This window comes from Pseudarthrobacter cellobiosi (genome assembly GCF_023913815.1).
Classification (GTDB): domain Bacteria; phylum Actinomycetota; class Actinomycetes; order Actinomycetales; family Micrococcaceae; genus Arthrobacter; species Arthrobacter cellobiosi.
In genome coordinates this window covers 1-227,561 of the sequence record NZ_JAMXBK010000028.1, presented here as the reverse complement: position 1 = coordinate 227,561, position 227,561 = coordinate 1, and the positions used below count along the sequence as shown (strand labels likewise).

The following is a 227,561-nucleotide window of genomic DNA, read 5'->3' as shown; positions in this document are numbered from 1 at the left end:
GGCGGTCAGATGCACGACGGAATCGGGACTGTGCTCTGCATTGCTTGCGGCAGACCCTGCCACTTCTTCCTCCACGAGGGTGTTAATCCCGTTCAAAATCCCGCACAAATGGTGCCAATGCCAAAGCCGTTGACACCCTTCCCCGCCCGGCGTGTACTTGAATCGGCGTCTGCATTAACTGAAGCCAAGCCACAGAGCGGCCCGACCTTTCCGTTCGGCCGGCCATAGACGGAGGTCTAAAAATGGGACAAGCACGCGATGCAATGGACCGCTTAACCACTGCCATGACGGCGAGGGACAAAGAGACACAGGCAGCGTGTTACTCAGCTAATGCGGTGGCCTTCACGCCCGAGGAGGGCAAGCTCGTCGGGCCCGAAGCCATCAGCAACTACCTGTCGCAATTCGGGGAATCGTTCCCGGATATCACCTATGAGTACGCGCAAAGGTACGAGGCTGGAAATGTGGCGATCGATGAGGGCTTTGTCGTCGGAACCAACACAGGACCGCTGACCACGCCGTCCGGCGAAAGCCTGCCTCCCACCGGAAAGAGCATCCGAGTGAGGAGCTGCGACGTCGCCCACGTCGAAGATGGCCTGATCACAGCCCACCACTTCTACTTTGACCAGATGGAGTTCCTCGGACAACTCGGACTGCTTCCGGAATCCCTGTCCAAGCCCTGAACCCGCAGGATAGAGGCCCGAGGATGCGTAGGGTACAAGGGATTCGACTACCGTGCAGGTCCATCCCAAGGCTGGAACCTTGCACACTTCATGCTCCTCGTCGCGATCAACGCACTGGTTTTGGGTGATAGTTCTGCATGGTGACTAATTCCCGGGCGGTCCAGCCGGCCGCGCATCTTCCGGCTATTTCGACCACAGGACCATCCCGCCCGGCTGGCGCGACGGGCGCTGCCCGCCCGTCAGTGGAGATACGGTGACGGCCCCCTCTGGAGGCTCCCTGGTCCGGCGGGGGAAGGAGTTTTACGACAACCTCCCGCTGCCGCTTCCTGTTGTGGCCGCGATTGTCCTGGATCTCCTCCTTGCCCGGCTCCGTCCGGTACCGGTTCCCGGTTCCCCCTCCCTCCACCGGATGGCGGGGGCGGGACTGCTGCTCGCCGGCGTCGGCCTTAATCTTTGGGCTCTGGCTGAACGGCGGCACCGCACGGCGGGTCCATTCGCGCTGGAGCGGCCGGAGGAGCTGGTCACCACGGGTCCCTATGCAATCACCCGTCATCCCATGTACGTCGGCTGGTGGCTCATCCAACTGGGAGCAGGAACCTTGGCCGGTTCATCCTGGGTCCTCGCGACGCTGCCGGCCGAATTGATAGTGGAACACCGGGGTGTCCTGGGTGAAGAGGCCATGCTGACCGAGCTCTTCGGCCGATCCTACCTCGATTACGCGGAAAGGGTTCCACGCTACCTAGGATCCCCCTTCCGGGCACAGACTTGGTTCGATTGGGGAATGGAACTCTGCAAAGCACTAGACGCACATCAATTACGTGGATTACAGCACGCGGTACTAGACCAAACAGGAACTCGGAACGTTCGGCGGGTACTGGTTATTGCAAGACAATACCTGCAGCGGGGTGAAATTCTTTCCCTGGCGACAGCGCAGGCCACCCCTCCGCGCGCGGTCTCAGCCACGGGCATACTGGGGTTCGCCGCGGCTGGCGTGTTCGCCGTCGTGCTTCCGCGGCTGCGGCACCGGCGGAATTACTAACTTTGATCGACTATCGGCGACAGTAGATGCGTCGTAGCGGAAGAAACTTCAGGTCAGGCAGAACCAAAGTTGATCACATCGCCGTGGAGACCGGGACTGCTGGCCGTAAGCTGACAGTCCGACTTGATGCCGTTGACGGTCAGGCCGGTGAACGTACCCGAACCGGCCTGGCTGGGAGTCGGGATAGCCACAGTGCACTTGTTCTGGGGACCTGTAGGCGGTTGACCTGTGGACGTGAGCGTAACTGTCGCTGTGCTTTGAGTTTGGTTTTCGAAGGCATCAAGAATTGAGACGGTGACGCTGAACCCGTTCTTCGGGACCGGAGCGCCGATGGGACTGAACTTCAGCCGGCTGGGCGCCCTGCAACCGAGCTGGTGACCGTGAAGTTCTCCGCGACACCAGCGGCGGTCGTCGTCGTGTTGCTGGTTCCCGCAGCCGACCAGTAAGCGAAGGCTGCGCCGCCGCCGATGGCCAGCATTGCGGCGGTGGTGATGATGATGCGCTTCTTGCGTCCGATTACTTTGCTCATGTGAGACCCCTAAGAATTTGTGCGGTATTCCGCCGACCTTGCGAGCCCCCAGGCCCTGATATGAATACCTTCCCGGACCAGACGCAACTTACACCGGGTAATTCCTCAAGATTTTTGTCAGCTGAGATTAGCTGCGGCATCGGCGGATCCACAAACGCCCTGCGCGAGATGGCATTTCGCGCCCGGCTTACCCGTTGCCAAAGGAACGCGAAAGGATCACCCTGAAGTAGGCCACGTTTGACGTGTTGAGTGTGGAGGTCAGGGCGATGAGCACCACTTCAGATGACCTGTTTCCGGCAACACCGGAGGCAGAGACCCACGAACTCAAACGGGTCATGGGCCCCAAGCTCCTCCTGCTGTTCATCGTTGGCGACATCCTCGGCGCCGGCGTGTACGCAGTCACCGGAACCATGGCCGGGACGGTGGGCGGCATCGTCTGGTTGCCCTTCCTGCTAGCGTTCGTCGTCGCGACGCTGACCGCGTTCTCCTACCTCGAGCTCGTCACGCAGTACCCGCAGGCGGCAGGGGCAGCGCTCTATACGCACAAGGCGTTCGGCATCCACTTCGTCACGTTCCTCGTGGCATTCGCCGTGGTTTGCTCCGGCATCACCAGCGCCTCAACCTCCGCGAACGTCCTCGCCCAGAACTTCTTCGGCGGCCTGAGGATCAACGGCTGGATGGAGATGCCCGCCCAGGGCGTGATCACCGCCGTGGCCATGGGTTTCATGGTCTTGCTGGCCGCGATCAACCTGCGCGGGGTGGGGGAGAGCGTGAAGTTTAACGTGGTCCTCACACTGGTGGAGGTAGTCGCGCTGTCCATCGTGATCGGCGTCGGCTTCTACGTAATGACGCAGGGCACCGGGAACGTGGGCGAAGTCTTCGTCTTCAACGATTACCAGGACAAGGGCCTGTTCCTGGCAGTCACAGCAGCGACCTCCATCGCCTTCTTTGCCATGGTTGGCTTTGAGGATTCGGTGAACATGGTGGAGGAGACCAAGCACCCCGAGAAGATTTTCCCGCGGACCATGCTGACCGGCCTTGGCATCGCCGTGATCCTCTACATGCTGGTGGCCGTATCCGTTGTCAGCGTGCTGTCGCCCACCGAGCTGGAGAACATCCGCGAGGCTGAAGGCGCCGCGCTGCTCGAAGTGGTACACAAGGGCTCGCCGGACTTCCCCATCGACAGGGTCTTCCCGTTCCTCGCGGTGTTCGCCGTTGCCAACACCGCGCTGATCAACATGCTGATGGCGAGCCGGCTGATCTACGGCATGGCACGCCAGAACGTCCTGCCGCCTGCCCTGGGGAAGGTCCTGCCGGGCCGCCGCACCCCGTGGGCCGGCATCCTGTTCTCCACCGTCCTCGCGCTCGGGCTGATCTGGTACGTCACCAGCGACCCCAAGAGCAACATCGTGGCCAACCTTTCCGGCACCACGGCGTTCCTGCTGCTGTGCGTCTTCACCGTGGTGAACGTGGCCTGCCTGGTGATTCGCGGCAAGCGCGACCTCAACCGCAAGGTGTTCTTCACCTCGCCCGGGCAGCTGCCGCTGCTCGCCGCCCTGCTGTGCGCCTTCCTCGCCGGGCCGTGGGTGGGCCGCAACGTCATCCAGTACCAGATCGCCGGCGGTCTGATGGCGATCGGGGTGGTGCTCTGGTTTATCACCTGGCTGATCAACAGGCGGACGAGCAGGGCGGAAGGCGAGCCGGTAGGGACCCAGAACATCGGCAAGGATGGCACTTAGGCGCTGCTAACGGTGCCCGACGGCGGCTGGCGCGCTCAGCGCCTTGGCGAGTCCCGCCGTCGTACTTTCCAAAGCGTCCGACGACGGCGCCACTAGCCGATGATGGGGCGTTCCTCCGGCAGGCTGTAAAGGCGGGGCCGGGAGGACAAGGCGAGAGCGGACGCGACCGTCACTGTCCCGATTCTGCCGAGGAACATCAGAGCCATGAGCACCCATTCCGCCGCCGGCGGGAGGTTGTAGGTGATGCCGGTGCTCATCCCGACGGTGGCGAACGCGGAGATGGCTTCGAACAGCACCTTTTCCAGGCTGTAGTCGGTGACCATCAGCAGCGCCAGCGTGCCCGCCACCACCGCTGCCACCCCGAGCAGCGCGACGGACAGGGCCTGGCGCTGGGACGAAGCGCTAATGGAACGGTGGGCAATGGTCACCTCGTCCCGGCCGCGGACCTCGTTCCAGATGGAGAAGCCGAGGACCAGGAACGTGGTGATCTTGATGCCGCCTGCGGTGCCGGCGCTGCCGCCGCCAATGAACATCAGGATGTTGGTGACCATGAGGGCCTCCGGTGATGCCGCGCCGTAGTCGATGCTGTTGAAGCCGGCAGTGCGGGGGAAGACGCCGCCGGCCAGGGAACCCAGCAGCTTCCCGGTCAGGGACAGGCCGCCGAGTGTTTCGTCCCTGTTCCATTCGAACGCGGCGAAAAGCGTGACGCCAAGCACCAGGAGCAGCAGCGTGCCGTAGATGGTGAGGCGGAGGTGGACGCTCCAGTTCCGGGCCGTGACGTTTCCCCGGAGCAGTTGGATGATCACCGGGAATCCGAGGCCGCCTGCGATGATCGACAGGCAGATGGGGACGATGATCCAGGGATCCTCCGCGAAGCCGATGAGGTTGTCGCTGTAGAGCGCGAACCCGGCGTTGTTGAACGACGAGACGGCGTGGAACACACCGTGCCACAGCGCAGTGCCGGGGTTCTGGTCGTAGGCCAGCCAGAAGCGTCCGGTCAGCACCGCCGCGGTGGCTGCTTCGATGCCCACCATGAGCCTGGCCACGCGGAGCAGCACGGCGCTGACGTCGCCTAGGTTGAGCGTGTGCGTTTCGGACTGCGCCACGAGCTGGCCGCGGAGGCCGATGCTTTTGCGGACCAGCAGGGCCAGGAGCGTCGCCAGCGTCATGATGCCGAACCCGCCCACCTGGATCAGTCCCAGAATCACGGTCTGCCCGAAAGGGGTCCAGTACGTGGCCGTGTCCACGGTGATCAGCCCGGTAACGCAGACAGCCGACACGGACGTGAACAGGGCGGCCATCAGGGGGTCGGCCGAAGGCTCGCTGCCGGTCCGGGCCAGCGGCAGCATCAGCAGCGATGCTCCCAGGATGATGACTGCCAGGAACGCCAGGGGGACCGAGCGGACCGGGTGCAGGAGGGCCCGACGGATGGCACTCTCCCTGCGGGCCCTGGCCGATTTGGCTGTTTTGGCTGCCTTGCCTTTCCACCGTCCCGGGACGGGTCCCTTCACCCCGGCGGTGTCGCCACGTGCGGTCATTGGACTGCCCGTCAGCCCACGTGGATGCCGGGGCGGCGGACAGGATCCGGTTCGTTTTCCCTGATGATTTCGCGGACCACGGGGGCGGTGTCGCCCCGTCCCAGCAGCAGGTAGCGCATGAGGTGAGCCAGGGGGTTGCCTTCAGCCCACTCGAAGTACGCGTGCGGCCGGACACCGGTGGCGTCGCGGAGGGCCAGCAGGATGGCGGCGATGGCGTTGGGTGCGGCCGGGCTTTCGGCGCGGAGCACGCGGTGTCCGTCCACTTCGATTCCGCGTACCTCAAGGACGTCGCTGAATCCCGAGGGGTCGGTGACCTCGATTTCAAGGAAGATCACATCGGCGGTGCCGGGCACGGGGTTGTTCTCCCGCTGCTCGGCTTCCTTCTCACGGTATTCTGCGGCGTCGCGGGCCTGCGGGCGGTTCGCGATCAGGTTTATCCGCCCGTCAAAGTCCAGGGTGTCGGTGATGAAGCGGCGGGCTTCGTCGTCGAATTCGATGTTGTGGACCCGGAGTTCGGTGGTGCGGCTGACCCGGGAGACGAGTGAGACCACAATGATGCCCAGGATGAAGAAGCCGGATATTGCAATGCCGTCCGGCTTGGCGATGACGTTGGCCCCCAGCGCATAGAGCAGGATCAGGGTCAGGATGGTGAAGCCGACGGCGGCGCGCCGCCTCTTGTTGCGGGCGGCGGAGATGCTGACCGCAACGGCGCCGGAGACCATCATGGCCAGGATGCCGGTGGCGTACGCGCCGGCCTGGGCGTTGACGTCGGCGTTGAAGCCGATGGTGATCAGGATGCTGATGGCGGTGTACACCAGCACCACCGGGCGCACGGCCCGGGACCAGTCCGGGGCCATGCCGTAGGACGGCAGGTAGCGGGGAACGATGTTGATCAGCCCTGCCATGGCGGAGGCGCCGGCGAACCACAGGATCAGGATGCTGCTGATGTCGTAGACGGAGCCGAAGCCGGTGCCGAGCAGCTCGTGGGCCAGGTAGGCCAGGGCGCGGCCGTTGGCCTCGCCGCCTGCCTGGAAGGCCTCGGCGGGGATCAGTACGGTCGTCACGAAACTGCTGCCCAGGAGGTACACGCTCATGATCAGGGCGGCGGTGGTGAGGAGTTTCCGGGTGTTGCGGACGCGGGTGGCCAGGCGTTCCTCGGCCGTGGCGCCGTCGGCCGCGACCAGTGGCATCATGCTGACGCCGGTCTCGAAACCTGACAGGCCCAGGACCAGCAGCGGGAAGGCGAGCAGGGCGGGTCCGGCGATATCGCCGAAGCCGGTCCCGGAGGAGGTGAGCGCCGCGGTCCAGTCAGCCATGGCACCGGGCTGGGTGACGGCGTCGTACAGTCCCACTCCGATGATGACGGCGTTCAGCACGAGGAAGATGGCGACGAGGGGGATGGCGACGGCCACCGCTTCGGAGAAGCCGAGCAGGAACACCCCGCCCAGAATGAGCAGGAGGACCACGGTGATGACAACCGCCTGGCCTTCGAGGAAGTGCGGCAGGTAGGGGTTCTCCAGCATATGGACGGTGGCGTCGGCGGCGGAGAGGGTGATGGTGATGATCCAGGACGTGGCGACGAAGCCGAGCAGGATGAGCACAAAGATCTTGCCGCGCCAGAACGGCAGGAGCTTTTCCAGCATGGCCACCGATCCCTGTCCGTGCGGGCTTTCTTGCGCCACCCGTCGGTACATCGGCAGCATGCCCAGCAGGGTGAGGCCGACGATCAGCAGGGTGGCCAGCGGGGAGAGCGCCCCGGCGGCGAGGGCGGCGATGCCGGGCAGGTAGGAGAGGGTGGAGAAGTAGTCCACCCCGGTCAGGCACATGACCTTCCACCAGCTCTGGGTGGGGGCCTGGTTCTCCGCAGTTTCCGGGCCCACCGGCTGGTGGACGGTGTGTTCGAGCAGCCACCGGGTGAGCCGGTTTCCGGGTCCGCCGTCGCGTTCGGGATTGGGAACGCTGGCGGGAATGGAGAAACGGGTGGGTGCAGTCAACGGGTTACTTTCTTTACCCCGCGCAGGCGGGATTGGGGTGAATAACCAACGGAGCGTAGCACCGCGCCAGGGGCCCTCAGCGGGCAAACCCGGGATCTTAACGTATCCTTAACGCCTGCCCGACACGTTCGTTATGACTGCACACTAAGGCTGGAATCTGTAGCCGATGCCAGCTTCGGTGAGGAGATGACGGGGGTTTCCGGTGTCGGGTTCGAGTTTGCGGCGGAGCTGGGCCATGCTGTTTGCCCAACGTCCGGTCGGCAGCGACATTTGGATCGCGCTCGCCTGGTGCGTCGGCATCCTCGTCCTCGCCTACGTCTTCGCCATGGTGGTCTACCGGCGCAAGATCACCTGACGCCGTATGTTCCGCGACTGACGATGCTGATGCGAGTCACTTTGAGAGTCAGAACGGGCGACGGCGGGCTTAGCGCCCCGGCGCGTCCCGCCGTCCTGCGGCATATGCGAACAGTGACGTGGTGGCCACGGTGGCCAGGTACCCGGCGATCACGATGAGCGAGATCCCGGCCCAGAAGTAGTTGGTGGTGCTGCCCTCCTGGAGCGGGCCCGGGGCGATCTTGGCCAGCGAATACACCGCCACCCCCGCCGACGCCAGCCCGATCACCACCGGCAGCGTGAGCCAGATTTTCGCCGAGCCCACGTGCTTGCCGAGGCCGTCCCACACGTTCCACGCGGCGCCATTCCGCATGATCAGCCAGCCGGCGGGGATCATAAATGCGCCCACCAGGAGGAAGGCCGCGACGACGTCGGCCGGGCGGTGCCACTGGTTGATCAGCGTGGACACCCCGGAAGCGATCGCGAACGTGCCGCCCACAAAACCGGCAAGCGGACGCCACCGCGGCGACGCCATCAGGAACACCGCCGCCGCAGCTGATGCCGCCAGCGTGGTGTGCCCGGACGGCAGCGAGTTCAGTTCGAGAGTCACCACACCCTTGTCCGGGCGCGTGGGCAGCACTTCCTTCAGGACCTGCGTGGCGATATTCGCGCCGATGCACGCGGCTACGGCAATCCCGGCAGCCGTCCACCGCCGTCGGATCACCGTGACAAACAGGACCACGACGGCGGCCACCACCAGTGAGATGGTGGGCAGCCAGTCCAGGAACTCGGTGGCCGCCTTGCCGGCGGGTCCGTGGATGTCTACGGCCTCAACCAGCGCGGATTCATCGATGAACTGGCCTGTGCTGGTCTGGACGAAGTAGTAGTACGTGGCGATCAGGCCCACAACGCAGGCGAGCCAGGCGAACGCGAACATAAAGCCGGAGCCCGGGGTGGGGCGGGCAGGGGTCCGCGGTGGTGCCTGGCGTGGAATGGTCATCGGTTAAGGGTGTCACAAAAAACTGGGAGGACCCGCACGGTTGTTTTGTGGCCCGGGCTGACCGAATTGCGTAACTTTTGGGCGTGCGCCGAGGCTGGCCAGCGTCAACGCCAGCAACCCGAATGTGACACTTGACACGTGTTAGGTCGGCGCCATAAGCTACCTCACACGTGTTAGGAAGGAAATTGACATGACCGGTGCCACAACTGGCCGCCTGCGTGAATTCTCGCGCCGGACCGCCCTGGGTGCCTTGGGAGCAGGAATTGTGGGAGCAACCGTGGCGTCGTGGCCCCGGCTCTCCGGAACCGATATTCCCGGGCGGGGCGACAACAGCCTCAGCATTGCCATCATGGGTACCGCCGCCGATGCCGCCGCGCGCCAGCGTGCCATCGACGCGTTCACCCGACTCCACCCGGACATTCGGGTCAAGGTCCAGGCCATCCAGGCCGTGGACTGGAAAGACTTCTTCACCAAGATCCTCACCATGGTGGCCGCCGGCACCCCGCCGGACGTCGTCTACGTAGCCACCGAGGGCGCGCAGCTCTTCGCGGACAAGCTGGCCCACCCGCTGGACGAATACCTGCGCCGCGACGCCGCGGACATGGCCGAGTTCTTCGACGACGTCCACCCCAGCCTCGTGGAGGCCTTTATGTACAAGGGCAGCCTCTTCCAGCTCCCCATGGACTGGAACGCCGCCAACATGTACTACAACACCACCGCCTTCGCGCAGGCAGGGCTGGAACGCCCGGCGGACGACTGGACCAACGTGGACTTCCGCAACAGCCTCGCCGCGATGCGCAAGGCCCGGCCGTCCGACTTCACCCCGTACTACTGGACCAACCGGCTCTTCGGCGGCGTGGTGCCCTGGCTCTACGCCAACGACACCAGCTTCCTGAAGGAAACCCGGTCCGCCGGCGGGAACTGGCTCTGGGACTCCTTCTACGCCAACGATCCCTCCCGCGGTCTTCACTCCGGCGGCTACCAATGGCTGGAACCCAACGCCGACGACCCCCGCGTGTTCGAGACCTTCGACTACCTCCGCGGCCTGGTCAAGGACGGCCTCGGCGTCCGGCCCGAAGAAGGCGGCGGCAGCTCCCTGGTGGGACTCTTCGCCTCCAACCGGATCGGCACGACCCCGGCCGGCGGCTACTGGGTCCAGGGCCTGCACGAAGCCGGCATGAAGGAGAACGACTACGACGTTGCGTTCTTCCCCAAGTGGCGGACCCAGCGGCACCAGTTCGGCACGGCCGGCTACGCCATCATGAAGACCGCCAAGGACAAGGACGCCGCCTGGGAATGGATCAAGTTCAGTGCCAGCCGTGAAGCCATGGAACTGATTTTCCCCAACCCCATAACCACCCCGGCCCGCCGCTCGATGGTCAACGAGGCGCTGTATGCCGGTAAAGGCCCGGCGCATTGGAAGGTCTTCTACGACACGCTGGACAAGTACCCCACCACCGGCCCCATCCCGGCGCCGCCCCAGCAGGCCGCCGTCGAAACGGCCCTGATGAAAAACGTCTCGCTGGCCGTCAGCGGCGATGAGCGCCAGGTCAAGCAGGCCCTCGAGTCCATGCAGCGGGATCTTGAAATTGCCCTGAGGAGGCAGTCATGAGCACCACCATCCCTCGCCGGGATAGGCCGAAGCAGGCCGCCAAGGCCGCCAAGGCCGTCAAGCCCGGAACGCCCGCCACCGCGCACACCGCGTCCGGCCGGCACAGCCAGCGCTGGCTTGCCTGGATCTTCCTGGCCCCCACCATCGTGGGGATGGGCCTGTTCACGCTGGTGCCCATCGCGGCGTCGGTGGTCCTGGCGTTCTTCCGCTGGGACATCATCTCCGCCCCGACGTTCGTGGGCTTCGACAACTTCGCCGAAGTGGTCCAGGACCCCACGGTCCGGGTGTCCTTCCTGAACACCATCGTGTTTGTGATTGTGGCGGTGGCATTCCAGCTCGGCCTGGCCCTGGCGCTCGCCGTGATGGTGCAGGAGAAGATGCCTGCCTGGCTGCGGACCTTCTTCCGCTCGGCGTTCTTCTTCCCGCTGATCCTCTCCGCCGCCTCGGTGTCCATCTTTATGCGGTACCTCTTCAACGAGCAGTTCGGCGTGGTCAACTGGTTCCTGTCCCTCGCCGGCATCCCCGCGGTGCCGTGGCTGACCACCCCAGGCGGGTCCGCCGCCGTCGTCATCCTGGTATACGTGTGGCAGAACTTCGGGTTCTCCTTCCTGCTGTTCATCGGCGGGCTGGCGTCGATCCCCGTGGAAACCTATGAGGCCGCCTCGCTGGACGGCGCCACCGGCTGGCGCAAGCATGTCTACGTCACCCTGCCGCTGCTCAGCCCCACCACCCTGCTGGCGTCCGTGATGGCCATCATCAGCGCGCTCCAGGTGTTCGACCAGCCGTACGTCCTGACCCGCGGCGGGCCCGGGGACTCCACCCGCACCGCCGTGATGGTGATCTTCGAATCCGCGTTCCAGCGCCTGGAATTCGGCGAGGCCTCGGCCATCGGCGTGATCCTGACCCTCATCATCATGGCCATCACCGCCGCGCAGTTCCGGCTCAGCAAACGATTCGTCTTCTACCAGTAAGGCCAGCCATGACTACCACTACAGAGCGTGTATCCACCCGCACCCCTGCCGTGCCTGCCCGGTCCCGGCGGAAGCCGAACTGGAACCTGGTCCTCCGCATTGTCCTGCTGATGATCGCGGCCGTCCTGACCCTGGGCCCGGTGATGTGGACCCTGTCCACCTCGCTGCGGTCGCCGTCGGAATCGTTCAAGCTGCCGCCGTCGTTCTTTCCCTGGAATCCGGATTTCACGTCTTACGTGCAGGTCTTCCAGCAGCTGGACATCGTCCTCCTGGTGCTGAACAGCGCCCTGGTCACCGGGCTCATCGCGCTGGGACAGATGGTCACCGCCGCGATGGCCGGCTACGCGTTCGCCAACCTGAAGTTCCGCGGCCGCGGCGCCCTGTTCTCCATCGTGCTGGCCACCATGATGGTGCCGGTGCAGGTGACCATCGTGCCCGTGTTTATGCTGATCCGCGGCATGGGACTTTCGGACACCCTCCTGGCGCTGATCCTGCCGGCCATCCCGACGGCGTTCGGCACCTTCCTGATGCGGCAGTACTTCATGGGGTTGCCCACCGACCTCGCGGAAGCGGCGTCGATCGACGGCGCCACACCCTGGCGGACCTTCCGCTCGGTCTACGCGCCGCTGGCCATTCCGGGGATGGCGATCGTGGGCATCCTCGCCTTCAATTTCCACTGGAACGAGTTTTTCCGGCCGCTCATCATGACCATCTCGGAACAGAACTTCACCCTGCCGCTGGGCCTCGTGTCCCTGCAGGGCAACCTGGGCACGGGCAGCATCTCCGTGGTGCTGGCTGGCGTGGTCCTGTCCATGATCCCCGCCCTGGTGGTCTTCATCTTCGGCCAGCGCGCGCTGCAGGACGGCCTCACCGCCGGCAGCGGCAAATAACCCACACGTCTGAAAGGCTCACCGTCATGTCATCCCCGGACCTCGCCGCCACCGACTTCGCCCGCCTGGCCGCCGCCCACCCCGACCCCGCGTTCCCGCACTTCCACCCCCGCCCCGCCCAGGGCTGGATCAACGACCCCAATGGCATCAGCCACCTCAACGGCCGGTACCACGTCTTCTTCCAGTACAACCCTGCGTCCGCGCGGCACCACAAGATCGCGTGGGGCCACCTCAGCTCCGCGGACCTGGTCCGCTGGGAAGAGTACCCCGTGGCGCTCCGCCCCCAGAACGGCGGGCCGGACGAGTACGGCTGCTGGACCGGTGTGGTGACGGACGACGGCGGCGTCCCCACCGCCGCGTACTCCGGCGTCCGCGGCGACGGCGGACACTCCCAGGTGGTCATCTCCCACGGTTCAGCGGACCTCGTTTCCTGGGAACAGGACGGTCACGTCGCGGCGTCCATGCCGGCCGATCCTATGGTCACGGCGGTCCGCGACCCGTTCATCTTCCGCTTCAACGGCAAGCGCTACGCCATGCAGGGCGCCGGTCTGGCCTCCGGCCACGCGGCACTCCTGCTCTACACGGTGGAGGACCTGTCCGACTGGAAGTACCAGGGCATCTGGCTCACGTCGGAGAACCCGGTCGCTGCTGCCCACACGCCGGCCGAGATCTGGGAATGCCCGCAGCTGGTGCGGGTGCCGTCCGTTTCCTCCGTTGAATCCCCGTCCGGCGGCGACGCGTGGGTCATGATGTTTTCGCTGTGGCTCTCCGGCGACGACCACGAGCACGCCAACGGCGTAGGCCACCTCATCGGCTCCCTGGCCGAGGACCCTGCCACCGGGCTGCCGGTATTCTCCCCGGAGACCGGCGGAAAGTCCGACCTGGGCCGCGACTTCTACGCGCCGCAGATCGTGCAGCTGCAGGACGGCGCCGGTGCCGGTGCTCCCGGTGCTCCTGCTTCTTCCCCTGCTCTTGCTGCTCTCGCGGAGCCCAAAGCGCTGCTGTGGGGCTGGGCCAATGAAGGACCGGGACGGGACGGCCGCCGGGGCCGCAGCCAGGCCGAGATCGACGCCGCGGGCTGGGCCGGTGTGCTCACCCATCCGCGCCTGCTGTCCGTAGTGGACGGTGCCCTGGCCGTGGCACCCGCGCCGGAAGTGGATGCCTACCGTGGCGCGCAGCTGGCTTCGCAGGGTGCCGGGAGCGTTGAGCTGCCGGCGTATGCAGAGGCCGTTGTGAGCGGTGGGCCGGCGGCGCTGGCCGCGGACGCCGTCGTCGAACTTTCCCTGGTGGCCGATGGATCAACGGACTCCGGTCAAGTGGTGTTCAGCGGGGCGCTGGCGGCGGGGGAGGAGCTGCGCGTGTTTGTGGACGCGTCGCTGGTGGAGGTGTACCGGAGCGGGTCGGTGGCCACCACGCTGCGCGCCTATCCGGCGCCCGACGAGCGGTGGGTGCTGGGGCTTCCCGAGGGTACGGCTGCGGACGTCTGGAAGCTGGAACAGCCTCAGTAGCGAAGGGTTTCGCAAGGACTCCGGTCAAGCGCGAACGGACACTTGAGGCTCCACTAGCCGGGCCTCAAGTGTCCGTTCGCGCTATTCGTCTGTTCGCGCTGTTCGTCTGGCCGCGGTCAGGCCTGGCCGGCGGGGACCGGGCCGGTTGACTCGCGTACCACGAGCCGGCACGGGACCAGTGTCTGGCCGGGGCGGCCGTGTTCGGCGGGGGCGCCGTCGTCGTCGTTATCCTCCGGTTCCTCCGACAGTTCCCGGAGGAGCCCGGTCATGGCGGCGGCGCCCATCTCCCGCAGCGGGAGGGCCATGGTGGTGAGCGCCGGGACCATGGTGGACGCGATCCGGAATTCGTCGTCGTATCCCATGATGGAGAGATCCTGCGGGATTGCCAGGCCCAGCCGGTTGGCCGCGAGCACCACGCCGATGGCCAGGCGGTCGTTCGCGCACACGATCGCGGTGGGCCGTTCCGGCGCAGCCACGCCGTCCAGGAGCTTCATGGCGCCGTGGAACCCGGCGTCGATGTCCCAGCCCACCTGGAGGATCCGGCCCGGCCGAACCGGCAACCCGGCGGCCTCAAAGGCGTCCCGGTGACCCTGGATCCGGCGCGGGGCGGCGGGCGTGATGCTGTCGCCGGCGAGGAACGCGATGTCCCGGTGGCCAAGCTCCAGCAGGTGCGTTGCCGCCTCCCGGCCGCCGCGGACCTCATCCGGAATGACAGCGGGAACGCCGGCCTCGGGTCGGTCATCGAAGCAGTTGGCCAGCACCGACGGTACGCGCAGCATGTTGAGCGGGACGTGCAGGGGGCGCAGGCCCACGGTGACATACATCAGCCCATCCACCTGGCGGTCCAGCAGCGTGGCCACCGCACTTTCGTCACGGGTCTCGTCCAGCTCCGTATCCATCACCACGGTGACAAAACCCTGGGACCTGGCCACGGCGTCCGCGCCGGCGATGATATTGCCGTCGAACGGGCTGGTGACCACCTGGTCCGAGACGATCCCGATGATCCGCGACCGGCGGTTGCGCAGGCTCACGGCGATGGCGTTGGGCGTGTAGTTTAGGGTGGCCGCCGCTTCACGGATCCGGACCTGGCTCTCCTTGGCCACATTCCCGTCGCCGCGGCCGTTCAGGACCAGCGACACCGCGCTGCGGGACACCCCGGCGAGCTTGGCGACGTCCAGCGCTGTGGCTTTGCGGTTCATGCTGTGGTTTCCTCCCGCGTGCGGTATTTCCTGCAGTCTACCTAACGCGTGTGAGGTGCGCCCGGACCCTGGCGCGGCGGCGCTTTCCCCCAACTGGGTAGCGCTAAGTGTCGTTATGGAGGCTGAAAACGACAGTTGGCGCTACCTACTTTGGCCGGGGAGCGTTCGGGAGGCGCGGCAGGCTGGCCGCCGCGACCAGCAATGCCAGGGCCCCGAGACCGAACGGCAGGGCGGTGAGGGTGGCGATGCCACCCACGAGCAGCGGCCCGCCGGCGTCGCCGAGTTCCCGGCCAAGTTCCGCCGAACCCATGGTCCGGCCCATCCGCTCCGGCGGCGTGGTGTCGGCCAGATGCGCGAAGCCGAGCGGCGTGGCCAGGCCGACGCCCGCGCCAATGGCTGCCGCGGCAATGAACAGCGTGACCGGGCCCGGGGTGAGGGCGATGAGTGCAACGCCCGCGGCGGTAAGGAGGAGTCCCGCCGTCGTCCCGCGGTTATCGCTGATGCGGTGCGCGTCGCGCAGCCTGCCGATCCAAGGCTGGGTGAGCACCGACGTGATGGCCAGGACACTGACCGCGGCCGTGCCGGCAACCGGGCCAAGGCCGTGCCGGGTGGCCAGGGCGGGAATGAATCCGATCGCTGCGCCGAGCGCTCCGGTCGAGGCCGCCAGCACCAGCGTGGGAACCAGGAAGCGCCGTTCGGTGACCTGGCGGGCAAGGTCCAAAACGGTGTAACGCTGCCGGGGGAGCGGCGGCAAGTGCGGAACGGACACCAGCACCCACACGGCGGTGCCCGCCGCCAGCACCGAGAGGGCCCCGAACAGCAGGGCAAACCCGCCCGCGAGGATCAGTCCCGCGCCCAGCAGCGGGCCGATGACGTAGCCCAGGCTTTTCCACGAACCGTACCGGCCGAAGTAGGTTCCGGCCTTCTTGCCTCCCGCCAGCCGCGCAACCATCGCGGACGACGCCGGCGAGAAGGCCGACGCCGCAGCGCCCTGCCCCAGCCGCGCCAGTCCAAGCATCAGCGGATTCGCCGCCCAGAGGCCGATCAGCGACAGCACAGCGAACGCCAGGAGGCCGCCGACGATGACGGGCTTGGTTCCGATCCGGTCGCTCAGGGCGCCGAAGACCGGCTTGAGGAAGACCTCGGAAACGTCATAGAGGGCCAGCAGGATGCCCAAGTTGAGCAGCGTCAGGCCGATGTTCTCGCTCTGGGCGCCCATGCCGGCGGCGATGCTGTGGGCGCCGAACGCGGTGACGAAGCCGGCCGCGTACAGGGGAACGGTGGACGCCCGGGCGTTGACCACCTGCGCCGGGACGCTCACGCGTGCACTTCGAGACAGGGCGCCTGCTTTAGGGAAATCACACCGCAAAGCGTAACAACAGCCGAACTGAGTAGCGCTAAGTGTCGTAATGGGCGCTGAAAACGACAGTTGGCGCTACTCAGTTGGGGTGGAAGAAGCTCAGGTGAGGGACGCCGCCAGCTCCTCGATGATCTCGAACTGCTCGCGCACGCCGCCTTCCATGCCGGACTGCGCAATCATGTCCCGGACTGCCTTGCTGCCCGCGTCGGTGCGGATCCGCACGGTGGTGGCGCCGCCGTCGGCCTCGTCAAAGGTGACCGTATTGAGCACGGCGCCCTCCTCGCTGTCCGGCGCGGTGCCCGGAGTCTCCATGACTTCCGTGTGGATGATCCGCTCGTTGGGCACAATCTCGCGGTACGTGCCGTGGAAGGCGACTTCGAATTCGCCGTGCGCCACCATGACGTACCGCCACGCGCCGCCGACGCGGAAGTCCATGTCCGCCACCGTCATCTCGCCCCGCCGGCCGGGCCACCATTTCTTGACGAGTTCCGGCGTGGTCCAGGCCCGGTAAACGAGATGCGGGGGCGCGTTGAGGGTCCGCGTGATCAGGATTTCCGTGTCGCTGGGGAACGTCACGTCCATGGTGCTGCTGCTTGCCTGTGCCATTGTCCTGCTCCTTTCAGTGCTCTTCTTTGAGGTCCTCCAGCACGTCGTCCAGGAGATCCAAGCGCTCCTCCCAGAGGTGCTGGTAGCTGGCCACCCAGTCGTGGATGGGCTTGAGGGCTTGCGGATTGAGCCGGTAGAGCCGCTGCCGGCCTTCGTCACGCACGACGACGGCGCCCACCTCGCGCAGCACCCGCAAGTGCCGTGACACGTGCGGCTGCGCTAGGCCCAGGAGGTCCACCAGCTCGTTGACCGGGCGCTCGCCTTGCGTAAGGGCGTCCAGGATTTCCCGACGGCGGGGCTCAGCCACCGCGTTGAACGTATCTGCCGTTGTTGCTGCCCGTGCCATACCGCGATTGTATACCCATATGGATATGCGTTGGAAGGGACGGACAGCTCATCTGCCACGCAGTGCCGATGAGTTGAAAAGTCGAGTACCCACTACTGATGCTTTCGGCATCCCCGGCCGCATAGCGTCGAATGGGGGACCTACGAGACGTCTATCCATACACCGCTTCTCGGGGCAGGAAGGACAGCAATGGCGCCGGACGAGGGCAATGACCTTCCCCTCCTGGATCCGGCTGTCCTGGACAGGCTGCGGACAGAGCTCGAGGACGATGACGGCGTGTGGAATGTGTTCGTGCAGAACTTCATCGAACACCTGCCCCACAGGACTGAAAAGCTGCGTCTGACCCTGACCACCGGCGACCTGGTCGGTGCGATGGACGCGGTCCTCAGCCTCAAGACCTCCAGCCAGATGGTGGGCGCGGAGCGCCTGGCCGGACTTGCCATGGAGCTGGAACGGGCCCTGCGCCACGAGACCCTCGACTCTGAGCCCGCCCGGGTCCTGCCCCGGCTGGCAGCGGACCGCCTGCGCCAGATCATTCGCTGCGCCCGGCAGACCTCATACCTCCTGCAGAAGTACCTGCACTCCGGGTGAGGCCGTAAAAGATGGCCCCGGGGTTTTCAGGAGCAAGAGGTCAGGGTTTCGGCAGGGCCCGTACGGTGTTGTTCCGCTTCTCGTGCGTGAGTTCAGCCAGGCGGCAGAACGACGAAATGCGCAGGCTCACCGAATCCAGCTTCGCCCAGAGTGAGCATGTGAAACGCATTTCGTCGTGGGCGGCCATCCTGTTTGCGCCCACGCTGGTAGGGACCATTTACGGTATGAATTTCACCAGCATGCCCGAGCTGAATTGGGTCTTCGGCTACCCTTTTGCCCTGGGCCTGATGGTTGCCATGGGGCTGGGGCTCTACTGGACCTTCAAGCACAACAAGTGGATCTAGCGCTGCTTGTACAGTGAATCCATGCCCGCCGCCATTCCTTCCCTGGACGAACTGCTCGCCAACGCGCATGTGGTGAGCCTGCCCATGCGGGTGAAGTTCCGCGGCATTATGGAACGCGAAACACTGCTGCTGCGCGGCCCGCACGGGTGGGGCGAGTTCTGCCCGTTCCCCGAATACGCCGACGCCGAGGCCTCCCGCTGGCTCGCCGCCACCATCGAGGCCGGCTGGCACGGCTTCCCGTCGCCCGTCCGTTCGGTGATCCCCGTCAACGCCACAGTGCCTGCCGTTGCGGCGGACCGGGTGCCCGACGTCCTAGCCCGGTTCGGCCGGGTGGACGCCGTCAAGGTCAAGGTTGCCGAGCGCGGGCAGACGCTCGACGACGACGCCGCCCGGGTTGCCGCCGTCCGCGCCGCCCTGCCGGACGCCGCCATCCGGGTCGACGCCAACGGCGGCTGGGACGTCGCGGAGGCCGTCGAGGCACTCACCCGGCTCGCCGCCGTCGGACTTGAATACGCCGAGCAACCGGTGCCTTCGATCGAAGGGCTCGCCGAGGTGCGGCGGCAGCTGCGCGCCGCAGGAATTCCGGTGCTGATCGCGGCCGACGAAAGCGTGCGCAAGGAATCCGATCCCCTTAAGGTGGCGCGAGCCGGCGCGGCGGATCTGCTGGTTGTTAAGGTCGCGCCGCTCGGGGGAGTGCGGCGCGCGCTGGACATCGTGGCGCAGGCCGGGCTCCCCGCCGTCGTCAGTTCCGCGCTGGACACGTCCGTGGGCATCCGTGCGGGGCTGGCCTTGGCAGCTTCCTTGCCGGAGTTGCCCTACGCGTGCGGGCTGGGGACCGTGTCCCTGTTTGAGTCGGACATCACGCGGGATCCGTTAGTGGCCGACGACGGCGCCATCCGCCTCCGCGATGTCGCCGCCGACGCCGGGCTGCTGGAGCAGTTTGCGGCTTCCGCGGAACGCCGCGACTGGTGGCTGGCCCGGCTCGCCAGGGTCCATGCCCTCCTCGCCCCCTGACGCTCTATCACTTCCTGCAGGTTTTCCAGTGACGCTCTCTCACTTAACGCGGGTTTTTGGGCAACCCTCTCTCACATCCCTGCAGGTCACCGCCGGTTAACCGGAACTTCACCTCACTGACGGCTGCGCGTCGGAACCGGCTGGCAGGGTGGGCGGGACCCGATCGTAAATTTGGAGGCACCCCTTGTCTGAAACGACAGCCCGCAAGTTCACCCTGCTGCCCATGCTTGGCCACACTAAGGGCAAGCGCAGTGCCGTCACCTGCGCTTTGAAGTGCGACAACGCCTGCGCCGGCGATGTCTGCAACACCAGCTCCAACAGCTACTTCCGGGACATCGCGTCCGCCACCATGTCCCGCCGCGCCGCCCTGGGCTTCGGCGCCGCCGGTGCGCTCGCCGTCGTACTCGGCAGCGCCATTACCTCCGCGGAACCGGCAGTTGCCGGCGGCCCCGGGCTGGCCCCCGCCGCGAAGGAGGGCTTCGCGACGTCGAAGCTGAAGTTTACGCCGATCGCTCCGGTGGATGCCGCCGTCGACGCCGTCACGGTTCCGGAAGGCTTCACGTGGCAGCCGGTCATCCGCTGGGGCGACCCCATCTTCAATGACGCGCCGGAGTTCGACCTGAACAACCAGACGGCCGCCGCCCAGGAAAAGCAGTTCGGCTACAACAACGACTACACGGACATCCTCGAGGTCCCGGGCAGTAAGGGCCGCCGCGCCGTACTCTTCGCCAACCACGAGTACACCAACGAGAACATCATGTTCCCGGCCACTATGCCTGCCGACCAGAAGCGGGCAGTGGGCCAGGCCGCGCACGGCCTCTCCGTCGTCGAGCTCGAGCGCAAGAACACCGCCAAGCCGTGGACCTACGTCAAGGGCGCCGAACTGAACCGCCGTTTCCTCAACAGCACGGTGTACGAACTGACCGGTCCGGCCGCGGGTTCCCCGCTGGTCCAGACCGCCGCGGACCCCGAAGGCCGCTTCATCAAGGGCACCCTGGGCAACTGCGCCGGCGGCACCACCCCCTGGGGCACCATCCTCTCCGGTGAGGAAAACTTCAACGGCTACTTTGTCTCCCCGAGCACGTCCGCTGAAGACAAGCGCTACGGCCTGACCTCCAAGCCCACCGCACGCGGCTGGGAACTGGACGACCCCCGCTTCGACACCCGTAATGCCGACTTCAAGAACGAGGCCAGCCGCTTCGGCTGGATCGTGGAAGTCGACCCGTTCGACCCCACCTCCACCCCGAAGAAGCACTCCTCCCTGGGCCGCTTCAAGCACGAGGGCGCCAACGTCATCATCGCCGAGTCCGGTCACGTGGTGGCCTACTCCGGCGATGACGAGCGCTTCGACTACCTGTACAAGTTCGTCTCCAAGGACAAGTACATCGAGGGTGACCGCAAGCACAACATGACCCTCCTGTCCGCGGGCAACCTGTACGTCGCCAAGTTCACAGGCAACTCACCGGCCGCTGAGATCACCGGCACCGGAGCTGTCCCCAAGGACGGTGCGTTCGATGGCATCGGCGAGTGGCTGCCCCTGGTGGTGGACGGCAAGTCTGCCGTGAAGGACATGACGGTGGAGCAGGTCCTGGTCTACACCCGCCTGGCTGCCGACAAGGTTGGCCCCACCAAGATGGACCGCTGCGAGGACGTGCAGCCCAGCCTGCACACCGGCAAGGTCTACGTGGCCTGCACCAACAACTCCAACCGCGGTGTGGGCTCGAACGAAGCAGCCACCGAGGTCAACCCCCGCAATGAAAACCGCGACGGCCACATCGTGGAAATCATCGAAACCGGCGACCAGACCTCCACCACTTTCACGTGGAACCTGCTCATGGTCTGCGGCGATCCCAAGCAGGGCGACGTCACCTACTTCTCCGGCTTCCCGGTGGACCAGGTCTCGCCTATCTCCTGCCCGGACAACCTCGCGTTCGACTCCGTGGGCAACCTGTGGATCTCCACCGACGGCGCGCCCTCCGGCATCAAGAAGGCCGACGGCCTGTTCAAGGTCACCGTGGAAGGACCCGAGCGCGGCAAGGTGGAGCAGTTCCTGGCCGTGCCCCGTGATGGCGAGACCTGCGGACCCATCATCCACGACGAGGAGCGCACGGTGTTCGTCTCCGTGCAGCACCCGGGCGAGGACGGCACGTTCGATGCGCAGGTGTCCTTCTTCCCGGACTACGTCAAGGCAGGTACGACGCCGGCCCCCGGCCAGGTGCGCGCGCCACGTCCGTCGGTGATCCAGGTGTTCCGCGCGGACGCCTAGCCTCACCCACGTACCAGGACGCTCTCTCACTTCCTGCGGGTTTTCGGCCAACGCTCTCTCACTTCCCGTTGCTCCTGCGACAGGAAGTGATAGAGCGTTTGGTTTAAAGCGACATTAAGTGAGAGAGCGTCTTAGCCGATCAGGCCCGCGCCGAACTCTTCGTCGGCGATGAGCGGCTTGATGACCGCTTCCACTTCGCCCTGGACGAAGTTGCGGCGGATCACGTTGTTGCCGAACACGTTGCCGATGGCGCCCAGCACCATGGCCTGGTCCAGCGAGAGGTAACGCCGGGCGATGGTGCCGGACTTCACGGCCACGGCATCGAAGAACCCGCCCTGGCCGTAGGCGCCGAGGTTGTTCTCGATCTTCACCAGGTTGTCGTACGCCTCGCGGGGTTCGTATTCCATGGCGAGGAACGCCGCGTGCGGAGTCACCACGCCGTCGCCCCAGGCCGGCGTCGGGTTGGTGGCGGGCCGGCAGCCCTGAAAGCCGACGTCAATGCTGGTGCGTTCGACGTCCGACGGGTAGCCGTCGCTGCTCATGCCCAGGATGTCCATGCCCCATTCGGAATACCCGCCGTTGGGGTGGCTGGCGGGGGAGAAGCCCCAGTAGCCGTACTTGGCGTCGTGCAGGCCGAACTCGCGCTGCGCCCGGACGGTGAGGGGGTGGTTGACGCCCCAGGCCTTCGGCGCCCAGCTGGATTCCGGGACGAACAGATCGGGCATCAGCGACTCAAACATGTCCCCGCCCCAGCTCGGCACGATACGCATTCCGCGGTAGGTGTAGGCGCCTTCGAAGACGTCGATTCCTTGGTACGTCCGGTGCTCGCCCACCGGCTTCTGCTCCTGCCAGGACCAGTCGCACGTATCGGGGAAGACCCGCATGGTGGCGAAGTAGTGCGCCGGCGGAAGCTGGCCCAGGGCGATGCCGATGTAGGTGGCGATGCGCGGCTCGGAATTGGTGACGTCGTAGTGGTTCATCGTATAGAAAACGTCAGGGCCCTTGCCGAGGTAGTTGCCCTGGACGGTTTCCGCCGGCGGTTTGACGTCGTAGAACCCGCCGCGTAGCAGGCCGGCGGCCACACCGGGCCGGGCGTCCTTGTTGTAGAAGATCCCGAAGTCCATCCTGCCGAGGATGGTGTTGGCCAGGCCGGCCACCTTCGGCTCCGCGTTGCGGACCACCATGAGGGCCGCCGCGAACCAGCCGTTGTCCACGCTGGACATAAACGGCGCTACAGGGTTCCCGTTCTCGGGCCAGATGGTAATGACCTCACCCGTGGCTTCGTCGTACCAGTTGTAGAGCATGCCGCTGGGTTCGTGATGCTTGAGTCCGGCCAACGTGGTGAGCGTACGCGTCAGCCGCTCCCGGCACTCGTTGGCGCTGATGATGTTCAGCTCCCGCGCCACCACGGTGCTCCACATGTAGCCGCCGATGTTGGTGGGCGACGTGAAGCCGCTGCGCTTCGGCGCGGTGATGGACTCGCCGATGTAGTCGGCCGGCAGACCGGTTGCGGGATCGGTCATGGCAACCAGGGACTGCCAGGTGTCGTGCGCCCAGCGGTTGATGATCTTCCGGTCGATGCCCTCCTTGTTCCGCGGACGCGACAGCGGCGATGCCCCGCCGGATGCCGTGGATGCCGCAAGCTGGGCGGCGTAGCCCGGTGTCGCGGTGGCTGCGGCGAGGCCCGAGACGGCGAACGCGGCCGCACCGGCCAGGAGTTGACGGCGGGTGGCGCTGGAGATTCTGGGGTTCGGCTCAACGTGCTGGTTCATGGGGTCTGTCCTTACGTCGTTGTATTGGTGGCCTTCGCCGATGCTGCCGTTGCCGTTGCCGGCTCCGGCAGGCTCAGGCCGTGCCCGAACGGGAAAAGGGGATCGGCGGTATCGCCGGGGACATCGGACCGGGAGGCCCGCACGGCATCCATCGACCGCGGGATCTCGAACGGCAGGCGTCCTTCGGGCCCAACCCGTCCAAACAGGGCGTCCAGGAGCGCAGTATCCGAAACGCCGAACGTACCTACCAAGGCCGCGGCGAATCCGGTCAAGGGCGTGAGGATCGCCGGGCGGTCCAGCCGCACGTCAATGACCAGTGGTACCTTCTCCGCCAGGGCGCGCAGCCGTGCCACGAGCCCGGGCGGGAAGTCCAGGCTCCCCGCATGGAAATGTTCCTCGAGGAACAGGTCGTTGCGGTGGTCCCAGGGCGAGTGCAGCCGGATAAGCGCAACGTCCGCCCGCTCCGGGTCCTGCACCACAATGCCGAAACCGTCCAGACTCAGCGGGTCCATACCTTCCAGGTAGACGGCAGGTGAGCCGGAAAGCGGAAGGGCGGGCCCGACGTCGGACGTTCCGTTGGTGAGCACCGTGACGGACCGGGACTGCGCCCGGTGTCCCTCGCGCCGGAATTCGGCGTTCCCCACGATGCTGGCCGCGGCGTCCTCATCCACGAACGGGTTGTCGAACAGGCCCAGCTGGAACTTCACCAGCAGCAGCCGGCGCGCGGACTCATCCAAACGCGACTCGCTGACCAGCCCGTCGCGGACCAGGCCGATGAGCAGTTCGGTGCATTCCTCGCCGCCGAACTGGTCCACGCCGGCGTTGAGGATTTTCAGCATGCGTTCGGGGGCGGTGAGCTGTTCAACGCCCCATGCCCGGGCCGGCAGGACCTGGTCGCCCACGATGTTGTCGTTGACCAGTTCCCAGTCGCTGAGGACCACGCCGTCGTAGCCGAGCTTGTCCCGGAGCAGGTTGGTGATGATCTGCCGGTTGTAGCCGAAGCCGACTTCCTCAACGGGTTCGCCGTCGAGTTCCACGCCCACCGGCATGCCGTAATAGGGCATGATGGCGCTGGTCTTTTCGGCGATCGCGGCCCGGAAAGGGGCCAGGTGTTCGTCGAACCGGCCGCCGGGGTAGATCTGTTCGCGGCCGTAGGGGAAGTGCGCGTCCTCGCCGTCGCGCTGCGGACCGCCGCCGGGGAAGTGCTTGGTGGTGCAGGCAACGCTGTCCGGCCCCAGTTCCTCGCCTTGGAACCCCTGGAGGTACTCCACCACGAAGGCCGCGCTGAGTTCCGAGTCCTGCCCGAAAGTTCCTGCCTGCCGGCACCACCGCGGTTCGGTAGCCAGGTCAACGGTGGGGTGCAGGGCCGCGCGGATCCCGACGGCGGTGTATTCCTGCCGTGCGATCCGGGCAAACCGGCGGATCAGCTCGGCGCTGCCCACCGCGGCCAGGCCGATCGGCTCGGGCCACTGCGAAAAGTGGGCGGCGGTGAACGAGACGCCGGAGTTTTCGATGAACGCATGCCGCGGGTCCGTGGAGATGGTCACGGGAATCCCGTGCGGGGTCTGCGCGGCAAGCTCCTGGAGGGCGTTGCTCCAGCGGGCGGCTTCGCGGGCGGGGCCGAGCGCATGCACGTTGAAGTGGTTCATGAACTTGGTGAGGATCACCGTGCTGGTGGGCGACTTGCTGATGTTGCCCGGTTGCTCGAGCAGGGATCCGTCCGGGCCAGTTTCGATGACCGTGTGGAACATCAGCCCGGCTTTTTCCTCGAGGCTGAGGCGGGCAACCAGGTCGGCAGCGCGTTCCTGCGGACTGAGGTCCGGGTTTTCGAAGGGATCCATGATCCCGTTGCCGTTGAGGTCCCGGAAGACTTTTTCGTCGGCGTTTCCGTCGGCGGCGGCCGTCCCGGGGCGTGCGTGATTCTGGGTTGGTGCAGTCATTGTGGCTCTCTCGGGGAGGTTGGGCGGGGGAGCGGCTACTTGATGCCGGTGGCCGCGACGCCCTGGATGAAGTACTTCTGGAGGGCAACGAAGAGCAGGATGATGGGCGTAATCACCAGCACCGAGCCGGCCAGGAGCAGGCCGTAATCCGTGGCGTTCTGGCCCGTGGAGTACAGGGACAGTGCCACCGGCAGCGTGTACATGTCCTCGCTCTGCGCCACCACCAGCGGCCACAGGAAGTTGTTCCACGAACCGAGGAAGGTCAGGATGCCGAGCGTGGCCAGCGGCGGTCCGCACAGCGGCATCACAATCCGCAGGAAGGTGCGCAGCTCGCCGGCGCCGTCGATCCGGGCGGCCTCAATGAGCGAATCCGGGATCCCCGCGATGAACTGCCGCATCAGGAACACCCCCATGGGCGCGGCGAGGAACGGCAGGATCAGGGCCGGGTAGGTGCTGACCATTCCCAGCTTGCTGACCAGGACGAACAGCGGCACAAACGTCACCACGCCCGGGACCATCAGCATGACCATCACCAGCAGGAACAGGAAGCGCTTGCCGGGGAAATCCATCTTCGCCAGCGCATAGCCCACCATCGAGCAAAACAGCAGGTTGCCGAGCACGGTGAACACGGCCACCACAACGCTGTTCAGGAAAAACGTGCCGATCTGCAGCTCGGTGAACCAGGTTACGAAGTTATCCAGGGTGGGCTGTTCCGGCCACCAGGTGATGGGCCGGCGGAGCAGCTCGCCCTGGGTCTTGAACGCGCCGAGCAGCATCCACACAAACGGCAGGAGTGTTGCGGTCACGGCGACGATGAGGGCGGCGTAAATCAGCGCCCGGCGCGCGGACACGCGGCGGCCAGTACGACGGCGGCGGGCCGGGGCGGGCGGCAACGCTGGCACCTGGGTGCCTCCCGCCGTCGTGCGTTCAGCTTGTGCGCGGGGGATGGTTGGTGCGGTTTCCGGGATGGTCATGTCCTCAGTCCTTGGATCGCAGGGCTCGGAATTGGATGAGGCTCAACAGCGCGATGGCCACGAAGAGCACGTAGCTGGCGGCGGAGGCGAGCCCGTATTTGCCGAACCCGAACTGGTTGAACGTGAAGTAGCTGACCGACAGGGTGGAGTCCAGCGGGCCGCCCTTGGTCATCACGAACGGCTCCTCGAAGAACTGAAGGAAGCCAACGGACAGCAGGACCGTGCCCAGGAGCAGGGTGGGGCGGAGCATCGGCAGCGTGATCTTCATGAACCGCTGCCAGGCGCTGGCACCGTCCACCTCGGCGGCCTCCAGGATGTCCGCGGGGACCGTCTGGAGCCCGGCCAGGAAGATGATCATCAGGGTGCCAAGGTTGCGCCAGACAGCGAGCAGGATCAGTGCCGGCATGGACCAGGTGGTGCTGTTGAGCCAGTCCGGCCCCGCGATGCCCACCCAGCTGAGGATGAGGTTCAGCAGGCCGTCCGGCTGGAGGATGAAGCGCCACACCACGGCCACGGCCACGATGCTGGTGACCACGGGAGTGTAGAAACCTACGCGGAAGGCCGTGCGGAAGCGGGTGATGCCGTTGTTCAGGGCGACCGCGAGGGCCAGGGCCAGGACGGTGGTGAGGGGGATGCCGGCCAGCACGAAGTAGGCCGTGTTCAGGATCGAGTGCAGGAACTGTGGATTCCGGAACAGTGCCGCGTACTGGTCAAGCCCGACGAATCCCACGGCGAAGGGGTTGTCGATGTCGCGGCTGGTGAAATCCGTGAAGGACATCAGGAACGACGACACCAGCGGCCCCAGCATAAAGATGCCGAAGATGAGGACGAATGGTGCTGCGAACAGCCATGCCGTCACGGCGTTGCGGCGCCGGCGCGAGCCGCCTGGCCTGGCCTTTGCGCTGGCCGGAGGCCTGCCGGCACCCCTTGAGGTGCCGGCAGGCATCGTGTTGGTGGCAGCCACTGTTACTTCCCGGTGCCGATCGAATCCGCGGTCTGCTGCAGGGACTTCAGGGCTTCGGCGGGGTCCTTGCCGGCCTTGACGATCTGTTCGATTTCGCTGTCCGCGGCTGCCGCAACCTGTGTCCAGGTGGGAACGGACGGCGGGTTGTTGGCGGACTTGAGCTGGTCTCCGAAGACGGAGAGCTTGCTATCGCCGGCAAGCGACGGGTCCTTCCAAGCGCTCTGCTGCGAGGGCAGGTCACCGGTGGCCTTGTACCACTTGAGCTGAACCTCGGGCTTGGACAGCCACTGGAGGAGCTTCCAGGACGCGTCGCGGTTCTTGGACTTCTTGAAGACCACCATGTTGGAACCGCCCACGAAGGACGTTGAGGTCTTCTCCTTGGGCATCGGGGCAACCTTGTACTTGTCCTCAAAGCCTGGGCCGCCGGCCTTGTTGAGCAGGCCGACGTGCCACGGGCCGCTCATCATCATGGGGGCGGAACCGTCCACGAAGGATGCTTCGGCAGTGGTTCCGGTGGACACGGCCTTGGAGGCGAGCCCGTCAGCGAAGAAGCTGGCGTAGTACTTCAGCGCCTCAGCCGCTTCCGGGGTGTCGAGGGTCCACTTGGTGCCGTCGTCGTTCATCAGCTTGGCGCCGTTGGACCACTGGAAGGGGAGGGTGTCCAGGTAGGAGCCGGCGACGCCGGCGGGCAGCTGGACTCCGTATTTTGCCCCGGCCTTCTCCTTGAGTGCCGTGGCGAGCGTCTTGAAGTCGTCCCAGGTTTCGGGCGCCTTGGTGATGCCGGCCTTTTCCGCGAGGTCGCTGCGGTAGTAGACCACGCGGGTGTCAACGTACCAGGGCACGCCGTAGGTGGTTCCCTCAACCTCGGTGGACTTCACCGAACCCGGGAAGAATTCGGCAGTCTCGATCTCCTTCGGTGTGGCGTCGAAGGAGTCGGCGAAGTCACCCATCCAGGTGGTGCCCATCTGGGCGACGTCCGGGGTGGTGCCGCCGGCGATGGCGGTCTGGTACTTGCTCAGGGCGGCGTCCCAGGGGATGGCCGTGACGTTGACCTTGACGCCGGGGTTTTCGGCCTCAAATTCCTTCAGCAGGGCGGGCAGTGCCTCGCCTTCGCTGCCTTGCGCCCACAAGGTGATGGTGCCCGACGCCGGCCCGGAGGCAATGGCTTCGGCCGGAGACGATGAGGCGGGGCCGGCGGAGTCCCTGCCGCAGGCGGTCAGGAGCAGTGCGGCGGCGATGCCTACGGCTGCGGCCTTCTTGGCATTCGGATGGATCATCATTGTTCCTTTCGTGGTTCCGCGGGCCGGCAGGTGGCACGGCGCGGAGGGAGCAGGAGAGGTGGAGCCATCCCGCGAGGAAATATCTAAGCGCTTTGATTCGGTTCGTAAGGTCAATCTAAGCGCATTGAATGTGATCTTGGCAACAGCTGACGCTAAGTTTTTTGAAGTACTGGGCGCGAAGGGACACTTGGGCCCCACCGCCCGAGCAGACACTTGGGGCCCCGGGTGTGCTTGTGGCGCCACCTGCGCAAACGGACACTTGAGGCCCCGCCGTTGTGCGGTGGCCGTGCTGGCGCTCCTGGCTCGCAGGCCTAGACCGGCTGGCAGCCGCAGCTTTCGCGCAGCACCACGCGCACGGGCAGTTTCAGATCCGCCGGGGGCTTCTCCGGGTGGTCCAGCCTGTCCAGGAGCATCTCCACCATGGTCCGTCCCATCCGTTCCATCGGCTGCCGCACTGTGGTCAGGGAGGGCCGGATGACCCGCCCCGCGGCGATGCCGTCGAAGCCGGTCACGGCCACGTGTTTCGGCACATTAACGCCGCACGCGGCCAGCACATCCATAACAACCAGCGCATCCTGGTCGGTGGCGCAGACAAAGGCCTGCGGCAGGGAGCCCTGCTGGCAGATGGTCCGGACTGTTTCCGCGACGGCGAACTCGCCGCCCGCGGGATACCGGGGATCGTGCCGCATCTTCACGCCCGCAGCGGCGAGGGCGCCCCGGAATGCCTCGAGCCGTTCGTCGTTGTCGGAGGACGGCATGGCGCCGATGAACATCAGCTCGGTCAGTCCATGCACATTGATCAGGTGCTCGGTGATTGCACGCGCTCCGGACGCGTTGTCCACGGTCACATGGTCCATACCCCGGTTACGCAGGCTCTCCGAGACCTCCACCACGGGGATGCGGCGGGCTATGCGGGCCAGGGCTTCGATAGGAACCGAGCGCGGGAACACGGCCAGCCCGTCAACCCTGCCGGCAATGTCCGACAGCACCGCTTCGTTGTTCGCAGGGTTGCCGCCGCCAACCAGCAGCGCCTGCCCCCGGCGCCAGCACTCCAGTTCGACACCGCGCTGGACCTCGTCCACGTACAGGGGGAACAGGCGGAGGTTCCCCTCCTCGCGGTCTCCGTCCAAAGGGGCGCCGCCTTCAGGGTCCGCAGCCGGGGACTCCGCGGCTGGATCCAGCGAGAGCCCTCCCGGCACGCCGCCCGGCAGCCCACCCTGCGCGCCGGCCAGTCCGCCCGGCAGCCCACCCTGCATGCCGGCCAGGCCGCCAGGCCCGCCGGGGCCGCCCGCGGGGTCCAGCAGGTAGTCGTAGGCGAAAAGACCTAAGGCCCCGGTCCTGCCGCGCGCAAGTCCGCGGGCGCTGGCGCTGGGCACGTAACCCAGTTCGTCGGCGGCCGCCAACACCAGTTCGCGTGTGGACGCCTTGACCTTCTCCGGCTGCCGGAAGGTAAACGAGACGGTTGCGATGGAGACGCCCGCGCGTTCGGCGACGTGGTAAACAGTGGGGCCCTTTGCCATGTGATTCTCCTTCTGGTCCGAGTCTATGCGCTTAGTACAAGCGTGCGGCAGTGCCGGGACATTCGGCCGTCCGCAGGATGGCAAACTGGTTCGGTGACTTCCCTGAACTCCCTCGCCGCCGCGCGGATCGCCGTCGATGCCCTGATCGACGGCGGCGTACAGTACGTGGTGGTCTCGCCCGGATCGCGTTCCGCCCCCATGGCCTACGCCCTGGCCGAGGCCGAAGCTGCCGGCCGCGTGGACCTCCTGGTCCGCATCGACGAACGTTCCGCCGGCTTCACGGCCCTTGGCCTGGCCCTGTCCAACGGCTCCCCGGCGGCCGTCCTCACCACCTCAGGCACCGCCGTCGGGAACCTCATGCCCGCCGTTATGGAGGCCAACCACGCGGCCGTCCCGCTGGTGGTGGTGTCCGCTGACCGGCCCGAAGAGCTGCAGGGGACCGGCGCCAACCAGACCACCATCCAGCTGGACCTGTTCGGCGAGCACGTGCGTTTCGCTGCCGACGTCCCGGCCGGCAGCAGCCCCCTGCGCGCAGTGGAAACGGCGCTGGCCGCGGCCACCGGCGCGTTTTCCGACCTCGCGCCCGGGCCCGTCCAGCTGAACCTGGCGTTCCGCGACCCGCTGGTTCCCGCGCCGGAAGAGGGGCTTCCGACGGCGGCCGGGCATCCCCGGTTCCGGATCGGCACCGACCCGCTCACCATGAACCTGCCGCCCGCCCCTGCCTCGCTGGCGGAATGGCGCACCGTGGTGCTGGCAGGGCACGACGCCGGGCCCGTCGCCGAAGCGTTCGCCCGCGCACACGGCCTGCCGCTGCTCGCGGAACCATCCTCAAACGCCCGCTTCGGCCCCAACGCCGTGGGCCCGTACCGGCTGCTGCTGGAGCACTTCGGACCGACTGCGGCGTTGCCCATCGAGCGGGTGGTGATGTTTGGCCGGCCCACGTTGTCCCGCCCGGTTGCCGCACTTTTGGAGCGTGCCGACGTTCCGTCCGCGCTGTACCAGCCGGTTCCGGTGGCCTGGTACCAGCCGGGCCGGCGCACGGAACTTCCGCTGGAGAACCTGGCCGATCTCGCCGATTTCGCCGGCCGTGGCCCGTCCGACTGGCTGGATACCTGGCTGCTGGCAGGGGCCGCCGCACAGCACGCGCTCGACGGCGTCCTGGCCGCCGAGCCCGCCGCTTCCGGACCCTCCGTGGGCGCCCAGGTCTGGCAGCACGCCCGAGGCCAGCTGATGCTGGGATCCTCCAACGGCATCCGCGATGTTGACCTGGCTGGCCTCCCCGCCGCCGAGCCAGCCGCGACCGTCTACGCCAACCGTGGCCTGGCCGGGATCGACGGCACCATCTCCACCGCCACCGGGATTGCCCTCGGCGGCCGCCAGGACACCACGCTTCTGCTGGGCGACGTTACTTTCCTGCACGATGCTGGCGGCCTGCTCCTGGGGTCCGGCGAACCCGAACCCGGGCTCCGGATCGTGGTGCTGAACGACGCCGGGGGGGCCATTTTCGATCTGCTGGAGCACGGGGCTGTGCGTGAATCCGGACGCTACACTGACGCCGTCGAGCGCCTCTTCGCCACCCCCCACACCGTGGACTTCGCGGCACTCGCCGCAGCGTACGGCGTCGGGCACTGCTCGGTAATTACGACGGCGGGACTCGCCGAAGCCCTCGCCGCACCGCTGACGGGGCGCAGCATCATCGAAGTCCGCACCGACCGTGTTGGCCTCCGCGCCCTCCACGCCCGCATCAAGGCCGCCGTGGCCGGCGCCGTCGGAGGAGTCCTAGCTGGTTAGTTCCCGACGCGGTTGTCCAATGGCGACTCGGATAATCGCTGGTGCAGACCATATTCCAGGCGCGCCAGAGAATGTGCGCATCGAATACGAACATGCCGGTGCGCCACTTCGCTGATTCCGGTGCTTTAACCGTCGTACGGCGGGAGGGCATGCTCGTCACGGGCCGCATCCGCACTGTGCTTGATCCTGCCTTTCATGCCGTTCGTGGAGACGGCTGTGCCGCTGGACCAGTGGCTCAAACCTGACCGGACTTTGCGCCTGCCTGCCCTGACCAGGGATGAGCTGGTTGCGGCAATTGGGACGACCTACTCCGCGGCTGCCAGACGAAGGATCCTCGCCGCCATTGCCTTTGCGGACCCGTTGTCCGGTTCTGCGGGAAAGTCCTACAGCCTTTCGCTGATCCATGTTGCCGGGTTCGAGGCTCCGGTCCCAAGGGGAGGACAGCAACGCAGGCGGTATTAAGGGAAAAGAAGCGCGAGAACCGGATCCGGGCCGCTGGGTTCAACGTGATGAGGTGGGACTGGGCTGATCTCATGGAGCCACGAAAGCTGGAACACATGGTGGCAACGGCAGGCGTGCCCCGGCGTCGTGCCCGTTCTGCGGTTCTCGACGCGCAAAAGTCCCTGTGACGCGCAGATGCCCTGTCGCTGCCCGTATTTGGGTAGCGACAGGGCATCTGCGCGTCAGCAGGTAATCAGCGCGTCGGTAGCGGCGCGCGGCGCCGGCCTACTCCTCGATCTCGATGTGCGTCGGGTCCAGGACGCGGCGCAGGAACTCCTTGGTGCGAGCCTGGGTGGGTGCGGAAATGACCTGCTCGGCCACGCCTTCCTCCACCACCACGCCGCCGTCCATGAACACGACGCGGTCGGCAACTTCGCGGGCGAAGCCCATCTCGTGGGTCACCACCAGCATGGTCATGCCCTCCTTGGCGAGGTTCCGCATGACCGAGAGGACATCGCCCACGGTCTCGGGGTCCAGTGCGGAGGTTGGCTCGTCAAAGAGCATCAGCTCGGGGTCCATGCTCAGCGCCCGGGCGATCGCGACGCGCTGCTGCTGGCCGCCGGAAAGCTGGTCCGGGAAACGGTCGGACAGATGCCCCAGGCCCACGCGCTCCAGGTTGTGCTGGGCCACCTGATCGGCCTCTTCCTGGGACCGCTTCAGCACCTTCGTCTGCGCGATGGTGCAGTTCCGCTTGGCGTCCAGATGCGGGAACAGGTTGAACTGCTGGAACACCATGCCCACTTTGCGGCGCATTTTGTCGATGTCCACGTCGGGGTCGGTGGCTTCGAAGCCGCCCACGTGGATGGCACCCTCGTTGGGCTGCTCCAGGAGGTTGACGCAGCGCAGAAGAGTGGATTTGCCGGAGCCGGACGGGCCGATCAGGCACACCACTTCGCCGGGGGCCACGTCCAGGCTGATGCCCTTGAGGACCTCGTTGGACCCGTAGGATTTGCGCAGGTCTTTGATGGACACGCCGGCGGCATGGACGGGACCGGTGTGATTGCGGGAGTGAATTACGACGTCGTTCATGACTGTCCTGCCTATCGCTTGGTCCGCGCGGAGCGGCTTTCGAACTTCCGGGCCAGGAGGCTCAGCGGGATGGTGATGACCAGATAGAAGGCGCCGGCGACCAGGAGCGGCGTGAGGCCTGCGCCCAGGCTGGAGATGCCGTCGCGGCCGAATTTGGTGAGCTCGTACTGCGACGCCGTCAGGCCCAGGACGTAGATGAGTGAGGAGTCCTTGGTCAGCAGGATGACCTCGTTGGTCAGCGGCGGGAGCACAATCTTGAACGCCTGCGGAATGACGATGGACACCATGGCCCGCCACTGCGGCATGCCCAGCGAACGTGCGGCTTCGAGCTGTCCCTTGGGCACAGCCTGCAGGCCGGCGCGGAGGGTCTCAGCGATATATGCCGAAGCCACCATACCCAGTGAGATCATGACGATCAGGGTGACGTTCCACTGGACGCCAAACGCGAGCGGGACACCGTAGCCGAACGCGATGAACACCAGCAGCGCCGGGATGCCGCGGAAGAACTCGATGTAGCCCGTGGCGATCCAGCGGTACAGCGGGAAGCTGGACAGCTTCATCAGGGCCAGGAGCAGGCCGCCGGACAGGCCCACGACGAAGCCGAGGAACGTGTAGATCAGGGTGTTCTTGAGGCCCACCAGGAAGATGTCCGGGAACATCGGGCCGATCTTGCCGAAGTTGAAAACGCTGTTGCCGACGGTCTTCCAGTCGGTGGCCAGGACCAGCGCGGCCACGGCTATAACGAAGATGCCGATCTGGACATACAGGCTCACTTTGGCCCGTTGACGTGCGGTCATTGCCATGGGGTGCTCACATTCATTTGCGTGGCTGAGGCCCCGGGCGGGCTGCAGCGCAGTTCGTCAGGGGCCCCAGCGGCGTAGTTCTCAGGGCTGTGAAGGTCAGTCCGAAGCGCCGGCTACTTGGCGGTCTCGCCGAACCAGGTGGTTTCGAACTTCTTCAGGGTGCCGTCGCCGGCCAGTCGCTTCAGGGTTCCGTTGACCTTCTCGGCCATGGCGGTGTTGCCCTTCTTGATGGAGATGCCCAGCTTCTCGCCCGTGGCGTAGTCATCCACACGCTCGAACTTGGCGTCATCCTTGATGGCGTAGGCCAGGATTGACTGGTTGCCCAGGGCGGCGTCGATGGTGCCGGCCTGGAGAGCCTGGACCAGGAGGCCGCTGTCCTCGAACTGCTGGGCGTCGATGCCGTTCTCCGCGGCGTACTTTGCGCCGGTGGTGGCCTGCTGGACGCCTACCTTCTTGCCCTTGGCGCTGTTGATGTCCGTGATCCCGGACGCCTTGGTGGCCACGAGGGTGAGGTCATCGTCCATGTACGGGTCGGAGAAGTCCATGACCGACTTGCGGACGTCAGTGATGGAAACCGAGGAGATGGAGAGGTCGCAGCCGGTGAGGGCGGTTCCGGTCTCGATGGCCTCGAAGGAGCTGTCCACGATGCTGAGTTCGGCGCCGAGATCCTTGGCTACTTCATTGGCAATGTCGATATCGAAGCCTACGATCTTGCCGTCCTTCTGGAATTCGAAGGGCTCGTAGGGGACGTCGGAGCAGACCGTGAGCTTGCCGGCGTTGATGAGCTGGATTCCGCCCTCGGTCGCAGCCGGGGTGCTGCTGCCGCCGCAGGCGGTGAGGGTGAGTGCGCCGGCGGCCAGGATTGCCGCTGCCTTGGCGGCGATCTTGGCCTGGGCCAGGGACTTGAGCTGCATGTTCTTTACCTTTTGTTGCAGGGGTGTGCGGTACTAAATCGGTTCATAGTGTAGCGCCGAATGAGAGATGTGCATCACATGAAACTTTGTTTCACTATTGGATAACTAAATCACACCCTAAATCAAGACCTGCGAAGCCGCTCTTGTCTGGGATTCCGGACACCCCGCCCATGTAGGTAGCGCTAACTGTCGTTTTGGAGGCTCAAAACGACAGTTAGCGCTACCTAGTTGGAAATCCCCAGCGACTCCAGCATTGGCCTGAACTTCGCCCACGTCTCCGCCAGCTCGGCCTCCGGCTGGGAGCCATCCACTATGCCGCAACCGGCATATAACCGCACGGTATGTGGATCCTCAATCACTGCGCCACGCAGGGCGATGCCCCATTCGCCATTTCCGGCAGCGTCGAGCCAGCCCACCGGCCCCGCATACGGGCCGCGGTCCAGGTGTTCAAGCTTGCGGATCAGGGCGCCCGCCACCAGCGTGGGCGTGCCGCAGACCGCGGCCGTGGGGTGCAGCGCGTTGATCAGAGCGAGGCACGTGGGCACGTGGCCCTCCACCTCGGCGAGCTCGGCCTTGACGTCCGACGCCAGGTGCCACACGTTCGGCAGCTCCAGGATGAAGGGTTCGTCGTGCGCGTTCATGGCCTCGGAAAACGGTGCCAGCTGCGACGTCAGCGACTGGATCGCGATCTCGTGCTCGTGCCGCTGCTTCTCGGATCCGGCCAGCACCCGCTCGGCATAGTCCATGGGAATCCCGGCTTCGCCGTGCGCATCGCGGCGGTCAAGCGTTCCGGCCAGCACGCGCGCCTGGGCAGTGCGGCCCTCCACCTGGATCAGCATCTCCGGGGTGGCGCCCACCAGCCCGTCCACGCCATAGGTCCAGCATTCGCGGTACCGCACGGCCAGCTCGCGCAGCACCTGGGCGGCGTTCACGCCCGACGGAACCGTGGCCACAATGTCCCGTGCCAGCACCAGTTTCTCCAGCGCGCCGGTCCGGATCTCCGCCACGCCCGCGGCGACGGCGGCCATCCAGTCTTCCTCGCTGAGCGAGCCGGTGTGCAGGGTGGCCCCGTCGGCAGAAGGCAAAGGATGCACGACGGCGCCGCCCTCACCACCGGTGGGGACGTCACCGGAGGTGCTGCCACCGCTCAGCCAGCCGTCCAGCGCGGCAAGGGCTCCCGCTTCGGTGAGTTCGCCGTCGTCGAACGTTAACTGGGTGAGCCAGTACCGGCCGTCGCGGACGCCCACTACGATCTCGGGCACAATCAGCCGCGATACGTGGGTGGACTTCTTGGAAAACGCGAAGGAGCCGAAAGCCACGGGACCAGTGCCGGGCAGCTCCACGGAGTCGCTGATGTCCGCTTCGAGGACCAGGTGGCGCCACCAGATGTCGGCCTCAAGGAAGCGCTCAGGACCGGTGGCCGTGAAGCGGGCGATCTCGCCGAAGCCCACCAGACCGGCTTCGCGGCGGGTCCAGCAGAGGACGTCGTCCCGGACCAGAAACTGCGGCAGTCCGCCGGCGGACGCGGTGCCATCCAGGGGGACTGTGAGGGTGCGGAACGTGCTCGTCATGATGAGACAACACTACTCCCGCGTGTGTCAGACCGGGGCCGGACGCCCCGTGCGTCGCTCCGGCACGGCAAGGGCGGAGAACAGGTCCGGCCGTGCGGCGCGCATGCTCGCGACGTCGTCCAGGATGAAGCGCAGGTGGCTGCGCAGCCCGTCTTCCGCAGCCGACAGGTCGCCGGCGAGGATCGCGTCCAGCACGCGTCGGTGGTGGGCCGCGTACTCCGTGATGCCGCGGTAGCCGCTGAGCCCCAGGTAGCACCTTCGCGCTGCTGATCGGCTCGTTCCTCGGCTTCGCCACGGTTCCGCTGGCCGGCTGGCTTTCGGACACGGTGGGCCGCCGCAGCATGTACCGCGCCCTGTCCGGCTTCCAGATGCTCTTCGCCGTCCCGGCCCTGCTGATGATGCAGTCCCGCAACCGCTACACCCAGCTGGCTATGGCCAAGGAAATCGGCGGCGTGCTCTCCGGCGCCTGGCCCCCATCATCGCCGCAGGCCTGCTGGCCCTGTTCACCAACTCCTGGTGGCCGGTGGCCGGAATGATGTTTCTTTACTCCGCCATCGCTTTTGTGGCCACCTTCTTCGCCCCTGAAACCACGGGACGCGACCTGACCCTCGTGGAGGATGCAGTTTGAAAGCCGTAGTTGTCCATTCCGCCGGAGACCTGCGCCTCGAGGACCGTCCGGACCCGGACTGCCCGGCCGGCTCGGTGATCGTCGACGTCGAATACGGCGGGATCTGCGGCTCGGACCTGCACTACGTCAGTCACGGCGCCTCCGGGCTGAGCATCCTGGCCCCCCCATCGTCCTGGGCCATGAGGGGGCCGGCCGGATCTCGGCGCCCGGCGAGGGTGTGACCGGCTTCGCGGTGGGCGAGGCTGTGACCGTCCACCCGGCCATGTACTGCGGCGACTGCGGCGACTGCCTGGCCGGACGCACAAACCTCTGCCCGCAGGTCACCTACTACGGCAGCGCCGCGCATCGGCCCCACACGCACGGCGCCTTCGCCTCCCGCAAGGCCGTTCCGGCGGGCCAGCTCCGGCGCCTGCCCGCCGGCGTCACCACCCGGCAGGCCGCCGTCGCCGAGCCGCTCGCGGTGGCGATCCACGCCGTCGGCCGGGCCGGCAGCCTCGCCGGCAAGGACGTTCTGGTCAACGGCGCCGGGCCCATCGGCGCGCTGCTGGTGCGCGCCGCCCGCCGCCCGCCTTGCCGGCGCCGCCAGCGTCGTCGCCAGTGACCTCTCGGAGACTTTGCTGGCAATCGCCAAGCGGATGGGAGCCGACGACGTCGTGCTGGTGGGTTCCGGCGCGCAGCTTCCCGAGGTGGACGTTGCGTTCGAGGCCTCCGGCGCTGCCCGCGCGCTGGGCGTGGTCCTCGCGGCCGTGCGCCGCGGCGGCATCGTGGTCCAGGTGGGCAACCTGCCGGCCGGGCCAGTCACTGCCGAGCTCGCCGCACTCGTTTTCCGGGAGATTGACTACCGCGGGACCTTCCGCTTCGCGGACGAGCTGGATGACGCCCTCGCGTACCTGGCGGACGGGCTGGACGTTGAACCGCTGCTGACGCACACATTCGACGCCGGTGACGTTGCCGAGGCGTTTGCCGTTGCGTCGGACCGCGGGACGGGCTCGTCGAAAGTCCTTCTCAAGATTGTCTGAGACAATTGCATGGTGAACCGAGCATCCTTGGAAAAGCGTCCGGACGAAGTAGCCACGATGTTTGACGACGTCGCACCTAAGTACGACGTCGTCAACGATGTCCTCTCCATGGGGCAAACCCGCCGCTGGCGCAGGATCGTGGTGGACGCCATGGACATGAAACGGGGCCAGCGGGTGCTGGACCTGGCCGCGGGAACCGGCACCTCCAGCGAGCCATATGCCGATGCAGGCATAGATGTCATCGCCTGCGATTTCTCCCTCGGCATGCTCAAAGTTGGCAAGCGCCGCCGCCCGGACATCAACTTCGTTGCCGGCGACGCCACCAACCTGCCGTTCGCGGACAACAGCTTCGACGCCAGCACCATTTCGTTCGGGCTGCGCAATGTCAACGAGCCCAAGAAGGCGCTGGCCGAAATGCTCCGCGTTACCAAGCCCGGCGGCAAGCTGGTCATCGCCGAGTTCTCCCAGCCCGTGGTTCCGCTGTGGCGCACCATGTACACGGAATACCTCATGCGTGCCCTGCCGGCCATCGCCATGAAGGTGGCCTCCAACCCGGACGCCTACGTCTACCTCGCCGAGTCCATCCGCGCCTGGCCGGACCAGGACCACCTGGCCGCCTGGCTGCAGGAATCCGGCTGGGAAAAGGTCACGTACCGCAACCTGACCGGCGGGATCGTGGCCGTCCACCGTGCCACCAAGCCGTTGGAATCAACGCCGGAGGGCGCAGCGGAGGCCATCGCCGCACACAAGGGCCCCGTGGCAAAGCTCCGCCGAAACATCCAGCGCTGACCTGTGAATGTTCTGATTGTCGGCGCGGGGCCAGCCGGTTCCACCGCCGCGTATTACCTTGCCAAGGCCGGCATCGGCGTGACCGTCCTGGAGAAAACCAGCTTCCCGCGCGAGAAGGTCTGCGGCGACGGCCTCACCCCGCGTGCCGTCCGCGAAATCCAGAAGCTCGGCCTGCCGCACCCTGAAGCGGGCGGCTGGCGCCGGAACAAGGGCCTCCGCCTCGTCGCCGGCGGCCGCACCATCGAACTGCCCTGGCCCGAAGTCTCGGACTTCCCGCTGTACGGGCTGATCCGCACGCGCCTTGGCTTCGATGAGGAACTGGCCCGCCATGCCCAGGCTGCCGGCGCCGAAATCCTCGAGCGGCACAGCGTCACCGAAGCCCTGCGGTCTGAAGACGGCCGCGTGACCGGTGTCCGCGCAGCGCTCCTGGACGAGTCCGGACGCAAGACGGGGGAGTCACGCGACTTCAGCGCCGACGTCGTACTCGCCGCAGACGGCAACTCCACCCGAACCGCAGTGTCGCTGGGCATCCACAAGCGCGACGACCGCCCCCTCGGCGTCGCTGTCCGCACGTACTTCACCTCACCCCGGCACGATGACGACTGGATGGAAGGCTGGCTGGAGCTCCCCGGGCGCGACGGAAAACTGCTCCCCGGCTACGGCTGGGTGTTCGGCGTCGGCGACGGCACGTCCAACGTGGGCCTTGGCATCCTGAACTCGTCCAAGGAATTCGGCAAGCTCGACTACAAGCAGGTCCTGCGCGAATGGACCGCCGCCATGCCCGCCGAATGGGGCTTCACCCCGGACAACCAGGTGGGCGAAATCCGCGGCGCCGCGCTGCCCATGGGCTTCAACCGCACCCCGCACTACTCGCCCGGCCTCCTGCTCCTGGGCGACGCCGGCGGCATGGTCTCGCCGTTCAACGGCGAGGGCATCTCCTACGCGATGGAGTCGGCACGGTTCGCGGCGGAGTTCATCATCGACGCGTCCGCTCGTTCCTTGGCTGCCGGTCCAACGCACGACGCCGACGCGCACCTCGCGGGGTACGCGGACTATGTGCGCGGCCAGTGGGGATCGCACTTCACGCTGGGCCGGGCATTTGCCGCGCTGATCGGAAAACCCGCCGTAATGAAGCTCGCCCTGCGGACCGGGATGCCCATTCCCGTGCTGATGCGCTTTGTTGTGCGGCTGCTCGCAAACCTGACCGACCCGGCCGCGAAGGGCTTCGAGGACCGGGCCATCCGCGTCCTGGAATCGCTGGTTCCGGCCACCTCCAACACCCCACCGGCATCGAACCAGCGGTATCCGCAACAAAAAGTTAGGGTTAACCAGTGACTAACTCCGCAGACCACAGCTGGACGCACGCCGGGCACGGCCTGCCGGACTCCGAACCCAGCCTCAATACCACCGCCATTGCCACGGGACTGCAGCTGCCCGCCGGCTTTGCGGCCATCGCGGAGGACGCCGAACTGGGCCCCGCCATCACCACCAACCTGGCCCGGGTGGAAAAGCAGCTACGCGAAGCAATTGCCAACTCCGATCCGCTGGCTGACGCAACGTCGCGTCACCTCGTGGAAGCCGGCGGCAAGCGCATCCGGCCGCTGCTGACGCTGCTGTGCGCCCACCTCGGCGACGCCTCACTGCCTGCCGTGGTGCAGGCCGCCGTCGTGGTGGAGCTGACCCACCTGGCAACGCTGTACCACGACGACGTGATGGACTCCGCCCCGTTCCGCCGCGGCGCCCCCACGGCCCACGAGGTCTGGGGAAACTCCGTGGCGGTCCTCACCGGCGACCTCATCTTTGCCCGCGCGTCCATCCTGGTGTCCGAGCTTGGTTCCCGGGCGCTGGGCATCCAGGCCCGGACGTTCGAGCGGCTGTGCCTGGGCCAGCTGCACGAAACTGTAGGCCCGCGTCCGGACGAGGATCCGGTGGAGCACTACCTGTCCGTCATCGCGGACAAGACCGGTTCCCTGGTGGCGGCCTCCGGCCAGCTCGGCGCCATCTTCGCCGGTGCCGATCCCACGTACGAGTCTGTCCTGGTGGAGTACGGCGAGAAGGTGGGCGTGGCCTTCCAGCTCGCCGACGACGTCATTGATGTCACCGGCGTCAAGGTGAAGTCCGGTAAGTCACCGGGCACGGATCTCCGCGAGGGGGTGCCCACGCTGCCGGTCCTGTTCCTGCGGCGCGATGCCGCGGCCGGTGACCAGTCCGCCGTCGAACTCTTGAAGCTCATTGACGGGGACCTGACCTCGGACGCTGCCTTGGCTGCCGCCGTGGCCGGGCTCCGCGAGCACCCCGTCACTGCCGAGTCCTGGGTGATTGCCCGCCGCTGGGCCGACGAAGCCATTGCCGCACTGGCGCCGCTTCCCGAGGGTGTTGTGAAGTCGTCGCTGTCCAACTTCGCCCTGGCTGTGGTGGACCGCGCCAGCTGATTCCCTACTCTTGCAGCGGGGCCTCGGCGGGGTGAACCTGGCCGGGGCCCGCTTTTGCTTAAATGCAATAGCCCCGGTTCTCAGCAACGTTACGAGTCACACGTTGCTGAGAACCGGGGCTATATCTCCGTTCGCATCAGACCCGCCGGAGGCGTTTAGCGGATCCGTGAACAGTCTATGACAGATTTGTCACAGGACGCAAACCTCCTGTTACTGCGCGTGTCACAGGTTAATTTGTCCTTCGTGGGGCACATTGCGGCGTCCGATGGGCCTTCCGGGCTGCAGGGACGGTGAGTCCGTGTCGAAGTGCCCCGCGACGGCCGCGTTGTCCACATGCGGCACCTTGGGTCTGCCCTTTGCTGTAGTCCAAGTGCACCGTGGAACGATGGATATTGAGACTTTTCTCGGCACGCGGGCCGGCGTAACCCGGGCCTGGACGCTCCGCGGGGCCGGATTTTCCCGAGCCTCCGTCGACAAAGCACTGGCGGCCGGACGAATTGTGCGGATCCGACGAGGCATCTACAGCATGCCGCGTGAGGCAGGCGCGTTCGGCCTGGCGCTGCAGCACAACGCACTGCTGACGTGTCTTTCGGCCGCCCCCATGTACCAGTTGTGGACGCTTCATGCACCAAGATCCGTGCACCTCAGTCCAGGGCATAAGAGGACGCCGCTGGGGATGTTGACCCACGGCCGATGCCCCCACCCGGCCCACCCATGGCTGCCGGTGGCCGGCCTGGCCGATGTCCTGATTCATTCGTTGCGTTGCTTGCCCGCAGCGGAATCGCTGGTCATGCTTCAGTGCGCAGCCCAGAGGGGCGACATAAGCCTGGACTTCCTGCGGCGGAAGCTCCCCGGAAACCGGAATGCCCGTGCCAGGGCCGTTCTGGACATGGTGATCCCTCGGGCGGATTCCATCCTGGAGGTGCTGGCCAACTACCACTTCCGGCGGGCGGGACTCCATGTCCGAAGGCATGTGGAACTTCCCGGGGTTGGGGAGGTGGACTTTGTTATCGAGGAGTGCGTCGTGGTGGAAACCGACGGCGACACTCATCTGGAGCCCAGGCAAGTTAAAAAGGACCGAAAGCGCAACAACGCCACGCTCATCGGCGGACGTCTTGGCCTTAGATTCGGCTATGACGACGTTGTCTATCACCCTGAGCGCATGGTGGGCCAGGTGTTGGCGGTACTGGAACAGTCGCGGCAGGGGGCTTTCGGTGCGAGGTGAGTCGCGCCGTCGTGGGGCACTTTGGGCGACGTTCCCGAAGAAACTGGCTCAGGAAGCGGCGCGTCCGTGTCGAAGTGCCCCGTTTAGGCCGGACAGGGCACAAGGGCACAAGGGCCCAGCGCACAATCGGGGAGGAGCCTAGTTTTCTTCCTCGTCGTTGAAGGCCCACTCGAACATGTCGAAGACGAACTCGGAGAAGGTGCCTTCTTCGCTCTTCCACTGGCCGCGGGCGTTGTTGCGGCGGTACACGATGGGGTCCGGGATGCCGAGGTCGCCTACGCGGAAGCCCCAGGTGAACTGTTCTTCCTCGTCCTCGAGGAACATCAGGAAGCCTTCGTCATCCACTTCCAGCTCTTCGGGATCCCAGAAATAGTGGTACGCCTCCATGATGTCCTCGCAGCCGCCCACCGCCAGGTAAAACTCGCGGAGGACCAGGGGAACCTGGAACTGGTGTTCGGCGAGGGCCGCGTCCAACTCGTCCGCAGGCAGGCCATCTTCTTCCTGCCATTCGTCCTCGAGATACGTCGGAACAAGCGCGCGGAACTTCTCGAGGAACATGTCAGTCATGCTCATATCCTAGCTAACTGCGGCGCGGTCCCGAGCCGCTACCAGCCCCATCAGCCCCACCGCTCCCAAAGCCGCCCGGGCCACCAAAGCCCCCAGGCCCGTCCCCGCCGCCGTCCCCGCCGCCGGAGCCGCGGCCGGAGCCGCCGCCGTCCCCGCCGCCGGAGCCCCGCCGGTGCAAGCCATGTACGGCGAGCGGGACATACCAGGACCGGCGCCAGGCAACCACCCGGAATACGAACACCACGGCCGCCACCGCACACGCCGTCAGTGCGTTGAAGGCCCCGGTGACCCAGAGCAGCGCGGTCAAGGCTGCCCCGCTGAAGGCCGGCAGCGCGTAAAGGTCGCGGGGGTTGAAGAGCTGGGGCACCTCGTTCGCGGTGATGTCCCGCAGCAGGCCGCCGCCCACCGCCGTGGTCACGCCGAGCAGCACGGCGGCCACCGGGTTCATCCCCATGGCCAGGGCCTTCAGCGTTCCGGTGATGCAGAACAAGGCCAGCCCGCCGGCGTCGAACAAGACCAGCAGCGAGGTGTAACGCTGCACGCTGGAGTACAGGAAATACACCAGGACGGTGGCCAGTACCGGGGGAACCAGGTAGGCGGGGTTGGAGAATGCTGCCGGAGTGGTGTTGAGGATGATGTCGCGGATGACGCCGCCGCCGAGGGAGACCAGGGATGCCAGCAGCAGGGAACCCACCAGGTCGAACTGTTTCCGTGCCGCCAACAATGACCCGGAGACGGCGAAGAAGAAGACCCCGGCCAGGTCCAGCCACACCAGGTCGATGTCGAACGGCAAAGTGTCGAACGGCAATGTCATGTGGCGTCCCGGCGGTTTCATGGTGGGCGGACAGGGCGGCTCCAACGTTACGCTAGCCCCTATGAATAACCCGATCATGATCGCCTGTGCCCACGGGACGTCCAGCCCCCAGGGCGCCGCGGAGGTCAACGCCCTGCGCGCAGCCATCGCCGCCCTGCGTCCGGGCCTGGACGTGCTGGAAGCCTATGTGGACGTCCAGCAGCCGGACCTCGTGGACGTGGTGGCGGGACTGCCCGCAGACTCAAGTGCCGTCGTGGTGCCTCTCCTGCTGAGCGTGGGATATCACGTCAAGGTGGACATCGCCCGGGCCGTAAAGAGCCGGCCGGGCAGCCTGGCTGCCGCGCCGCTCGGCCCGGACCCGCGGCTCGCGGCCCTGCTGGACCAGCGCCTCCGCGAAGCCGGCGTGACGGACCGTGACGCCATCGTCCTCGCCGCGGCCGGGTCCTCCAACCCGAACGCCGCCGTCAGCGTGGAAGAACTCGCCGACCAGCTCAGGGCGCTGCGGCGCAACCGGATTCTGTCGGCCTACGGTGCCTCCGCCCAGCCGTCGGTGCCCGACGCCGTCGCCATCCTCCGACTGGAACTGGCCGGGGGCGCCGGGGCGGGGGAGTCCGCGGGGGCCGTGGACGACGGCGGCCGCGTGGTGATTGCCTCCTACCTGCTCGCGCCGGGATACTTCCACGACCAGCTGGCCAAGGCGGGTGCCGACCTCGTGACGGAACCACTGCTGCCGTCCCCGGTGCTTGCCGAGATCGCGCTGGAACGGTTCGACGCCGCCGTCGCAGCCGGGTGACCCTGGCAGGCCGAAGGCCCCGGAATGCGCCTCCGAGGAAGCGCACTCCCGGGCCTGACCGGATACTGCGATTAACTTGACTGCAGGCACTGTTGTGCTGAGGGCATACGGATCAGCAGCTGAGCGCCACTGCGCCGGTGAGTCCGTTCGGATCACTCGCTGTGCAGGTGAAAATGACAGTATCAGCCTGTTTGATCACTAGGGTGATTGACGTCACCGTCAGCACCGGGTTGACGCCTGTCCAGTTGTTGTTCGGGCAGCCGGCTTCGGCGCCACTCAATGTCTCCTCAGCCGTCAGCACGACTGGAAGTGTGGTGAGTCTGAGGGTCCCGTTCTTGACAGCATCGCTAGGAATTGGAGTGGCTACCGTTGCCGGTCCCACCAGCACCTTGTTTTGTCCTGGTGCGACGTTTCCGCCCTGGTTTTGGCACTGGTAAACGGCAGTACCCTCAACCGAGACAGTGGCCACGAGATCTCCATTTCCAAGGCCCGCGAGTACGGCTTTACAGATCGTTGTAGCAGTTGTCCCGTCGGCCGAGAGGGTCACCGTACAGACGGGGGAGCCGCCACGCTTAAAGTGCGGGCTGGCGGCTTGGGCTGCCGACAGGCCTGTGGCAAACACCAACAGGATGGCTGCAAAAAGCATTAAGAGGGGTCGGAGGTGGGATTTCATGGTTACTTCCTGGGGGCTGCAATGGTTTCAAACAAAAGATTTCGAGTTTCATCGATTCAGTTGTGCCGGCCTCGATGCCGCCACGACCGATAACAGGCCCAGGTTCCCAGTACGTACCAGGGCCAAACTCTGCGCAACTTCCCAGCTAGCCGCGCGTCAGGCACGGCCGATAGCAGATATTGACTTTTTCGGAATTTCTGCTAGGGCATGCCCAAGACTACTCCCGGCCGCGTCCCTCGTCCATGGGTCAACGGTGCCATCGGCCCCCCTGGACGAGGGACGTGGCGAATCACAACACCTGGCCTTCTTCAAGGGCGCTCGGCGGTTCGTGACGAATTGTTTCCCTAGGTGACCTCGCGTTTCCAGACCTTTGTGACGCGCTTCGGGAGCCACCTACAGTCGATGCATGACTGATACAGCTCTAGCCGGAGCGTCCGTGGACCCCGCAGCCAAGCGCCCCGCGCGCGCCTCCCGCCCCGCGGCAAAGCCGCACGGGCAGTGGAAGGTGGACGGCAAGACTCCGCTGAACGCCAACGAAACCTGGAAACAGGAAGACGACGGCCTCAACGTGCGCGAGCGTATCGAGACCATCTACTCCAAGGACGGCTTCGACGCCATCCCCAGCCAGGACCTGCACGGCCGCTTCCGCTGGTGGGGCCTGTACACCCAGCGCAAGCCCGGGATCGACGGCGGCAAGACCGCCACGCTCGAGCCGCACGAGCTCGAAGACAAGTACTTCATGCTGCGGGTCAGGATCGACGGCGGCGCGCTCACCACCGAGCAGCTGCGCGTCATCGGCCAGATTTCCGTGGACTTCGGCCGGGACTCCGCCGACCTCACGGACCGCCAGAACATCCAGCTGCACTGGATCCGGGTGGAGGACATCCCCGAGATCTGGAACCGGCTTGAGGGTGTCGGCCTGTCCACCACCGAGGCCTGCGGCGACGTGCCCCGCGTCATCCTAGGCTCGCCCGTGGCCGGCATCGCCAAGGACGAGATCATCGACCCCACCCCGCTCATCGCGGAGCTGGGTGAGCGGTTCATCGGCAACCCGCTGCTGTCCAACCTGCCGCGCAAGTACAAGACCGCCATCACCGGCCACCCGAGCCAGGACGTGGTCCACGAGATCAACGACTTCGCCCTCGTAGGCGTCCGCCACCCCGAACTCGGCGTCGGCTACGACCTCTGGGCCGGCGGCGCGCTGTCCACCAACCCGATGCTCGGCAAGCGCCTGGGCGCCTTCGTGAAGCCGGAGGAAGCCGCTGAAGTCTGGCTCGGCGTCACCAGCATCTTCCGCGACTACGGCTACCGGCGCATGCGCACCAAGGCCCGCCTGAAGTTCCTGATGGCCGACTGGGGACCGGCGAAATTCCGCCAGATCCTCGAGGACGAATACCTCGGCTACAAGCTGGCCGACGGTCCCGCCGCGCCCAAGCCCACCACTCCGGGCGACCACATCGGTGTGCACGAGCAGAAGGACGGCAAGTTCTTCATCGGCGCCACCCCGCTGGCCGGCCGCCTGTCCGGCGTGCAGCTGGTGAAGCTCGCGGACACCCTCGAGGCCCGCGGCTCCTACCGCCTGCGCACCACGCCGCACCAGAAGCTTGTGGTCCTGGACGTTGCCAAGGACCACGTGGAACCGCTGGTTGCCGAGCTGGACGCCCTGGGCCTGTCCGCCCGCCCGTCCGTGTTCCGCCGCGGCACCATCGCCTGCACCGGCATCGAATACTGCAAGCTGGCCATCGTGGAAACCAAGGTCACCGCCGCCACCGCCGTCGCTGACCTGGAACGCCGCCTGGCGGACCTCGCGGAGTCCGGCGAACTGCCGCACGCGCTGTCCCTGCACATCAACGGCTGCCCCAACTCCTGCGCCCGCATCCAGACCGCGGACATCGGCCTTAAGGGCATGATGCTGCCAACGCCCGACGGCGACCCCACCCCGGGTTTCCAGGTCCACCTGGGTGGCGGGCTGGCTTCCAACAGCCGCGAAGAGGCAGGTTTGGGACGCACCGTCCGCGGCCTGAAGGTATACGTCGAGGACCTGCCGGACTACGTGGAACGCGTCGTGCGCACGTTTGTGGCTCAGCGCGCCGATGGCCAGACCTTCGCCGAGTGGGCCCACGCAGCAGACGAGGAGGCCCTCCAGTGAGCAAACACGCATTGGGAATCGACCCGGTGACCCCGGTTGAGGCAGCCCCGGTGGTTGAGCCTGTCGAAACCCCTGCTGTCCTCCGCACCCACGACGAGCTCAAGGTCATCGCCGAGTCCGGCGCCGCCGAGCTCGGCTGGGACGCCCCCGCCCGCGACGTCATCGCCTGGGTGGAGCGCAACTTCGACCTGTCCGCGGTGGCCGTCGCGTGCTCCATGGCCGACGCCGTCCTGCCGGCGCTGGTCGCGGACCAGCTGCCCGGCGTCGACGTCCTGTTCCTGGAGACCGGTTACCACTTCCCGGAAACCTATGCCACGCGTGACGAGGTGGCCGCGAACCTCCGCGTCAACGTGGTGGACGTGCTTCCCGAGAACACAGTGGAACAGCAGGACCGGCTCCTGGGCAAGGACCTTTTTGCCCGCGACGCCGCCCAGTGCTGCGCCCTCCGCAAGGTGGCCCCGCTACGCCGCACGTTGGCCGGCTACGAACTTTGGTTCACCGGTGTCCGCCGCGACGAGGCTCCCACCCGGACGAACACCCCGCTGGTGACCTGGGACGAAATCAACGGCCTGGTCAAGGTCAACCCGGTGGCCGCTTGGACGTTCGACCAGCTGGTCCAGTACTCCGATGACAACCTCCTGCCCGTCAACCCGCTGCTTTCCCAGGGTTACCCCTCGATTGGCTGCCAGCCCTGCACCCGCAAGGTGGCGCCGGGCGATGACCCCCGCGCCGGCCGCTGGGCAGGCACCGACAAGACAGAATGCGGACTACACGTATGAGCATCGAAACCACCAACGAGGACCTGGAGCTGTCTGTGCTGGAACTTGACGCTGATTCTCCGAAAGCGGCGCATCGCGCGAGCGAGGAACGAGCGAGTGTGTCTAAGCCGCGTGGAGAAGCAGTGACAAGACTCTCCAGCCTGGACGCACTCGAGTCCGAAGCGATCCACATCATCCGCGAAGTCGTGGCCGAGTTCGAGAAGCCTGCGCTGCTGTTCTCCGGCGGCAAGGACTCCGTGGTGATGCTGCACCTGGCCACCAAGGCGTTCTGGCCGGGCAAGGTCCCGTTCCCCGTGCTGCACGTGGATACCGGCCACAACTTCCCCGAGGTCATCGACTTCCGCGACCGGACGGTGGAGCGACTGGGCCTCAAGCTCGTCGTCGGCTCCGTCCAGGAGTTCATCGACCGCGGCGAGCTGGCCGAGCGTGCCGACGGCACCCGCAACCCGCTGCAGACCGTCCCGCTGCTGGACGCCATCCAGCAGAACAAGTTCGACGCCGTCTTCGGCGGCGGCCGCCGTGACGAGGACAAGGCCCGCGCCAAGGAGCGCATCCTGAGCCTCCGCGACGAATTCGGGCAGTGGGATCCGCGCAACCAGCGCCCCGAGCTGTGGAACCTCTACAACGGCCGCCACACCGTGGGCCAGCACGTCCGCGCGTTCCCCATCAGCAACTGGACCGAGTTGGATATCTGGCGCTACATCGAACGCGAGAACATCGAGCTGCCGGGCCTGTACTATGCCCACCTCCGCGAAGTGTTTGCCCGCGACGGCATGTGGCGTGCGGTGGGCGAGGTTTCCCAGCCGTTGCCGCACGAGGAAGTCATCGTCAAAACCGTCCGCTACCGCACCGTGGGCGACATGTCCTGCACCGGGGCGGTTGAGTCGGACGCAGCCACCGTGGGCGACGTTGTGATCGAAGTTGCCGCCTCCACCATCACCGAACGTGGCGCCACCCGTGCAGATGACCGCATCTCCGAGGCAGCCATGGAAGACCGCAAGAAGGATGGTTACTTCTAAATGAGCACCGAAACCTCACTCCTGGCCGCCAAGCTGGAAACAGCCCTGCCCACCACGCTTTTCCGCTTCGCCACCGCGGGATCGGTCGACGACGGGAAGTCCACTCTGGTGGGCCGCCTCCTGCACGACTCCAAGGCGATTCTTGCTGACACGCTTGACGCCGTTGCCCGCACCTCCGCGGACCGCGGTTTCGGCGGCGCGGGTGCCACCGGCACCCAGGCAATCGACCTGGCCCTCCTGACCGACGGACTGCGCGCCGAGCGGGAGCAGGGCATCACCATCGACGTGGCCTACCGCTACTTCGCCACGGACCAGCGCAGCTTCATCCTGGCCGACTGCCCCGGGCACGTCCAGTACACCAAAAACACGGTGACCGGCGCGTCCACGGCGGATGCCGTCGTCGTACTCATTGACGCCCGCAAGGGTGTCCTGGAGCAGACGCGCCGGCACCTGTCCGTGCTGCAGCTGCTGCGGGTGGCGCACGTGATTGTGGCTGTGAACAAGATCGACCTGGTGGACTTCAGCGAGTCCGTGTTCCGTGAAATCCAGGCCGACGTGCAGCAGGTGGCCCGCGAACTGGGCATCGGCTCCGCCGAGCTCGGCAGCGCGGACCACATCGATGACCTGCTGGTGATCCCGGTGTCCGCCCTCGACGGCGACAACGTGGTGGACCGTTCCGAGCGCACCCCCTGGTACGACGGCCCGGCCCTGTTGGAGGTCCTCGAGACGCTGCCGGCCGCGGACGAGATTGACACGCAGCTGGAGAGCTTCCGCTTCCCCGTGCAGCTGGTCATCCGGCCGCAGGGTGCGCTGGCTCCCGACGCCGTTGCCGGTGGCCTGGACGTTGAGTCCTACCGTGACTACCGCGCATACGCCGGCCAGATCACTGAGGGCTCCGTGAAGGTGGGGGACTCCGTGTCAGTGCTGACCCCCGGCCAGGCTGCCCGCACCACCACGGTGACCGGTATTGATTTCGCCGGCGAGTCACTGCAGGAAGCGTTCGCCCCGCAGTCCGTGGCGATCCGCCTGGCGGAGGAATTCGACGTCGCCCGCGGTGACACCATTGCCGCCGCCGGCACCTTCCCGGAGTCCACCGCCGACCTGTACGCCGCGCTGTGCTGGCTGTCGCCGAAGCCGCTGCGTGAAGGTGCCAAGGTGCTGGTCAAGCACGGCACCCGCACCGTCCAGGCGCTGGTCCGCAGCGTCAGCGGCAAGCTGGACCTGGCCACCTTCAAGCTCGAAGGCGCGTCCAGCCTGGAGCTGAACGACATCGGCCACGCGCAGCTCCGGCTCGCGGCGCCGCTGCCGCTGGAGAACTACCTGCACCACCGCCGCACGGGCGCGTTCCTGGTCATCGACCCGCTGGATGGCAACACGCTGGCCGCGGGCCTGGTCAAGGACCACCCGGGCGACCACGAGGACGAGCGCTACTCCATCTAAGTTTCGGCTTGAGCTGCCCTGCCCCGCATTACCGGTGTTGCCCGACACCGGTTATGCGGGGCATAGCCGTCCGTGGGGCTTGTGGGCCTGAGTCTGCCGCACCATGATCGTGAGTGGGAGGCGCGGCGTGGAGACCATCAACAGCAAGCTCATCAGCTGGGCCTCGATCCTGGACGCCAAGACCCGCGAGCAGGCGCTGGCCACGTCCACGCTGCCGTTCATCTACCCGCACCTTGCCCTGATGCCGGACGCGCACCTGGGCAAGGGCGCCACCGTGGGCTCGGTGATTCCCACCCTGCGCGCCATCATCCCGGCCGCCGTGGGCGTGGACATCGGCTGCGGCATGATCGCCGTGCGGACCCGGTACTCGGTCAAGGACCTGCCCAAGGACCGCAAACGGCTGCGCGAGGACATCGAACGGGCCATTCCCTTGTCCGCCGGGCATAACAACCGGAGCGTCCAGCACACTGCCGAACCGCGCCTCGCCGAGCTCCGGAAGCTCGCGGCGCAGGCCGGCTTCAACCCGGCCCAGTATCTGGCCAAGTGGGAGCTTCAGCTGGGCTCGCTGGGATCAGGCAATCACTTCATCGAGGTCTCCGCCGACGAGACCGACGCCGTCTGGCTGTTCCTGCACTCGGGCTCGCGGGGCGTGGGCAACAAGATCGCGCAGCACCACATCGGCGTAGCCCAGCAGGTGACCCGGAAACGCGGGAGCAGGCTGCCCGACCCGGACCTCGCCTACCTGGAGGAGGGTACCAGCGAGTTCGCCCGCTACATCAAGGAACTCCGCTGGGCGCAACATTTCGCCCTCCTGAACCGCGAGGAAATGATGGACCGCGTCATTACGCAGTTCGGGCACTGGGTGGGCGGCCACGTCAAGGAGCGCGAGCGGATCAACTGCCACCACAACTTCACGCAGCAGGAGACCCACTACGGCAAATCCGTGTGGGTATCGCGGAAGGGGGCGATCAGAGCCGAGCACGGCGATCCGGGACTTATTCCCGGGTCCATGGGGACGGCGTCGTACGTGGTGGAGGGGCTAGGCAATACCGTTTCGCTGAACTTCTCCCCGCATGGGGCCGGGCGCGAGTACTCCCGGACGGCTGCCCGCAAAACGTTCTCGCTGGCCGAGCTGAAGACGGCCATGCAGGGCATCGAGTTCCGGGCCACCGAGGCGTTCATCGACGAGATTCCGGCGGCGTACAAGCCCATCGATGTGGTGATGCGGGACGCTGCCGACCTCGTCAGTGTGCGGCACAAACTGCGGCAGCTGATCAACGTCAAGGGGGACTGAGCCGGGCCCCGAATGTGACGTTGCATGAACCCGCGTGACCCCCCGTTTCTGCTTCATTGAATGGGTTTATGCCACTCCCTATGGTGAAACAATGACTAGTTCCAAGCCCGGGATGACCCGCATCGAGGCCGGCGAAAGCGCAGTACCCAAGCGCAAGCGTGCCATCGAGGCAGCCCTGGCCATCGGGCTCGTGTTCCTGATCGCCGCCGGGGCCGTAGTGGCGTCGTCCATTTCCCGTAATACGGCGGCAGAGGCAGCCATCCCGTCGCCCACTCCGGCCGCAGAACTGAAGCTGGGCTACTTCGGAAACCTGACTCATGCTCCCGCGTTGGTGGGCGTGAAGCAGGGGATCCTCGCCCGGAACCTGGGCAGCACCAAGCTCAGCACCGAGACTTTCAACGCGGGTCCTGCCGCGATCGAGGCGCTGAACGCCGGAGCCATCGACGCGGCATACATCGGCCCAAATCCCGCCATCAACTCGTTTGTCAAGAGCGAGGGGGAGTCCGTCAGCGTCATCGCGGGCGCTGCCGCAGGTGGCGCGCAGTTGGTTGTCCGTCCTGAGATTACTTCCGCGGCCGAGCTCAAGGGGAAGACGCTCGCCTCGCCTCAGCTCGGTGGCACGCAGGATGTGGCGCTTCGCGCATGGCTCGGCTCGCAGGGCTACAAGACCAATGTGGACGGCAGCGGCGACGTCGCAATCAACCCCACGGAGAACGCCCAGACGCTGAAACTGTTCCAGGATGGAAAGCTCGACGGCGCGTGGTTGCCTGAGCCGTGGGCGTCCCGTTTGGTGCTCCAGGCCGGAGCCCAGGTCCTGGTGGACGAAAAGGATCTGTGGGACGGCTCGCATTCCGGCAAGGCCGGCGAGTTCCCCACCACCATCCTGATTGTGAATAAGAAGTTCGCCGCCGCGCACCCGGACACCGTGAAAGCCCTGCTGCGCGGCCACGTGGAGTCCGTGGCCTGGCTGAATGACGCGCCTGCCGCAGAGAAAACAAGTGTCATCAACGGCGCCCTGCAGGAATCGGCAGGCGCGGCGCTTCCCGCCGATGTCCTTGACCGAGCCCTGCAGAACGTGGTGTTCACGGTGGATCCGCTCGCGGGAACCTACCCCAAGCTCCTCGAAGACGGCGTGAAAGCCGGCACCACGAAGCAGGCGGACATCACCGGACTGTTCGACCTCCGTGTCCTGAACGAAGTCACCGGGACCGCCGAACGGGCCTCCGCGGCCGGCCTCGGCCAGGACTGACCGTCACCTACCGCACCAACTACTTAAGGACGGGACCATGCCAGTCGTACTGGAAAACCTGGGCAAGCGCTTCGGCGACGGCGCCCCGGTGCTGGACGACGTCAACGCCAATATCGGCGCGGGCGAATTCGTAGCCCTCCTCGGTGCATCCGGCTGCGGCAAATCCACCCTGCTGAACATCATGGCGGGACTGGAGGTCCCGACGTCGGGCGCCCTTGAAGTACCCAGCGACGGAGCAGCCTTTATGTTCCAGGACGCTGCCCTCTTCCCCTGGCTGACGGCGCGGGAGAACATCGAGCTGGCCCTGAAGCTGCGCGGTGTGGGGAAGGCTGAACGCCGGATCAAGGCCAACGAGCTGCTCGAGCTGGTGCATCTCGGCGAGGCGGGGGACAAGCGTCCGCACGAGCTTTCCGGCGGCATGCGCCAGCGCGTGGCACTGGCCCGTGCCCTGTCGCAGGACCGGCAGCTGCTGCTGATGGATGAGCCGTTTGCCGCCCTGGACGCCATCACCCGCGACCTGCTGCACGACGAGCTGGAACGAATCTGGAAGGAAACCGGGCGGACAATCGTTTTTGTGACCCACAACGTCCGCGAGGCCGTGCGGCTGGGCCAGCGTGTGCTGCTGCTGTCGTCCCGGCCCGGCCGCGTGGTCCAGGAATGGGCCGTCACCGAGGAACACCGAACCGACGCCGGCCTGGCCGGACAGCTGACCGGGGTCATCACCGCCCGGCTGCGGGAGGAGATTCGCCGCCATGCCAAATAACCCCACGCCCCTCGCCGAGACCGAACCGGTGGTCGAGAGCAGGCCGGAAACCCGCAAAGTCCACGCCGCCCTGACCCGAACTTCCACCGGGCATGAGGACCTGCGCGAGCTCGAGGCCGGGCTGGATTCGCTCCAGTCCGACGCCGCGCGCAAGCACCGTATCGACTGGAGCCGTGTGCTTCTGCCCGTCGCGGCCCTCGTGGTCCTTGTCCTGATCTGGCAGTTCTACGTATCCCTGGGCCTCAAGCGCCGCGACCTTGTGCCCGGTCCGCTCGACGTCCTGGGCCAGATCGGCATCCTCTGGGGTGAGGCCAAACTGCAGGAAGCGGTGTGGACCTCGCTGCAGCGCGGGCTGGTCGGGTTCCTGATCAGCGTTGCCATTGCCACGCCGGTGGGGTTGCTGCTGGCCCAGGTTGCGCCGCTGCGCCGTGCCTTCGGGCCGCTGATTTCCGGCCTTCAGGTGCTGCCGTCCGTAGCCTGGGTGCCCGCGGCCATCATCTGGTTCGGGCTTACTGACGCCACGGTCTACTTCGTGGTGTTTATGGGTGCGATCCCGTCCATCATCAACGGGCTGATCTCCGGCGTGGACCAGATCCCGCCGCAGTACCGACGGGTGGGCACCGTCCTGGGCGCCAACCGTTTCCAGATGGCCGTGCAGATCATCCTGCCTGCCGCCCTGCCCGGCTACCTCAGCGGGCTCAAACAGGGCTGGGCATTCTCCTGGCGGTCGCTCATGGCCGCGGAAATCATCGCCGTGGGCGGCACCATCGGCTTCGGCCTCGGCTCGCTGCTTGACCAAGGCCGGGTCCTGTCTGACATGACGGTTGTGATGGCTGCAATCCTGCTGATCCTGGCCGTCGGCATCCTCATCGAGCTGCTGGTGTTCGCCCCGATCGAGAAGCGCCTCCTCCGCAGCCGCGGCCTGCTCGCCGGTAGCACCCGCTGACCCAGCGGTATGTCTCTAACCCGGCAGCACACCCTCAAGCGGCAGAGACCTGTCAGAAGAGCCCGACGGCGAGTCCCGCCGTCGGGCTCTGCTGTTGGTGCCGGGACCTAATTGCCTCCGGTGTGCCGAACGGGGGCACATTGACACGGACACGCCGCGGACTGAAACGGTGCCTGGCCTTTCCCTTCCAATGTGCCCCACGACGGTGTGGCAGAGGTCTGGCAGACTGGTGCCATGGCTGTCAGCTTTGTGTGCCGCACCGCGTCCGCCCTCCCGCGGGAGCGCCTGTTCGATCTCGCACACAGCATGGAGGCGCACGTTGATTCCCAGAAGGCCGCCGGCGAACGGGCAGTAGGCGGGGTCACGTCCGGCCTGATCGGCGACGGCCAGGAGGTGACCTGGCAGGCCCGGCATTTCGGCCTACCGCTGAGGATGACCAGCCGCGTCACCGCACTGGAGTTCCCCGCGAGCTTCACGGACGAACAAGTCAGGGGCCCGTTCAAAACGTTCCGCCACGTCCACGAGTTCGAAGCCACGGCCACCGGCAGCATCATGACGGACCGCGTGGAGTTCACGGCACCGCTTGGGATACTGGGCCGGCTGGTGGAAGTCCTGGTCCTGCGCCGCTACCTGCAGCGGCTCATCACCGAGCGTGGGATATTCCTGGCCGGCCTTGGAGAATAGGCCGCGGCTAAGCCTCAGGAAACGGCGGTGGCCCGACGATCTCGATGCCGCCGTTCAGCTGCCCTGATTCACGGATGCGGTCGAAATCCACAACGCCGGCTTCGCCGTCGTTGAGCGGTTCGCTCGCGCCGAAGTAGAAGGCCTGGGCGCCGCCGGGGGTGTGCAGGCACAGCACGCGGGTCCCCTCCTGGAGGACTTTGAAAGCGTGCGGGACACCCCTCGGCGCAATGGTCACGCCACCCGCTCCGACGTGATGCTCAGTGCCGTCCATGTTCATAAGGATCTCGCCGGCCAGGATGTACAGCGTTTCGTCGGAGTCCGGATGGGTGTGCATCGGCGTCACCTTGTTCAAGGCCATCTCGACTTCGAAGAGCAGGAAAGCCCCCGCGGTGTCTTCCTCCGTGGCCTTCCAGGTCTGCACTCCGCCGCCGAAGAACCAGCGCCTGGCCCCTTCGCCGGGCTGCAGGACAACTGCGGATGCTGAGCTCTTCGTCTTCATGGTGGTCGCCTCAATAGTGGTCGGAAGACTTATGGGACTGAGGTCCCATAACAAGACTGGAGTACTATGAAGAGCATGTCAAGACCCTACGTAGACGTCGGCCGCACCGGCCAGAAACGCCGCACCCTTGATGTGCTGGTTGCTGCGGCGCGCCAGCTTGTGGCGGATGGCGCCGCGCCTACAGTGGACGACGCCGCGCTCGCCGCGGGCGTAGCCAGGAGTACGGCCTACCGGTATTTCCCTGGGCAGCGGGAGTTGCTGGCCGCTGCCCATCCGGAAACTGCCCGCACGTCCTTGCTTCCGGACGTTCCGCCCGAAGATGTGGCCGGACGGCTGGATGCCGTGGTGGTGGAGTTCACCAGGATGATCGTCGAAACCGAGGCGCAGCAGCGGACCATGTTGAGGCTTTCCCTGGAGCCGCCCGAGGATGGGCCCAGGAGCCTGCCCTTGCGGCAGGGGCGTGCGATCGCCTGGATCTCGGAGGCGCTTGCCCCGCTCCAGGGGCAATGGGCTGACCAGGACATTCAACGGCTGGTCCTGGCGATCCGCAGCGCCACAGGCATTGAATCCCTGGTCTGGCTGACGGACGTCGGCGGCCTGAGCAGGGAAGAGGCGGTCGCTTCTATGCGGTGGACTGCCGGTGCACTCCTGAAGCAGGCGCTGCTGGACGGACCCCCGGAATGCGGCTGAAACGTCCGCCCCGTTGCACCGGAAAATGACGCGACTCCCGGTCCTGAGGGGTATACCTTGGGACTTATCCGGAGTCATCAGGGCAGGCGTTGCGCGATGTGAGGAAGACCATGGAACGTGCGGTGGGGGCAGGCGGGGGCGTACTGGCGGGGATAGGTTCTACGCCACTGATCGAGCTGGGCAAAGTGGTACCGGCGGGATCGGCCAGGGTGCTCGCGAAGCTGGAGTTTGCGAACCCTACCGGGAGCATGAAGGACCGGATGGCCGTAGCCGCGATCAGGGGTGCAGAAGCCCGCGGCGACCTCAGCCCGGGTGACACCGTCGTCGAGTACACTGCCGGGACAACAGGCATCTCGCTCGCGTTGGTCTGCGCAGCCGAAGGTTACCGGCTCCACGTCGTTTTTTCGGACGCGTTCAGCGATGAGAAGCGCCGCACCATGGAGGCGCTCGGAGCAACGGTCGAGGACGTGCCAAGCGACCACGGAAAAATCACGGAGCAGCTGATCAAAGCGATGATCGCCCGGGCGGGTGAACTGAGCGCGCAGCCGGGCCATTGGGCCTGCGACCAGCTCAACAACCGGGATGCGATCACGGGTTACCTCGCCTTGGGCCAGGAAATCTGGCAGCAGTCCTATGGCCGCGTCGACGCTTTCGTCCAGTTCGTCGGCACCGCCCACTCGATCCACGGCACGGCGCGTGCCCTTCGCGCCCACCTTCCCGGGCTGCGGGTCGTCGCCGTCGAGCCGGCCGAGTCTGCCGTACTCTCCGGGGGCCCGACGGGCTCGCACCGGATCGAGGGGACCGGCATCGGCTTTATTCCCCCGCTTTGGGAGCCAGCGGAGGTGGATGCGATTGAACGGGTCTCATCCGACGAAGCGATGGCGATGAGCCGGCGGCTTGCCCGCGAGGAAGGCATCTTTGCCGGGACCTCCTCCGGAGGAAATGTCGTGGCCGCGCTGCGTGTGGCCGAACAGCTCGGTCCAGACGCAACCGTTGTCACCGTCATGGTCGACTCCGGCTTCCGCTATCTCAGTACCGGTCTTTACGGGCAGTAGCCAGGAATCGCATCGCGCGGCCGGAATACGGGGTATCCCATCGTTCCGTCGGACCCTTGTTCTGGTCCGGGCATCTTCCTAGACTCTGGAATAGGCCGGCAGGCGGCCGATTCCGCTGATGTTCTTGAGGAGACTGCAATGGCGCTTAACTTTGGAGTACTGGCACTGGTCGAGGCCAAGCCGGGCAAGGAGCAGGACGTCTGGGACTTCCTCAGCGGAGGCCGTGACATCGTGGCCACCGAGCCGGGCACTAAAACCTGGTACGCCTTCCGCGTCGACGAAAACACCTTCGGCATCTTCGACACCTTCGAGACTGAGGAAGCGCGGCAGGAGCATCTCAACGGTGCCATCCCGGCGGCGCTCGGCGAACACGGCCCAAGCCTCCTGGCCAGGGATCCCAACATCCGGCTGATCGAGCTCATCGCCGTGAAGTAGCCCCGAACCGGGACAGCACCGAATGTGACGCCCCGTTACCTTACGTGAACTGGTGTTTCCGCTGCCGTTGTTGGTGAAACGGCGCGGCCCTACCGTTGATTCATGGCAATTCAGGATATTTACCCCACAGCACTGCGGCTGCTCGGCCGCCCCGTGCTGGTGGTGGGCGGCGGCCCCGTGGCTGCACGCCGTGCCAAGGGCCTGCTCGACGCCGGTGCGCAGGTCACCGTCGTGGCTCCCGTTGCCTCCGCCGCGCTCCGCGAACTGGCCGACGCCGGCCTCCTCACCTGGGAGCCACGCACTTACCTTCCGTACGACGTCGACGGCGTCTGGTTCGTCCAGACGGCCACCGGCGATCCCGCCGTGGACACCCAGGTGTCGGTCGACGCCGAGGCGCAGCGCATCTGGTGCGTCAACGCCTCCGACCACGAAGCCTCAGCCGCGTGGACGCCCGCCGTCGCCGTGGTGGATGACGTGCAGATCGCCGTGAACGCCGGGGGAGACCCGCGCCGTGCCATGGCCCTGCGTGACGCCGTCGCCACCGCACTGGAAACCGGCGACCTCCCGCTGCGCCGCCGTCGTGCGTCTGCGGGCTCCGTCGCCCTTGTGGGCGGCGGGCCCGGCGACACCGGCCTCATCACCGTCCGCGGCCGCCGGCTCCTCGGCCAGGCCGACGTCGTGGTGGCAGACCGCCTCGGCCCGCGCGAACTGCTCAAGGAACTTGCCCCCGACGTCCGCGTCATTGAGGTGGGCAAGACTCCCGGCCACCATCCCGTGCCGCAGTCCGAGATCAACCGCATCCTCGTGGACGAAGCCCTGAAGGGGCACCGCGTGGTCCGGCTCAAGGGCGGCGATCCGTACGTCCTTGGCCGCGGCGGCGAGGAAGCCGAATACTGCCGGCAGCACGGCGTCGAGGTTGAAGTGGTCTCCGGCGTCACGTCCGCGATCTCCGTCCCGGCCGCCGCCGGCATCCCCGTGACTCACCGCGGGCTGGCCAAGGGCTTCAGTGTTGTCACTGGCCACGAGGAGCTGTCCGAGGTCCCCGCCCGGGCAGATCACACCATCGTCCTGCTGATGGGCGTGGCCGCACTTCGCGACTCCGCCGCTGCCTTGGCCGGCGCCGGTTTGCCTCAGGACACTCCAGTTGGCATCGTTGAGAACGGCTATCTGCCGAATCAGCGCGTGACGATCGGCACGCTCGGTTCCATCGCCGACCAGGCGGAAGCCACCGGCGTCGCAAATCCTGCCGTGATTGTGATCGGCGACGTTGTCCGCGTCAGCCCGTTCGCGCCGTCGCGCTTCAAGACAGCGGACTACAGCACCACCACCCCGAACAAGCCCCGAGTCCTCACCACCTAGCCCTCACCCTGAAACCCATCGATTGCTCCGCAACCGCCCTTATGAGGCCTCAGAAGGGCCATTACGGAGCAATCGATGCAGAAGAAAAGGAACACAGCCGTGTCATCAAGCACCTCCGTAGGTTCTGCCGAGCGTCCGCTGCGCGTTGCCGTTGTGGGCTCCGGCCCGGCCGGCGTCTACGCGGCGGACATCCTCACCAAGAGCGAAGCCGTCAAGAGCGGCGAGCTCACCGTGAGCATCGACCTCTTTGACCGCTACCCGGCACCCTACGGCCTGATCCGCTACGGCGTGGCCCCGGACCACCCGCGCATCAAGGGCATCGTCAACGCCCTGCACAAGGTCCTGGACCGCGGAGACATCCGCTTCTTCGGCAACGTGGATTACGGCACGGACATCTCCATCGAGGACCTCCGCACGCACTATGACGCCGTCATCTTCGCCACCGGCGCCATCAAGGACGCGGACCTGAACATCCCGGGCATCGAGCTGGACGGCTCCTACGGCGGCGCGGACTTCGTCTCCTGGTACGACGGCCACCCCGACGTCGCCCGCGAATGGCCGCTGGACGCCACGGAAATCGCCGTCATCGGCAATGGCAACGTGGCCCTGGACGTGGCCCGTGTCCTGTCCAAGCACGCCGACGACCTGCTGGTCTCCGAGATCCCGGACAACGTCTACGCCGGCCTGAAGAACTCGCCCGTCACGGATGTGCACGTCTTCGGCCGCCGCGGCCCGGCCCAGGTCAAGTTCACGCCGCTGGAGCTCCGCGAGCTGAGCCACTCCAAGGACGTGGACATCATCCTCTACGCCGAGGACTTCGAGTTCGACGAGGAATCGGACCGCCAGATCCAGAGCAACAACCAGACCAAAACCATGGTGGGCACGCTCACCAACTGGATCGCCGAGCAGCCCGAGGACCTCTCCGAGCTGACCGCTTCCCGCCGCCTGCACCTGCACTTCCTGCACAGCCCGGTGGAGATCTACGACGACGCCGCGACGCCGGGCAAGGTTGCCGGTATGAAGTTCGAGCGTACCGAGCTGGACGGCACGGGCAACGCCCGCGGCACCGGCGAGTTTGTGGACTACCCCGTCCAGGCCGTCTACCGCTCGATCGGCTACTTCGGCTCGGCGCTGCCGGAGATCGAGTTCGACCACAGAAAGGGCGTGGTACCGAACGACGGCGGACGCGTCCTGGATGCCGCCGGCACCCACGTGCCGGGCATCTACGCCACGGGCTGGATCAAGCGCGGACCGGTCGGACTCATCGGCCACACCAAGGGCGACGCCCTGGAGACCGTGACGTACCTGCTCGAAGACCGCGAAAACCTGCCGGTTGCCGCCGTTCCCGAGGCGGACGCCGTCGTCGGACTCCTTGACGCCCGCGGCGTGAAGTTCACCAGCTGGGAAGGCTGGCTGGCCCTGGACGCGCACGAACTCGCGCTGGGTGCCGCGGCCACCGAAGCCGGCGGATCCCACGGCGTGGAGGTCAAGCGTGAGCGCATCAAGGTGGTGCCGCGCGAGGACATGGTTGCCATCTCCCGCGACGGCGTAGCCGCCAACGTCTAGCTCCGAACCAGCTCCCGCACTACAGCGCGAACAGGCAGCTAATGACCGCAAACCGCAAATTTGAGGTCATTAGCTGCCTGTTCGCGCTTTTTTCGTCCGTGGCCCTACATCCTGCCGAACCGGGCCCGGACCAGCGCAAACAGGCCATAGCAGATGAAGCCCGCACCGATCGCGACGAGCAGGTGCGGGCCGAACGGATGGTCGCGGAGTGCCTTCAGACTGCCGTCCAGCCCGGTGGATTCCTCGGGACTCTGCTTCCCGGCGGCGATAACAAACAGCAGCCCGGCCAGGTTCAGGGCGATTCCCTTGGCCACGTGCCCGGTGACGCCGAGGGCGTCGATGAGCCTGCCGCGGCGGGTCCCCTCGAACCGGAAGAGTTCCTCCTTGAACCCCCGACGGACACCCTTGACCACAAAGTAGACGCCCACGCCCATGGTGGTCAGGCCCACCGCCACCAGCACAGGCAGCCCGAACGGAGCGTCCAGGAGGGCGGTGCTGATATCCCGGGTGGTGTCACCCGAGTCCCCGCGAATCCCGACGGCGAATCCGGCGAAGCTGAGCCCCACGCTGCCGTAGACAATGGCCAGGCATCCTGACGAGATCAGTTTTCCCAAGCGCTGGGCGTTGGGCAGGCGCCGCGCGCGGAGCGTGGCCTCACTCAGTTGCCACAGCGCAAGGCCGGTGCACGCCACCACACACGACCACAGCACGGCCGGTCCCCACGGGTTGGCGCCCAGCTGCTCGATGGCACCGGTGGCTTCCGCTTGCCCCGGCTGACCGAAGGCCAGGGCGATGGCAATAAAGCCAACAATGATGTGCAGCAGCGCCATCACACCGAATCCCGAGCGCGCCACAACGTCCAGCGCCTTGGTGTCCGACGCCTCCTCGACGGCGTCTGCCGCCTCGCCGATGGTGGATTCCCCGTCTGCCATTGTTAGCCGTTCGTCGGTCGTTACGGGTGCGAAGTGCCGGCTCCGGGCCAGGTCATGTGCGTCTGTCCATGGCGACGATGTTACGCCCAACCGCCGGGGAAGTCGGACTTTCGGAACATTGGTAAGTGTGCTTACCATGATGTGTCCCTGACCTAAAAGGGGCACGGCCAGCGAAGACCGCACCAGCGGCATTTCGGAACCAGTTCGACGTTAGGAAGCCACAACATGGCAGGAAATTTTTTTGCCCGGTCCATTCACGATCTGAGCGCTGCGGCATGGTTCGGCGGCGCGCTGATGGGAGCCATCGGTCTGAACGGGGCGACGGCAGAGGCCAAGGATCCGACGGAACGCACCCGTCTTTCCAGCGCGGGCTGGATGAAGTGGGCTCCGATCCAGACGGCGGCTTTCGCCTCCCACCTGGTGGCTGACCTCGCCATCGCGTGGGAGAACAAGGGACGCATCGCGAAGCAGGACGGCGTTGCCCGCGATACCGCGATCAAGACGGCGGTCACGGTTGCCGGCGCCGCCGTGACACTCTACGCCGGCATCCTTGGCAAGAAGGTGGAGAAGCTCGCCGACGAGGGAGCGAGGGGCGCCACCGAGCCGAATCCCGGAGCGTCCGAGGAACTGCAGTCAGCGCAGGAGCAGCTCAAGATGCTGCAGTGGGCCATTCCGGCTTTCGCCGCCGCCGTGATTATCCTCGGCGCCAAGCACGGCGAGATGCAACGGCCCAAGAACGTGTTCCAGGGCCTCCGCCCCTAAGCGGTAGCAGCAGCACTAAGACGCGGTAACGCCCGACGTCGGTTCGCACCCAGGTGCCGGACCGTCGTCGGGCGCTGTGCTTGCGACGCGCAAAAGTGCCTCCGACGCGCAAATTCCTTGGCGCGCCTGATATTTCCAGTGCGCCAGGGAATATGCGCGTCGATTTTTAAAGATCCGGCTCAGGCCGGCTCAAGGTTCGGATCCTCAGCGGTCCACACTTGAATGACAGCCCAAGTGACGGCCGCCATGGGGACGGACAGGACGGCGCCGATGATGCCCGCCAAGATGGTGCCGGCAGTCAGCGCCATCAGTATCACCAGTGCGTGGAGCTGGAGCGACTTGCCCATCACGATCGGCTGCAGCAGGTCACCCTCCAACTGGTTCACGGCGATCACCACGGCCACCACGATCAGCGCCACCACCGGACCGTTGGCCACGAGGGCCACCAAGGCCGCGAGGATGCCGGCCACCGAGGCTCCCACCAGCGGGATGAAAGCGGTCATGAAGATAATGATGGCCAGCGTGAACGCCAGCGGAACCTGCAGGATCAGGAGCGCCGCGCCGATGGCCACGGCATCCACCAGGGCCACGATGGCGGTGCCGCGGACGTAGCCGCCCAGGACTTCGAGCGTGCGGCTGCCCACCCGGCGGAGTTTTGCTTCCCGCTGCCCGCTGAAGGGACGCAGGAAGAAGTTCCAGATTTTGGCGCCGTCCTTGAGGAAGAAAAACAGGATGACCACCACCAGTGCGCTTCCGGCCAGGAACTCCGTCACCACGGACAGTCCGGTGATGGCACCCGAGCGGACCTGGCTGCTGGTGGCAAACTGGATGATCCCCTCCCGTGCCTGGTTCAGCTGCTCCCGGTCGATCGGAATTGGACCGGTGAGCAGGAACTGCTCCAGCTCGTCCAGTCCCGAGGAGGCCTGCTGCGCCAGCTCGGCCCACTGGCTCCGGACGGAGAAGTAGATCACCGTACCAACGCCTGCCAGCAGGAGCAGGAGCGCCACAAACGCCAGTCCCGTGGCAGCGGCGCCCGGCAGGCCACGGCTGCGGAGCACGTTGACGAACGGGCCGATGGCCGCGGCAAGGATCAGGGCGATCAGGACCGGAATGACCAGCAGCTTGATCTGCATCAGGGCGTACACGGAGACCACGGCCACTGCCAGGATCAGCAGGACCTGGGCCGAACGGATCCCCACTCTTCCCAGCCAGTCGGCCCACAGTGCGCCGGGCGGCTTCCGCGCCCGCGGCTTCGCCTGGGTCTCTTCGCTCGGGGTCTCTTCACTCGGGGTCTCTTCGTTCGGGGCCTGGTGGGTTGCTCGTGACATGGAAACTCCTGGTCATCGGCGGGCGCCCGGGATGCGGGCGGCACCCGGGGCGTTACTACCTGCGTCAGGTAGTAAGCCTACTGATGGGGCTGGCCTGCGGAGAAACCCCACGTTCACGTGCCACGCAAAACTAGGTAGCGGTAAGTGTCGTTATGGGCCTTCATAACGACACTTAGCGCTACCTAGTTGGGCCACCAGGCAGGAACTGGACTTACGCCCGCAGCCACTCCGCGCAGGTGTTCAGATTCTGGTTGACGCTGGCCACTGCGGCGTCGGCGTCGTGGGCCTCGATCGCATCCACCAGGGCGCCATGGCCCTCGTACGTGAGACCGTCCAGCCGGCCCTTGCGCTGCTGTTTGAGCAGGTCCTGGTGGAATACATCGCCGAAACTGACGTAGAGCTCGTGCAGCAGCGGGTTCCCGGTGGCATGGGCAACGCGCGCGTGGAAGTCCCAGTCCGCCCGGGCCCAACCCTCGAAGTCCGCGGCGTTCCAGGCGACCTCCCGGGTGGCGAGCACGGCACGCAGGGCGGCGACGTCGTCGGCCGTTGCATTCCGGGCAGCGAGGCGCGCTGCCTGCGTGTCCAGTCCCAGCCTGACCTCGAGGATGTGTTCGTCCGTGTGGTCCTGGTACATGCGCCGGGCGGCGCCGGACATCTCGCTGGTGGCGCGGACGTAGGTGCCATCGCCGCGACGGACCTCCAGCATCCCGCTGTGGGCCAGGGCCCTGATGGCTTCGCGCAATGTGCCGCGCGAAACGCCCAGGCCCTGCACCAGTTCCGGTTCCGCGGGGATGCGCTGGTCAAGGGGCCACTCGCCGGAGTGGATCATCTGCCGGAGTTTGGCGGTGACCTCGGCGGCGAGGGGCTGGCGGTGTGAGGTGCTCAGGGTCATGGCGTCCTACTTCTTCAGGCCGGACAAGGGGGCGCGTGAGATCAGGTGGGCCACCACCACTTGGGCCACGGCGAGGCCCAGCAGGAGTGCCACGGGAAGCGACCAGCCGCCGGTGCCGCTGAACAGCAGACCGGCGCCGAAGGGGCCCGCCGTGGCCAGCAAGTAGCCGGTGGATTGCGCCAGGGTGGACAGGGCTGTGGTCTCGGCGGTGCTCGTCCCGCTCCGGCTGATCATCACCATGACCAGCGGGAAAATGCCCAGGCCGAAGCCGAGCAGGACGGTGGGAATGATGGCCAGGCCCACCGGCACCACCAGCAGTGACGCCAGGCCGGCCACCATAGTGATGCTGACCATGTACAGCGCTGGCCGGAGCATCCGGGGCCGTGAGCCGATGGCGAGCAGCACCATGCCGGCAGGCACGGAGACCAGCTGCATGAGCCCGTACATGAGGCCGCTGTCTGCCGAGTTGAGCCCCATGCTGATCAACATCGACGGGAACCAGCTGATGAGCGAGTACGCGAGCAGCGCCTGGAGAGCGAAAATGGCCGTGAGCAGCTGGCCCTTCCGGGTGCGGAGCAGAGGCCACGGGGAGATGCGGGCAGCAGTGTTCCGGACGCTGTTGCGGTGCGCATGCAGAACGACGGGTACGAAGCCCAGGAAGGCGGCCACGGCCAGGAATCCGATCGCGCCCACCGCGGCGGACGGCGAGCCGAGCGCCAGGGCCAGCGGGACCACGGCCACCGCGGTGACGGTGGCGCCGGTGGTCATGGTGACGGTGTACAGCGCCGTCATGGCCGACGTCCGGTGGGCAAAATGCTCGCGGATGAATGACGGCATGGCCACGTTGCAGACCGCCAGGCCGGACATCCCCACGACGGTGCCCGCCACCAGCATCCCTGTTGCCGGAATCCCGCGGAGCAGCAGCCCGCCAGCCAGAAAGCCAAGCGCCAGCAGGATTGCCTTCTCGACGCCGAGCCGTCCCGTCAGCCACGACGTCGCCGCCCCCGCCACCGCAAAACAGAGAGTGGGGATGGACGGAATGATCGCCGCCACCAGCGGCCCATAGCCCAGAACCTGCTGAAAATCATGGAGGAGGGCAGACGCGCCCGCGATCCCTGCCCGCAGGTTCAGCCCAATCAGCACCAGCGCAATGACGCCGAAGACGACGGCGGTGCGCGGCTTGGGCGGCGCGTCGGACAGCGTCGGGGCTTCGGTGGGGTCAACAGTCATGTCTTAACGTTAGACGTTAGACGTTTGATGTCTAGGGTTCTGTGGCGAACCTCTCCCGGCTATTAATGTTGCGGGCATAGACTCGGGCCACAGGAGTTCGGCCCCGGGCTCTCGAGAACCCGCCCAGCTGGATCTGGCGCCCATCAACGTGGAAGGACGGCCGGTCATGGCTCCGCAGGCAGTTGAGGTCGAAAAGAAGTACGACGTCGGTCAGGACGCCGAGGTGCCGTCGCTCGCGGACATCCCCGGGGTAGCCCGGGTGGGGGAACCCCACGTGGACATCCTGGAAGCTGTGTACTTCGATACGACAAGTCATACGCTCGCCGCCCGCGACATCACCCTTCGCCGCCGCACCGGCGGAGTCGACGCCGGCTGGCACCTGAAGCTGACCGCGGAGGGCCCCCACCCCGGGGACGGGGCCGGTGACGGGTCCGGCGGCGCCGGCTCGGAACCCCGGCGGCGCCGCGAGCTGCACGCCCCGCTGGGCCAGCCCGGCGTCGTTCCCGACAGCCTGTTGGCGCACGTGCTGGCCTACCTCCGCGGCGAGGACGCCGCCCCGGTGGTCCGGCTGAAAACCCGGCGCACCACCTATGCGTTATATGGCGAGGACGGCGTCCACCTGGCGGACCTGGCGGATGACCGCGTGAGCGCAGAGCTGCTGGGCGCCGCCGACGTGGCGACGCCCGACCGCGCCGGCGACGCCGCTGCGGGCGACGGCGCTGCCGACGGCGCTGCGAACGGCGTGGCCGCGCCCGACGGGGTAGCCGCCCCCGACCGCAGTGCCCGGACACGGGAGTGGCGCGAATGGGAACTCGAGCTGGTGCATGGGAGTCCTGACCTGTTCCCGGCCGCGGCGGAAATCCTGGCCGCTGCCGGGGCGCGCCCTGCCAAGCACGGCTCCAAGCTGGCAAAAGTCCTGGCACTGCCTGCCAGGGAGTCCGGTGCCGCTGCCGGCCCAAAAAGTCCTGGCAAAAAGGGGCCTGTGTCGGACCTCCTGACCGCCTACCTGGCTGAGCAGATCCGCGAGATCCTGGCGCACGATCCCGGCGTCCGCCTGGAGGAACCCGAGGCTGTGCACGCCCTGCGGTCAGCAACCCGCCGAACCCGTTCCGCACTCGCGGCCTACCGACGGCTCTACAGTGCCGTGGCCGTGCGGCGCCTTCGGGACGAGCTGAAGTGGCTCGGCGGCGTGCTGGGAAAACCGCGTGACGCCGAAGTCATGCTGGACCGGCTGCGCGGACACGCGGCCGACCTGCCGCCCGGGCTGGCCTCGGCAGTGAAGGACCGGCTGGACGATGAACTCGGCAACAGATTGAACAACGCCTACCGGAAACTCCAGAAGGGACTGCTTTCCGAACGGTACTTCCGGCTCCTGGATGACCTGGAAGCCTTCCGTGACCACCCGCCGGTCCGGCGCGAGGGTGCAGCCCCCGCCCGTAAGGCAGTGGGCAAGCTAGTGGCCAAGGCCGCCAAACGCCTGCAGCGCGCAGCGAGGACGGCCAAACGTGCACGCCGGGGAGCGGACCACGAGACCGCCCTTCACGACGTGCGTAAGGAAGCTAAACGGCTGCGGCACGTGGGGGAGTCCGCAGGGCCGGTGCACGGGAAGCGCGCTGCGAAGATCGCCAAGGCCGCGCACCGCCAGCAGCAGGTCCTCGGAGATTTCCATGACAGCGTGGTGGCCAGGGACCTGCTGGCCAAGCTGGCGGCGGCGCCGGACCTGCCCGAGGCCGTCGCGTCGGCCTACGTCACGCTCCATACCCGGCAGGTGCAGCTGGCGGCTGACGCCGAAGTTGAGTACCGGAAGGAACGCAAGAAGTCCCGGAAGATCCTCCGCGGGACTGTCATTTAGGGGAGCGGGGCTACCTGGCCTGCCGCGCTCCGAGCCGAGACACGGCGAGAGCCAGCCACAGCTGGACACGGTCCGCCGTGACCGAAGGATCGTAGCCGGTGAGTTCGGTGATCTGCGCCAGCCGGTACCGCACGGTGTTCCGGTGCAGGGTCAGGGCTTCGGCGACGGCGGCCACGGAACCGTTGTTGTTCAGGTAGCTTTCCAGGGTGGTCACGAGTTCCGCGCCGTGGGCGGCGTCGAAGGCTCGTAGCGGGTTCAGCGATTCGTGGGCCATGTCGGCCAGGGGAACGTCTTCGCTGGCCAGCAACAGTGACGTCAGGCTCAGGCGTTCCGGCTCGTTCACCGGCAGGCCGTGGCTCGCAGCATCGCGCGCCTCAAAGTAGCTCCAGCGCAGGCCGTTGGGCTTGGTGTACGCGCCGCCGATCCCGATTGTCGCGTGGATCCCGGCCTCAGCCAGGTGGTCGCTGAGGCGCCTGGCCAGCGCAGGTGCCGCGCCGCCGTCGTCGTTAATTACCACCACCAGGTCCTTCCCGACGACGGCGGCCACCGCGTTCTCGAGCGGCTGCGGGACAGAGGTGCTCACCAGGGCCTTGTGATGGGCGGCGGATACCGCCAGCAGCACCACGTTTTTCCGTGTGCTGTTCAGGCCCACACCGGCAAGACGCCGCTGGGCCTCGCTGGTCTCCAGGGCGCCGTGGATGACGTCCTCCAGCACCTGGCCGCACAGGGCGCGCTGGGCCTGGCGTTGCTTGACCATGTTGTTAAGCTCCACGCTGATCAGGTTCTGTGCGTAGCCGATGATGCCCGAATCCTCGAAGGTCTCGCGGACCCACAGCGTGCAGGCATCGCGGCGGCCGGTGGGGATGGGGTAGGAGGCCCACGTGTCAGCGGAGGGGAGCTCGGTGCTGCTGTTGTACAGGTGTGCGGTGAACTGGGTGAGGGCAATCTCAGTCCGCAACATCCCGCCCAGGTGCTTCAGGAGCTGGGTGAGGCCGCCGCCGGTGAGGAGGGCGCGGGCCAGGATCTGGTGGCCCGCGATCAGGCGCTCCAGCTTGGCGACATGATCAGCGGCCTGCGCTTCCGCCACCAGTTTGCCGATGGCAATGAACGGAGTCTCGTAAGGCACCTGGACGATCGGCAGCCCCCAGCGGTTGGCCTCGGCAATCAGGGCCGGCGGGACGGCGTCGTGCGTCAGACCTGTCCCGAACCCGATGCCCACGGCTCCGGCGCGCTGGACCTGCCGGACGAAGCGCCGCTGCTCGGGCGCGGACCGCAGGCGCATGCCGGTGGTGAGCACCAGCTCGCCGCCGCTGAGGAAACGCTGCGGGTCCTCCAGCTCCGTAACGGCAACCCAGTTGATGTCCTCGTGCCAAGTGGTCTCGGCAAGGCCTGCATTGGACAGGTGGAGGGAGTGCACGCCGAGCAGGGTGGCGAGGGAAATGGCCATGGCTCAAGGATAGACGGACGCTGGTCAACCGCACTAAACATTGCGGCCAAGGGTGTGCAGGTGGCTATTCCCCGGGGGAAGGTGCTGGCATAGGCTCAAGGCAGTCGCAACCATCCGCTTCGCAGCTGATGTTCCCTATGAAAGAGGTTGTACACCGTGGTTCAAACCTTGCAGAACTTCATCAACGGTGAGTTCGTTACGCCTGCGGGCACTGCCCTGCTGGACATCGTTAATCCCACGAACGGCGAGGTAGTGGCGCAGTCTCCCGTCTCCATCCAGGCCGACGTCGACGCCGCCATGACCGCGGCCAAGGATGCTTTCAAGACCTGGAAGCACGTCACCCCCGGGCAGCGCCAGCTGATGCTGCTCAAGCTCGCGGACGCTGTTGAAGCCAACAGCGACGAACTTGTCGAGGCGCAGCACCGCAACACCGGGCAGGTGCGCAGCCTCATTGCCTCCGAGGAAGTTGCCGCCGGCGCCGACCAGCTCCGCTTCTTCGCCGGTGCCGCGCGCATCCTGGAAGGAAAGTCAGCGGGCGAGTACTTCGAAGGCCACACTTCCTATGTGCGCCGCGAACCCATCGGTGTGGTGGCCCAGGTTGCGCCCTGGAACTACCCGTTCCTGATGGCCATCTGGAAGATCGGCCCTGCTCTCGCGGCCGGCAACACAGTCGTCCTCAAGCCGTCCGACACCACCCCCGAATCCACCCTCGTGCTGGCCCGCCTGGCCGGCGACATCCTGCCTGCCGGCGTGTTGAACGTAGTTCTGGGAACCGGCGAAACCGGCGCCATGATGGTGGAACACCGGGTCCCCGGCCTGGTCTCCATCACGGGTTCCGTCCGGGCCGGCATCGCCGTGGCCTCCGGAGCTGCGAAGGGCCTCAAGCGCGCCCACCTGGAGCTCGGCGGCAAGGCCCCGGCCATCGTATTCAAGGACGCCGACATCAAAAAGAGCGCCGCGGCCATCGCCGAGTTCGCCTTCTTCAACGCCGGCCAGGACTGCACCGCCATCACCCGGGTGCTGGTGGAAGACTCGGTCCACGACGACGTCGTGGCGGCCATGGTGGAACACACCAAGACCCTGCACACCGGCTCGCAGAACGACGAAGACAACTACTTCGGCCCGCTGAACAACGTGAACCACTTCAACGCCGTCACCTCCGTAGTGGAGCACCTCCCGGAGAACTGCCAGGTTGTCACGGGCGGGCACCGCGCCGGCGACAAGGGCTTCTTCTTCGAACCCACCATCGTCACCGGCGCCAAGCAGACGGATGACATCGTCCAGAAGGAAACCTTCGGCCCGGTCATCACCGTGCAGAAGTTCTCCTCCGAGGCGGAAGCCCTCGAACTGGCGAACGACGTCGAATACGCCCTCGCGTCCAGCGTCTGGACATCCGACCACGGCACGGCGATGCGGATGAGCCGCGACCTGGACTTCGGCGCGGTCTGGATCAACACGCACATCCTCCTCACCGCCGAAATGCCCCATGGCGGCTTCAAGCAGTCCGGCTACGGCAAGGACCTCTCCATGTACGGCGTCGAGGACTACACCCGCATCAAGCACGTCATGAGCGCACTCGACGCATAGTCCCCACCGGCGCCCTAACCTCGCTTCGCTTCGGCAAGGGAACCCTGCCGGCGTGGGCCCGTTCAGTAAGAAAGAAGACTCCCATGAGCACCACAGCAAGTGAAATCACCTTCCGCCTGGAACAGAAGCGCCGTGTCCAGGCCGACTTCCCGGGCCCCAAGTCCATCGCCCTGACCGAGCGCCGCAAGGCAGTGGTCGCCGCTGGTGTCGCCTCCGCCGTTCCGGTCTACGTTGCGGACGCCGACGGCGGCATCATCCACGACGTCGACGGCAACTCCTTCATTGACCTCGGCTCGGGCATCGCGGTGACCAGCGTCGGCGCGTCCGATCCCGCCGTCGTCGGGGCCGTGAAGGAAGCCGTGGAGCACTTCACCCACACTTGCTTTATGGTCACCCCGTACGAAAGCTACGTGGCCCTCGCCGAGCAGCTCAACCGCCTGACCCCGGGCAATCACGAGAAGCGGACCGTGCTGTTCAACTCCGGCGCCGAGGCTGTGGAGAACGCCGTCAAGGTAGCCCGCCTCGCCACCGGACGTGACGCCGTCGTCGCCTTTGACCACGCCTACCACGGCCGCACCAACCTGACCATGGCGCTGACCGCGAAGGCCATGCCGTACAAGACCAACTTCGGCCCGTTCGCGCCCGAGGTCTACCGCATGCCCATGAGCTACCCGTACCGCGAGGAGAACCCCTCGATCACCGGTGCCGAGGCCGCCAAGCGCGCCATCACCATGATCGAGAAGCAGATCGGCGGCGACCAGGTGGCCGCGATCATCATCGAACCCATCCAGGGCGAGGGCGGCTTCATTGTCCCCGCCGAGGGCTTCCTCCCGGCACTGGCCGCTTGGGCCAAAGCCAACGGCGTCGTGTTCATCGCCGACGAGGTCCAGTCCGGTTTCTGCCGTACCGGCGAATGGTTCGCGGTGGACCACGAGGGCGTTGTCCCGGACATCATCACCATGGCCAAGGGCATCGCCGGCGGCATGCCGCTGTCCGCGATCACCGGCCGCGCGGACCTGCTCGACGCCGTCCACCCGGGCGGCCTGGGCGGCACCTACGGCGGTAACCCGGTGGCGTGCGCCGCCGCGCTTGCCGCGATCGGGTCCATGGAGGAATACAACCTCGCCGGACGTGCGCGCCACATAGAGCAGCTCGCCACGGGACGCCTGCAGGAACTGCAGGCCGAACTGGCCGCCTCCGGAAGCGCCGTGATCGGCGACATCCGCGGCCGCGGCGCCATGCTGGCAGTCGAACTGGTCCAGGCCGGCTCCAAGGAACCCAACCCGGAACTGACCAAAGCCGTGGCCGCTGCCTGCCTCAAGGAGGGTGTCATCATCCTCACCTGCGGCACCTACGGCAATGTCATCCGCCTGCTGCCCCCGCTGGTCATCACCGACGACCTGCTGAACGACGGCCTGGACATCCTGGCAGCGGCCATCAAGGCCAACGCCTAGCACCCGTCCGCATAGAGTCAGCGCCCCCTCGCAACGGCGCGAACGCTTCGGGGTGGGGCCACAAGTGTACGTTCGCGCCTGTCCTAAGCGGAGCGGGCCAGCTTCCTTGCCATCGAGTTCTTGCCTGCCATCCGCAGCATATCGACGGTCAGCACCAGCAGGGCCAGCCACACCACACCGAAGCCGATCCAGCGGCTGGCGGTCATGGCTTCCTGGAACACCACAAGCGCCACGATGAACTGCAGGAGCGGGGCAACGTACTGCAGCAGCCCGATGGTGGTCATGGGCAGCCGGCGGGCCGATGCGCCGAAGAACAGCAGCGGCACCGCGGTGATCACGCCGGAGGCCACCAGGAGCCAGAAGTGCCCGGGGCCCTGAGTGGCCAGGGTGGCCGAGCCGCTGATGCCCAGGAACACCATGGTGGCCGCGGCGATCGGGGCCAGCACAATGGTCTCCACGCTGAGGCTGGTCACCGCGTCCACCTTCGGGCCAACGCGCTTCTTCACGAACCCGTACAGGCCAAAGCTGACGGCCAGCGTCAGGGCGATCCAGGGCAGTTTGCCGTAGCTCACCGTGAGCACGCCCACCGCTACAAAACCGATTCCGACGGCGGCCCACTGGAGGGGGCGCAGCTTCTCCTTGAGGACGAACACACCCAGGAGGACCGAGACCAGGGGATTGATGAAGTAGCCCAGTGCGGCTTCGACGGCCTGGCCGGTAGTGACGCCGTAGGTATAGGTCAGCCAGTTCACGGCAATGAGTGCGGCCGCGATGGCGAGGGTGCCGAACACCGAACGGTCATGGAACGCTGCGGCCAGCGCACGCCAGGACCGGGTGACCGTGATCAGGAGGATGCAGAAGAGCAGCGACCACACGACGCGGTTGGCCACGATCTCCACCGCACTGGCGGGCATCAGCGCGAAGAAGTACAGGGGGAGTAGTCCCCACAACCCGTACGCGCCGAAGCCGAACAGGATTCCCGCCGTCGTCTCCTTGTCTACAGCCTTGGGACCTGCGGGCGCGGTCACGGCGGTCTTGGGCAAGGAGTTCGTTTCAGCGGGCGTAGGCACCTAACCAATAACACCAGTTGTTGGACTCGTATTCCAGTCAATAGTCAGTACGCTTTGCTTTATGGAACCGATGAACGCCCAGGTTGCCGTCCCGTGAGGCTCCGCCGCAGCAACGCGAACGGCCGCGGCTACCGTCGCGTGCCCGCCGGGACGGGGTTCAGCTACCGGGACCTGGACGGCTCCACGCTGCCGCCGGGGCCTGTCCGGGACCGGCTGGAAAGCATCGGCATCCCGCCGGCCTGGACCGACGTCTGGATTGCGCCCTTCGACAACGGGCACATCCAGGCGACCGGCCTCGATGCGGTGGGCCGGCGGCAGTACATCTACCACCCCGCCTGGCGCGAGCGGAAGGACCGGGTGAAGTTCGACCGCGCCCTGCAGCTGGCCGAGTCGCTGCCCACCGCGCGCCGGTTGGTCACCCTGGACCTGCGCAGCGACGGTTCCAGCCGCGAACGCGTCCTGGCGGCGGCTTTCCGGATGCTGGACAGCGGGTCCCTGCGGGTGGGATCTGAGCGCTACACCAACGAGAACGGCAGCCACGGCCTGGCTACGCTCCTGTGTGCGCATGTCCATGTCCGCAAGGAGTGCCTGGAGCTGAAGTTTCCGGCCAAGAGCGGCAAGGACTGGGAATCGGAAATCCACGACGCCGACCTCGCCGCCCTGGTGCGGACGCTCAAGCGCCGCGGTGGGAATGCCAGGCTGCTGGCGTTCAAGGACGGCCGGACCTGGCGGCCGGTCACCAGCGCGGACATCAACGCCTACGTCAAGGAGCGCACGGGCCTGGACTTCACTGCCAAGGACTTCCGGACGCTGCGCGGGACCGTGGCGGCCGCCGTCAGCCTGGCGCGCAGCGGCCCGCAGAAGACTGTCGCGGCGCGGAAGGGCGCCATCAGCGTGGCCATGCTGGAAGCTGCCGCGGTGCTGGGCAACACGCCGTCCATCGCCCGTAAGAGCTATGTTGACCCCCGGCTGCTGGACCATTTTGCCGCGGGGGAGACCATCGACCCCAAACGTCTGGACTCCGCGGAGGCCGAGCTCCGGGCCCTGCTTTACCGGGAAGGCGACGTGGTGCCGCTGCAACACATTTAGAATGGGGACATTGTGCGCAGCCGCACTGCGCACTGCACTAAGCGCCTTCGGCGCGAAATCCTCCTTCCAGAAGGGCTCCCGTTGTCCAACCCAGGCGAAACCACCTCCAAGCGTCCACTCCGTGTTGCCATTGTGGGTGCGGGACCGGCCGGTGTTTATGCGGCGGACATCCTGACCAAGTCCAACGGCGTCAAGGACGGCGATTTTGAGGTCAGCATCGACCTTTTCGAGGCCTACCCCGCCCCGTACGGCCTGATCCGCTACGGTGTGGCGCCTGACCATCCGCGCATCAAGGGGATTGTGAACGCGCTGCACAAGGTCCTGGACCGGGGCGACATCCGATTCCTGGGCAACGTCACCTACGGCCGCGACCTCACACTCCATGACTTCCGGGCCTTCTACGACGCCGTCATCTTCTCCACCGGCGCCATCAAGGACGCGGACCTGGATATCCCGGGCATCGACCTCGCCGGATCATTCGGCGGCGCCGACTTTGTGTCCTGGTACGACGGCCACCCGGACGTGTCCCGGGAGTGGCCGCTGGATGCCAAGGAAATCGCGGTGATCGGCAACGGGAACGTGGCGCTGGACGTGGCCCGGATGCTGGTCAAGCACGCCGACGAACTCCTCACCACCGAGATCCCGGACAACGTCTACCAGGGCCTGAAGAACTCGCCCGTCACTGACGTCCACGTGTTCGGCCGCCGCGGCCCGGCGCAGGTCAAGTTCACGCCGCTGGAGCTGCGCGAGCTGAGCCACATGAAGGACGTGGACATTGTCCTGTACCCGGAGGACTTCGAATTCGACGAAGCCTCCGACGACGCCATCCGCAGCAACAACCAGATCAAGACCATGGTGAACACGCTGACCAACTGGCTCGTGGAGGAACACGCCGAAGCGGAAGAGCCGTCCTCCCGCCGCCTGCACCTGCACTTCCTGCACAGCCCGGTGGAGGTCTACGGAAACCCCGACGACGGGGGGTCCGGCCAGGTGGCCGGCATCAAGTTTGAGCGCATGGAACTGGACGGCACCGGCAACGTCAAGGGCACGGGCGAGTATGTGGACTACCCCGTCCAGGCCGTGTACCGCGCCATCGGCTACCACGGCTCGCCACTGGACGAGCTGGAATACAACGCCAAACGCGGAGTGATCCCGAACGAGGGCGGCCGCGTGCTCGACGCCGACGGCAACCCCGTCCCAGGAATCTACGCCACCGGCTGGATCAAGCGCGGGCCGGTCGGCTTGATCGGGCACACCAAGGGTGACGCCCTGGAAACCATCGGCTTCCTGCTGGAGGACCGGCTCACGCTGCCACCCGCCCAGAACCCGGATCCGCAGGCCATCATCGATCTCCTGCACGAGCGCGGCATCGAGTTCACCACGTGGGAGGGCTGGATCAAGCTGGACGCGCACGAAGCAGCCCTCGGCGCCGCGTGGACGGAAGACGGGCCCGGCACCGACGGAACCGCCGCCGTCGTGCGTGAACGCATCAAAGTAGTCCCGCGCGAGGAAATGATCAGCATCTCCCGCGCCTGACGCACGCCCCGCCTGACGCAGGAGAGCTGGCTGGAGGACTGCCGCTGGAGGGTTCGCGCCGGCGGCCATTAGACTTGCAGGACCGAGGGGAGTTCGATGAGGAACCTGATCCTGCCGCCGGCGTCCGGCGGCGAAGCGACTGCGCTGGCACAGCGTCATGCCCTGGCAGCCCACGAGCAGCTCGACGCCCAAGCGTTTCCGGGCACCCAGGAAATCCCCGGGCTGCGCCGGCTGATTCGGGAATCCTGGCAGCGGTCCGCCAAATTGAAGGCCAACCCTGACAACCCCGAAGCGCCCCTCGCCCTGGACACTGACGAGCTCGAGGAATACCGGCGGCAGCACCCGCTGGCCAGCATCATGCCCGTGATCCACAAGCTCCTGGTTCAGCCCAGCCACGACAGCGGCCTGCTCGTTGCCGTGGGTGATGAGGTGGGCCGGCTGCTCTGGGTGGAAGGGGATCCCGCCCTGCAGCGCCGTGCCGAAGGCATGATGTTCGTGCCCGGTGCCGACTGGTCAGAGGCCACAGTGGGGACCAGCGCGCCGGGAACTGCCCTGGCCTTGGGCCGCGGCATCCAGATTTCCGGGGCGGAGCATTACCAGCGGTCCGTGCACGCATGGAGCTGCACGGCCGTCCCGTTCCATGATCCGGATTCCGGCGCGCTGCTGGGCGTTGTGGACATCACGGGCAAGGCCACCGCGGTGGCGCCCCACACCCTGTCGCTCGTCGAGGCGACCGTCGCTGCCGCCCAGGCGCAGCTTCGTGTTGAGCGGCTGCAGCTGGCGGCGACCCTTGCCAGCCGGCCGGCCCGACGGCGGAACGCCACTTCGGCGGCCAGGTCGGATTCCGCGCGGGCCGGGGGAGCCGGCGGCGCGAAGGAAGGCAGCCTGTACCGCAACAGCCTGCAGCTTCTGGGCCGTGACCAGGCGTTGCTCAGCATCGAAGGCAAAACGGTGGCGCTGTCCGCCCGGCACAGTGAAATTCTCGCCCTGCTCAGCACCCACTCGGACGGGCTGAGCGCCGAGGAGCTCAGTGTCCTGCTCTACCCGGGCGACGGCCCCACCATGACGCTCCGTGCGGAAATGGTCCGGCTGCGCAAGATCCTGCAGCAGCTCAACCCGGCCGCCGTGCCCGAATCCCGGCCGTACAAACTCACCATGGACCTGGTCCCGGACAGCGGACAGGTGCTGAACTGCCTGCAGCGCGGCGCCCACCGCATTGCCCTGGAAATCTACCGTGGGGCGGTGCTGCCGCGCTCCGAAGCGCCGGGCATCATCGACCTCCGCGACAGGGTCTCCTCGCTCATGCGCGAAGCGGTCCTGACGGACGGCAGTGCCGAGACGCTGCTCAAGTACGCCGCCCTCCCGGAGGCAAAGGACGACGTCGACGTCCGGACTGCCGCCCTGAAGCTGCTGCCGCCGCGCTCACCCAAGCGGGCCGCCGTCGTCGCGGACCTTGAGCGGCTGGAAGCTGAACTCAGCGCCTGACCCCGCCCTCTGATGAGACCAGCCGTGACCTGGCTCACACCCGCGCAACCTGACTGCAACCTTCACACTCCTACGCTGGGACCAACGGCGGACGCCATCATCAGGCGCCGCCTTTCATGCACAGCAAAGGAGCTAGCAATGACTGTTTACGCACAGCCCGGTACCGAGGGTTCAAAGGTCACGTTCAAGGACCGCTACGAGAACTGGATCGGCGGCGAGTGGGTTGCCCCCGTCAAGGGCCAGTACTTCGAGAACATCACACCCGTCACCGGCAAAGTCTTCTGCGAAGTGGCCCGCGGCACCGCCGAGGACATTGAACTGGCACTGGACGCCGCCCACAAGATCGCACCGTCCTGGGGCAAGACCTCCGTCGCCGAGCGCGCCGCGGTCCTGAACAAGATCGCCGACCGCATCGACGAGAACCTCGAGATGCTCGCCGTCGCCGAATCCTGGGACAACGGCAAGCCCATCCGGGAGACCCTGAACGCGGACATTCCGCTCGCCGCAGACCACTTCCGCTACTTCGCCTCGGCCGTCCGCGCCCAGGAAGGCCGGCTTTCCCAGCTCGACGACGACACCACGGCCTACCACTACCACGAGCCCCTCGGCGTCGTGGGCCAGATCATCCCGTGGAACTTCCCCATCCTGATGGCCGTCTGGAAGCTCGCCCCGGCCCTGGCCGCCGGCAACGCCGTGGTCCTCAAGCCCGCCGAGCAGACGCCGTCGTCCATTCTGGTCCTGATGGAACTCATCGGTGACCTGCTGCCCGCCGGTGTCCTCAACGTGGTCAACGGCTTTGGCGTCGAGGCAGGCAAGCCGCTTGCGTCCAGCCCGCGGATCCGCAAGATCGCCTTCACCGGCGAGACGTCCACCGGGCGCCTCATCAGCCAGTACGCCAGCCAGAACCTGATTCCGGTCACCCTGGAGCTCGGCGGCAAGAGCCCGAACATCTTCTTCAACGATGTTGCCGAGTCCGACGACGCGTTCTATGACAAGGCGCAGGAGGGCTTCGCGCTCTTCGCCTTCAACCAGGGCGAGGTCTGCACCTGCCCGTCACGCGCCCTGGTCCAGGAAGACATCTACGATTCCTTCATGGCTGACGCGGTGGCCCGGGTGGAGAAAATCATCCAGGGCAACCCGCTGGACACCGAAACCCAGCTCGGCGCCCAGGCCTCCAACGACCAGCTGGAAAAGATCCTTTCCTACATCGACATCGGCAAGCAGGAAGGCGCCAAGGTGCTTACCGGCGGCGCCCGCGCCGAGCTGGAAGGCGACCTGGCCGGCGGCTACTACGTCCAGCCCACCGTCTTCGAAGGCCACAACAAGATGCGGATCTTCCAGGAGGAGATCTTCGGACCTGTTGTGTCTGTCGCCCGGTTCAGCGACTACAACGACGCGATGGAAATCGCCAACGACACCCTCTACGGGCTTGGCGCCGGCGTCTGGTCGCGTAACGGCAACGTCGCTTACCGTGCGGGCCGCGAGATCCAGGCCGGCCGCGTCTGGGTCAACAACTACCACGCCTACCCGGCCGGCGCCGCGTTCGGCGGGTACAAGTCCTCCGGCATCGGACGTGAAAACCACTCCATGATGCTGGACCACTACCAGCAGACCAAGAACCTGCTGGTCAGCTATAACGAGAACAAGCTCGGCTTCTTCTAAGGGATTGGGGCGCTCCCGTGGTGTCGACTCCGTCGCCACGACGGGGCCCTCGCGCCCCACTCCGCCTTTAGCCCGGGCGGGGGCGGGTCAGCACTGATCCGTCCCTGCCTGCACCATCCTGGCCACCCCTCAGGAAGGCAGCGCCACCTTCACCGCACCACCGCTTTATCTACGCAAGGATTTCGCCAATGACGACGACAATGCAAGCAGCAGTAGTAACCGAATTCGGCAAGGATCTTCAGATCCAGACCCTCCCCATTCCCACCCCGGGCCGGGGCGAGGCGCTGGTCAAGGTCATCACCACCGGCGTCTGCCACACAGACCTCCACGCGGCGGAGGGCGACTGGCCCGTCAAGCCGACACCGCCGTTCATCCCCGGCCACGAAGGCGTGGGCGAAGTTGTTGCCTTGGGTGAAGGTGTAACCGACCTTGCTGTCGGCGACCTCGTCGGCAACGCCTGGCTCTGGTCCGCCTGCGGCGACTGCCAGTACTGCCGCACCGGCTGGGAGACACTGTGCGAAGTACAGAAGAACGCCGGCTACAGCGTGGACGGTTCCTTCGGGGAGTACATGCTCGTGGACGCCCGCTTTGCCGCACGCATCCCGGCGGGCTCGGACCCCGTTGAAATCGCCCCGGTGCTTTGCGCCGGCGTCACGGTCTACAAGGGCCTGAAGATGACCGAAGCCAAGCCCGGACAGTGGGTCACCATTTCCGGCATCGGCGGACTCGGGCACATTGCCGTCCAGTACGCCGTGGCCATGGGCCTGCGGGTAGCCGCGGTGGATATCGCGGACGACAAACTCGCCCTGGCCAAGAAGCACGGTGCGGAGCTTACCGTCAACGCGCTGCACGAGGATCCCGTCGAAGTTATCCAACGCGAAACCGGAGGTTGCCATGGAGTGCTTGTCACCGCAGTACACCCGTCTGCTTTTGGCCAGGCGATCGGCATGGCACGCAGGGGCGGGACGATTGTGTTCAACGGCTTGCCGCCGGGCGACTTCCCGGCACCGATCTTCGAGATTGTGCTCAAGGGCCTGACCGTCCGCGGCTCGATCGTGGGGACCCGGCAGGACCTGGAGGAAGCACTCGAGTTCTACGCCGAGGGCAAGATCCATCCCACGGTGTCCACCCGGGAGCTCTCCGAGGTCAACGCCGTTCTTGACGAGATGAAACACGCCAAGATCGACGGCCGCGTCGTCATCAGGTACTGATGATGGAGGCGAGGCTTGACGCGGCGGTGACGCTGCCCGGGGAGGACATCTCCCGCGTGGCGCTCACGGCCGAGGCCCTGGGACTGCTCAGGAAGCTGTGGGGCCAGCACGGGCCCCTCATGTTCCACCAGTCCGGCGGCTGCTGCGACGGGTCCTCGCCTATGTGTTACCCGGCCGGGGAATTCATCACCGCGGAAGCGGACGTCCTCCTAGGGCTGTTCGACATCGCCGACGGCCTGGAGCCGCAGCCCGTCGAGTTCTGGATGTCGAAGGAGCAGTTCAACTACTGGAGCCACACCCATCTGACCGTGGACGTGGTCCAGGGCCGGGGGAGTGGGTTCTCGGTTGAGGCGCCGGAAGGCAAGCGGTTCCTGATCCGGTCAAAGCTGATGGACTGGCCCGTCTAGTCGGTTCGATGCTTTAGCCTTGGGGCCCTCCAGAAGGAGGGCCCCAAGGTGTTTTCCGCAATTAACTTCGGCATCTGGGGCGTCTCACGATGCGGGACGGCTGGAACCGTCCTGTGGATGGACAGTAAAGTTGATAAGTCTGTTTCCATCCCCTATCAGGATTGTGGATCTCCTTATGAACCTTCTCCGGACCAAATCCATCGAGCAGTCCATTGCCGACGCCGATGAACCCGGACGCAAGCTCACGCGGTCGCTCAGCAGCTGGGACCTGATGATCATGGGTGTCGCCGTCGCTGTCGGCGCCGGCATCTTCTCGGTGGGCGCCAAGGCCGCGGCCAACTTCTCCGGCCCCGCCGTGACGTTGTCCTTCGCCATTGCCGCCGTGACGTGTGCCCTGGCCATCATGTGCTACGCCGAGTTCGCCACCGCCATCCCGGTCGCCGGATCAGCTTACGTCTTTACGTACGCCACCATGGGCGAACTGCTGGCATGGATCATCGGCTGGAACCTGATCCTGGAACTGTTCACCGCCGCGGCCGTGATCGCCAAGTACTGGGGCATCTACCTCAGCAAGGTGTTTGCGCTGATGGGGGCCGACGTACCGCCGGCGCTGTCGCTCGGCGGCGTGGACCTCTACTGGGGCGCCTTCCTGATCGTTGCCGTCTTCACCGTGCTCCTGGTGCTCGGCACCAAGCTCTCCGCCCGCGTGGGCAACGTCTTCACCATGATCAAGATCGCCGTGGTGCTGTTTGTGATCGTCGTGGGCTTCACGTACGTGAAGTTCGAAAACTACACGCCGTTCGTGCCCGCCGCGGAACCCACTGCCGGTGGTAGCGCGGACGTCCTGAAGCAGTCGTTCTTCGGCTTCCTCACCGGCGCCGCGCCCGCCCAGTACGGCACCCTGGGCATCTTCGCCGGCGCGGCCCTGGTGTTCTTCGCCTTCATCGGCTTTGACGTCGTGGCCACGTCCGCGGAGGAAGTCAAGAACCCGCAGAAGACCCTGCCGCGCGGCATCTTCGGCGGCCTGGCCGTGGTGACGCTGCTCTACATCCTGGTGTCCCTCGCGCTCACCGGCATGGTGTCCTACACGGACCTCGCGGCGGCCGAGACCCCCACCCTCACCACCGCGTTCGAGGCCGTAGGCAACACCACCGCGGCCAAGGTCATCGCCTTCGGATCCCTGATCGGCCTCACCACGGTCATCATGGTGCTGCTCATGGGGCTGTCCCGCGTGGTGCTGGCCATGAGCCGCGACGGACTGCTGCCCCGCGCGCTGTCCAAGACCAGCGAAAAGCGTTCGACGCCGGTCCGCCTCCAGATCATCTGCGGCGCCGCCGTAGCACTTGTGGCCGGCCTGACCAACGTTGACCTTCTGGAAGAAATGATTAACATCGGCACGCTGTCGGCGTTTGTTGTGGTGAGCCTGGGCATCCTGGTGCTGCGTAAAAAGCGCCCGGACCTGAAGCCGTCCTTCCGCGTCCCGTTCGGCAAAGTCCTCCCAGTGGTTTCCGCCGTCCTGTGCCTGTACCTGATGACGAACCTCGCCGTGGAGACGTGGATCTTCTTCGCCGGCTGGCTGGTCATCGGCGTTGTGATCTACTTCGCCTACGGCCAGCGGCACTCCCGCCTGAACGAAAAGTTCGCCGAGGCCAAGTCCGCCGTGGACGACACGCAATCCGCCACGGAATCCGGCGCGGACGCCCGCCTTTCCGGCAGCGATGCAGCAGTCGACGACGAGGCACTCACCCGCACGTAAGCCAGCGGCCACCAGGCCTGCAAACAAGGCAGAGGCACCCGTCCACCCCTTTGGTGGCAGGGTGCCTCTGCTGTTTAACCCGCCTTTGTGATCTGGCCGATAAGGCCTATATAGTCGTGCTTGGAGTTTTTGGGATGTTGTCCCGATAATAGGAAATTTGCTTTGGCGCCAAAGAGAAATGGTGAACTGTGGCTGAGAACGATGTTGTTCGCAGTAAGTCGGCGGTCCTGGACCCCGAAGGCCAATCTTGCCGTCACCGGCGGGGACGGCGCGGACATCGTCTTCGACTCGGCCGCCCACCCCTCGGTCGCCGCGATGCTGCCCCGGGCTGTCCGTGTGCGCGGCACCATCGTCCTCGTAGGCGTCTACAAAAAGCCCGTCGAACTGGACCTCGAAGCCCTGACGTTCGCCGAGAACACCGTGGTAGGCGTCCGGGTCTACACCAGGGCGGCCGTGGAGCGCGCGGTGGAACTCATCGAAAGCCGTGAACTGGGGCTGGACCGCATTCCCACCCAGGTGTTCGCCCTGGAGGACACCCGCCAGGTCTTTGACCAGGCGATGGCGTCCGGACGCGTCCTCAAAGTCTTTGTCAGTCCAGCCGCGGCGCCCGCCGCGAAAACCCAGGAAAGTTCATGAACCACACAGCAGAGAAATCGTCGTTTGACCTCAGCGGCAAAACCGCAGCCGTGACCGGCGCCTCCCGCGGGATCGGCCTGGGCATTGCCCTCGGGCTGGTCAACGCCGGCGCCAGCGTTGTGGCACTCCAGCGCGGCCCCTTGGCCCCCGAACTGGCAGCCGCTGCGGAAAAGGCAGGCGTCAGCGCCGCCGCGGTCCACGTGGACCTGGCCAGCGAAGAGTCCGTCGCCGCCGCCACAGCGGAAACCCTCGCGGGACACCAGATCGACATCCTGGTCAACAACGCAGGAACCCAGATCCGGCACGACGCGACCGAGTTCCCGCTGTCCGACTTTGACCGCGTTATGGCCATCAACACCCGCGCCGTCTTCCAGCTGTGCCAGGGGTTCGGCACCCCGATGGTGGAACGCGGTGGCGGGAAGATCATCAACATGGCCTCCCTCCTCACGTTCCAGGGCGGCCTGCGGGTTCTGGCCCACGCCGCGTCGAAGGGTGCCGTGGCGCAGCTGACCAAGGCGTTGTGCAACGAATGGGCACCCCGCGGCGTGAACGTCAATGCGGTTGCGCCGGGCTATATCGCCACTGACATGAACGAGGCGCTGCTGGCAGACGCCCAGCGCCATGAACAGATTTCAGTCCGGATCCCGGCGGCACGCTGGGGCACCGGCGGTGACCTGGCCGGCGCCGTGGTGTTCCTGGCCTCCCCAGCTGCGGACTACATCCACGGCGTCCTACTGCCGGTCGACGGCGGGTGGCTGGCCCGATGAGCGATCTCCAGAGCCCTCCCGTTTCCGCCATCCTGCAGGAGAACCCTGTGGTGGCAGTCCTCCGCGCCCGGCATGCCCGGGAATACGCCCCGGTCATCGACGCCCTGGTCAGGGGCGGCGTCAGGTCCATCGAACTGACCCTCAGCACCGACGGCGTGTTCGACTTCCTGCCGGACATCAAACGGCAGTTCGGCGCCGACGCGGAAATCGGCGTCGGCACCGTCACCTCCGGTGACCAGGCTACGCAGGCGCTCGACGGCGGTGCGGACTACCTGGTGACGCCCGCCATGGTGACGGACGTGATCCGCGCTGCGGTTGCCGCCGGCGTTCCGGTGTTCCCCGGCGGGCTGACGCCCACCGAACTGCTGACCGGCATGCAGGCGGGGGCTACGGCCGTGAAGCTGTTCCCCGCCTCCACCGTCGGCCCCGGCTACATTGGGCAGCTTCGCGGGCCCTTCCCGGACATGCGGGTCATTCCGTCCGGCGGCATCGGCATCGATGACGCCGCTGACTGGATCGCCGCAGGGGCGCTTGCCGTCAGCCTGGGCGGACCCCTGCTCCGTGATGCGTTCTCCGGCGGCGACCTCGCCGCCCTCACCGCCCGTGCCCGGCAGCTCAGTTCCCTGGTGGCGGACGCCGTCCAGGCGAGGGGTGCCCGGTGACCTTCACCGACGTCGTGACCCTCGGCGAAACGATGGGCCTGATGAAGGCCGAGACGCCCGGCCCGCTGGCCCAGGTGTCCTCGCTCAGCCTGGGCATGGGCGGCTCCGAGAGCAACTTTGCCATCGCGCTGCGGCGCCTGGGCACGTCGGTGACATGGGTTGGACGCGTCGGCAACGACAGCCTCGGTGAACTCGTCCTGCGTGAGCTCGCCGCCGAGGGGATCGTGGTTGACCCGCTGCGGGACGAGTCGGCACCCACCGGCCTCATGATCAAAGAGCGGCGCACCATGGACCAGCTCAAGGTCTGGTACTACCGGGCCGGCAGCGCGGGCTCCCGGCTGTCCCCGGAGGACATCCCGGCCGAGCGGATTGCCAACGCCCGGCTGCTGCACCTCACGGGCATCACGCCCGCGCTGTCGCCGGAGGCAGCCCGGGCGGCGCAACATGCGCTGGACGTTGCCCGTGAAGCAGGCGTCCTGGTCTCGTTCGACCTCAACTACCGCGCCGCGCTGTGGTCCGCCGACGAAGCCGTTGACGTTTTCCGGAACTTCATTGCCCAGGCGGACATCGTGTTCGCCGGGGACGACGAAGCCGCCATCGCGGTAGGAAAGTCCGATGACTCCCTGGAGCTTGCCCGCCGGGTCGCCGCCCTCGGGCCGAGCCAGGCGGTCATCAAGCGGGGAGCCGCAGGCTGTGCCGCCGTGATCGACGGAGTGGAATACGTGCAGGACGCCGTCCGCGTCAACGCCATCGACACCGTGGGGGCCGGCGACGCCTTTGTGGCCGGCTATATCTCGGACCTGCTGGCCGGGGCCGCGGTGCAGCAGCGGCTGCTGACGGCAGTCCGCACGGGAGCCTTTGCCTGCCTGGTGCCCGGCGACTGGGAAGGCATGCCGCGCCGGCACGAGCTGGCCATGCTGGACGCCACGGAACCGGTGGCACGCTGAGCCGGGGTTGAACCCTAGCCGGAACTGATCCCGTAGCCGGAACTGATCCCGTAAAGGGACCGGCGGAAAGGCCTGAATCGGCGTGTGGGCTAGATCCAGGCCCTTTCAAATCCTGGCGGCAGGCAGCGGCTGAGCTCAGGCTGCACGTCCTGGAGCAGCGCCACGAGTGATTCGATCCGTTCCGGCGTCATGTGAACGCTGGGGGCTGAGATGGAGACAGCGGCCGCGACCTTGCCGAGCAGGTCCGGGATGGCGATGGCGACGCAGGTGATGCCGAGTTCGTTCTCCTGGTCATCCAGCGCGAAGCCGTCGGCCCTGGCCTGGTCCAGCACCGTCCGGAAGGCGGCAACATCCTGAATGGAGCGGGGTGTGGCGATCGCCGCGGTATCGAAGGCGCGGACGGCCTCGTCATTTCCATACTGGGCCGCCAGCAGGGCCTTGCCCATGGCGGTGTTCTGCGCCCGCAACCGTGCCCCGGGACGGGACGCCATTTCAATGCCGCGATGGCCGCGTGCCTTGGCCAGGTACAGGACATCGTCGCCGCTGAGGATGCCCAGGTGCGTGGTGTCCTGCGTGGTCCTGGCGATCCCGGCGAGGATGGTCTGCACGGTGTCGGGGAGGCTGATCTTTGCCTCTGCCTTCGTGCCGAGCTCCAGCAGTTTGATGCCCAGGTGATAACTGTGGTCCGGCTGCTGGCTGAGATACCTGCCTGCCACCAGTGTGGTCAGCATGCGGTGGGTCGCCGAGCGGCTTAGCCCCGAGGCCTGGGTGATGTCCTCGAGCCGGTGGGCGCCCGCAGCGACGTGGTCGAGCAGGCTGAGTCCGCGCTCCAGTGTGCGGGCCCCTGCGGGATTAGCTTCCATGCCCCCAATTATCCCACGTATAGGGAGCCTTCCCATCTACAGGAAGTCCGGCGTCACGGGGCGGCATGCCGGCCCACCCAGTCCACCAAGGGCCGCAGCTTGTCCCACAGCGCCTCGATTTCCTGCACCGCCGCCGGTGAATCCAGCCACTCCGGCTGGCCCAGTTCGATGCCGGCGGACAGCGACTTGTGCTTCAGCAGCTCCGCCCGGGGATGGTCCTTGTCGAAACCGCGCGGCACGGTCTTGAGTTTTTCGCCCTCCACGGCAAAGCCCGCGGCAGCCACGGTCTCCACGATGTGCCGCAGCGATTCGCCGGTCCCGGAGGCATCCACGGAGTTCCGGAAGCGGGCCAGCTGGGCCGGCGTACTGGTGTGGCAGCCGCCGCCCACCAGCAGCCCGTCGGCGCTCACCTGGACGTAATATCCCACGCCTTCCTGGGACGACGCGAACGCTCCCTGGGCAGTCTTGTAGGGCGATTTGTCTTGGGCGAACCTGATGTCCCGGTTGGGCCGGAAGATCTTGCCCGGCCCGAACCGCGGCTCCAGTTCAGCCAGCAGGGCCGTGACCGGATCCCGCACCAGGGTGTTGTAGCTGTCCTTGTGCTCCAGCCACCACTCACGGTTGTTGTTGTCCTCAAGTTCGGCATAGAACGCGAATGCCCCTGCTGGGATGCCCTGGAATGTACTCATGCAGTGATCCTAGGGGCCGCCGGAAGCCCCGGCCAGAGCGGCAGGCGCCTATGTGGAAAGCGTGGACAGCAGCCTCCCCATGGCGCGGCGCCCCGCGTCGTTCCACCATCCGGCACGCGCGTACCGGGAGGATAACGATGGCCAGATCCGGTTGACCACAGGCGTCCTCTGAACCAGACTTAATTCGAAAGTTTGTTCGGAAACCGAACAAGCTGGGCGTGGGGGCCTCGCACTCCCATGCCACTTCACAAAGGAGTGAACATGAAGCGTCGTTGTGTAATCGCTGTGCTTGCCGCAGCATCGGTCCTGGGCTTGTCAGCCTGTGGGTCCGGTTCGCCGAGTTCTACCGGCAATGGAACCGCCCCCGCCGGTGGAGCCGGGAGCGGAGAGCTGACCAAGGTCAGTGTGGGGGTTATCCCGATCGTGGACTGCGCACCGATCTACCTGGGCAGCAAGCAGGGGTTCTTCAAGGATGAGGGCCTGGAGTTGGACATCCAGACAGCCACCGGCGGCGCAGCAATCGTCCCGGGCGTGGTCAGCGGCAGCTTCGACTTCGCGTTCTCCAACCTGATTTCGGTCATGGTTGCCAAGGACAAGGGTCTCGACCTGAAGTTTGTCGCCAATGGAGCGTCCACCACCGGTGAGGAGGGGAACGACATCGGCGGCGTCGTCGTCCCGGCCGGGTCGGGTATCCAGTCCGCGAAAGACCTCGCCGGCAAGACCGTCTCGGTGAACAACCTCGCCAATATCGGCGACACCACCATCAAGTCGGTCATCGAAAAGGACGGCGGCGATCCCAACGGCGTGAAGTTTGTTGAGGTGGCCTTCCCGGACGCCCCGGCGGCCCTGGCCAACAAGCAGGTGGACGCAGCATGGATCCTGGAACCCTTCCTCTCGGTGGCTGTGGCCGAAGGCGGCACGATAGTCTCCTCGAACTTCGTCGAGATGAGCCCGGAACTGGACATCGCCGGCTATTTCACCAAGGTGGACACCATCAAGGGCAAGGCCGAGCTGACGGAGAAGTTCACCCGCGCCATGAACAAGTCCCTTGAGTACGCCCAGGCGAACCCGCAGGAGGTCCGCGAAATCGTGGGCACCTACACCAAGATCGACGAGGCCACCCGGGCCAAGATGATCCTGCCGCGCTACCGCGTCGAATTCAACCAGGACGCCTTCAAGACCCTCGGTGACGCCGCCGCCAAGTACGGCACGCTGGCCAAGGCACCGAACGCCGGTGACCTCCTCCCGTGAGTTCCCACGCTTCAGCTTCCAGCGGTCCCGCCCCACGTGTGGGACGGGACCGCAGGTCGGTCCGCAAGCTGCCGGTAAAACAGTTGCTCGGCCTGGCCGGAATCGCGGGATTCCTGGCCACGTGGGAGCTCATTCCCCGCCTGGGCATCATTGACGAACGTTTCCTCCCTCCGGCCAGCGAGGTCATTGTGGCGCTGGTTCGGGACTTCGGCCTGACCGCATTCTGGATCTCGGTCGGCGAAACCATGACGGCCTGGTTCCTGGGCCTCCTCATCGCCGTCGCTCTGGCGGTGCTGCTGGGCTTCGTCATTGGCTCCAGCGACTTCCTGCGGAAGGCGACCAACTCCACGGTGGAGTTCCTGCGGCCCATCCCGTCAGTGGCCCTGATCCCACTGGCGGTGCTGCTCTTCGGCGTGAAGATTGAATCGTCCCTAATGCTGATCACCTACGCAGCCTTTTGGCAGGTGCTGATCCAGGTCCTCTACGGGGTGGCCGATGTCGACATGGTGGCCAACAACACCGCAAAGACCTACGGCCTGGGCCGGATGGCGCGGATCCGCTACGTCGTTTTCCCCACCGCCCTGCCCTACCTGATGACCGGCGTCCGGCTTGCCGCAACGGTGGCGCTGGTCCTGGCCATCACGGCGGAACTGGTGATCGGCTCGCCGGGCCTGGGCCGTGAAATCGCCCTCGCCCAGTCCGGCGGTGCCATCTCCGGCATGTATGCCCTCGTGCTGGCCACCGGACTGATAGGCGTGCTGATCAACGTCCTGATGCGCTTCATCGAGAAGAAGACGCTGGCCTGGCACTCCTCCGTCCGTTCTGAGGTGATCGTATGAAAGCCCTGAAGACCCTCGGCTACGTGCTGGCGCTGCCCATCCTGCTGGTCCTGCTCTGGTGGGCCTCAACCCTCGGGACGGTCAACTTCTTTGTCCCCACCCCAGCCGCCCTCGTGGCGAAATTCGGCGAGGTCTGGTTCGGCCCACGCTTCTTCTCCGATGTGCTGCCCAGCATCGGCCGGCTCCTGGTCGGCGTCACCGCGGCGATCGTGATCGGCGTCGTAGGCGGGGTCCTGATCGGCTCGGTCAGATGGCTCCGTGCCCTGCTGGAACCGACACTGGAGTTCTTCCGCGCCATCCCACCGCCAGTCCTGGTCCCGGTTCTGATCCTGCTGATGGGGATCACGGACTCCATGAAGGTGGCGGTCATCATTTCCGGCTGTGTCTGGCCGGTCCTGCTGAACACCATCGAAGGGGTCCGCGCCGTCGACGGGGTGCTCTCGGATTCGGCTCACACCTACGGCATCAACGGCTGGGCCCGGATCAGGTATCTGGTGCTGCCTTCGGCCAGTCCGCAGATCATGGCTGGCGTGCGCCAGTCACTGTCCCTCGGGCTGATTCTGATGGTCATCTCCGAAATGTTCGCCTCGTCCTCGGGGCTTGGCTTCACCATCGTCCAGTTCCAGCGCTCCTTCGCCATCCCGGAAATGTGGTCCGGCATCGTGGTGCTCGGTCTGCTGGGCGTGGCCATGTCGTTCATCTTCCAGTGGGCCGAGCGGAACATCCTGCGCTGGTACCACGGCCAGAAAGAGGTAGAAAATGCAGCCTGACTCCACCCGCCCGGCCACGGAGGCGATGCTCTCCGTCCGCAGCCTGAAGAAGGTGTACCAGACCGACGGCGGCGACATCGAAGCGGTGCGTAACCTCACCTTCGATCTGCGGGCTGGCGAGCTGGCCTGCCTCGTGGGCCCCTCCGGCTCCGGCAAGACGACACTCCTGAAGTGCATCTCCGGGTTGATGGCCCCCACCGAGGGCGAGGTTCTCCTTGACGGCAAACGCGTGTCCGGGCCGCCGAAGAAGATGGCCGTGGTGTTCCAGGAATACGGCAGGTCGCTGTTCCCCTGGATGCGGGTCCGGGAAAACGTGGATCTGCCGCTGAAGAACCAGGGCGTGTCCAAGGCGGAACGCGACAGGCTCGTGGACGAGGCCCTCGAGGCCGTGGGCCTGTCCCATGTTCCGCGGTCCTACCCCTGGCAGCTCTCTGGCGGCATGCAGCAGCGCGTGGCGATCGCGCGCGCCATCGCCTATCAGCCCGAGGTGCTGCTGATGGACGAGCCGTTCGCCGCCGTAGACGCACAGACCCGGGCGGACCTGGAGGACTTGATCCGGGTGGTCTGGAAGAAGCTCGGTGTGACCGTGCTCTTCGTCACCCACGACATCGACGAATCCATCTACCTCGGCGAACGCGTCATCATCCTGTCGTCCTCTCCGACAGTCATCCAAGAGGACATCGTGATCGACCTCCCCGACGACCGGGACCAGCTCAATACCAGGGCACTGCCGCGCTTCACCGAGCTCCGCCACCACGTGTACGAGCAGATCCAGCTCGCCAAGAAGGGCCACCGGCCCGCGGCGGCAGGCTCGGCGCCGGCGGGCCGCCCGGACGTCGCGTAGCCCTGACGGCAACAACAGAAACACCCCGCCACGGAAAATCCGTGGCGGGGTGTTCGTGTTGTGGCCCAAGGGCCGCAGGTGGCGAATCAGCCGATCTTGTTGGCAGCCTCGGCAGCGGAGTCAGTGGAGCCCGCACCGAGGTTGGCTCGCAGCTTGGCGCCGAGTTCGGCATCCACGTTGGTCCAGTACTGGATGGCGCGTTCCTTGATTTCGGCGTTCTTCACGCCGCCCACCGCACCGGTGATGGTGTCCAGCAGACGGGCCTTGGCGCCGTCGTCGAACACCTCGCGGTACAGGGTGCCGGCCTGGCCGAAGTCGCCGTCCTCGGCGTGGAGGGAGTGTGCGGAGAGCGTGAGCTCGCCGTCGTTCTCCCAGCCGCCGGCCGGGGAAGCCGGCTCAACGGCTGCAGGGCCGTTGAAGGAGTTGGGGGCGTAAACCGGTACGGACGGGGCGTTGAAGTGGTAACGCCCGGCGCCGTCCTGGCTGTAGTTGTTGACCTGGTTCTTCGGCTGGTTCACCGGGATCTGCGCATGGTTGGTGCCCACGCGGTAGCGGTGTGCGTCGGCGTAGGAGAAGATACGGGCCTGCAGCATCTTGTCCGGGGAGGCGGCGATGCCCGGCACGAAGTTCGACGGCGCGAAGGTGGCCTGCTCGATCTGCGCGAAGTAGTTCTCCGGGTTCTTGTTCAGCTCCATGGTGCCCACGTGGATCAGCGGGTAGTCCGAGTGCGGCCACACCTTGGTGAGGTCGAACGGGTTGAAGCGGTAGCCCTTGGCGTCTTCGTACGGCATGACCTGGACGTGCAGTTCCCAGGACGGGAAGTTGCCCTCGGCGATGTTGTCCTGCAGGTCGCGGATGTAGAAGTCCGCGTCCGAGCCGGCCAGCTCTTCGGCCTGGTCGCCGGAGATGGTCTTGACGCCCTGGTTGGACTTGAAGTGGTACTTGACCCAGAAGCGCTCGCCCGCGGCGTTGATCCACTGGTAGGTGTGCGAGCCGTAGCCCTGCATTTCACGCCAGGAGGCCGGCAGGCCACGGTCGCCCATGAGCCAGGTGACCTGGTGTGCGGACTCGGGGGACAGGGTCCAGAAGTCCCACTGCATGTCGGCGTCGCGCAGGTGGGTGCCCGGGAGGCGCTTCTGGGAGTGGATGAAGTCCGGGAACTTGATGCCGTCGCGGATGAAGAAGACGGGGGTGTTGTTGCCCACGAGGTCGTAGTTGCCCTCGGAGGTGTAGAACTTGACGGCGAAACCGCGGGGGTCGCGCCAGGTGTCCGGGGAGCCTGCTTCACCGGCGACGGAGGAGAAGCGGATCAGCATCTCGGTCTCGACGCCCGGCTGCAGGAACGCGGCCTTGGTGTACTTGGAGATGTCCGAGGTGGCCTTGAAAGTACCGAACGCGCCGCCGCCCTTGGCGTGCACTACGCGCTCCGGCACGCGCTCGCGGTTGAACTGGGCGAGCTTTTCGATCAGGTAGTGGTCCGTGAGGATGATGGCGCCGTCGGCGCCGACGGACTGTGCGTGCGCGTCAGAGGTGACGGGCGCGCCGGACTGGGTTGTAGAGATGTTCGCAGTCATTTTTCTCCTATTTCTCGATTATTTGGGACGTTCAGAAGGAAGTTTTTGGGACTCTTGGCAGTCCTGGCAGATGCCCTGGTACATCACGTCGGCGATCTGGATGGTCATCGGCTTGGAGTTCGCATCCCAGTGCGGCGTGAGGCAGGGCGCGTGCCCGACGGCGCATTCGACGTCCTCCACGCGGCCGCAGCTGATGCAGATGGCGTGGTGGTGGTTGTCACCGACGCGGGTCTCGTACAGGGCGGGAGAATGCGGCGGCTCGAAGCGGCGCAGCATGTGCAGATCGGTCAGGTCGCCGAGGACCACGTATACCGATTGCGCGGTCAGCTCCGGAAGTTCGGTGCGCGCGGCGGCGAGGATGCTCTCCGCGGCGGAGTGCGGGTGATGTTCGACGGCGGTCAGCACGGCGAGCCGCTGTTTGGTCACCCGGCGGCCGTGGGCACGCAGGGCGGCAGCCCATGCATCGTGGCCGCCAGAGTGTTCCGTCATGCCTCTATTGAAGCACTTATTATGAGTCGATCACAATAAGGCTTGGCTTACCTTCGGCAGATCCAGGAATTCCTGCATGGGGTTGAGGGATTCTCCTGCCGAGCGGCCCATGGCATGGACTTCCTGGCCGCCTGGTCCGGGCTCCGGCACCACACAGCTCAGCCCGGTCACGCCGGGGCGGGCTGTCAGGCCGTCGACGGCGGCGGCCAGCGCCAGCAGGTGGCCGGGTGTCAGGCCGTCGCCCGGCGCCGGCGGAAGCACCGGCGCGAGCACCGTGTGGTGCGCACCGGCCTTGAATTTCGGGGCACTGGCAGTGAGTTCCGGGAGGGTGTCGTCCACCGGCGGGACGGGCTCCGCCGGGCGCTCAACAGCCAGCCGGCGCAGGGCGGAGCGGAGGCCGCCGTCGTACTCTTTGAGCTCGTCCGCTGCGGCCGGCACGCGGCGCTGAACGGGAAGGCGCAGCTGTTCGCCGGGCGTGACCGGCTCGGCGTCCCAGCGCCCGAACACATGGAACGTGGGGGTGGAGGACTCAGCCTCCGGCTCGCCGATGGCTGCCCCGATGGGGTGCCACTGGTGCGCAAACACCACCGTGCAGCGGCTGGCGCCCAGAACATCGGCGAGGGCCTGCCGCGCAATGTTGTGGCAGTGCAGCCAGTCCGTGGCCGAGCGGAGATCGAACGCGATGGCCGGGTTCGTGAGCCGGATCAGGAGATGGCCGGCGTTCAGGGCAGTCCGGGGCCGGGCAATCTCCCAGCAAGCCGAGGCAAAAAGCAGCCGCCTGGACACATTCATACGCCAACTCCTTTCCCCCGCCTGAGGATACCAATCGTGTGACAGAACAGGACACTGCTGCGCCATTAGGGTTGCAGGGTGGGGAAACTGCTGGCCGACATCACACCGCTCAGGGAGAGCCCGGCCTTCCGCCGGCTCTGGCTGGGTTCCGCCGTTTCGGCCGTGGGGAGCCAGCTCACGCTGGTGGCCGTGAGCCTGGAGGTGTACCGGCTCACGCAGGACAGTTTCTAAGTGGGCCTGCTGGGTGTGTTCGCCCTGGTGCCGCTGGTGTTCGGCGGCCTGCTGGGCGGGTCCATCGCCGACTCCCACAACCGCCGCACGGTGGCGCTCCTGGCAACCTCTGTCCTGTGGCTGACCACCGGCCTGATCGCGCTGCAGTCCTGGCTGCAGCTGGGAAACGTCTGGGTCCTTTACCTTCTGGTGGCGCTGCAAAGCGGCGCCCAGGCCATCAACCAGCCGGCACGCAGTGCCATCATTCCCACGCTCATCCGCAAGGAACTGCTTCCCGCGGCCAACGCACTCAGCATGATGTCGTTCGGTCTGGCCATGACCGTGGGACCCCTGCTGGCGGGCCTGCTGGTGGCGTGGGTGGGCTTCGGCTGGACCTACACCATCGACTTCATCAGCTTCGCCTTTGTGCTCTGGGCAGTCTTCAGGCTCCCATCCATGCCTCCCTCAGGAAGCGCCGGGCGGGCCGGAATCCGGTCTGTCATCGAAGGGTTCCGGTTCCTGGGCAACCGGCCCAACCTGCGGATGACCTTCATCATCGACCTCGTGGCCATGATCCTCGCCCAGCCGCGCGCGCTGATGCCCGCCATCGGTGCGCTGGTGATCGGCGGCGGCGAAACCACGGTGGGCATCCTGCTGGCCTCCAGCGCGGTGGGCGCATTCTTGGCCGGCCTGTTTTCGGGGCCGCTGGGCCATGTCCGGTGGCAGGGGAGTGCCGTGGTGTGGTCGGTGATGGGCTGGGGCGCCTCCATTGCCGGCTTCGGCGCGGTGGTGCTCCTGGCAGGACGGACGGACGACGGCGGGGCCACAGTTTGGCTGGTCCCGGCGGCTGTGTGCTGTGCCCTGGCAGGAATCGCAGACTCCATCAGTGCCGTCTTCCGTAACACCATCCTGCAGGCCGCCGCGCCGGACCACCTCCGGGGACGGCTCCAGGGCGTCTTCATTGTGGTGGTGGCCGGCGGCCCGCGCGTGGGTGACCTGCTGGCAGGCGGCGGGACTAAGATTCTGAGTGAGGGCTGGGTCCTGCTTCTGGGCGGGGTTTTGTGCATCGCGGTGGCCTGGCTGGCGGCACAGCTGCAGCCGGGCTTCCGGAAGTACGATGCCCGCGACCCGGTGCCATAGGGCCATGTCTTGTTGGGTCAATGCCTTGTTTGGCAACTTTGCCAGGGCGACGTGGAGGAGTGGACGTGCACAAGCATTACAACGGCCTGAAAACTGCGGCGCTCTTCGGCGTCCTGTGGGCGGTGCTCCTGGGCCTGGGCGGACTGATCGGGATCAATACCCGGAGCTCAGCGCCCATCTGGATCATGGCCCTGATCGGCGTGGCCACCACCGCGTACGGCTACTGGAACAGCGACAAGATCGCCATCCGTTCCATGCAGGCCTACCCCGTCACGGAGGCCCAGGCGCCACAGCTCTACCAGATTGTCCGGGAGCTCTCCGTCCGGGCCAACCAGCCGATGCCCCGCATCTACCTCTCACCCACCATGAACCCGAACGCGTTCGCCACCGGCCGGAATCCCAAAAACGCCGCCGTGTGCTGCACCGAAGGGATCCTGCAGCTGCTGGACGCCCGCGAGCTGCGCGGGGTCCTGGGGCACGAGCTGATGCACGTGTACAACCGGGACATCCTCACGTCCTCGGTGGCAGCCGCAGTGGCCGGCGTCATCACATCCGTGGGCCAGATGCTGCTTTTCTTCGGCGGAGACCGGCGCAACTCCAACCCGCTGGCCATGCTGGCGATGGCGCTTTTGGCGCCGTTTGCCGCCTCGCTCATCCAGCTGGCCATCTCCAGGACCAGGGAGTACGACGCCGACGAGGACGGTTCGCAGCTCACGGGCGATCCGCTGGCGCTCGCCTCAGCCCTGCGCAAGATTGAGCAGGGGGTCAGGATCGCGCCGCTGCCGCAGGAGCAGAAGCTGGTCAACACCTCGCACCTGATGATCGCCAACCCGTTCCGCGGCGGGGCGATGACCAAGCTGTTCGCCACGCACCCGCCGATGAAGGAGCGGATCGCCCGACTGGAACGGATTGCCGGCCGGCCGCTGAACTGAGTCCAACCGAACTGAGGCAACCTGACCAACCCGGGCGCCGCCGTCGTACTTCCTTATTTGGCGACACTTTGGCGACACTGAAAATCAACCGTGGCACGCAAAAACGCCGCCGCTACCCGCATTCAGGTAGCGGCGGCGTCTTTTGCCAGCGATAGAATTTTTGCGCCGCGAAAACGAAGGCCTGGTGGCTAGCTGCGGAAGTTGACGAACTGCAGGTCCGCCTCGTCGAAGTCCTTCAGCAGCGCCATGACAGACTGCAGGTCGTCGCGGGACTTGGACGAGACGCGGAGTTCGTCGCCCTGGATCTGGGACTTGACGCCTTTGGGACCCTCGTCGCGGATCAGCTTGTTGATCTTCTTGGCCAGGTCCTGCTCGATGCCTTCCTTGATGGAGGCTTCCAGGCGGAATTCCTTACCGGATGGGTACGGCTCGCCGGTGTCCAGGGACTTCAGGGAGATGCCGCGGCGGATCAGCTTTGACTGGAGGACGTCCAGCACAGCCAGGACGCGTTCTTCCGAGTTCGCCTTCATCAGGATCTTCTCGCCGCTGAAGTCGACATCGGCGCCAACGCCCTTGAAGTCGTAGCGTTGGACCAGTTCCTTCTGTGCCTGGTTCAGCGCGTTGGCCACTTCCTGCTTGTCCACTTTGCTTACGACGTCGAACGTTGACTCGCCTGCCATGATTCTCCTTGTGCCGGTGGTTGCCCTGACATTGGCTCTGCAGGGCGTGGATCTCTGCATTCCAGCCTAATACGGATCGCCCGGCTGTGGCGCTGGTGGGGGTGCGGCGCTGTTGTGGATTCGGCGCTGTTCCCGATTCACAGTTCCCTCATAGCGGACGCACGGCGGGAACGAAGCCGGGCAGGCGAGAGTTGAACGAGTTGGAAGAAGATCGAAAGGGAAGTTATGCGACACAAGGCCGTCCGTTATGTCACCCGAACCACCGCCGCAGCTGCGGGCGCTGTCGCCACTGCTGCCACGTCAGTCGCCGCTGCAGCCCTGGCAGGTTCCATCATCTTCAGCCCGGTCCCGGATGCCTCGGCCCGCATAGAGGGTGTGAGCGAGGACCTGCTGCGGGCGGTCCAGCTGAACCAGATCACCGAGGAGCAGGCCGTGAAGTTCGAGGCAAGGCTGGCCGGACGGATTCTCGGCGACGCCTGAGTCCCCGCATTTTCCGGTGAATTGCGGGGCTTCTGGCGGCATTTCCGGGGGGCTGCCGCCTCGATTCGATGTTTCGGCAGAAGTTCTGTAAAGTTGTCTTGCCCGCGGTTACTGGAAGCGGAACGGCCCGGAAACGGACGTTCTGAACACTGCAGCCGGGGGTGATCTTCTTTTGAAGTTCGGCAGATTACCCGAGCGGCCAAAGGGGGCTGACTGTAAATCAGCTGGCAACGCCTACGGGGGTTCGAATCCCTCATCTGCCACCCAAGGAAAAGCCTCCGGAACCATTAGGTTCCGGAGGCTTTTTTGTGCCCGGAGGCAGGCCCGGAGGCCAGGGGCCCTGCAGCCTGGCTCGTCCGCAGCTCCTGGCGGGCTCCAAGTTTCCCCGCCTTATGGTCTGTTCCCCGAGTAACAGGGCCACGGAGCGGGGAAAAGCAGCGTCGGAAGTCTGCCAAGAATCCGTCGTCGACATCAGCGTTGGCCCCGGCGTAGGCTGGCACCATCGGCGCATGTGACCCCGATGCCCTGCGTCGATACATCAATCGATGAAGGAGAACCATGAGCGTTGTACGTGAATTTATGACCACGGATGCACAGTGTATTAAGGAGCATCAGTCCCTCGTAGATGCCGCTCGGATGATGTTGGATCTGGATTGTGGATCGCTGCCGATCTGCGGCGATGACGGCAAGTTGAAGGGCATGATCACCGACCGCGACATCGTGCTTAGGTGCGTTGCTGCCGGCCGTGATCCCCGCGAGATGCTGGCCGGCGAACTGGCCACCGGCAAGCCCTACTGGGTTGACGCCGATGCCAGTGTGGACGCCGCCATCGAAATCATGGAGCGGCACCAGATCCGGCGGCTCCCGGTCATTGTCGACCACAAGATGGTTGGCATCATCAGCCAGGGCGACATTGCGCGCAACTACTCCGAGGAGCGCGTGGGCGAACTGGTGGAGCACATTTCGGAACGCCACCCGATGTCTGCATAGTCAGACAAACTCCCGCATGGCCTTGTTCGCGGCTCCTTGCCTTGAAGGTTCGGAACCGCGAACAAGCTTCGGAAATGCTGGACCGCGAAACCCGGCCGCACCGGTGCCTAGTTCAGGGCGATCAGGAGCATCTGGTTGGTGCCGGGGATGCAGGTCTGCAGGAGGGCCCGGGGGAACCCTCCGAACACCGCGATGACATCGTTGGTGGTTCCCGGGTTGGGGACCTGGCCCCTGGCTGTCGCCGTGTACGTCCCGTAGCCCGGAATGCTGACGGTCTCGCCCACTCCGATGCCGGAGAAACGCGCCCACCCGCCGCAGAAGTCATGCTCCGTGATGAACAGCGAGTAGCCGTCGTTGGGTGTGTAGTGGATGGGCCCGATGCAGGCGTCCACCATGGCCTGTCCGCCAGCGCCCGCCACGTAAATGGTGCGGACAGCGGGCGCGGCCTGGACCGGCGCCGGGGCGGGGATGTAGGCCGGTGAAGCCGCAACGGGTGCAGCCGCGGCCGGAGCGGAAACTTCGACGGCGGGTCCCGTCAGCTTCAGCGTCTGGCCCGGGACGATGATGCTGTAGAGGCCCAGCCCGTTGGCGGCCAGCATCGCGTTTGTGTCAACGCCGTACCTGGCTGCGATCCCACCCACCGTATCGCCGGGGACAACCGTGTAGAGGTTGGGGTCGCCTGCGGGTGCCGGAGCAGGTTCGGGCGCTGGCGGTGGTGGGGGAGCCTCGGCAGGCACCGCAGCTTCTGCGACTTCCGGCTCCGCAGTGCCAGCTCCCGCACTGCCAAACTCAACGGACCCAACATAGGGCGCATCCAACGGCACCGCGGCCAAAGGCCGGGCAACGCGGACAACTGGCGCCGCCGCCGTCGTGATGGCCTCCGCCGGCGCGGATATCTCTGCCATGGGGACGGGACCGGCCAATGCGCCAACGCCGAAGGCGGAAATCACGGCGGCGGCGGCCATGCCTGCCCACAGCTTGTTGCTGATCGGCCTGCGCCCCGGTGCCATGAGTTCGACGCGCGGGACGTCGGTTTCGAAATTTCGGCGGGGTGGTTCGGAAGTTTTTGCGGTCAACTGGTACATGGGTGGCCCATCGCAGGTCGGCCCGGCAACAGGGCGGCAGCGGGTGCCGCGAGTTCCACGTGCAGGACGGATCGAGGTGTGATGCGCTGCGCGGTCCCGGTCTTTGAACGGAACCGCGCACGGAAGCGCATGATGGGAGTGCCCGCATACCCAGAAGATACGGATGCTCCGCTATGAAGCGGCATCATCCACCCCAGCTCGGAGGATGCGCCGGCAACTTTGTTTGGCCCTAGGAATTTCGAGTCTAGGAAGCTGCGACAGGCACTGCACCAGTAGGCATTACCTGAATTTTTCCGCCGAATACTTGGCCCTGCGGCGGCATCTACTCGCGGTTCTGGCGGCGACTACTCGGTGTCCAGCCGCCCGGCCCGCTGCAGATTTCTACCCCTGCACTTTTCTACAACGAGGGGCGGTCCTTGAGCGCGGCCACTTCGCGCCGCAGCGCAGCGATCTCCGTGACCAGGCCGGCCAGTTCTGCCCGCAAGGGTTCCTCCACGGACTCCGCGGCAGCTTCCGTGGACTCCTCAACACGCTGGACAAGCCAGGAGGCGATGGACGCAGTGACCACACCCAGCACGGCAATGCCGCTCATCATCAGCGCCGAGGCCACCAGCCGGCCGATCGGCGTCACGGGGTACATGTCGCCGTAACCCACGGTGGTGATGGTGGTGATGGCCCACCAGAGAGCATCGCCGAACGTCAGGATCTTGGCGTCCGGTGCGGACTGTTCCACGTCCAGCACCGCCAGCGCACCCACAAAGACCAGCAGCGCGGCAGACCCGGCCACATAGGTGACCACCCGGCCCCTGAGGGTCTCGCCGATAGTTCGGTGCAGCACTGAAAGAAGCGTAACCAGCCGGAGCAGGCGCAGCGGGCGGAAGAACGGCAGGGCCACGATCAGGAGTTCGTGCAGGTTCCAGAAAAACCAGCGGCTGCGGTCCGTGGCCAGCCACAGGTTGGTGGCGTAATCAAGGGCGAAAATACCCCAAGTCAGCCACATCACCGTCTCAAGCCAGTCCGCGCCGCTGCCGTCGACGCGGCCAATCACCTGCCACGCATACGCCGCCAGGAAAACCAGTGCAGTCCCCATCAGGGGCCACTCGGCGAGGTCCCGGTAGCGTTGTTGCGTCATGCGCCACATCCTACGTGGCGGGCCGGCCCTACGGACTTGCCAGCAAGTTACTGGTGGGTAACATTGGAGGATGCACCTGCTTCTGCGAACCCTTCTGATGCTGTTCACGTCCGCCCGCCGCTCCGCCCTGACAATCTGGGACGCGTCGTCCCTGCCGCTGCGGGTCCTGCCCACCGACATCGACGTCGCCATGCACGTCAACAACGGCATGTACTTTTCCCTCATGGACCTGGGCCGGTTCGACCTGATGGTCCGCAGCGGCGTATGGAAGACAATGCGCCGGCGCGGCTGGAGCCCGGTGGCGGCGGGGGAGACTATCGCCTTCCGGAAGTCGCTGCAGCTGTGGCAGCAGTACACCATCGAAACAAAGATCATCGGCCTGGATGCCAAGGCCATCTACTTTGAGCAGCGCATGGTGGCCGACGGCGAGATTTACGCCCGTGCCTACATCGCCACCCGCCTGGTCAGCAAAGGCAAACCCGTCAGCCAGGAAGAGATCCTGCGCGAGTTCGGCCAGCCCCCGGCGGACCTGGTGCTGCCCGAATGGATCCACGAATGGCGTGAGACCAACGCCCTGCCCGGCAGCCGGACGCCGGCTCCCCACGTATGGGACAGCCTTACCCGGCAACCCAAGGCCTGAGCGCCGGTCACCCGGAAGCTACGTGCCGACGTCGCGCCTGTTCACGGCCACCGCGGCGACTGCCACCAGGGCCGCCGAAATTCCCCAGAGCCACCCGGCCGCAGCCCAGTCCGCACCGTTGGCCACTGGGGAATTCCCGTAAGCCCAGTGGTAGGGGCTCAGGTCCAGCAGCCACTCCACGTCCTCGCTCTGCCGGCCGACGGCGTTGAAGACGTAGCCAAGAACGCCGACGGCGGCGCCCGCGGCCAGCCCGTACGTCCGCCTGCCGGACACGGCCCCGGCGCAGAGCGCGGCCGTTCCGCTCAGCAGGGCCAGCCCGGCAAACAGCGCTGCTGCGCCGAAGAGGTTCTCCGGCCTGATGGCCAGCTGGGCCGAATCATTGAGCAGGCGGACCAGCACAAAGACCAGGGCCGCGAGCAGAACCACGCGCAGGAACAGCGATAGCGCGCGTTCCAGCACCACCTGGACGCGGGTCACCCCATGCGCGAGGGTCAGCTCCAGCTGCCCCGATTCCTCGTCGCCGCCCACCGCGGCCGCACCCCATCCCACGGAGGCGATGGTCATCAGGAGGAAGCCGATCAGCCCGAACAGTGTGGCCTGGGTGTACCCGGGACCGGTGGCGATCTGGTCGTAGTTCAGGGCCTTGGTCATCTCGGCCGGGAGGGCATCGATCATGTCCTGCATCTGCGCGCTCCCGCCGATCGACGGGTACAGCGGCAAGTAGAGGAACGTGGCGGCGGCCAGGCCAGCGGCCCATGCGACGGTGGAGCGCCAGGAATCAAAGAAGGCCCGGCGGAACAGTGGCAGCGAGGTGCTCATCGCGCGGCCTTCGCCGTGCCGGGCACTGCCGGGTCCGTGCCTGCCGGACTTGAGTACATCTTGAGCACCGACTCTTCAAGATCCGGTTCCTCCAGCACCAGGTCGGCCAGCTCCAGGGTGCCCAGGGCCCTGACCAGCGGCTGGATGGCCCCCTCCACGGTCGCCGAAAGGGTGATGCTGCCGCCGGACTCCAGCACCTCAACATGCCCGACGCCGGGCACCCCACCCAGCAGCGCGCCGGCGTCGTGCGCTGTTATTCCGTTCGCGGTGAACCGGACCCGGCGCACCGCAGCTTCCCGAAGCCCGCTCACGGACTCAACGGCGATGATCCGGCCGTCCCGGAGAATCGCCACTGTGTCGGCCGTTTGCTGGACCTCGCTGAGGACGTGGGAGCTGAGGAAGATGGTCTGGCCGTTGTGCTGCGCCTCGCGGACCATCGCGTGGAATTCCTGCTGGACCAGCGGATCCAAGCCGCTGGTGGGCTCATCGAGGACCAGGAGCTCGGGATCGTGCATAAACGCCTGGACGAGGCCCAGCTTCTGCTTGTTGCCTTTGGACAGCTTGCGCGTGTGGCGGTCCAGGTCCAGCCCAAGCCGTTCGGCCAGGCCATCGATCCTGCCCGGGGGCACCGGACCGCTGATGGCCTGGTAGTGGGCCAGGAGTTTCCGGCCCGTGACCCGGCCCTCGAGGAACAGCTCGCCAGGAAGGTAGCCGATCCGCCGGCGGAGCTCCGGGCCGCCCGCCCGGGGGTCCTTTCCGAGGACCCGGACCTCCCCGGAAGTGGGGCGGATGATGTCCAGCAGGCAGCGCATGGTGGTGGTCTTGCCGGCGCCGTTGGGGCCGATCACGCCGAACACTGAGCCTGCCTCGACGCTGAAATCCACCCCGTGGAGCACCTCGCGCCTGCCGAATTTCTTGGTCAGGGACCGGGTGGAGATAGCCTGGGCCATGAACCCTCCTGTGTGCGGCAGTCAGCGGCTGATGACCCCAAGGGTAGGCCTCGCAATGCCCGGTGTACACGGTCCTGCCTGGGTATTCCCGATGACGCGGGGAGCGAACAGGGCGCACCCGGCCGGGACATCGGCCTGCGCCTCGCGTACCGTTGAAGGCATGGCTACCGTAAACATCACAGGTGAACAGTTCGCATCGACCATCGAAGGCAACGACATTGTCCTGGTGGACTTCTGGGCTGAATGGTGCGGCCCCTGCAAGCAGTTCGGGCCCACGTACAGCGCCGTGTCGGAGAAGCACTCCGACGTCCTGTTCACGAAGGTGGACACCGAAGCCCAGCAGCAGCTCGCCGCCGAGGCCGGCATCACGTCCATCCCCACCCTGATGGCCTTCCGTGAAAAAGTTCTGGTCTTCTCCCAGCCTGGTGCCCTGAACGCCCAGCAGCTGGAGCAGGTTGTTGATGCGGTCAAGGCCCTGGATATGGACGAGGTTCACGCCCATGTGGCGCGCTCGCAGGCAGAAGCCGCAGCCGCCGCAGGCAGCAACCCGGCCGTCACCAAGAGCTCGGGTCCGCAGGACGGCACGCAGATCCCCGAGGCTTAAGCGCTCCTGGTGCCGTCTAACAACATCGACTGCTCCGTAAGTGCCCTTTTGAACGTTCAAAACGGCACTTACGGAGCAGTCGATGGTTAAAGCGAGGGTTAGAGGCGGTCCAGCTGCACGGGCTCGGCCAGCAGCGCGCTCAGGGATTCGTTCAGGTCCTGGACGGCGGTGCCCTTGGAGTGCTTCGCAAGCAGTTCCTCGGATTCCCACTGTTCCGTGAGGACCAGCTTCTCTTCGGTGGCTTCGGTCAGCTCGTAGCGGATGCAGCCTGGTTCGTTCACCACCTCGTCGATGGCGATTTCCAGGGCGAGCTTCACACGGAAGAACTCGCCGTCGTTGGGGATGAACGTTGCCTGCAGGTCGATGGGTGCACTCATGGATTTCACAATACCGGGACTCGGGATGCAGGCCCGCCCTGTTTACGCGCGGACACCCTCCTGTTGCGCTTCTCTTGCCCCGTTCCTGTTGGTAGCGTGCCAGCATGCGCGCTTACACAGCCGGGGACACTGACGTCCCGCTCCTCGAGGAAACCATCGGCCAGAACTTTGAGAGGGTGGTGGCCCAGTTCCCCTTCCACGACGCGCTGATCGAGGCCGCGCCGGTGCCGGGCGCTGACGCCCGCCGCTGGAGCTACACCAAAATGAACGACGACGTCGATCGCCTGGCGCGTGCGCTCCTCGCCTCGGGGGTGGCCAAGGGGGACCGGGTGGGCATCTGGAGCCCGAACTGCGCCGAGTGGACCTTGCTGCAGTACGCCACCGCCAAGGCCGGTGCCATCCTGGTGAACGTGAACCCGGCCTACCGGAGCCACGAACTGGAGTTTGTGGTGAAGCAGAACGGCATGCGGATGCTGGTGACGGCACCGTCGGACCGGAACAGCGACTACGTGGGGATGGCGCGCCAGGCGCTCGCCGGCTGTCCGGACCTCCGTGAACTGGTGTTCCTGCCGGATTACGGCACGGACGGGCTCGACGTCGGTGACCCCCAAAGTGACGGGGAGCTGACGTACGCCGAACTGCTGAAGCGGGCTGACGCCGTCGGCCATTCCGGCCTGAAGGCGCGGATGGCCGAACTGGACCCGCACGATCCCATCAACCTGCAGTACACCTCCGGGACCACTGGCTTCCCCAAGGGCGCCACGCTGACGCACCACAACATCCTGAACAACGGCTACTCCATCGGTGAGCTGCTGGGCTACACGGAGCACGACCGGGTGGTGATTCCGGTGCCGTTCTACCACTGCTTCGGGATGGTGATCGGCAACCTGGCCGCGCTCAGCCACGGTGCGGCCACCATCATCCCCGGGCGCGGTTTCACGCCGGCGGCGGCCTTGGAAGCGGTCCAGGACTTCGGCGGGACGTCCCTGTACGGCGTGCCCACCATGTTCATCGCCGAGCTGGCGCTGCCGGACTTCGACTCCTACGACCTTGCCACTCTCCGCACCGGCGTCATGGCAGGATCGGTGTGCCCCATCGATGTGATGAACCGGGTGATCTCGGAGATGCACATGGTGGACGTGGCCATCTGCTACGGCATGACCGAGACCTCCCCGGTGTCCACCATGACCCGGAACGGTGACACGCTGCAGCATCGCACCGAGACCGTGGGCCGCACCATGCCGAGGCTGGAAAGCCAGATCGTGGACCCTGGCACCGGCGAGGTGCTGGAGCGCGGCGAGATCGGCGAGCTGTGCACCCGGGGCTACGCCGTCATGGCCGGGTACTGGGACCAGCCGGACAAGACCACGGAAGCCATCGACGCCGACCGCTGGATGCACACCGGCGACCTCGCCCGGATGGACGACGAGGGCTACGTGGTGATCGAAGGCCGGATCAAGGACCTGGTGATCCGCGGCGGCGAAAACATCTACCCGCGCGAGATCGAGGAGTTCCTGTACAGCCACCCGGCCATCCAGGATGTGCAGGTGATCGGTGTGCCCGATGCCAGGTACGGCGAGGAACTGATGGCCTGCATTATCCTCAAGCCGGACGCGGAGCCCCTGGACGCTGCTTCAATTGCGGACTTCTGCCGCGGGAGACTGGCCCACTACAAGATCCCGCGCTACGTGGACGTCCGCGAAAGCTTCCCGATGACCGTTTCCGGGAAGATCCGCAAGGTGGAGATGCGCGAGGAGGCAGTGGCCCGCTTGGGGCTCTGACGCGCGGCGTCCCACAATCGGGGCCGCAAGTGTCCGTTCGCGCTGTCTGAGCCCCCTCGTTGAGCGCGAACGGACAGTTAAGCCCCCGCTCCGCGGCTCAGGTTGCCGGGGTCACCCCAAGCTGCGCCATGATGCCGGCTACATCGTAGTAGCGGCGTTCCTCCGTGACTTCCCCGTCAGCATTGAACGTCGAGAAGACAGCCGCGTTATTGATGAAGGATTTTCCGGTGGCGGCAATCTCGCCGCCGGGCGATGCCAACGGTCCCTGATGCGTCCCGCGCAGGGTGTACTCGGCTGCGAACGTCTCGCCGTCCTGGAACAGGGGCCCCACGGTGAGACTGACGTCCGGGAAGGCCCGCAGGAGTTCCACCATGTCCTGCTCAACGGCGTCCCGCCCCTTCAACGGCTGCGGGTAGAGCGGGTCGTGGACAACCGCGTCCGCGGCATAGGTTGCGGCGAAGGCCTTCGCATCATGAGAGTTCATGGCGTCTACTGACTTGGCAATTGCGTCTGCACTCATCGTTTGCTCCTTTATTGGTCCTGTTGTCCGTTATTCGAGACAACTTCAGACTGCCCGGCTCCAAGGCCAGGCGGATGGGTCAACTGACCCATTTTGTGGCCTATGCCGGCGGAGCTCACCAGGCGGATCCGGGGCGGCCCGCGCCCGTAGTTCCGTCCCTAGAGAACGGCAGTGTCAAGTGCTCTAATTGAAGCGTGGCGCTGGAGGAAGTGACAGCGAGAGGCTACGCGGCACTGGAAGCGGGGCGGTGGGTGGATGCGCGCGCCGCGTTTGAGGAGGTCCTCTCGGGCACCGGATCGCCGGGCGCGCTCGCAGGCTTGGGCGACGCCCTCTTTTTTCTCGGCGACCTTGGTGAAAGCGTCCGCTGCCGTGAGCGCGCCTACGCTGCCAGCCGCCGTGCCGGCAATGTTCCGGAAGCCATCGATTCCGCTGTATGGCTGTGCCTTGTCTACGGGATGTCCCTCGGCAACGAGGCTGCGGCGCGGGGCTGGCTTGCCCGGGCGGAGAGCATGGCCGGGCCCGACGACGGACTGTCCCGGGCCTGGGTTGATTACTGTGCGGCGCTGCTGGCTACGGATGCCCATCACTGTCGCGACCTGATCGAGCGGGCGCTGGCCATGTCGCATGAATTGGGCGACCCCGACTTGGCAGTCTGTGCGCTTGCGGAGCGCGGGGTCGTCCTGGTCAAGGGTGGGGAGGTCCAGGCCGGGCTTCGCTGCGTGGACGAGGCCATGGCCAGCGCCCTGGGTGGCGATGGAACGACGTTCTACACAGTGGTCATGGCGAGTTGCTCGATGCTGACCGTCTGCGACCTGCTCAGCGACCTCGGGCGAGCTACCCAGTGGTCGCTGGCGGCAGATGACTACATGAGGGCCTACGGCTGTCCATACCTTTACGCTCAGTGCCGCATGGTCCACGGGCGAGTGCTCCTGCTGACGGGTCATTGGGCCGAAGCCGAGGACGAGCTGCGGCATGCGGTGGCGAGTACAAAGGACGTCTTCCCCGGTATGTACCACCGGGCCGTCGCGAGCCTCGCCGAGCTCCGTGTGCGCCAAGGTCACTTCGACGAGGCCAAGGCCTTGATTGAGAGGATCGGCGCTCCGGTCGAGACCAGCCTGGTGGCGGCAGGACTGGCCCTGGGAAGAAACGAACCGGCCGCGGCCGTGGCCCTGGCAGAGCGCTGGCTTCGTTCGGAAATTGAGGGTACCGGCGACGTCGTTCCTCCACCGCACGCCGGCGGGCACCGGACCTCCCTGGAGACAGCGAGCGCACGCAGCCTGCTGGTGGAGGCACAGTTGGCAGCAGGCAATCCTGCCGCTGCTGCAGTGGTCGCCGAGCACCTTGGCGACCTTGACGCCAGCGCCGGAGGAATACGCTTGGTGTCCGCGCATGCCGCCCTGGCCAGAGGCCGGGTTGCTGCCGCCGAGGGCCGGCTGGAGCCTGCCACGGGTTACTTTGAAGACGCCCTCAAATGGTTCGGCCACTTGGAACTTCCGCTGGAAGCCGCGCGCACGCGACTGGAACTTGCGCGTCTTTTAGCCCAAGGCCAGCCCACGCTCGCCATCTCCGAAGCCCGCGCTGCACTGTCAGTGCTGGACAAGCTGGGGGCGTCCCATGATGCCGATACGGCAGCGGCACTGTTGCGATCGTGGGGCGCCGGGGGCCGGTCCGTTCCCCGCGAGGCAGGCATTCTCACCCGGCGAGAGCATGAAATCCTGGGGCTGCTGGTGGAGGGCTATTCAAATCCTGAAATTGCGGTGCAGCTGTTCATCAGCCACAAAACGGTGGCCCACCACGTAAGCAGCGTGCTGGAGAAGCTCGGCCTTCGCAACCGTGCTGAAGCCGCTGCTTACGCTGCCCGCATGGGCTCTAATTGATGTTGCGGTTGATGGCCCGCACACCCACTACAAGCCCGACGGCGGCCGTCACCGCTGCGGCGAAGAGGCCCAGAAGCGTGTCGGTCCCGACGCTGCCGGCGAACAGCTCCCGCTCGGCGTTGACCAGGTAGGTCAGGGGGTTGAACAGGCTGGCGGTCTTCATCCAGTCCGGCCCTGCCTCGATGGGCAGCATGATGCCGGACAGGATCATCAGCGGGAAGAGCAATGTCTGCTGCACACCCCAGAAGATCCACTCCTTGTTCTGCGATACCAGGGCCAGCGCGTAGGAGAGGGCGCCGAGCCCGATGCCGAAAATGCCCAGGATGACCAGGCCGAACAGCACATGCAGCGGGTAGAAGACGAAGCCAAACGGGATGCAGACCAAGGCGATCAGCAGTCCCTGAACTACCAGCGGCGCCCACTCCTTCAGCGCCCGCCCGATCATCAGCGACGAGCGGGACAACGGCGTGGCGAGGATTCGCTCATACGAACCGGTCATCAGCTCGTACTGCAGGTTGGAGCCAGTCATGGACGTGCCGAACAGGGCAATCATGACCACGACGCCGGGCAGGAACCACTGGAGCGTGGACTGGCCGCCGAATGCCGGTGCGCCCACCGCCGCGCCGAGCAACGGCCCGAAAAGGCCCAGGAAGACGAGCGGCTGGAGCAGCGAGAAAACCAGCGAGAACGGGTCCCGCAGGGGCAGCAGCATCTCACGCCAGAACACGTATTTGGTGTCATGCAGGATCTGGAGGAGGCCCGGCTTTTCCAGGATCTCGGTGCTGCTTTGCACAGCCATCAGCGGTCTGCTCCTTCCCGCAGGTTGCGGCCGGTCAGTTCCAGGAACACGTCGTCCAGGGTTGGCGGTTTCAGCTCCAGGGACTGGGCGGGAGCGCCGGCGTCGTTCATTTGTTGCAGCAGCACCGGCGCCAGCCGTGCGCCTTCGGTGAGCCGCAGGCGGAAGCGGACCACGCCGTCGTACGAGTTTTCGTTGACCTCACCGCCCGCGGCGGCGCGCCCCAGCAGCCCGCGCACACCCGCGGCGGAGTCCGCCGCAACCTCGACGGCGAGCAGGTCACCGGCCAGGTTGGCCTTCAGCCGGGCTGCAGTGTCATCGGCGATGATCTGGCCGTGGTCAATCACGATCACACGCTCGGACATCGAATCGGCCTCGTCCATGTAGTGCGTGGTCAGTACGATGGTGGTGCCGTGCTCGGCGCGCATCCGCATGATGTGCTCCCACAGGTTGGCCCGGTTCTGCGGGTCCATGCCGGTGGACGGTTCATCCAGGAACAGCAGCCGCGGCGAGTGCATCAGGCCCAGGGCCACGTCCATCCGCCGCCGCTGCCCGCCGGACAGCTTGACGACGGCGCGTTTGGCGAGGTCGGCCAGGTCCAGGGATTTCAGCAGCACCTGGGCCCGGGCGGCAGCATCCGTGGAGTTCATACCGTAGAACCGGCCCTGCATGATCAGCTCGTCGATGACCCGGAAGCTGTGGCCGCCGCCGTTGCCCTGGCCGATGTAGCCGATCCGCGCCCGCACTCCGGCCGGGTCTGCCGAAACGTCCACGCCTGCGACGATTGCCGTGCCGGAAGTGGGCCGGAGCAGCGTGGTGAGCATGCGGAGGGTGGTGGATTTGCCCGCGCCGTTCGGCCCAAGGAATGCCACGAGCTCGCCCGGGGCAACATCGATGTCGACCCCCTTGACGGCTTCTACCGTTTCCTTCTTGACGACGAAAGTTTTGGTCAGCTTGTCAGTGTGGATCATGGGTGACTCCAGAGAATTCGGAATTCCGGGGCTCTGGTGGGGGCTCCATGGCGCCACGCTATACCCATCCGCGGCCCGAGTCCACGGTAAGAAAGCCACGAAAACGGACGACGTAAGTCCCGCGTGAACGGACACTTGCGGCCCTGAGCGCTAGAACCCACCGGCGGTCAGTGCCGGCGGTGGTCCTGGATGGTCATCCGCGGCCCGAACGTCGGTTTGCGGAAGCCGCTCAGGCCGATCATCCGGACCACCCGCTGCCGGTGCCCGGTCCACGGCTCAAGCAAGGCCAGCATGCCGGCGTCGTCGGTCCGGCGGCCGGTGAGCGCGGCGCCCACATAGGCGGCGAGGTGGTAGTCGCCCACCGCGATGGAGTCCGGGCAGCCGTGGGTCCGCTGCACCACTTCGGCCGCGGTCCACACCCCGATTCCGGGAATCACCTGCAGCTTTGCTGCCGCCTCCGCGGACGGAAGGGCGGCCAGCCGTTCAAGCGCGACGGCGGATCGCAGCGCCCGCATAACGGTCGCCGAACGCTGGGGTCCCACGCCGGCCTGGTGCCATTCCCACGAGGGGATGCGCAGCCACTGCTCAGGGGTGGGCTGGAGGCGGAGCCCTTCCGGCGCCTCGCATCCGGCCGCCGGAGCCGGCGAGCCGAACCGGTACATCAGGTACCGGTAGCCGCGGCGGGCCTCAATAACGGTGACCTTCTGCTCGAGGATAGTGGGCACGAGGCAATCAACCACCCGCCCGGTGGAGGGCAGCCTTAGAGCGAGGTTCCGGCGTCGGGCGTCACGGACCAGCCGGGGGAGCGTGGCTTGGAAGGCCGGCTCGTCAAACGCCGACCAGTCGTCCTCGGCGCCCAGCAGCCGGGGCACCCCGGCGAGTCCGGCGGCGGAACCGGGACCCCAGGCCAGGGCATCAACAGCCCCATCCGCAGCAGCGGTGAGGCGCAGCGTGACCGGGCCATCCGGCGTCGTAAACGCAGTCCATAACCCGTCAGGCCGGAACGAACACGACGGATCTCCGGTACCCCGCAGGAGCGTTCCCAGCGTCTGCTGCAGGCTGTACGGGCCGTCCGGATGCCAGCGCAGGGACGCATCCGCGGCGGCGGCAAGCCGGGCCGGAGCGTCAAGGATGGTCATGTATTCATGGTCCCACGGCGGGCTGGCAACGCAGCGTCCGGAGCCCTTTCAGACCGAAGTTGCCAGGACTAGACTCCATCGTGTGGCGCGGGGACTCCGCGTCTTCCCCTCGCATTCAAAGGAGCATGCTGTGGCTGGAGTTGTGCACTTCGAAATCCCCGCCGATAACAAGGAACGCGCCAACACCTTTTACCAAAGCGCGTTTGGCTGGACCCTGACCCCCATGCAGGAGATGGACTACACGATCGCCATCACCACGCCGTCGGACGAACAGACGGGCATGCCAAGCGCGCCAGGGGCCATCAACGGGGCCCTGTTCCCCCGCACGGACAACCTCAAGACCCCCGTCATCACCATCGATGTGGAGGACGTGGACGCCGCGCTGGCGCAGGTCGAATCCGCTGGAGGTACTGTCGCCCAGGCCAAGGACGCCATTCCGGGAATGGGCTATTACGCCTATTTCAAGGACACCGAAGGCAACACCATGGGCCTCTGGCAGACAGATTCCTCGGCAGGGAGCTGAGCCCCGGGCAGGACCTGCGGCGGCAGGCGGTAACTTTGTACCTATGAAGTACGCGCAGTCCGTCCTGGACCTCATCGGTAACACGCCGCTCATCAAGCTCAACCACGTGACGGAAGGCCTCAAAGCAACTGTCCTGGTCAAGCTGGAATACATCAATCCCGGCGGCTCCATCAAGGACCGCATCGCGGTGAAAATGATCGAAGAGGCCGAACGGACGGGCAAGCTCCTGCCCGGCGGGACCATCGTGGAGCCGACGTCGGGCAACACCGGCGTGGGACTGGCGCTCGTCGCCCAGCAAAAGGGCTACAAATGCATCTTCGTGGTGCCGGATAAGGTGGGCGAGGACAAGCGCGCCGTGCTTCAGGCATACGGCGCCGAAGTCGTGGTCACGCCCACGTCCGTGGCCCCAGACAGCCCGCAGAGCTACTACAGCGTCTCGGATCGATTGGTCACGGAAGTTCCGGGCGCCTACAAGCCCGACCAGTTCTCCAACCCGGCCGCCCCCGGCAGCCACTACGAGACCACGGGGCCGGAGATCTGGCAGGACACGGACGGCCGGGTCACGCACTGCGTGATCGGCGCCGGCACCGGCGGCACCATCACGGGCACCGGCCGTTTCCTCAAGGAGATCTCGGCGGACCGTGCGGAGGCCGACGGCGGCCGGGTCAGGATCATCGGGGCGGACCCCGAAGGTTCGGTCTACTCCGGGGGTACCGGGCGCCCGTATTTCGTCGAGGGCGTGGGCGAGGACATGTGGCCGGCCAACTACGACAAATCCGTCCCGGACGATGTCATTGCCGTCTCCGACGCCGATTCCTTCGCCATGACCCGGCGGCTGGCCCGCGAGGAAGGGCTGCTGGTGGGCGGATCGTCCGGCATGGCGGTGGTGGCTGCGCTGCAGACCGCCCGCGACCTCCCGGAAAGCGCCGTGGTGGTGGTCATCCTCCCGGACTCCGGCCGCGGCTACCTGGCCAAGATCTTCAACGACCAGTGGATGCGTTCCTACGGTTTCCTCTCCGGCGGCGAGGAAGCGTCCGTGGGCGAGGTCATCAAGTCCAAGACCGGCGAGCTGCCGGACCTGGTGCACATCCACCCCAACGAGACCGTCCGCGACGTCATCAACATCATGAACGAGTTCGGCGTCAGCCACATCCCGGTCCTCTCGCAGGAACCGCCGGTGGTGATGGGCGAGGTCCTCGGCGCCGTGGACGAACGCACCCTGACCTCCAAGCTGTTCCGCGGCGAGGCCAAGCTGACGGACAAGATCTCCGAGCATATGGGCCCCAGGCTGCCGGTCATCGGCTCGCTGGAAACCATCTCCGCAGCCCGCGAGCTGCTCTCCGACGTGGACACCGTGATGGTGACGTTCGTCGGCGCCCCCGTGGGAATCCTCACCCGCCACGACCTCCTCGCCTACCTCAGCAACTAGCTAAAGGAACTCCATGTCTGTTTCTGAAAACCAGGGTTTCAACACGCGCGCCGTCCACGCCGGCCAGGCCTTCGAACCACGCACCGGCGCTGTGGTCCCGCCGGTGCACTTCAGCTCCACCTACGCCCAGGACGGTATCGGTGGGCTCCGCGACGGCTACGAATACGGCCGCGGCACCAACCCCACCCGTGACGCCCTGCAGGAGCAGCTCGCGGCGCTCGAAGGCGGAAGCCACGCGTACTCCTTCAGCTCCGGCCTCGCGGCGGAGGACTCCCTGATCCGGGCGCTGACTAGGCCCGGCGACCACATTGTGCTCGGCAACGACGCCTACGGCGGCACGTACCGGCTGATCAACCGCGTGCTCGGCGACTGGGGGATCGGCAACACCCCCGTGGACATGGCGGACCTGGACGCGGTACGCAAAGCCGTGGCCGCGAACAAGACCCGCTTCGTCTGGGTGGAGACCCCGTCCAACCCGCTGATGAAGATCACCGATATTGAGGCGCTCGCCGCAATAGCGCACGACGCCGGGGCCCTCCTCGTCGTCGACAACACCTTTGCGTCGCCCTACCTGCAGAACCCGCTCGCCCTGGGTGCCGACGTCGTGGTTCACTCCACCACCAAGTACATCGGCGGGCACTCTGACGTGGTGGGCGGCGCCATCGTGGTCAACGACGCGGAGCTCGCCGAGAAGATCGGCTTTGTCCAGTTCGCGGTGGGAGCGGTGTCCGGCCCCATGGACGCGTTCCTCACCACCCGCGGCCTGAAAACCCTCGGCGTGCGCATGGACCGGCACAGCGACAACGGCCAGGCCGTGGCCGAATGGCTGCTTGAGCGCCCCGAGGTGGAGGCCGTCCTGTACCCCGGCCTGCCCTCCCATCCCGGCCATGAGCTGGCGAAGAAGCAGATGAAGAAGTTCGGCGGCATGGTGTCCGTCCAGTTCAAGGGCGGCGAGGCGGCGGCCCGCACGGTCGCGGAAAACACGTCGGTGTTCACCCTGGCGGAGTCCCTGGGCGGCATCGAATCGCTGATGAACTACCCGTCCGAGATGACCCACGCATCGGTCAAGGGCACGGAACTTGCTGTTCCGGTCAACCTGATCCGGCTCTCCTGCGGCATCGAGGACGTGGAAGACCTCATCGCGGACCTGGAGCGGGCCTTCACCTTCCTCAAGTAGCGCCGCGCTCCAGTAACACCGCGCTCGCCAACCAGAGGCACCCTAGCTAACTTTCTTCAAGAAAGTTAGCTAGGGTGCTTTTATGGTTCTCCGCTCCGACTGGTCCCAGCGCAACTGCAGCATGGCACGCGGTCTCGACATATTGGGTGACCCCTGGAGCATGCTGGTGCTCCGCGAGGTCTTTTTCGGCAACGGGCGCTTCGACGCCATGAAGTCCCGGCTCGCCGTCGCGGACTCGGTGCTCACCAGGCGTCTGGCGGGTCTCGTGGAGTCCGGGCTGCTCGGGAAGAAGGCGTACGACGACGGCGGCCGCCCCCGCCAGGAGTACGTCCTGACTCCTAAGGGTGAGGACGTCCTCCCGGTGCTGAACGCCGTGGTCATGTGGGCGGAAAAGCACCTCCCGGCACCCTCTGACCAGGCCCACATGTTCGTGATCCATTCCGGCTGCGGCCAGCGGACCAGCTCCGCGGACACGTGCACCGGCTGCGGGGAACGGCTCACGGCCGCGAACACCAGCTGGCACAGCCTCACCCGGACGGACGCGCCCGTGCAACTGGCCACCGCCGCATGAGCGCCACCGAAACCACCCGCCGCCGACTCCTGCACCCCGCCTGGACCGTCGCGGCTGTCGCCTTCCTGGCCCTTGTGGGAGCCGCCGGATTCCGTGCTGCCCCGGGTGTCCTCATGGTGCCGCTGCAGCAGGAGTTCGGCTGGTCCACCACCGTTCTGTCCGCAGCCGTCAGCATCAACCTGGTGCTGTTCGGCCTGACCGCCCCCTTCGCCGCGGCCCTGATGGAACGGTTCGGGATTCGCGCCGTAACCGCCACCGCCTTGGTGATGATCGGCGCCGGCGGCGCGCTTACGGTTCTGGTCACCGAGTCCTGGCAGATTCTCCTGACCTGGGGCCTGCTCATCGGCCTCGGCACGGGCTCCATGGCACTCGTCTTCGCCGCCACCATCGCCAACACCTGGTTCTCCAAGAGCCAGGGCCTGGTGATCGGCATCCTGACCGCCGGCAGCGCCGCGGGCCAACTGGTGTTCCTGCCGTTCATCGCCATGCTGGCCCAGGATCCGGGCTGGCGGCAGGCATCGCTGCTGATCGCCGCCGGCGCCCTCGCGGTGGTTCCGCTGGTGCTGAAGTTCCTCAAGAACTCACCGGCCGACGTCGGCGCCTTGCCTTACGGTGAAACGGCACCTGAGGAGGGAACGGTTGGGTCCCCTGCTGCGGCAGCGGACCCCGTCGAAAGCGGACGGAGCAGCAACGCCGCAGTGCGCGCCCTCCAGGTGCTCAAACAGGCCAGCAAAGTGCGGACATTTTGGGCGCTAGTGGCGGGCTTCGCGATCTGCGGGGCAACCACGAACGGGCTGATCGGCACCCACTTCATCCCCTCCGCCCACGACCACGGCATGCCCGAAACCACCGCGGCCGGGCTGCTCGCCGTCGTCGGGATCTTCGACATCCTGGGCACCATCGCCTCCGGCTGGCTGACCGACCGGTACAACCCCAAAATCCTGCTGGCCGTGTATTACCAGTTCCGGGGGATCGGCCTGCTGGTGCTGCCGCTGCTCCTGAGCGCCACCGTCCAGCCGAGCATGATCGTTTTTGTGGTGATCTACGGCCTCGACTGGGTGGCGACTGTACCGCCCACTGCGGCAATCTGCCGGAAAACGTTCGGCGCGGACGGCAGCGTGGTGTTCGGCTGGGTGTTCGCGGCGCACCAACTGGGCGCGGCCGCTGCTGCCCTCGGCGCCGGAGCCATCCGGGACGCCACCGGCCAGTACACCTACGCCTGGTTCGGCGCGGCGGCCATGTGCACCATCGCCGCCGTGATCAGCGCGACCATCCGCAAGGACGCAGGCCAGAAGGAGCCGGTGGCCGTGGCGGCTTGAGCTGGACCGCCGGATCGCCCGACTTCCGGGCCGCGGTGAGGCAAATGCAAGGGCCGGGCTCGCAGATTGTGCGTGCCCGGCCCTTGCCTTTCCCCGTTCTCGGCGGCTACACGGCCGTCCCGATGCGCAACGTCAGCGTGCGGGCCTCCGGACGAAGGGCGAAGTCCGGCCAGACATCCGGGCCGCAGGCCCGCGAACCCAAACCATGCTGGGCAGCGTCCAGGTAGAGGTAGCTGTGCTCACTCCGGGGCAACTCGTGGGGATGGGCGGCGGCGCTGACCTCCTGTGCGGTGTGACGGGCCAAGGTGAAACCGGGCCGGCGCCCGCGGGCATCCGCCACCGTCGTGATCCTCAGCCACGGTGCACCCGCGTTGTTCAGCTCAAGAGAACGCACGGCACTGCGGTGCCCGCTCTCCTGGGGCTTCGCGTACGTCACTGTGAGGTCGTCGATTGCTGCCGAATACCGCCCGATCAGTGCCGCGTGCATGCTGTCCGGATACGATTCCCGGGGGCCCGCGCCAAACCAGGAGGCGCCGTCCACGGAGCCGGGCAGATCGAACCTGACCCCGATGCGTGGCCAGATCATATTCCAGCCCGCGCTGGGGACGATGTCCAGGCGAAGCCACAGCTCCCCATCCGCGAGCTGCCACTGCTCTTCGACCGTCACGGAGTCAGCGCTGTCGGCTGGCGCATACCGTGTCCGGACCGCCACGCCTGAATCGTTCGCCGAGATCATTTCCACCCGGGCCGTCAGGCGGTCCAGGCCCGCTTTGCGCCAGACCGCGGCCGACGGCGGGGCGGGCTCACCGTTTCCGTTGTTCAGCCAGGGGTCGCCCAGATCGTAACTGCCGTGGCCCGCTCCGCCGTCGTTATCCGTCGGTGCGCGCCAGAGCTCCAAGCGGGGACCGGCTACGGACAGGCCGCCCAGCGACACGAGCCGGCCCTCCTCGAAGACCGCGGGTCCGAGGGTTACCGTTCCGGTTCCCGAGGATTCGGCACCCGCAGACTCGGCCCCCAAGGAGCCGGAACGGCCGACTGAAGCCAGCGGGCGCGGCGCCTGAACCGGTGCCGCAGGCGGCGTGAGATCCAGCTGGGCGGCTGAAATCACGTGTCCGGCGGGAGCCCAATCGGTGTCTTTGCGAAGAACAGCTTCAACGGTGAGCCAGTGCTCTCCGTTGCTGGGGACGGCGAGCGTGGGCAGCTCCAGCTGCGCCGATTCGCCTGCCGCAAGAGCCTTGCCCGACGTGCCGGCCACTGCCAGTTCGCCCGAGTCGCTGCGGATGCCGTCCACTTCAGTCCGCCACTGGAACACAACGTCGGACGTGTCCGCTGAGTGCCGCAGATTGGTGACCGTGATGAACCGCCGGGCACCGCCGTCGTACGTTGTTCCATCGGGCACCTCGGTGCCGAAGCGCAAACGGATCGGCGCCACGATCTGCTTGTATTCGAACAGTCCCGGGCTCGGCGTCGAATCGGAGAGGACCATTCCGTCCATCACGAAGTTGCCGTCGTGGATGACCTCGTTGAAATCGCCGCCGTAGGCGAAGAATTCGGTTCCGTCCTCCGTACGTGTGCGGATGCCGTGGTCCCGCCATTCCCAGACGAACCCACCGTGCAGTCGGGGGTAGCGGTCAACGAGGTCCTCATACTGGTCGATGGCGCCGGGGCCGTTGCCCATCGCGTGAACGTATTCGCACAGGATGAAGGGTTTGGTCCGCTGGCGTGCCGACTCGGCGGCCGAACAGCCGAGCAGCAGCGAGCCGGAGTCGTCCCGTCCGATCGCCTCGGTCTCGGGAACGGAGGAGTACATCCGCGAATACACGTCCGTGTAGGCGCCGCTGTAGTCGCCCTCATAGTGGACCGGGCGTCCGGTGTCGCGGGCATGGGCCCACGCGGCCATTGCGGCGAGGTTGGCGCCCGTGCCGGCCTCGTTACCGAGCGACCACATAACAATGGAGGGGTGGTTCTTGTCGCGCTCGATGGTGCGCTCGATGCGGTCCACGAAGGCTTCGCGCCAGGCGGGATCGTCGCTGGGATTGCCGGCCCATTGCTGGGCATGGAATCCGTGCGTTTCGAGGTCGCACTCAAGCACCACCCAGAACCCCATTTCATCGGCCAGGTCCAGCAACCGGGGATGGGGCGGATAGTGGCTGGTGCGGATCGCATTGACGTTGAACTGCTTCATAAGGGCCAGATCGGCGCGGGCAGATTCTTCGTCGAAGACGCGGCCCCGGTCGGGATGGGTCTCATGCCGGTTCATGCCGTGGAACACCACCCGCCGGCCGTTCACCAGAAAGCGGTCCCCCACGATTTCCACCGTGCGGAAACCGAGACGAAGGGAGAGCGTTTCGGCAGCGCTGCTCACCGTTGCGTCATACAGCCGCGGGATCTCGGCAGACCACGGTTCGACGGCGTCGATCGCCACCGGGGCAACGTCCCCCGCGGAGGTCCACGTGACGTCCACGCCCAGCTCCGGCACGGACAGCGTCACCGGAAAGGCGTCACCGTCTGCCGTGATTTCAGGGTCAATGGTGCCGGCGCCGGAATCACCGGAGCCGCTGAACGAGGTGCGCAGCCAGACGTCGTCGATGCCGCCCGCCGGCCGTGCCTGCAGCGTCACGTCGCGGAAGATGCCAGGCAGCCACCACTGGTCCTGGTCCTCAAGGTAGCTCGATGCCGACCACTGGTGCACGCGCACGGCCAGCACGTTCGATCCCGGACGCACCGCGTCCGTTACGTCGAACTCCTGAGCCAGCCGGCTACCGACCCCGACGCCGATCGGCACCCCGTTGACCCATACCTTGTACCGCGATTCGACGCCGTCGAACCGCAGCAGGATCCGCCCGGCTTCGGACCATGACTCCGGGACGTCGAACGTGCGACGGTAGTCGCCGGTGGGATTCTCATCGGGGACGTTGGGGGCATCGGTGGGGAAGGGAAAGCGGACATTCGTGTAGATCGGCCGCCCATAGCGACCGGCGCCTTCCAGTACCCAGTGGGCCGGGACGGCGATCTCCTCCCATGCCGAGTCATCGAAAGCCTCCTCGGCGACGTCCTCCACAGCCTCACCGGCGGGCAGGGCGCCGCGGCCCCCGGGGGTCCCGGGTGCGCCGGCCAGGAGCCTGAAGCGCCAATTGCCGTTGAGTGACTGGGTGGGAGCATTGCTGTGCAGCCAGGAGCGGGCGGCTGTCCGCCTGCCCGAACCCGGTCCGCGGTCGATGATGTAGGAAACATCGGCGGTGCGCCCGGATGCTGTGGACTGGGACATTACTTGACTGCTCCTTCTGTAAGCCCGCCGCGCCAGAAGCGCTGCAGGACCACCATGGCAAGACTGTGATGTCCGACACGTGGGGGACCGATACGAGAAAGGCTAACATAAAATTCGAGTAGTAACTCGAGTTTTGAATTTATCCCGCATATCCGCCTGTACACTGGCTTGCCATGACCACAAACGAGTCGGGCCGGCCGTCCCGGCGGGGACCATACGCGAAGTCGACGGAACGCCGTCACGCGATCCTTGGTGCCGCGCACGCCGTGTTTGCGGCCCGCGGGTACCGCGGGGGCTCCCTGCAGGATGTCGCCGACCGCGTCGGAATGAGCCAGACGAGCCTCTTGCATTACTTCCCGTCGAAAAGCGATCTGCTTCTGGCCGTGCTCAACTGGCGCGACTCGAATACCGGCGATGGCACCACACCTCCCGATCCTGAGGAAGCGCTCGTTGACGCGGTGATCCGCCAGGCACGCTTCAACGAAGAGATCCCGGGCGTCATTGAGTTGTACACCGTGCTGTGCGCGGAATCCGTCACGGACGGCCATCCGGGGCGTGAATTCTTCACGGAACGATTTGAACGGCTGCGGCGGAGCTACACCCGGCGGTTCACGCAGCTCGCCGAGGAAGGCCGGCTGCGTCCCGGTGTGCAACCGGAAGCCGCCGCGGCATCATTGATTGCCCTGTGGGACGGCATCCAGACGCAGTGGCTGTTGTCGCCCGACAGCGTCGATATGGCAGGGTGCTTGCGTGGCTACCTTGAGCTGGTCATCCTGCCCGAATAACCAACGCATATATGACCCCCGGCCAGCTCCATCAGGTCGAACGAGCCCCAACTGAGTAGCACTAACTGTCGTTATGAGCCCTCAAAACGACACTTACTGCTACTCAGTTGGGGAGGGGCGGGCGGGCTTACCGGAACGCGCCGAGACCGGTGATGTGTTGACCCAGCACCAGCATGTGGACCTCATCGGTGCCCTCGTAGGTGCGGACTGACTCCAGGTTGGCGGCGTGCCGGAGCGGCGAATAGTCCAGTGTGATGCCGTTGCCGCCGAGGATGGAGCGGGCTTCCCGCGCGATCTTGATGGCCTCGCGCACGTTGTTCAGCTTGCCCAGCGAGATCTGCTCGGGCCGCAGCTTCCTTTCGTCCTTGAGGCGCCCCAGATAGAAGGCCAGCATGGTGCCCTTCTGGATCTCCAGCAGCATGTTCACGAGCTTTTCCTGGGTCAGCTGATACCCGGCCAGCGGCTTGCCGAACTGCAGCCGGTCCTGGGAATAGGCCAGGGCCGCTTCGTAGGAATCACGCGCGGCTCCCATGGCACCCCAGACGATCCCGTACCGCGCCTCGTTCAGGCACGTAAACGGCCCGCGCAGGCCCAGCGCAGCCGGCAGCATGGCCTCCGGTCCCAGCCGGACGGCGTCGAACACCACATCGCACTGGATGGAAGCGCGCATGGACAGTTTCTGGGCGATCGGAGTGGCAGTCACGCCCGGCGTTCCGGCCGGCACCAGGAAGCCGCGGACGCCGTCGTCGGTTTTGGCCCACACCACCATCACGCCAGCCACGGACGCCAGCCCGATCCAACGCTTGGCACCGTCAAGGACCCAGCCGGCGCTGTCCCCGGAACCGTCCCGGCGGGCGAAAGTGGTCATGGAGGACGGGTCGGAGCCCGCTGTGGGTTCGGTCAGGGCGAAGCAGCCGATCACTTCACCGGCGGCCATCCGGGGGAGCCACTCCTGCTTCTGGTCCTCCGAACCCCACTTGTGGATCGCCGTCATGGCCAGGGACCCCTGCACCGAGACGAAGGTCCGGATCCCGGAATCGCCGGCCTCAAGTTCCATGGCGGCCAGACCGTATTCGACGGCGGAGCGGCCGGGGCAGCCATAGCCTTCCAAGTGCATCCCCAGGACGCCCAGCTCGCCAAGTTCGGGAGCGAGCTCCAGCGGAAAGACGGCGTCGTCATACCAGCGGGCGATGTTTGGTTTGATCCGCTGGTCGGTGAAGTCTCGGATCCGCTGCTGGAGTGCCCGCTCGTCAGCGCTCAGCAGCGCATTAAGGGCCAGGACGTCGGACGGGTCCGGTGTAGGGGGCACTTCGGCGGTGACTTCAGCGTCGCTCATCTGAGTATCTTAGGCCGACATCGGTGTGGCAGCCCCCGACGCCGGCTTCCCGGTGAAGTACTCCCGCGTTGACGGCAGGAACCGGCAGCCAACGGCCAGGACAACGCCCAAGGCCAGGAGTACCACGCCGCTGACGAACGCCCCGCCGACACCGAAGATCTGTGTGTCACCGTACGCCGGATCCCACATCTGGACAGCGGAAATGAAGAACGCCGCCGTCAGAATCAGTGCCCCGAGCAGCGGAAGGATGCCGCGGAACCAGAGGTTGCGGGCCGATTCCCTGAAAGTGCCCCGGAAATACCAGAAGCACGCGAAGCCCGTCAGCGCGTAGTAGAACGCGATAAACAGGCTGATGGCGCTGATGGAATCGGAGAGCAGGTTTTCGCTGAGGAAGCTCATGGCCACGTAGTACACCACGGCCGCTGCGCCCATGACCTGGGTGGAGAATCCGGGGGTCTGGTTGCGGGTATGGACTTCGCCGAACTTCGGCGGCAGCGCGCCGTGCACACCCATCGACAGTGTGCCGCGGGCCGTAGGCAGGATGGTGGTCTGCGTGGACGACAGGACCGAAGCCAGCACGGCCACCACAATCAGCCAGCCCCACGGACCCAGGACCACGTCCTTCATGGCCAGGAAGACGTCGGACTGGTTCGCTTCGTTGCCCAGGCCAATGCCCTCGGTACCCACGGTGGCGTACATCATGACCAGGAGGGCCACCGAGACGTAGATGGCCACCAGGACAAAGGCCGAAATAACAGCGCCGCGGCCGGGAGTGACTGACGGGTTTTCGGTCTCCTCGTTCACCGCGAGGCAGGTATCCCAGCCCCAGTAGATGAACAGGGCAAGGAGCGAACCGTGCACCACGGCGAAGGGGTCAGCAAAGGCTCCGGCCGGGTTGAACCACTCGAAATCGAACGCCTGGCCCTCCGGAGCCCCGCCCGCGATCCGCACTATGATGGCCAGCGCGAAGATGCCCAATGAAACGTACTGCACGTAGGTCAGGACCCTCTGGACGTGTTCGCCCAGCCTGATGCCCCGGTAGTTCACCAGGGTCATAAAAACAATGAACAGCACACCGGTGGCTGTGACCACCACCTTGTTTTCTGCCACTGAGCCGTCGCCGATCAGCAGCCACAGGTACTGTCCTGCCACCTGTGCCAGGTTGGCCAGGACCACGATGCCGGCCAGGGCAACACCCCAGCCGCCCAGCCAGCCTGCCCAGGGACCGAACGCCCGGCGGGACCAGGTGAACGTGGTGCCGCAGTCCGGCATGGCGCTGTTCAGCTCACGGAAGGCGTAGGCGATGAACAGGACGGGGATGAACCCGAGGACCAGGATCAGGGGAGTGTAGGTTCCGTTGACGGCGACGATCAGGCCCAGCGTGGCGGCCAGCGAATACACGGGCGCGGTGGAGGCGAGGCCCAGCATGACCGAGTCGCCGAGGTCCAGGATTCCCGCGTGGAGCCCCTTGGCGGGGACGGCACCGCCGGAGGGTCCGCCGGAACCGCCGCCCGCCGTCGTCGTCTCCGCACTCATACTGTCACCGGGCTCGGGAAGGTCAGGGGGCTCATAGTGCGATACCTGCTTTGCTGGAGTGGGCCTGCGCTGAAAGCGGCGCCGGGGCGTCGATGGTGTTGGGCACAAAACGGCAGAAATAGTCGGTGATGGGGCCGTCCGATTCCCGGATCCCGCAGCCCACGGATTCGCCGTCCACCACCCACAGGCCAAGGACGGGGTGGTTGCCGTCGAAGTCGGGCAGCGCATGGAACTGCTGGTAGCACCAGCCCTCACGGCCGTACCCGCCGGGCTGCTCCAGGCTTATGCCCGGGGCATGGATCTTGATGTTGTCGCCTTCGCGGCCATGCAGCGGCTTGGCCACCCATTCCTTCAGGGGACCTGGCTCGTTGAGGTAGGCGGGCAGCAGGTTGGGGTGGTCCGGGTACAGGTGCCACAGCGCGGCCAGCAAGGCCTTGTTGGAGAGCAGCATCTTCCACGCAGGCTCCACCCAGCGGGGATTGTGTGCGCGCTGCAGCAGCCGGTGCCCGAACGGCTCCTTCATCATCAGCTCCCAGGGGTACAGCTTGAACATGGTGCTGATCATGAAGTTGTCCAGGTCCACAAAGCGGTTCAGGTTGGGATCCCAGCCGATATCGGACATGTTGATGCCGATGGTGGTCCAGCCCGCCTGGCTGGCCACGTCACGCATGTATCCGGCCGTCATCCAGTCCTCGCCGGACTCCTCAGCCTCGGAATGGGCTATGTGGAGCGTGCTCATGCCGGTGCGGTACTGCATCTTCTTCCACTGCCGGATCAGGGCCTCATGGATGCCGTTCCACTGGTCCTTTTCCGGGAACACGTCCTGCAGCCAGAACCACTGCGCGACGGCGGCCTCGATCAGGCCGGTGGGGGTGTCGGCGTTGTACTCCAGCATCTTGGCCGGTCCGCCCTGGCCGTCATATATAAAGTCGAAGCGCCCGTAGACATCCATGTCCGCGGCCTGCAAAGACTCTGCCGCGAGCTCCAGTGCCTGCGGGCCGATGCCGATGTTCCCCATGGCGCCCGTGGCCAGGAATTTGGCTGCCTCCAGGCACATCTTGTGCATGTCCTCGGCCGTGACCTCCAGCGTCTCCACCTCGTCCATGGTGAATTCGTAGTAGGCGGCCTCGTTCCAGTATTCGATCTTCTTACCGTCGGGCATGGTGGTGGTGGAGAAGACCAGGCCCTGCTCTTCGATCTTCTGCTTCCAGTCAGGCCTGGGCTCCGATAACAACCGCTTCACGCCTAGCCCCCCGTGCTTCCGCCCTTGGAGCTGCTGCCAAAGCCGCCCCTGCTGACCGTTCCGCCCTTGGTGCTGTACCCGGTGGAAGCCTTGGCACCGCTGGGGATGGTGCTGGTGTAGCTCGGGTATGAGGACCGGTTCTGGCCCACCCCGGGAACGCTGGCGCCGCGGGAGTAGAAGTACCACGCGTAGAGTGCACCGCTGCGGCCAGCCGAACTGTTGCACTGCGTGTCCTCCACGCGCTCGCCGGTTTCGTCGTTGAAACAGACCTGGGCGTAGTCGGCCTCATCCTGATTGCTGGCCACGACGGCGGTGATGGTGCCGGCGAGGAGGGCCGTGACTCCCAACCCCACCACCACTGTGCGGCGCTGGGACCGCTTCTTGCGAGCGGCGGCATCATGGGCCTGGCGCTCGTGGTCCCGGGCGAAGGGATCAACCGTGGGAATGGGTTCATTCAGGAGTTCAGGACGCAACTCCGGCTTGGGAACCTGCCACGGCGGCGGCTTCGGCGCCCCCTGGTCCTTGCCTTGACCGTTGCCCTGGTCTTTGGCCGGGTCTTTGTCCGGACCGTTGCCTTGGTCTTTTTCCGGGTCCATGACGTCCCCCCTTGGTAGTCCATGCTGAATGTGGGCGCAGCTGTGCGCCGGAAGCTCAATCCTGAAATCAGCGTAGTCTCTGCCCGGTCCGGCTGCGAGCACGCAACGGGAGAGAACTGCCCATCTCCGGTTCCAACGGTGGCTGTAACGCCGGGAACCCTACACTGGAGCCATGGAAACCGCATCAGTGCTAGCCGTCTGCCGTGTCCACCAGCTCCTTCCCGATGAAGGCAGCGTGGGAGTCACCGCCATCGATAAGCGGCCGGTGGGAGGTCCCGTTAAAGTACACAAACTCGGCCTCCACGGTGACGTCCAGGCGAGCCGGGTCCACCATGGCGGGGAGGACCAGGCCATCTACGCCTACTCCCAGGATGATGCCGACTACTGGGCGAAGGAGCTTCAGCGCGACCTCCCGCCCGGGATATTCGGGGAAAACCTTCGAGTGGCCGGCATCGAGACCACCGGGGCAGTGATCGGGGAACGCTGGAAGATCGGGCTCGACGTCGAAGTTGAAGTCACTTCGCCGCGCGTCCCGTGCGCCGCCTTCCAGCGTCGGATGGGGGAGCCGCAATGGGTCAAGCGCTTCACGGAAGCGGGCCGGGTTGGTACCTACCTGCGCGTGATCCGCACCGGCACTGTCCAGGCGGGCGACCACATCCACCGGCTTTTCGTGCCGACCCACGGCATCACCATCGGAAAGTGGTTCAGCGAGCCTGACCTTGAGTCTATGGAAGCGTTGCGGGATGCCGACGCCGACGGTGAGATACGCCTCCAGTCCGAGTATCACGACACCTTTGAGGCGCTGCTGCGGCGGCTGGGACGGTAGCGTCACGGCCATAGCCGGATGGAACTCGACGGCCATGTGCGCAAGCTCACCGCCGCCGTCGTACGTTCAATTAGCCGCAAAGCGGATCTGTACCTTACACTTGAAACATCCCCCACTCCGGAAATCCCTTATTCCTGCCCAATTTTTGAGGCAGGACTGGCAAGTGTTGGGGCCCGCTAATGTGATGCGGGCATTTTCATAGGGAGAGCCGGCTAAAGAAAACGCTGTACAGACTGCTGGGATAGCAGCCAAGAGATGCAGCGGGAAGTCCTGCCACGGGATTGCGAAAGCGCCGGACTTCTAAGTGACCGGCCGGTCAATGTATGCCCGGCACCCACGGCACACGTACTGCGGCTCCGCTCACCTCGGGTTGTGCCGCCTGGCCCCCTATGGATGAGGAAATTTCCCTATGCCTGAAAATCAGACCAACGACGAGACAGCTTTCACCGCCGAAGCAGTAACTGCCGAAACCGTCGCTGTCGAATTCACCGAGGCCGTTGCCCCCGCAGCAGAGCCCGCCGCCACCGAAGCTGAAGCCCCCGCCAAGGTCGAAGAAGCGCCTGCTGCCAAGGTCGAAGAAGCGCCCGCTGCGAAGACCGAAGACGCACCCGCCAAGGCTGAGGAAGCCGAAGAAGAAGAGGGCGTGAAGTTCGCCGATCTCGGCATCGACGGCCGCGTCCTCGCTGCCCTGATGGACGTCGGCTACGAAAAGCCTTCCCCCATCCAGGCAGCAACCATCCCGCTGCTGCTTGAAGGCCGCGACGTTGTGGGCCTCGCCCAGACCGGCACCGGTAAGACTGCAGCATTCGCAGTACCGGCCCTGTCCCGCCTGGCCGAGCTCCACGACCTCAACGGCCCGTCCCGCAAGACCCAGGCCCTGGTCCTGGCTCCGACCCGCGAGCTCGCGCTGCAGGTTGCCGAGGCCTTCACCTCGTACGCCAAGCACATCGATGACTTCACCGTCCTCCCCGTCTACGGCGGCTCCGCTTATGGCCCCCAGCTCGCCGGCCTGCGCCGCGGTGCCCAGGTTGTTGTCGGTACTCCCGGCCGTGTGATCGACCACATCTCCAAGGGTTCCCTGGACCTGTCCGAGCTCCAGTACCTGGTGCTGGACGAGGCTGACGAAATGCTGCGCATGGGCTTCGCCGAAGACGTGGAGCAGATCTTCCAGCAGACCCCGTCGGACCGCCAGGTTGCACTGTTCTCGGCCACCATGCCGAGCCAGATCCGCCGCATGTCCAAGCAGTACTTGAACAACCCGGCCGAGATCTCGGTCAAGTCCAAGACCACCACCGGCGCCAACACCCGCCAGCGGTACCTGCAGGTCATGGGCCCGCACAAGCTTGACGCCCTGACCCGCATCCTCGAGGTTGAAGAGTTCGACGGCGTTATCGCCTTCGTGCGCACCAAGATGGCTACCGAGGACCTGGCTGACAAGCTGAAGGCCCGCGGCTTCCAGGCTGCAGCCATCAACGGCGACATCCCGCAGCAGCAGCGCGAACGCACTGTCGAGGCGCTGAAGGAAGGCCGCATCGATATCCTGGTGGCCACCGACGTCGCGGCCCGCGGCCTTGACGTTGAGCGCATCAGCCACGTGGTCAACTACGACATCCCGCATGACACCGAGTCCTACGTCCACCGCATCGGCCGCACCGGCCGTGCAGGCCGTTCCGGCGACGCCATCCTGTTTATGACGCCGCGGGAGAAGTACCTGCTGCGTTCCATCGAAAAGGCAACACGCCAGCCGGTGGAGCAGATGCACCTGCCCACGGCCGAGACCGTCAACACGCTGCGCCTGGGCAAGTTCGCCGAGCGCATCACGGAGACCCTCGAGTCCGAGGACGTTGCCGCGTTCCGCGACCTCATCTCCTCCTACGAGGAAGAGCACAACGTGCCGGCCTCGGAGATCGCTGCTGCGCTGGCCGTGATGGCCCAGGGCGGTCAGCCTCTGCTGGTCAAGGAACTGGCCGCAGCTCCCGATTTCCAGAAGCGCGAGCGCTCCAAGGACGGCTTCGGCTCACGTGGCCCCACCCGTACCCTCACCGAGGGAAACGCCACCTACCGGATCGCCGTCGGACGCCGCCAGCGCGTTATGCCGGGTTCCATCGTGGGCGCCATTGCCAACGAAGGCGGCATCTCCTCGGCCAACATCGGCGGCATCGACATCCGTGCGGACCACTCCCTCGTGGAGCTCCCAGCGGATCTCAGTGCCGACCAGCTGAAGGCTCTGTCCCGCACCCGGATCGGCGGCGAGCTGATCCACCTCGAGCTGGACAACGGCCGTAAGCCCTCCGGCGATGGCGAGCGTGGCGGCTACCAGGGCAACCGTGGCGGCGGCGACCGTGGCGGCTACCAGGGCAACCGTGGCGGCGGCGAGCGCGGCGGTTACTCCGGCGGTGGCGACCGTGGTGGTTACTCCGGCGGCGGCGCCGGTGGCGGCGACCGTGGCGGCAACTTCAAGGGCAACGGCGGGTTCAAGAAGGAATTCCGCAAGACCGACGGCGAGCGTAGCTCCGCTGACCGCGGCGGCCGCTCCTTCAGCGACCGCAACGAGCGCAGCGTGGGCACCGACGCGGCACGCAAGCCGCGCACCGAAGGCGGCTTCAAGCCCCGCAACAAGTGGTAACCACTGCTTCCTAAAGTGAATTGAGAACGGGCCGGCTTCCTGCCGGCCCGTTCTGCTTTAAGTTTGCTGCTTAAGTTCGCTTCGTCACATCCCCGTGGGGATCCGTCCCTGGGCCGGTTTATGGGTCGTCCGGAGGGCCCAGAAAGCCCGAATTTCCGGCACTTTTGGCGCCGCGGGCGTCGTTCTGGAGCCGATTTGTTGGTGGCCAAATCTTCGGGTAGAGTATTTACTCGTTGCCCCCCTAGCTCAGTGGTAGAGCGCGTTCTTGGTAAGAACGAGGTCACCGGATCGATTCCGGTGGGGGGCTCTGGATGAGGGCCTGTGTCAAGGCGGTTTTTGACCGGCTTGGCGCAGGTTTTTCTCATTCGTGGCGGTGTAGCTCAGTTGGTTAGAGCGCACGACTCATAATCGTGAGGTCGGGAGATCGAGCCTCCCCACCGCTACAGGCTAAGCCCCCGGAATCCACGGATTCCGGGGGCTTTTCTGTTCCCCCGCACGACGGTGTGTTTGCGGCGGTGCGAGGCCGTGACAAGCGCTCCTTTTCGCCGTAGCTTTGCTGCACATGGCGATGGGGGATATCAGTGGACTTCTTCGGAACAATCATGGGTCCGTTCAATTGGATTGTGTCCGCCATCATGGTCGGGATCCATGACGTCCTGAGCACCATGGGCATGCCTGCGGCAAGCGGCTGGACGTGGACTTTGTCCATCATCGGCCTCGTGCTGATCATCCGTGCCGCCCTGATTCCGGTGTTCCTGCAGCAGGTCAAGGCCCAACGCCGGATGCGGCTCCTGCAGCCGGACCTGAAGAGGCTGCAGGAAAAGTACAAGGGCAAGACCGATCAGCTGTCCCGGCAGGCCATGGCCCAGGAACAGATGGCCCTCTACAAGGAACACCGGACCAACCCGCTCTCCGCCTGCCTGCCGATGCTCATCCAGGTGCCGTTCTTCTTCGCGCTCTTCCAGGTCCTCTCCGGCATCCCAGCCGCAGCCAGGGAAGCCCGCGGCATCGGAGCGATGACCCACGAACAGGCTGTGCAGTTCGACGAATCAAGCATTTTCGGCGCCCCGCTGTCAGCGTCCGTGCTGCACGGCAGTGGTGGCGACCCCGCTGCGGTCGCAGTATTGACCATCCTGATGATCCTGGCCATGACGGCCGCACAGTTCATCACGCAACAACGCATCGTGGCCCGGACCGTGCCTGACGAAGCCGCAGACAATCCCCTCGCGCGCCAGCAGAAGGTGATCCTGTATGCCCTGCCGCTCGTCTTCGGTGTGGGCGGCGTCCTCTTCCCGATCGGCGTCCTGATCTACTGGACTACCACCAACCTCTGGACCATGGCGCAGCAGTTCACCATCAAATGAGGGGTGAGGTTTCGACGCTAACGGCCGCCCGAAGCGCTGAAACCTCACCCCTCACCGCGGGGCGGGCACCCCGCGGCCGCTACAGCCTACCCATCCGCTGCCGACGGCGGCACAATGGGCCGCATGGGCCGGCTCATCTACTCAGCAATCGCGTCACTGGACGGATATGTCGCGGACCGCAACGGCAACTTCAGCTGGAGCGAGCCGGACGAGGAAGTCCATACGTTCGTCAATGATCTCGAACGCGATGTGGGCACCTACCTTTTCGGCCGCCGCATGTACCAGGTCATGTCTGCGTGGGAAACCTTCGATACCCCCGATCAGCCGGACTACATCCGGGACTTCGCGCGGATCTGGCAAGGGGCAGACAAGGTTGTCTACTCCACCACTCTCACCGCCGCATCCACGGCCAAGACCAGGATCGAGCGGACCTTTGTTCCCGACGCCGTCCGGGACCTCAAGAACGCCACGGACGCGCACATCAGCATCAGCGGCCCCACCTTGGCCGCTGCGGCGCTCAACGCCGGGCTGGTGGACGAATGCCGCATGTTCCTCAATCCGGTGGCCGTGGGAGGAGGCCTGCGCTTCCTGCCGGACGGGCTGGGCCTGCGGGTGGAACTCCTCGAAGAGCACACCTTTGGAAACGGCGTGGTCTACCTCCGCTACCGCACACGGGCATAAGGGGCAGAATGGGGTCATGACCAGCATCGTTATCATCGGCGGCCACGGCAAAGTGGCTCTCCACCTGTCCACGCTTCTTACAACCGAAGGTCACAGCGTCACGTCCATCATCCGCAACCCGGACCATGCCGCCGACGTCGCGGCTACCGGCGCTACGCCGTCGGTCCTGGACGTTGAGAATTCGACGACGGCGGCAATCGCCGATGCCCTCAGGGGCCATGACGCCGTGGTCTGGTCTGCAGGGGCCGGGGGAGGAAGCCCGGAACGTACCTATGCGGTGGACCGGGACGCGGCCATCCGGTCGATGGACGCGGCGGCGGAGGCCGGCGTCGGGCGTTATGTGATGGTGTCCTACCTGGGCGCGGGGCCGGACCATGGCGTCCCGGCGGAGAACAGCTTCTTTGCCTACGCAGACGCCAAGGCGGCGGCGGATGAGTACCTGCGCGGCACCGCACTGGCCTGGACCATCCTGGGTCCGGGGACGCTGACCGACCAGCCGGGGACAGGGCTCATCGAAGTGGACCCCGGAACGGACGGCAGCGGGGCAACCTCCCGCAGCAACACGGCCAGTGTGGCCGCCGCGGTGCTTGACCTGCCCGAAACGGCGGGGAGGACCATCGAATTCCGTGACGGTACACTTCCGATTGCGGCCGCCCTGGAGCCGCAGCCGTAGCCGAGGGGCCGGCCGCGACGCTGGAATAACACCGTTGGAGCACGCAGCTTAGGTCGGGACTGCGAGCTCCAGATCCAGGGTGTTCTTTTCCACGTAGTCGAGGGCGCACCGCACGGCTCCCACGGTCACGATTGAATCGCCCAAGGGCGAGACCGCGACCCGCGGGGGAGTGGCGGTGTACTTGGTCAGGTGCCTGGCGATCGGCTCGAGCAGCACGCCGGCGGAGTTCGCTACGGCCCCGCCAATAACCACGAGTTCGGGGTTGATCATGGTGGCGACGGCCCCGATGACCCTGGCCATCCTGTCGGCCAATCGTTCAAGGATCTTCAGCGCCACGGCATCGCCGTCCGCGGCGGCCGCAAAGACGTGCTCCGCTTCGGCGCCACTGGCGGCGTAGTCCCGAAGCGACGTCTTGACCTTGCCCGCAAGCGCCTCTGCGGCCCACCTCCTGGCCAGTGCGGCGATACCGTAGGTATCTCCCACTCCCTCCAGCATGTCGAGGAAGGCAAGCTCGCCGGCGCCTCCGCCGCGGCCGTGCAGCAGCCGTCCGCCGTCGATCACGCCCGAACCGAGGCGCTCACTTGCGAGGATGACCACGACGTCGTCCACGCCGGCAGCGGCGCCCCGCCAGCGGTCGCCCAAGGCGGCCAGGTTCGCATCGTTTTCCAGCAGCACCGTCCAGCCGCGCCGATCCCGCAGCGCAGACTTCAGGCCGACGTCGAACAGTCCCCAGAAGTGCTGCGTCACCAGCACCTCGCCGTTGCGGTCCACCGGCGCCGCAATGCCGGCGCAGACGGCAAGGACGGAATCCGGGGAGGCTCCCACGCTGTGGAGGGCCATCATGGCGGTGCGGTCAATGACGGCGATGCGTTCCTCGGCCGGGATGTCCGCTTCCGCGAAGGGTTGGCTGGACCTGCCGACGGCCTTTCCGCGAAGGTCGGACACCACCACGGTGGCCTTGGAGACACCCACGTCCATGCCCAAGACGTAGCCTGCGCGTTCGTTGAGCTCGAACCGACGTGCCGGCCTGCCTTTCTGGTAGCCGCCGAATGCCCGCTGGTTTTCCAGCTCCCGGATCCAGCCTCGGTGCATGAGGTCCTCGCACACGGATATGGCCGTGGCCCGGGTCAGTCCGGTGGCTTCCATAACGTCGGTGACCGTTACGGCCTGCGAGGCGCGCATGAAATCCAGCACGGCTCCGGCACTCACGCGCCTGAGCAACTGGGGCGTTGCGACGGAAATTTCGGACATGGTGTTGACCCCCTGTGTTCTGCACCACATAATACTTGAGAAACTAAATTTAGATTCAAAATCAACAATGCTTGCCAGGTGGGTCGGACGGCCGCCGAACCACCGGCCTTCTCCAAGTCCTTCACTCAGCCTTTGCAAAGGAGCAACCGTGAACCGCATCCCGAAGCACTGCCCGCCCTCACTATCGTCCTCTCCCCGCCACCCCCGTACGTCGGCCCCCGTCCTGTGAACGGCGCTGTGGCCGCAACACTGCCCAGCAGGCGCTCACTGTTCCGGGCGGCCGGCCTGGCCGGAGCAGCTGCCTTCCTTCCCCTCACCGGCTGCGCCGCCGGCACAGGGCAGCAGGCTGGCGTCACCACCCTGCGGTTTATGCAGAACAAGCCTGAGGTAGTGGACTACTTCAACCACGTGATCAAGGACTTCGAAGCACTGAACCCGGATATCCGGGTCATCCAGGACTTCAATGAGGGCAACTTCGTCCCCGGTCTGGTCCGCAACGATCCGCCTGACGTCGTGACCCGGGGATTCGCCACCGAAACGGCGGAGTTCGTCCGGAAGGGAATCTTCGCCGACCTGTCCGGCCTTCCCGTGGCCAAGACCATCGATCCGAAGTTCCAGGACCTCATCAGTTCCTGGGGACAATACAAGGGGCACGAAACCAGCGCCCTGCCGTTTTCCATTGCCGCGGCCGGGGTCATCTACAACCGGGACCTCTTCGCGGCCCACGGAGTGGCTGTTCCAACCACATGGGACGCCTTCATCGCCGCGTGTGAGACCTTCAAGGCAGCACGCATCACACCGATCTACGGGACGTTCAAGGACGCCTGGACCCTCCGCCAGGGTGCCTTCGACTACGTCACCGGCGGAATGCTGGACGTCGGGGGATTCTTCAGGGACCTTGTGGCCAAGGGGGCCAACATCTCGCAGTCCGCCCCCGAGTCATTCAGCAATCACTACCGCTCCTCGCTGCCAAAAATCCTGCAGCTTGCGTCCTACTCACAGAACGGGGCGGCCAGCAAGAACTACTCTGACGGAAATGCCGCCTTCGGCAAGGGCCAGGCCGCCATGTATCTGCAGGGGCCGTGGGCGCTCTCCCAGCTGGTTCAGGCCAACAAGGACATCAAGCTGGGCACCTTTCCGCTGCCGGTCACCAACGACCCGGACCAGACCAAGGTGCGCGTCAACGTGGACATGGCACTCTCCATCACCCGTAACACGCGGAAAAGGGCCGCTGCGGAGAGGTTCCTCAACTACCTGCTGGAACCGTCTGTGGTCAACACGTACAACGAGAAGAACGCAGCGTTCTCTCCGCTGCTGGGTGCCCCTGCCGTGAGCAACCCCCATCTCCGCGGTGTTGCCGCCCACGTGGCCGAAGGCCGCTACTACCAGGGCGCCGGAACATACTTCCCGCCGTCGGTCCCCATGAACAACTACATCCAGTCCTTCGTCTTCAACAAGAACGGTGAACAGTTCCTGACCACGGTCGACGACGAATGGCGCCGCGTCGCCGAGCGGACAGCGGTCTGATGCCCACCCCGATCCCAGGAGCCCCCATGACCGCAACTGCCCTGCCGGCTGAGACAACCCCGGCCGCGCACAACGACCCCGCCCGTGCGCCCGCTGTCCGGTCCAAGCGCCGGATCGACCCCACCTACTACTGGATGGTAGTGCCGGTCCTGGCGCTTTTCGCCTTCTTCATCACCCTGCCAGCGCTGGTTGGTGTGTTCTTCAGCCTTACCAACTACGCAGGCTACGGTGACTGGAAGTTCATCGGACTGTCCAACTACGTCAACATCTTCAAGGACCCGGCAATCCTGCAGTCCTACATCTTCACGTTCGTCTTTGCCCTGACTACCACAGTGGTGGTCAACATCGTGGCCCTGGCGATCGCCCTTGGACTGAATGCGAAAATCAAGTGGCGAACCGGCATCCGCACCGTGTTCTTCATCCCCATGGTGCTCTCAGCCCTGGTGGTGTCGTTTGTCTTCAACTACCTGTTCTCCAACACCCTGCCGGTGCTCGCTGAACGGTTCGGCCTAACGCCGCTTGCCACCAGCATCCTGGCCAACGAAAACCTCGCCTGGCTGGCCATTGTGCTGGTCACGGTGTGGCAGGCTGCGCCCGGGGCGACCATCATTTACCTCGCGGGTCTCCAGAGCGTGCCCGCCGAAGTCTACGAAGCCGCGGACCTGGACGGAGCAGGCAGTTTCCGGCAGTTCCTCAGCCTCACCCTGCCCCTCATCCTCGGTTATCTCGTCATCAATGTGATCCTCGGCTTCAAGGGATTCCTGGGGACCTACGAGATCATCGTGGGCCTCACAGGCGGCGGACCCGGCATGGCAACCCAGTCAGTGGCCATGCGCATCTTCTCCGGCTTCACGGGTGGCGACTATTCCTACCAGATGGCCAACGCGGTCATCTACTTCCTGATCACTTTGCTGATCTCCGTCATCCAGCTGCGCCTCATCCAGCGCCGGGGGGTATCACTGTAATGACCTCATCACTACTTCCACAGCGCAGCGCCCGCGTCCTCACAAGACGCCCGTCCGGCCGCGAGGGCTTCAAGATCAACTGGTGGCTCACCGCCCTGATGCTGGTGGCCTCGCTGACTGTCCTGCTTCCGCTGTACTTCACCGTGGCCATGGCGCTGAAAACACCGGACCAGATCGGCACCGGGACCGGGCTTGCCTGGCCGAACCCGCTGAACTGGGAGAACTTCGCAGAGGCATATGTTGCCACGAACTTCCCCCGGGCCTTTATGTCCACGGCATTCGTCACCGTCTTCAGCGTCCTGGGCTCGTTGGCCTGTAGCTCGCTGGTTGCCTACGCCATCGCGCGGAACTGGAACCACCGATTCTTCCGCGGCTCCTTTGTGTACCTTCTGTCCGCCATGTTCATTCCGTTCCCGGTGATCATCCTGCCGCTGATCAAGCAGACGGCATTGCTCGGCCTGGACAACCCGGCCGGCGTCGTCTTCCTGCACGTGCTGGGCGGAATCTCGTTCAACGCGCTGCTGTACATCGCGTTCGTCCGCTCCATCCCGGTGGAGCTGGAGGAATCGGCCCGGATGGACGGTGCCACCACCTGGCAGGTGTTCCGCAAGATCATTTTCCCGCTGCTGGCCCCCATGAACGCCACGGTGGGCATCTTCGCCTTCCTGGGCTCGTGGAACGACTTCCTGCTGCCGCAGATGATGATCGCCGACCCGGCCCTGCAGACCCTCCCCGTGGTCCAAATGCTGTTCCAGGGCGAGTTCAACACCAACTACAGCCTCGCGTTCGCGTCCTACCTGATGGCCATGGCACCCACATTGGTGGTTTACATCCTGGCCCAACGTTGGGTACTGTCCGGAGTCATGCGCGGGGCCGTTAAATAGCCAGACTTATCCACCCAAGAACAACGCAAACAAGAGAAAAGGATCATCCTTTGTCCACCACTGCCACGCTGGCAACCCTGTCCGATTCCGACCGTCTGGCCGATCCCAACTGGTGGCGCCAGGCCGCGGTCTACCAGATCTATCCGCGCAGCTTCGCCGATTCAAACGGTGACGGCATGGGTGACATCAAGGGCATTACGGCCAAGGTCCCGTACCTGAAGGAACTGGGGATCGACGCCGTGTGGCTCAGCCCTTTCTATCCGTCAGCCCTGGCCGACGGCGGCTACGATGTGGACGACTACCGCGACGTGGACCCCAAGCTGGGCACGCTGGCGGACTTCGACGAGATGGCCAAGGCGCTGCACGCCGCCGGCATCAAGCTGATCGCCGACATCGTCCCCAACCACTCTTCGAACCGGCACGAATGGTTCAAGGAGGCGCTCGCCTCGCCGAAGGGTTCCACCGCGCGTGAGCGCTACATCTTCCGTGACGGCAAAGGACCCAACGGCGAATTCCCGCCGTCGGACTGGGACTCCGTCTTCGGCGGACCGGCCTGGGAACGCATCACCGAGCCGGACGGCACCCCCGGCCAGTGGTACATGCACATCTTCGCCAAGGAGCAGCCGGACCTGAACTGGTCCAGCCGCGAGGTCCGCGATGACTTCCTCAAGACCCTGCGCTTCTGGTCCGACCGCGGCGTGGACGGCTTCCGCGTGGACGTGGCCCACGCCCTCACCAAAGACCTCACCGAGCCGCTGCTCTCCAAGCTGGAACTGACTGCGGCCAACACCGGTACCGACGGGTTCGACGACGGCTCGCACCCGTTCTGGGACCGCGACGACGTGCACGACATCTACGTCGAATGGCGCGAGGTATTCAACGAATACAACCCGCCACGCACCGCCGTCGCCGAAGCATGGGTGCACGCCACCCGCCGCGCCCGCTACGCCAGCCCTGAGGGCCTGGGCCAGGCCTTCAACTTCGACCTGCTTCAGGCCGACTTCGATGCCGAGGATTTCCGCGAAATCATCACCCGTAACCTCGCCGAGGCTGCCGCGACCGGTGCTTCCTCCACCTGGGTTTTCTCCAACCACGACGTCGTCCGGCATGCCACGCGCTACGGCCTGCCCAAGGCGTCCAAGGGCAAGAAGCACGCCAAGGGCCAGGACGGCAAGGGCTGGCTGCTGGCCGGCGGCCCCAAGGAGGAACTCGACGTGGACCTTGGCGAGCGCCGTGCCCGCGCCGCCACCTTGCTGATGCTCGCTGTGCCCGGCTCGGCCTACCTGTACCAGGGCGAGGAACTGGGCCTGCAGGAAGTGGCGGAGATTCCGGACTCCGAGCGCCAGGATCCCGCGTTCTTCCGGAACAGGGGCGTTGAGGTGGGCCGTGACGGCTGCCGCGTTCCCCTGCCGTGGAAGGTTGAAGGGACCTCCTTCGGCTTTGGCGACGGCGGCGCGCACCTGCCGCAGCCGGACTGGTTCAGCAAGTACGCGGTGGAGGCGCAGGACGGCACCGACAACTCCACCCTGGAGCTGTACCGCACGGCCCTGAAGCTGCGCCGCGAACTGCAGGCCGGCGAGGAGCTGGAGTGGGTGGAGACCGGCAACCCGGAGGTCCTGCACTTCCGCCGCCCCGGTAGCTGGCAGTCCGTTACCAACTTCGGGGACGCCGCCGTCGACCTGCCGGCAGGCACTGTCCTGGTCAGCAGTGCCCCGCTGACGGACGGCAAACTGGGCGCCAACAGCACTGCCTGGCTGCGCTGACATAACCCAAGATCAAACAGGTGGCGGGGCCCGGCCGGGCCCCGCCACCTGTGCGTCTGCCCCTCATGAAAGAGTGAAGCAATGACCCAACGCAACGTTCCATCCTCCGCGCAGGAACTCATCTACGGCTGCATGGGCCTGGGCGGCAATTGGTCCGACGAACCGCATCAGGTGCAGCATGTGGACGAGGCCGCTGCCGCCGTCGAGGCCGCGCTGGACGCCGGCATCACGCTGTTCGACCACGCGGACATCTACCGCGGCGGCAAGTCCGAGGCAGTATTCGGCGAGGTCCTCGCGGCAACGCCCGGCCTGCGTGACCGGATCCGGCTGCAGACCAAGTGCGGGATCCGGCTGCGCGAACGCGGGCTGGCCACACACTATGACCTCAGCCGGGAATCCATCCTGGAACGCGTGGACTGCAGCCTGAAGAGGCTGCAGACGGACTATGTGGACGTCCTCCTGCTGCATCGCCCGGATCCCCTGACGGACCTGGCGGAGGTGGCGGCCGCCGTCGGGCAACTGCTGGCCGACGGCAAGGTACGGGCGCTAGGGGTGTCCAACATGTCCGGCGCGCAGATCAAGGCGTTGCAGGAGCGGCTGGAGGTGCCCGTGGTGGCCAACCAGCTGGAGATGAGCCTGCTGAAGCGGGCCTGGCTGGAGAGCCAGGTCCTGGTGAACCATCCGGAGTCGCTGGACTACAGCTTCCCGCAGGGGACCCTGGAGTACTGCAGCAGCAACGGCGTTACCGTGCAGGCTTACGGTGCGCTGGCGCAGGGGTTGTACACGGGGGCAGTTCCGGAAATACCGACGGCGGCGGAGACTGCCGCGGCCGCGATGGTTGCGGAGCTTGCCGGTCAGTACGGCACCACGGGGGAGGCCGTTCTCCTGGGGTGGCTGATGAAGCATCCGGCCGGCATTGCGCCCGTGATCGGCACCGTGAATCCGGCGAGAATCGCGGCCTGCGCGGACGCCGCCCGCGTGGCGGAGGCCATGACCCGGGCCGACTGGTACGGGCTGTGGATTGCGGCGCGGGGCAGCAACCTCCCCTGAGGCGAAGCCTTTAGGAGTTGGCCTATACCGGGAGTGCGGGATAGCGACGTCGTCGGTGCCGTGGGCGGCGGAGAGGAGCAGGATGACGAGGAGCAGCAAACCGGCCGCCGCTCCGATCAGTTGCGCCACGTCGAAGCCCTACACGTCGTCGTGGGGGACGTCAAGTGCGTGGCTTGGGCTTAGGGCGAGGGCGCAATGCGACCCAGAGCCCGCATCTCCGGCAAATGTAGGCGGGTTCGGCACCGAGGGCATGAAGCTTCTCGCGCTGCATTGTCCGGCCGCAGCTGGAACACTGATGGTAAGTGTCAGAGGCCATGGTTCGTCAGTGCTTCCGTCACCTGATCGACGGTCGGAACGCCGGCAATACCATCTGGCGTGGGGTAGATCCTGCACGCTAAATCGCTGGCCGGCGCCGCGTCCGGGAAGATGTCGGCCCCGTCTGCTGTGATCGTCGGCGAACCGGCAAATCCGGTCCCGGCAATATCTGCTGGAGTTTTGATGTGCCGCATATGGACGCGGATGTCCCGGCGCCCCAAGGCGGCGAGGGCGGCTTCCACCCGCTCGAGTGCTGTTTCCATGTTCGGGCAATTATCGATGTGGAGCAGTTCTATTCTCACGTTGTCCTTGTCCTTGTCCTTGTCCTTGTCCTTGTCCTTGTCCGGGCCGCAGCAGCCGGAAGCATCGCTTTGCTCAACATCCGACTTCCGGGATGCCGGTTCGCCAAAATCGGTCCGTCCGGTGACGTTTTTGCTGCCGGTGCCCGGCTCGTGGACGGCGCAGCAGGTGTCTCCCTTCCAAGCGTTGAGACCCTCACGGGCGGCGATCCCGGCGATGACCAGCGCCGCGCCGGCGTCTGCCCACCACCATCCCAGTGCGCTGTTGAGAACCAGGCCCACCAGCAGAACGGCGGAGAGATATGTGCACAGCAGGGTCTGTTTTGAATCTGCGACCGCCGTTCGGGAGCCAAGTTCACGGCCCGCGCGGCGTTGAAGCCAGGACAGGACGGGCATGATGGCCAAGCTCAGGGCAGCGATCACGATACCGGGAGTGGAATGCTGTGCCTGGCCGCCTCCGGACAGGGCCCTGACCGAGTCCACGGAGACGAACAGCGCAAGGGCGAAGAAGGAGATCGCGATGATCCGCAGGGTTAGGTGCTCTCGCCGTTCCGGGTCCCGCGCGGAAAACTGCCAGGACAGCGCGACTGCGGAAGCGACCTCGATCACCGAATCAAGGCCGAAGCCGACGAGGGCCGAGGAGTCGGCCAGGTTGCCCGCCCACAGCGCGACGACGGCCTCAATGACGTTGTAGGTGATCGTCGCGGCCGCGAACAGGCGGATTCGGCGGCTTAGAACAACGCGGCGGCCGGCCGCAGGCGTACTGTGAATTGCCGTGGTCACACCAGGCACGTCCCATCTGGGGCACAGCAGGCAGGATCCACGGCCAGCACTACGCCCAACAGATCCAAGATCGCGTGGCCCAGCCGGGCATCAGCGAGCTCATACCGGGTCCGCCGGCCGTCCGGGACAGCCACCACCAGGCCGCAGCCCCGCAGGCATGTCAGGTGATTGGACATGCTCTGCCGTGAGACACCCAACGAATCGGCCAGGTCCGACGGGTATCCGGGCGCATCCTCCAATGCCAGCAGAATCCGGGCCCGGGTAGGGTCGGAGACCGCGTAGCCGAACCGGGCCAGCACTGGGGCGTGTACGAGGGTTTCCATATACCCAAAGTACATCCAAGTGTGTATTCACGCAATCGTGTACTCAAAGCGGAGATTCAGGCCATCATGGCATTGCCTGCGCATGGCGGCCTTTGGCTGGCTTTCGTCCTCCGTTCAGATGGCGGGGGAGTGGCGCTCGATCAGGAGGGTGTCCCGCCACTGGCCGGCGCGAGGGCCGTGTGGCATTCGGGCGATGCGGTTTCTGCGCCCGACGATGGTGAAGATGGAGTGTTCCACTACTCCTGCATAGGCCGGCCGGGAGGAGGCGGGCGAAACCGCGGCCCAGCCGAGGACCTCACCTTCGCTGGATACTGCGACATGGCGGTGGCCGGGCAGCTTGGACTGGTCGAAGGAGTCCCAGTCAGGGGCTTGGTTTCGAAGGTGGCCTGCCCGGTGTCGATACCTTGCTGGTAAATCCGTCGGATGGCCGGCCAGTCGGACTGCTCCATGTTCTGCAAGGCCACCGGGTAGGTCATAAATTGGCCAGGATGCCGGCGGCGTCGTCGAGGGCTCCGGGAACGAGAGAGTAGTAGGCCCACGTGCCACGCTTTTCGCGGTGCAGCAGCCCTGCCTCCACCAAAATTTTCAGGTGGTGGGAAACCGTTGGCTGGCCCAGGTCCAGGGGGTCGGTCAGGTCGCACACGCAGGACTCGCCCGAGGATTCGGCCTTGACGATGGAAAGCAGCCGCAGCCGGTTCGGATCGGCCAGCGCCTTGAAGACCAGGGCTTTCTGCTTCGCCTCCTGGGCCCCCAATGCGGGCGGACCTGCCGGGATGCAGCAGGCGTCATCCGTGGCCTGATCGATTACGGGCAGCAAGTTCATGTACCTATTATGCCCGAATATTGACCATCATCAATGTATTAATCCCGCCGCTCGACCCGGAAGTGGCTACGCTCCGGAGGCTTGCCCGCCGTCGGACCGGTCGACGAAGTCTTAGGAGCTGGTCTTTTCCGTGGCGTGCGGAAGAACGACGTCGTCCGCGTTGCGCGCCACGGAGGGGAAAAGGGCGAGTAGGAGCCCCAAGCCTACGGCCGCCCCGAGCAGTTGCGCCACCACAAAGCCGGGAACTGAAGCGGGTGCGATGCCGGCGAAGGTGTCACTGAAGATGCGGCCGACCGTCACGGCGGGGTTGGCGAACGACGTTGAGGACGTAAACCAGTAGGCGGCTCCAATGTAGGCGCCCACGGCCGGAGCTGCGAGGGTGCCCCGGTTTGTGGCCGCCAGGGTGAAGATCAGCAGGACGAGCCCTGCGGTGGCGACAACTTCGCCCAGCAGCTGCCCGGTGGTGGCGCGGTCCTTCACCGAGATGGAAGTGCCCACCTCGAACATGGCGTTGGCCACCACGCTGCCGCTGATTGCACCGACGGTTTGGGCAACTACATATGTGCCCAGGTCCGGAAGTGTCAATCCGGTTCCGCTGCGCCGGCCGAGGACCCAGTCCACGAGCGAGACCACGGGGTTGAAATGCGCGCCGCTGATCGGGCCGAAGACGAGGATCAGCACCGTCAGACCCAGAACCGTGGCGGTGCTGTTCTGCAGCAGCTGCAGGCCGATGTCGCTGGGGGAGAGCTGCTGTGCCATGATCCCCGAGCCAACGACGATCATGACGAGCAAACTGGAACCGAGTAGTTCGGCGAAGGCGCGGCGCCACAACGGCGGTTGTTGAGAAGTCATACCAACAGCTTGACTCAAGATATTTACTCAGTCAAAATTGAATCAATGAACATTGACCCAGTTGAAGTTTTCCGCGCGCGGGTCGCCAAGCATGCGGCCCTGGCGGATCCCGCGCGGCTGCGTATCGTGGACCTGCTGACACTGGGGGATCTTTCCCCTACGGAGCTGCAGGCCGAGCTCGGGATGCCGTCGAACCTGCTGTCGCACCACCTGCGCACACTGGAAGCCGCGGGCCTGGCGACACGCCACCGTTCGGAGGCGGACAAGCGCCGCAGCTACATCCGGCTGGCCGCAGGGGCGTTGGAGGGATTGGCCCCCGGCCGCGAACACGGCGCCCGCCGTGTCCTCTTCGTCTGCACGCGCAACAGCGCCAGGTCCCAGCTGGCCGTCGCACTCTGGAATCAGGTCAGCGACATCCCCTCGACTTCGGCGGGCACCCATCCGGCGGACCGCATCGCCCTGGGTGCCATTGATGTCGCGAGTCGCCACGGCGTTGCTCTCGCGGACCTTCCCCCGCGCCGGCTCGATGAAGTGGCGCACGATGATGACTTCGTCGTGACCGTATGCGACAACGCCCACGAGGAAATCCTCAACCTGGGAGGGATCCATTGGTCTGTTCCGGATCCACTGCGCCTAAACACGGAGGATGCTTTCGAGGGCGCCTTCACTGACATCTTCCACCGCGTTTCCGGCCTCGCGCCCCGACTGCATGCTGCCTGATAGTCTACGCCCGTAAATATTGACAACCATCAATATATTGTCCGATACTGCATACATCGACGCATATCAATGTCTAGCCGGTGTGGGTGGTGCGGACACGACGACCTCATCAAAACTGATCCACACGCAACTGATTCCAGGAGAAACACGTGAGCACCGAAACCGCCAAGAAGCCTTCCGTCCTTTTTGTCTGCGTCCACAATGCCGGCCGTTCCCAGATGGCCGCTGCCTTCCTGACCACCCTCTCCAGGGGCGGGATTGAGGTGCGTTCCGCCGGTTCCCAGCCTGCGGACAAGGTCAACCCGGCCGCCGTCGAGGCCATGGCCGAACTGGGCATCGACATGTCTGCAGAGATCCCCAAGGTCCTCACCACCGAGGCCGTGAAGGAGTCCGACGTCGTGATCACCATGGGCTGCGGCGACGAATGCCCCTACTTCCCCGGCAAGCGCTACGAGGACTGGGTCCTGGAAGACCCGGCCGGACAGGGCGTGGAGTCTGTCCGCCCCATCCGTGACGAGATCAAGACGCGCATCGAAGGACTCATCGAGTCCCTGATCCCGGCCGCCAAGTAACCCACCCCGCGCATTTTCAAGCACCAGGAGAGACCAACGTGAGCACCGATCAGTTGATCATTATCGGCTCCGGCCCTGCCGGCTATACGGCGGCCATTTACGCCGCCCGCGCGGGACTCAACCCGCTGGTCCTGGCCGGCTCGGTCACGGCTGGCGGCGCCCTGATGAACACCACCGAGGTGGAGAACTTCCCGGGCTTCCCGGGCGGTATCCAGGGCCCCGAGCTGATGGACGGGCTGCAGGAGCAGGCCGAAAAGTTTGGCGCCCGCATCGTGTTCGACGACGTCATGGAAGTCACGCTGACGGGGCACCTCAAGCGCGTGGTCACCGGATCCGGCGAGACCCACGAGGCACCCGCCGTCATCCTGGCCACCGGCTCCGCTTACAAGGAGTTGGGCCTGCCGGAGGAGAAGAAGCTCAGCGGCCACGGCGTGTCCTGGTGCGCCACCTGCGACGGCTTCTTCTTCCGCGAACAGGACATCATCGTGGTGGGCGGCGGCGACTCCGCCATGGAGGAAGCCACCTTCCTGACCCGCTTCGCGAAGTCCGTGACCGTCGTTGTGCGCAAGGACGAAGTCCGGGCCTCCCGGATCATGGCCCAGCGCGCCAAGGACAACCCCAAGATCAGCTTCGCGTGGAACTCCGCCATCACGGCCATCCACGGTGATGCCAAAGTCACCGGCGTCACCCTCACCGATACACGCACCGGGGAGACCCGCGAGCAGGCCGCCGCCGGGATCTTCGTTGCCATCGGCCACCTGCCGCGGACCGAACTCGTCGCCGGACAGGTTGACCTGGATGCCGAAGGCTACATCAAGGTCGACTCGCCCACCACCGTCACGAACCTCACCGGCGTGTTCGCCTGCGGCGACGCCGTGGACCACCGCTATCGCCAGGCCATCACAGCAGCCGGCACCGGCTGCGCGGCAGCCCTCGACGCCGAACGCTACCTCGCCGCGCTGGAAGATGCGGACAGCATCGCCACCGCACTGGTCGAAGAGCCGATCCACGCCTGACCACCGGGAAAGGGGAGGGGGTGAACTGGATGGACACCGATTGCTGCACCGATACGGGCTGCTGCGACGAGGACGATCTGGACTGCTGCTGGACAGCGCCGCCCCGGCCTGCCGGTCCCACAAGGCTCCGGCAGGCACCCCGATCGAACCGCACACCAACGGATGAAACAGAGGACAGCATGGATCCAGTAAAGAACCTTCCCGTCGCAGTCATCGGCGCCGGCCCCGTCGGTCTTGCTACCGCAGCCCACCTGCTCGAACGCGGCCTCGAGCCGCTGATCTTCGAGGCAGGCCCGACGGCGGCATCCGCCATCGAACAGTGGCGCCACATCCGGCTGTTCTCACCCTGGCGGTTCAACCTCGACGCCGCGGCCGTGCGTTTGCTGGAGGACGCCGGTTGGGAAACCCCTCGCCTGACGGCACTGCCTTACGGCGGGGAACTGATCGACAATTACCTCGCCCCGCTGGCTGCAACCCCGGAGATCTCCTCCCGGCTCCAGACCAGCGCACGCGTCATTGCCGTTACACGCCAGGGCATGGACAAAACCCACGTCCGGGACCGTGACGCCACCCCTTTCACCGTCCGGGTCGAACACGACGGCGGTGAAATCCGCGACCACACCGTGGCGGCCGTCATTGACGCGTCCGGCACGTGGTCCACCCGCAACCCGCTCGGAACTTCCGGGCTGCCCGCCATCGGTGAAGACACGGCCGCCGCCCGGATCTCCTCGCCCCTGCCGGACGTCACAGGACGGGACCGCACCTCCTTCGCGGGCCGCCGCGTCCTGGTCGTGGGCGCCGGGCACTCGGCCGCGAACACACTGATCAATCTGGCAGACCTCGCCAAGGAGGAACCCGGAACCACCATCCTGTGGGCCGTGCGCGGAGCATCCGCTGACAAGGCCTACGGAGGCGGCGACGCCGACGGCCTGCCCGCCCGCGGCCAACTCGGAGCCCGGCTCCGCCGACTCGTGGAGGCCGGAACAATCGAACTGCACACCGGCTTCGGGATCGCTGCCTTCAAGAGCCTGGACTCCAGCGTGAGCGTCGAAGCCGTCGACGGACGCACTCTGGAAGCGGACATCATCGTCCCCTGCACGGGCTTCCGGCCGGACCTGGTCAGCCTGCACGAACTCCGGCTCAACCTTGACCCCGCTGTCGAAGCACCCGTCGAGCTGGGCCCTTTGATCGACCCCGAATTCCATTCCTGCGGCACGGTCAAGCCGCATGGCGCCAAGCTTCTCGCCCACCCGGAAAAGGACTTCTACATCGTCGGCATGAAGTCCTATGGCCGTGCGCCGACCTTCCTGCTAGCTACCGGCTACGAACAGGTCAGGTCCGTCGCTGCGGCACTCTCCGGCGACCAGGCCGCGGCGGACACTGTCCACCTTGAACTGCCCGAAACCGGGGTTTGCTCCACCGACGCCGGCACCAGCTGCGACGTCCTCGCGGCCTCAACAGCAGACACTGACGGATCGGCGGAGAGCGGCTGTTGCGCCGCCCCGGAACCGGTCCTCGTTGGATTCCCCACCGGGCTGGCTCACGGCCGCTCCGGGTAACACTGACCACAACCAACCACGACGCACCGTTCCAGACGCACGCCAAGGGAGTATTGCCATGACCGAACACCAGAAAACGACGCTGGGATTGCAGGACAATACTGAAATCCTGCACCGGATCAGCGAACGCCTCGCCGAGCGTTTCACCGGGGTGTTCGCCGTCGAGACGGTCGAACGCTACGTCTTCGAGTCCTACACGGCCTTGGCCCGGACAGCGAAGATCAGCGCCTACCTGCCTGCCACCACGGAACACTTCGCCAACGACCGGCTGGCCGCCCTGGCCAAATCCAAAGGGTCGGTGGTCTCCGAGGTCCCGGAGGTCCTGTTCGTTTGCGTGCAGAACGCCGGGAGGTCACAGATGGCTGCCGCGCTGCTCAATGTTGAAGCCAAGGGCAGGATCCGCGTCCGGTCGGCAGGCTCCATGCCGGCAGCTGAGCTGGATCCAACCGTTGTGACTGCAATGTCCGAAATGGGCTTGGACATGGGCAAGGACTATCCGAAGCCACTCACGGACGACGTCGTGCGGGCATCTGACGTCGTCATCACCATGGGCTGCGGTGACTCATGCCCCATCTACCCCGGGAAACGCTATGAAGACTGGGACCTCACCGACCCCGCCGGTCAGTCCCTGGAGACGGTCCGGGTCATTCGCGACGAAATCCAGGCGCGCATCAAAACCCTCGTCGGCTCACTCCTGGCCGCAGAACAGAAAGAAAACATCAACTCATGACCGAAAGCACCAAGACTCCCCGTATCCTGTTCGTCTGCAGCAAAAACGGCGGGAAGTCCCAACTTGCGGCCGGTCTCATGCGGGACCTTGCCGGGGATGAGGTCACCGTTTACTCGGCAGGCACTAAACCGGGCAGCCGCCTGAACAACGAGGCCGTGGAATCCCTGAACGAACTCGGCATCGACATCACCGGGGAACACCCTAAGCCCGTCACCGACGAGGTGCTTGACGCCGTCGACGTCGTGATCGTCCTGGGCACCGAAGCCAAGCTCGAAGCCCGCGAAGGCACCCGCTTCGAAATTTGGGAAACCGACGAACCTTCCACCCGGGGCATCGAAGGCACGGAGCGCATGCGCCTCGTCCGCGACGACATCAACGCCCGCGTCCGAAAGCTCCATGCGGAACTCACAGGGAACTAAGCCTGTCCAAACCAGTGATTGAGCTTGTCGAAACCTGGGTCTCGACAGGCTCGACCACCGGCGCTGGCCGGTCGTATCTGTATTGTTCGGCACGTCCGGCGCCATGGCTTAGCGCTGGCAGTGCCCGGGCAGATACGGTAGTAGCATGACGTCACCCACCGCCACCGAGACATTACGCCCCAAGCGCAACATCCCAGCAGAAATCGCCCGTTCGTGGCTTCTGGTCAACGCGATGAAAACCGACCTGTTTGACCAGTCGGCTGTTTCGCGCGCTGACTCGATCATCCTGGACATCGAGGATGCCGTGGACCCGTCGCAAAAGGACGAGGCGCGCGGACACGTGATTGACTGGCTCAGCGGCGGCGGCCAGGCCTGGGTCCGCATCAACGACGCCACCAGCCCGTTCTGGGCCGATGACCTGGCGGGGCTGCGCGGTACCCCGGGCCTCCTTGGTGTGATGCTCGCGAAGACCGAATCAGCTGACCAGGTGACCGAAAGCTTCCACCGGATGGACGGCAAGACTCCTGTCATCCCGCTCGTGGAATCGGCGCTCGGCATCGAGGAAGCCAACCACATCGCCAAGGCCCAGGGCGCCTTCCGCCTCGCCTTCGGCTCCGGTGACTTCCGCCGCGACACCGGCATGGCGGCCACCCCGGAGGCCATGGCTTACCCGCGCGCGAAACTGGTGGTTGCCAGCCGCGTCGGCAACCTGCCGGGCCCCATCGACGGCCCCACCGTCGGCACCAACCACCCCATCCTGCGCGAGCAGACCGGCATCACCGTGATGATGGGGATGACCGGCAAGCTGTGCCTGGCCATCGACCAGACGAACGTCATCAACGAGGTCATCAGCCCCACCCCGTCGGACGTCGCCTGGGCAACGGATTTTATGTCCGACTTCGAGGCCAACGGCCGCGTCATCCGTGACGGCTCGGACCTGCCCCGCCTGGGCCGCGCTGAAAAGATCATGAAGCTCGCGGTAGCGTTCGGCGTGCAGCCGGCGCTGTAGCGCTACCCGTACACCCAAGCACAGGAGACCCCGTGACCGATACTCGCTATCTGGTTCACGGGGTCTTTTGGGATGGCGCCCCGGCGCAGACGGTAAGGCACGACGGCGGCAGCCCGGTTCTGCGCCTCCAGTCACCGTCCGGGGATCTCCGCGAGGTCAGCCTCGAGGCGGGCGCCAGGCTCGGTTTCGCGGTGGCCGATCACGGCAGGTTCTGCCTGGGGCACTACAAGGTCCACTCAGCCAGTAGCCGAGACCGCATCCTGTGCCCGGCCAGCGCCCGCGCCGTGAAGGGCAAGCAGTGCGAACGCTGCTTTGTGCTGGACGATTCCCGCCTCATCCACGATTTCCACGGGGTGGCCGTGTTCCGGACGGGCTGCGAACTTATCTTCTGCAGGATCACTGGCTCTACGTGGCCACGTTCGCCGGCGGCGCCAGCAAGGTGGGCACGGCGTCCCACCTGAGGAAATGGAACCGGCTCGCGGAACAGGGAGCGGTGGTTGCACGGTACGTTGCCAGGGCCGAGGACGGCCGGGTGGTTCGGCTCCTCGAGGACATGGTGACGCGCGAGGCCGGCCTGGCGCAGCAGGTCCGCTCCGCCGCCAAAGCCGAGGCCCTGGCGGGGCCATTGCCCGCGGCCGCCCTGGACGGCATCAATGAACGGCACGCGGCGGCGGTCCGCACGCTGCTGGGCCAGGCCGCCGTCGAAGGTTTCAGCACTGTGGACGAACTGTGGGTGCGGCCGGCGCAGGCGGCAGGGCTCTGTGCCTCCACGGCGCGCCACACCTACCCGCATCCGTTGGAGCAGGGAAAGCACGGCTTCGGCATCACCGCGCTGAGCGGGACCAACGCCCTCGCCAGCGTGGCCGGAACGGACGCGGCATTTGTGGTGAACCTTGGCCGGCTGGCTGCCCGGACCATCGTCCTGGGGGACTTCGCCTCGGAGGTGCCGGCCGTGCAGGAATCGCTGTTCTGAACGTGCTCGGTAGACTGTCACGGTGCTCAAAGAATTCTGGGAGTCAGCGCCCACCTCGTACAAAGTCCTGGTCTTCGGCGCCATGGGCCTCATCGCCGTCGGGATCATCCTGAACCTGGTGGGCAACAACACCAACAACCGTGACCTCGCCCTGGCGTCCCTTGCGGTCATCGGCCTAGGCCTGGTCCTGCACATTGCCGGGATTGTGGTCCGCGGCCAGACGATCCGGAAGAACCTCAAGCGTTAGCGGCAGCGTGCCGGAGCACGTGGCTGCGGGCGTGCTCCACAGCCTCGGGCAGGGACGTGAACAGGTGCTTGTGATGCCGCAGCGAGCGGATTACCCCGACGTTGGTCACGAGGTCGAGGTGTTGCGGCTGGACGCCCTTCAGCAGGACTGTCACGCCGCGCAGCTCCAGCGCCGAGATGACCTCCACCAGCGTGTGGGCCCCGGTGGCGTCGAGCATCCGCACCTGTGACAGCCGGATGATTGCCACCTGGATGTCCCGGACCTGGCTGATTTCCTGCAGGACGCGTTCCGCGGCGCCGAAGAACATGGCCCCGTCCAGCCTGAAGACCGCGATGTGCTCGTCCCCCTCCTCGCGCGGTCCCGGAATCTCCTCACGCTTCACGCCGCTGAGCGACGCGAACTTCCGCAGCGTGAAGAGGGCCGCGGCGACAAGCCCGATCTCGATGGCCACGATCAGGTCGAAGGCCACGGTGATGAGCGCCGTCAGGACGAAAACGAAGGCGTCGGCGCGGGTGGAACGCATGATGGCGGTGACCGTGTGCCTTGAAACCATGCGGGTTGCCGTGACCATCAGGATCCCGGCCAGGACCGCCAGCGGGATCTTCCCGACCAGACCGGCCGCCAGGTAGATGATGGCCAGCAGCACGAGCGCGTGAACAATCGCGGAGAGCCTGGTCTTGGCGCCGGAGCGTACGTTGACCGCGGTCCGGGCGATGGCACCCGTGGCCGGCATGCCGCCGAAGAACCCCGCCGCAACGGAGGCCAGTCCCTGCCCCATGAGCTCCCGGTCCGGGCTGTAAGCCCCGGAGGGCCTCCCGTCAGGGCCAACCATGCCGGCTGCCACCCGTGCGGACAGCAGGGACTCGATAGCGGCCAGCATCGCGATGGACACCGCGGGCATCAGCAGCCCGCTCAGCGCTGCCGGATCAAGGGACGGCATCGACGGTGCGGACAGGGAATGCGGCAGGACGCCGATCCGTGGAATGTCCAGCTGCAGCAGCTCGGCCGCCACTGTGGCCAGCAGCACTGCGATCAGGCTCACGGGCAGGGCTTTGTTCAGCCTCGGGAGCAGGAGCATCACGGCGGCCACACCCACCACGACGCCGAGCGTCTGAAGAACGGCGGGCAAGGTGGCCTGGGAGGCGCTCTCGAAGGCGGCCAGCAGTGTGTTGTGGCCCGGTATCCCCGCGGTGCCCGTGGCCATGGGGACCTGCTGGAGGAAGATGATCGCGGCGATGCCGAGCGTGAAACCCTCCACCACCGGCCACGGGATGAAGGCCACCGCCCGGCCCAGCCTGCTGATGCCCAGGATGGCCACCAGCAGCCCTGCGATCAGGGAGACCAACGCGATGCTTCCGGCGCCGTGCGTGGCGACGACCGGGGCCAGCACCACGACCATCGCGCCGGTGGGGCCGGAGACCTGGACGTGCGAGCCGCCCATGACCGCAGCCACCAGGCCGGCCACGACGGCGGTGATGAGTCCGGCTTCGGCGCCGACGCCGGAACTCACTCCGAATGCCAGGGCCAGCGGCAGGGCCACGATCCCCACGGTGATGCCGGCCAGCAGATCCGTTTTCCAGGACGAGCGCAGCCCGTCATAGTCACGGCGGGACGGCAGGAACCGGCTGAGATGCGCCAGACCGGCACTCATGAATCGGAACCCTTCAGATGCTCGCTGGGCAGTCCCTGCGCGAGTTTGAGCTGTTCGTTGGACTCGGCCAGGCTGTCGAGGAGGAAGGTCCGGGCGATGGCCAGCAATTCGGCGATCTTCGGATGGGCCAGCCGGTAAGTCACGGTGTTTGCGGAACGGACCGAGGTCACCACCCCGTGCCGGCGGAGGGTGGCGAGATGCTGGGAAAGGTGGGATGCCTCGAGGCCCGTCTCGGACAGCAGGTAGCTGACGGTCGCCGAGTTGTCCGGCGCCGCGGACAGCAGTTCGAGCACACGGATCCGCGCCGGGTGGGCGAGGGCCTTGAACAGGTTCGCCTTGATCTCGTACAAGGGGGTTTGTGCTGTCGAAATCATCGTTGCCTGTGCTTTCTCGTCACCGCGGAGTGGGGGGACGGGCCATGAATTGATGAATTGATGTTTTCATCATACCGCATGTGGTATTCCTGTACTGCCTCATGTCATCAGCGCGGGCGCCCGGACGCATGACGCTAGGCTTGAACCTATGACTATCAATCCGGACCTGCAGGGCCGCAGCTACCCTGCCGCAGAGGTTTACGACGTCGGCCGCGAGAAGATCCGCGAGTTCGCCCGCGCGGTCAAGGCCACGCACCCAGCCCATTTTGACGTCGAGGCCGCGAAGGCCCTCGGCCACAAGGATTTGGTGGCACCACCCACGTTCGCCATCATCATCGCCCAGCGCGCCGATGCCCAGCTGATCGAGGATCCGGATGCCGGCATCGACTTCTCCCGCGTGGTCCACGCCGATCAGCGCTTTATCCACCACCGCCCCATTTTTGCCGGCGACCGACTGGTTGCCGAACTGCACGTTGACGGTGTCCGTGCCATGGGCGGCGGGGCCATGATCACCACCCGCCAGGAAATTTTCGCCCTGACCGACGGCGGCAATGGGTCGCGCGAGGCAGTCGCCACCACCACATCATCCATCCTCGTCCGCGGAGAGGGACAGTAACCATGAGCCCCAGCTTCCACGAACTCAGCGCCGGGCAGGACATCGGCAGCCGCACCATCGAGGTCACCCGCACCGACCTGGTCAAGTATGCCGGCGCCTCCGGCGACTTCAACCCCATCCACTGGAACGAAGCCTTCGCCACCGGCGTGGAACTGCCCGGCGTCATCGCCCACGGCATGTTCACCATGGGTGCCGCCGTGCAGCTGGTGACCGACTGGGCAGGCGACCCCGCCGCCGTCGTCGACTTCCAGACCCGCTTCACCAAGCCGGTCCTGGTCACGGACACCACCGGAACCACGGACGCCGGGGCCACCATCGAGGTCAGCGGCGCCATTGGAAAGCTCGACGCCGATGCGGGCACCGCCCGCGTTGACCTCACCGTGGTTGCTGCCGGCCAGAAAGTGCTGATGAAGGCCCAGGCCGTCGTCAGGCTTTCATGATCCTTTGACCGTCAACACAACTGCCGCTGCCGAGGTCACTGCCTGGCGCAATGCCGTGGTGGTTGCCTATGCCGGCAGTGGGCTGGCCTTCGCGTCGTGGGTTTCCCGGCTTCCGGCGATCCGCGACGGGCTGGACCTGACCCCCGGCACTGTCGGTTTACTGTTGCTGTGCATGACCCTGGGATCGTTCGTCTCGGTGTCCGCGTCGGGGCTGATCGTGCTCCGCCTGGGCTCCAAACGGACCATCCGCACCGGCGCCATCATGGTGGCCTGCGGCATGGCCATCGCCGGATTTGGAACGTCGGTCCTGGCCACGCCGGTCGCGGTGGCCGTGGGTCTTGCCGTCATCGGGCTCGGCTCCGCCAGCTGGAGTACGGCCTCCAACGTCGAGGGCGCCTCGGTGGAACGCGCTGTGGGCCGGCACATCATGCCCAGGCTCCACGGCGCGTTCAGCCTCGGCACCGTGGCAGGTGCAGGCCTTGGCGCGTGGGCCGCGGCTGCCTCCGTCCCGGTGTTTTGGCACCTGGCCGCGGCCGGCGTCGTGGTTGCCGTCTCGGTGACGACGGCGGCAGCCTGGTTCCGTGCAGATGTCACCCCGGTCGCGGGGGAGCGGAAGTATGTACAGGACAACTTCGAGGACCCGTTCACCGGCCCGATCCCCATTGTCACCGCCGGGGCGCCGGCTGACGGCTCCGGTGCACCACTGGACAACAAGCGAAAAATCGCGGAGGCCTGGCGCGACCGGCGCACCCTGCTGCTCGGAGTCATGGTCTTGGGGCTTGCCTTGGCCGAAGGTGCAGCAGGGGACTGGGTGGCGTTGGCCCTCGCCGACGGGCACGGCCAGACCGACGCCGCCGGAGCCGCTGGCTACGGGCTCTTCGTGACCTTCATGACCATCGGACGCTTCGCCGGCACAGTGGTCCTGGACCGCTTCGGCCGCGTCCCGGTGATGCGCTGGTGCGCCGCGCTGGCGGTCTTCGGGCTCGGCCTCTTTGTGTTTGCTCCCGTTCCCTGGCTCGCCTTTGTGGCCTTGGCCATCTGGGGACTCGGCGCCTCGCTGGGGTTCCCGGTGGGCATGTCCGCCGCGGCGGACGATCCCGCCAAGGCTGCGGCCCGCGTCTCCGTGGTCTCCACCATCGGCTACGGTGCCTTCCTGTGCGGGCCGCCGCTGTTGGGGCTGCTGGCCGAACACGTAGGCATCCTGCACTCGCTGCTGGCCGTGATGGTCATGCTGGTGGCCACGTTCCTGCTCTCGCCGGTGGCCCGGAAAGTTGCATAGTGTTGGCCTAAGTTAGTCTAAGTTGGTGACTCAAACACTGCTCTCCACCCTGACCACGGCCGCCGTCGGAGGCCCCGCCGGCAAATATGTTGAGGCCAGCACCGAGGCGGAGATCATCGACGCCGTCCGCACGGCAGACGCTGCGGGGGAGCAGGTCCTCATCATCGGCGGCGGCTCCAACCTGCTGATTTCCGACGACGGGTTCCCCGGCACCGTAGTCAGGATCGCCTCGGAAGGGTTCACCGTCAACGCCGAAGACTCCTGCGGCGGCGTGGCGGTGGTGGTCCAGGCCGGCCACAACTGGGATGCACTGGTGGAACACGCCGTGCTGCATGCCTGGTCCGGCATTGAGGCGCTCTCCGGCATCCCGGGGGCCACGGGCGCCACGCCCGTGCAGAACGTCGGTGCCTACGGCTCTGACGTCTCCCAGACCATCGCGGTGGTGCGCACCTGGGACCGGACCCGGAACGCGGTCCAGACCTTCACCAACTCCGAGCTGAAGTTCGGTTACCGCGATTCCATCCTGAAACAGACCACCGTCGACGGCTCACCACGCTACATCGTGCTGACCGTGGAATTCCAGCTGCCGCTGGGCCGGATGAGCACACCCATCCGCTACGCCGAACTGGCCCGCTCACTGGGCGTTGAGGCAGGTAAACGGGCGTACTCCAACGATGTGCGCCGGGAGGTCCTGCGGTTGCGGGGTTCGAAGGGCATGGTGCTGGATCCCGCGGACCGGGACACCTATTCCACTGGGTCCTTCTTCACCAACCCGGTTGTGCCCGTGGACGTGGCGGCAACGCTGCCGGATACCGCGCCGCAGTACCCCGCGGGTGCGGACGGTCTGGTGAAGTTGTCCGCCGCGTGGCTGATCGACCAGGCAGGATTTGGGAAAGGCTATGGCCTGGAGGAGGGCAGCGCCTCCGGCGGGCGGGCGTCACTGTCCACAAAACACACGCTGGCTATCACCAACCGCGGCTCGGCCAGCGCCAAGGACATGCTGGCCATCGCGCGCGCGGTGCGCGCCGGCGTCGTCGAGCGCTTTGGCATTGAACTGCACCCGGAACCGTTGCTCATCGGCCTGACGCTCTAGGGTCAGCTCGTTGAAGGCATCAGCCTGCTTGCGTGACCGGCGCCAGGCGCCCGTCAACGGCGCCGATCAGCCGGACGTTCGTGGCCATGCCCAGCAGGGCGGCGGCCCAACCGGTCAGCGCCAAATATGGCCCCATAAACATCCAGACCATAAGTCCCGGAACCGCCGGGTGGGTCGCGGCTGCAAGAATGCAAACCACCAAACCGATCACGGCGGTGGCATGGGCGAGGATCCAGAGCAGCCGGCCGCTGACGGGATAGAGCTTCCAGTCACGGACAATGCGAACCTTGCCGCGGCCCACCCGGATACCGGGAAAAAGCACGGCGTACCCTCCCCCCAGCGACAGGAACAGGGAAGGCAATAAGAGTTCCAGGGGTGCCTCGCCGCCGCCTCCCGGGAATCCCACGGGCTGGAACCCAATGGCCGGGGCCAGCCCGATGGCCACGCCGGCCAGGACGGATACGGTCCCTGCCACCAGCCATGCCTGTGTTCCGCGCGCGAACAATTGCCACAAACTCCCCAAAGTCATGCTTACACCCTATCGGGCCAGGTCCTACGATGAGCACATGGCAGTGAACCGCGTAAGCCCCAAGGTGATGGGCAGGTTACGCCTTGCCTCTCAAGGACTAGTCGGCCCCGGACTCGGCTCCGTAGAGGGCGCGGTCCGATGGATGACGGCCACGCAGGCTCAGGACCTGCAGGCCGCGCTCTGGGCCATCGGCGTCCGGGTTCCGGGCGCAGGGTTGACTGACGTGCGCGCTGCACTGCACAACGGCAGCGTGGTCCGGTCCTGGCCGATGCGCGGCACCCTGCACCTGGTGGCTCCAGAGGATCTGCGCTGGATGCTGGACCTCACCACTGAGCGTCTTAGCCGCATCGTTGCCGGCCGGCACCGGGAACTGGACATCACCTGGGCGGACGTCGAGAAGTGCCGCGACGTTGCCTTGGAGCGGATTGCGGCCGGCGGTCCCGTGAGCCGGACCGAACTCTTCGAGGTGTTTGAGGCGGCCGGGCAGCCCACCACCGGACAGCGGGGGATCCATATCCTGGGGACCCTGTGCCGGCACGCCTGGCTGGTTCAGGGTCCATTGGCCAGGAATCAGCAGCTGCTGGTGGCGTTCGATGACTGGATCCCGGTGTCGCGCGAGCTTGAGCGGCAGGAAGCGATCGCCGAGTTCATGCTGCGCTATTTCCGCAGCCATGGCCCTGCCACCATCCGCGACTTCGCCTGGTGGACGCAGATTCCCCTGACCGACGTGCGGGCAGCGTTTGAGCTGGTCAGCGGGCAACTGGTGGAGCTGGAATTCGGGGGCGTCCACTACTGGATGTCACCGGAGACTGCATCAATGCTCGACGACGGTGTGCCCGGGCAGCAGTCCGTCCTCCTCCTGCCGGGCTTCGACGAGTTTGTGCTGGGCTACATGGACCGAAGCCTGGTGCTGGCCCCTGAGCACGCCAACAAGATCGTCCCGGGCGGCAACGGAGTGTTCAAGAAGACCGTCGTGGCCCGGGGAGAGGTGATCGGCACGTGGGCGCGGGCCGGAACCAGCCGCAGCGCCGCCGTCGTGCCTGAACTGTTTGACGACGCCAAGCCACTTGGACCCGCTGCGCAGGCCGTGTTCAGCAAGGCCGCCGTAAAGTACCTCGCATTCCTGGACATCTAAGCTACGCCCGAACACGAACTACCCTGCCCCGTTCCCCCGACACCGACGCAAAATGCTGCCCTGCCGAACACGAGCGGCCCTGCCCCGCAAAAGCGGTGCGGGGCAGCACCGTTCCTGCGGGGCAGGGCAGCGAATGATGCCGGAAGAAGCGGATGCGGGTATTGCTGCCGGAGGTTGTCCACATAACGTGGCCGCGACCTACCCGGGCCAGCACTGGTCCGAGAGCCTTGGACCATGAATGGCGACAAAGTCCGTGTGCTGCTGGATGGGCGCTGGCCGGCCTTCCCCGTTGCCTCCACGCAACAGTTGGACGCGGCAGGGCTGGACGAGCGGGTCCTGACGGCGGCAGTCCGCGCCGGAATCCTCCTGCGACTTCGACGCGGAGCGTACGTCCGGAACGCTGACTGGAAGGGAGCGGAGCCGTGGACCAAGGACGCCCTGCGGATCCAGGCGCACTTCCTGTCCACCGGCGGGGCCTGCCGCTACAGCCATATCAGTGCTGCCAGACTGCATGAGTGTCACGTCTGGGATGCCGGGGCCATGGTCCACGTCACCACGGACTACGCCAACTCGACGAAAAGTGCCGGCACGGACGTCCGCACCCACCGGATGGACCTGCAACCCGTAGATGTGACAACGCTGTGGAGCATGGATGGCAAAGAGATTCTGACTACCGGCATTGAACGGACCGTCCTGGACTGCGCCCGTATCCTGCCACTGGAGCAGGCAGCCGTGATCGGCGACCACGCGCTGCGAAAGGGAGCCGGGATCGACAGCATGCGGCAACTGCTGGACGTGGGACCGGTCAAACGCGGGAACCGGCGGGCGCTGGATCTGCTGGCCGCCCTGGATGGGCGATCGGAATCGGTGGGGGAGACGCGCACCAGGCTGCTGCTGCGATCATTCGGTCTGAACATGTTCATTCCGCAGTTCGAGATTCAGACACCGAGTGGTCAATTCAGGGCAGACTTCGCGGATCCGATAACTCGCATCGTGATCGAGTTTGATGGCAGCGGCAAATACACCGAGTACAGGCCCACGGACGAGGTGCTGCTCGCCGAGCGTCGCCGGGAGAACGCACTGATCGAAGAAGGCTGGCTGGTCCTTCGACTTGAATGGAAACACCTGGCGTACCCGGCAGAAGTGCGGCGCCGGCTGTTGGCCATGAGGGACCGGTCCGGGATCTTGCGTGCCCCAGGCCTGACCGGCTGAACGCAAAGACGGCCCTGAACGCAAAGACGGCCCTGCCCCGCAAGAGCGGTGCGGGGCAGCACCGTTCCTGCGGGGCAGGGCCGTTCGAGTGGCGGGGGAGTCGCGGGAGGTTACAGGTTCCCGGTGGCGATGTTGAGCATGCGGCGCAGCGGCTCGGCGGCGCCCCAGAGCAGCTGGTCACCCACGGTGAACGCGCTGATGTACTCCGGGCCCATTTCCATCTTGCGGATGCGGCCCACGGGGATGTCCAGCGTGCCCGACGCGGCCACGGGGGTCAGGCCTGCCATGGAGTCTTCCTTGGTGTTCGGGATGACCTTGGCCCACTCGTTGTCCTCGGCCAGGAGCTTCTCGATCTCGGCCACGGAGAGGTCCTCGCGGAGCTTGAGCGTCAGAGCCTGCGAGTGCGAACGCATGGCGCCGATCCGGATGCACAGGCCGTCCATGATGATCCGGTTTTCGTCCGAAGTGCCCAGGATCTTGTTGGTTTCAACCCCGGCCTTCCACTCTTCCTTGGACTGTCCGTTGCCCAGGTCCGCGTCGATCCACGGGATGAGGGAGCCGGCCAGGGGCACGCCGAACTGGGTGGCGTCGATGTCGGAGCGCTGGTGGGCCAGGACCTTGCGGTCAATTTCCAGGATGGCCGACGCCGGGTCGTCCAGTTCCGAGCTGACTTCGGCATTCAGCGTGCCGAACTGGCTGAGCAGTTCGCGCATGTGCCGGGCGCCGCCGCCGGAGGCAGCCTGGTAGGTCATGGACGTGCCCCATTCGACGAGGCCGTTCTTGAACAGCCCGCCGAGGCCCATGAGCATGCAGGAAACGGTGCAGTTGCCGCCGATGAAGTCCTTGGTCCCGTTGACCAGGCCCTTGTCGATGACGTCGCGGTTGATCGGGTCCAGCACGATGATCGAGTCGTCGTTCATGCGCAGCGTGGAGGCGGCGTCGATCCAGAGGCCGTCCCAGCCGCGGCTGCGCAGCTCGGTGTGCACGCGCTTGGTGTAGTCCCCGCCCTGGGCGGTAACAATAATGGGCAGCTTAGCCAGCGTGTCGACGTCGAACGCGTCCCCAAGCTTGCCGGCGGCGCCAGCGGCAGCACCGGCAATCGACGGGGCGGCACCTCCCGCGTTTGACGTGGAGAAGAACACCGGGTTGATGTTGGCGAAGTCGCCCTCGTCCTGCATGCGCTGCATCAGGACGGAGCCGACCATGCCGCGCCATCCGACCAGGCCGACGGAGGGGGTAGCTGCTGTAGTCATTCGTCCAGTTTAGACGCCGGATCGCGCAGGGCGCAGTCGGTTACGTCACTGCCGTGAGGGATAACGCGCGACGGCGCGTGGGGCAGGAAACCGACGTCAGCTGCGGTTGGTTTCCTCCAGCACCGCGGCTTTGCGGAGTCGCAACGCGTAGAAGGCGCCGAAGGCGAACACCTGCGTGACCACCACCAGCACGATGGCGCCGGCGATCTTGTTGCCGCCCAGGATCATGGTCAGGCCCACGATCGCGGACAGCAGCCCGAGCAGCGGCAGCAGCATGTAGCCCAGCACAAACAGTGTTTCCGGTTTTTTCAACATCTCAGCCCTGCGTCCTAATCCATTTGGTAAACCGGTAGCGCGTTCCGTTGGCTGCCGTCAGCCACCCGTCTGGCGGGACGGACGCCGCCGCCTCCCAGGTCTCATCGAGTTCCGGAGCAAACGTGTCGCCGTCGGCCTCCACATCGATGGTGGTGACCACCGCAACGTTGGCGAGTTCGGTGGACTGGCGGAAGACTTCCCCGCCGCCCAGGATCCACACAGTCCCGCCGCCGTCGACGAACTGCGATTCAAGGAGGGCATCATCCAGGGAGGGGACCACGACGGCGCCCTCCGCCTCGGGCGATTCGCCCCAGCTTTTCTGCCGGGTGATCACAATGTTCGTCCGGCCGGGCAGGGGACGGTACTTGTCCGCGAAGGACAGCCACGTCTTGCGGCCCATGATCACGGGGTGCCCCCTGGTGAGCCGGTTGAAGTGCTTCAGATCCTCAGGGAGGTGCCAGGGCATATCGCCGTCCTTGCCGATCACACCGCCGGACGTCTGCGCCCAGACAAGGCCGACGCCGGTCACGGAACCGGCGAGTTCCTGCGTAAAGTCCTGGGGGTCTGCTGCGTTCTCGGTGCTCATACGGCGATCGGGGCCTTGATTGTGGGGTGGTGCTGGTAGCCCACCACTTCGAAGTCCTCGAGCGTGTAGTCGAAGATCGAGGCCGGCTTCCGGATGATCTTCAGCTGCGGGTATTCATAGGGTTCCCGGTCCAGCTGCTTCAGGACCTGGTCCATGTGGTTCTCGTAGATGTGGACGTCGCCGCCTGTCCATACAAACTCGCCAGGCTCCAGCCCCACCTGCTGCGCAATCATGCAGGTGAGCAGGGCATAGGAAGCGATGTTGAAGGGCACGCCCAGGAACATGTCCGCCGAACGCTGGTACAGCTGGCAGGACAGTTTTCCGTCGGCCACATAGAACTGGAAGAACGCGTGGCACGGGGGCAGTGCCATGTCCTTGAGCTCGGAGACGTTCCAGGCAGACACGATATGCCGGCGCGAGTCCGGGTTGGTTTTGAGGTTCTCCACCAGCTCGGCGATCTGGTCAACATGGCCGCCGTCAGGGGTGGGCCAGCTGCGCCACTGGACGCCGTATACGGGGCCCAGTTCGCCGTCTGCGTCAGCCCACTCGTTCCAGATGCTGACGCCCTGGTCCTGCATCCATTTGACGTTCGATTCACCGCGCAGGAACCACAGCAGCTCCACTGCCACGGACTTGAAATGCACGCGTTTGGTGGTGATCAGCGGGAAACTCCGGCCAAGGTCAAAGCGCAATTGACGGCCGAAAACGCTGGTGGTTCCGGTGCCCGTGCGGTCGGATTTGTGCGTGCCATGGGCCAGGACATCGCGCAGGAGGTCTTCATAAGGCGTCGGGATGCTCACGGCTAAAGTCTACCGGGCCAAGTCCTGCCGACCCCGCAATGGTCCCGAGGCTGGCCTCAGTGTTGGCTGCCGGCCGCGCATCGGATCAGCCCTTCCTCAGCTTGCCGCGCACCAGATCGAGCAGCAGCTCATCGGTGAGCCGGGCGTCGCGCCCGGCATTGACCAGAAGGTCGACGGCGGCAGTCACCGCTTCCGGCACCGGCCCGCCTGCCTGCTGGGCGCCGCCCGGTGCCGGCTGCGCGACGACGGTGCCGTTCCGCCGTCGGGATTCAATGAATCCGGCAGCCTCAAGTTCCTTGTACGCCCGCGCGACCGTTCCGGCGGCGATGCCCAGATCGGTGGCCAGGCTGCGGACAGTGGGCAGCCGGCTTCCGGCGGTGAGTGTTCCGGTGGCGATCAGGGAGCTGATCTGCGAGCGGATCTGTTCATACGGCGGGGTTGCCGAGGGCAGGTCCACGGAGATACCGGCGTTCACGGCACCCGGCCCGGGACAGGCTTCACCGAGGCGGATGGAGTCCGGGCAAAACCCTTGACCGGGATGACGGCGATCACCACGCCAGCGGCCGCAAGCAGCGCCCCGGCTATGAGTGCCGGCTGCCACGTGGCGGCCCAGGTTGGTGCCGGCAGACCCAGCAGCGGCGGCCAGGCCTCGCTTGCCGTCATCAGCAGGACGCCTGCCTGTGCTGTGCAGAAGGCGGCGAACGTCCGGACCACACGATGGACCGTGATGGCCCGCAGGGCGGCGTCCAGGCCCGGGATGTCGGTGGAAATACTGCGACGCAGCAGGGCCGCAACAACCGGCAGGCTGGCGATGGCCGCGACGGCCGCCGTCGCCACCGCCGCGATCACCCAGCCGGGAGAACCATCGGGGGGTGTGCTGCCCGGGCGCAGGAAGCCGTCCAGCCCGGCCTCACGCAGTTCCCATTCGCCCGCAGCAGTCAGCACCGTGATCGCGACGAAGAATACGACGGCGACGATCGCCGTGGTGAGCAAGGCCGGGCTCACCACCTGCCGCGGCCGTGTCCGCGGTATCCCGTGGGTGCCATAGTTGCGTTGGAGCAGCAGTTCTCCGGCCCCAGCCACCAGCAGAACGGCTCCCGCCATCAGCGCGACAAATAGCACCGGCAGCCCCGGAACTCCGGCGCCGGGGAAATAGAGACTGGGCACGAACAATCCCAGTACGGCGGCTGCTACCGGCGTGAACCCCATGGCTGCCCCAAGGGACACTACGAGACGGGTCGCCGGATGTGCGGCGGCCGAAGTTTGTGTGAACGCCTGCCTGCTGCCGTTGCCGCTGACCTGGACGCTGGGCAGTTTGGGCGGCGCCCACCCCCACATCGCCAACAACACCACCAGCACCACCAGCCCGGCCGGGTTTGTCCAGCTGGTTACATTGGCGGCCGGATCGGGCCGGGCAGCAAAATTGCCCGCCACCGCGGCAAGCCCGGCGGCGATGGTTGCGACCGTCCTCAAGAGCCTGTTCATGGCGATGGTCCGCAGCAGGTCGTTCTCCGGTGCAACCAGGGCCTCGAGCTGCCTCCGGTGGCTGATGAGTTTGAGCACCAGCGCGGTTCCCAACGCCAGGGTGAGCCAGGCAGCGCCCAGGCAGGCGGCCAAAACGTAACCCTGGATCCGGCCGTCCCCACCGGTGCGCCTGAAACTGCCGGGGTCTTCCTGGAAAGTGCCATACGGGATGGCGTCGTAGGCGGGAAGGCCAGCCACAAACCCGATCTGCAGTGCCGAACCCACAAAGATCGCGGCGACAGTCCAGGCCAGGGGACGGGGCAGGAAGTCCCGGATGCGGCGGATCTCCAGCGAGGCCAGCCGGCGGGGGAGCCGGGTCCGGGATAGCTCAGCTGCCCCACGGCATGGACCGCGAGGCAGCCCAGGACCGGCCACGCCAGGGCGGCCAGGATGCTTGTTGGCGTGGCCAGGATGGGCGATGTGGTGCGCACCGGAAGGATGCCCGCAGTCCCCGCGGCCTGCAGGGAGCTAGCCAACCACCCGATCACGCCGATCACGCCGATCCACAGCGCATGCTGGGTAACCGTCACGGCGGTGGTCCCGCCGCCCGGGGCCCTGATCACCCACCGCAGCAGCAGGTACAGTCCGGCGGCCAACAGGATGGGCCACAACAGGAACATGGGCGGCACACTGTGCACCGCTATTTCGAGACCGTCGACGCCTGGCACATCATCCCCCCAGATTTTGCGCATCAATGTACTAAGTATTTGATACAAACATCTCGGGGTCGACAGGCTGTGGCGTCGCGGCCGGGCGTGCCGAAAACCTAGTCGTCGAAGGGCTTGAACTGCTCCACTGCCACGATGCGGCGCCTATTGTCGATGGCCACGTGGCACACCACCAGTTCGCCGGGCGACAGGTAAGGGTCCGAGGCCGGCAGGAGCGCGCGCACGCGGCCCGGCATGTGCTTGCCCAGCTGGCCCAGGATGGTGGGCAGTGCGGGACGGTGCGTGCAGACGGCGACGGGCCGTGCCTTCTCCAGGAGCGACTCAATGGCGGCAGCGGTTTTTTTGGGGGTCCTGGCGTGCCGGTGTTCCGTCAGCGCTTCCACCAGTTTGACCTTGGCCCCTGTTGCCCTCAGGTATGGCGACACGGTTGAAACGCAGCGCTGCCAGGGACTCGTCACCACGCGCGGTGGCTTCCAGACCTGCAGTAGCCGGCCCACGGCCTGCGCCTGCCTGATTCCCGTCGCGGCCAGGGGCCGTTCACCCTCGGCTTTGGACCAGGACGAGCGGGGCTTGGCCTTTGCATGCCGCACCACAATCAGCGGCCACGTGTTGAGGTCACCCCGGCCATGGGCTGCCCGCAGATACTCCAAGGGAACGACGTCGGTCGGATTGGACAGCAGCCCCGCGGCCGTTTCAGGGGCGCACCACACCACGCGGTCCACCTCCTTGCCGTCGGGAACGAGGCGGGCGCCGTTGACGTGGACCGCCCAATAGTGGACCACTTTCAGTCCGGTCGCCACCCGGTAGTGGATGGGTGGCAGCGGAATGCCCAGGGGCGCATCAAGTCCGATCTCCTCCTGCACCTCACGGGCCGCGCATTCGGGAAGGGTCTCGCCGGCGTCGATCTTGCCCTTGGGCCAGGACCAGTCGTCATATCGCGGACGATGGATCAGCAGGACTTCGAGACCTTCGGAGTTGATACGCCAGGGCAGCGCCCCGGCGGCGACGACGGCGACTGCCTCGCCGGGATGGTCTGCTTGGTCTGCTACGAGGATGTCGCTCGCCAACGCCGTAGCCCTACCGCCGGCTCAGGCTGCGCTGGCGTGTGCGCGACGCCAGCAGCCAGGACTGGATGTCGTCGAGGTGGCTGCCGTCGTCGGCAATGTGGTGCCGGTTCCACATGCCCGCGTTATCCAGATGCCAGCTGGCTGTCTCCGGATCCATGTAGCGGCGCAGCAGGTTAAGGACGTAGCTGATGTCGTCGGGATTGGACAACTGGACCAGGGCCTCGACCCTGCGGTCCAGGTTCCGGTGCATCATGTCCGCCGAGCCGATGTAAACCACAGGATCGCCGCCGTTGGCAAAGGCGAACACCCGGGAGTGTTCCAGGAATCGGCCCAGCACGGAGCGCACGGTGATGTTGTCGCTGAGGCCCGGAACGCCGGGACGCAGCGAGCAGATGCCGCGCACAATGACGTCCACCATCACGCCGGCCTGGGACGCGCGGTAAAGGGAGTCGATGATGGCTTCATCCACCATGGAGTTGACCTTGATCTGCACCCTGGCGGCCAGTCCGGCCCGGGCGTTGCGGATCTCGGTCTCGATGCGGTCGATCAGCCCGGAGCGGACGGAGCGGGGAGCAACCAGGAGCCGCTTGAACGTGGACTTCGGCGCATAGCCGGAGAGCTGGTTGAACAGTTTGGAAAGGTCCTCGCCCACCTGGTCGTTGGCGGTCAGCAGGCCAAGGTCCTCGTAGTAGCGGGCCGTGCGGGGGTGGTAGTTGCCGGTGCCGATGTGGCAGTAGCGGCGCAGCCCGTCCACTTCCTGGCGGACCACCAGCGACAGCTTGCAGTGGGTTTTCAGGCCCACGATGCCGTAGACCACGTGGACGCCCGCCTGTTCCAGCTTGCGGGCCCAGGAGATGTTGGCCTGCTCGTCGAACCGGGCCTTGATCTCCACGAGGGCCAGCACCTGTTTGCCGGCCTCGGCGGCATCGATCAGGGCGTCAACGATGGGGGAGTCGCCCGACGTCCGGTACAGGGTCTGCTTGATGGCCTGGACCTTGGGGTCCGCGGCCGCCTGTTCCAGGAACGCCTGAACCGAGGTGGAGAACGAGTCGTACGGGTGGTGGAGCAGGATGTCGCGGCGGCGCATGGCCGAGAAAACGTTGGCGGCCTTGGACGTCTCGGACTCGTTCAGGAACCGGGACGTGTGCGGCATGTGCTTGGGGTAATGAAGGTCGGCACGGTCAATTCCGGCAATGACGGACAGTCCGCGGAGGTCCAACGGAGCCGGAAGCGAGTACACCTCGGACTCGTCCACTCCGAGCTCACGGATGAGCAGGGCCCGGATGTTCGGGTTGATGTCGTGGGTGACCTCGAGGCGGACGGGCGGGCCGAACCGGCGGCGCAGCAGTTCCTTCTCCAGCGCCTGCAGGAGGTTCTCGGCGTCGTCCTCTTCCACTTCGAGGTCCTCGTTCCGGGTGACGCGGAAGATGTGGTGTTCCAGGACTTCCATGCCGGCGAAGAGCTTGTCCAGGTGGACGGCGATGACTTCCTCAAGCGCGATGAAGCGCGCCACGCGTCCCGCCACGGCCCCGGCCCGCGGACCATCGATGGAGATCAGGCGGGGAAGCTGGTCCGGAACCTTGAGGCGGGCGAAAAGTTCCTTGTCACTGACGGGGTTGCGCACCACCACTGCCAGGTTCAGGGAGAGCCCCGAAATGTACGGGAACGGGTGGGCCGGGTCCACGGCCAGCGGCGTCAGGATCGGGAAGACCTTTTCGGCGAACATGGCACTGAGCTGCTGCTTGGCGGCGTCGTCCAGTTCATCCCAATGCATCAGGTGGATGTGCTCATAGGCCAGGGCGGGGCGGATCTGCTCTGCGTAGACCTGGGCATGGCGCTGCTGGAGGCGGTGGGCTTCGTCGCCGATCTTCTCCAGCACCTCAACAGGGCTGAGGCCGGCAGGGGAGGGCACGGCGAGGTTGGTGGCGATGCGCCGCTTCAGGCCTGCCACCCGGACCATGAAGAACTCGTCCAGGTTGGACGCGAAGATGGACAGGAAAGCCACGCGTTCCAGGAGGTGGAGCGTGGGATCTTCGGCGAGTTCCAGGACGCGGGAGTTGAAAGCCAGCCAGCTGAGCTCGCGGTCCAGGAAACGGTCCGGCCGGATGTCCCCTTCGGGCACAAGGTTGGGCGCAAACTCGGGGATGTCGATCCGGTCCTGCGTTGCACGCGAGGCAGGGACTTCGGATGAGCCGAAGCGCGCGCGCACCGGCACTGACGCGCCCTCGGACGTGACTGTTCCGGCGGGTTCCGGTTTCATGGTCTCTCCTCTTACCTGGCGCTTGATGCTGGCACTCGGCCGGCGCGGTTCTTTACCAACCTTACAATCAATCAGCGTCCACAAGCCCTAGATTTCGGGCCACCCGAAGCCGCTAGCCACACGAGTGGGCTAACTCACCCGGGTGCCACTAAACGGAGGCCAGCGGTCCGTACATCACGTCCATATCCCAGCGTGTGAAGCCCAGGCCCCGGTAGAGGGAAACGGCAGCGGTGTTGTCGGCATCCGTATAGAGCATGACGGCGTGAAGCCCCAGGCCTTGCAGATGCCTGATGCCAGCCACAGTGAGGGCTTTACCCAGGCCCATACCCTGCGCGGCCGGTGTGACGCCCACCGCGTAGACCTCGCCAATCGCCGGGTGGGCGCCGCGGCGCGGATGCACCTTGGTCCAGTGGAAGCCCAGCAACCGGTCCTCGGCGTCCACGGCCAACAGGAAACCGGCAGGGTCAAACCAGTCCTCGGCCATCCGGGCATCCAGGTCCGCGCGGGACATCGAGCCCTGCTCGGGGTGGTGGGCAAACGCGGCGCGGTTCGCAGCCAGCCAGCGGTCCTCGTCCTTGCCCGGCGCAAAGGGGCGGAGCGTGACGCCATCCGGTAGGCCGACGTCGGGCAGTTCTGCCGTGGCGGTGGTCAGCCTCATCTTCCAGAGTTCGCGCACTGGACCGTAGCCGTAGCGGGCGGCGAGGTCCGCGGCTGCCTCGTGGTTGCCGTGGGACCAGGCCTTCAGCCCATCCAGGCCTCGCCCCGACTGGAGTGCGCCGACAAGCCGGTCCGCCACGCCCTGGTTGCGGTAGCTGGGGTGGACGGCAATTTCCAGCACTCCGCTGCCGTCCGGATCCTCCACAACAACGGCAAACCCGGCCAGGTCCTGGCCGGAGGAGGGATCGGAGTCCTCGTCCGGCGCGTAGAGCGCCAGGGTCAGGAGGGAATGCTCTGCAGAGTCCCCGGCGCGGAGCGTCACCACCGTTTGCTCGGAAAGCGAGGGGTTGCCGTCAGACTCCTCGGCAGCTGCGAGGAGCGCCACGCAGTCCTTCAGCAGCTGTTCTTCTACACTGCTGTGGACGATAAGGACGGGCCATTTTTCCGGGTGCGCAGGACTCATGAGGCTAGGCTATACGCCCCGGCCGGAAGGCGCTCCGATTTGATGGCACCTGGGGCAGGCACGTATAGTCGATATCTCACCCGCCGGTAACGGTGGGGACGAGGGGGATCCACCAGTGGGGTGGCCTCGATACGTTCGACCCGTATGTCCTCCACAAATCCAGCTTCACTAAGACAGCAACAGCCCCGGACCAGTGGTCCGGGGCTGTTGCTGTCTTAGCGGTGTCAGGCTTCGGTCAGTTCGTCTTCCTGCTGCCGCACCAGGGTCAGGCGGTAGCCGACGTTCCGGACCGTGCTGATCAGGTTTTCGTGGTCCGCGCCGAGCTTGGCCCGCAGCCGCCGGACGTGGACATCCACGGTGCGCGTGCCGCCGTAGTAGTCATAGCCCCACACCTCGGTGAGCAGTTGCTGGCGGGTGAAGACGCGGCCGGGGTGCTGGGCCAGGTATTTGAGGAGTTCGAATTCCTTGAACGTCAGGTTCAGCGGGGCGCCGTTCACGCGGGCAGTGTAGCTCGCTTCATCGATGACCACGCCTGCCGCGCGGATCTCCGTGGGGGCGTCATCCTTGTCCGGCACTGCCCGCGCCACGGAAAGCCTGATGCGGGCTTCCACTTCGGCGGGACCGGCTGAATCGAGCACGATGTCATCCACGGCCCAGGCCGAAGAAACAGCGGCCATACCGCCCTCGGTGAGGATCAGGACCAAGGGTGCGCTCAGACCAGTGGCCTTGAGCAGCTGGGTGAGGGAGCGGGCGCCCACCAGGTCCTTGCGGGCGTCGAGAAGCACAATATCGCAGGGATCGGTCTCCAGCAGGGCTGTGGGTTCCGCGGCGAGGATGTGCACGCGGTGGTTCAGCAATTCCAGGGCAGGCAGAATGTCTACCGAAGAACCGGTGCTGTTCGTCAATAGCAGGATGTGCGACATTGTTCCTCCAAGGGGCGTCCGCGCATCTTTGGGCGACTGAACCGGGTTTTCACCGGCCGGTACTATCTGACTGCAGCGGACTTGGCCGAGTAAGGATCTATCCGGCCGGCATCCGTGGCAGGAAGCGTAGCTGAACTTTGAGTATACCCACCGGCCCGCGCGACGGCATGGATTTCGCCCCGGCAAACCTTCGTTTTGCGACATATCCGGGTCATATAAGGCAGGATTGAGCCGTGGGGCAGAACGCCCTGACACCGAAGGCAGAGCCGCCGGGTCCACAGCCAGAATGGGATGCCACGAATTGAGTGCAGAGTCGAAGCCGCCGCGAACCGGCCGGCCGGGTCCCCGATGACCGCCGAGGTGCAGGCCCCGGCAAAGTCACTGGGTTCCTGGGTCATCGGTGTTGTTGGCGTGGCGGGTCTCGTGGCGATCATCGCCGGCGTCTACATCTCACGCGAGGCACTTATCGGCGTCGCCGCGGTGATTGCCGTGGCGGTCGGCATCGGCTGGCCGCATTTCCTCCGCATCCCGGCGAAGAAGACCCTGGCTGCCGTCATTGCGCTGCCCGGCGTCGGTTCGGCGCTCGCTGCCGGATTCGTCCCTGCCCCGGGTTTCCTGGACTGGACGCCTGCGTTCATGGCGCTGGGCATGATGGCCGTGTTTGTGGTGCAGCTCATCCGAGGCACCGGCCAGGCCCAACGGCTTGAATCCACCCTGGGATGCTGCGCCGGTGTTCTCCTCTCATGCCTGGGAGCAGGTTGGATCGCCGGCGCGCGCTTCAACGGCGTCCGCGAGATGCTCCTGGTGGCAGCCATCAGCGCTGCTGTGGCACTGTTGGCCGGCCTGATCCGCTGGCCGGACAGCATCGTGGCGCCCTTCGGCCTCGTGATGGCAGGACTTGCCGGGCCGCTCGCTGGCCTGGTCTTCTCCGACATTGCTGTCCTGCCGGCGGCGATCTTCGGTGTTGTGGTGGGCGCCGTGCTGGTCAGCTTCCGCCGCCTCGTAACACTCCGCGGCGGTCCGCTGAATCTTCTGGCTGCGGTTAGCATGGGGCTTGCACCGGTTTCGGCCGTGGGTTCCCTGGCTTACTTCATAGACAAACTACTCATCTACTAACCGGTTAGGATGGCATCATGTCCGTACTTGCATTTGAAATCTTCTTCCTCGTCCTGCTCGGCATCGCCAGCCTGTCCATGGCCTGGTTCGCCGGCTTTGTGGTTTACCGCCTCTTCAAAGGCCAGAAGTAAACCCGTTCGACGAGCTAGCATTTTCCTGAGGTAATTGTCGTGCCGATAGAAATTCCTACAGACCTGACACCCGAACTTGTTCCGCTTTCCTGGCTCATTGGTGAGTGGGAAGGCAGCGGCCGGCTCGGAAGTGGGGACGAGGACTCGGAGCACTTTCTCCAGCGTGTGTCCTTCACCCACAACGGGCTGCCATACCTTCAGTACCGCGCGGAGAGCTGGTTAACTGACGACGACGGCACGCGCCTGCGGCCGCTGACAGTTGAGACCGGTTTTTGGGCTCTGGAGCGCAAACAGCTTGATGCCGACGGCGGACCGGGCCTGATTCCGGCCGATATTGTTCCCGCCCTCAAGAGCGCCGACGAAGTCGAAGCGTTGCGCAATAAAGACGGCGGCTTCGATATCTCGGTGTCCATCTCACATCCCGGCGGGATCTCTGAGCTCTACTACGGGCAGATCAAGGGCCCGCAGATCCAGCTCACCACCGACATGGTGATGCGCGGCAGCCATTCCAAGGACTACAGCGCGGCCACCCGGATCTTCGGTCTGGTGGACGGCAACCTGCTCTGGCGCTGGGACGTGGCTACAGGCGGAACATCGCAGCCCGGCAAGGGTCTCGAAGCGCACGCCTCGGCGTTCCTGAAAAAGGTTTCCTGACGCCCTGCCGCGTCACCGACTCTCAGTAGACTTGGCATCCTGGGCTTCACCCACGAGTGAATCGAGGAGCATCATGGCTGCACCGCAGGACTCCACTGATTACAGCGACCTGAAGGCTGTGTTCTTCAACGGCACCCTTAAACGGTCGCCGGAGATCAGCAACACCGAGGGCCTGATCAACGTCAGCCGCCTCATCATGGAGAAGCAGGGCGTCAGCACCCGTGTGATCAGGACTGTCGATCACGACATCGCCAGCGGTGTTTACCCCGACATGACCGAGCACGGCTGGCCCTCCGATGAGTGGCCGGAACTGTACCCTGCTGTTGAAGAGGCCGACATTGTGGTGGTGGCCGGGCCGATCTGGCTGGGTGACAACTCCTCCCAGACCAAGAAGCTGATCGAACGGCTCTACGCCCATTCGGGGGAACTCAACCCCAAGGGCCAGTGGGTGTTCTACCCCAAAGTCGGTGGCTGCCTGATCACCGGCAACGAGGACGGCATCAAGCACTGTTCCATGAACGTGCTGTACAGCCTGCAGCACGTCGGCTTCACCATCCCGCCGCAGGCCGACGCCGGCTGGATCGGCCCGGTGGGTCCCGGCCCGAGCTACCTGGACGAAGGCTCCGGCGGCCCCGAATCCGATTTCACCAACCGCAACACTACGTTTATGACCTGGAACCTGCTGCATTTCGCCCGGATGCTCAAGGACGCCGGCGGGATTCCCGCGTACGGCAATCTTCCTGAAGAATGGAAAGCCGGAACACGCTTCGATTTCGAAAACCCGGAATACCGCCCTCCAACCGCCCCCTAACCTCGCAAGGCCGCACCGGCTCCCTAACCTCGCAAGCTCGGGCCGGGGCCCTCGCCAGAGCGGTTCCACGGCCAGGGAACCCAGCGGTCGTGGCCCCAAGGCTCGATCACCGTGCGGAGACCGGAATACCCACCGACCTAAGGACGTTCCCCCAGTATGACTACTCCCAGCCCCCTACTGTTGCGCCCTGGCGCCGTCGAGGCCACCGGCGCGGACGCCGGCGTCGCATCCCACTACGGTGAGCCGCTGCGCGAGCAGCGCGCCCTCGCAGCCGGTACCGCCGTCGTCGACCTTTCCCACCGCGGCGTTGTGACCGTCAGCGGTCCGGACAGGCTGAGCTGGCTGAACACCCTGTCTTCCCAACAGGTCACCGGCCTGCAGCCGGGGGAGGCCAGCGAGTTGCTGTTGTTGAGTGTCCAGGGCCGGATCGAGTTTGACGCCCGCGTAGTGGACGACGGCGGGACCACCTGGCTGATTGTTGAGGCCGCCGAGGCGGCACCGTTGGCTGAGTGGCTGAACAAAATGAAGTTCATGCTGCGCGTCGAGGTCACCGACGTCTCCGCCGACTGGGCCGTGCTCGGGTCCACAAAGGCTGTGGAGGAGTGGTCCGGACTGCTGGCCTGGCGGGATCCCTGGCCGCACGTCGGCGCCGGCGGTTACTCCTATGCCGTGGTTGCGGAAGAAGGTCACCCGGGGCTGGAGCGGCCCTGGATCGAGTACCTGGTGCCGGCCGCTGAACTCGAGGAAACCTTGGCAGACCGCCCGCTCGCCGGTGTTATGGCGGCCGAAGCCCTCCGCATCGCTGCGTGGCGCCCCAGGCTGGGCGCCGAAACCGACGACAAAACCATTCCGCACGAACTGGACCTCCTCCGCACCGCCGTGCACCTGTCGAAGGGCTGCTACAAAGGTCAGGAGACCATCGCCCGCGTCCACAACCTGGGCCATCCGCCGCGGCGCCTGGTGTTCCTGCAGCTGGACGGGTCGCAGCACACCATGCCCGCGCCCGGCAGCCAGGTCATGCTCGGCGAGCGGAAGGTCGGGACAGTGACGTCCGTTGCCCAGCACTATGAAATGGGCCCGGTGGCGTTGGCCGTCATCAAGCGGTGCGTCGCACCGGATGAAATGCTGACCGTGCTGGACGGCGAGGAGCCGTACATCGCTGCCCAGGAAGTAATTGTTGCTCCCGACGCCGGCCAGGTAGTGGGCCGCCAGACTGGATTCCTGAGGGGGACCCGCTGATGACCGAGAACACCGCACTCGGCGCCGATTCGCCCGGCGACGCCAAAACCGACACCTCAACGCCCGACGACGAGGCCGTGGCACTGGCCCACCGGCTCTTCCAGGCTGCCAGGGAGGGGGACACCGGACTCCTGCGCACGTATCTGGACGCCGGGGCTCCGGCCACCATGACCAACTCGGCCGGCGATTCGCTGCTGATGCTGGCCGCCTACCACGGGCACGCGGAGACGGTACAGCTGATCCTGGAACACGGCGGCGAGGCCAATACGGCCAACGACCGCGGCCAGACCCCCTTGGCCGGTGCTGCATTCAAGGGGTACACGGACGTGTCCCGCGTGTTGCTGGCTGCCGGTGCAGATCCTGACGCCGGCAGCCCCTCCGCCCGGGCTGCCGCGCAGATGTTCGCCCGCACGGACATCCTCGATCTGCTGGGGAACTGAGACTTGGAAAATGTAGCGCGGCCTTGGCCTGCCCTCTGGTCGCTGGTGATCGGGTTCTTTATGATCCTGATCGACACCACCATCGTGTCGGTGGCCAACCCCAGCATCATGGAGGGGCTGGGAACGGACATCAACGCCGTGATCTGGGTGACCAGCGCCTACCTGCTGGCCTACGCCGTGCCGCTGCTGATCACTGGCCGGCTCGGCGACCGCTTCGGACCCAAGAAGCTCTACCTCTCCGGCCTCGTGGTCTTTACGCTCGCTTCCCTCTGGTGCGGGCTGGCCGGTGACGTCCAGACGCTGATCACCGCGCGGATCTTCCAGGGTCTGGGCGCCGCCATCATGACGCCGCAGACCATGGCGGTGATCACCAGGATCTTCCCGCCGGACCGCAGGGGCGCCGCCATGGGCCTGTGGGGCGCCACCGCGGGCCTGGCAACGCTCGTGGGTCCAATCCTGGGCGGCCTGCTCGTGGACAGCCTCGGCTGGGAATGGATCTTCTTCATCAACGTGCCGGTCGGCATCGTTGGATTTATCCTCGCCTGGCGGTTCGTTCCCACCCTCAGCACGCACCCCCATAAGTTCGACATCCCGGGCGTGCTACTCAGCGCCGTCGGGCTGTTCCTCCTGGTGTTCGGCATCCAGGAAGGCGAGACGTACAACTGGGCGACCATCGTGGGCCCCATCAGTGTCTGGGGTCTCATCATCACGGGCTTGGTGGTGCTTGGGGCGTTCATTCTCTGGCAGCGCTTCAACAAGGGAGAGCCGCTCCTGCCGCTGGGCCTGTTCCGGGACCGCAATTTCTCCTTGGCAAACATCGGGATCACCACCGTTGGCTTCACCGTCACCGCCTTCGCGCTGCCGCTCATCTTCTACTACCAGCTGGTGCGGGGCATGTCCCCCACCGAGTCGGCACTCATGATGGTTCCCATGGCACTCATCTCCGGTGGCCTGGCGCCCGTCGTGGGCAAAATCATCGACCGGGTCGATCCGAAGTACATCACTGCCGGCGGGCTAATCCTGATGGCTGTGGCGCTGTTCTGGAACTCGGCTCTGATGCACCCGGATACCCCCATCCTGCTCTTCCTCCTGCCCAGTGCTGTCCTGGGGTTCGCGAATGCCGGCATCTGGGCGCCACTGAGCTCCACGGCTACGCGCAATCTGCCGCCGCGCCAAGCTGGGGCAGGCTCCGGGGTTTACAACACCACACGCCAGATCGGCGCGGTACTGGGCAGTGCGGCCATCGCCGTGCTCATCCAGTCGCGCCTGGCCGCCGAGCTTCCCGCCCAAGCTCCCGGGGCGGGCGGAATGGAATTCTCCGGACTGTTGCCTGAGGCGCTCCATGAGGGATTCTCGACGGCGATGGGCCAGTCCATCCTGCTTCCTGCCGGTGTGATCCTGGTGGGCGCTGCCGTGGCACTGTTCTTCGCCAAGCCCAAGGCCGTGGCGGGCTGGAGCGCTCAGCCGGCGGCTCCGGCAGTAGAGGACGCCACCCGGTCGTCCTAGGCGGCGTCAGCCGAGGTGCACGCTGGTCTGGATGCCGCCGGCGGACAGGCCCAGCTGCCGTGCCAGGGCGACGGCGCCGGTGTTGCTGACCTCGGCGCGCCACTGGATGGTGAGGCCCGCAGCGAGGGCCTCGTGGGCAGCGATGGATGCGGCCACGGATCCCAGCCCGCGGCGCCGCCACTCGGGGTCCACCAGGACTCCCATTTGCGCGAGAAGTCCTTCCCATTCCCCGTAGGCGCCGCAGGCCACCGGAACACGCAGCCCGTCCATCTCGTGGAGGATCGTGAACCGGTTCTCAAGTTCTGACAGGTGCACTTCGTTGACGTCGTCCGGCGGGCACAGGCCTTCCAGCTCGATCGCCTCCGGATTTCCATGGGACACGGTGAGCTCTTCGGAGGGCTGGCGCAGGGGCAGGTCGTCGGCGAAGAACAACGCCGCCGAGCCCAGGCCGTGGCCTCCGTGGGACCGGGTGAGGGTCAGGAGGGTCACATGATGCGCCATCTCCTCGTCCGGAATTCCTGCTGCGGCGTCAATGACCCATTGAGGCCCCACCAGTGCCGAGCTGCCGAACAGCCTGACGAACTCCACAGTCTCTGCAGCGTCGTCGGCCCTGACCATCCGCTCGCCGGAAGTCAGCGACGCAGCGAAAGCGCCGTCGTCGAGCCCCAAATGCCGGGCCCAAGCGAGCTGGATGATGGCGGCGGAACCGGGGTCAAGAGTCATATCCCCAGCCTACCCAGCACAGGGAAGCGCGAACGGACACTTGCGGCCCCACAGCGGAGGGGCCTCAAGTGTCCGTTCGCGCTGATCGGGCTTAGCCGAACAGGACCGCAGCCTCGTCGTAGCGGTTCTGCGGTACGGTCTTCAGCTGGCCCAGGGCCTTGTCGAAGCTCACGTGTACAATGTCGGTGCCCTTGAGGGCCACCATGGTGCCCCAGTAGCCCTCCACCACGGAGTCGATTGCGGCCATGCCCAGGCGGGTGGCGAGCACACGGTCGAACGCGGACGGGACGCCGCCGCGCTGGATGTGCCCCAGGATCGTGGCACGGGTCTCGATGCCGGTGCGGGCTTCGATCTCGGGGGCGAGCTGGTCCGCGATGCCGCCCAGACGGGGCCGGCCGAACGTGTCCAGGCCGCGCTCGGAGTGCGGGGATTCCATGTGGTCCGGAACAAAGCCCTCGGCAACAACAATCAACGGGGCGCGGCCACGGTCATGGGCTTCCTGGACCCATTCGGTGATCTGCTCGATGCTGACCTTCTGCTCGGGGATCAGGATGGCGTGGGCGCCGGCGGCCATGCCGGCGTGCAGGGCAATCCAGCCAACGTGGCGGCCCATGACCTCGGCGATCATGCAGCGGTGGTGGGACTCGCCCGTGGTCCGGAGCCGGTCGATGGCCTCGGTGGCGATCTGGACGGCCGTATCAAAACCGAACGTGTAGTCGGTGGCGTCAAGATCGTTGTCCACGGTCTTGGGGACGCCCACGATCTTGAGACCGACGTCGGTAAGGCGTTTCGCGGCCGCGAGGGTCCCTTCGCCGCCTATAGCGATGATGGCGTCGATGCCGAGGCGGTCCATGTGGGCCTTGATGACCTCCGGCCCGCCGCCGTTTTCAAAGGGGTTGGTGCGGGAGGTGCCCAGGATGGTGCCACCCTGCTTGGCGATGCCGCGGACCATGCTGCGGGGGATGTCGATGATGTCGCCTTCGACGACGCCCCGCCAGCCGTCCAGGAAGCCCACGAATTCGTGGCCGTGGATGGCGATGCCCTTGAGGACGGCTCCGCGGATGACAGCGTTCAGTCCGGGGCAGTCGCCACCGCTGGTAAGAATTCCAATTTTCATGTCTCGGCTCAAATCCTGGTGTGAAGGTTTACAGGCAGAGCGCCACGCTGAGCTCAACTAGATTGTAGTCGGCGGTGTGCGTTACGACACAAACCGGTTACAAAAGGCCCCGTTCCATGGCAAGGACCACGGCACGGGTCCTGTCGTCCACATCCAGTTTGTTGAAGACCCGCAGCAGGTGGGTCTTGACCGTCGCTTCGGCAATGTGGAGCGCCGTGGCCACCTCGGGATTGCTCAAGCCCTGCGCCACGCAGCGAAGGACCTCCACCTCCCGGGCGGTCAGCCGGGGCAGTTCAGGCGCGCGCATCCGCGAGACCAGGCGTGCCGCCACCGGCAGGGCGAGAACCGTCTCACCGCGCGCGGCAGCGCGCACGGCCTCGATGATGCGGTCCCCGGCCGTGTCCTTCAGGAGATAGCCCACCGCCCCGGACTCCACTGCGCGCATGATGTCTGAGTCGTCGTCGTACGTGGTCAGCACCAGCACCTTGGTGTCGGGAAACCGGTCCCGGATCTGCGCGGTGGCGTCGGCGCCGTCAAGGACGGGCATCCGCAGGTCCATCAGTACGACGGCGGGGCGCAGCCGGCTTACGGCGTCCACAGCCTCCTGGCCGTTGGCCGCGGCGGCCACCACTTTGATGCCGTCCGCGGTAGCCAGGAGCGCCGCGAGGCCGCCCCGGACCACGGGGTGGTCATCGGCGAGGACAACTGTCACAGTTTCCAGGAGGCTCATGTCACGGCTCCGGGCAGGGGTGCGTCCGTACCGCGGGTCCCTGGCTCGGCGTCCGTGCCGCCGGGCCCGAGGGCCTCGGTGGGGACCACCGCCACCAGCCGGGTGGCGCCCGGCGCGGAAGTGACCTGCAGCCGGCCACCGATTTCGTCCAGCCGGGCAGCCATCGACTTCAGGCCGAACCCCTGGTGATCCGCCGAGACGTCAAAGCCCTGCCCGTTGTCCGTGACGGTCAGCCGGAGCAACGGCGGGCCGCCGGCAGGGATATCCATCAGTACCTCCGCGGCCGTGGCTCCGGAATGCCTGCGGACGTTGTTGAGTGCCTCCTGGGCGGTCCGCGAGATTGCGGTGAGGCTGCGCACCAGGCCTGCCGGGGCTTCCGGTTGCGCCCTGAGCTGGGCCTGCGCCGCTTCGGAGAGCATGGCGATGGACGTGAACCCCTGGGCCAGCGTGTCGTGGATTTCCCGTGCCATCCGCTCACGCTCAGCCAATGCACCGCGTGCCTGCTCGGCGTTGTTCAGTTCGTAGCGCGTGGCCTCGAGCTCGGCCAGCAGCTCGGCACGCTGTTCGCTTTGCTCAATGACTTTCGAGATCCAGAGTCCGATCATGCAGCTGGCCACAAACGAGGTCACCAACTGGGCCGTGATGCCGTAGACCTCCGTGCCGGCAAGTCCCCAGCGGCTGATCTGGCCAACGGCCACTCCGACGCAGAGTACGGCGGTGGCTGCCACGCCCTGGCGCTGCGAGGACGTGAACATCCAGACCTGCGGGAAGGCCACAAACAGCAGGACCCCGGCGCCGTCGTACACAAAGGACAGGAACACCACCACCGCCACCAGCAGTGCCACGTAGATAGTGGGCCGCAGTGTCCGGAGATCCCTGGTCCGGGTCAGGAACGGGTACGCGGCCCCGAGGAGCACCAGCGCACCAATGACCAGGGGCGTCCCGGAATAGCGCTCGTCGCCGAACAGGGCGAAATAGGACACGCTGGCCAGCGCGGCGTAGAAGCCGGCATGCCACCAGACCATGGAGGTGGTCCATACGGACCGTGCCGGCAGCAGCCGCTCGGTCCGTCCGCTCATATAGCTCATGGCTGCACCCTATCCGCGTGCCGCCGAGCCACCAAGATCAACGATTGGTGAGGCCTGGAGCCGGCTACTTCTGCGGCGGCCACTTGAACGCCAACCGGGCAAGCACGGCACCCGCGGCCACCCAGATGCCCAGGACCAGGAACGTCAGCGGCAGGTTGTAGGTGCCGCCGGGCTCAACGGCTTCAAAGCCGGCAGGCAGGAAAACAGACCTGAAGGCGCTCGCCGTCCAGCGCAGCGGGAAGAAATTGGCCACGGACTGCAGCCAGTCCGGAAGCTGCGAGAACGGGAAATACACGCCCGACGTGAAGGACAGGAGCAGTACCGGCAGGACCGCCAGCGTGGACGCGCTTTGTGCCGACTTGGGCAAGGCAGTGAACGCGATGGCCACGGTGGCCCAGGCAGCCGTGGCCAGGATCATCAGCAGCGCCACCAGGCCCCACTGCCCGGCATCCCGTGGCAACGGGACGTCGAACAGGACGGCTGCCGCGAGCAGCAGGAGAACAGCCTGGGCCACGATCAGGTAGAGCGTCTGGCCGGTTTTCCCGATGAAGTACGACGCCGCAGGCAATGGCGTTCCGGCCAGCCGCTTCACCGTGCCGTTGAAACGCTCAGTGGCCACGTAGCTGCTGAGGTTCTGGAACCCGCTGAGGATGGTGCTCAGCGCAAGCATGCCGGGCAGGTAGTAGTGCGCCGGGGTGATGCCGCCCTGCCCGTCCGGGCCGGCCCCGAAGACCGGCTCATCACCGAAAACAGTCCCGAACAGGGACATCATCAGGATCGGGAAGAAGAGGACCAGGACCAGAGATAGCACGTCACGGTTAAATAGTTTGATCTCCAGCAGGACCCGGCCAAGTCCCAGGCGCAGGACTGATGGGCGCCAGGTCGGGCGGCCGGTGGCGGGGGAGACGGATGCGGGGACTGCCGTGCTCATCGGAGGGCTCCTGAAACGGACGATGCGTCCGTAGATCGTGCGGCGGATGGTTCGGCAGAGGGTTCGGCGCCGTCCGCGGCACCGATGAGCTGGAGGTAGATGTCCTCGAGGCTGGGACGTACGACGGCGAGCTCCGCCGGCTCTATTGCGCCGCCGTCGGACAGCGACGCGACCAGGGAAGCTGGCTGCTCGGTCACCACTTCGCGAAGGCCGGAAGCATCCCGCCACCGGACGCGAGGCATGCGGAGGCCCGGACCGCCGATGTCCTGCGGGCTGCCTTCGGCGATCAGCCGCCCGTGGTTGATGACGCCGATCCGGTCCGCCAGCTGCTCGGCCTCGTCCAGGTAGTGCGTGGTGAGGACAATGGTGGTGCCGCCGCTGCTCAGCCGGCGGATGAGGTCCCAGAACTGCCGACGGGCCTCCGGATCGAATCCTGTGGTGGGTTCGTCCAGGAACAGGACTTCCGGGTTGCCGATGATCCCCAGCGCCACGTCCAGCCTTCGCCGCTGGCCGCCCGAAAGGGTTGAGATACGGACGCCGCCCTTGCCCCCGAGCCCCACGGCTTCCATGACCTCGTCCACCGGTCGGGGCGCCGGGAAACAGGCAGCCAGTGACCGCAGGGCCTCTGAAACCCTGAGTTCCCCGGAGTCGGTGGACTCCTGGAGGACGATGCCGATCCGGGCGCGGAAGGACGGTGCCGCCTTCCAGGGGCGCGTTCCCAGAACCATGACCTCGCCGCTGTCAGGTTTCCGGTGGCCTTCCAGGATCTCGATGGCGGTGGACTTGCCGGCGCCGTTGGGACCCAGGAGGGCGTAGGTTTCGCCGGCATGGATGGTGAGGTCCAGCTGGTCCACGGCCGTGAGGGTCCCGCCTTTGGGCAGGCCGTACGTTTTGTTGAGGCCGCGCACGGTGATGGCATCAGGGGATTGCCGCTGCCCGGGGATGAGGGAAGTGTTCATGCTTCCAGCGTTGCAGTCCCGGGGTGCCGGTCGACAGGCCCGGCCGGTTGAATCTGTTGTCCACCGGCCGGTGGACAAGGACAGCAGAAAGGCCCCCGCTCCTGGAAGGAATTCTCCGGGGAGCGGTGGCCTTGCGGTTCTGACCTGAGGTCAGCTGATGGAGCGGCGGTCCAGGAATTTCTGCAGCGGGATGGAGTTCTGCTGGTCAGGAAGGACCAGCCACGCTGCGATGTAGAGGACGACGGCGGGGCCGGGGAGGAGGCAGAAGACCAGGAAAGCGATCCGGACGAATGCCACATCCACGTTGAGCTTTGCTGCAATGCCGCCGCACACACCTCCCAGCCAGCGTTGGGGTCCACGTTTCAGGCCGAAGCCCCTGACGATGCTGAAGAACTTGTCCATGGTTCAAGACTTCCCTGTTGTGGGTTCATTGTCACGCTTTCGGGCCGAAAGCAGCCCGCCGATCACCAGCGCGGCGCCGGCGCCGATCATAAGGCCGATCAGTACGTAGGTGCCGTTCAGGGTTACCACGCCCAACTGGGCGATGATGATCAGGGCGGCCAGCGCCATCACGATCAGGCCCCAGACTATCGTGCCCACCCGTGTGGGTGAGGGTCCGGCCGCGTCGGTGTGCACCGTCGTCGGGGTTTGCGGGGTAGACGAATCCGGTGCCGGATCGAAGCTGCTCATGTCAGTTTCCTTCCTGGATGGTGACGTTGCTGAGGGTGCCGTCGATCCGGATGATCAGGTGGCCGCCTGGCTTGTCGGTGTTGTAGCTGGTTTCCTGGGAGGTAATGCCGCCCCGGTGGTTGGTGCCTTCGTTGAGGTTCCCCAGCGTCATGTCTGCCCTCACGTCCACGGGAATGTTGCTGGGGAGGATCACGGTGACGTTGCTCGCCGTGATGTCCAGGGGAACTACGACTTCTGAGTCCAGCGGGGCTTGCGCGCCCAATTGGGTGAGGTCAACGGTTCCCCTGCCGCCGGTGACGCTGAAGCCATCGGCCGCCTGCTGCTGGCTCGTCGGTGCCCAGTCGACCTGGGTGAAACGGACCCTGTCGCCGTTGCCCACAACGTTGAAGATGCCGCCAATCACCAGGGCAACAACGGCGAAGAATCCGAGGATTCCGGACGTCCTGCCGCGCAGGCCCGCGACCAGGATACCCAGGCCCAGGATGGCTGCACCGCTGGCCCAGACGATCGCGTTGGCGGCGTCGCCGAGGTTGATCACGTTGCCGGCGTGCAGGGCTTTGAGCCCGCCACCCACCAGGAGCGCTGTTCCGGCTGTAATGGCTACTGCCGGGGCGCCGGGGCCGGAGGGGCGGACCTTGGGTGCGCGTGCCGGGCCCTGTGGAGGCTGGTAGCCGCCGTAGGCACCGCCGTCGCTGCCGCCCCCGCCGTAGCTGCCCCCACCGTAAGGCGGGTTGACGCTCGACGGCGGGACCGGAAGGTAAGGCGCGCTGCCGGTCGCGCCGGACGTGCTCGACGTGCGGGTAGAGGCGGAATCCGTGGCCGCAAACGGCGAGGCATAGGGGGCGGTGGGGGCGGCCGGGTAACCGGAGTTTGCGCCGGCCGGCTGCGGTGCGGCGGTCATGGGAGCTCCATTTCGGGCCTTGGTGCGTTGGGTCAGGTAGTAAATGAAGTAGATGGCGCCGCCCACCCAGAAGACGGTCCAGAGGAATCCGCCGAAGCCGTTGCGGCTCCAGCCCCAGAATCCGCCGCCCAGCCCGGTGAGCCCCACCACGGTGGTGATCAGGGCGCCTGTCATGCCGCTGGACCAGCGGCCGGCGCCGGCTTCCTGGACGTGGATGCGCCCGTCGGGTTCGGGAAGGAACGCCCAGGCCAGGCCGTAGAGCAGGACGCCGATTCCGGCGAAGAGGGTGAGGACAATGAAGATGCCGCGGACAATCAGCGGATCGATGCCCATCCGGTGCGCGATGCCGCTGGAGACACCGCCGATCCACCGGTCGCGTCCGCGCTGGATGCCGTGGCTCCGGACCCAGGTGAAGAAGTCACCGGACTGCCCCGGCGCTTTGGCGCTGGAGTACGGGCCTGCGGACGGCCCGGCATACGGGCCGGCATCGGGACCGGCGGCCGGGGGTGTGTCCTGCGAAGCAGCTGGGGGTGGCAGGAGTGGTTCGGTTGGCTGGTCCGGGTCGCGTGGGGGGAGCGGTTCCGTGGGCTGGCCGTCATCGGGGGTGGGGGTGTGGGAGTTCATACTTTGATCCTGCCGTCCGGGGCGGCGCAGCTCTACTGGGGAACACCCTGACTCGCCCCTGAGTCACCCCCGGTTCAGTCCGGAATCGGGTCCGGGGAACCCTGATCCGTGCTTGGATTGACACATGACCACCGCCCTCACCCGTCCACCGCTTGTCCGCAGCAGCGACCGCGTCATCGCGGGCGTATGTGCCGGCCTCGCGGCGCATCTGGGCTGGCCGGTGAAAAGCGTGCGGATCGGCATGGCGCTCGCGACCCTCGCCGGTGGCGCCGGGTTGGCCTTCTATGCGTGGCTGTGGATCATGGTCCCCACCGCCGACGAAAGTGCCCGGCGCAATGCCAGGCGTCCGGCGTCGCCCATTGCCCCGGCCGTCAGCCTTGACCCGGCATTCAGCGCTGGGCCGCCCTCGCCGTCGCCGTACCAGGGCTCGCCCGCGGCCGCTCCCTGGTGGGGAAATCCCGACGCCGATGCTTTCGCCCCGGAGGGTGTTTCCCGCAGCGGGCCCGGTGCAGGCTACGGGTCGAGCTACGGGGCCGCCGTGCGGCCGCCGTGGTTCCGGGTCCGCAGAATGCGCTACGGCAAGGAAATGCTGCTGGGCGCCGGCCTCCTCCTGGTGGCGGGCATCATGATTGCCCAGCTCCTGGGCGTGGACGTGCCACTGGAGACCCTCATCCCCGCCGCTGCCGTGCTGGGCGGTGCAGCCATCGCCTGGATGCAGCTCGACGAAACCCGCCGCGCGGGCCTCGTGGACAAGACCAAAGCCGATCAGGCAGGCGGCTGGGCGCGCCTGGCCGCCGGGTTGGCGCTGGTGGTTGCCGGCGTGCTGGTGATGGTGTCCGGCTCCGGATCGTGGGAACAGACCTGGCTGGCACTGCTGGCATCGGTGGCCGTGCTGGGCGGCGTGGTCCTGGTGCTGCTTCCGTGGGCACTCAAATTCTGGCGGGACCTGGAAACGGAGCGTGCGGGCCGGATCCGTGAAACGGAGCGCGCCGAGATCGCGGCCCACCTGCACGACTCCGTCCTCCAGACCCTCGCCCTGATCCAGCGGCGGGCGGGAAACGAGCACGACGTCGTCCGGCTCGCCCGGGCCCAGGAACGCGAACTCAGGAGCTGGCTGTTCCAGGACCCGGGTAAGGAGGCGGGCCAGCTTTCGGACCGTATCAAGGCCGTGGGTGCCGAGGTGGAAGACGCCCTCGGCAACGCCGTGGAGGTGGTGAGCGTCGGGGATACGGCCATGACCGAATCCCACGAGGCGCTGGTCCAGGCCAGCCGTGAGGCGATGCTTAATGCCTCCCGGCACGGCGGCGGAACCGTCTCCGTCTACCTGGAAGTTTCCGACGGGCATACAGAAATCTTCATCAAGGACAGGGGGCCGGGCTTCGACCTGCAGGATGTTCCCGAAGACCGGCTCGGCGTCCGCGAGTCGATCATCGGACGCATGAAACGCCACGGCGGGACCGCTTCCATCACCAGCACGTCGGACGGCACCGAGGTACGGCTGGGAATGCCGGCGCTCCAAACGGACAACGCGGAAGGGAAATCATGAACAACCTACAGGGGACCGGGCCCATCCGCCCCGCGCAGTCGGTCCGGGTGGTGATCGTGGACGATCACGCCATCTTCCGCTCGGGACTCAAGGCCGACCTGGATGAGAGCATCCAGGTCGTAGGTGAAGCGGCCACGGTTGAGCAGGCCATAGCCGTGATCGCGCAGGCGCGTCCGGAAGTGGTGCTCCTGGACGTGCATTTGCCGGGCGGCCTCGGCGGTGGCGGCCGGGAGGTCATTGCGGGTTCCGCGGCGCTCCTGGGCACCACCAAGTTCCTGGCCCTGAGCGTCTCCGACGCCGCCGAGGACGTGGTGTCGGTCATCCGCGCCGGCGCCCGCGGGTATGTCACCAAGACCATCTCCGGGGCCGAGATCACCGACGCCGTGTTCCGCGTGGCCGGCGGCGACGCCGTGTTCTCGCCCCGGCTGGCCGGCTTCGTGCTGGATGCGTTCGGCACCGCCCCGGCGGACATTGCTGACGACGAACTGGACAGGCTTTCCGCCCGCGAGCTCGAAGTGATGCGGCTGATCGCCCGCGGCTACAGCTACAAGGAGGTGGCGAAGGAGCTGTTCATCAGCATCAAAACCGTGGAAACCCACGTATCAGCGGTACTGCGAAAGCTCCAGCTCTCCAGCCGGCACGAGCTGACCAAATGGGCCGCAGAACGCCGCCTCCTGTAAGACGCTCTCTCACTTCCTGTGGCTTAAACCGGAACGCTCTATCACTCTCCTAAAGAAAGTGATAGAGCGTTTGGTTTTTTCTTGCAGGAAGTGAGAGAGCGTGCCTACTTGGCCTGGCCCAGGAAGCCCTGGAGGCGGGCGACGCCGGTGGCCAGGTCCTCGTCGCCCAGGGCGTAGGAGAGCCGCAGGTAGCCTGAGGGGCCGAACGCCTCACCCGGCACCACTGCCACCTCAACCTCATCCAGGATCAACGCCGCCAGTTCGGCGGAGGTCGACGGCGTTGCGGTGCCTGCCGCCGTCGGGAATTCCTTCCCCAGCAGCGCACGGACGTCCGCGTAGACGTAGAACGCACCCTTCGGCGTCGGGCATTCAACACCGTCGATCGCGTTCAGGCCGGCAACGATCGCCTTGCGGCGGCGGTCAAACGCCACCTTCATCTCGTCGACGGCGGTCAACGGTCCGGAGACGGCGGCGAGGGCTGCAATCTGCATGATGTTCGAAACGTTGGAGGTGGCGTGTGACTGCAGGTTGGTGGCCGCCTTGATGACGTCGGCCGGGCCGATCATCCAGCCCACACGCCAGCCGGTCATCGCATATGTCTTGGCGACACCGTTAAGTATGACCACTTTGTCGCCCAGTTCAGGGGCTGCCGTGGCGATGGAGGTGAACGGGACGCCGTCGTACGTCAGGTGCTCGTAGATCTCGTCGGTGACCACCCAGAGCCCCTTGGCGGCGGCCCACTTGCCGATCTCGGCCACCTGCTCCGGGCTGTACACGGCGCCGGTGGGGTTGGACGGCGAGACAAACAGCAGGATCTTGCTCTTGTCCGTCACAGCGGCCTCAAGCTGCTCAACCGTGACCAGGTAGTCCTGCTCAGGTCCGGCGAACACCTCAACGGGGACACCGCCGGCGAGCCTGATGGCCTCCGGGTAGGTGGTCCAGAACGGCGTGGGAACAATCACTTCGTCGCCCGGATCCACCAGCGTGGCGAAGGTGTTGTACACGGCCTGCTTGCCGCCGTTCGTCACCAGGACCTGGGACGGATCCACGGCATAGCCGGAGTCGCGGAGAGTCTTCTGAGCGATGGCCTTTTTGAGCTCCGGCAGGCCGGCGGCGGGGGAGTAGCGGTGGTACTTGGGCTGGCTGGCGGCCTCGATGGATGCCTTGACGATGTAGTCCGGGGTGGGGAAGTCCGGTTCCCCTGCCCCGAAGCCAATAACCGGCCGGCCAGCTGCCTTCAGCGCCTTGGCCTTGGCATCAACAGCCAGGGTTGCGGATTCGGCAATTGCGGAAATGCGCTTGGAAACGCGGGCGGCAGACATGGCGGGGTCCGTTCTTCGCTTGCAGCCGGGAGGGCTGAATGGTGGAATTCGACGTGATCTACTCTATGCTGTTCAGCGGATCGTTCGGGCTGCCGGCGTGGATCAACTCAGCCACCAGGGCGGATTGGACGGTCCGGAATGAGGCCGGTTCGACGTAGACGAAGTTGTTGCGTAGACTGGTTCTCCGGTGTTGAAAACACGGATGATGACGTGCGCCCCAGTGAAAACTGCGGAAGTTTGTTATGGTGCTGTTTTCGATCCATAGGGTAGTGGCGCAATTGGTAGCGCAGCGGTCTCCAAAACCGCAGGTTGCAGGTTCGAGTCCTGTCTGCCCTGCGCAAGCTGTTCCGGCGGAATACCGGAGCAAGCGCAGCAACCATGGTTCTGATCAGGACCGGGTAATCCAACATTGCAAAGATGAGCGAGGACCAGGTGACCGAAACAGCTGCCAGCAGCTCCAAGGGCCGCCCAGCTAAGAAGGACGCCAAGGCAAACTTCTTCGCTCGTATTGCACTCTTCATGCGCCAGGTCATCGGCGAACTGAAGAAGGTTGTTGCACCAACCCGCAAGGAACTGATCAATTACACGCTCGTGGTGCTGGTGTTCGTGGCCATCATGATGGTCATCGTCAGCGTGCTGGACATCGGTTTTGGAACCGCGGTCAGCTGGGTCTTCGGCGGGATCGCTCCCGGGGACCGCTAAGGCAAAATCGTCCGCAGGCCGTGTGGCCTTGTCCGGGTAAACCGGAAGAATCCACGCGGTGTGCGGAATTGAGCCATTTAAATAGGCATGTTAGGCAATGAGGAAGCAGGAGACCAAGTGTCTGAGCAGGAGCTCGAGGTAACCGAGACTGAGCTGGAAGAGTCCACGGACAACACGGCGGCCCCCACGGCTGAAGCCGGTGAAGAGTCCGAGGTTGAGTCCGCTGCGCCCGATTCCGCCGACGCCGATTCCGCCGACGATTCAGACGATTCAGAGGATGCCGATTCAGAGGGTGACGCCGTAGAAGGCGAACCTGCTGAGGGCGACTCAGCGGGCGACGACGCTGATGCAGACGCCTTGGCAGCCGCGGCCGCCAAGGCCGAGGTTGACCCCGCCGACGAATTCAAAGCCAAGCTGCGCCGCCAGGAGGGTGACTGGTACGTCATCCACTCCTACGCCGGCTACGAAAACCGCGTCAAGGCCAACCTTGAGACCCGCATCCAGACCCTGGACATGGAAGATTACATCTTCGAAATCCAGGTGCCCATGGAAGAGGTCGTTGAGATCAAGAACGCTCAGCGAAAGGTCATCAACCGCGTCCGGATCCCCGGCTACGTCCTGGTCCGCATGGACCTGACGGATGCCTCCTGGGGCGCCGTCCGCCACACTCCCGGTGTTACCGGCTTCGTGGGCAACGCCCACAACCCGGTGCCGCTGCGCCTCGACGAAGTCTTCTCCATGCTCGCGCCGGTCTTCGAAGAAGAGCAGGCCGAAAAGGGCAAGCCCGTCAAGCACGCTGCCGCCCAGATCGACGTCGACTTCGAGGTCGGCGAGTCGGTCATCGTCAAGGAAGGTCCGTTCGAGACCCTCCCCGCCACGATCTCCGAGATCAAGGTGGAATCCCAGACCCTCGTGGTGCTCGTGTCGATCTTCGAACGCGAAACCCCGGTCACGCTGGCATTCAACCAGGTCAGCAAGATCTAGTTACCCGCACAGAATTCGTTCCGGACTGCCCGCTTAGCAGCCCCGGAACGGCCGGTCGCCTCGCCATGGCGGCCAACAACCTGAGGCACGCTCCTGTGTCCCAGGAAGATATTGAGAGAAGGACCTTACATTGGCTCCCAAGAAGAAGGTCACCGGCCTCATCAAGCTGCAGATCCAGGCAGGCGCCGCTAACCCGGCCCCGCCGATCGGTCCTGCGCTTGGCCAGCACGGTGTCAACATCATGGAATTCTGCAAGGCGTACAACGCTGCCACAGAAGCCCAGCGCGGAAACGTTATCCCCGTGGAAATCACGGTCTACGAAGACCGTTCCTTCACGTTCATCACCAAGACCCCGCCGGCTGCAGAGCTCATCAAGAAGGCTGCAGGCGTTGCCAAGGGTTCACCCACCCCGCACACCGTCAAGGTTGCCAAGCTGACTCAGGCCCAGGTCAACGAGATCGCCACCACCAAGATGGAAGATCTCAACGCCACCAGCCTCGAAGGCGCAGCGAAGATCATCGCCGGTACCGCCCGCTCCATGGGTATCACCGTAGAAGGCTAATAGCCTTCACCGTCGGGAAACCGGCACCACTGCCGGACAACCGGCACAAACCGTAATGCCGCAGGATCCTTGCAGGATCCTCGGCTGTGGCAGGGCCCAGCGCGGTCCGCAGACCACAACTGCACAAGGAGAAATAAGCAGCATGGCAAAGCGCAGCAAAGCATATGAGGCAGCAGCCGCCAAGATCGACGCGGAGAACTTCTACGCGCCGTTCGAGGCAGTAACGCTCGCCAAGGACACCAACCCGTCCAAGTTCGACGCCACCGTTGAGGTTGCCTTCCGCCTGGGCGTTGACCCTCGCAAGGCTGACCAGATGGTCCGCGGCACCGTTATCCTGCCCCACGGCACCGGTAAGGTCTCCCGCGTCCTGGTCTTCGCAACGGGCGACAAGGCTGAGGCAGCAATCGCTGCCGGCGCCGACTTCGTTGGTTCCGATGACCTGATCGAAAAGATCGCAGCCGGCTGGACCGACTTCGATGCCGCCGTTGCCACCCCTGACCTCATGGGCAAGGTTGGCCGTCTTGGTAAGGTCCTGGGTCCCCGTAACCTGATGCCGAACCCGAAGACCGGCACCGTGACCGCAGACGTGGCCAAGGCTGTCAACGACATCAAGGGTGGCAAGATCGACTTCCGCGTCGACAAGCACTCGAACCTGCACTTCATCATCGGCAAGGTCTCCTTCGACGCCATCAAGCTGGCCGAGAACTACGCAGCAGCACTGGAAGAGGTGCTTCGTTTGAAGCCGTCCGCTTCCAAGGGCCGCTACATCCAGAAGGCCACCGTGGCCACCACGTTCGGTCCCGGCATCGCCGTCGACCCCAACGTCACGAAGGTTCTGACCGAGGTCTAGTCCTCAACAGCACTTCGGCCGGGTTATCCCGGCACATCTTGGGACCGTCCGGCACTGCGCCGGGCGGTCCTTTGGTTTAACCCCAATAGCCCTGGGCCAAACGGCCCCCGTCCCGCCCTCGACCAAACCGTACGGATGGCTAAGATGGGGAATGACCGGTCAGCAGCTGATGATCACCGCAGTCGCCATTCCTTCAGCGCTCGATGCCGGGACAGACCACAGTGCCGGCGGCACCGGCGGCGTGATGGACTTCCACGAGTGCCACGCCTTGCGCGAGAAGCACGAGCTGGAGAAATGGGGCGACCTGGACCGCTGCCCCACGGCCATGGAGAGCCTGGAATACTGGCGCGGCAATGAGTATGAGGAACGCCGGCTCTTCATTGCACGGCTGGGCCAGCACACCGTGGGAACCTGCTCCGTAACCCTGCCCCTGCGTGAAAGCACGTCCACGGCAGGGATCATGGTGGACGTGTCGGCAGCCTTCCGGCGGCGGGGTTGGGGCCGCCGGCTGCTGGAGCACGCCGAGGCTGTGGCCGCGGACAGCGGCCGCACTTCCCTGGATGCCTACTGTGAGCTGCCCGCCGGGACGGTGGAGAGTGCGGTCCGGCTGATCCCCGCCAAATCGGGCGCGGGCGGGCTCCCCGCAGATGACCCTGACGTGGCCTTTGCAGCCGGTGCCGGCTACGAACTCGAGCAGGTGGAGAGGTCCAGCCGGCTCACGCTGCCGGTCCCGGCGAGCCAGCTCGACGCACTGGAGACGGAGACGTCTTCGCGGGCAACCGGCTACGCCCTGGTGGGCTGGTCTGATACGTGTCCTGACGAACTCGTGGCTGAATACGCAGTCCTCAAGAACCGCATGAGCACGGATGTCCCTATTGCCGGCCTGGACTGGGAAGCCGAGGACTGGGACCCTGCCAGGGTCCGGCAGGAGGAGCAGGCGAACAGCCGCAGCGGCGTGCAGTGCCAGGTCGCAGCGGCGCTGCACAGGCCTACGGGCAAGCTCGTGGCCTACACGGTCCTGAACTGGCGGCCGGGCATTCCTGCGAGCATTACCCAGCAGGACACCCTGGTCTCTTCCGGGCACCGCGGCAAGAGGCTGGGATTGCTGATCAAGGCCACGAACCTCCGCGCCGCCCAGCATCGATGGCCCGCGGCGCGGTCGGTGCTTACATGGAACGCCGTGGAAAACCGGCATATGCTGGCGATAAATAATTTGCTTGGATTCAAACCTGCTGGTTATGAGGGCGAATGGCAGAAACGGCTGGGATGACGCACCTTATGGCAGAAGACGTACGGATAGAGCAGCTGTGGATCCCGGACACCCTGGACGCACCTGACGCAGTGGATTTCCTGGCTGCCGTAGAGGTGGGCCGCAAAGTCCGGATGCAGACCTGGGGCAGCGACGATCTCGCATACACGCCGCTGGAGAAACTCCTGGAGCTGGCCGATCCCTATGAGCGCCAGGTCATCCTGGTAGCCAAGGCCGGGGAGCAGATCATCGGTACGGTTGACATTGCCTTGCCGCTGACCGACAACCTGGACATGGCGGAGTTCACCCTGGACATCCTGCCGGAATTCCAGCGCCAGGGAGTTGGCCGCAAGCTGCTCCTCGCGGCTGAACACCTGGCACGCAGCGAGGGCCGCACGCTGATCCTCGTTGACACCAACCATCCCGGCGCGTCCCTGCACGAGTTCGAGACGGCCCAGCTGGTGCCGGGTTCAGGCCAGGGCTTTGTGCCGTTGGACAGCCGGGAAGTCGAATTCGCGCGCCGGACCGGCTACACACTTCAGCACATCGAGCAGTTCAGCTCCTGTGCACTGCCGCTGGACACCAAACTCGTGGCCGATCTCCAGGTCGAGGCCGATGAAGCCAATAACGGGCGGTACCGGCTCCATCACTGGACGGACCGCTGCCCGGATGAGTGGCTGGAAGCCGTGGCCGTGCTCGAGAACCAGGCGGGCGCCGACGTCGACCCTTCCCTTGAGACTCCCGTTGAGCAGGACATGGTGTTCGACGGCGGCATCCTCCGCGAGGCGGAAGAGGTCACCATCGCGCAGGGGAGGCGGACGGTGGTCACCGCCGTCGAGCATCTGGCCACCGGGGCCCTGGTGGGCCTGACCACCATCAGCGTCCTGGCCCACCGGCCCGATGTGGTGTTCCAGGACGACACCCTGGTCCTACAGGAGCACCGCGGGAACAAGCTGGGACTGCTGATCAAGGTCGCCAACATGGAGCGGCTCACTGAACAGTTCCCCGATGCCCGGGTGATCTACACCTGGAACGCGCCCGAGAACAGGTACCTGCTGACGGTCAACCAGCAGCTCGGCTTCACCACCGCCGGCGTGACCGGCATCTGGCAGAAAGAGCTCCCGTACCTGGGTACCAGTAAGAGCTGAGGCCGATTTGGTGGTCCGGCGGCCCGTCCCGTAAGCTTGAAGGACCAAAGACCGTCGGTTGTTGGAAATCCACTCTCCTGAACGCAGCTCAACTCTGTAGTTGTGTGCGGGAGGCCAAGTGTATTTCTGGACGAAGGACCCTGAACATAGGGCGGCCGGCGCAGGTGAACGAAGCAACGCTCCACAGCGAAAGCCGTGTTGAGCCAAGCCCCGTGCATCTGCGCGGGGCGTTTTTTCGTTTTAGCTCATCTGAGCGGGGACCGTCGCATACCGGCACTATCCCCGGAAGGAGGGTTATGGCAACGCCTACAAAGGTTTCAGCAGTAGCTGAGATCGCTAACGATTTCAAGGAATCGAACGCCGCTGTCCTGACCGAATACCGTGGGCTCACCGTTGCACAGCTCAAGCAGCTGCGTGTTTCTCTCGGCCAGGACACCAAGTTCTCGGTCGTCAAGAACACCCTGACCGCCATTGCAGCCAAGGAAGCCGGTGTCGAAGCATTCGACGGCCAGCTTGCCGGCCCCACTGCAATCGCGTTCATCAAGGGTGACGCAGTTGCAGCTGCCAAGAGCCTGACGGATTTTGCCAAGGCCAACAAGCAGCTGGTCATCAAGACCGGTTACTTCGAGGGCAAGGCACTGAACGCCAGCGAAGTTTCTGCACTGGCAGCGCTCGAGTCCCGCGAGCTGCAGCTCGCCAAGGTTGCAGGCATCCTCAAGGCTCCTGCTGCCGCCGCTGCACGCACGATTGACGCACTGCGCCTCAAGCTTGAGGAAGCGAACGGTGCACCGGCAGCTGCCGGGGCTCCCGCCGCTGAAGAAGCTCCTGCCGCAGACGAAGCCCCCGAAGCAGTTGCAGAAGCTGGTGTTGAGGCACCCGCCGAGGCACCCGCTGCCGAAGAGAACTAGTTTCTCTTCACCCACCAGACTCCGGTGTGAAGGCAATGGCCCAGGCCGCCAAGCACCACCTATAGGAAGGACGCCACACCATGGCGAAGCTCACCAACGAAGAGCTCATTGAAGCTTTCAAGGAACTGACCATCATCGAGCTCTCCGAGTTCGTCAAGCTCTTCGAAGAGACCTTCGAAGTTACTGCAGCTGCAGTTGCTGTTGCTGGCCCCGCCGGTGGCGGCGCAGCTGAAGAAGCTGAAGAGCAGACCGAATTCGACGTTATCCTCGAATCAGCTGGCGAAAAGAAGATCGCAGTGATCAAGGAAGTTCGCGCAATCACTTCCCTGGGTCTGAAGGAAGCTAAGGACGTTGTTGACAGCGCCCCCAAGGCTGTCCTCGAAGGCGTCACCAAGGAAGCTGCCGAAAAGGCAGTCGAGCAGCTCCAGGCTGCCGGCGCAACCGTTACCCTCAAGTAACTCACGCCGCTTCACGGAAAACCCCGTCCACTTCGGTGGGCGGGGTTTTCCTGCATTTAACCAAAGTAGGTCGCGCTAACTGTCGTTATGAGCGCTCATAACGACAGTTAGTGCGACCTACTTGCGTGTGGTGCCTAATTCGGCTCGGAGATATCGGCGACGACGGCGCCCAGTGCTGCGGTGAGCGCATCGGCGTCCACAAATGCGCTGTAGCCGTGTTCGCCGGCGCCCATGGAGATCCGGCGGCCGGCAATGGTGGCGTCCGCGTATACCGGCCAGGCGGTGGTGCTGCCGAGCGGGGTGATGGTCCCGCGTTCGTAGCCGGTCGCACCAAGCGCCACGTCCGCGGGCGGCAACGAGAGTTTGTTGACGCCCACCAGGGTCCGCAGTTTTGGCCAGGAGATCTGCCGGTCACCCGGAATCAGCGCGAACAGGAACGTTCCGTCCTTGTGCTTGACCACCAGGGACTTCACGATGTCCGCTGGCGTGATGCCCAGGATCCCGGCCGCCTCCTCGAGGCTCCGCGCGGCCAGCCGCTCCACAAGTTGCACGTCCAGTCCGCGCGCGGCGGCGTCAGCGAGGAAACGCTGACGTCCGACGGCGGCGCTCCCGTTGTCGGCCTGCCCCACCATCAGTTCGTGCCCGCCATCAGTCGCGGTACAGCAGCAAGGCTTCGCCCTGACCGCCGCCGCCGCACAGCGAAACCGCGGCCTTACCGCGGCCACGCCGTTTAAGTTCATGGGCCGCGTGGAGCGCCAACCGCGCACCGGACGCCCCGATCGGGTGGCCCAAGGCAATGGCGCCGCCGTGGATGTTGCACTTCTCCAGAGGGTAGTCCAGGTCGTTCAGCGACTGCACCGCGACCGAACCGAAGGCTTCGTTAATTTCGATGAAGTCCAGGTCCGCGGTGCTCCATTCCGCCCGCTGCAGTGCGTTCATGATCGCGTGGGAAGGCTGCGAATGCAGGGAATTGTCCGGACCCGCAACCTGTCCGGGCTTCCCCACCACAGCCAGGTATTCCAGGCCGTTCTCCTCCGCGAAACGGCGCGATGCCAGCACCAGTGCGGAGGCGCCGTCGGACAGGGGAGAAGAATTGCCTGCGGTGATGGTTCCGTCGCTGACAAAGGCCGCCCGCAGCCCGGCCAGGGACTCGATGGACGTGTTGGGCCGTACGCCTTCATCGGCGGAGACAACGATGGGATCGCCCTTGCGCTGCTTGACGCTGATGGGTGCGATCTCGTCGTCGAAGACGCCGTTCTTCGCCGCCAGCGCCGCACGCTGGTGCGAGTGGGCGGCCACGTTGTCCTGCGAGGTCCGGTCAATGCCCAGGGTCAGGTTCTTGGTTTCGGTAGAAAGGCCCATGGACTGGCCGTCGAACGCATCCGTGAGGCCGTCGTGCGCCGCGACATCCAGCGCCTGGATGGCGCCATAGGTCCAGCCCTGGCGGGAACCCGGCAGCAGGTGGGGCGCACGGGTCATGGATTCCTGACCGCCGGCCACCACCACCGTGGCGTCGCCGCTGCGGATCATCCTGGCGGCGTCGATCACCGCGGTCAGCCCGGACAGGCACACCTTGTTGATGGTGACCGTGGGAACGTTCCAGCCGATTCCCGCTCCGATAGCGCTCTGGCGTGCGGGGTTCTGCCCGGCGCCGGCCTGCAGTACCTGGCCCATGATGACGGCGTCCACTTGGCCGGCCTCCACGCCGCTCGTGGCAATCGCGGATCTGATCGCGTGCGCTCCGAGTTCGACGGCGGTGAAGCTCGCCAGTTGCCCGTTGAGCCGGCCCTGCGGGGTGCGCGCACCGGCCAGGATGACCACGTCAGTGTTGTCGTTGGAGTTGCCCATTGTGATCTCTTCCGCTCTGAATCGATGTACTTCCAAGGCTACCGTGAGGCATGTCACCTATTTATCCAAACGCCGCAGGGGTGCCGGTGATTCCATTCGTGCCGGTCGTGGCCACTAGGGGAGAACTACCCATCCGCCGGTTGTGCGCGTGGTCGCGGTGGTGCGTAGGGTGGACGGCGAAGACGAAAGCAACAGAGCAACGCAAAACAGGGAGCAGCATCTTGAAGAAAATCCTCGCCGCGGCAGCCATGGCCAGCCTCGCCGGACTCACCGCCTGCAGCGTTGCCACTCCTGCGCCGGACAGCACTTCATCCACAGCAGCCCCGACTGCGTCCACGTCCGCACCTTCCACCGCGTCGCCGTCGCGCTCTTCCAGTCCTTCAGCAGCGCCCCAGGCCGGCGGTGTTAAGGGAGCCTGCGAGACGTTCAACTCGCTCTACGCCGACTACAAGGCCATCCAGGATGATTCCAACGCCTACGAGGGCATCTACTTTGCCGCGCAGGAAGCCAAGGACACGGTGTCCGGGAACCTGGTGGGACTGTTTACCTCGCTCAGCGTCCTCGCGCTTGACCACTCCACGGCCGCGAAAAAGGGCGGCGACCCGGAGCAGGCTTCCAAGGATGGTGTGCGTGATGCTGTCTTCGCAAACGCCCAGGCATGCACGGCTGAGGACGTTACGCTCCGGCTTTGATGCCGCTTCCGGTATCAAAAAATCAGTGCTTGCAATAAGTCCGGTTGTGGGGTAGACACGTAATTGGTTTTGCCGTATCGTAGATATTTGCGTCTTCCCTGTTTACCTTCAGCCTTCATATAGCGGTGGGCTTTGCCTGGCAGCTGACCATCAACGTGCCGTCAACAACGTCATTGTATGGAAAGCCCCGGCCCGGGTCATATAGCGGAACCGGATGGTAGCACTGCGGAGTCATTCCGCAGGGTGCACAGCGGGGGAGATCTGAAAACGCCTGAAGGTCTGTGGAAGGATCCCTCTTGGTCGCCTCGAGCACCTCTAATAACGAAACCGCTAACACCGCCGACAGCACTGATGGTGCCACTCGCCGGCTCTCATTCGCAAAGATTCACGAACCGCTGGACGTTCCGAATCTCCTTGCCCTGCAGACGGACAGCTTCGACTGGCTGGTCGGAAACGAACGCTGGCAGGCGCGCGTAGCGAAGGCCGTCGAAGAAAACGATCTCAGCGTCGCCACCTCGTCCGGACTGTCGGACATCTTTGAAGAGATCTCCCCGATCGAGGACTTCCAGGGCACCATGTCCCTGAGCTTCTCCGATCCGGAGTTCGCTGACCCGAAGTACACCATGGCCGAGTGCAAGGACCGGGACGCAACGTACTCGGCGCCGCTGTACGTCAAGGCCGAGTTCATGAACAACAACACGGGCGAAATCAAGCAGCAGACCGTGTTCATGGGCGACTTCCCCCTCATGACGGAGAAGGGCACCTTCGTCGTCAACGGCACCGAGCGTGTGGTCGTCTCCCAGCTGGTCCGTTCACCGGGCGCCTACTTTGAGCGCACCGCCGACAAGACCAGTGACAAGGACATCTTCACTGCCAAGATCATCCCGTCCCGCGGTGCATGGTTTGAACTCGAGATCGACAAGCGCGACCAGGTCGGCGTTCGCCTCGACCGCAAGCGCAAGCAGTCCGTCACCGTTCTGCTGAAGGCCCTCGGCTGGACCGAAGGCCAGATCCTCGAAGAGTTCGGCCAGTACGACTCCATGCGCGCAACGCTGGAGAAGGACGCCACCGAGACCCGCGAAGACGCGTTGCTGGACATCTACCGGAAGCTGCGACCGGGCGAGCCGCCCACAGTCGAGGCTGCCCAGTCACTCCTGGACAACCTGTACTTCAACTCCAAGCGCTACGATCTGGCCAAGGTTGGCCGTTACAAGATCAACCGCAAGCTTGGCATTGACCGCTCCCTTGGCGACAAGGAAGCTTCGGTCCTGCACGTTGAAGACATCGTGGCCATGATCAAGTTCCTGGTTGCCCTGCACGCCGGCGAGAAGACCCTCACGGGCAAGCGCGACGGCCAGGACCACGAGCTGCGCGTCGAGATCGATGACATCGACCACTTCGGCAACCGTCGTATCCGCGCCGTCGGCGAGCTCATCGAGAACCAGGTCCGCACCGGCCTGTCCCGTATGGAGCGCGTTGTCCGCGAGCGGATGACCACCCAGGACGTCGAGGCCATCACGCCTCAGACACTGATCAACATCCGCCCTGTCGTTGCAGCCATCAAGGAGTTCTTCGGAACTTCCCAGCTGTCACAGTTCATGGACCAGAACAACCCGCTGTCGGGTCTGACCCACAAGCGCCGTCTGTCCGCGCTTGGCCCGGGTGGTCTGTCCCGTGACCGCGCAGGCATGGAAGTTCGAGACGTTCACCCGTCCCACTACGGACGTATGTGCCCCATCGAAACCCCTGAAGGCCCGAACATTGGTCTGATCGGTTCGCTGGCATCCTACGGCCGCATCAACCCGTTCGGCTTCATCGAGACTCCTTACCGTCTCGTCGCTGAAGGCGTTGTCTCCGATGAGGTCCAGTACCTCACGGCCGACGACGAGGCAGAGGTCCTGATCGCACAGGCCAACGCTCCGCTGGATGAGAACAAGAAGTTCGCCGAAGAGACCGTCCTGGTCCGCGCCCGTGGTGGTGGAGGCGAGCCTGTGCTCGTTCCCGCCGGCGAGGTCGAGTTCATGGACGTTTCCCCGCGCCAGATGGTGTCCGTGGCTACGGCCCTGATCCCGTTCCTCGAGCATGACGATGCTAACCGCGCACTCATGGGTGCCAACATGCAGCGCCAGGCCGTGCCGCTGGTCCGTTCCGAGGCCCCGTTCGTGGGTACCGGCATGGAGCGCGCCGCAGCCGTCGACGCCGGTGATGTCACCATTGCGAAGAAGGCCGGTGTGGTTACCGAGGTCTCCGCTGAGCTCGTCATCATGCTCAACGACGACGGTACGGAAACCAACTACCGCATCAACAAGTTCGCACGCTCCAACCAGGGCAACTGCTACAACAACCGTGTCCTGGTGAACGAAGGCCAGCGCCTCGAGGTCGGCGGCATCATCGCCGACGGTCCGGCAACGGACCAGGGCGAACTCGCCCTTGGTAAGAACCTGCTCGTGGCATTCATGTCATGGGAAGGCCACAACTTCGAGGACGCCATCATCCTCTCGCAGCGCATTGTTGCCGAGGACGTTCTTTCCTCCATCCACATCGAGGAGCACGAGATCGATGCCCGCGACACCAAGCTTGGTGCCGAGGAAATCACCCGTGACATCCCCAACGTGTCCGAGGAAGTTCTGGCAGGCCTGGACGAGCGCGGCATCATCCACATCGGTGCCGAGGTTGAAGCCGGCGACATCCTGGTCGGAAAGGTCACCCCGAAGGGTGAAACCGAACTGACCCCGGAAGAGCGCCTGCTGCGCGCCATCTTCGGTGAGAAGTCCCGCGAAGTGCGCGACACCTCCCTGAAGGTTCCGCACGGCGAGTCCGGCACCGTCATCGGCGTCCGCGTCTTCGACCGCGACAACGACGACGAGCTGCCCCCGGGCGTGAACCAGTTGGTGCGCGTCTACGTGGCCGCCAAGCGCAAGATCACCGACGGCGACAAGCTCGCCGGCCGTCACGGCAACAAGGGCGTTATCTCCAAGATCCTCCCGATCGAGGACATGCCCTTCCTTGCCGACGGTACCCCCGTTGATATTGTCCTGAACCCGCTGGGTGTTCCGGGCCGTATGAACGTCGGCCAGGTGCTGGAAACGCACCTCGGCTGGGTTGCCAAGACCGGTTGGAAGATCGAAGGCGAGCCCGAGTGGATGAAGCAGCTGCCGAACCTGCCGCGCGAGAGTGGCCAGACCACTGTTGCAACGCCGGTGTTCGATGGCGCCCGTGAAGAGGAAATCACGGGCCTGCTCGACTCCACCAACCTCACCCGCGACGGCGACCGCCTGATCAACTCCTCAGGCAAGACCCGCCTCTTCGACGGCCGCTCCGGCGAGCCGTTCCCGGATCCGATCTCGGTCGGCTACATGTACATCCTGAAGCTCCACCACCTGGTGGACGACAAGATCCACGCCCGTTCCACTGGCCCGTACTCCATGATCACGCAGCAGCCGCTGGGTGGTAAGGCACAGTTCGGTGGCCAGCGCTTCGGTGAGATGGAAGTGTGGGCGCTCGAAGCTTATGGCGCCGCGTACACGCTCCAGGAACTCCTCACCATCAAGTCGGATGATATCCACGGTCGTGTCAAGGTCTACGAAGCAATCGTCAAGGGCGAGAACATCCCCGAGCCGGGCGTTCCTGAGTCCTTCAAGGTCTTGATCAAGGAAATGCAGTCGCTGTGCCTGAACGTGGAAGTACTCTCCACGGACGGAACCACAATTGAAATGCGTGACTCTGATGACGCAGTCTTCACGGCTGCGGAAGAACTGGGCATCGATCTGTCTCGTGCAGAGCCCAGTTCCGTAGAAGAGGTTTAGCAGGTGATGTCCGACGACGGGTGACCACCCGCCGTCGGACATCACCTCCCTCTTCCCGTAACCAAGACTTCAGAATTTAGAGAACAAGAGAGAACAGGGACCATATGTCCAGCGAATCCTCCTTCGGCCTCATGCAGATCGGCCTCGCCACCGCGGATGACATCCGTGGCTGGTCTTACGGCGAGGTTAAGAAGCCGGAAACCATCAACTACCGCACGCTCAAGCCCGAGAAGGACGGCCTCTTCTGCGAGAAGATCTTCGGCCCTTCCCGCGACTGGGAATGCTACTGCGGTAAGTACAAGCGCGTGCGCTTCAAGGGCATCATCTGCGAGCGGTGTGGCGTTGAAGTCACCCGTGCGAAGGTCCGCCGTGAGCGCATGGGCCACATCGAGCTGGCCGCCCCGGTCACGCACATCTGGTACTTCAAGGGTGTTCCGTCCCGCCTGGGCTACCTCCTTGACCTGGCACCGAAGGACCTCGAAAAGGTCATCTACTTCGCTGCCTACATGATCACCAGCGTCGACGCCGACAGCCGCCACGAGGAACTGCCCAACCTTCAGGTTGAGCACGACATCGAGAAGAAGCAGCTGATCGACAACCGCGACTCCGACATCGCCACGATCGCCCGTGACCTCGAAAACGAGATCGCGCGCCTCGAAGGTGAAGGTGCCAAGGCTGCCGACAAGAAGAAGGCCCGCGACTCCGCGGACCGTCAGATGGCCAACGTGCGTAAGCGTGCCGACGCCGAGATCGAGCGGCTCGAGCAGGTCTGGGATCGTTTCAAGAACCTGAAGGTCGCAGACCTCGAAGGCGACGAAGGCCTCTACCGCGAGCTGCGCGACCGCTACGGCATGTACTTCGAAGGCTCCATGGGTGCCGAAGCCATCAAGAAGCGCCTTGAGAACTTCGACATGCAGGCCGAGTCTGACCTGCTGCGCGACATCATCGCCAACGGCAAGGGCCAGCGCAAGACCCGCGCCCTGAAGCGCCTGAAGGTGGTCAACGCGTTCCTGACCACCAACAACAGCCCGCTCGGCATGGTGCTGGACGCCGTCCCGGTGATCCCGCCGGAACTGCGCCCGATGGTCCAGCTGGACGGTGGCCGCTTCGCGACCTCCGACCTCAACGACCTCTACCGTCGTGTGATCAACCGCAACAACCGCCTCAAGCGCCTGCTTGACCTCGGTGCCCCGGAGATCATCGTCAACAACGAGAAGCGCATGCTTCAGGAAGCTGTTGACAGCCTCTTCGACAACGGCCGTCGCGGCCGTCCGGTCACCGGTCCTGGCAACCGTCCGCTGAAGTCCCTGAGCGACATGCTCAAGGGCAAGCAGGGCCGTTTCCGCCAGAACCTCCTCGGCAAGCGCGTTGACTACTCCGGCCGTTCGGTCATCGTCGTCGGCCCGCAGCTGAAGCTGCACCAGTGTGGTCTGCCCAAGCAGATGGCACTGGAGCTCTTCAAGCCGTTCGTGATGAAGCGCCTGGTTGACCTCAACCACGCACAGAACATCAAGTCGGCCAAGCGCATGGTTGAGCGTTACCGTCCGCAGGTCTGGGACGTGCTGGAAGAGATCATCACCGAACACCCGGTGCTGCTCAACCGTGCACCCACCCTGCACCGCCTTGGCATCCAGGCGTTCGAACCGCAGCTTGTGGAAGGTAAGGCAATCCAGCTCCACCCGCTGGTTTGTGGCGCCTTCAACGCTGACTTCGACGGCGACCAGATGGCAGTCCACCTGCCGCTGAGCCCCGAGGCCCAGGCTGAGGCACGCATCCTGATGCTGTCCTCGAACAACATCCTGAAGCCGTCCGACGGCCGTCCGGTCACCCTGCCTTCGCAGGATATGATCATCGGTCTCTACCACCTGACCACCAAGCGTGTCGGTTCAGCTGGCGAAGGCCGCGTCTTCTCCTCGGTTGCCGAAGCCATCATGGCCTACGACCTCCGTGAGCTGCACTTGAACTCGCAGGTCAGGATCCGTCTCGAAGGCTTCGTTCCGTACGCGGGCTGGGAAGCTCCGGAAGGCTACGAGCCGGGTCAGACCGTGCTCGTCCAGACCTCCCTTGGACAGGTCATCTTCAACCAGACGCTGCCGGCGGATTACCCGTGGGTTGAGAACGTTGCGGACAAGGGCGAACTGTCCACGATCGTCAACGATCTCGCCGAGCGCTACCCGAAGGTGGTCACGGCGGCAACGCTGGACAACCTGAAGGACGCCGGTTTCTACTGGGCCACCCGCTCAGGCGTTACGGTCGCCATCTCGGACATCGAGGTACCCAAGGACAAGCCGCGGATCCTCGCCGGCTACGAAACCATGGCTGCCAAGATCCAGGGCCAGTACGACAAGGGCCTGATCGACGACGACGAGCGTCGCCAGGAACTGATCGAGATCTGGAACAAGGCAACCAACGAGATCGCCCAGGTGATGCGTGACAACCTGTCGCCGATGAACACCATCAACCGCATGGTGTCCTCCGGTGCACGTGGTAACTGGATGCAGGTCCGTCAGATCGCGGGTATCCGTGGCCTGGTGGCCAACCCTAAGGGTGAAATCATCCCGCGTCCCATCAAGTCCTCCTACCGCGAGGGCCTGTCGGTGCTGGAATACTTCATCGCCACGCACGGTGCCCGTAAGGGTCTGGCTGACACCGCGCTGCGTACCGCCAACTCGGGTTACCTGACCCGTCGTCTGGTGGACGTGTCGCAGGACGTCATCGTCCGCGAAGAGGACTGCGGCACCGAGCGCGGCCTGGTCACGGCAATCGCCGTGCCGGACGCCAACGGCGAGCTGGTCCTGGACGAAAACGTCGAGAACAGCGCCTACGCCCGTACCCTCGCTGTTGATGTTGTGGACTCCAAGGGCAATGTCCTTGCGGCCGGCGGCACCGACTGCGGCGACGTCGTTATCGCTGAGCTGTTCGCAGCCGGCATCACCGAGGTCAAGGTCCGCTCCGTACTCACCTGTGAGTCCAGCGTCGGCACCTGCGCCCTGTGCTACGGCCGTTCACTGGCCACCGGCAAGACCGTGGACATCGGCGAGGCCGTCGGCATCATCGCCGCACAGTCCATCGGTGAGCCCGGTACCCAGCTGACCATGCGTACGTTCCACACCGGTGGTGCTGTTTCCGCCAGCGGTGGCGACGACATCACCCAGGGTCTGCCCCGTATCCAGGAGCTCTTCGAAGCCCGTACTCCGAAGGGTGTCGCACCGATTGCTGAAGCAGCCGGCCGCATCGCCATCGAAGAGTCCGAGCGCCAGATGCGCCTGGTCATCACTCCGGATGACGGCTCTGAAGAGATCGCCTACCCGGTACTGCGCCGTTCACGCCTCCTCATTGAGGATGGCGAGCACGTCACAGTAGGCCAGAAGCTCATCAACGGTCCGGTGGATCCCAAGCAGGTTCTGCGCATCATGGGTCCCCGTGCCGCGCAGAAGTTCCTGGTGGACGAGGTCCAGGGCGTGTACCGCAGCCAGGGCATCGGTATCCACGACAAGCACGTCGAGGTTATCGTTCGCCAGATGCTGCGCCGCGTCACGGTCATCGAGTCCGGCGAATCGGACCTGCTCCCCGGCGAGCTCGCCGAGCGCAGCCGCTTCGAGGAGGCCAACCGCCGCGTTGTGTCCGAGGGCAAGACTCCGGCTTCCGGACGTCCTGAGCTCATGGGCATCACGAAGGCGTCCCTGGCCACCGAGTCCTGGCTGTCGGCAGCTTCCTTCCAGGAGACCACCCGCGTCCTGACGCAGGCGGCCATGGAAGGCAAGAGCGACCCGCTGCTCGGCCTCAAGGAGAACGTCATCATCGGTAAGCTGATCCCGGCCGGCACGGGTCTCCCGCGCTACACCGAGGTCACCGTGGAGCCCACTGAGGAAGCGAAGGCCAACCTGTTCACCGGCCCCAGCGCATTCAGTGACTTCTCGTACGACTCCCTGGGCGGCGACGGAGCTCCTGAGTTCCACGCCATCCCGCTGGATGACTACGATCTCGGCAACGATTTCCGCTAGTCGATTGCATTGAAAGGCCCCGCTTCCACTCTGTGGAGGCGGGGCCTTTCGTCTACACCCGATTAAGGGCCCGGGTCCAGCCGTGCTAAACTTTGTGTAATTGTTCTGTGTGGCAGTGGATGAAGGCCGCCGCAGCATCATTTTGGTTTTGTTCTCATGATGCTGGGTGGAGCTTGTTTCCGGGTTGCGGGTAAGGTGCGCAACGAATGCCACGCTTTTGCACGCCTACGCAAGTTTCCAGAGGCCGCAGCTGCAAGGAGCAACGCCAAAACCATTGTGTTCAGGCTGGCGCCTGAGCGTGAAGGTAGAGATCAAACCAACGGAGAACACGAGAGTGCCTACGATTAACCAGCTGGTCCGCAAGGGCCGCACGCCTAAGGTCAAAAAGACCAAGGCTCCCGCGCTTAACGGCAGCCCGATGCGCCGCGGTGTTTGCACCCGCGTTTACACCACCACCCCCAAGAAGCCGAACTCGGCTCTTCGTAAGGTTGCACGTGTGCGCCTCAACGGTGGCGTTGAAGTTACCGCTTACATCCCCGGTGTAGGCCACAACCTGCAGGAGCACTCCATTGTGCTCGTTCGCGGCGGTCGCGTGAAGGACCTCCCCGGCGTTCGCTACAAGATCGTCCGTGGCGCCCTCGATACCCAGGGTGTGAAGAACCGTAAGCAGGCACGCAGCCGTTACGGCGCAAAGATGGAGAAGAAGTAATATGCCTCGCAAGGGTCCGGCCCCCAAGCGGCCGCTCGTACTAGATCCCGTTTACGGCTCCCCGCTGGTTACCCAGCTGATCAACAAGGTGCTGGTTGACGGTAAGAAGTCCACCGCAGAGCGCATTGTTTACGGTGCCCTCGAAGGCGCCCGCGCCAAGTCCGGCGGCGACCCCGTAGCAGCCCTCAAGAAGGCCATGGAGAACGTCAAGCCTTCCCTCGAGGTCCGCTCACGCCGCGTTGGTGGCGCTACGTACCAGGTTCCGGTTGAGGTCAAGCCGGGCCGCTCCACCGCCCTCGCCCTGCGTTGGCTGGTTGGCTACTCCAAGGCCCGCCGTGAAAAGACCATGACCGAGCGCCTCCAGAACGAAATCCTGGATGCCTCCAACGGTCTCGGTGCCGCTGTGAAGCGTCGCGAAGACACCCACAAGATGGCCGAGTCCAACAAGGCCTTCGCACACTACCGCTGGTAATACTTCCCGGACGCCGCCGGCTCGACTGAGCCGGCGGCGAACGCGTAGTCCATCCGAAAGGGAGACACCGTGGCACAGGACGTGCTTACAGACCTTAGTAAGGTCCGCAACATCGGCATCATGGCTCACATCGATGCTGGCAAGACCACCACCACCGAGCGCATTCTGTTCTACACAGGTGTGAACCACAAGATCGGCGAAACGCACGACGGCGCTTCGACGACTGACTGGATGGAACAGGAGAAGGAACGCGGCATCACCATCACGTCTGCCGCCGTGACCTGCTTCTGGGACAACAACCAGATCAACATCATTGACACCCCCGGCCACGTTGACTTCACCGTCGAGGTTGAGCGCTCACTGCGCGTCCTCGACGGCGCCGTTGCCGTGTTCGATGGTAAAGAAGGTGTCGAGCCCCAGTCTGAGACCGTTTGGCGCCAGGCTGACAAGTACAACGTTCCGCGTATCTGCTTCGTCAACAAGATGGACAAGCTCGGCGCTGACTTTTACTACACCGTAGACACGATCATCAGCCGCCTCGGTGCCAAGCCGCTTGTTATGCAGCTGCCGATCGGTGCCGAGAACGACTTCACCGGCGTTGTCGACATCCTGGAAATGCGCGCGCTGGTCTGGCCGGGCGACTCCAAGGGTGACGTCACCATGGGTGCCAAGTACGAGGTCCAGGAGATCCCCGCGGATCTGCTGGAGAAGGCCAAGGAATACCGGGCTGCCCTCGTTGAGACGGTGGCTGACGCTACCGAAGAGCTCATGGAGAAGTACCTCGAGGGTGAAGAACTCACCGTCGAGGAGCTCAAGGCCGGCATCCGCAAGATGACGATCAACTCTGAGCTCTACCCGGTCTTCTGTGGCTCCGCGTTCAAGAACCGCGGCGTTCAGCCGATGCTTGACGCCGTGGTTGACTACCTGCCGAACCCGCTCGACGTCCCGCCGATGATCGGTCACGATCCTCGCGACGAAGAGAAGGAACTCACGCGCGCGCCTTCCTCCGAGGAGCCGTTCTCGGCTCTGGCGTTCAAGATTGCTGCGCACCCCTTCTTCGGCCAGCTCACCTTCATCCGCGTGTACTCCGGTCACGTCGAAGCGGGTGCTCAGGTGGTCAACTCCACCAAGGGCAAGAAGGAGCGCATCGGCAAGCTGTTCCAGATGCACGCCAACAAGGAAATGCCTGTTGAGGGCGCTACCGCCGGCCACATCTACGCAGCGATCGGGCTGAAGGACACCACCACGGGCGACACCCTGTGTGACTCCAGCAACCAGATCGTCCTCGAGTCCATGAGCTTCCCGGAGCCCGTGATCTCGGTTGCCATCGAACCGAACACGAAGGGTGACCAGGAGAAGCTCTCACTGGCTATCCAGAAGCTCTCCGCTGAGGACCCGACCTTCCAGGTCTCCCTCAACGAGGACACCGGTCAGACCATCATCGCCGGCATGGGCGAGCTCCACCTGGATATCCTGGTGGACCGCATGCGCCGCGAATTCAAGGTCGAGGCCAACGTCGGCAAGCCGCAGGTCGCTTACCGCGAAACCATCAAGAATGTTGTTGCGCGTCACGACTACACGCACAAGAAGCAGACCGGTGGTTCGGGTCAGTTCGCAAAGATCCAGATTGCCATTGGGCCGCTGGACACTTCCGAGGGCGAGCTGTACGAGTTCGAGAACAAGGTCACTGGTGGCCGTATTCCGCGCGAATATATCCCGTCGGTTGACGCCGGTATCCAGGATGCACTGAATGACGGCGTCCTGGCCGGTTACCCGGTTGTTGGCATCAAGGCGACGCTGATTGACGGCGCTTACCACGATGTTGACTCTTCGGAAATGGCGTTCAAGATCGCCGGCCGTATGGCTTTCAAGGAAGCCGCACGCAAGGCGAACCCCATCCTGCTCGAACCGCTGATGGATGTAGAGGTCCGCACCCCTGAGGAATACATGGGTGAAGTAATCGGTGACCTCAACTCCCGCCGTGGCCAGATGCAGTCCATGGAAGATGCACAGGGTGTCAAGGTCATCCGTGCGCACGTCCCGCTGTCCGGCATGTTCGGCTACATCGGTGACCTGCGTTCCAAGACCCAGGGCCGCGCTGTGTACTCCATGACGTTCCACAGCTACGCCGAGGTCCCGAAGGCATTTGCCGACGAGATCATCCAGAAGAACCGCGGCGAGTAGTCTTTCCGACTTTCGCAGCAAAAAACTCGGGTGCGTTTCCGGTTGACGGAAGCTCACCTGGTGCAGGTGGCCGGGTCCGGTCAAGCCGGGCCCCGGCCATCTGCACGAACAGGCTCGAGGGACTAGTATTAGTTCCTGAATCTGCAATTTCACCAATCCAAAGCCCCCCAAGTAGACTTGCCTGAGTTTCTGCCGCGATAAGCGCGGTTGAAGGGTAAGTCATTTGAAAACGTTCTAGGAGGAACCTGTGGCAAAGGCAAAGTTCGAGCGGACTAAGCCGCACGTCAACATCGGCACCATTGGTCACGTTGACCACGGTAAGACGACGCTGACTGCCGCCATTTCCAAGGTGCTGTACGACAAGTACCCGACTCTCAACGAGCAGCGCGACTTCGCGTCGATTGACTCTGCTCCGGAAGAGCGCCAGCGTGGCATCACGATCAACATTTCCCACGTTGAGTACCAGACCGAGAAGCGCCACTACGCACACGTAGACGCTCCGGGTCACGCTGACTACATCAAGAACATGATCACCGGTGCCGCACAGATGGACGGTGCAATCCTCGTGGTTGCCGCCACTGACGGCCCGATGGCTCAGACCCGCGAGCACGTTCTGCTTGCCCGCCAGGTTGGCGTTCCCTACCTGCTGGTTGCGCTGAACAAGTCGGACATGGTTGACGACGAAGAGCTGCTGGACCTCGTTGAAATGGAAGTTCGTGAGCTGCTTTCGGCTCAGGGCTTCGATGGCGACGAAGCTCCCGTTGTTCGCGTTTCCGGCCTGAAGGCCCTCGAAGGCGACCCCATCTGGGTCAAGTCCGTCGAGGACCTCATGGCAGCCGTTGACGAGTCCGTTCCGGACCCCGTACGTGACCGTGACAAGCCGTTCCTGATGCCGATCGAAGATGTCTTCACGATCACCGGCCGTGGCACCGTTGTAACGGGCCGCGCCGAGCGCGGAACTCTCGCCATCAACTCCGAGGTCGAGATCGTCGGCATCCGCCCGGTCCAGAAGACCACGGTTACCGGTATCGAGATGTTCCACAAGCAGCTCGACGAAGCATGGGCCGGCGAGAACTGTGGCCTCCTGCTCCGCGGTCTGAAGCGCGATGACGTAGAGCGTGGCCAGGTTGTCGTCAAGCCGGGTTCCATCACCCCGCACACCGACTTCGAGGCCAACGTCTACATCCTCTCCAAGGACGAAGGCGGACGTCACAACCCGTTCTACTCGAACTACCGCCCGCAGTTCTACTTCCGCACCACGGACGTAACCGGCGTTATCACCCTGCCGGAAGGCACGGAAATGGTTATGCCTGGCGACAACACTGAGATGACCGTTGCGCTCATCCAGCCCATCGCCATGGAAGAGGGCCTCGGCTTCGCTATCCGCGAAGGCGGCCGCACCGTTGGTTCAGGACGCGTTACCAAGATCATCAAGTAATTTACTTGTTGATTACGGAGCTGATCGCCGTCTGACGGCCTGACGCGAAGTTTGGAACAGCCCCGCTGCTAGTGCAGCGGGGCTGTTCTTTGCTACGATTAATCCAATCAATGGATTAATTGTGCAGGCAGGCCTGCCCTTGGAAAGGGGATCGCCGTGAGGGACGAATCATATGAAGCGGGGTACCGCGCCGGTCACCTTCAGGGGTGGCTTGACGCCGTGGCCAAGCTTCAGGCGTCCGGCCGGCCAAGTCCGGGGGCCACACAATCGCCAAGTTCTGCCGACGCCGACTCACGGCTGGGGGAGGGCCCGCCCCTGGGGCAGCGTACGACGGCGGTAGCCAGCAGTGTGCCCACGCCGGCCGCTCCGGTGCCCGCCGACGTCAGGATCTCCCTGGTGCCGCCGTCGCCTTTGGCGCCGTTATCGTCGCCGTCGCCCACCGCGCCGGTGCCGCCGAGGATTCCGCCACAGTCCCCGGCCGCCTCGTTCCACACACATCCGGAGACACCGGTTGAGCGCCGGGCCCGCCGTGAAATGCGGGACCGGCAGAACATCAACATCACGCTGTATGTGGCCAGCCTGCTGCTGGTGGCTGCCGCAGCACTCTTCATCGGCACCAGCCTTCCGCCCATGTTGCGCTTTGCCGGCGTCTGCGCAGTCACGGCTCTTTTCTATGGCGCAGGATTTGTACTGCACGCCCGGGTCCCGCGGCTGAAGCCTGCTGCCGTGGCGTTCACCGGCACCGGGCTTGCCCTGGTTCCTGTGACCGGGCTGGCACTGTACAACTTCGCATTGCATCACGGCCCGTCTGCCTGGCTGATCACGTCGCTGATCGGTACCGCGGCTTATGTTGCGGCGGCGGTCCGGCTGGAGAGCAGGGTTCTCGTGTACCTTTCCTTCACGTTTGTGGCTTCCACAGCGTTCGCTGGCGTTTCAATCCTGGGTGGCGCGCTCGTCTGGTATTTCTCTGCGCTCATAGCCGTCGCCGTGCTGCTAACTGGCATTTCCCTTGCCCGGCCGCGTTGGCTGCCGCCGGTGTACGTCAGGCCGCTGATGGTCCTGCACCCGTTGGTGGTTCCGGCCGTTGCCGTCGCCGCGACCTGCGTGCCGTTGCACTTGGACAAAGCTGAGTACGCGCTGGTCATCGGGATGTGCGGAGTCTATTTTGCCCTCATGGCCGCTGTTCCGGGGCGGTTCCGGCTGATCAACTTCTATGCGGCACGGGCCGCCCTGACTGTAGCTGCCGCCGTCGAGATCTGGCACCTGACCGGCCGCGGGACCGACGCCCTGCTCGCCGCCGGCCTACTGTTCGCCACGCAGACAGTGGGGCTGGCGTTTCTGTCGGCCAGGCTGACCGCGTGGTTCCCACAGCAACAGGCAGACTCGACCGCCGCCGGCAACAGCCCAAACGCCGCTGGAGAACGCTGGCAGGTTGATGCCCGGGCCATGTTTGCTCTGCAACTCGCTGCCACCACGGCGTTCAGCGTTCAGGAGACCGCTGTCGGCTTCTTCCGCACTATGGACGGCTACGGTTCAGTCGCAGCGGGTACAACGGTGCCGATGTGGGTGCCGCTGGCCTTATCGTTGGCCACGGGCATGGTGCTGGCAGCCAGGTGGGCTGGCCGGGCCGAATGGGCGCCAGTGGCCGTACTGGTCTTGGCTGGCATAGTTTCGCCTTCGATGGGCGCGTGGCCGCTCGCCGGCATGTTGCTGCTGGCCGCCGGCTTCTGGGCGATCCGCGGGGCCTTTGATGCAGGTGATTTCCGTGGCAGGTTGGTTCTGGGTGCCCGGTTGGCCCTTACATTTGCAGTCCCCGTAACCGTCGCTGCGGTGCTGGATGACGGTCCTGGGCGGGCCGAGGCATCCGTGTTCGCGCTGTTGGTGGCGCTGGTGTGCCAGCAGCTCCTTACTGCGTTCTTGCAGCGCTTCGGGGTGCGGACCTTGGCGCCGCAGCCCACCTTGGTGCTCTTTGGTGCCGGGGGTGCTCTGGTTCTGGTCGGGCTGTCGTTCATTGAGACCTCGCCGGATCACGGCCTGACGGCCGTAGGCCTGCTCATCCAGCTTGCTGCGGCTTTTGCTATCGGCGCCCTGTTGGTTCCACGGCCGGCCACGGAACGGGACTGGGTTGCAACGGTCTGGGAGGCCTTGCCGCTGGGTATCTCCGTAGTGGCGGCGACGGTCGCGTTCCAGGCCGTTTCACAAGGCGCCGGAAACGTGTCGCTGCTGCTGGTGGTGGCGTATCTGATCATCACTGCGATGCGTCTGCCCCTGCGCCAACACCGCTGGGCCTACTGGTGGTTCGCCAGGGCGGCAGCCACAGTGCTTGCCCTGACAGCCTTTCACCAGCTGCAGCAGGACAGCGGTCCGGTGGTCATCGCGGACGAAGTGCTCCGTCCGGCGACGGTCCTGGTGACTGTGCTGGCACTTCAGCTGTCCCTTCCGCTGGTGGCTGCCGTCCGCCGTTGTGCTCCCCGCGGGATTCTTGCTGACGCGGGCGCAGTGCTCCTTCTCCAGTTGGGCGGCATTGCCAGCCTTTTGCAGTCAGGTTCCGCAGACTGGCAGGGAACCTCCGCTGCAGGACTCGTGGCCCTAGGCGCGGCGGCTTCGGGGTACGTTCTCCGCCGGGAGGCGCGTGCAGTCTGGCTGGCCCCGTTTGCATTTGTTGTGCTGCTGGTCCTCAGCGATGGCGATCTACTTCGGGTGGAACTGATCCTGGGTATCTTCGCGGTCTACTCCACGCTGATGGTGGTGGCCGAGCAACAGCGGGCCAGGAAAGGCTGGTACTTTGTGGCGGCCCGCGTGCTGACAGCAGGCCTCGCGCTGGTCCTCAGCTACGACATCACCGCCTCGCCCACTGTGGTTTCGGTGACCTTCGCCCTGGTGCTCGCGGCCCAGCATGCCGTCCGCTGGGTGGTGCGCTCACGGCTGGCTGACATCCCCTTCCAGCAGGCTGCAGTCTGGATCACCATGGCAGGGCAGGCGTTGCTGCCGCTGGCGTACGTGACGAGGCCGGGTGGCGTCGGGCTGCTGGCGCAGGACGACGACGGCGGCCGCTGGGTGGTGTTGCTGGAACTACTGATTCTGCTGGTCTCTGCAGTGGTGGCCAGAAGACTCTTCAGTGCCTACGGAGCCCGCTACTTCGCTGTGTATGCGGCGCTGTTCGGCGTGCTGGCCCTGGGCCCGCTGTTCACGTTCGGCGGGACGTTCCTTGTGACCGCGGTCCTGAGCCACACGGGCACTGCCGTGACTCTGCTGGGTGGTGCGCTGCTTGCTGCCGCTGCCGGCATCCTGCGACACCGGCAGAACGCGGGCCGGCAGAACGGGTTCACTCAGAACGGGCACGAGCAGAATGGTCACCAACAGACCACTGGCGACGCGGACGTCGAAAACTGGCTCTGGCTGGTTACCGCCAGCTCATTTGCCGGTGTTGGGCTGCTGATCTCGCCGTTGGCGGCCGACGGGGTGACGGGAGCGGCTGTACTGGTCCTGTCGGCCGTGTGCTTTACCGCGTCGCATATCGAGGATCTGCCGGTCGCGTATCCGCCGGCAGCCGTGGCTGCGCTCGGCGGGTCCGTCGCCTTGGCAGCGGAGGCGTATCAGGATGTCCCTGGCGTCTGGGGCGGATTCCTGCCATGGCTGACCGGCGCGGGCGTGGCTTCGGCCGCCCACTATGCTGTGCGGCTCATGCGCAGCGGCCCGTTGCAGGCCGAGCCGGTGCGTCGTTGGTCGCTTGCCAGTGTGGCCTTCCTCGGCCTCGTCCTGGTGGCCTTCGTCGGAATCCGGCACGATGCAACGTCCTGGACGGCGGCCGCCGTGCTGGCCGCCGCCGTCGGTGTCTCCTACAGGGAGGCACCCACAAGGGCGCGACGGATCGCCCTTGAGGTGGGTGCGTTGCTCCTCACCGTAGCCATCCAGCGTGCTGCCATCTTCGAACTGGACGCACCTGAAGGTCGCACAGGCCGGCTATTGACCGACTTTCCCAGTCCGTTCTGGGTTGTCCAGTGGTACGTGGTCCTGGCCGCTGTCCTCGGTGGCTTGCGCTACTTCACCGGCAACCAAGCTGCCGGCCGGTTCCTGGTGGGCGCGGCCTCTGTTTTGCTCTCGCTGAGCGGCCTGGGCATAGTGGTCGGCGGTAACGGTGGGCAGCAGCTGTGGGTCCTGGTGCTCCTCGCCCTGCTGCTCGTGGCAGGCCTTGGACTGGGGGAACGGCTCTTCGTCTGGTGGGGCGCGGCCGGGGTGGCCGCCTGCATTCTGTGGGCCATGCGGCAGTACACGTTCCTGCTGTTGGCGTTCATCGCTGTGGGGCTGATCGTCCTTGCCGTCTGGCGGCTGAACCGTGGAACGGCCGGTCAGGCGCCGGAGGCGGGACCAGAGGTGACCCCGGGTCCTGAGTCCAACCCGCAGTCCCGCGACGGCAGGGAACCGTCACGCCGGCACTGATACTGTTGCTGACAGCGAGAGGAGTACATCATGGAATGGCTGATTTTTCTGATCATCGTGGTCGCCGTGGTCGCCGGAGTTTTCTGGGCCAAGAAGCATTTCCGCACCGAGATTGACCGCGCCAAGCGAATCAACCGGGCAAACAAGGACAAGTAGCAAGGCCACTGGGCCTCAGCCGGCAGGGGTGTTCGCCGGTGTTCAGCCGGGCTGGCCTTCGCCGGCCAGTGATTTCCGGGCCTGACTGAGCGCCCGGTACCAGTAGAACGATTCCTTGGGTGTGCGCTCCAGGGTGTCGAAATCCACGTGCACCAGGCCGAAGCGCTGGGAGTACCCCGCGGCCCATTCAAAGTTATCCATCAAGGTCCAGACGTAATAGCCGCGGAGGTCCACGTCGTGGGCAATTCCGCCCGGTGCCGTCGCCTCCAGCGCGTGCCGCAGGTGGTCCGCGATGTAATTGATCCGGTCCAGGTCCTGGATGGGGCCGCTGACATGGTCGGGCTCCGGGAAGCTGGCGCCGCTTTCGGTGATGTACAACGGGGGCAGGTCCCCTTTATAGCGGTCCTTTAGTTCGCGCAGCAGGATGCCCAGATGCTCCGGTGCTACCGGCCAGCCGAAACCCGTGGTGCCGTATTCGGGGAACGGCTCCTGATGGAACGGCACCCGCACCATCGCCTCGGCAGGACCCGTGGGGCTTTCTGCCGGACCCCGTCCGGCTGCCACCTTCGTGGGGTAGTAATAGTTCACGCCGTAGAAGTCCAGGGGCTGGTGGATGGTGCGGAGGTCGGCGTCGGGGATTCTGCCGAACGACCGGAACCAGGGCTTGGTGATGAGCGGCGGGCGGGGGTATCGGCCCAGGAGGACCGGATCGGCATAGATCCGGTTGAGCATCAGGTCGAAAACCAGCGCGATGTATTTGTCCGCGATTTTTCGCGTGGCCGGCCGGACGGGGGAGTGGAGGTTGGTCACGCCGATTCCGCCGCGGACCCCTGCTGCGCGCAGCGCCTGGACGGCCATGCCATGGGCAAGCAGCTGGTTGTGGACAGCAGGAAAGGCGTCAAAGAGGAGATCCCGTCCGGGGGCATGGACGCCCAGCGCATAGCCGTTGAGGACTACCGAGGCTGGTTCGTTGAGGGTTACCCACTGGTCTACGCGATCACCAAAACGCCGGCCGGCCTCGCCTGCGTACTCAGCGAAGCGTTCGGCGGTGGCCCTGTTCATCCAGCCGCCACGGTGTTCCAAGGGCAGTGGCGTATCCCAGTGGTAGAGGGTGGCCATGGGGGAGATGCCGGCTTCGAGCAGCTGGTCGATCAGGCGGTCGTAGAAGTCCAAGCCCTGTTTGTTGAACGCGCCGCGGCCGTCCGGCTGGATGCGCGGCCAGGAGATGGAAAAGCGGTAGGAATCCACGCCGAGGTTCCGCATGAGAGCCACATCTTCGGGCGAGCGGTTGTAGTGGTCGCAGGCCACTGCTGGGGAGTGTCCATCGATGATGGCGCCGGGTTTCTCCGCGAAGGCGTCCCAGCCGGAGGGACCCCGTCCGTCAGCGGAGAGGGAGCCTTCGATCTGGAAGGCGGCCGCGGCAACACCCAGGGTGAACGAGCTGGGCAGTCGGTCGGCCAGATTCTGGACGGAAACGTCATTTTCGACGGTCATTCCCCCATCATCCATTCGGATGTTGCCGAAGGCAATGACCCCAGGCCGTGCAGGGCCCGAATGCGCACTGGGCCGGACGGGGAGGTGTCAGCCTGCAGATTCGCTTCTGGGCATAATATCCGGCATACTAGATGAGTTGTTCAAGCGCTTCTTCGTGTCCCGATCCGGATAATGCCGGGTGTCAGGGTCCAAGTGGAAGCCCAAACATAACCCACTCCCCATGGAACTGCGGATTTGTATGCGTGCTAAGCGCGACACGCCCGACCGCGGGGGTCGGTTACGTCGGCAGGTTGAGGAACCCGGATTCATCCGGATTCAGCTTGCGCGGCGGGTGGTAGTTCAGACTTCAAATGCTTCGGCAGCCACATGCAACAAGAAAGTGAACAGAGCAGCCCTCACCGGGAGCAGCACTAACTGAAAGAGAGTCAGGCGACATGGCGGGACAAAAAATCCGCATCCGGCTGAAGTCATATGACCACGAGGTCATTGACTCTTCAGCACGGAAGATCGTTGAGACGGTCACGCGCGCAGGCGCAACGGTAGTTGGCCCCGTGCCGCTGCCGACGGAGAAGAACATTTACTGTGTTATCCGCTCTCCGCACAAGTACAAGGACAGCCGCGAGCACTTTGAAATGCGCACGCACAAGCGTCTTATCGACATCATCGATCCCACGCCGAAGGCTGTTGACTCGCTTATGCGTCTCGACCTGCCGGCCGACGTGAACATCGAAATCAAGCTGTAGGGAGGTGCTGAGAGACTATGACCGCAACCCGTAACGTAAAGGGCCTGCTGGGCACGAAGCTCGGCATGACCCAGGTCTGGGACGAGAACAACAAGCTCATCCCCGTCACTGTGGTCCAGGCAGATTCGAACGTCATCACCCAGCTGCGCAACGCAGACACTGATGGCTACGTAGCTGTTCAGATCGGCTACGGCCAGATCGATCCCCGCAAGGTCACCAAGCCGCTGGCTGGTCACTTTGAAAAGGCAGGCGTCACGCCTCGCCGCCACGTCGTCGAACTGCGCACAGCAGATGCTGACACTTACGAGCTGGGCCAGGAGCTTTCTGTTGAGCTCTTCGAAGCCGGCCAGAAGATCGACGTTATTGGCACCACCAAGGGTAAGGGCTTCGCCGGTGTTATGAAGCGTCACGGCTTCCACGGTGCTCCCGCCTCACACGGTGCTCACAAGAACCACCGTAAGCCCGGTTCAATCGGTGGCGCATCCACCCCGAGCCGCGTCTTCAAGGGCATGAAAATGGCCGGCCGCATGGGCGCCGTTCGTCACACCACGCTGAACCTCACGGTTCACGCAGTTGACGTCGAGAAGTCGCTGCTCCTGATCAAGGGTGCCGTCCCCGGCGCCCGCGGCCAGGTCGTACTCGTACGCACCGCCGTGAAGGGAGCCTAGTTCAATGACTAGCACTGTCAAGGTTGACCTGCCTGCAGAGATCTTCGACGTTCAGACCAACGTGCCGCTGCTGCACCAGGTCGTCGTAGCCCAGCTCGCTGCTGCTCGCCAGGGTACCCACAAAACCAAGACCCGCGCCGAAGTTTCCGGTGCAGGTCGCAAGCCGTTCAAGCAGAAGGGCACCGGCCGCGCCCGTCAGGGTTCAATCCGTGCTCCTCACATGACCGGTGGTGGCGTAGTCCACGGTCCCACACCGCGTGACTACAGCCAGCGCACCCCCAAGAAGATGATTGCTGCTGCACTGCGCGGCGCACTCTCTGACCGGGCACGCAACGGACGCATCCACGTTGTTGCTGAACTGGTGGAGGGCACCAAGCCGTCCGTCAAGAACGCACTGGCAACGCTGCGCGGAGTTTCCGAGCGCAAGAACCTGCTGGTTGTCATCGAGCGCGCCAACGATGTTGCAGCACTTTCCGTGCGCAACCTCGCCGGTGTTCACGTTCTGTACGCAGACCAGCTGAACACCTACGACGTACTCGTCTCTGACGACGTTGTCTTCACCAAGGCTGCCTACGAAGCATTCGTTGCTGACCGGGCAGTAGCAAAGAACGAGGAGGATGCCAAGTGAGTGCAGCCACCATCAAAGACCCGCGCGACGTCGTGCTTGCACCCGTCGTATCGGAAAAAAGCTACGGCCTGATCGATGAGGGCAAGTACACCTTCCTGGTGGACCCCCGCTCGAACAAGACCGAGATCAAGCTGGCCGTGGAGAAGATTTTCTCCGTCAAGGTCGAATCGATCAACACCATCAACCGTGCCGGTAAGCGCAAGCGCACCAAATTCGGATGGGGTACCCGCAAGAACACCAAGCGTGCAATTGTGAGCCTCAAAGAAGGCACCATCGACATCTTCGGCGGTCCGCTCTCGTAGCGGAGACCACTTTAACGAGGAAATAAATTATGGGAATCCGTAAATACAAGCCGACTACCCCGGGCCGTCGTGGCTCGAGCGTAGCGGACTTCACCGAAATCACGCGGTCGACGCCGGAAAAGTCGTTGGTACGTCCGCTGCCCAAAAAGGGCGGCCGTAACAACTCCGGTAAGATCACGACCCGTCACAAGGGTGGTGGCCACAAGCGCCAGTACCGTCTGATCGACTTCCGTCGCCACGACAAAGACGGCGTCAACGCCCGCGTTGCCGAAATCGAGTACGATCCGAACCGCACGGCTCGCATCGCCCTCCTGCACTACGTTGATGGCACCAAGCGTTACATCATCGCCCCGAACAAGCTCTCCCAGGGTGACGTCGTTGAGGCAGGTTCCGGTGCTGACATCAAGCCCGGTAACAACCTGCCGCTGCTCAACATCCCGGTTGGTACCGTAATCCACGCAGTTGAACTGCGTCCGGGTGGCGGCGCCAAGATGGGCCGCTCCGCCGGCGCATCGATCCAGCTTGTAGCCAAGGAAGGCCGCTTCGCCCAGCTGCGTCTGCCTTCCGGCGAAATCCGCAACGTTGACGTGCGCTGCCGCGCAACCGTCGGCGAGGTCGGCAACGCCGAGCAGTCGAACATCAACTGGGGTAAGGCCGGCCGCATGCGCTGGAAGGGCGTTCGCCCGACCGTCCGTGGTGTCGCGATGAACCCGGTTGACCACCCGCACGGTGGTGGCGAGGGTAAGACGTCCGGTGGACGTCACCCCGTCAACCCGAACGGTAAGCGGGAAGGCCGCACCCGGCGTCCCAACAAAGAGAGCGACAAGCTTATTGTTCGTCGCCGTCGTACTGGCAAGAACAAGCGATAGGAGCCTGGACACATGCCACGCAGCCTGAAAAAAGGTCCTTTCGTTGACCAGCACCTCTTTGTAAAGGTGGACAGGGAAAACGAAAAGGGCACCAAGAACGTCATCAAGACCTGGTCCCGCCGTTCGATGATCATCCCCAACATGCTTGGGCACACGATCGCCGTACACGACGGACGCAAGCACATTCCGGTGTTTGTCACTGAGTCGATGGTCGGGCACAAGCTCGGCGAATTCGCTCCCACGCGGACATTCCGCGGCCATGTCAAGGACGACCGTAAGGGCAAGCGCCGCTAGGCGCCTGCACTTACGTCAAAGACGAGAGAAGGAAAGCAATGGAAGCCAAGGCAATTGCGCGTCACATCCGCGTAACGCCTATGAAGGCCCGGCGCGTCGTCAACCTTGTTCGTGGTAAGCAAGCGAATGAGGCTCTGGCAATTCTGAAGTTTGCCCCCCAGGCAGCTTCGGAGCCGGTATTCAAGGTAGTACAGTCGGCAATCGCAAACGCCCGGTCCCTCGCGGACCGCGACGGTGTTTCGTTTGACGAAAGCGACCTCATCATCAGCGAAATGTTCGTTGATGAAGGCCCGACCATGAAGCGGTTCCAGCCGCGTGCTCAGGGTCGTGCATTTCAGATCAAGAAGCGCACCAGCCACATCACTGTGGTAGTCGCTACACCTGAGAAAGAGGAGGCTCGCTAAGTGGGACAGAAAGTTAACCCGCACGGGTTCCGACTCGGCATCACCACCGATCACGTATCGCACTGGTTCGCTGACAGCACCAAGCCCGGACAGCGGTACAAGGACTTCGTTCGCGAAGACATCCGTATCCGCCAGCTCATGTCAGTTGGCATGGAGCGCGCCGGTATCGCCAAGGTTGAGATCGAGCGCACCCGTGACCGTGTCCGCGTGGATATCCACACGGCACGTCCCGGCATCGTTATCGGCCGCCGCGGCGCTGAAGCAGACCGCATCCGCGGCGAGCTTGAGAAGCTGACGGGCAAGCAGGTCCAGCTGAACATCCTCGAGGTCAAGAACCCCGAGATGGAAGCACAGCTTGTTGCCCAGGGTGTTGCTGAGCAGCTGACTTCCCGCGTGGCTTTCCGCCGTGCGATGAAGAAGGCAATGCAGTCCGCTCAGCGTGCAGGTGCCAAGGGCATCCGTATCGCCTGCTCCGGTCGACTGGGTGGCGCAGAAATGTCCCGCTCGGAGTTCTACCGCGAAGGCCGTGTGCCCCTGCACACCCTCCGTGCGAACATCGACTACGGCTTCTACGAGGCCAAGACCACCTTCGGCCGCATCGGCGTGAAGGTCTGGATCTACAAGGGTGACGTCACCGCCAAGGAACTGGCTCAGCAGGCAGCTGCTGCTCCGTCCCGTGGCCGCGGTCCCAGCGACCGTCCGGGCCGCCCGGGTGGCGCCGGCGGCGCTGACCGTGGTGACCGCCGCCGTCGTACCGACCGTCCGGCAGCAGAGGCAGCTCCGGCTGCCGAGGCTCCGGCAGTTGAGGCTGCACCTGCTGCAGTAGAAGGAGGACAGGCTTAAATGCTTATCCCACGTCGAGTCAAGCACCGTAAGCAGCACCACCCGGGTCGTTCCGGCGCTGCTACGGGCGGCACCAAGGTCTCCTTCGGTGAGTGGGGTATCCAGGCTCTGAGCCCGGCATACGTCACCAACCGTCAGATCGAGTCTGCCCGTATCGCGATGACCCGCCACATCAAGCGTGGCGGTAAGGTCTGGATCAACATTTACCCGGACCGTCCGATCACCAAGAAGCCTGCCGAAACCCGCATGGGTTCCGGTAAGGGTTCGCCGGAATGGTGGGTCTCAAACGTCAAGCCGGGCCGGGTTCTCTTTGAGATCTCCGGCGTCGAGGAATCGGTAGCTCGCGAGGCCCTGCGCCTGGCAATCCACAAGCTCCCGTTGAAGGCACGCATTTTGCGTCGCGAAGGTGGTGAATAGAAATGTCAGTAGGATCCAAGGAACTTGCATCCGCACAGCTGGACACGTTCGACAACGAGCGCCTCGTTGAAGAGCTCCGTAAGGCTAAGGAAGAGCTGTTCAACCTGCGTTTCCAGTCCGCCACCGGTCAGCTGGAGAACCACGGTCGACTGCGCGCGGTAAAGAAGGACATCGCACGCATCTACACCGTTCTCCGTGAGCGCGAGCTGGGCATTCGTGCCGAGGTTGCCGCACCGGTTGTGGAAGCCAAGGAAGAGAAGAAGTCCAAGAAGGCTGCAACCAAGAAGGCCGAAACGGCTGAAACGGTTGAGGCCGAGGAGGATGCCAAGTGAGTGAAAAGGACGAGAACGTGACGGAAACTGTTTCCGCAGCAGCTACGGCTGGCGAACGCGGTGACCGTAAGACGAAGCGTGGCTACGTAGTCTCGGACAAGATGGAAAAGACCATCGTTGTCCAGGTAGAAGACCGCGTAAAGCACGCTTTGTACGGCAAAGTCATCCGCCGCAACACGAAGATCAAGGCTCACGACGAAGAGAACAGCGCCGGCATCGGCGACCTCGTTCTCCTCGCCGAGACCCGCCCGCTGTCCGCTACCAAGCGGTGGCGTCTGGTCGAGATCCTCGAAAAGGCCAAGTAACACCCCGCAGCCTGCTTGCAGGTACTGCACCGGAAACCCCCGTTCCCTTTTTGGGAGCGGGGGTTTTCCGCATTTCGCGGTGGGTGGGCTGGCTGGGGTGTCACGCGGAGCAGGTTTTTGGGGGACGGCCGACGGCGGGAGGCCGGGTCTCCGGGGGAGTTGCACCGCCAGCGGGCGGAAAGCGTGCCGTGCGTGACGCCGTCGTCCGCGTTTGCATCAGGACGATATCTCACTTAATGCGGGAAATCCCCGGACGCTCTCTCACTTTTCTTAGGAAAGTGAGAGAGCGTCGTTCAAAAACTTGCATCATGTGAGAGAGCGTCCGCCGAAAAGGCGCATTAAGTGAGAGAGCGTCCGACGGCGGGAGGCCGGGTTTCCGGGGGAGTGGCACCGCCGGTGGGCCGAAAGCGTGCCGTGCGTGACGCCGTCGTGCGTTGCCGGCTCTGGAGGGAAGCAGTTGTGCTGTGGCTGCCGCCGTGTGATATGGGAGATGCCCCCAACTGTGCTAGGATATTGAGTTTGTATGGCGCCCTCTGTGCGCCGTCATCAACCTCGTAAACAATCGTGCCACGGCATAGTGCCCCCTCGTGCTCCGGACCTGTCCGGATCCGCCTGGGAAGCAAATGTTTTTGGCACGGGCGTTTAGGCCTGGTCTGGCAAAATCCAGGCAGGTCAAGAGACACCCCGATCAACCGTTCCGCAAGGCTCATTCCGTAGGAAGATTTTCGGTCTGAGAACCGGCGCGACGCAAGGAGTAAATAGTGATTCAGCAGGAGTCGCGACTCAAGGTCGCCGACAACACGGGTGCTAAGGAAATCCTTACCATTCGCGTTCTCGGTGGATCTGGCCGTCGCTACGCAGGCATTGGCGACGTCATCGTCGCTACCGTCAAGGATGCAATTCCGGGCGGCAACGTAAAGAAGGGCGATGTTGTTAAGGCAGTCATCGTCCGTACCAAGAAGGAACGCCGCCGTGCGGATGGTTCCTATATCAAGTTTGACGAGAACGCAGCTGTGATCCTGAAGGCTGACGGTGACCCCCGCGGTACCCGTATCTTCGGACCGGTTGGTCGTGAACTTCGTGACAAGAAGTTCATGAAGATCGTTTCTCTGGCTCCGGAGGTGCTTTAGTCCATGGCTAAGATCAAAAAGGGTGACCTCGTTCAGGTCATCACTGGCGCCAAGGCTGAGCGCGGCGGCGACAAAGGCAAGCAGGGCAAGGTTCTGCGCGTATTCCCGGAGACCAACCGCGTGTTGGTCGAAGGTATTAACCGCGTAACCAAGCACACGAAGGCCGGTCAGTCGCAGCGCGGCACCAAGACTGGTGGCATCGAGGTCGTAGAAGCTTCGGTCCACATCTCCAACGTGGCTCTGGTTGACCCGTCCACCAAGAAGCCCACCCGCGTTGGTTTCCGCACCGAGACCGTGGAGCGCAATGGCGTGAAGCGCGACGTGCGTGTCCGCGTGGCCAAGAGCTCCGGGAAGGACATCTAATGACTGAGACTCTCGAGACTCCGGCAGCGAAGATCGTTCCTCGTCTGAAGACCAAGTACGCCGATTCCATCAAGAGCACGCTCGTTGAGGAATTCAAGTACAGCAACGTTAACCAGGTTCCCCGCCTGGTGAAGGTCGTTGTGAACATGGGTGTTGGAGATGCCGCTAAGGACTCCAAGCTGATCGACGGCGCTGTCCGCGATCTGACCCTGATCACCGGCCAGAAGCCGCAGGTAACCAAGGCCCGCAAGTCGATCGCACAGTTCAAGCTGCGCGAAGGCATGCCCATCGGCGCACACGCAACCCTGCGTGGAGACCGCATGTGGGAATTCCTGGATCGTCTGGTCACGCTGGCTCTGCCCCGTATCCGCGACTTCCGCGGCCTCAGTGGCAAGCAGTTCGACGGCAACGGCAACTACACCTTCGGTCTGACCGAGCAGGTTATGTTCCACGAAATCGACCAAGATTCCATCGACCGCGTACGCGGTATGGACATCACGGTTGTAACCACCGCCAAGACCAATGACGAAGGCCGCGCGCTGCTCAAGGCGCTTGGCTTCCCGTTCAAGGCCGAAGACTAATCTAACTACGTAACAGGTCCTTCGCTGATGCTTCATGCAGCAGCGAGGAAACCGTTATGAGGAAGGGCAAGAGCCCAAATGACAATGACTGATCCGGTCGCAGACATGCTTACGCGTCTGCGCAATGCAAACTCGGCGTACCACGATTCCGTGTCCATGCCGTACAGCAAGCTCAAGGCACGCGTTGCCGACATCCTGAAGGCTGAAGGTTACATCGCCTCCTGGAAAGAAGAAGACGCGGAGGTTGGCAAGAAGCTGACCCTGGACCTTAAGTTCGGACCGAACCGCGAGCGTTCAATCGCTGGCGTTCGCCGTATTTCCAAGCCGGGCCTGCGTGTTTACGCAAAGTCCACCAACCTCCCGCACGTGCTCGGTGGCCTGGGTGTCGCAATCCTGTCCACCTCTTCCGGCCTCTTGACTGATAAGCAAGCCGGCAAGAAGGGCGTGGGCGGCGAAGTCCTCGCCTACGTCTGGTAACGGGAAAGGAAGAGAATAATGTCACGTATTGGACGTCTCCCCATCACCGTTCCTGCCGGCGTTGAGGTCAAGGTTGACGGCTCTGTCGTCAGCGTCAAGGGTGCCAAAGGCGAGCTGAACCACACTGTGGCCAGCCCGATCGAGGTTTCCCTGGAAGCAGAGACCCTGACTGTCGCCCGCCCGAACGACGAGCGCGCCTCCCGTTCACTCCACGGCCTGACCCGCACCCTGATCTCCAACATGATCGAGGGCGTTACCAAGGGCTACGAGAAGAAGCTTGAAATCGTTGGTACTGGTTACCGCGTTCAGGCCAAGGGATCTGACCTTGAGTTCGCTCTCGGCTACAGCCACCCGGTAAATGTCACCGCACCGGACGGCATCACCTTTGCAGTTGAGACCCCGACCAAGCTCTCTGTTTCAGGTATCAACAAGCAGCAGGTCGGCGAGGTTGCTGCCAACATTCGCAAGCTGCGGAAGCCGGACCCCTACAAGGGCAAGGGCATTCGCTACGCAGGCGAAGTCATCCGCCGCAAGGTCGGAAAGGCTGGTAAGTAACCATGGCCATCTCAATTAACAAGAAGCGTACGAACAAGAGCAAGTCTGCTTCGCGCAGCCGCCGCCAGCTTCGTATCCGTAAGCGCATCTCCGGTACGGCTGTACGTCCTCGTCTGGTCGTCAACCGTTCCGCACGTCACGTATTCGTCCAGGTTGTCGATGACACCAAGGGCCTGACCGTAGCGAGCGCCTCCACACTGGAAGCCGATCTTCGTGCATTCGAAGGTGACAAGACCGCCAAGGCCAAGCGCGTTGGCGAGCTCGTCGCCGAGCGTGCGAAGGCTGCCGGTATCGAAGCAGTTGTCTTCGACCGCGGTGGTAACAAGTACCACGGCCGAATTGCTGCTGTCGCTGACGGCGCACGTGAAGGTGGGCTGTCACTGTGACGGAAGCAAACAAGGAAAAGGACACTGTGTCTGCAGATCAGAAGGCTACTGAAGCCGTAGCTGCTCCGGCCACTGAGACCACTGCGCCCGCAGCTGCTGCCGATGACCGCCGTGGTGGCGCTCGTCGTGGCGAGCGTGGCGACAAGGGCCAGGGCGGTCGCGATGGCGGCCGTGGTGGCCGTGGTGGCCGTGACGGCGGCCGCGAAGCCGAGAAGAGCCAGTTCATTGAACGCGTTGTCACCATCAACCGCGTTTCCAAGGTGGTCAAGGGTGGTCGTCGCTTCAGCTTCACCGCTCTGGTCGTCGTTGGTGACGGTAACGGCATGGTCGGCGTGGGCTACGGCAAGGCTAAGGAAGTTCCTGCCGCAATCGCGAAGGGCGTTGAAGAGGCCAAGAAGTCCTTCTTCCGCGTTCCCCGCATTGGCAACACCATCCCGCACCGCGTTCAGGGTGAGGCCGCTGCCGGCGTCGTAATGCTGCGTCCGGCTTCCGCCGGTACCGGTGTTATTGCCGGTGGTCCGGTTCGCGCCATCTTGGAGTGCGTGGGCATCCACGACATCCTCTCCAAGTCGCTCGGTTCCTCCAACGCCATCAACATCGTTCACGCGACGGTTGCTGCGCTGAAGCAGCTCGAAGAGCCGGCAGCAGTGGCAGCACGTCGCGGCCTGCCGCTGGACGAGGTTGCTCCGCCAGCAATGGTGAAGGCAATCCTGAACCAGAAGGCGGGTGTCTAAGCCATGGCTAAGAACCTGATTCCCTCCGACCTGCAGTTGGAGATCACTCAGATCAAGTCCGCCATTGGCGGCAAGCAGAACCAGCGCGACACCCTTCGGTCACTCGGCCTGAAGCGGATCGGACACACCGTTGTCCGCACCGCCGACGCCGTGACTGTTGGAATGCTCAACACGGTTCCGCACCTGGTAAAGGTAGAGGAGGCGAAGTAAATGGCAGAGAAGAACACCGCCGAAAAGGCTCAGGGCGCCACTGCTGAGAAGCAGAACGCACTGAAGGTTCACCACCTGCGTCCCGCCCCGGGTGCCAAAACCGCCAAGACCCGCGTTGGTCGTGGTGAAGGTTCCAAGGGTAAGACCGCTGGTCGCGGTACCAAGGGTACGAAGGCCCGCTACCAGATCAAGGCTGGCTTTGCCGGCGGCCAGCTGCCGCTGCACATGCGCCTGCCGAAGCTGCGCGGCTTCAAGAACCCGTTCCGGGTTGAGTTCCAGGTTGTAAACCTGGACAAGCTCAACGAGCTGTTCCCCGAAGGTGGCGCAGTCACCGTGGAGAACCTGGTCGAAAAGGGTGCCGTTCGCAAGAACCAGCCCGTCAAGGTGCTTGGCACCGGCGACATCACCGTCAAGGTTGACGTCACCGCCCACGCATTCTCGGCCAGCGCCGCAGAAAAGATTGCAGCAGCAGGCGGAAGCACCACCGCTCTCTAGTAGACGGTGGGCGAACGCCCGTTGTGAACTCCCGGTGTGCAAGGCCCCCAGGGCCCTGCACACCGGGAGTTTTTTTCGCATCCGCCTGCCGACCATTTCCGCCCGTTCGCCGCAATCGCGGGTTCGCGGATTATTCGCAGGGCCGATCCACCCGTTAGACTCGGTTGTTGGGATTATTGTCCCCATCACACCACGCTTATAAACAACACAGGAGGACGCTTGCTTAGCGCATTTGGCCGGGCCTTTCGCACGCCTGATCTGCGACGCAAGTTGTTGTTCACGCTGGCAATCATCACAATCTTCCGCTTGGGTGCATTCATCCCCTCGCCTGGTGTGAACTACCAGAATGTCCAGCAATGCTTGCAGAACGGTCAGACCGCTGGCGGGCTTTATCAGCTCGTCAACCTGTTCAGCGGCGGTGCCTTGCTTCAGGTGTCCATCTTCGCGCTGGGCATCATGCCGTACATCACGGCCAGCATCATCGTGCAGCTGCTCAGGGTGGTCATTCCCCGTTTCCAGGAGCTGTACGAGGAGGGCGCCTCCGGGCAGTCCAAACTCACCCAGTACACGCGGTACCTCACCATTGCCCTGGGCCTGCTGAACGCAACGACGCTGGTGTCGCTGGCACGTTCAGGCCAGTTGCTTCCGGGCTGTGCACTGCCGATCATTCCTGACGACAGCATCATCACCACCATCCTGCTGATCATCACGCTGACCGCCGGTACCGGGCTCATTATGTGGATGGGCGAACTCGTCACCGAAAAGGGTGTGGGCAACGGCATGTCGCTGCTCATCTTCACCTCCATAGCGGCGACGTTCCCCACGTCCTTGGGCGCCATCTGGAGCTCACAGGGCCCGGGCACGTTCTTTATGGTCCTGGTCATCGGCCTGGTGACGGTTGCCCTGGTGGTCTTCGTGGAGCAGTCCCAGCGCCGTGTCCCGGTGCAGTATGCCAAGCGGATGATCGGACGCCGGACCGTCGGCGGCACCAGCACCTACATCCCCATCAAGGTGAACATGGCAGGCGTGATCCCCGTGATCTTCGCATCGTCCATGCTCTACCTGCCGGGACTGATCTCACAGTTCAACCAGCCCAAAGCGGGCGAGGCGCTCGCGCCGTGGGTTGAGTGGATCAACAACAACCTGACCCGAGGAGACCACCCGATCTACATGGCGCTGTACTTCGCCATGATCGTGTTCTTCACCTACTTCTACGTCGCGATCACCTTCAACCCTGAAGAGGTCTCGGACAACATGAAGAAGTACGGCGGTTTCATCCCGGGTATCCGTGCCGGAAAACCGACCGCGGACTACCTGCAGTACGTGCTCTCCCGGATCACGCTGCCCGGTGCCCTGTACCTGGGCTTCGTGGCACTGATTCCGCTGGTGGCACTGGTACTGATCAACGCGAACCAGAACTTCCCGTTCGGTGGCACCTCGATCCTGATCATGGTGGGCGTTGGCCTTGAAACCGTCAAGCAAATAGATGCGCAGCTACAGCAACGTCACTACGAAGGGCTTTTGCGATGACGAAAATGTTGATTATTGGACCCCCCGGTTCCGGAAAAGGAACTCAAGCGGAACGCATTTCCGAGCGCCTCGGCGTCGTGGCGATTTCCACCGGTGATATCTTCCGCGCCAACGTGAAGGGCGAAACTCCTCTTGGCATCGAGGCCAAGAAGTACATGGACGCCGGGGACTTCGTTCCGGACAGCGTCACCAACAAAATGGTCCGCGACCGCCTCAGCGAGTCCGACGTCGAAAACGGCTTCCTCCTGGACGGCTACCCGCGCACCACGGCGCAGGTGGACTACCTTGACGGCATCCTCGCGAACAGCGAAGAAAAGCTCGACGTCGTCCTGCAGCTCACGGCCGACGACGAGGAACTCGTCTCCCGCCTGTTGGGCCGTGCCAGGGAAACGGGCCGGAGCGACGACAACGAAGCCGTGATCCGCCACCGCCTGGACCTGTACCACGAGCAGACCGAGGCCGTTGTGGCCAAGTATGCCGAACGCGGCATCCTGACCCAGGTTGACGGCATCGGCGGCATCGACGAGGTCACCGACCGCGTTATGCAGGCCATCAAGGCAGCCCAGGCCGCCTAAGCCCCCGCAACATGCTTTTCCGAGGCTCCTCCCGGCATCCGGGAGGAGCCTCACCCATTGAGAGGACACACCATGGCCTTCGGCCAGCCCCGTATCGAATACAAGACCAACGCCCAAATGCGCATCATGCACGACGCCGGGCTGGTGCTGAGCCGTGCGTTGGACGCGGCAGTGGCCGCAGCCGCTCCCGGGGTCACCACCAAGCAGCTGGACGACGTCTTCGCCGCGGTGCTCAATGAGGCCGGCGCCAAGTCGAACTTCCTCGGCTACCACGGCTTCCCCGCCACCATCTGCACCTCTGTGAACGAGGAAGTGGTGCACGGCATCCCCGGCGGCAAGGTCCTCAACGACGGCGACATCGTCTCGATCGACGGCGGCGCGATAGTCGACGGCTGGCATTCCGACTCTGCCCGGACCGTCATCGTGGGCAAGGCCGACCCCGAGGACCAGCGTCTCTCAGACGTCACCCAGGCAGCCATGTGGCGCGGCATCGCCGCACTGGCCACAGGAAGCCACGTGGGCGACGTCGGCGCGGCCATCGACGACTACGTCTCCTCCGTGCCCGGTAAGCCGCTGGGCATCCTGGAGGACTACGTGGGCCACGGCATCGGCTCCGAGATGCATATGGCCCCGGATGTCCTGAACTACCGCACCAGCCACCGTGGCCCCAAGATCAAGCCCGGATTGTGCCTGGCCATTGAGCCCATGCTGGTCCGTGGCAGCATCGACACCGCCGTGCTGGAGGACGACTGGACAGTGGTGACCACCGACGGCAAGCGCTCCTGCCAATGGGAGCACTCGGTTGCCGTCCACGAAAAGGGGATCTGGGTACTCTCAGCCCCCGACGGCGGAGCGGAGCACCTGGTGCCGCTCGGCGTCGTACCGGTTCCGATCCCGTAGGTTTCGACGCGCTAATGCGCTCCCGACGCGCAAAATCCCTGTCGCTACCTGAATACCGGTAGCGGCAGGGATTTTGCGTGTCGCAGGTGGGGGGGTGTCCCTATGTTTTTTGTCAAGCGTTGGGACGGGTTTTCCTTCGAGATGGTGGCGGATCGTTTTTGGGCAGGAGCCAACGGCCGGCGGGGTTTCCCCGGCCGGC

The 227,561-nt window shown here is 65.4% G+C and carries 219 protein-coding genes, 4 tRNA genes and 7 pseudogenes; 148 read left to right on the top strand and 82 right to left on the bottom strand.

Annotation, left to right across the window (positions count from 1 at the left end; genetic code table 11):
- Window positions 1-242 precede the first annotated feature (242 nt).
- Both NG701_RS19165 and NG701_RS19160 read left to right on the top strand, forming a co-directional pair.
- Window positions 243-680, top strand: coding sequence for a nuclear transport factor 2 family protein (locus NG701_RS19165; protein ID WP_252569918.1), 438 nt, complete (start codon window positions 243-245; stop codon window positions 678-680).
- A 253-nt stretch (window positions 681-933) separates the two neighbouring features.
- Entirely contained in the window at window positions 934-1,719 is a 786-nt protein-coding gene (locus NG701_RS19160; RefSeq protein ID WP_252569917.1) for a methyltransferase family protein, read from the top strand.
- 343 nt (window positions 1,720-2,062) lie between these two features.
- Here NG701_RS19160 and NG701_RS19155 read toward each other — a convergent pair whose 3' ends face one another.
- A complete protein-coding gene (locus tag NG701_RS19155) occupies window positions 2,063-2,248 on the bottom strand; it encodes a hypothetical protein (protein WP_252569915.1) in 186 nt (61 codons plus the stop codon).
- Between the two features lie 266 nt (window positions 2,249-2,514).
- On the opposite strand from NG701_RS19155, the gene NG701_RS19150 reads away from it, so the two are divergent.
- Window positions 2,515-3,987: an APC family permease gene (locus NG701_RS19150; RefSeq protein WP_104061743.1), complete on the top strand. Its 1,473-nt coding sequence runs from the start codon at window positions 2,515-2,517 to the stop codon at window positions 3,985-3,987.
- A gap of 92 nt (window positions 3,988-4,079) precedes the next feature.
- Here NG701_RS19150 and NG701_RS19145 read toward each other — a convergent pair whose 3' ends face one another.
- The 3 genes and pseudogenes from NG701_RS19145 to NG701_RS19135 all read right to left on the bottom strand — a co-directional run.
- Complete coding sequence (locus NG701_RS19145) at window positions 4,080-5,525, bottom strand: TrkH family potassium uptake protein (RefSeq protein ID WP_252569913.1); 1,446 nt, start codon at window positions 5,523-5,525, stop codon at window positions 4,080-4,082.
- Window positions 5,526-5,536: 11 nt separating this feature from the next.
- Window positions 5,537-7,519: an APC family permease gene (locus NG701_RS19140; RefSeq protein ID WP_104061745.1), complete on the bottom strand. Its 1,983-nt coding sequence runs from the start codon at window positions 7,517-7,519 to the stop codon at window positions 5,537-5,539.
- A gap of 144 nt (window positions 7,520-7,663) precedes the next feature.
- Window positions 7,664-7,756, bottom strand: a pseudogene (locus NG701_RS19135) (DNA-binding response regulator); the annotation flags it as partial.
- A gap of 1 nt (window position 7,757) precedes the next feature.
- Here NG701_RS19135 and NG701_RS19130 point away from each other — a divergent pair.
- A pseudogene (locus NG701_RS19130) lies at window positions 7,758-7,874 on the top strand (ABC transporter permease); the annotation flags it as partial.
- 69 nt (window positions 7,875-7,943) lie between these two features.
- On the opposite strand, the gene NG701_RS19125 reads toward NG701_RS19130, so the two are convergent.
- Window positions 7,944-8,852 carry a phosphatase PAP2 family protein gene (locus NG701_RS19125; RefSeq protein ID WP_252569911.1) on the bottom strand — a complete coding sequence of 303 codons (909 nt, stop codon included), beginning with the start codon at window positions 8,850-8,852 and terminating at the stop codon, window positions 7,944-7,946.
- A 190-nt stretch (window positions 8,853-9,042) separates the two neighbouring features.
- On the opposite strand from NG701_RS19125, the gene NG701_RS19120 reads away from it, so the two are divergent.
- Genes NG701_RS19120 through NG701_RS19105 form a run of 4 tightly spaced genes read left to right on the top strand, consistent with a single transcriptional unit; the run spans window position 9,043 to window position 13,833 of the window.
- Window positions 9,043-10,464, top strand: coding sequence for an extracellular solute-binding protein (locus NG701_RS19120; protein WP_252569909.1), 1,422 nt, complete (start codon window positions 9,043-9,045; stop codon window positions 10,462-10,464).
- Complete coding sequence (locus tag NG701_RS19115) at window positions 10,461-11,435, top strand: carbohydrate ABC transporter permease (RefSeq protein ID WP_252569907.1); 975 nt, start codon at window positions 10,461-10,463, stop codon at window positions 11,433-11,435. Before NG701_RS19120 ends, NG701_RS19115 begins: the two co-directional genes overlap by 4 nt.
- An 8-nt stretch (window positions 11,436-11,443) precedes the next feature.
- Complete coding sequence (locus NG701_RS19110) at window positions 11,444-12,325, top strand: carbohydrate ABC transporter permease (protein WP_252569905.1); 882 nt, start codon at window positions 11,444-11,446, stop codon at window positions 12,323-12,325.
- A 26-nt stretch (window positions 12,326-12,351) separates the two neighbouring features.
- Window positions 12,352-13,833, top strand: a complete 1,482-nt coding sequence (locus tag NG701_RS19105; protein WP_252569902.1) for a glycoside hydrolase family 32 protein — start codon at window positions 12,352-12,354, stop codon at window positions 13,831-13,833.
- A gap of 116 nt (window positions 13,834-13,949) precedes the next feature.
- Here NG701_RS19105 and NG701_RS19100 read toward each other — a convergent pair whose 3' ends face one another.
- The 4 genes from NG701_RS19100 to NG701_RS19085 form a co-directional block, all read right to left on the bottom strand.
- A complete protein-coding gene (locus tag NG701_RS19100; RefSeq protein WP_252569900.1) occupies window positions 13,950-15,032 on the bottom strand; it encodes a LacI family DNA-binding transcriptional regulator in 1,083 nt (360 codons plus the stop codon).
- Window positions 15,033-15,177: 145 nt separating this feature from the next.
- Window positions 15,178-16,353, bottom strand: a complete 1,176-nt coding sequence (locus NG701_RS19095; protein ID WP_252569898.1) for an MFS transporter — start codon at window positions 16,351-16,353, stop codon at window positions 15,178-15,180.
- Window positions 16,354-16,491: 138 nt separating this feature from the next.
- Entirely contained in the window at window positions 16,492-16,998 is a 507-nt protein-coding gene (locus NG701_RS19090) for an SRPBCC family protein (RefSeq protein ID WP_252569897.1), read from the bottom strand.
- Between the two features lie 13 nt (window positions 16,999-17,011).
- Window positions 17,012-17,344, bottom strand: a complete 333-nt coding sequence (locus NG701_RS19085) for an ArsR/SmtB family transcription factor (RefSeq protein WP_252569894.1) — start codon at window positions 17,342-17,344, stop codon at window positions 17,012-17,014.
- 189 nt (window positions 17,345-17,533) lie between these two features.
- Here NG701_RS19085 and NG701_RS19080 point away from each other — a divergent pair, with 189 nt between their 5' ends.
- The 4 genes and pseudogenes from NG701_RS19080 to NG701_RS19065 all read left to right on the top strand — a co-directional run bounded on the left by NG701_RS19080 (window position 17,534) and on the right by NG701_RS19065 (window position 21,559).
- Complete coding sequence (locus tag NG701_RS19080) at window positions 17,534-17,935, top strand: Hpt domain-containing protein (RefSeq protein WP_252569892.1); 402 nt, start codon at window positions 17,534-17,536, stop codon at window positions 17,933-17,935.
- A 95-nt stretch (window positions 17,936-18,030) separates the two neighbouring features.
- A pseudogene (locus NG701_RS19075) lies at window positions 18,031-18,279 on the top strand (CorA family divalent cation transporter); the annotation flags it as partial.
- A gap of 21 nt (window positions 18,280-18,300) precedes the next feature.
- Complete coding sequence (locus NG701_RS19070; RefSeq protein ID WP_252569890.1) at window positions 18,301-19,293, top strand: o-succinylbenzoate synthase; 993 nt, start codon at window positions 18,301-18,303, stop codon at window positions 19,291-19,293.
- A gap of 184 nt (window positions 19,294-19,477) precedes the next feature.
- Window positions 19,478-21,559, top strand: coding sequence for a PhoX family protein (locus NG701_RS19065; RefSeq protein WP_252569887.1), 2,082 nt, complete (start codon window positions 19,478-19,480; stop codon window positions 21,557-21,559).
- A gap of 131 nt (window positions 21,560-21,690) precedes the next feature.
- Here NG701_RS19065 and NG701_RS19060 read toward each other — a convergent pair whose 3' ends face one another.
- The 6 genes from NG701_RS19060 to NG701_RS19035 form a co-directional block, all read right to left on the bottom strand.
- Entirely contained in the window at window positions 21,691-23,331 is a 1,641-nt protein-coding gene (locus NG701_RS19060; protein WP_252569884.1) for a glucoamylase family protein, read from the bottom strand.
- Window positions 23,332-23,342: 11 nt separating this feature from the next.
- Window positions 23,343-25,271 carry a glycoside hydrolase family 3 protein gene (locus NG701_RS19055; RefSeq protein WP_374208715.1) on the bottom strand — a complete coding sequence of 643 codons (1,929 nt, stop codon included), beginning with the start codon at window positions 25,269-25,271 and terminating at the stop codon, window positions 23,343-23,345.
- Window positions 25,272-25,306: 35 nt separating this feature from the next.
- Window positions 25,307-26,245 carry a carbohydrate ABC transporter permease gene (locus NG701_RS19050; protein WP_252569882.1) on the bottom strand — a complete coding sequence of 313 codons (939 nt, stop codon included), beginning with the start codon at window positions 26,243-26,245 and terminating at the stop codon, window positions 25,307-25,309.
- A 4-nt stretch (window positions 26,246-26,249) separates the two neighbouring features.
- Window positions 26,250-27,191, bottom strand: coding sequence for a carbohydrate ABC transporter permease (locus NG701_RS19045; RefSeq protein ID WP_252570559.1), 942 nt, complete (start codon window positions 27,189-27,191; stop codon window positions 26,250-26,252).
- Between the two features lie 20 nt (window positions 27,192-27,211).
- The gene (locus NG701_RS19040; RefSeq protein WP_252569881.1) at window positions 27,212-28,486 is read right to left on the bottom strand and encodes a sugar ABC transporter substrate-binding protein; all 1,275 of its coding nucleotides are present in this window, start codon (window positions 28,484-28,486) and stop codon (window positions 27,212-27,214) included.
- Window positions 28,487-28,800: 314 nt separating this feature from the next.
- Window positions 28,801-30,009 carry a LacI family DNA-binding transcriptional regulator gene (locus NG701_RS19035; RefSeq protein WP_252569879.1) on the bottom strand — a complete coding sequence of 403 codons (1,209 nt, stop codon included), beginning with the start codon at window positions 30,007-30,009 and terminating at the stop codon, window positions 28,801-28,803.
- 93 nt (window positions 30,010-30,102) lie between these two features.
- Between NG701_RS19035 and menD the strand changes: the two genes are divergently transcribed.
- Window positions 30,103-31,800 (top strand): 2-succinyl-5-enolpyruvyl-6-hydroxy-3-cyclohexene-1-carboxylic-acid synthase, encoded by a 1,698-nt coding sequence (gene menD / locus NG701_RS19030; RefSeq protein WP_252569877.1) that lies wholly within the window; start codon window positions 30,103-30,105, stop codon window positions 31,798-31,800.
- 195 nt (window positions 31,801-31,995) lie between these two features.
- Window positions 31,996-32,262 carry a hypothetical protein gene (locus tag NG701_RS19025; RefSeq protein ID WP_252569874.1) on the top strand — a complete coding sequence of 89 codons (267 nt, stop codon included), beginning with the start codon at window positions 31,996-31,998 and terminating at the stop codon, window positions 32,260-32,262.
- A 264-nt stretch (window positions 32,263-32,526) separates the two neighbouring features.
- Here the strand turns inward: NG701_RS19025 and NG701_RS19020 are convergent, their stop codons facing one another.
- From NG701_RS19020 to NG701_RS19000, 5 genes are all read right to left on the bottom strand, one after another.
- Window positions 32,527-33,330, bottom strand: a complete 804-nt coding sequence (locus tag NG701_RS19020; protein ID WP_252569872.1) for an amino acid ABC transporter ATP-binding protein — start codon at window positions 33,328-33,330, stop codon at window positions 32,527-32,529.
- Between the two features lie 11 nt (window positions 33,331-33,341).
- Window positions 33,342-34,133 carry an amino acid ABC transporter permease gene (locus tag NG701_RS19015; protein ID WP_252569870.1) on the bottom strand — a complete coding sequence of 264 codons (792 nt, stop codon included), beginning with the start codon at window positions 34,131-34,133 and terminating at the stop codon, window positions 33,342-33,344.
- A gap of 113 nt (window positions 34,134-34,246) precedes the next feature.
- Window positions 34,247-35,047, bottom strand: a complete 801-nt coding sequence (locus NG701_RS19010; RefSeq protein ID WP_252569867.1) for an ABC transporter substrate-binding protein — start codon at window positions 35,045-35,047, stop codon at window positions 34,247-34,249.
- 224 nt (window positions 35,048-35,271) lie between these two features.
- On the bottom strand, window positions 35,272-36,618 hold the full coding sequence (locus tag NG701_RS19005) for an isochorismate synthase (protein ID WP_252569865.1): 1,347 nt from the start codon (window positions 36,616-36,618) through the stop codon (window positions 35,272-35,274).
- 27 nt (window positions 36,619-36,645) lie between these two features.
- Entirely contained in the window at window positions 36,646-36,867 is a 222-nt protein-coding gene (locus tag NG701_RS19000) for an FCD domain-containing protein (RefSeq protein ID WP_374208724.1), read from the bottom strand.
- Between the two features lie 77 nt (window positions 36,868-36,944).
- On the opposite strand from NG701_RS19000, the gene NG701_RS18995 reads away from it, so the two are divergent.
- From NG701_RS18995 to NG701_RS18960, 8 genes are all read left to right on the top strand, one after another.
- Window positions 36,945-37,154, top strand: a complete 210-nt coding sequence (locus NG701_RS18995) for a hypothetical protein (protein WP_252569858.1) — start codon at window positions 36,945-36,947, stop codon at window positions 37,152-37,154.
- Window positions 37,155-37,242: 88 nt separating this feature from the next.
- Complete coding sequence (locus NG701_RS18990; protein WP_252570609.1) at window positions 37,243-37,467, top strand: alcohol dehydrogenase catalytic domain-containing protein; 225 nt, start codon at window positions 37,243-37,245, stop codon at window positions 37,465-37,467.
- On the top strand, window positions 37,413-37,847 hold the full coding sequence (locus tag NG701_RS18985) for an alcohol dehydrogenase catalytic domain-containing protein (RefSeq protein ID WP_252570557.1): 435 nt from the start codon (window positions 37,413-37,415) through the stop codon (window positions 37,845-37,847). The genes NG701_RS18990 and NG701_RS18985 overlap by 55 nt, the downstream gene beginning before the upstream one ends.
- Window positions 37,848-37,860: 13 nt before the next feature.
- Window positions 37,861-38,265: a zinc-binding dehydrogenase gene (locus NG701_RS18980; protein WP_252569857.1), complete on the top strand. Its 405-nt coding sequence runs from the start codon at window positions 37,861-37,863 to the stop codon at window positions 38,263-38,265.
- Between the two features lie 12 nt (window positions 38,266-38,277).
- Window positions 38,278-39,054 (top strand): demethylmenaquinone methyltransferase, encoded by a 777-nt coding sequence (locus NG701_RS18975; RefSeq protein WP_252569854.1) that lies wholly within the window; start codon window positions 38,278-38,280, stop codon window positions 39,052-39,054.
- 3 nt (window positions 39,055-39,057) lie between these two features.
- Window positions 39,058-40,389 carry a geranylgeranyl reductase family protein gene (locus NG701_RS18970; RefSeq protein WP_252569851.1) on the top strand — a complete coding sequence of 444 codons (1,332 nt, stop codon included), beginning with the start codon at window positions 39,058-39,060 and terminating at the stop codon, window positions 40,387-40,389.
- On the top strand, window positions 40,386-41,486 hold the full coding sequence (locus NG701_RS18965) for a polyprenyl synthetase family protein (protein ID WP_252569848.1): 1,101 nt from the start codon (window positions 40,386-40,388) through the stop codon (window positions 41,484-41,486). The genes NG701_RS18970 and NG701_RS18965 overlap by 4 nt, the downstream gene beginning before the upstream one ends.
- A 385-nt stretch (window positions 41,487-41,871) precedes the next feature.
- Window positions 41,872-42,711, top strand: a complete 840-nt coding sequence (locus NG701_RS18960) for a DUF559 domain-containing protein (protein WP_252569845.1) — start codon at window positions 41,872-41,874, stop codon at window positions 42,709-42,711.
- Window positions 42,712-42,849: 138 nt separating this feature from the next.
- On the opposite strand, the gene NG701_RS18955 is transcribed toward NG701_RS18960, so the two are convergent.
- Both NG701_RS18955 and NG701_RS18950 read right to left on the bottom strand, forming a co-directional pair.
- The gene (locus tag NG701_RS18955) at window positions 42,850-43,278 is read right to left on the bottom strand and encodes a hypothetical protein (RefSeq protein ID WP_056344779.1); all 429 of its coding nucleotides are present in this window, start codon (window positions 43,276-43,278) and stop codon (window positions 42,850-42,852) included.
- Window positions 43,279-43,420: 142 nt separating this feature from the next.
- Window positions 43,421-44,092 (bottom strand): annotated as a pseudogene (locus NG701_RS18950) (trimeric intracellular cation channel family protein); the annotation flags it as partial.
- Window positions 44,093-44,153: 61 nt separating this feature from the next.
- On the opposite strand from NG701_RS18950, the gene NG701_RS18945 reads away from it, so the two are divergent.
- Complete coding sequence (locus NG701_RS18945) at window positions 44,154-44,885, top strand: sirohydrochlorin chelatase (protein ID WP_252569842.1); 732 nt, start codon at window positions 44,154-44,156, stop codon at window positions 44,883-44,885.
- Between the two features lie 112 nt (window positions 44,886-44,997).
- Here NG701_RS18945 and NG701_RS18940 read toward each other — a convergent pair whose 3' ends face one another.
- Window positions 44,998-45,558, bottom strand: a complete 561-nt coding sequence (locus NG701_RS18940) for a hypothetical protein (RefSeq protein ID WP_252569840.1) — start codon at window positions 45,556-45,558, stop codon at window positions 44,998-45,000.
- 406 nt (window positions 45,559-45,964) lie between these two features.
- Here NG701_RS18940 and NG701_RS18935 point away from each other — a divergent pair, with 406 nt between their 5' ends.
- From NG701_RS18935 to NG701_RS18895, 9 genes are all read left to right on the top strand, one after another.
- The gene (locus tag NG701_RS18935) at window positions 45,965-47,707 is read left to right on the top strand and encodes a nitrite/sulfite reductase (protein ID WP_252569838.1); all 1,743 of its coding nucleotides are present in this window, start codon (window positions 45,965-45,967) and stop codon (window positions 47,705-47,707) included.
- A gap of 50 nt (window positions 47,708-47,757) precedes the next feature.
- Window positions 47,758-48,486: a phosphoadenylyl-sulfate reductase gene (locus tag NG701_RS18930; protein WP_252570555.1), complete on the top strand. Its 729-nt coding sequence runs from the start codon at window positions 47,758-47,760 to the stop codon at window positions 48,484-48,486.
- Complete coding sequence (gene cysD, locus NG701_RS18925) at window positions 48,483-49,505, top strand: sulfate adenylyltransferase subunit CysD (protein WP_252569836.1); 1,023 nt, start codon at window positions 48,483-48,485, stop codon at window positions 49,503-49,505. The genes NG701_RS18930 and cysD overlap by 4 nt, the downstream gene beginning before the upstream one ends.
- Window positions 49,506-50,945 carry a sulfate adenylyltransferase subunit 1 gene (locus tag NG701_RS18920; RefSeq protein ID WP_252569833.1) on the top strand — a complete coding sequence of 480 codons (1,440 nt, stop codon included), beginning with the start codon at window positions 49,506-49,508 and terminating at the stop codon, window positions 50,943-50,945.
- A 127-nt stretch (window positions 50,946-51,072) separates the two neighbouring features.
- The gene (locus NG701_RS18915) at window positions 51,073-52,239 is read left to right on the top strand and encodes an RtcB family protein (RefSeq protein WP_252569830.1); all 1,167 of its coding nucleotides are present in this window, start codon (window positions 51,073-51,075) and stop codon (window positions 52,237-52,239) included.
- Between the two features lie 112 nt (window positions 52,240-52,351).
- Entirely contained in the window at window positions 52,352-53,488 is a 1,137-nt protein-coding gene (locus tag NG701_RS18910; protein WP_252570553.1) for an ABC transporter substrate-binding protein, read from the top strand.
- Window positions 53,489-53,525: 37 nt separating this feature from the next.
- Complete coding sequence (locus NG701_RS18905) at window positions 53,526-54,251, top strand: ABC transporter ATP-binding protein (RefSeq protein ID WP_141141322.1); 726 nt, start codon at window positions 53,526-53,528, stop codon at window positions 54,249-54,251.
- Window positions 54,241-55,197 (top strand): ABC transporter permease, encoded by a 957-nt coding sequence (locus NG701_RS18900; protein WP_252569827.1) that lies wholly within the window; start codon window positions 54,241-54,243, stop codon window positions 55,195-55,197. Before NG701_RS18905 ends, NG701_RS18900 begins: the two co-directional genes overlap by 11 nt.
- A 234-nt stretch (window positions 55,198-55,431) precedes the next feature.
- Window positions 55,432-55,881, top strand: coding sequence for an SRPBCC family protein (locus NG701_RS18895; protein WP_252569825.1), 450 nt, complete (start codon window positions 55,432-55,434; stop codon window positions 55,879-55,881).
- A gap of 7 nt (window positions 55,882-55,888) precedes the next feature.
- Here the strand turns inward: NG701_RS18895 and NG701_RS18890 are convergent, their stop codons facing one another.
- Window positions 55,889-56,380, bottom strand: a complete 492-nt coding sequence (locus tag NG701_RS18890) for a cupin domain-containing protein (RefSeq protein WP_252569824.1) — start codon at window positions 56,378-56,380, stop codon at window positions 55,889-55,891.
- 75 nt (window positions 56,381-56,455) lie between these two features.
- On the opposite strand from NG701_RS18890, the gene NG701_RS18885 reads away from it, so the two are divergent.
- From NG701_RS18885 to NG701_RS18865, 5 genes are all read left to right on the top strand, one after another.
- A complete protein-coding gene (locus NG701_RS18885) occupies window positions 56,456-57,070 on the top strand; it encodes a TetR/AcrR family transcriptional regulator (protein WP_252569820.1) in 615 nt (204 codons plus the stop codon).
- Window positions 57,071-57,180: 110 nt separating this feature from the next.
- A complete protein-coding gene (locus NG701_RS18880; RefSeq protein ID WP_252569818.1) occupies window positions 57,181-58,125 on the top strand; it encodes a PLP-dependent cysteine synthase family protein in 945 nt (314 codons plus the stop codon).
- Between the two features lie 138 nt (window positions 58,126-58,263).
- On the top strand, window positions 58,264-58,560 hold the full coding sequence (locus NG701_RS18875) for a putative quinol monooxygenase (RefSeq protein ID WP_252569815.1): 297 nt from the start codon (window positions 58,264-58,266) through the stop codon (window positions 58,558-58,560).
- Between the two features lie 102 nt (window positions 58,561-58,662).
- The gene (cobA, locus tag NG701_RS18870; RefSeq protein WP_252569813.1) at window positions 58,663-59,919 is read left to right on the top strand and encodes a uroporphyrinogen-III C-methyltransferase; all 1,257 of its coding nucleotides are present in this window, start codon (window positions 58,663-58,665) and stop codon (window positions 59,917-59,919) included.
- Window positions 59,920-60,018: 99 nt separating this feature from the next.
- Window positions 60,019-61,485: an FAD-dependent oxidoreductase gene (locus tag NG701_RS18865; RefSeq protein WP_252569810.1), complete on the top strand. Its 1,467-nt coding sequence runs from the start codon at window positions 60,019-60,021 to the stop codon at window positions 61,483-61,485.
- A 104-nt stretch (window positions 61,486-61,589) separates the two neighbouring features.
- On the opposite strand, the gene NG701_RS18860 is transcribed toward NG701_RS18865, so the two are convergent.
- The gene (locus tag NG701_RS18860; RefSeq protein WP_252569807.1) at window positions 61,590-62,417 is read right to left on the bottom strand and encodes a DUF1206 domain-containing protein; all 828 of its coding nucleotides are present in this window, start codon (window positions 62,415-62,417) and stop codon (window positions 61,590-61,592) included.
- A gap of 225 nt (window positions 62,418-62,642) precedes the next feature.
- Here NG701_RS18860 and NG701_RS18855 point away from each other — a divergent pair, with 225 nt between their 5' ends.
- On the top strand, window positions 62,643-63,179 hold the full coding sequence (locus NG701_RS18855) for a hypothetical protein (RefSeq protein WP_252569805.1): 537 nt from the start codon (window positions 62,643-62,645) through the stop codon (window positions 63,177-63,179).
- 179 nt (window positions 63,180-63,358) lie between these two features.
- Here the strand turns inward: NG701_RS18855 and NG701_RS18850 are convergent, their stop codons facing one another.
- The 3 genes from NG701_RS18850 to NG701_RS18840 all read right to left on the bottom strand — a co-directional run bounded on the left by NG701_RS18850 (window position 63,359) and on the right by NG701_RS18840 (window position 66,629).
- On the bottom strand, window positions 63,359-64,507 hold the full coding sequence (locus NG701_RS18850) for an AI-2E family transporter (protein ID WP_252569803.1): 1,149 nt from the start codon (window positions 64,505-64,507) through the stop codon (window positions 63,359-63,361).
- A gap of 211 nt (window positions 64,508-64,718) precedes the next feature.
- On the bottom strand, window positions 64,719-65,399 hold the full coding sequence (locus NG701_RS18845; RefSeq protein ID WP_252569800.1) for a FadR/GntR family transcriptional regulator: 681 nt from the start codon (window positions 65,397-65,399) through the stop codon (window positions 64,719-64,721).
- Window positions 65,400-65,405: 6 nt separating this feature from the next.
- Window positions 65,406-66,629: an MFS transporter gene (locus NG701_RS18840; protein WP_252569798.1), complete on the bottom strand. Its 1,224-nt coding sequence runs from the start codon at window positions 66,627-66,629 to the stop codon at window positions 65,406-65,408.
- A 166-nt stretch (window positions 66,630-66,795) separates the two neighbouring features.
- Between NG701_RS18840 and NG701_RS18835 the strand changes: the two genes are divergently transcribed.
- A complete protein-coding gene (locus NG701_RS18835; protein ID WP_252569795.1) occupies window positions 66,796-68,481 on the top strand; it encodes a CYTH and CHAD domain-containing protein in 1,686 nt (561 codons plus the stop codon).
- 10 nt (window positions 68,482-68,491) lie between these two features.
- On the opposite strand, the gene NG701_RS18830 is transcribed toward NG701_RS18835, so the two are convergent.
- Window positions 68,492-69,928, bottom strand: a complete 1,437-nt coding sequence (locus NG701_RS18830; RefSeq protein ID WP_252569792.1) for a PucR family transcriptional regulator — start codon at window positions 69,926-69,928, stop codon at window positions 68,492-68,494.
- Window positions 69,929-70,084: 156 nt separating this feature from the next.
- On the opposite strand from NG701_RS18830, the gene NG701_RS18825 reads away from it, so the two are divergent.
- Window positions 70,085-71,515, top strand: coding sequence for a gamma-aminobutyraldehyde dehydrogenase (locus NG701_RS18825; protein WP_252569790.1), 1,431 nt, complete (start codon window positions 70,085-70,087; stop codon window positions 71,513-71,515).
- Window positions 71,516-71,598: 83 nt separating this feature from the next.
- Window positions 71,599-72,969: a 4-aminobutyrate--2-oxoglutarate transaminase gene (gabT, locus tag NG701_RS18820; RefSeq protein WP_252569788.1), complete on the top strand. Its 1,371-nt coding sequence runs from the start codon at window positions 71,599-71,601 to the stop codon at window positions 72,967-72,969.
- Window positions 72,970-73,052: 83 nt separating this feature from the next.
- Here gabT and rarD read toward each other — a convergent pair whose 3' ends face one another.
- Entirely contained in the window at window positions 73,053-74,039 is a 987-nt protein-coding gene (gene rarD / locus NG701_RS18815; protein ID WP_374208714.1) for an EamA family transporter RarD, read from the bottom strand.
- 93 nt (window positions 74,040-74,132) lie between these two features.
- On the opposite strand from rarD, the gene NG701_RS18810 reads away from it, so the two are divergent.
- From NG701_RS18810 to NG701_RS18760, 11 genes are all read left to right on the top strand, one after another.
- Window positions 74,133-75,128 (top strand): DNA topoisomerase IB, encoded by a 996-nt coding sequence (locus NG701_RS18810; protein ID WP_252569785.1) that lies wholly within the window; start codon window positions 74,133-74,135, stop codon window positions 75,126-75,128.
- Window positions 75,129-75,209: 81 nt separating this feature from the next.
- Window positions 75,210-76,664 (top strand): FAD-dependent oxidoreductase, encoded by a 1,455-nt coding sequence (locus NG701_RS18805; protein WP_252569784.1) that lies wholly within the window; start codon window positions 75,210-75,212, stop codon window positions 76,662-76,664.
- A gap of 96 nt (window positions 76,665-76,760) precedes the next feature.
- On the top strand, window positions 76,761-78,149 hold the full coding sequence (locus NG701_RS18800; protein WP_252569781.1) for a GAF domain-containing protein: 1,389 nt from the start codon (window positions 76,761-76,763) through the stop codon (window positions 78,147-78,149).
- Window positions 78,150-78,287: 138 nt separating this feature from the next.
- The gene (gene exaC, locus NG701_RS18795; RefSeq protein WP_252569778.1) at window positions 78,288-79,811 is read left to right on the top strand and encodes an acetaldehyde dehydrogenase ExaC; all 1,524 of its coding nucleotides are present in this window, start codon (window positions 78,288-78,290) and stop codon (window positions 79,809-79,811) included.
- 188 nt (window positions 79,812-79,999) lie between these two features.
- Window positions 80,000-81,022, top strand: a complete 1,023-nt coding sequence (adhP, locus tag NG701_RS18790) for an alcohol dehydrogenase AdhP (protein ID WP_252569775.1) — start codon at window positions 80,000-80,002, stop codon at window positions 81,020-81,022.
- Window positions 81,022-81,429, top strand: coding sequence for a DUF779 domain-containing protein (locus NG701_RS18785; protein WP_252569772.1), 408 nt, complete (start codon window positions 81,022-81,024; stop codon window positions 81,427-81,429). The genes adhP and NG701_RS18785 overlap by 1 nt, the downstream gene beginning before the upstream one ends.
- Before the next feature lie 175 nt (window positions 81,430-81,604).
- Window positions 81,605-83,185, top strand: coding sequence for an APC family permease (locus NG701_RS18780; protein WP_252569770.1), 1,581 nt, complete (start codon window positions 81,605-81,607; stop codon window positions 83,183-83,185).
- 201 nt (window positions 83,186-83,386) lie between these two features.
- Window positions 83,387-83,821 carry a zinc-binding dehydrogenase gene (locus NG701_RS18775; RefSeq protein ID WP_252569766.1) on the top strand — a complete coding sequence of 145 codons (435 nt, stop codon included), beginning with the start codon at window positions 83,387-83,389 and terminating at the stop codon, window positions 83,819-83,821.
- Entirely contained in the window at window positions 83,818-84,588 is a 771-nt protein-coding gene (locus NG701_RS18770; protein WP_252569763.1) for an SDR family oxidoreductase, read from the top strand. Before NG701_RS18775 ends, NG701_RS18770 begins: the two co-directional genes overlap by 4 nt.
- Complete coding sequence (locus tag NG701_RS18765; protein ID WP_252569760.1) at window positions 84,585-85,250, top strand: bifunctional 4-hydroxy-2-oxoglutarate aldolase/2-dehydro-3-deoxy-phosphogluconate aldolase; 666 nt, start codon at window positions 84,585-84,587, stop codon at window positions 85,248-85,250. Before NG701_RS18770 ends, NG701_RS18765 begins: the two co-directional genes overlap by 4 nt.
- On the top strand, window positions 85,247-86,197 hold the full coding sequence (locus NG701_RS18760) for a sugar kinase (protein ID WP_252569757.1): 951 nt from the start codon (window positions 85,247-85,249) through the stop codon (window positions 86,195-86,197). The genes NG701_RS18765 and NG701_RS18760 overlap by 4 nt, the downstream gene beginning before the upstream one ends.
- Window positions 86,198-86,286: 89 nt before the next feature.
- Here the strand turns inward: NG701_RS18760 and NG701_RS18755 are convergent, their stop codons facing one another.
- A complete protein-coding gene (locus NG701_RS18755) occupies window positions 86,287-87,060 on the bottom strand; it encodes an IclR family transcriptional regulator (protein ID WP_252569755.1) in 774 nt (257 codons plus the stop codon).
- 53 nt (window positions 87,061-87,113) lie between these two features.
- Complete coding sequence (locus NG701_RS18750; protein WP_252569752.1) at window positions 87,114-87,749, bottom strand: DUF2461 domain-containing protein; 636 nt, start codon at window positions 87,747-87,749, stop codon at window positions 87,114-87,116.
- A gap of 261 nt (window positions 87,750-88,010) precedes the next feature.
- On the opposite strand from NG701_RS18750, the gene NG701_RS18745 reads away from it, so the two are divergent.
- The 4 genes from NG701_RS18745 to NG701_RS18730 are packed head-to-tail and all read left to right on the top strand — an operon-like array spanning window position 88,011 to window position 91,453.
- Window positions 88,011-89,000, top strand: a complete 990-nt coding sequence (locus NG701_RS18745; RefSeq protein WP_252569749.1) for an ABC transporter substrate-binding protein — start codon at window positions 88,011-88,013, stop codon at window positions 88,998-89,000.
- Window positions 88,997-89,839, top strand: a complete 843-nt coding sequence (locus tag NG701_RS18740) for an ABC transporter permease (protein ID WP_252569746.1) — start codon at window positions 88,997-88,999, stop codon at window positions 89,837-89,839. The genes NG701_RS18745 and NG701_RS18740 overlap by 4 nt, the downstream gene beginning before the upstream one ends.
- Window positions 89,836-90,609, top strand: a complete 774-nt coding sequence (locus NG701_RS18735; protein ID WP_252569743.1) for an ABC transporter permease — start codon at window positions 89,836-89,838, stop codon at window positions 90,607-90,609. Before NG701_RS18740 ends, NG701_RS18735 begins: the two co-directional genes overlap by 4 nt.
- A complete protein-coding gene (locus tag NG701_RS18730; RefSeq protein ID WP_252569741.1) occupies window positions 90,599-91,453 on the top strand; it encodes an ABC transporter ATP-binding protein in 855 nt (284 codons plus the stop codon). Before NG701_RS18735 ends, NG701_RS18730 begins: the two co-directional genes overlap by 11 nt.
- Before the next feature lie 86 nt (window positions 91,454-91,539).
- On the opposite strand, the gene NG701_RS18725 is transcribed toward NG701_RS18730, so the two are convergent.
- From NG701_RS18725 to NG701_RS18715, 3 genes are read right to left on the bottom strand one after another with little or no spacing between them, the layout of a single operon-like run.
- Complete coding sequence (locus NG701_RS18725) at window positions 91,540-93,027, bottom strand: catalase (protein WP_252569738.1); 1,488 nt, start codon at window positions 93,025-93,027, stop codon at window positions 91,540-91,542.
- A gap of 18 nt (window positions 93,028-93,045) precedes the next feature.
- On the bottom strand, window positions 93,046-93,516 hold the full coding sequence (locus NG701_RS18720; RefSeq protein ID WP_252569736.1) for a Fur family transcriptional regulator: 471 nt from the start codon (window positions 93,514-93,516) through the stop codon (window positions 93,046-93,048).
- Between the two features lie 30 nt (window positions 93,517-93,546).
- Complete coding sequence (locus NG701_RS18715; protein ID WP_252569733.1) at window positions 93,547-94,308, bottom strand: hypothetical protein; 762 nt, start codon at window positions 94,306-94,308, stop codon at window positions 93,547-93,549.
- A gap of 78 nt (window positions 94,309-94,386) precedes the next feature.
- Here NG701_RS18715 and NG701_RS18710 point away from each other — a divergent pair.
- A pseudogene (locus NG701_RS18710) lies at window positions 94,387-95,658 on the top strand (MFS transporter).
- 65 nt (window positions 95,659-95,723) lie between these two features.
- The gene (gene htpX / locus NG701_RS18705; protein WP_058931627.1) at window positions 95,724-96,590 is read left to right on the top strand and encodes a zinc metalloprotease HtpX; all 867 of its coding nucleotides are present in this window, start codon (window positions 95,724-95,726) and stop codon (window positions 96,588-96,590) included.
- A 188-nt stretch (window positions 96,591-96,778) separates the two neighbouring features.
- Here the strand turns inward: htpX and NG701_RS18700 are convergent, their stop codons facing one another.
- Window positions 96,779-97,270 (bottom strand): YajQ family cyclic di-GMP-binding protein, encoded by a 492-nt coding sequence (locus NG701_RS18700; RefSeq protein WP_252569731.1) that lies wholly within the window; start codon window positions 97,268-97,270, stop codon window positions 96,779-96,781.
- A 225-nt stretch (window positions 97,271-97,495) separates the two neighbouring features.
- Here NG701_RS18700 and NG701_RS18695 point away from each other — a divergent pair, with 225 nt between their 5' ends.
- From NG701_RS18695 to NG701_RS18685, 3 genes are all read left to right on the top strand, one after another.
- Window positions 97,496-97,750: a hypothetical protein gene (locus tag NG701_RS18695; RefSeq protein WP_252569729.1), complete on the top strand. Its 255-nt coding sequence runs from the start codon at window positions 97,496-97,498 to the stop codon at window positions 97,748-97,750.
- Window positions 97,751-97,931: 181 nt separating this feature from the next.
- Window positions 97,932-98,013, top strand: a tRNA-Tyr gene (locus tag NG701_RS18690).
- A 295-nt stretch (window positions 98,014-98,308) separates the two neighbouring features.
- Complete coding sequence (locus NG701_RS18685; RefSeq protein WP_252569727.1) at window positions 98,309-98,740, top strand: CBS domain-containing protein; 432 nt, start codon at window positions 98,309-98,311, stop codon at window positions 98,738-98,740.
- A gap of 107 nt (window positions 98,741-98,847) precedes the next feature.
- Here the strand turns inward: NG701_RS18685 and NG701_RS18680 are convergent, their stop codons facing one another.
- Together NG701_RS18680 and NG701_RS18675 are read right to left on the bottom strand one after the other, a co-directional pair.
- Window positions 98,848-99,825 carry a LysM peptidoglycan-binding domain-containing protein gene (locus tag NG701_RS18680; protein ID WP_374208713.1) on the bottom strand — a complete coding sequence of 326 codons (978 nt, stop codon included), beginning with the start codon at window positions 99,823-99,825 and terminating at the stop codon, window positions 98,848-98,850.
- Between the two features lie 397 nt (window positions 99,826-100,222).
- Complete coding sequence (locus NG701_RS18675) at window positions 100,223-100,957, bottom strand: potassium channel family protein (protein WP_252569724.1); 735 nt, start codon at window positions 100,955-100,957, stop codon at window positions 100,223-100,225.
- Window positions 100,958-101,027: 70 nt separating this feature from the next.
- Here NG701_RS18675 and NG701_RS18670 point away from each other — a divergent pair, with 70 nt between their 5' ends.
- The gene (locus NG701_RS18670) at window positions 101,028-101,597 is read left to right on the top strand and encodes an acyl-CoA thioesterase (RefSeq protein ID WP_252569721.1); all 570 of its coding nucleotides are present in this window, start codon (window positions 101,028-101,030) and stop codon (window positions 101,595-101,597) included.
- An 18-nt stretch (window positions 101,598-101,615) separates the two neighbouring features.
- Here NG701_RS18670 and NG701_RS18665 read toward each other — a convergent pair whose 3' ends face one another.
- Window positions 101,616-102,416, bottom strand: coding sequence for an ABC transporter permease subunit (locus tag NG701_RS18665; RefSeq protein ID WP_252569719.1), 801 nt, complete (start codon window positions 102,414-102,416; stop codon window positions 101,616-101,618).
- A complete protein-coding gene (locus tag NG701_RS18660) occupies window positions 102,413-103,366 on the bottom strand; it encodes an ABC transporter ATP-binding protein (RefSeq protein WP_252569716.1) in 954 nt (317 codons plus the stop codon). The genes NG701_RS18665 and NG701_RS18660 overlap by 4 nt, the downstream gene beginning before the upstream one ends.
- A 160-nt stretch (window positions 103,367-103,526) precedes the next feature.
- Between NG701_RS18660 and NG701_RS18655 the strand changes: the two genes are divergently transcribed.
- Window positions 103,527-103,970, top strand: coding sequence for a thioredoxin family protein (locus NG701_RS18655; protein WP_252569713.1), 444 nt, complete (start codon window positions 103,527-103,529; stop codon window positions 103,968-103,970).
- Between the two features lie 98 nt (window positions 103,971-104,068).
- On the opposite strand, the gene NG701_RS18650 is transcribed toward NG701_RS18655, so the two are convergent.
- Window positions 104,069-104,347 carry a putative quinol monooxygenase gene (locus NG701_RS18650; RefSeq protein WP_058931640.1) on the bottom strand — a complete coding sequence of 93 codons (279 nt, stop codon included), beginning with the start codon at window positions 104,345-104,347 and terminating at the stop codon, window positions 104,069-104,071.
- Window positions 104,348-104,451: 104 nt separating this feature from the next.
- Between NG701_RS18650 and NG701_RS18645 the strand changes: the two genes are divergently transcribed.
- Window positions 104,452-106,128, top strand: coding sequence for an AMP-binding protein (locus NG701_RS18645; protein WP_252569712.1), 1,677 nt, complete (start codon window positions 104,452-104,454; stop codon window positions 106,126-106,128).
- A gap of 97 nt (window positions 106,129-106,225) precedes the next feature.
- On the opposite strand, the gene NG701_RS18640 is transcribed toward NG701_RS18645, so the two are convergent.
- Entirely contained in the window at window positions 106,226-106,648 is a 423-nt protein-coding gene (locus NG701_RS18640) for an ester cyclase (protein WP_252569708.1), read from the bottom strand.
- A gap of 194 nt (window positions 106,649-106,842) precedes the next feature.
- Here NG701_RS18640 and NG701_RS18635 point away from each other — a divergent pair, with 194 nt between their 5' ends.
- On the top strand, window positions 106,843-108,525 hold the full coding sequence (locus NG701_RS18635) for a LuxR family transcriptional regulator (protein ID WP_252569705.1): 1,683 nt from the start codon (window positions 106,843-106,845) through the stop codon (window positions 108,523-108,525).
- Here the strand turns inward: NG701_RS18635 and NG701_RS18630 are convergent.
- From NG701_RS18630 to NG701_RS18620, 3 genes are all read right to left on the bottom strand, one after another.
- Window positions 108,518-109,324, bottom strand: coding sequence for an ABC transporter permease (locus tag NG701_RS18630; RefSeq protein ID WP_252569702.1), 807 nt, complete (start codon window positions 109,322-109,324; stop codon window positions 108,518-108,520). The genes NG701_RS18635 and NG701_RS18630 overlap by 8 nt on opposite strands.
- Entirely contained in the window at window positions 109,324-110,292 is a 969-nt protein-coding gene (locus NG701_RS18625) for an ABC transporter ATP-binding protein (protein WP_252569699.1), read from the bottom strand. The genes NG701_RS18630 and NG701_RS18625 overlap by 1 nt, the downstream gene beginning before the upstream one ends.
- A 167-nt stretch (window positions 110,293-110,459) precedes the next feature.
- Entirely contained in the window at window positions 110,460-111,431 is a 972-nt protein-coding gene (locus NG701_RS18620) for a DNA-3-methyladenine glycosylase family protein (RefSeq protein WP_252569696.1), read from the bottom strand.
- A 130-nt stretch (window positions 111,432-111,561) separates the two neighbouring features.
- On the opposite strand from NG701_RS18620, the gene NG701_RS18615 reads away from it, so the two are divergent.
- The 5 genes from NG701_RS18615 to NG701_RS18595 all read left to right on the top strand — a co-directional run bounded on the left by NG701_RS18615 (window position 111,562) and on the right by NG701_RS18595 (window position 116,450).
- Window positions 111,562-111,954 carry a VOC family protein gene (locus NG701_RS18615; RefSeq protein WP_252569694.1) on the top strand — a complete coding sequence of 131 codons (393 nt, stop codon included), beginning with the start codon at window positions 111,562-111,564 and terminating at the stop codon, window positions 111,952-111,954.
- 43 nt (window positions 111,955-111,997) lie between these two features.
- A complete protein-coding gene (locus tag NG701_RS18610) occupies window positions 111,998-113,383 on the top strand; it encodes a cystathionine beta-synthase (protein WP_252569692.1) in 1,386 nt (461 codons plus the stop codon).
- Between the two features lie 13 nt (window positions 113,384-113,396).
- The gene (locus NG701_RS18605; RefSeq protein ID WP_252569690.1) at window positions 113,397-114,560 is read left to right on the top strand and encodes a cystathionine gamma-synthase; all 1,164 of its coding nucleotides are present in this window, start codon (window positions 113,397-113,399) and stop codon (window positions 114,558-114,560) included.
- An 82-nt stretch (window positions 114,561-114,642) separates the two neighbouring features.
- Window positions 114,643-115,131, top strand: coding sequence for a winged helix-turn-helix transcriptional regulator (locus NG701_RS18600; RefSeq protein ID WP_252569689.1), 489 nt, complete (start codon window positions 114,643-114,645; stop codon window positions 115,129-115,131).
- Complete coding sequence (locus NG701_RS18595; RefSeq protein ID WP_252569686.1) at window positions 115,128-116,450, top strand: MFS transporter; 1,323 nt, start codon at window positions 115,128-115,130, stop codon at window positions 116,448-116,450. Before NG701_RS18600 ends, NG701_RS18595 begins: the two co-directional genes overlap by 4 nt.
- A 106-nt stretch (window positions 116,451-116,556) precedes the next feature.
- On the opposite strand, the gene NG701_RS18590 is transcribed toward NG701_RS18595, so the two are convergent.
- Window positions 116,557-119,718: a glycoside hydrolase family 2 TIM barrel-domain containing protein gene (locus tag NG701_RS18590; protein ID WP_252569683.1), complete on the bottom strand. Its 3,162-nt coding sequence runs from the start codon at window positions 119,716-119,718 to the stop codon at window positions 116,557-116,559.
- A 173-nt stretch (window positions 119,719-119,891) separates the two neighbouring features.
- Here NG701_RS18590 and NG701_RS18585 point away from each other — a divergent pair, with 173 nt between their 5' ends.
- Window positions 119,892-120,503 carry a TetR/AcrR family transcriptional regulator gene (locus NG701_RS18585; protein WP_252569680.1) on the top strand — a complete coding sequence of 204 codons (612 nt, stop codon included), beginning with the start codon at window positions 119,892-119,894 and terminating at the stop codon, window positions 120,501-120,503.
- Between the two features lie 127 nt (window positions 120,504-120,630).
- Here the strand turns inward: NG701_RS18585 and NG701_RS18580 are convergent, their stop codons facing one another.
- From NG701_RS18580 to NG701_RS18565, 4 genes are read right to left on the bottom strand one after another with little or no spacing between them, the layout of a single operon-like run.
- Entirely contained in the window at window positions 120,631-121,839 is a 1,209-nt protein-coding gene (locus NG701_RS18580; protein ID WP_252569677.1) for an acyl-CoA dehydrogenase family protein, read from the bottom strand.
- Window positions 121,840-121,848: 9 nt separating this feature from the next.
- Window positions 121,849-123,375, bottom strand: a complete 1,527-nt coding sequence (locus NG701_RS18575) for an APC family permease (protein WP_252569674.1) — start codon at window positions 123,373-123,375, stop codon at window positions 121,849-121,851.
- Window positions 123,376-123,406: 31 nt separating this feature from the next.
- Window positions 123,407-124,618, bottom strand: coding sequence for a glutathionylspermidine synthase family protein (locus NG701_RS18570; RefSeq protein WP_252569670.1), 1,212 nt, complete (start codon window positions 124,616-124,618; stop codon window positions 123,407-123,409).
- 2 nt (window positions 124,619-124,620) lie between these two features.
- Complete coding sequence (locus tag NG701_RS18565; RefSeq protein WP_252569668.1) at window positions 124,621-125,214, bottom strand: Tat pathway signal protein; 594 nt, start codon at window positions 125,212-125,214, stop codon at window positions 124,621-124,623.
- Window positions 125,215-125,386: 172 nt separating this feature from the next.
- Here NG701_RS18565 and NG701_RS18560 point away from each other — a divergent pair, with 172 nt between their 5' ends.
- The 7 genes from NG701_RS18560 (at window position 125,387) to NG701_RS18530 (ending at window position 131,384) form a co-directional block, all read left to right on the top strand.
- Window positions 125,387-126,040, top strand: a complete 654-nt coding sequence (locus NG701_RS18560; RefSeq protein WP_252569665.1) for an MOSC domain-containing protein — start codon at window positions 125,387-125,389, stop codon at window positions 126,038-126,040.
- Window positions 126,041-126,449: 409 nt separating this feature from the next.
- Window positions 126,450-128,666, top strand: coding sequence for a DEAD/DEAH box helicase (locus NG701_RS18555; RefSeq protein ID WP_252569663.1), 2,217 nt, complete (start codon window positions 126,450-126,452; stop codon window positions 128,664-128,666).
- Window positions 128,667-128,901: 235 nt separating this feature from the next.
- A tRNA-Thr gene (locus NG701_RS18550) sits at window positions 128,902-128,973 on the top strand.
- 62 nt (window positions 128,974-129,035) lie between these two features.
- Window positions 129,036-129,109 (top strand) — tRNA-Met (locus NG701_RS18545).
- Window positions 129,110-129,247: 138 nt separating this feature from the next.
- The gene (gene yidC / locus NG701_RS18540) at window positions 129,248-130,030 is read left to right on the top strand and encodes a membrane protein insertase YidC (protein WP_252569660.1); all 783 of its coding nucleotides are present in this window, start codon (window positions 129,248-129,250) and stop codon (window positions 130,028-130,030) included.
- Window positions 130,031-130,153: 123 nt separating this feature from the next.
- Entirely contained in the window at window positions 130,154-130,711 is a 558-nt protein-coding gene (locus NG701_RS18535) for a dihydrofolate reductase family protein (protein WP_252569657.1), read from the top strand.
- Between the two features lie 16 nt (window positions 130,712-130,727).
- Window positions 130,728-131,384, top strand: a complete 657-nt coding sequence (locus NG701_RS18530; protein ID WP_252569653.1) for an SDR family oxidoreductase — start codon at window positions 130,728-130,730, stop codon at window positions 131,382-131,384.
- A gap of 48 nt (window positions 131,385-131,432) precedes the next feature.
- Here the strand turns inward: NG701_RS18530 and NG701_RS18525 are convergent, their stop codons facing one another.
- Window positions 131,433-132,635 (bottom strand): ROK family transcriptional regulator, encoded by a 1,203-nt coding sequence (locus NG701_RS18525; RefSeq protein WP_252569651.1) that lies wholly within the window; start codon window positions 132,633-132,635, stop codon window positions 131,433-131,435.
- A 132-nt stretch (window positions 132,636-132,767) separates the two neighbouring features.
- On the opposite strand from NG701_RS18525, the gene NG701_RS18520 reads away from it, so the two are divergent.
- The 6 genes from NG701_RS18520 to NG701_RS18495 all read left to right on the top strand — a co-directional run bounded on the left by NG701_RS18520 (window position 132,768) and on the right by NG701_RS18495 (window position 139,007).
- Window positions 132,768-134,162, top strand: coding sequence for an ABC transporter substrate-binding protein (locus NG701_RS18520; RefSeq protein WP_252569648.1), 1,395 nt, complete (start codon window positions 132,768-132,770; stop codon window positions 134,160-134,162).
- 26 nt (window positions 134,163-134,188) lie between these two features.
- Window positions 134,189-135,127, top strand: coding sequence for a carbohydrate ABC transporter permease (locus NG701_RS18515; protein WP_252569645.1), 939 nt, complete (start codon window positions 134,189-134,191; stop codon window positions 135,125-135,127).
- The gene (locus NG701_RS18510; protein WP_305884426.1) at window positions 135,127-136,011 is read left to right on the top strand and encodes a carbohydrate ABC transporter permease; all 885 of its coding nucleotides are present in this window, start codon (window positions 135,127-135,129) and stop codon (window positions 136,009-136,011) included. Before NG701_RS18515 ends, NG701_RS18510 begins: the two co-directional genes overlap by 1 nt.
- Window positions 136,012-136,061: 50 nt before the next feature.
- Window positions 136,062-137,774, top strand: coding sequence for a glycoside hydrolase family 13 protein (locus NG701_RS18505; protein ID WP_252569642.1), 1,713 nt, complete (start codon window positions 136,062-136,064; stop codon window positions 137,772-137,774).
- Window positions 137,775-137,855: 81 nt separating this feature from the next.
- The gene (locus tag NG701_RS18500) at window positions 137,856-138,824 is read left to right on the top strand and encodes an aldo/keto reductase (RefSeq protein ID WP_252569640.1); all 969 of its coding nucleotides are present in this window, start codon (window positions 137,856-137,858) and stop codon (window positions 138,822-138,824) included.
- Window positions 138,825-138,857: 33 nt separating this feature from the next.
- Complete coding sequence (locus NG701_RS18495) at window positions 138,858-139,007, top strand: hypothetical protein (RefSeq protein WP_252569637.1); 150 nt, start codon at window positions 138,858-138,860, stop codon at window positions 139,005-139,007.
- A gap of 583 nt (window positions 139,008-139,590) precedes the next feature.
- Here the strand turns inward: NG701_RS18495 and NG701_RS18490 are convergent.
- The 5 genes and pseudogenes from NG701_RS18490 to NG701_RS18470 form a co-directional block, all read right to left on the bottom strand.
- A pseudogene (locus tag NG701_RS18490) lies at window positions 139,591-140,221 on the bottom strand (cation diffusion facilitator family transporter); the annotation flags it as partial.
- Window positions 140,218-140,544, bottom strand: a complete 327-nt coding sequence (locus NG701_RS18485; RefSeq protein WP_252569635.1) for an ArsR/SmtB family transcription factor — start codon at window positions 140,542-140,544, stop codon at window positions 140,218-140,220. The pseudogene NG701_RS18490 and the gene NG701_RS18485, both read right to left, overlap by 4 nt.
- 114 nt (window positions 140,545-140,658) lie before the next feature.
- Window positions 140,659-140,781 (bottom strand): hypothetical protein, encoded by a 123-nt coding sequence (locus NG701_RS21485; protein ID WP_374208712.1) that lies wholly within the window; start codon window positions 140,779-140,781, stop codon window positions 140,659-140,661.
- Between the two features lie 235 nt (window positions 140,782-141,016).
- Window positions 141,017-141,367 carry an ArsR/SmtB family transcription factor gene (locus NG701_RS18475; protein ID WP_252569632.1) on the bottom strand — a complete coding sequence of 117 codons (351 nt, stop codon included), beginning with the start codon at window positions 141,365-141,367 and terminating at the stop codon, window positions 141,017-141,019.
- A gap of 111 nt (window positions 141,368-141,478) precedes the next feature.
- Complete coding sequence (locus NG701_RS18470) at window positions 141,479-142,219, bottom strand: aquaporin (protein ID WP_252569630.1); 741 nt, start codon at window positions 142,217-142,219, stop codon at window positions 141,479-141,481.
- Between the two features lie 45 nt (window positions 142,220-142,264).
- Here NG701_RS18470 and NG701_RS18465 point away from each other — a divergent pair, with 45 nt between their 5' ends.
- The 9 genes and pseudogenes from NG701_RS18465 (at window position 142,265) to NG701_RS18425 (ending at window position 149,464) form a co-directional block, all read left to right on the top strand.
- The gene (locus NG701_RS18465; protein WP_252569629.1) at window positions 142,265-142,939 is read left to right on the top strand and encodes an arsenate reductase/protein-tyrosine-phosphatase family protein; all 675 of its coding nucleotides are present in this window, start codon (window positions 142,265-142,267) and stop codon (window positions 142,937-142,939) included.
- A 149-nt stretch (window positions 142,940-143,088) separates the two neighbouring features.
- On the top strand, window positions 143,089-143,511 hold the full coding sequence (locus tag NG701_RS18460; protein WP_252569627.1) for an arsenate reductase ArsC: 423 nt from the start codon (window positions 143,089-143,091) through the stop codon (window positions 143,509-143,511).
- A gap of 38 nt (window positions 143,512-143,549) precedes the next feature.
- Window positions 143,550-144,527 (top strand): thioredoxin-disulfide reductase, encoded by a 978-nt coding sequence (gene trxB, locus NG701_RS18455; protein WP_252569624.1) that lies wholly within the window; start codon window positions 143,550-143,552, stop codon window positions 144,525-144,527.
- Between the two features lie 179 nt (window positions 144,528-144,706).
- Window positions 144,707-146,086 (top strand): FAD-dependent oxidoreductase, encoded by a 1,380-nt coding sequence (locus NG701_RS18450; RefSeq protein WP_252569622.1) that lies wholly within the window; start codon window positions 144,707-144,709, stop codon window positions 146,084-146,086.
- A 58-nt stretch (window positions 146,087-146,144) separates the two neighbouring features.
- Window positions 146,145-146,816: an arsenate reductase ArsC gene (locus NG701_RS18445; protein WP_252569619.1), complete on the top strand. Its 672-nt coding sequence runs from the start codon at window positions 146,145-146,147 to the stop codon at window positions 146,814-146,816.
- The gene (locus tag NG701_RS18440) at window positions 146,813-147,235 is read left to right on the top strand and encodes an arsenate-mycothiol transferase ArsC (RefSeq protein ID WP_252569616.1); all 423 of its coding nucleotides are present in this window, start codon (window positions 146,813-146,815) and stop codon (window positions 147,233-147,235) included. The genes NG701_RS18445 and NG701_RS18440 overlap by 4 nt, the downstream gene beginning before the upstream one ends.
- 145 nt (window positions 147,236-147,380) lie before the next feature.
- Window positions 147,381-148,244 carry an HpcH/HpaI aldolase/citrate lyase family protein gene (locus NG701_RS18435; protein ID WP_111906681.1) on the top strand — a complete coding sequence of 288 codons (864 nt, stop codon included), beginning with the start codon at window positions 147,381-147,383 and terminating at the stop codon, window positions 148,242-148,244.
- Window positions 148,245-148,276: 32 nt separating this feature from the next.
- A pseudogene (locus NG701_RS18430) lies at window positions 148,277-149,217 on the top strand (DUF2797 domain-containing protein).
- Window positions 149,218-149,239: 22 nt separating this feature from the next.
- Entirely contained in the window at window positions 149,240-149,464 is a 225-nt protein-coding gene (locus NG701_RS18425) for a DUF3188 domain-containing protein (protein ID WP_252569614.1), read from the top strand.
- Here the strand turns inward: NG701_RS18425 and NG701_RS18420 are convergent.
- Both NG701_RS18420 and NG701_RS18415 read right to left on the bottom strand, forming a co-directional pair.
- Entirely contained in the window at window positions 149,454-151,115 is a 1,662-nt protein-coding gene (locus NG701_RS18420) for a SulP family inorganic anion transporter (protein WP_252569613.1), read from the bottom strand. The genes NG701_RS18425 and NG701_RS18420 overlap by 11 nt on opposite strands.
- Window positions 151,112-151,489 carry an ArsR/SmtB family transcription factor gene (locus NG701_RS18415; RefSeq protein ID WP_252569610.1) on the bottom strand — a complete coding sequence of 126 codons (378 nt, stop codon included), beginning with the start codon at window positions 151,487-151,489 and terminating at the stop codon, window positions 151,112-151,114. Before NG701_RS18415 ends, NG701_RS18420 begins: the two co-directional genes overlap by 4 nt.
- A 148-nt stretch (window positions 151,490-151,637) precedes the next feature.
- Here NG701_RS18415 and NG701_RS18410 point away from each other — a divergent pair, with 148 nt between their 5' ends.
- Genes NG701_RS18410 through NG701_RS18395 form a run of 4 tightly spaced genes read left to right on the top strand, consistent with a single transcriptional unit; the run spans window position 151,638 to window position 154,917 of the window.
- Window positions 151,638-152,105, top strand: a complete 468-nt coding sequence (locus NG701_RS18410; RefSeq protein WP_141141246.1) for an FAS1-like dehydratase domain-containing protein — start codon at window positions 151,638-151,640, stop codon at window positions 152,103-152,105.
- 2 nt (window positions 152,106-152,107) lie between these two features.
- Window positions 152,108-152,545: a MaoC family dehydratase gene (locus NG701_RS18405; RefSeq protein ID WP_058931677.1), complete on the top strand. Its 438-nt coding sequence runs from the start codon at window positions 152,108-152,110 to the stop codon at window positions 152,543-152,545.
- 4 nt (window positions 152,546-152,549) lie between these two features.
- Window positions 152,550-153,824 carry an MFS transporter gene (locus tag NG701_RS18400; RefSeq protein WP_252569607.1) on the top strand — a complete coding sequence of 425 codons (1,275 nt, stop codon included), beginning with the start codon at window positions 152,550-152,552 and terminating at the stop codon, window positions 153,822-153,824.
- 25 nt (window positions 153,825-153,849) lie between these two features.
- Entirely contained in the window at window positions 153,850-154,917 is a 1,068-nt protein-coding gene (locus NG701_RS18395; protein ID WP_252569605.1) for a UDP-N-acetylmuramate dehydrogenase, read from the top strand.
- Between the two features lie 19 nt (window positions 154,918-154,936).
- Here NG701_RS18395 and NG701_RS18390 read toward each other — a convergent pair whose 3' ends face one another.
- Window positions 154,937-155,446, bottom strand: a complete 510-nt coding sequence (locus NG701_RS18390) for a hypothetical protein (RefSeq protein WP_252569604.1) — start codon at window positions 155,444-155,446, stop codon at window positions 154,937-154,939.
- Window positions 155,447-155,483: 37 nt separating this feature from the next.
- Between NG701_RS18390 and NG701_RS18385 the strand changes: the two genes are divergently transcribed.
- Entirely contained in the window at window positions 155,484-156,581 is a 1,098-nt protein-coding gene (locus tag NG701_RS18385; protein WP_252569602.1) for a winged helix DNA-binding domain-containing protein, read from the top strand.
- Between the two features lie 234 nt (window positions 156,582-156,815).
- Complete coding sequence (locus tag NG701_RS18380; RefSeq protein WP_252569600.1) at window positions 156,816-157,793, top strand: type IV toxin-antitoxin system AbiEi family antitoxin domain-containing protein; 978 nt, start codon at window positions 156,816-156,818, stop codon at window positions 157,791-157,793.
- A 110-nt stretch (window positions 157,794-157,903) separates the two neighbouring features.
- On the opposite strand, the gene asd is transcribed toward NG701_RS18380, so the two are convergent.
- From asd to NG701_RS18330, 10 genes are all read right to left on the bottom strand, one after another.
- Window positions 157,904-159,046 carry an aspartate-semialdehyde dehydrogenase gene (asd, locus tag NG701_RS18375; protein ID WP_252569597.1) on the bottom strand — a complete coding sequence of 381 codons (1,143 nt, stop codon included), beginning with the start codon at window positions 159,044-159,046 and terminating at the stop codon, window positions 157,904-157,906.
- A gap of 96 nt (window positions 159,047-159,142) precedes the next feature.
- Entirely contained in the window at window positions 159,143-159,361 is a 219-nt protein-coding gene (locus tag NG701_RS18370; RefSeq protein ID WP_252569596.1) for an NF038396 family protein, read from the bottom strand.
- A 1-nt stretch (window position 159,362) separates the two neighbouring features.
- A complete protein-coding gene (locus NG701_RS18365) occupies window positions 159,363-159,947 on the bottom strand; it encodes a dihydrofolate reductase (protein ID WP_252569594.1) in 585 nt (194 codons plus the stop codon).
- Window positions 159,944-160,747, bottom strand: a complete 804-nt coding sequence (locus NG701_RS18360) for a thymidylate synthase (RefSeq protein ID WP_252569592.1) — start codon at window positions 160,745-160,747, stop codon at window positions 159,944-159,946. Before NG701_RS18360 ends, NG701_RS18365 begins: the two co-directional genes overlap by 4 nt.
- 85 nt (window positions 160,748-160,832) lie before the next feature.
- Window positions 160,833-161,222, bottom strand: a complete 390-nt coding sequence (locus NG701_RS18355) for a GntR family transcriptional regulator (protein ID WP_252569589.1) — start codon at window positions 161,220-161,222, stop codon at window positions 160,833-160,835.
- Window positions 161,219-162,646, bottom strand: coding sequence for a hypothetical protein (locus NG701_RS18350; protein WP_252569586.1), 1,428 nt, complete (start codon window positions 162,644-162,646; stop codon window positions 161,219-161,221). The genes NG701_RS18355 and NG701_RS18350 overlap by 4 nt, the downstream gene beginning before the upstream one ends.
- Before the next feature lie 391 nt (window positions 162,647-163,037).
- A complete protein-coding gene (locus tag NG701_RS18345; protein ID WP_252569583.1) occupies window positions 163,038-164,006 on the bottom strand; it encodes an NUDIX hydrolase in 969 nt (322 codons plus the stop codon).
- A 10-nt stretch (window positions 164,007-164,016) separates the two neighbouring features.
- A complete protein-coding gene (locus NG701_RS18340; protein WP_252569581.1) occupies window positions 164,017-166,266 on the bottom strand; it encodes an RNA degradosome polyphosphate kinase in 2,250 nt (749 codons plus the stop codon).
- Window positions 166,267-166,414: 148 nt separating this feature from the next.
- Window positions 166,415-167,386, bottom strand: coding sequence for a mycothiol synthase (gene mshD, locus NG701_RS18335; RefSeq protein ID WP_252569579.1), 972 nt, complete (start codon window positions 167,384-167,386; stop codon window positions 166,415-166,417).
- A gap of 224 nt (window positions 167,387-167,610) precedes the next feature.
- Window positions 167,611-168,309 (bottom strand): winged helix-turn-helix transcriptional regulator, encoded by a 699-nt coding sequence (locus NG701_RS18330; protein ID WP_056344481.1) that lies wholly within the window; start codon window positions 168,307-168,309, stop codon window positions 167,611-167,613.
- A gap of 348 nt (window positions 168,310-168,657) precedes the next feature.
- Here NG701_RS18330 and NG701_RS18325 point away from each other — a divergent pair, with 348 nt between their 5' ends.
- From NG701_RS18325 to NG701_RS18300, 6 genes are all read left to right on the top strand, one after another.
- Entirely contained in the window at window positions 168,658-169,425 is a 768-nt protein-coding gene (locus tag NG701_RS18325; protein WP_252570547.1) for a permease, read from the top strand.
- Between the two features lie 170 nt (window positions 169,426-169,595).
- Entirely contained in the window at window positions 169,596-170,210 is a 615-nt protein-coding gene (locus NG701_RS18320) for a nitrobindin family protein (protein WP_252569576.1), read from the top strand.
- 73 nt (window positions 170,211-170,283) lie between these two features.
- A complete protein-coding gene (locus NG701_RS18315) occupies window positions 170,284-171,021 on the top strand; it encodes a flavodoxin family protein (RefSeq protein ID WP_252569573.1) in 738 nt (245 codons plus the stop codon).
- A 156-nt stretch (window positions 171,022-171,177) separates the two neighbouring features.
- The gene (gene ygfZ / locus NG701_RS18310; RefSeq protein WP_252569570.1) at window positions 171,178-172,260 is read left to right on the top strand and encodes a CAF17-like 4Fe-4S cluster assembly/insertion protein YgfZ; all 1,083 of its coding nucleotides are present in this window, start codon (window positions 171,178-171,180) and stop codon (window positions 172,258-172,260) included.
- Window positions 172,260-172,700, top strand: coding sequence for an ankyrin repeat domain-containing protein (locus NG701_RS18305; protein WP_252569567.1), 441 nt, complete (start codon window positions 172,260-172,262; stop codon window positions 172,698-172,700). The genes ygfZ and NG701_RS18305 overlap by 1 nt, the downstream gene beginning before the upstream one ends.
- A gap of 3 nt (window positions 172,701-172,703) precedes the next feature.
- Entirely contained in the window at window positions 172,704-174,206 is a 1,503-nt protein-coding gene (locus NG701_RS18300) for a DHA2 family efflux MFS transporter permease subunit (protein ID WP_252569565.1), read from the top strand.
- Window positions 174,207-174,212: 6 nt separating this feature from the next.
- Here the strand turns inward: NG701_RS18300 and NG701_RS18295 are convergent, their stop codons facing one another.
- The 9 genes from NG701_RS18295 to NG701_RS18255 all read right to left on the bottom strand — a co-directional run bounded on the left by NG701_RS18295 (window position 174,213) and on the right by NG701_RS18255 (window position 181,969).
- On the bottom strand, window positions 174,213-174,929 hold the full coding sequence (locus NG701_RS18295; protein WP_252569563.1) for a GNAT family N-acetyltransferase: 717 nt from the start codon (window positions 174,927-174,929) through the stop codon (window positions 174,213-174,215).
- A gap of 91 nt (window positions 174,930-175,020) precedes the next feature.
- Window positions 175,021-176,046 carry an ATP-dependent 6-phosphofructokinase gene (locus NG701_RS18290; protein ID WP_252569560.1) on the bottom strand — a complete coding sequence of 342 codons (1,026 nt, stop codon included), beginning with the start codon at window positions 176,044-176,046 and terminating at the stop codon, window positions 175,021-175,023.
- Between the two features lie 97 nt (window positions 176,047-176,143).
- Window positions 176,144-176,776 (bottom strand): response regulator, encoded by a 633-nt coding sequence (locus NG701_RS18285; RefSeq protein WP_252569558.1) that lies wholly within the window; start codon window positions 176,774-176,776, stop codon window positions 176,144-176,146.
- Window positions 176,773-177,864: a sensor histidine kinase gene (locus NG701_RS18280; protein WP_252569555.1), complete on the bottom strand. Its 1,092-nt coding sequence runs from the start codon at window positions 177,862-177,864 to the stop codon at window positions 176,773-176,775. Before NG701_RS18280 ends, NG701_RS18285 begins: the two co-directional genes overlap by 4 nt.
- A 64-nt stretch (window positions 177,865-177,928) precedes the next feature.
- Window positions 177,929-178,795: an ABC transporter permease gene (locus tag NG701_RS18275; RefSeq protein WP_252569553.1), complete on the bottom strand. Its 867-nt coding sequence runs from the start codon at window positions 178,793-178,795 to the stop codon at window positions 177,929-177,931.
- On the bottom strand, window positions 178,792-179,754 hold the full coding sequence (locus tag NG701_RS18270; RefSeq protein ID WP_252569550.1) for an ABC transporter ATP-binding protein: 963 nt from the start codon (window positions 179,752-179,754) through the stop codon (window positions 178,792-178,794). Before NG701_RS18270 ends, NG701_RS18275 begins: the two co-directional genes overlap by 4 nt.
- Before the next feature lie 150 nt (window positions 179,755-179,904).
- On the bottom strand, window positions 179,905-180,156 hold the full coding sequence (locus NG701_RS18265) for a PspC domain-containing protein (protein WP_056344450.1): 252 nt from the start codon (window positions 180,154-180,156) through the stop codon (window positions 179,905-179,907).
- A gap of 3 nt (window positions 180,157-180,159) precedes the next feature.
- Window positions 180,160-180,444, bottom strand: a complete 285-nt coding sequence (locus NG701_RS18260) for a hypothetical protein (protein ID WP_252569547.1) — start codon at window positions 180,442-180,444, stop codon at window positions 180,160-180,162.
- 1 nt (window position 180,445) lies between these two features.
- The gene (locus tag NG701_RS18255; protein ID WP_252569545.1) at window positions 180,446-181,969 is read right to left on the bottom strand and encodes a PspC domain-containing protein; all 1,524 of its coding nucleotides are present in this window, start codon (window positions 181,967-181,969) and stop codon (window positions 180,446-180,448) included.
- A gap of 124 nt (window positions 181,970-182,093) precedes the next feature.
- Here NG701_RS18255 and NG701_RS18250 point away from each other — a divergent pair, with 124 nt between their 5' ends.
- Window positions 182,094-183,515 carry an ATP-binding protein gene (locus tag NG701_RS18250; RefSeq protein ID WP_252569541.1) on the top strand — a complete coding sequence of 474 codons (1,422 nt, stop codon included), beginning with the start codon at window positions 182,094-182,096 and terminating at the stop codon, window positions 183,513-183,515.
- Window positions 183,512-184,195, top strand: coding sequence for a LuxR C-terminal-related transcriptional regulator (locus NG701_RS18245; RefSeq protein ID WP_252569539.1), 684 nt, complete (start codon window positions 183,512-183,514; stop codon window positions 184,193-184,195). The genes NG701_RS18250 and NG701_RS18245 overlap by 4 nt, the downstream gene beginning before the upstream one ends.
- Window positions 184,196-184,299: 104 nt before the next feature.
- On the opposite strand, the gene NG701_RS18240 is transcribed toward NG701_RS18245, so the two are convergent.
- Window positions 184,300-185,517 carry a pyridoxal phosphate-dependent aminotransferase gene (locus NG701_RS18240; protein WP_252569536.1) on the bottom strand — a complete coding sequence of 406 codons (1,218 nt, stop codon included), beginning with the start codon at window positions 185,515-185,517 and terminating at the stop codon, window positions 184,300-184,302.
- Between the two features lie 263 nt (window positions 185,518-185,780).
- Here NG701_RS18240 and NG701_RS18235 point away from each other — a divergent pair.
- The 9 genes from NG701_RS18235 to rplL all read left to right on the top strand — a co-directional run bounded on the left by NG701_RS18235 (window position 185,781) and on the right by rplL (window position 192,378).
- A tRNA-Trp gene (locus tag NG701_RS18235) sits at window positions 185,781-185,853 on the top strand.
- A gap of 81 nt (window positions 185,854-185,934) precedes the next feature.
- The gene (gene secE / locus NG701_RS18230; protein ID WP_252569533.1) at window positions 185,935-186,219 is read left to right on the top strand and encodes a preprotein translocase subunit SecE; all 285 of its coding nucleotides are present in this window, start codon (window positions 185,935-185,937) and stop codon (window positions 186,217-186,219) included.
- Window positions 186,220-186,336: 117 nt separating this feature from the next.
- Window positions 186,337-187,203 (top strand): transcription termination/antitermination protein NusG, encoded by an 867-nt coding sequence (gene nusG, locus NG701_RS18225; RefSeq protein WP_252569530.1) that lies wholly within the window; start codon window positions 186,337-186,339, stop codon window positions 187,201-187,203.
- 130 nt (window positions 187,204-187,333) lie between these two features.
- The gene (gene rplK / locus NG701_RS18220; protein WP_024365990.1) at window positions 187,334-187,765 is read left to right on the top strand and encodes a 50S ribosomal protein L11; all 432 of its coding nucleotides are present in this window, start codon (window positions 187,334-187,336) and stop codon (window positions 187,763-187,765) included.
- 142 nt (window positions 187,766-187,907) lie between these two features.
- Complete coding sequence (gene rplA / locus NG701_RS18215) at window positions 187,908-188,615, top strand: 50S ribosomal protein L1 (RefSeq protein WP_111906643.1); 708 nt, start codon at window positions 187,908-187,910, stop codon at window positions 188,613-188,615.
- 151 nt (window positions 188,616-188,766) lie between these two features.
- Entirely contained in the window at window positions 188,767-189,885 is a 1,119-nt protein-coding gene (locus NG701_RS18210) for a GNAT family N-acetyltransferase (protein ID WP_252569527.1), read from the top strand.
- A gap of 8 nt (window positions 189,886-189,893) precedes the next feature.
- Window positions 189,894-191,012: a GNAT family N-acetyltransferase gene (locus NG701_RS18205; RefSeq protein ID WP_252569524.1), complete on the top strand. Its 1,119-nt coding sequence runs from the start codon at window positions 189,894-189,896 to the stop codon at window positions 191,010-191,012.
- A gap of 296 nt (window positions 191,013-191,308) precedes the next feature.
- Window positions 191,309-191,920 carry a 50S ribosomal protein L10 gene (rplJ, locus tag NG701_RS18200; RefSeq protein ID WP_252569521.1) on the top strand — a complete coding sequence of 204 codons (612 nt, stop codon included), beginning with the start codon at window positions 191,309-191,311 and terminating at the stop codon, window positions 191,918-191,920.
- Window positions 191,921-192,000: 80 nt separating this feature from the next.
- Complete coding sequence (rplL, locus tag NG701_RS18195; protein ID WP_056344416.1) at window positions 192,001-192,378, top strand: 50S ribosomal protein L7/L12; 378 nt, start codon at window positions 192,001-192,003, stop codon at window positions 192,376-192,378.
- A 134-nt stretch (window positions 192,379-192,512) separates the two neighbouring features.
- On the opposite strand, the gene NG701_RS18190 is transcribed toward rplL, so the two are convergent.
- On the bottom strand, window positions 192,513-193,010 hold the full coding sequence (locus tag NG701_RS18190) for an aminoacyl-tRNA deacylase (protein WP_252569519.1): 498 nt from the start codon (window positions 193,008-193,010) through the stop codon (window positions 192,513-192,515).
- Window positions 193,011-193,026: 16 nt separating this feature from the next.
- Complete coding sequence (locus tag NG701_RS18185) at window positions 193,027-194,226, bottom strand: acetyl-CoA C-acetyltransferase (protein ID WP_252569516.1); 1,200 nt, start codon at window positions 194,224-194,226, stop codon at window positions 193,027-193,029.
- A gap of 221 nt (window positions 194,227-194,447) precedes the next feature.
- On the opposite strand from NG701_RS18185, the gene NG701_RS18180 reads away from it, so the two are divergent.
- From NG701_RS18180 to NG701_RS21060, 9 genes are all read left to right on the top strand, one after another.
- Window positions 194,448-194,918, top strand: coding sequence for a hypothetical protein (locus NG701_RS18180; RefSeq protein WP_252569514.1), 471 nt, complete (start codon window positions 194,448-194,450; stop codon window positions 194,916-194,918).
- A 296-nt stretch (window positions 194,919-195,214) separates the two neighbouring features.
- The gene (gene rpoB, locus NG701_RS18175; protein ID WP_252569511.1) at window positions 195,215-198,724 is read left to right on the top strand and encodes a DNA-directed RNA polymerase subunit beta; all 3,510 of its coding nucleotides are present in this window, start codon (window positions 195,215-195,217) and stop codon (window positions 198,722-198,724) included.
- A 104-nt stretch (window positions 198,725-198,828) separates the two neighbouring features.
- Window positions 198,829-202,728, top strand: a complete 3,900-nt coding sequence (locus tag NG701_RS18170) for a DNA-directed RNA polymerase subunit beta' (RefSeq protein WP_252569509.1) — start codon at window positions 198,829-198,831, stop codon at window positions 202,726-202,728.
- A 334-nt stretch (window positions 202,729-203,062) separates the two neighbouring features.
- On the top strand, window positions 203,063-203,437 hold the full coding sequence (gene rpsL / locus NG701_RS18165) for a 30S ribosomal protein S12 (protein ID WP_011692814.1): 375 nt from the start codon (window positions 203,063-203,065) through the stop codon (window positions 203,435-203,437).
- A gap of 1 nt (window position 203,438) precedes the next feature.
- Window positions 203,439-203,909 (top strand): 30S ribosomal protein S7, encoded by a 471-nt coding sequence (gene rpsG / locus NG701_RS18160; RefSeq protein ID WP_011692813.1) that lies wholly within the window; start codon window positions 203,439-203,441, stop codon window positions 203,907-203,909.
- A gap of 69 nt (window positions 203,910-203,978) precedes the next feature.
- A complete protein-coding gene (gene fusA, locus NG701_RS18155) occupies window positions 203,979-206,093 on the top strand; it encodes an elongation factor G (RefSeq protein WP_252569506.1) in 2,115 nt (704 codons plus the stop codon).
- Window positions 206,094-206,340: 247 nt separating this feature from the next.
- Window positions 206,341-207,531 carry an elongation factor Tu gene (gene tuf, locus NG701_RS18150; RefSeq protein ID WP_056344396.1) on the top strand — a complete coding sequence of 397 codons (1,191 nt, stop codon included), beginning with the start codon at window positions 206,341-206,343 and terminating at the stop codon, window positions 207,529-207,531.
- A 156-nt stretch (window positions 207,532-207,687) separates the two neighbouring features.
- Entirely contained in the window at window positions 207,688-211,971 is a 4,284-nt protein-coding gene (locus tag NG701_RS18145; RefSeq protein WP_252569504.1) for a hypothetical protein, read from the top strand.
- Window positions 211,972-212,001: 30 nt separating this feature from the next.
- The gene (locus NG701_RS21060) at window positions 212,002-212,127 is read left to right on the top strand and encodes a hypothetical protein (protein ID WP_256468624.1); all 126 of its coding nucleotides are present in this window, start codon (window positions 212,002-212,004) and stop codon (window positions 212,125-212,127) included.
- A 42-nt stretch (window positions 212,128-212,169) separates the two neighbouring features.
- Here NG701_RS21060 and NG701_RS18140 read toward each other — a convergent pair whose 3' ends face one another.
- The gene (locus tag NG701_RS18140) at window positions 212,170-213,621 is read right to left on the bottom strand and encodes a GH1 family beta-glucosidase (RefSeq protein WP_252569500.1); all 1,452 of its coding nucleotides are present in this window, start codon (window positions 213,619-213,621) and stop codon (window positions 212,170-212,172) included.
- Window positions 213,622-214,055: 434 nt separating this feature from the next.
- Here NG701_RS18140 and rpsJ point away from each other — a divergent pair, with 434 nt between their 5' ends.
- From rpsJ to map, 23 genes are all read left to right on the top strand, one after another.
- Window positions 214,056-214,364, top strand: coding sequence for a 30S ribosomal protein S10 (gene rpsJ, locus NG701_RS18135; protein ID WP_024366135.1), 309 nt, complete (start codon window positions 214,056-214,058; stop codon window positions 214,362-214,364).
- A gap of 17 nt (window positions 214,365-214,381) precedes the next feature.
- Window positions 214,382-215,032, top strand: a complete 651-nt coding sequence (gene rplC, locus NG701_RS18130; protein WP_056344391.1) for a 50S ribosomal protein L3 — start codon at window positions 214,382-214,384, stop codon at window positions 215,030-215,032.
- Between the two features lie 4 nt (window positions 215,033-215,036).
- The gene (gene rplD, locus NG701_RS18125; protein ID WP_056344389.1) at window positions 215,037-215,660 is read left to right on the top strand and encodes a 50S ribosomal protein L4; all 624 of its coding nucleotides are present in this window, start codon (window positions 215,037-215,039) and stop codon (window positions 215,658-215,660) included.
- A complete protein-coding gene (rplW, locus tag NG701_RS18120) occupies window positions 215,657-215,962 on the top strand; it encodes a 50S ribosomal protein L23 (RefSeq protein ID WP_018773664.1) in 306 nt (101 codons plus the stop codon). Before rplD ends, rplW begins: the two co-directional genes overlap by 4 nt.
- 29 nt (window positions 215,963-215,991) lie before the next feature.
- Complete coding sequence (rplB, locus tag NG701_RS18115; protein ID WP_056344386.1) at window positions 215,992-216,831, top strand: 50S ribosomal protein L2; 840 nt, start codon at window positions 215,992-215,994, stop codon at window positions 216,829-216,831.
- Between the two features lie 12 nt (window positions 216,832-216,843).
- On the top strand, window positions 216,844-217,125 hold the full coding sequence (gene rpsS, locus NG701_RS18110) for a 30S ribosomal protein S19 (RefSeq protein WP_056344384.1): 282 nt from the start codon (window positions 216,844-216,846) through the stop codon (window positions 217,123-217,125).
- 38 nt (window positions 217,126-217,163) lie between these two features.
- Window positions 217,164-217,529, top strand: a complete 366-nt coding sequence (gene rplV / locus NG701_RS18105) for a 50S ribosomal protein L22 (protein ID WP_056344381.1) — start codon at window positions 217,164-217,166, stop codon at window positions 217,527-217,529.
- Entirely contained in the window at window positions 217,530-218,372 is an 843-nt protein-coding gene (gene rpsC, locus NG701_RS18100; RefSeq protein ID WP_056344378.1) for a 30S ribosomal protein S3, read from the top strand.
- Complete coding sequence (gene rplP, locus NG701_RS18095; protein ID WP_056344375.1) at window positions 218,373-218,789, top strand: 50S ribosomal protein L16; 417 nt, start codon at window positions 218,373-218,375, stop codon at window positions 218,787-218,789. It begins immediately after the preceding gene.
- Between the two features lie 2 nt (window positions 218,790-218,791).
- Complete coding sequence (rpmC, locus tag NG701_RS18090; protein ID WP_252569497.1) at window positions 218,792-219,121, top strand: 50S ribosomal protein L29; 330 nt, start codon at window positions 218,792-218,794, stop codon at window positions 219,119-219,121.
- On the top strand, window positions 219,118-219,426 hold the full coding sequence (rpsQ, locus tag NG701_RS18085; protein ID WP_056344371.1) for a 30S ribosomal protein S17: 309 nt from the start codon (window positions 219,118-219,120) through the stop codon (window positions 219,424-219,426). The genes rpmC and rpsQ overlap by 4 nt, the downstream gene beginning before the upstream one ends.
- A 761-nt stretch (window positions 219,427-220,187) precedes the next feature.
- Window positions 220,188-220,556 (top strand): 50S ribosomal protein L14, encoded by a 369-nt coding sequence (gene rplN, locus NG701_RS18080; RefSeq protein WP_024366126.1) that lies wholly within the window; start codon window positions 220,188-220,190, stop codon window positions 220,554-220,556.
- 3 nt (window positions 220,557-220,559) lie between these two features.
- A complete protein-coding gene (gene rplX / locus NG701_RS18075) occupies window positions 220,560-220,919 on the top strand; it encodes a 50S ribosomal protein L24 (protein WP_056344369.1) in 360 nt (119 codons plus the stop codon).
- Window positions 220,919-221,500 carry a 50S ribosomal protein L5 gene (gene rplE, locus NG701_RS18070; RefSeq protein ID WP_185261220.1) on the top strand — a complete coding sequence of 194 codons (582 nt, stop codon included), beginning with the start codon at window positions 220,919-220,921 and terminating at the stop codon, window positions 221,498-221,500. Before rplX ends, rplE begins: the two co-directional genes overlap by 1 nt.
- 78 nt (window positions 221,501-221,578) lie before the next feature.
- The gene (gene rpsH / locus NG701_RS18065) at window positions 221,579-221,977 is read left to right on the top strand and encodes a 30S ribosomal protein S8 (protein ID WP_056344363.1); all 399 of its coding nucleotides are present in this window, start codon (window positions 221,579-221,581) and stop codon (window positions 221,975-221,977) included.
- Window positions 221,978-221,995: 18 nt separating this feature from the next.
- Window positions 221,996-222,532, top strand: coding sequence for a 50S ribosomal protein L6 (gene rplF / locus NG701_RS18060; RefSeq protein ID WP_056344361.1), 537 nt, complete (start codon window positions 221,996-221,998; stop codon window positions 222,530-222,532).
- 2 nt (window positions 222,533-222,534) lie between these two features.
- Window positions 222,535-222,918, top strand: coding sequence for a 50S ribosomal protein L18 (gene rplR, locus NG701_RS18055; RefSeq protein WP_058931720.1), 384 nt, complete (start codon window positions 222,535-222,537; stop codon window positions 222,916-222,918).
- Complete coding sequence (gene rpsE, locus NG701_RS18050) at window positions 222,915-223,652, top strand: 30S ribosomal protein S5 (protein ID WP_058931721.1); 738 nt, start codon at window positions 222,915-222,917, stop codon at window positions 223,650-223,652. The genes rplR and rpsE overlap by 4 nt, the downstream gene beginning before the upstream one ends.
- 3 nt (window positions 223,653-223,655) lie before the next feature.
- The gene (rpmD, locus tag NG701_RS18045; protein ID WP_056344352.1) at window positions 223,656-223,862 is read left to right on the top strand and encodes a 50S ribosomal protein L30; all 207 of its coding nucleotides are present in this window, start codon (window positions 223,656-223,658) and stop codon (window positions 223,860-223,862) included.
- Window positions 223,863-224,357 (top strand): 50S ribosomal protein L15, encoded by a 495-nt coding sequence (gene rplO / locus NG701_RS18040; RefSeq protein WP_252569494.1) that lies wholly within the window; start codon window positions 223,863-223,865, stop codon window positions 224,355-224,357. It begins immediately after the preceding gene.
- 219 nt (window positions 224,358-224,576) lie between these two features.
- Window positions 224,577-225,887: a preprotein translocase subunit SecY gene (gene secY, locus NG701_RS18035; protein ID WP_058931723.1), complete on the top strand. Its 1,311-nt coding sequence runs from the start codon at window positions 224,577-224,579 to the stop codon at window positions 225,885-225,887.
- 5 nt (window positions 225,888-225,892) lie between these two features.
- On the top strand, window positions 225,893-226,462 hold the full coding sequence (locus NG701_RS18030; protein ID WP_252570545.1) for an adenylate kinase: 570 nt from the start codon (window positions 225,893-225,895) through the stop codon (window positions 226,460-226,462).
- Window positions 226,463-226,534: 72 nt separating this feature from the next.
- Entirely contained in the window at window positions 226,535-227,362 is an 828-nt protein-coding gene (gene map / locus NG701_RS18025) for a type I methionyl aminopeptidase (RefSeq protein WP_252569491.1), read from the top strand.
- The last annotated feature ends 199 nt before the right edge of the window (window positions 227,363-227,561 follow it).

Excerpts from the sequence above, each read along its gene's own strand:
- NG701_RS18210 (WP_252569527.1), top strand. The coding sequence starts at position 188,767 with ATGACCGGTCAGCAGCTGATGATCACCGCAGTCGCCATTCCTTCAGCG.
- NG701_RS18245 (WP_252569539.1), top strand. The coding sequence starts at position 183,512 with ATGAACAACCTACAGGGGACCGGGCCCATCCGCCCCGCGCAGTCGGTC.
- NG701_RS18420 (WP_252569613.1), bottom strand. The coding sequence starts at position 151,115 with ATGAGTGCCGGTCTGGCGCATCTCAGCCGGTTCCTGCCGTCCCGCCGT.
- NG701_RS18735 (WP_252569743.1), top strand. The coding sequence starts at position 89,836 with ATGAAAGCCCTGAAGACCCTCGGCTACGTGCTGGCGCTGCCCATCCTG.
- NG701_RS19005 (WP_252569865.1), bottom strand. The coding sequence starts at position 36,618 with ATGACGAGCACGTTCCGCACCCTCACAGTCCCCCTGGATGGCACCGCG.
- NG701_RS18850 (WP_252569803.1), bottom strand. The coding sequence starts at position 64,507 with ATGTCACGAGCAACCCACCAGGCCCCGAACGAAGAGACCCCGAGTGAA.
- NG701_RS18255 (WP_252569545.1), bottom strand. The coding sequence starts at position 181,969 with ATGAACTCCCACACCCCCACCCCCGATGACGGCCAGCCCACGGAACCG.
- NG701_RS18370 (WP_252569596.1), bottom strand. The coding sequence starts at position 159,361 with ATGTTGAAAAAACCGGAAACACTGTTTGTGCTGGGCTACATGCTGCTG.
- NG701_RS19145 (WP_252569913.1), bottom strand. The coding sequence starts at position 5,525 with ATGACCGCACGTGGCGACACCGCCGGGGTGAAGGGACCCGTCCCGGGA.
- NG701_RS18785 (WP_252569772.1), top strand. The coding sequence starts at position 81,022 with ATGATGGAGGCGAGGCTTGACGCGGCGGTGACGCTGCCCGGGGAGGAC.
- NG701_RS18750 (WP_252569752.1), bottom strand. The coding sequence starts at position 87,749 with ATGAGTACATTCCAGGGCATCCCAGCAGGGGCATTCGCGTTCTATGCC.
- NG701_RS18945 (WP_252569842.1), top strand. The coding sequence starts at position 44,154 with ATGAATAACCCGATCATGATCGCCTGTGCCCACGGGACGTCCAGCCCC.
- rplD (WP_056344389.1), top strand. The coding sequence starts at position 215,037 with ATGACTAGCACTGTCAAGGTTGACCTGCCTGCAGAGATCTTCGACGTT.
- NG701_RS18720 (WP_252569736.1), bottom strand. The coding sequence starts at position 93,516 with ATGACGGAACACTCTGGCGGCCACGATGCATGGGCTGCCGCCCTGCGT.
- NG701_RS18600 (WP_252569689.1), top strand. The coding sequence starts at position 114,643 with ATGGTTCTCCGCTCCGACTGGTCCCAGCGCAACTGCAGCATGGCACGC.
- NG701_RS18955 (WP_056344779.1), bottom strand. The coding sequence starts at position 43,278 with ATGACTGACATGTTCCTCGAGAAGTTCCGCGCGCTTGTTCCGACGTAT.
- NG701_RS18555 (WP_252569663.1), top strand. The coding sequence starts at position 126,450 with ATGCCTGAAAATCAGACCAACGACGAGACAGCTTTCACCGCCGAAGCA.
- NG701_RS18700 (WP_252569731.1), bottom strand. The coding sequence starts at position 97,270 with ATGGCAGGCGAGTCAACGTTCGACGTCGTAAGCAAAGTGGACAAGCAG.
- cobA (WP_252569813.1), top strand. The coding sequence starts at position 58,663 with ATGGCAATTCAGGATATTTACCCCACAGCACTGCGGCTGCTCGGCCGC.
- cysD (WP_252569836.1), top strand. The coding sequence starts at position 48,483 with ATGAGCATCGAAACCACCAACGAGGACCTGGAGCTGTCTGTGCTGGAA.
- NG701_RS18485 (WP_252569635.1), bottom strand. The coding sequence starts at position 140,544 with ATGGAAACCCTCGTACACGCCCCAGTGCTGGCCCGGTTCGGCTACGCG.
- NG701_RS18275 (WP_252569553.1), bottom strand. The coding sequence starts at position 178,795 with ATGAGCACGGCAGTCCCCGCATCCGTCTCCCCCGCCACCGGCCGCCCG.
- rplV (WP_056344381.1), top strand. The coding sequence starts at position 217,164 with ATGGAAGCCAAGGCAATTGCGCGTCACATCCGCGTAACGCCTATGAAG.
- NG701_RS18835 (WP_252569795.1), top strand. The coding sequence starts at position 66,796 with ATGGCTCCGCAGGCAGTTGAGGTCGAAAAGAAGTACGACGTCGGTCAG.
- NG701_RS18510 (WP_305884426.1), top strand. The coding sequence starts at position 135,127 with ATGACCTCATCACTACTTCCACAGCGCAGCGCCCGCGTCCTCACAAGA.
- NG701_RS18895 (WP_252569825.1), top strand. The coding sequence starts at position 55,432 with ATGGCTGTCAGCTTTGTGTGCCGCACCGCGTCCGCCCTCCCGCGGGAG.
- NG701_RS18780 (WP_252569770.1), top strand. The coding sequence starts at position 81,605 with ATGAACCTTCTCCGGACCAAATCCATCGAGCAGTCCATTGCCGACGCC.
- NG701_RS18415 (WP_252569610.1), bottom strand. The coding sequence starts at position 151,489 with ATGATTTCGACAGCACAAACCCCCTTGTACGAGATCAAGGCGAACCTG.
- NG701_RS19055 (WP_374208715.1), bottom strand. The coding sequence starts at position 25,271 with ATGACTGCACCAACCCAGAATCACGCACGCCCCGGGACGGCCGCCGCC.
- NG701_RS18830 (WP_252569792.1), bottom strand. The coding sequence starts at position 69,928 with ATGGCCATTTCCCTCGCCACCCTGCTCGGCGTGCACTCCCTCCACCTG.
- rpsH (WP_056344363.1), top strand. The coding sequence starts at position 221,579 with ATGACAATGACTGATCCGGTCGCAGACATGCTTACGCGTCTGCGCAAT.
- NG701_RS18800 (WP_252569781.1), top strand. The coding sequence starts at position 76,761 with ATGAGGAACCTGATCCTGCCGCCGGCGTCCGGCGGCGAAGCGACTGCG.
- NG701_RS18330 (WP_056344481.1), bottom strand. The coding sequence starts at position 168,309 with ATGTCGCACATCCTGCTATTGACGAACAGCACCGGTTCTTCGGTAGAC.
- NG701_RS18605 (WP_252569690.1), top strand. The coding sequence starts at position 113,397 with ATGTCTGTTTCTGAAAACCAGGGTTTCAACACGCGCGCCGTCCACGCC.
- NG701_RS19155 (WP_252569915.1), bottom strand. The coding sequence starts at position 2,248 with ATGAGCAAAGTAATCGGACGCAAGAAGCGCATCATCATCACCACCGCC.
- NG701_RS18410 (WP_141141246.1), top strand. The coding sequence starts at position 151,638 with ATGACTATCAATCCGGACCTGCAGGGCCGCAGCTACCCTGCCGCAGAG.
- NG701_RS19090 (WP_252569897.1), bottom strand. The coding sequence starts at position 16,998 with ATGGCACAGGCAAGCAGCAGCACCATGGACGTGACGTTCCCCAGCGAC.
- mshD (WP_252569579.1), bottom strand. The coding sequence starts at position 167,386 with ATGAGTCCTGCGCACCCGGAAAAATGGCCCGTCCTTATCGTCCACAGC.
- NG701_RS18535 (WP_252569657.1), top strand. The coding sequence starts at position 130,154 with ATGGGCCGGCTCATCTACTCAGCAATCGCGTCACTGGACGGATATGTC.
- ygfZ (WP_252569570.1), top strand. The coding sequence starts at position 171,178 with ATGACTACTCCCAGCCCCCTACTGTTGCGCCCTGGCGCCGTCGAGGCC.
- NG701_RS18940 (WP_252569840.1), bottom strand. The coding sequence starts at position 45,558 with ATGAAATCCCACCTCCGACCCCTCTTAATGCTTTTTGCAGCCATCCTG.
- NG701_RS18890 (WP_252569824.1), bottom strand. The coding sequence starts at position 56,380 with ATGAAGACGAAGAGCTCAGCATCCGCAGTTGTCCTGCAGCCCGGCGAA.
- NG701_RS19125 (WP_252569911.1), bottom strand. The coding sequence starts at position 8,852 with ATGACCATTCCACGCCAGGCACCACCGCGGACCCCTGCCCGCCCCACC.
- NG701_RS18610 (WP_252569692.1), top strand. The coding sequence starts at position 111,998 with ATGAAGTACGCGCAGTCCGTCCTGGACCTCATCGGTAACACGCCGCTC.
- NG701_RS18875 (WP_252569815.1), top strand. The coding sequence starts at position 58,264 with ATGGCGCTTAACTTTGGAGTACTGGCACTGGTCGAGGCCAAGCCGGGC.
- rplO (WP_252569494.1), top strand. The coding sequence starts at position 223,863 with ATGGCAGAGAAGAACACCGCCGAAAAGGCTCAGGGCGCCACTGCTGAG.
- NG701_RS18435 (WP_111906681.1), top strand. The coding sequence starts at position 147,381 with ATGACGTCACCCACCGCCACCGAGACATTACGCCCCAAGCGCAACATC.
- rplP (WP_056344375.1), top strand. The coding sequence starts at position 218,373 with ATGCTTATCCCACGTCGAGTCAAGCACCGTAAGCAGCACCACCCGGGT.
- adhP (WP_252569775.1), top strand. The coding sequence starts at position 80,000 with ATGACGACGACAATGCAAGCAGCAGTAGTAACCGAATTCGGCAAGGAT.
- NG701_RS18405 (WP_058931677.1), top strand. The coding sequence starts at position 152,108 with ATGAGCCCCAGCTTCCACGAACTCAGCGCCGGGCAGGACATCGGCAGC.
- NG701_RS19060 (WP_252569884.1), bottom strand. The coding sequence starts at position 23,331 with ATGAACCAGCACGTTGAGCCGAACCCCAGAATCTCCAGCGCCACCCGC.
- NG701_RS18305 (WP_252569567.1), top strand. The coding sequence starts at position 172,260 with ATGACCGAGAACACCGCACTCGGCGCCGATTCGCCCGGCGACGCCAAA.
- rplF (WP_056344361.1), top strand. The coding sequence starts at position 221,996 with ATGTCACGTATTGGACGTCTCCCCATCACCGTTCCTGCCGGCGTTGAG.
- NG701_RS18325 (WP_252570547.1), top strand. The coding sequence starts at position 168,658 with ATGACCGCCGAGGTGCAGGCCCCGGCAAAGTCACTGGGTTCCTGGGTC.
- NG701_RS18295 (WP_252569563.1), bottom strand. The coding sequence starts at position 174,929 with ATGACTCTTGACCCCGGTTCCGCCGCCATCATCCAGCTCGCTTGGGCC.
- NG701_RS18935 (WP_252569838.1), top strand. The coding sequence starts at position 45,965 with ATGACTGATACAGCTCTAGCCGGAGCGTCCGTGGACCCCGCAGCCAAG.
- NG701_RS18280 (WP_252569555.1), bottom strand. The coding sequence starts at position 177,864 with ATGAGCTATATGAGCGGACGGACCGAGCGGCTGCTGCCGGCACGGTCC.
- NG701_RS19010 (WP_252569867.1), bottom strand. The coding sequence starts at position 35,047 with ATGCAGCTCAAGTCCCTGGCCCAGGCCAAGATCGCCGCCAAGGCAGCG.
- NG701_RS18960 (WP_252569845.1), top strand. The coding sequence starts at position 41,872 with ATGGATATTGAGACTTTTCTCGGCACGCGGGCCGGCGTAACCCGGGCC.
- gabT (WP_252569788.1), top strand. The coding sequence starts at position 71,599 with ATGAGCACCACAGCAAGTGAAATCACCTTCCGCCTGGAACAGAAGCGC.
- NG701_RS19150 (WP_104061743.1), top strand. The coding sequence starts at position 2,515 with ATGAGCACCACTTCAGATGACCTGTTTCCGGCAACACCGGAGGCAGAG.
- NG701_RS18285 (WP_252569558.1), bottom strand. The coding sequence starts at position 176,776 with ATGAGCCTCCTGGAAACTGTGACAGTTGTCCTCGCCGATGACCACCCC.
- NG701_RS19085 (WP_252569894.1), bottom strand. The coding sequence starts at position 17,344 with ATGGCACGGGCAGCAACAACGGCAGATACGTTCAACGCGGTGGCTGAG.
- rplJ (WP_252569521.1), top strand. The coding sequence starts at position 191,309 with ATGGCAACGCCTACAAAGGTTTCAGCAGTAGCTGAGATCGCTAACGAT.
- NG701_RS19080 (WP_252569892.1), top strand. The coding sequence starts at position 17,534 with ATGGCGCCGGACGAGGGCAATGACCTTCCCCTCCTGGATCCGGCTGTC.
- NG701_RS18530 (WP_252569653.1), top strand. The coding sequence starts at position 130,728 with ATGACCAGCATCGTTATCATCGGCGGCCACGGCAAAGTGGCTCTCCAC.
- NG701_RS19115 (WP_252569907.1), top strand. The coding sequence starts at position 10,461 with ATGAGCACCACCATCCCTCGCCGGGATAGGCCGAAGCAGGCCGCCAAG.
- rpsJ (WP_024366135.1), top strand. The coding sequence starts at position 214,056 with ATGGCGGGACAAAAAATCCGCATCCGGCTGAAGTCATATGACCACGAG.
- NG701_RS18185 (WP_252569516.1), bottom strand. The coding sequence starts at position 194,226 with ATGGGCAACTCCAACGACAACACTGACGTGGTCATCCTGGCCGGTGCG.
- NG701_RS18240 (WP_252569536.1), bottom strand. The coding sequence starts at position 185,517 with ATGTCTGCCGCCCGCGTTTCCAAGCGCATTTCCGCAATTGCCGAATCC.
- NG701_RS18315 (WP_252569573.1), top strand. The coding sequence starts at position 170,284 with ATGGCTGCACCGCAGGACTCCACTGATTACAGCGACCTGAAGGCTGTG.
- NG701_RS18465 (WP_252569629.1), top strand. The coding sequence starts at position 142,265 with ATGAACATTGACCCAGTTGAAGTTTTCCGCGCGCGGGTCGCCAAGCAT.
- NG701_RS18620 (WP_252569696.1), bottom strand. The coding sequence starts at position 111,431 with ATGACCATCCTTGACGCTCCGGCCCGGCTTGCCGCCGCCGCGGATGCG.
- NG701_RS19105 (WP_252569902.1), top strand. The coding sequence starts at position 12,352 with ATGTCATCCCCGGACCTCGCCGCCACCGACTTCGCCCGCCTGGCCGCC.
- NG701_RS18500 (WP_252569640.1), top strand. The coding sequence starts at position 137,856 with ATGACCCAACGCAACGTTCCATCCTCCGCGCAGGAACTCATCTACGGC.
- NG701_RS21060 (WP_256468624.1), top strand. The coding sequence starts at position 212,002 with ATGGAATGGCTGATTTTTCTGATCATCGTGGTCGCCGTGGTCGCCGGA.
- map (WP_252569491.1), top strand. The coding sequence starts at position 226,535 with ATGGCCTTCGGCCAGCCCCGTATCGAATACAAGACCAACGCCCAAATG.
- NG701_RS19040 (WP_252569881.1), bottom strand. The coding sequence starts at position 28,486 with ATGATCCATCCGAATGCCAAGAAGGCCGCAGCCGTAGGCATCGCCGCC.
- NG701_RS18885 (WP_252569820.1), top strand. The coding sequence starts at position 56,456 with ATGTCAAGACCCTACGTAGACGTCGGCCGCACCGGCCAGAAACGCCGC.
- NG701_RS18680 (WP_374208713.1), bottom strand. The coding sequence starts at position 99,825 with ATGTACCAGTTGACCGCAAAAACTTCCGAACCACCCCGCCGAAATTTC.
- NG701_RS18675 (WP_252569724.1), bottom strand. The coding sequence starts at position 100,957 with ATGACGCAACAACGCTACCGGGACCTCGCCGAGTGGCCCCTGATGGGG.
- rplE (WP_185261220.1), top strand. The coding sequence starts at position 220,919 with ATGACTGAGACTCTCGAGACTCCGGCAGCGAAGATCGTTCCTCGTCTG.
- NG701_RS18660 (WP_252569716.1), bottom strand. The coding sequence starts at position 103,366 with ATGGCCCAGGCTATCTCCACCCGGTCCCTGACCAAGAAATTCGGCAGG.
- NG701_RS18775 (WP_252569766.1), top strand. The coding sequence starts at position 83,387 with ATGTTGTTCGCAGTAAGTCGGCGGTCCTGGACCCCGAAGGCCAATCTT.
- NG701_RS18515 (WP_252569645.1), top strand. The coding sequence starts at position 134,189 with ATGACCGCAACTGCCCTGCCGGCTGAGACAACCCCGGCCGCGCACAAC.
- NG701_RS18250 (WP_252569541.1), top strand. The coding sequence starts at position 182,094 with ATGACCACCGCCCTCACCCGTCCACCGCTTGTCCGCAGCAGCGACCGC.
- rpmD (WP_056344352.1), top strand. The coding sequence starts at position 223,656 with ATGGCTAAGAACCTGATTCCCTCCGACCTGCAGTTGGAGATCACTCAG.
- NG701_RS18270 (WP_252569550.1), bottom strand. The coding sequence starts at position 179,754 with ATGAACACTTCCCTCATCCCCGGGCAGCGGCAATCCCCTGATGCCATC.
- NG701_RS18645 (WP_252569712.1), top strand. The coding sequence starts at position 104,452 with ATGCGCGCTTACACAGCCGGGGACACTGACGTCCCGCTCCTCGAGGAA.
- NG701_RS18365 (WP_252569594.1), bottom strand. The coding sequence starts at position 159,947 with ATGAGCACCGAGAACGCAGCAGACCCCCAGGACTTTACGCAGGAACTC.
- rplC (WP_056344391.1), top strand. The coding sequence starts at position 214,382 with ATGACCGCAACCCGTAACGTAAAGGGCCTGCTGGGCACGAAGCTCGGC.
- NG701_RS18910 (WP_252570553.1), top strand. The coding sequence starts at position 52,352 with ATGACCCGCATCGAGGCCGGCGAAAGCGCAGTACCCAAGCGCAAGCGT.
- rplX (WP_056344369.1), top strand. The coding sequence starts at position 220,560 with ATGGCTAAGATCAAAAAGGGTGACCTCGTTCAGGTCATCACTGGCGCC.
- NG701_RS19045 (WP_252570559.1), bottom strand. The coding sequence starts at position 27,191 with ATGCCTGCCGGCACCTCAAGGGGTGCCGGCAGGCCTCCGGCCAGCGCA.
- NG701_RS18340 (WP_252569581.1), bottom strand. The coding sequence starts at position 166,266 with ATGAAACCGGAACCCGCCGGAACAGTCACGTCCGAGGGCGCGTCAGTG.
- NG701_RS19035 (WP_252569879.1), bottom strand. The coding sequence starts at position 30,009 with ATGGCAAAGGGCCCCACTGTTTACCACGTCGCCGAACGCGCGGGCGTC.
- NG701_RS19100 (WP_252569900.1), bottom strand. The coding sequence starts at position 15,032 with ATGAACCGCAAAGCCACAGCGCTGGACGTCGCCAAGCTCGCCGGGGTG.
- NG701_RS18585 (WP_252569680.1), top strand. The coding sequence starts at position 119,892 with ATGACCACAAACGAGTCGGGCCGGCCGTCCCGGCGGGGACCATACGCG.
- NG701_RS18845 (WP_252569800.1), bottom strand. The coding sequence starts at position 65,399 with ATGACCCTGAGCACCTCACACCGCCAGCCCCTCGCCGCCGAGGTCACC.
- NG701_RS18765 (WP_252569760.1), top strand. The coding sequence starts at position 84,585 with ATGAGCGATCTCCAGAGCCCTCCCGTTTCCGCCATCCTGCAGGAGAAC.
- NG701_RS18755 (WP_252569755.1), bottom strand. The coding sequence starts at position 87,060 with ATGGAAGCTAATCCCGCAGGGGCCCGCACACTGGAGCGCGGACTCAGC.
- NG701_RS18470 (WP_252569630.1), bottom strand. The coding sequence starts at position 142,219 with ATGACTTCTCAACAACCGCCGTTGTGGCGCCGCGCCTTCGCCGAACTA.
- NG701_RS18655 (WP_252569713.1), top strand. The coding sequence starts at position 103,527 with ATGGCTACCGTAAACATCACAGGTGAACAGTTCGCATCGACCATCGAA.
- NG701_RS18260 (WP_252569547.1), bottom strand. The coding sequence starts at position 180,444 with ATGAGCAGCTTCGATCCGGCACCGGATTCGTCTACCCCGCAAACCCCG.
- NG701_RS18205 (WP_252569524.1), top strand. The coding sequence starts at position 189,894 with ATGGCAGAAGACGTACGGATAGAGCAGCTGTGGATCCCGGACACCCTG.
- NG701_RS18900 (WP_252569827.1), top strand. The coding sequence starts at position 54,241 with ATGCCAAATAACCCCACGCCCCTCGCCGAGACCGAACCGGTGGTCGAG.
- NG701_RS18190 (WP_252569519.1), bottom strand. The coding sequence starts at position 193,010 with ATGGTGGGGCAGGCCGACAACGGGAGCGCCGCCGTCGGACGTCAGCGT.
- NG701_RS19120 (WP_252569909.1), top strand. The coding sequence starts at position 9,043 with ATGACCGGTGCCACAACTGGCCGCCTGCGTGAATTCTCGCGCCGGACC.
- NG701_RS18650 (WP_058931640.1), bottom strand. The coding sequence starts at position 104,347 with ATGAGTGCACCCATCGACCTGCAGGCAACGTTCATCCCCAACGACGGC.
- NG701_RS19020 (WP_252569872.1), bottom strand. The coding sequence starts at position 33,330 with ATGAACGACGTCGTAATTCACTCCCGCAATCACACCGGTCCCGTCCAT.
- NG701_RS18560 (WP_252569665.1), top strand. The coding sequence starts at position 125,387 with ATGGAAACCGCATCAGTGCTAGCCGTCTGCCGTGTCCACCAGCTCCTT.
- rplB (WP_056344386.1), top strand. The coding sequence starts at position 215,992 with ATGGGAATCCGTAAATACAAGCCGACTACCCCGGGCCGTCGTGGCTCG.
- NG701_RS18450 (WP_252569622.1), top strand. The coding sequence starts at position 144,707 with ATGGATCCAGTAAAGAACCTTCCCGTCGCAGTCATCGGCGCCGGCCCC.
- NG701_RS18385 (WP_252569602.1), top strand. The coding sequence starts at position 155,484 with ATGGCAGTGAACCGCGTAAGCCCCAAGGTGATGGGCAGGTTACGCCTT.
- rplA (WP_111906643.1), top strand. The coding sequence starts at position 187,908 with ATGGCAAAGCGCAGCAAAGCATATGAGGCAGCAGCCGCCAAGATCGAC.
- rpsS (WP_056344384.1), top strand. The coding sequence starts at position 216,844 with ATGCCACGCAGCCTGAAAAAAGGTCCTTTCGTTGACCAGCACCTCTTT.
- NG701_RS18380 (WP_252569600.1), top strand. The coding sequence starts at position 156,816 with ATGAATGGCGACAAAGTCCGTGTGCTGCTGGATGGGCGCTGGCCGGCC.
- NG701_RS18265 (WP_056344450.1), bottom strand. The coding sequence starts at position 180,156 with ATGGACAAGTTCTTCAGCATCGTCAGGGGCTTCGGCCTGAAACGTGGA.
- NG701_RS18670 (WP_252569721.1), top strand. The coding sequence starts at position 101,028 with ATGCACCTGCTTCTGCGAACCCTTCTGATGCTGTTCACGTCCGCCCGC.
- NG701_RS18475 (WP_252569632.1), bottom strand. The coding sequence starts at position 141,367 with ATGAACTTGCTGCCCGTAATCGATCAGGCCACGGATGACGCCTGCTGC.
- NG701_RS18855 (WP_252569805.1), top strand. The coding sequence starts at position 62,643 with ATGGCAGGAAATTTTTTTGCCCGGTCCATTCACGATCTGAGCGCTGCG.
- NG701_RS18770 (WP_252569763.1), top strand. The coding sequence starts at position 83,818 with ATGAACCACACAGCAGAGAAATCGTCGTTTGACCTCAGCGGCAAAACC.
- NG701_RS19165 (WP_252569918.1), top strand. The coding sequence starts at position 243 with ATGGGACAAGCACGCGATGCAATGGACCGCTTAACCACTGCCATGACG.
- NG701_RS19025 (WP_252569874.1), top strand. The coding sequence starts at position 31,996 with ATGCCGTTCGTGGAGACGGCTGTGCCGCTGGACCAGTGGCTCAAACCT.
- rplL (WP_056344416.1), top strand. The coding sequence starts at position 192,001 with ATGGCGAAGCTCACCAACGAAGAGCTCATTGAAGCTTTCAAGGAACTG.
- NG701_RS18695 (WP_252569729.1), top strand. The coding sequence starts at position 97,496 with ATGCGACACAAGGCCGTCCGTTATGTCACCCGAACCACCGCCGCAGCT.
- NG701_RS18880 (WP_252569818.1), top strand. The coding sequence starts at position 57,181 with ATGGAACGTGCGGTGGGGGCAGGCGGGGGCGTACTGGCGGGGATAGGT.
- asd (WP_252569597.1), bottom strand. The coding sequence starts at position 159,046 with ATGACTACAGCAGCTACCCCCTCCGTCGGCCTGGTCGGATGGCGCGGC.
- NG701_RS18905 (WP_141141322.1), top strand. The coding sequence starts at position 53,526 with ATGCCAGTCGTACTGGAAAACCTGGGCAAGCGCTTCGGCGACGGCGCC.
- secE (WP_252569533.1), top strand. The coding sequence starts at position 185,935 with ATGAGCGAGGACCAGGTGACCGAAACAGCTGCCAGCAGCTCCAAGGGC.
- NG701_RS18595 (WP_252569686.1), top strand. The coding sequence starts at position 115,128 with ATGAGCGCCACCGAAACCACCCGCCGCCGACTCCTGCACCCCGCCTGG.
- NG701_RS18575 (WP_252569674.1), bottom strand. The coding sequence starts at position 123,375 with ATGAGTGCGGAGACGACGACGGCGGGCGGCGGTTCCGGCGGACCCTCC.
- NG701_RS19070 (WP_252569890.1), top strand. The coding sequence starts at position 18,301 with ATGCCCGCCGCCATTCCTTCCCTGGACGAACTGCTCGCCAACGCGCAT.
- NG701_RS18290 (WP_252569560.1), bottom strand. The coding sequence starts at position 176,046 with ATGAAAATTGGAATTCTTACCAGCGGTGGCGACTGCCCCGGACTGAAC.
- NG701_RS18030 (WP_252570545.1), top strand. The coding sequence starts at position 225,893 with ATGTTGATTATTGGACCCCCCGGTTCCGGAAAAGGAACTCAAGCGGAA.
- NG701_RS18170 (WP_252569509.1), top strand. The coding sequence starts at position 198,829 with ATGTCCAGCGAATCCTCCTTCGGCCTCATGCAGATCGGCCTCGCCACC.
- NG701_RS19050 (WP_252569882.1), bottom strand. The coding sequence starts at position 26,245 with ATGACCATCCCGGAAACCGCACCAACCATCCCCCGCGCACAAGCTGAA.
- rpsG (WP_011692813.1), top strand. The coding sequence starts at position 203,439 with ATGCCTCGCAAGGGTCCGGCCCCCAAGCGGCCGCTCGTACTAGATCCC.
- NG701_RS18445 (WP_252569619.1), top strand. The coding sequence starts at position 146,145 with ATGACCGAACACCAGAAAACGACGCTGGGATTGCAGGACAATACTGAA.
- NG701_RS19110 (WP_252569905.1), top strand. The coding sequence starts at position 11,444 with ATGACTACCACTACAGAGCGTGTATCCACCCGCACCCCTGCCGTGCCT.
- NG701_RS18590 (WP_252569683.1), bottom strand. The coding sequence starts at position 119,718 with ATGTCCCAGTCCACAGCATCCGGGCGCACCGCCGATGTTTCCTACATC.
- NG701_RS18390 (WP_252569604.1), bottom strand. The coding sequence starts at position 155,446 with ATGACTTTGGGGAGTTTGTGGCAATTGTTCGCGCGCGGAACACAGGCA.
- NG701_RS18140 (WP_252569500.1), bottom strand. The coding sequence starts at position 213,621 with ATGACCGTCGAAAATGACGTTTCCGTCCAGAATCTGGCCGACCGACTG.
- NG701_RS19015 (WP_252569870.1), bottom strand. The coding sequence starts at position 34,133 with ATGGCAATGACCGCACGTCAACGGGCCAAAGTGAGCCTGTATGTCCAG.
- NG701_RS18685 (WP_252569727.1), top strand. The coding sequence starts at position 98,309 with ATGAGCGTTGTACGTGAATTTATGACCACGGATGCACAGTGTATTAAG.
- NG701_RS18840 (WP_252569798.1), bottom strand. The coding sequence starts at position 66,629 with ATGACTGTTGACCCCACCGAAGCCCCGACGCTGTCCGACGCGCCGCCC.
- NG701_RS18525 (WP_252569651.1), bottom strand. The coding sequence starts at position 132,635 with ATGTCCGAAATTTCCGTCGCAACGCCCCAGTTGCTCAGGCGCGTGAGT.
- NG701_RS18745 (WP_252569749.1), top strand. The coding sequence starts at position 88,011 with ATGAAGCGTCGTTGTGTAATCGCTGTGCTTGCCGCAGCATCGGTCCTG.
- NG701_RS18665 (WP_252569719.1), bottom strand. The coding sequence starts at position 102,416 with ATGAGCACCTCGCTGCCACTGTTCCGCCGGGCCTTCTTTGATTCCTGG.
- NG701_RS18625 (WP_252569699.1), bottom strand. The coding sequence starts at position 110,292 with ATGATCCACACTGACAAGCTGACCAAAACTTTCGTCGTCAAGAAGGAA.
- NG701_RS18640 (WP_252569708.1), bottom strand. The coding sequence starts at position 106,648 with ATGAGTGCAGACGCAATTGCCAAGTCAGTAGACGCCATGAACTCTCAT.
- NG701_RS18715 (WP_252569733.1), bottom strand. The coding sequence starts at position 94,308 with ATGAATGTGTCCAGGCGGCTGCTTTTTGCCTCGGCTTGCTGGGAGATT.
- NG701_RS18920 (WP_252569833.1), top strand. The coding sequence starts at position 49,506 with ATGAGCACCGAAACCTCACTCCTGGCCGCCAAGCTGGAAACAGCCCTG.
- rpmC (WP_252569497.1), top strand. The coding sequence starts at position 218,792 with ATGTCAGTAGGATCCAAGGAACTTGCATCCGCACAGCTGGACACGTTC.
- exaC (WP_252569778.1), top strand. The coding sequence starts at position 78,288 with ATGACTGTTTACGCACAGCCCGGTACCGAGGGTTCAAAGGTCACGTTC.
- NG701_RS18580 (WP_252569677.1), bottom strand. The coding sequence starts at position 121,839 with ATGAGCGACGCTGAAGTCACCGCCGAAGTGCCCCCTACACCGGACCCG.
- NG701_RS18440 (WP_252569616.1), top strand. The coding sequence starts at position 146,813 with ATGACCGAAAGCACCAAGACTCCCCGTATCCTGTTCGTCTGCAGCAAA.
- NG701_RS18565 (WP_252569668.1), bottom strand. The coding sequence starts at position 125,214 with ATGGACCCGGAAAAAGACCAAGGCAACGGTCCGGACAAAGACCCGGCC.
- NG701_RS18725 (WP_252569738.1), bottom strand. The coding sequence starts at position 93,027 with ATGACTGCGAACATCTCTACAACCCAGTCCGGCGCGCCCGTCACCTCT.
- NG701_RS18630 (WP_252569702.1), bottom strand. The coding sequence starts at position 109,324 with ATGGCTGTGCAAAGCAGCACCGAGATCCTGGAAAAGCCGGGCCTCCTC.
- NG701_RS18730 (WP_252569741.1), top strand. The coding sequence starts at position 90,599 with ATGCAGCCTGACTCCACCCGCCCGGCCACGGAGGCGATGCTCTCCGTC.
- rplR (WP_058931720.1), top strand. The coding sequence starts at position 222,535 with ATGGCCATCTCAATTAACAAGAAGCGTACGAACAAGAGCAAGTCTGCT.
- NG701_RS18860 (WP_252569807.1), bottom strand. The coding sequence starts at position 62,417 with ATGGCAGACGGGGAATCCACCATCGGCGAGGCGGCAGACGCCGTCGAG.